At 43.0% G+C, this 230,686-nt stretch carries 190 protein-coding genes, 1 tRNA gene and 1 pseudogene (2 of these 192 only partly in view); 111 read left to right on the top strand and 81 right to left on the bottom strand.

The features are described 5' to 3' along the window. Nucleotides 1-743, bottom strand: the 5' portion of a protein-coding gene (locus L1286_RS07140) for a phosphatidylserine decarboxylase (protein WP_235406217.1). The gene continues 478 nt to the left of window position 1, outside the view; 743 of the gene's 1,221 nt are visible here — the first part of the coding sequence; its start codon is at nucleotides 741-743; the stop codon falls past the left edge of the window. A 208-nt stretch (nucleotides 744-951) separates the two neighbouring features. Beyond that, a complete protein-coding gene (locus L1286_RS07135; RefSeq protein ID WP_235406216.1) occupies nucleotides 952-1,848 on the bottom strand; it encodes a TIGR01777 family oxidoreductase in 897 nt (298 codons plus the stop codon). Between the two features lie 147 nt (nucleotides 1,849-1,995). On the opposite strand from L1286_RS07135, the gene L1286_RS07130 reads away from it, so the two are divergent. Then, complete coding sequence (locus L1286_RS07130; RefSeq protein WP_235406215.1) at nucleotides 1,996-3,027, top strand: AI-2E family transporter; 1,032 nt, start codon at nucleotides 1,996-1,998, stop codon at nucleotides 3,025-3,027. On the opposite strand, the gene L1286_RS07125 is transcribed toward L1286_RS07130, so the two are convergent. From L1286_RS07125 to L1286_RS07105, 5 genes are all read right to left on the bottom strand, one after another. Next, the gene (locus L1286_RS07125) at nucleotides 3,017-3,430 is read right to left on the bottom strand and encodes a hypothetical protein (RefSeq protein WP_235406214.1); all 414 of its coding nucleotides are present in this window, start codon (nucleotides 3,428-3,430) and stop codon (nucleotides 3,017-3,019) included. The genes L1286_RS07130 and L1286_RS07125 overlap by 11 nt on opposite strands. Next, nucleotides 3,414-4,757 (bottom strand): ATP-binding protein, encoded by a 1,344-nt coding sequence (locus L1286_RS07120; protein WP_235406213.1) that lies wholly within the window; start codon nucleotides 4,755-4,757, stop codon nucleotides 3,414-3,416. Before L1286_RS07120 ends, L1286_RS07125 begins: the two co-directional genes overlap by 17 nt. Then, complete coding sequence (locus tag L1286_RS07115) at nucleotides 4,751-5,425, bottom strand: response regulator transcription factor (RefSeq protein ID WP_063374933.1); 675 nt, start codon at nucleotides 5,423-5,425, stop codon at nucleotides 4,751-4,753. Before L1286_RS07115 ends, L1286_RS07120 begins: the two co-directional genes overlap by 7 nt. A gap of 2 nt (nucleotides 5,426-5,427) precedes the next feature. Beyond that, nucleotides 5,428-5,679, bottom strand: a complete 252-nt coding sequence (locus tag L1286_RS07110) for a PepSY domain-containing protein (RefSeq protein ID WP_235406212.1) — start codon at nucleotides 5,677-5,679, stop codon at nucleotides 5,428-5,430. An 80-nt stretch (nucleotides 5,680-5,759) separates the two neighbouring features. Then, on the bottom strand, nucleotides 5,760-6,059 hold the full coding sequence (locus L1286_RS07105; protein WP_235406211.1) for a YciI family protein: 300 nt from the start codon (nucleotides 6,057-6,059) through the stop codon (nucleotides 5,760-5,762). A 175-nt stretch (nucleotides 6,060-6,234) separates the two neighbouring features. Here L1286_RS07105 and L1286_RS07100 point away from each other — a divergent pair, with 175 nt between their 5' ends. Then, complete coding sequence (locus L1286_RS07100) at nucleotides 6,235-7,662, top strand: sodium-dependent transporter (protein ID WP_235406210.1); 1,428 nt, start codon at nucleotides 6,235-6,237, stop codon at nucleotides 7,660-7,662. Nucleotides 7,663-7,699: 37 nt separating this feature from the next. Here the strand turns inward: L1286_RS07100 and L1286_RS07095 are convergent, their stop codons facing one another. Both L1286_RS07095 and L1286_RS07090 read right to left on the bottom strand, forming a co-directional pair. Further along, entirely contained in the window at nucleotides 7,700-8,344 is a 645-nt protein-coding gene (locus L1286_RS07095) for a CPBP family intramembrane glutamic endopeptidase (protein ID WP_235406209.1), read from the bottom strand. A gap of 123 nt (nucleotides 8,345-8,467) precedes the next feature. Then, nucleotides 8,468-9,076 (bottom strand): inner membrane-spanning protein YciB, encoded by a 609-nt coding sequence (locus tag L1286_RS07090; RefSeq protein ID WP_235406208.1) that lies wholly within the window; start codon nucleotides 9,074-9,076, stop codon nucleotides 8,468-8,470. Between the two features lie 120 nt (nucleotides 9,077-9,196). Between L1286_RS07090 and L1286_RS07085 the strand changes: the two genes are divergently transcribed. Next, nucleotides 9,197-9,472: an HU family DNA-binding protein gene (locus L1286_RS07085; RefSeq protein ID WP_063374939.1), complete on the top strand. Its 276-nt coding sequence runs from the start codon at nucleotides 9,197-9,199 to the stop codon at nucleotides 9,470-9,472. Nucleotides 9,473-9,479: 7 nt separating this feature from the next. Here the strand turns inward: L1286_RS07085 and trpA are convergent, their stop codons facing one another. From trpA to L1286_RS07055, 6 genes are read right to left on the bottom strand one after another with little or no spacing between them, the layout of a single operon-like run. Continuing rightward, nucleotides 9,480-10,286 carry a tryptophan synthase subunit alpha gene (gene trpA, locus L1286_RS07080; protein ID WP_235406207.1) on the bottom strand — a complete coding sequence of 269 codons (807 nt, stop codon included), beginning with the start codon at nucleotides 10,284-10,286 and terminating at the stop codon, nucleotides 9,480-9,482. Next, nucleotides 10,283-11,467, bottom strand: a complete 1,185-nt coding sequence (trpB, locus tag L1286_RS07075; protein ID WP_235406206.1) for a tryptophan synthase subunit beta — start codon at nucleotides 11,465-11,467, stop codon at nucleotides 10,283-10,285. Before trpB ends, trpA begins: the two co-directional genes overlap by 4 nt. Nucleotides 11,468-11,474: 7 nt before the next feature. Then, entirely contained in the window at nucleotides 11,475-12,839 is a 1,365-nt protein-coding gene (trpCF, locus tag L1286_RS07070) for a bifunctional indole-3-glycerol-phosphate synthase TrpC/phosphoribosylanthranilate isomerase TrpF (RefSeq protein ID WP_235406205.1), read from the bottom strand. Next, complete coding sequence (gene trpD / locus L1286_RS07065) at nucleotides 12,832-13,836, bottom strand: anthranilate phosphoribosyltransferase (RefSeq protein WP_235406204.1); 1,005 nt, start codon at nucleotides 13,834-13,836, stop codon at nucleotides 12,832-12,834. The genes trpCF and trpD overlap by 8 nt, the downstream gene beginning before the upstream one ends. 8 nt (nucleotides 13,837-13,844) lie before the next feature. Further along, a complete protein-coding gene (locus L1286_RS07060; RefSeq protein ID WP_063374943.1) occupies nucleotides 13,845-14,429 on the bottom strand; it encodes an aminodeoxychorismate/anthranilate synthase component II in 585 nt (194 codons plus the stop codon). Beyond that, nucleotides 14,419-15,999 carry an anthranilate synthase component 1 gene (locus L1286_RS07055; protein ID WP_235406203.1) on the bottom strand — a complete coding sequence of 527 codons (1,581 nt, stop codon included), beginning with the start codon at nucleotides 15,997-15,999 and terminating at the stop codon, nucleotides 14,419-14,421. The genes L1286_RS07060 and L1286_RS07055 overlap by 11 nt, the downstream gene beginning before the upstream one ends. A gap of 509 nt (nucleotides 16,000-16,508) precedes the next feature. Here L1286_RS07055 and rnm point away from each other — a divergent pair. Genes rnm through rluB form a run of 5 tightly spaced genes read left to right on the top strand, consistent with a single transcriptional unit; the run spans nucleotide 16,509 to nucleotide 20,282 of the window. After that, the gene (gene rnm / locus L1286_RS07050; RefSeq protein ID WP_235406202.1) at nucleotides 16,509-17,357 is read left to right on the top strand and encodes an RNase RNM; all 849 of its coding nucleotides are present in this window, start codon (nucleotides 16,509-16,511) and stop codon (nucleotides 17,355-17,357) included. A gap of 1 nt (nucleotide 17,358) precedes the next feature. Beyond that, a complete protein-coding gene (locus L1286_RS07045; protein WP_235406201.1) occupies nucleotides 17,359-17,979 on the top strand; it encodes an L-threonylcarbamoyladenylate synthase in 621 nt (206 codons plus the stop codon). A gap of 2 nt (nucleotides 17,980-17,981) precedes the next feature. Further along, the gene (locus tag L1286_RS07040) at nucleotides 17,982-18,782 is read left to right on the top strand and encodes a segregation and condensation protein A (protein WP_235406200.1); all 801 of its coding nucleotides are present in this window, start codon (nucleotides 17,982-17,984) and stop codon (nucleotides 18,780-18,782) included. Between the two features lie 55 nt (nucleotides 18,783-18,837). Further along, nucleotides 18,838-19,425: an SMC-Scp complex subunit ScpB gene (scpB, locus tag L1286_RS07035; protein ID WP_235406199.1), complete on the top strand. Its 588-nt coding sequence runs from the start codon at nucleotides 18,838-18,840 to the stop codon at nucleotides 19,423-19,425. Further along, nucleotides 19,422-20,282 (top strand): 23S rRNA pseudouridine(2605) synthase RluB, encoded by an 861-nt coding sequence (gene rluB, locus L1286_RS07030; protein ID WP_235406198.1) that lies wholly within the window; start codon nucleotides 19,422-19,424, stop codon nucleotides 20,280-20,282. The genes scpB and rluB overlap by 4 nt, the downstream gene beginning before the upstream one ends. A 54-nt stretch (nucleotides 20,283-20,336) precedes the next feature. Here the strand turns inward: rluB and L1286_RS07025 are convergent, their stop codons facing one another. Beyond that, nucleotides 20,337-21,080 carry a YciK family oxidoreductase gene (locus L1286_RS07025; RefSeq protein ID WP_235406197.1) on the bottom strand — a complete coding sequence of 248 codons (744 nt, stop codon included), beginning with the start codon at nucleotides 21,078-21,080 and terminating at the stop codon, nucleotides 20,337-20,339. 250 nt (nucleotides 21,081-21,330) lie between these two features. On the opposite strand from L1286_RS07025, the gene L1286_RS07020 reads away from it, so the two are divergent. From L1286_RS07020 to L1286_RS07000, 5 genes are all read left to right on the top strand, one after another. Continuing rightward, entirely contained in the window at nucleotides 21,331-23,784 is a 2,454-nt protein-coding gene (locus L1286_RS07020) for a VolA/Pla-1 family phospholipase (RefSeq protein ID WP_235406196.1), read from the top strand. Nucleotides 23,785-23,860: 76 nt separating this feature from the next. Continuing rightward, nucleotides 23,861-24,865, top strand: a complete 1,005-nt coding sequence (gene sohB, locus L1286_RS07015) for a protease SohB (protein WP_235406195.1) — start codon at nucleotides 23,861-23,863, stop codon at nucleotides 24,863-24,865. A 230-nt stretch (nucleotides 24,866-25,095) separates the two neighbouring features. Continuing rightward, the gene (locus L1286_RS07010) at nucleotides 25,096-25,617 is read left to right on the top strand and encodes a glycine-rich domain-containing protein (protein WP_235406194.1); all 522 of its coding nucleotides are present in this window, start codon (nucleotides 25,096-25,098) and stop codon (nucleotides 25,615-25,617) included. Nucleotides 25,618-25,841: 224 nt separating this feature from the next. Further along, nucleotides 25,842-26,591 carry an SAM-dependent methyltransferase gene (locus L1286_RS07005; RefSeq protein WP_235406193.1) on the top strand — a complete coding sequence of 250 codons (750 nt, stop codon included), beginning with the start codon at nucleotides 25,842-25,844 and terminating at the stop codon, nucleotides 26,589-26,591. A 25-nt stretch (nucleotides 26,592-26,616) separates the two neighbouring features. Continuing rightward, nucleotides 26,617-27,912, top strand: a complete 1,296-nt coding sequence (locus tag L1286_RS07000) for a cytochrome P450 (RefSeq protein ID WP_235406192.1) — start codon at nucleotides 26,617-26,619, stop codon at nucleotides 27,910-27,912. A gap of 38 nt (nucleotides 27,913-27,950) precedes the next feature. Here the strand turns inward: L1286_RS07000 and L1286_RS06995 are convergent, their stop codons facing one another. Then, nucleotides 27,951-29,324, bottom strand: a complete 1,374-nt coding sequence (locus L1286_RS06995) for an alkaline phosphatase PhoX (protein WP_235406191.1) — start codon at nucleotides 29,322-29,324, stop codon at nucleotides 27,951-27,953. A 171-nt stretch (nucleotides 29,325-29,495) separates the two neighbouring features. Here L1286_RS06995 and L1286_RS06990 point away from each other — a divergent pair, with 171 nt between their 5' ends. Both L1286_RS06990 and L1286_RS06985 read left to right on the top strand, forming a co-directional pair. Then, nucleotides 29,496-29,981 carry a Fur family transcriptional regulator gene (locus tag L1286_RS06990; RefSeq protein WP_235406190.1) on the top strand — a complete coding sequence of 162 codons (486 nt, stop codon included), beginning with the start codon at nucleotides 29,496-29,498 and terminating at the stop codon, nucleotides 29,979-29,981. A 66-nt stretch (nucleotides 29,982-30,047) separates the two neighbouring features. Beyond that, entirely contained in the window at nucleotides 30,048-31,379 is a 1,332-nt protein-coding gene (locus tag L1286_RS06985; protein WP_235406189.1) for a dihydroorotase, read from the top strand. Nucleotides 31,380-31,697: 318 nt separating this feature from the next. Here L1286_RS06985 and L1286_RS06980 read toward each other — a convergent pair whose 3' ends face one another. The 3 genes from L1286_RS06980 to codB form a co-directional block, all read right to left on the bottom strand. Further along, entirely contained in the window at nucleotides 31,698-32,579 is an 882-nt protein-coding gene (locus tag L1286_RS06980; RefSeq protein ID WP_235406188.1) for a bile acid:sodium symporter family protein, read from the bottom strand. Nucleotides 32,580-32,790: 211 nt separating this feature from the next. Next, nucleotides 32,791-35,115 carry a TonB-dependent receptor domain-containing protein gene (locus L1286_RS06975; protein ID WP_235406187.1) on the bottom strand — a complete coding sequence of 775 codons (2,325 nt, stop codon included), beginning with the start codon at nucleotides 35,113-35,115 and terminating at the stop codon, nucleotides 32,791-32,793. A 426-nt stretch (nucleotides 35,116-35,541) separates the two neighbouring features. Then, nucleotides 35,542-36,759: a cytosine permease gene (codB, locus tag L1286_RS06970; protein WP_235406186.1), complete on the bottom strand. Its 1,218-nt coding sequence runs from the start codon at nucleotides 36,757-36,759 to the stop codon at nucleotides 35,542-35,544. 147 nt (nucleotides 36,760-36,906) lie between these two features. Here codB and L1286_RS06965 point away from each other — a divergent pair, with 147 nt between their 5' ends. Then, entirely contained in the window at nucleotides 36,907-38,136 is a 1,230-nt protein-coding gene (locus L1286_RS06965) for a DEAD/DEAH box helicase (RefSeq protein ID WP_235406185.1), read from the top strand. A 110-nt stretch (nucleotides 38,137-38,246) separates the two neighbouring features. On the opposite strand, the gene L1286_RS06960 is transcribed toward L1286_RS06965, so the two are convergent. Then, entirely contained in the window at nucleotides 38,247-38,720 is a 474-nt protein-coding gene (locus L1286_RS06960) for a hypothetical protein (protein ID WP_235406184.1), read from the bottom strand. 233 nt (nucleotides 38,721-38,953) lie between these two features. Here L1286_RS06960 and L1286_RS06955 point away from each other — a divergent pair, with 233 nt between their 5' ends. The 3 genes from L1286_RS06955 to L1286_RS06945 all read left to right on the top strand — a co-directional run bounded on the left by L1286_RS06955 (nucleotide 38,954) and on the right by L1286_RS06945 (nucleotide 41,891). Further along, nucleotides 38,954-39,517: a DUF6817 domain-containing protein gene (locus L1286_RS06955; RefSeq protein ID WP_235406183.1), complete on the top strand. Its 564-nt coding sequence runs from the start codon at nucleotides 38,954-38,956 to the stop codon at nucleotides 39,515-39,517. Between the two features lie 278 nt (nucleotides 39,518-39,795). Next, complete coding sequence (locus L1286_RS06950) at nucleotides 39,796-40,572, top strand: leucine-rich repeat domain-containing protein (protein WP_235406182.1); 777 nt, start codon at nucleotides 39,796-39,798, stop codon at nucleotides 40,570-40,572. A 320-nt stretch (nucleotides 40,573-40,892) separates the two neighbouring features. Further along, nucleotides 40,893-41,891, top strand: coding sequence for a hypothetical protein (locus L1286_RS06945; protein ID WP_235406181.1), 999 nt, complete (start codon nucleotides 40,893-40,895; stop codon nucleotides 41,889-41,891). 49 nt (nucleotides 41,892-41,940) lie between these two features. On the opposite strand, the gene L1286_RS06940 is transcribed toward L1286_RS06945, so the two are convergent. From L1286_RS06940 to L1286_RS06930, 3 genes are all read right to left on the bottom strand, one after another. After that, nucleotides 41,941-43,596, bottom strand: coding sequence for an alpha-keto acid decarboxylase family protein (locus L1286_RS06940; RefSeq protein WP_235406180.1), 1,656 nt, complete (start codon nucleotides 43,594-43,596; stop codon nucleotides 41,941-41,943). Nucleotides 43,597-43,627: 31 nt separating this feature from the next. Beyond that, entirely contained in the window at nucleotides 43,628-44,458 is an 831-nt protein-coding gene (locus L1286_RS06935) for an MBL fold metallo-hydrolase (protein WP_235406179.1), read from the bottom strand. A 340-nt stretch (nucleotides 44,459-44,798) separates the two neighbouring features. Further along, nucleotides 44,799-46,235: a glycoside hydrolase family 15 protein gene (locus L1286_RS06930; protein ID WP_235406178.1), complete on the bottom strand. Its 1,437-nt coding sequence runs from the start codon at nucleotides 46,233-46,235 to the stop codon at nucleotides 44,799-44,801. A 446-nt stretch (nucleotides 46,236-46,681) separates the two neighbouring features. On the opposite strand from L1286_RS06930, the gene L1286_RS06925 reads away from it, so the two are divergent. From L1286_RS06925 to L1286_RS06905, 5 genes are read left to right on the top strand one after another with little or no spacing between them, the layout of a single operon-like run. Continuing rightward, nucleotides 46,682-48,607, top strand: a complete 1,926-nt coding sequence (locus tag L1286_RS06925; protein WP_235406177.1) for a GMC oxidoreductase — start codon at nucleotides 46,682-46,684, stop codon at nucleotides 48,605-48,607. Then, nucleotides 48,600-49,733 (top strand): ferritin-like domain-containing protein, encoded by a 1,134-nt coding sequence (locus L1286_RS06920; RefSeq protein WP_235406176.1) that lies wholly within the window; start codon nucleotides 48,600-48,602, stop codon nucleotides 49,731-49,733. The genes L1286_RS06925 and L1286_RS06920 overlap by 8 nt, the downstream gene beginning before the upstream one ends. Continuing rightward, nucleotides 49,730-50,242 carry a sorbitol dehydrogenase family protein gene (locus L1286_RS06915; RefSeq protein WP_235406175.1) on the top strand — a complete coding sequence of 171 codons (513 nt, stop codon included), beginning with the start codon at nucleotides 49,730-49,732 and terminating at the stop codon, nucleotides 50,240-50,242. The genes L1286_RS06920 and L1286_RS06915 overlap by 4 nt, the downstream gene beginning before the upstream one ends. A gap of 56 nt (nucleotides 50,243-50,298) precedes the next feature. Beyond that, complete coding sequence (gene iolE, locus L1286_RS06910; RefSeq protein ID WP_235406174.1) at nucleotides 50,299-51,216, top strand: myo-inosose-2 dehydratase; 918 nt, start codon at nucleotides 50,299-50,301, stop codon at nucleotides 51,214-51,216. A 21-nt stretch (nucleotides 51,217-51,237) separates the two neighbouring features. Next, nucleotides 51,238-52,263, top strand: a complete 1,026-nt coding sequence (locus L1286_RS06905) for a sugar phosphate isomerase/epimerase family protein (protein WP_235406173.1) — start codon at nucleotides 51,238-51,240, stop codon at nucleotides 52,261-52,263. 70 nt (nucleotides 52,264-52,333) lie between these two features. On the opposite strand, the gene L1286_RS06900 is transcribed toward L1286_RS06905, so the two are convergent. The 5 genes from L1286_RS06900 to L1286_RS06880 form a co-directional block, all read right to left on the bottom strand. Next, a complete protein-coding gene (locus L1286_RS06900; protein ID WP_235406172.1) occupies nucleotides 52,334-52,504 on the bottom strand; it encodes a hypothetical protein in 171 nt (56 codons plus the stop codon). Nucleotides 52,505-52,899: 395 nt separating this feature from the next. After that, entirely contained in the window at nucleotides 52,900-53,922 is a 1,023-nt protein-coding gene (locus L1286_RS06895) for a fibrinogen-like YCDxxxxGGGW domain-containing protein (RefSeq protein WP_235406171.1), read from the bottom strand. A 306-nt stretch (nucleotides 53,923-54,228) separates the two neighbouring features. Next, nucleotides 54,229-54,762, bottom strand: a complete 534-nt coding sequence (locus L1286_RS06890; RefSeq protein ID WP_235406170.1) for a hypothetical protein — start codon at nucleotides 54,760-54,762, stop codon at nucleotides 54,229-54,231. Nucleotides 54,763-54,771: 9 nt separating this feature from the next. Continuing rightward, nucleotides 54,772-56,838, bottom strand: a complete 2,067-nt coding sequence (locus tag L1286_RS06885; RefSeq protein WP_235406169.1) for an LruC domain-containing protein — start codon at nucleotides 56,836-56,838, stop codon at nucleotides 54,772-54,774. Nucleotides 56,839-57,192: 354 nt separating this feature from the next. Further along, nucleotides 57,193-57,825, bottom strand: a complete 633-nt coding sequence (locus L1286_RS06880; protein ID WP_235406168.1) for a LysR substrate-binding domain-containing protein — start codon at nucleotides 57,823-57,825, stop codon at nucleotides 57,193-57,195. Here L1286_RS06880 and L1286_RS06875 point away from each other — a divergent pair. Beyond that, complete coding sequence (locus tag L1286_RS06875; RefSeq protein WP_235406167.1) at nucleotides 57,815-58,132, top strand: mechanosensitive ion channel domain-containing protein; 318 nt, start codon at nucleotides 57,815-57,817, stop codon at nucleotides 58,130-58,132. The genes L1286_RS06880 and L1286_RS06875 overlap by 11 nt on opposite strands. A 75-nt stretch (nucleotides 58,133-58,207) precedes the next feature. Here the strand turns inward: L1286_RS06875 and L1286_RS06870 are convergent, their stop codons facing one another. Then, nucleotides 58,208-60,415 carry a serine protease gene (locus L1286_RS06870; protein ID WP_235406166.1) on the bottom strand — a complete coding sequence of 736 codons (2,208 nt, stop codon included), beginning with the start codon at nucleotides 60,413-60,415 and terminating at the stop codon, nucleotides 58,208-58,210. Nucleotides 60,416-60,731: 316 nt separating this feature from the next. On the opposite strand from L1286_RS06870, the gene L1286_RS06865 reads away from it, so the two are divergent. From L1286_RS06865 to L1286_RS06855, 3 genes are all read left to right on the top strand, one after another. After that, entirely contained in the window at nucleotides 60,732-61,124 is a 393-nt protein-coding gene (locus tag L1286_RS06865; protein WP_235406165.1) for a hypothetical protein, read from the top strand. 212 nt (nucleotides 61,125-61,336) lie between these two features. Beyond that, on the top strand, nucleotides 61,337-62,791 hold the full coding sequence (locus L1286_RS06860; RefSeq protein WP_235406164.1) for a YHYH protein: 1,455 nt from the start codon (nucleotides 61,337-61,339) through the stop codon (nucleotides 62,789-62,791). Then, nucleotides 62,788-63,309, top strand: coding sequence for a hypothetical protein (locus L1286_RS06855; protein WP_235406163.1), 522 nt, complete (start codon nucleotides 62,788-62,790; stop codon nucleotides 63,307-63,309). The genes L1286_RS06860 and L1286_RS06855 overlap by 4 nt, the downstream gene beginning before the upstream one ends. On the opposite strand, the gene L1286_RS06850 is transcribed toward L1286_RS06855, so the two are convergent. Next, a complete protein-coding gene (locus L1286_RS06850; RefSeq protein WP_235406162.1) occupies nucleotides 63,306-64,430 on the bottom strand; it encodes an FAD-dependent oxidoreductase in 1,125 nt (374 codons plus the stop codon). The two genes, L1286_RS06855 and L1286_RS06850, sit on opposite strands and share 4 nt — an antisense overlap. Before the next feature lie 487 nt (nucleotides 64,431-64,917). On the opposite strand from L1286_RS06850, the gene L1286_RS06845 reads away from it, so the two are divergent. Both L1286_RS06845 and L1286_RS06840 read left to right on the top strand, forming a co-directional pair. Then, the gene (locus L1286_RS06845) at nucleotides 64,918-65,802 is read left to right on the top strand and encodes a hypothetical protein (protein ID WP_235406161.1); all 885 of its coding nucleotides are present in this window, start codon (nucleotides 64,918-64,920) and stop codon (nucleotides 65,800-65,802) included. 337 nt (nucleotides 65,803-66,139) lie between these two features. Continuing rightward, nucleotides 66,140-66,583 carry a hypothetical protein gene (locus tag L1286_RS06840; protein ID WP_235406160.1) on the top strand — a complete coding sequence of 148 codons (444 nt, stop codon included), beginning with the start codon at nucleotides 66,140-66,142 and terminating at the stop codon, nucleotides 66,581-66,583. A gap of 837 nt (nucleotides 66,584-67,420) precedes the next feature. On the opposite strand, the gene L1286_RS06835 is transcribed toward L1286_RS06840, so the two are convergent. Next, on the bottom strand, nucleotides 67,421-68,008 hold the full coding sequence (locus tag L1286_RS06835; RefSeq protein ID WP_235406159.1) for a hypothetical protein: 588 nt from the start codon (nucleotides 68,006-68,008) through the stop codon (nucleotides 67,421-67,423). 111 nt (nucleotides 68,009-68,119) lie between these two features. Here L1286_RS06835 and L1286_RS24100 point away from each other — a divergent pair, with 111 nt between their 5' ends. Further along, on the top strand, nucleotides 68,120-68,245 hold the full coding sequence (locus L1286_RS24100; RefSeq protein ID WP_268832092.1) for a hypothetical protein: 126 nt from the start codon (nucleotides 68,120-68,122) through the stop codon (nucleotides 68,243-68,245). Nucleotides 68,246-68,351: 106 nt separating this feature from the next. Here the strand turns inward: L1286_RS24100 and L1286_RS06830 are convergent, their stop codons facing one another. Then, entirely contained in the window at nucleotides 68,352-70,700 is a 2,349-nt protein-coding gene (locus L1286_RS06830) for a hypothetical protein (protein ID WP_235406158.1), read from the bottom strand. A 15-nt stretch (nucleotides 70,701-70,715) separates the two neighbouring features. Between L1286_RS06830 and L1286_RS06825 the strand changes: the two genes are divergently transcribed. The 3 genes from L1286_RS06825 (at nucleotide 70,716) to L1286_RS06815 (ending at nucleotide 74,152) form a co-directional block, all read left to right on the top strand. Next, nucleotides 70,716-70,931: a hypothetical protein gene (locus tag L1286_RS06825; RefSeq protein ID WP_235406157.1), complete on the top strand. Its 216-nt coding sequence runs from the start codon at nucleotides 70,716-70,718 to the stop codon at nucleotides 70,929-70,931. A gap of 442 nt (nucleotides 70,932-71,373) precedes the next feature. Continuing rightward, entirely contained in the window at nucleotides 71,374-72,879 is a 1,506-nt protein-coding gene (locus L1286_RS06820) for a pentapeptide repeat-containing protein (protein WP_235406156.1), read from the top strand. Nucleotides 72,880-73,687: 808 nt separating this feature from the next. Continuing rightward, nucleotides 73,688-74,152, top strand: coding sequence for a lactoylglutathione lyase (locus L1286_RS06815; protein WP_328284202.1), 465 nt, complete (start codon nucleotides 73,688-73,690; stop codon nucleotides 74,150-74,152). Here L1286_RS06815 and L1286_RS06810 read toward each other — a convergent pair. From L1286_RS06810 to L1286_RS06800, 3 genes and pseudogenes are all read right to left on the bottom strand, one after another. Further along, the gene (locus tag L1286_RS06810; protein ID WP_235406155.1) at nucleotides 74,149-75,405 is read right to left on the bottom strand and encodes a Y-family DNA polymerase; all 1,257 of its coding nucleotides are present in this window, start codon (nucleotides 75,403-75,405) and stop codon (nucleotides 74,149-74,151) included. The two genes, L1286_RS06815 and L1286_RS06810, sit on opposite strands and share 4 nt — an antisense overlap. Continuing rightward, nucleotides 75,393-75,806 carry a LexA family protein gene (locus L1286_RS06805; RefSeq protein WP_235406154.1) on the bottom strand — a complete coding sequence of 138 codons (414 nt, stop codon included), beginning with the start codon at nucleotides 75,804-75,806 and terminating at the stop codon, nucleotides 75,393-75,395. The genes L1286_RS06810 and L1286_RS06805 overlap by 13 nt, the downstream gene beginning before the upstream one ends. 259 nt (nucleotides 75,807-76,065) lie before the next feature. Next, nucleotides 76,066-77,139: pseudogene (locus L1286_RS06800) on the bottom strand (IS3 family transposase). Nucleotides 77,140-77,335: 196 nt separating this feature from the next. Between L1286_RS06800 and L1286_RS06795 the strand changes: the two are divergent. The 5 genes from L1286_RS06795 to L1286_RS06770 all read left to right on the top strand — a co-directional run bounded on the left by L1286_RS06795 (nucleotide 77,336) and on the right by L1286_RS06770 (nucleotide 81,550). Further along, nucleotides 77,336-77,803 (top strand): ASCH domain-containing protein, encoded by a 468-nt coding sequence (locus L1286_RS06795; RefSeq protein WP_235406153.1) that lies wholly within the window; start codon nucleotides 77,336-77,338, stop codon nucleotides 77,801-77,803. Between the two features lie 484 nt (nucleotides 77,804-78,287). Further along, nucleotides 78,288-78,623, top strand: a complete 336-nt coding sequence (locus L1286_RS06790) for a hypothetical protein (RefSeq protein ID WP_235406152.1) — start codon at nucleotides 78,288-78,290, stop codon at nucleotides 78,621-78,623. A gap of 128 nt (nucleotides 78,624-78,751) precedes the next feature. Next, nucleotides 78,752-79,174 carry a DUF4259 domain-containing protein gene (locus L1286_RS06785; protein WP_235406151.1) on the top strand — a complete coding sequence of 141 codons (423 nt, stop codon included), beginning with the start codon at nucleotides 78,752-78,754 and terminating at the stop codon, nucleotides 79,172-79,174. Nucleotides 79,175-79,413: 239 nt separating this feature from the next. Next, on the top strand, nucleotides 79,414-80,223 hold the full coding sequence (locus tag L1286_RS06780) for a hypothetical protein (RefSeq protein ID WP_235406150.1): 810 nt from the start codon (nucleotides 79,414-79,416) through the stop codon (nucleotides 80,221-80,223). A 616-nt stretch (nucleotides 80,224-80,839) separates the two neighbouring features. Then, nucleotides 80,840-81,550: a hypothetical protein gene (locus tag L1286_RS06770; protein ID WP_235406148.1), complete on the top strand. Its 711-nt coding sequence runs from the start codon at nucleotides 80,840-80,842 to the stop codon at nucleotides 81,548-81,550. A 316-nt stretch (nucleotides 81,551-81,866) separates the two neighbouring features. Here the strand turns inward: L1286_RS06770 and L1286_RS06765 are convergent. After that, nucleotides 81,867-81,943 (bottom strand) — tRNA-Pro (locus L1286_RS06765). A gap of 349 nt (nucleotides 81,944-82,292) precedes the next feature. Between L1286_RS06765 and L1286_RS06760 the strand changes: the two genes are divergently transcribed. Then, entirely contained in the window at nucleotides 82,293-83,678 is a 1,386-nt protein-coding gene (locus L1286_RS06760) for a fibrinogen-like YCDxxxxGGGW domain-containing protein (protein WP_235406147.1), read from the top strand. 49 nt (nucleotides 83,679-83,727) lie between these two features. On the opposite strand, the gene L1286_RS06755 is transcribed toward L1286_RS06760, so the two are convergent. The 5 genes from L1286_RS06755 to L1286_RS06735 all read right to left on the bottom strand — a co-directional run bounded on the left by L1286_RS06755 (nucleotide 83,728) and on the right by L1286_RS06735 (nucleotide 90,320). Further along, nucleotides 83,728-84,225 carry a DUF6702 family protein gene (locus tag L1286_RS06755; protein WP_235406146.1) on the bottom strand — a complete coding sequence of 166 codons (498 nt, stop codon included), beginning with the start codon at nucleotides 84,223-84,225 and terminating at the stop codon, nucleotides 83,728-83,730. Then, nucleotides 84,225-86,681 (bottom strand): M1 family metallopeptidase, encoded by a 2,457-nt coding sequence (locus tag L1286_RS06750; protein ID WP_235406145.1) that lies wholly within the window; start codon nucleotides 86,679-86,681, stop codon nucleotides 84,225-84,227. The genes L1286_RS06755 and L1286_RS06750 overlap by 1 nt, the downstream gene beginning before the upstream one ends. A gap of 121 nt (nucleotides 86,682-86,802) precedes the next feature. Then, nucleotides 86,803-87,801, bottom strand: coding sequence for a CobW family GTP-binding protein (locus tag L1286_RS06745; protein ID WP_235406144.1), 999 nt, complete (start codon nucleotides 87,799-87,801; stop codon nucleotides 86,803-86,805). Between the two features lie 206 nt (nucleotides 87,802-88,007). Next, nucleotides 88,008-89,429, bottom strand: coding sequence for an alanine/glycine:cation symporter family protein (locus L1286_RS06740; protein WP_235406143.1), 1,422 nt, complete (start codon nucleotides 89,427-89,429; stop codon nucleotides 88,008-88,010). A 168-nt stretch (nucleotides 89,430-89,597) separates the two neighbouring features. Next, the gene (locus L1286_RS06735) at nucleotides 89,598-90,320 is read right to left on the bottom strand and encodes a metal-dependent hydrolase (protein WP_235406142.1); all 723 of its coding nucleotides are present in this window, start codon (nucleotides 90,318-90,320) and stop codon (nucleotides 89,598-89,600) included. Between the two features lie 305 nt (nucleotides 90,321-90,625). Here L1286_RS06735 and L1286_RS06730 point away from each other — a divergent pair, with 305 nt between their 5' ends. The 4 genes from L1286_RS06730 to L1286_RS06715 all read left to right on the top strand — a co-directional run bounded on the left by L1286_RS06730 (nucleotide 90,626) and on the right by L1286_RS06715 (nucleotide 96,522). Beyond that, complete coding sequence (locus L1286_RS06730; RefSeq protein ID WP_235406141.1) at nucleotides 90,626-92,104, top strand: hypothetical protein; 1,479 nt, start codon at nucleotides 90,626-90,628, stop codon at nucleotides 92,102-92,104. 163 nt (nucleotides 92,105-92,267) lie between these two features. After that, on the top strand, nucleotides 92,268-92,573 hold the full coding sequence (locus L1286_RS06725; protein WP_235406140.1) for a hypothetical protein: 306 nt from the start codon (nucleotides 92,268-92,270) through the stop codon (nucleotides 92,571-92,573). 327 nt (nucleotides 92,574-92,900) lie between these two features. Continuing rightward, entirely contained in the window at nucleotides 92,901-95,687 is a 2,787-nt protein-coding gene (locus L1286_RS06720) for a collagenase (RefSeq protein WP_235406139.1), read from the top strand. Between the two features lie 79 nt (nucleotides 95,688-95,766). Next, on the top strand, nucleotides 95,767-96,522 hold the full coding sequence (locus tag L1286_RS06715; RefSeq protein WP_235406138.1) for a transporter substrate-binding domain-containing protein: 756 nt from the start codon (nucleotides 95,767-95,769) through the stop codon (nucleotides 96,520-96,522). A 32-nt stretch (nucleotides 96,523-96,554) separates the two neighbouring features. Here the strand turns inward: L1286_RS06715 and gloA are convergent, their stop codons facing one another. The 4 genes from gloA to L1286_RS06695 form a co-directional block, all read right to left on the bottom strand. Beyond that, the gene (gene gloA, locus L1286_RS06710) at nucleotides 96,555-96,995 is read right to left on the bottom strand and encodes a lactoylglutathione lyase (RefSeq protein ID WP_235406137.1); all 441 of its coding nucleotides are present in this window, start codon (nucleotides 96,993-96,995) and stop codon (nucleotides 96,555-96,557) included. A gap of 70 nt (nucleotides 96,996-97,065) precedes the next feature. After that, nucleotides 97,066-99,015, bottom strand: a complete 1,950-nt coding sequence (locus L1286_RS06705) for a pre-peptidase C-terminal domain-containing protein (RefSeq protein WP_235406136.1) — start codon at nucleotides 99,013-99,015, stop codon at nucleotides 97,066-97,068. Nucleotides 99,016-99,026: 11 nt separating this feature from the next. Then, entirely contained in the window at nucleotides 99,027-99,698 is a 672-nt protein-coding gene (locus L1286_RS06700; protein WP_235406135.1) for an Lcl C-terminal domain-containing protein, read from the bottom strand. Continuing rightward, nucleotides 99,695-101,206, bottom strand: a complete 1,512-nt coding sequence (locus L1286_RS06695) for an ethylbenzene dehydrogenase-related protein (protein ID WP_235406134.1) — start codon at nucleotides 101,204-101,206, stop codon at nucleotides 99,695-99,697. The genes L1286_RS06700 and L1286_RS06695 overlap by 4 nt, the downstream gene beginning before the upstream one ends. Before the next feature lie 154 nt (nucleotides 101,207-101,360). On the opposite strand from L1286_RS06695, the gene L1286_RS06690 reads away from it, so the two are divergent. From L1286_RS06690 to L1286_RS06660, 7 genes are all read left to right on the top strand, one after another. Then, on the top strand, nucleotides 101,361-102,548 hold the full coding sequence (locus L1286_RS06690; RefSeq protein ID WP_235406133.1) for a sensor domain-containing diguanylate cyclase: 1,188 nt from the start codon (nucleotides 101,361-101,363) through the stop codon (nucleotides 102,546-102,548). 74 nt (nucleotides 102,549-102,622) lie between these two features. Next, nucleotides 102,623-103,681 carry a DUF2066 domain-containing protein gene (locus tag L1286_RS06685; RefSeq protein WP_235406132.1) on the top strand — a complete coding sequence of 353 codons (1,059 nt, stop codon included), beginning with the start codon at nucleotides 102,623-102,625 and terminating at the stop codon, nucleotides 103,679-103,681. Further along, nucleotides 103,681-104,385 carry a DnaA regulatory inactivator Hda gene (gene hda / locus L1286_RS06680; protein ID WP_235406131.1) on the top strand — a complete coding sequence of 235 codons (705 nt, stop codon included), beginning with the start codon at nucleotides 103,681-103,683 and terminating at the stop codon, nucleotides 104,383-104,385. Before L1286_RS06685 ends, hda begins: the two co-directional genes overlap by 1 nt. 84 nt (nucleotides 104,386-104,469) lie before the next feature. Beyond that, nucleotides 104,470-105,450, top strand: a complete 981-nt coding sequence (gene pheS, locus L1286_RS06675) for a phenylalanine--tRNA ligase subunit alpha (RefSeq protein ID WP_235406130.1) — start codon at nucleotides 104,470-104,472, stop codon at nucleotides 105,448-105,450. A 13-nt stretch (nucleotides 105,451-105,463) separates the two neighbouring features. Next, nucleotides 105,464-107,851 carry a phenylalanine--tRNA ligase subunit beta gene (gene pheT / locus L1286_RS06670; protein ID WP_235406129.1) on the top strand — a complete coding sequence of 796 codons (2,388 nt, stop codon included), beginning with the start codon at nucleotides 105,464-105,466 and terminating at the stop codon, nucleotides 107,849-107,851. A gap of 2 nt (nucleotides 107,852-107,853) precedes the next feature. Next, nucleotides 107,854-108,153, top strand: a complete 300-nt coding sequence (gene ihfA, locus L1286_RS06665) for an integration host factor subunit alpha (protein WP_010377997.1) — start codon at nucleotides 107,854-107,856, stop codon at nucleotides 108,151-108,153. A 281-nt stretch (nucleotides 108,154-108,434) separates the two neighbouring features. Then, nucleotides 108,435-109,877 (top strand): EAL domain-containing protein, encoded by a 1,443-nt coding sequence (locus L1286_RS06660; RefSeq protein ID WP_235406128.1) that lies wholly within the window; start codon nucleotides 108,435-108,437, stop codon nucleotides 109,875-109,877. Nucleotides 109,878-109,934: 57 nt separating this feature from the next. Here L1286_RS06660 and L1286_RS06655 read toward each other — a convergent pair whose 3' ends face one another. Continuing rightward, entirely contained in the window at nucleotides 109,935-111,557 is a 1,623-nt protein-coding gene (locus L1286_RS06655) for an alpha-glucosidase family protein (RefSeq protein WP_235406127.1), read from the bottom strand. A gap of 660 nt (nucleotides 111,558-112,217) precedes the next feature. Here L1286_RS06655 and L1286_RS06650 point away from each other — a divergent pair. The 6 genes from L1286_RS06650 (at nucleotide 112,218) to L1286_RS06625 (ending at nucleotide 123,389) form a co-directional block, all read left to right on the top strand. After that, nucleotides 112,218-115,019 carry a TonB-dependent receptor gene (locus L1286_RS06650; protein ID WP_235406126.1) on the top strand — a complete coding sequence of 934 codons (2,802 nt, stop codon included), beginning with the start codon at nucleotides 112,218-112,220 and terminating at the stop codon, nucleotides 115,017-115,019. A 71-nt stretch (nucleotides 115,020-115,090) separates the two neighbouring features. Then, the gene (locus L1286_RS06645) at nucleotides 115,091-116,587 is read left to right on the top strand and encodes a tryptophan halogenase family protein (protein ID WP_235406125.1); all 1,497 of its coding nucleotides are present in this window, start codon (nucleotides 115,091-115,093) and stop codon (nucleotides 116,585-116,587) included. Between the two features lie 259 nt (nucleotides 116,588-116,846). Continuing rightward, nucleotides 116,847-118,634 carry an alpha-amylase family glycosyl hydrolase gene (locus L1286_RS06640; RefSeq protein WP_442961688.1) on the top strand — a complete coding sequence of 596 codons (1,788 nt, stop codon included), beginning with the start codon at nucleotides 116,847-116,849 and terminating at the stop codon, nucleotides 118,632-118,634. Nucleotides 118,635-118,636: 2 nt separating this feature from the next. Further along, nucleotides 118,637-120,127 (top strand): MFS transporter, encoded by a 1,491-nt coding sequence (locus L1286_RS06635; protein ID WP_235406123.1) that lies wholly within the window; start codon nucleotides 118,637-118,639, stop codon nucleotides 120,125-120,127. 21 nt (nucleotides 120,128-120,148) lie between these two features. Next, nucleotides 120,149-122,539, top strand: a complete 2,391-nt coding sequence (locus L1286_RS06630; protein ID WP_235406122.1) for a glycoside hydrolase family 15 protein — start codon at nucleotides 120,149-120,151, stop codon at nucleotides 122,537-122,539. A 241-nt stretch (nucleotides 122,540-122,780) separates the two neighbouring features. After that, nucleotides 122,781-123,389: a hypothetical protein gene (locus L1286_RS06625; protein WP_235406121.1), complete on the top strand. Its 609-nt coding sequence runs from the start codon at nucleotides 122,781-122,783 to the stop codon at nucleotides 123,387-123,389. A gap of 26 nt (nucleotides 123,390-123,415) precedes the next feature. On the opposite strand, the gene L1286_RS06620 is transcribed toward L1286_RS06625, so the two are convergent. Then, nucleotides 123,416-124,711 carry an anti-phage deoxyguanosine triphosphatase gene (locus L1286_RS06620; protein ID WP_235406120.1) on the bottom strand — a complete coding sequence of 432 codons (1,296 nt, stop codon included), beginning with the start codon at nucleotides 124,709-124,711 and terminating at the stop codon, nucleotides 123,416-123,418. Nucleotides 124,712-124,971: 260 nt separating this feature from the next. Here L1286_RS06620 and L1286_RS06615 point away from each other — a divergent pair, with 260 nt between their 5' ends. Both L1286_RS06615 and L1286_RS06610 read left to right on the top strand, forming a co-directional pair. After that, on the top strand, nucleotides 124,972-125,796 hold the full coding sequence (locus L1286_RS06615; RefSeq protein ID WP_235406119.1) for a glucosaminidase domain-containing protein: 825 nt from the start codon (nucleotides 124,972-124,974) through the stop codon (nucleotides 125,794-125,796). After that, a complete protein-coding gene (locus L1286_RS06610; RefSeq protein ID WP_235406118.1) occupies nucleotides 125,786-126,430 on the top strand; it encodes a DUF2987 domain-containing protein in 645 nt (214 codons plus the stop codon). Before L1286_RS06615 ends, L1286_RS06610 begins: the two co-directional genes overlap by 11 nt. A 79-nt stretch (nucleotides 126,431-126,509) precedes the next feature. Here L1286_RS06610 and L1286_RS06605 read toward each other — a convergent pair whose 3' ends face one another. Both L1286_RS06605 and L1286_RS06600 read right to left on the bottom strand, forming a co-directional pair. Next, complete coding sequence (locus L1286_RS06605) at nucleotides 126,510-127,676, bottom strand: putative manganese transporter (protein WP_235406117.1); 1,167 nt, start codon at nucleotides 127,674-127,676, stop codon at nucleotides 126,510-126,512. 72 nt (nucleotides 127,677-127,748) lie between these two features. Then, nucleotides 127,749-129,377: a M28 family metallopeptidase gene (locus L1286_RS06600; protein WP_235406116.1), complete on the bottom strand. Its 1,629-nt coding sequence runs from the start codon at nucleotides 129,375-129,377 to the stop codon at nucleotides 127,749-127,751. 186 nt (nucleotides 129,378-129,563) lie between these two features. Between L1286_RS06600 and L1286_RS06595 the strand changes: the two genes are divergently transcribed. The 3 genes from L1286_RS06595 to L1286_RS06585 are packed head-to-tail and all read left to right on the top strand — an operon-like array spanning nucleotide 129,564 to nucleotide 132,361. Further along, nucleotides 129,564-130,406: a DUF3025 domain-containing protein gene (locus L1286_RS06595; protein WP_235406115.1), complete on the top strand. Its 843-nt coding sequence runs from the start codon at nucleotides 129,564-129,566 to the stop codon at nucleotides 130,404-130,406. Continuing rightward, nucleotides 130,372-131,160, top strand: a complete 789-nt coding sequence (locus tag L1286_RS06590; RefSeq protein WP_235406114.1) for an ABC transporter ATP-binding protein — start codon at nucleotides 130,372-130,374, stop codon at nucleotides 131,158-131,160. Before L1286_RS06595 ends, L1286_RS06590 begins: the two co-directional genes overlap by 35 nt. Continuing rightward, on the top strand, nucleotides 131,153-132,361 hold the full coding sequence (locus L1286_RS06585; RefSeq protein ID WP_235406113.1) for an ABC transporter permease: 1,209 nt from the start codon (nucleotides 131,153-131,155) through the stop codon (nucleotides 132,359-132,361). The genes L1286_RS06590 and L1286_RS06585 overlap by 8 nt, the downstream gene beginning before the upstream one ends. Before the next feature lie 8 nt (nucleotides 132,362-132,369). Here the strand turns inward: L1286_RS06585 and L1286_RS06580 are convergent, their stop codons facing one another. From L1286_RS06580 to tsaA, 3 genes are all read right to left on the bottom strand, one after another. After that, nucleotides 132,370-133,170 (bottom strand): UDP-2,3-diacylglucosamine diphosphatase, encoded by an 801-nt coding sequence (locus L1286_RS06580; protein ID WP_235406112.1) that lies wholly within the window; start codon nucleotides 133,168-133,170, stop codon nucleotides 132,370-132,372. Nucleotides 133,171-133,322: 152 nt separating this feature from the next. After that, the gene (locus tag L1286_RS06575) at nucleotides 133,323-135,044 is read right to left on the bottom strand and encodes a proline--tRNA ligase (RefSeq protein ID WP_235406111.1); all 1,722 of its coding nucleotides are present in this window, start codon (nucleotides 135,042-135,044) and stop codon (nucleotides 133,323-133,325) included. 94 nt (nucleotides 135,045-135,138) lie between these two features. Further along, nucleotides 135,139-135,870: a tRNA (N6-threonylcarbamoyladenosine(37)-N6)-methyltransferase TrmO gene (tsaA, locus tag L1286_RS06570; protein ID WP_442961684.1), complete on the bottom strand. Its 732-nt coding sequence runs from the start codon at nucleotides 135,868-135,870 to the stop codon at nucleotides 135,139-135,141. A gap of 178 nt (nucleotides 135,871-136,048) precedes the next feature. Here tsaA and L1286_RS06565 point away from each other — a divergent pair, with 178 nt between their 5' ends. Continuing rightward, nucleotides 136,049-136,468 carry a hypothetical protein gene (locus L1286_RS06565; protein ID WP_235406110.1) on the top strand — a complete coding sequence of 140 codons (420 nt, stop codon included), beginning with the start codon at nucleotides 136,049-136,051 and terminating at the stop codon, nucleotides 136,466-136,468. A gap of 304 nt (nucleotides 136,469-136,772) precedes the next feature. After that, the gene (locus L1286_RS06560; RefSeq protein ID WP_235406109.1) at nucleotides 136,773-137,279 is read left to right on the top strand and encodes a hypothetical protein; all 507 of its coding nucleotides are present in this window, start codon (nucleotides 136,773-136,775) and stop codon (nucleotides 137,277-137,279) included. A 32-nt stretch (nucleotides 137,280-137,311) separates the two neighbouring features. On the opposite strand, the gene L1286_RS06555 is transcribed toward L1286_RS06560, so the two are convergent. Continuing rightward, nucleotides 137,312-138,034 carry a spermidine synthase gene (locus L1286_RS06555; protein WP_235406108.1) on the bottom strand — a complete coding sequence of 241 codons (723 nt, stop codon included), beginning with the start codon at nucleotides 138,032-138,034 and terminating at the stop codon, nucleotides 137,312-137,314. Nucleotides 138,035-138,230: 196 nt separating this feature from the next. Here L1286_RS06555 and L1286_RS06550 point away from each other — a divergent pair, with 196 nt between their 5' ends. The 8 genes from L1286_RS06550 to L1286_RS06515 all read left to right on the top strand — a co-directional run bounded on the left by L1286_RS06550 (nucleotide 138,231) and on the right by L1286_RS06515 (nucleotide 147,274). Continuing rightward, the gene (locus tag L1286_RS06550) at nucleotides 138,231-138,986 is read left to right on the top strand and encodes a substrate-binding periplasmic protein (protein ID WP_235406107.1); all 756 of its coding nucleotides are present in this window, start codon (nucleotides 138,231-138,233) and stop codon (nucleotides 138,984-138,986) included. 107 nt (nucleotides 138,987-139,093) lie between these two features. Beyond that, the gene (locus L1286_RS06545; protein ID WP_235406106.1) at nucleotides 139,094-140,593 is read left to right on the top strand and encodes a PAS domain-containing sensor histidine kinase; all 1,500 of its coding nucleotides are present in this window, start codon (nucleotides 139,094-139,096) and stop codon (nucleotides 140,591-140,593) included. Nucleotides 140,594-140,596: 3 nt separating this feature from the next. Further along, nucleotides 140,597-141,058, top strand: a complete 462-nt coding sequence (locus tag L1286_RS06540; RefSeq protein ID WP_235406105.1) for a response regulator — start codon at nucleotides 140,597-140,599, stop codon at nucleotides 141,056-141,058. Next, nucleotides 141,052-142,479 (top strand): ATP-binding protein, encoded by a 1,428-nt coding sequence (locus L1286_RS06535; protein ID WP_235406104.1) that lies wholly within the window; start codon nucleotides 141,052-141,054, stop codon nucleotides 142,477-142,479. The genes L1286_RS06540 and L1286_RS06535 overlap by 7 nt, the downstream gene beginning before the upstream one ends. A 187-nt stretch (nucleotides 142,480-142,666) precedes the next feature. Beyond that, entirely contained in the window at nucleotides 142,667-143,323 is a 657-nt protein-coding gene (locus tag L1286_RS06530) for an ABC transporter ATP-binding protein (protein WP_235406103.1), read from the top strand. After that, the gene (locus L1286_RS06525; RefSeq protein ID WP_235406102.1) at nucleotides 143,316-145,739 is read left to right on the top strand and encodes an ABC transporter permease; all 2,424 of its coding nucleotides are present in this window, start codon (nucleotides 143,316-143,318) and stop codon (nucleotides 145,737-145,739) included. The genes L1286_RS06530 and L1286_RS06525 overlap by 8 nt, the downstream gene beginning before the upstream one ends. A 7-nt stretch (nucleotides 145,740-145,746) precedes the next feature. Further along, the gene (locus tag L1286_RS06520) at nucleotides 145,747-146,811 is read left to right on the top strand and encodes a lipocalin-like domain-containing protein (RefSeq protein ID WP_235406101.1); all 1,065 of its coding nucleotides are present in this window, start codon (nucleotides 145,747-145,749) and stop codon (nucleotides 146,809-146,811) included. A 127-nt stretch (nucleotides 146,812-146,938) separates the two neighbouring features. Further along, nucleotides 146,939-147,274, top strand: coding sequence for a zinc ribbon domain-containing protein YjdM (locus tag L1286_RS06515; protein WP_063375044.1), 336 nt, complete (start codon nucleotides 146,939-146,941; stop codon nucleotides 147,272-147,274). A 44-nt stretch (nucleotides 147,275-147,318) separates the two neighbouring features. Here L1286_RS06515 and L1286_RS06510 read toward each other — a convergent pair whose 3' ends face one another. Beyond that, nucleotides 147,319-149,016 (bottom strand): two-component system response regulator, encoded by a 1,698-nt coding sequence (locus tag L1286_RS06510; protein WP_235406100.1) that lies wholly within the window; start codon nucleotides 149,014-149,016, stop codon nucleotides 147,319-147,321. Between the two features lie 168 nt (nucleotides 149,017-149,184). Between L1286_RS06510 and L1286_RS06505 the strand changes: the two genes are divergently transcribed. From L1286_RS06505 to L1286_RS06480, 6 genes are read left to right on the top strand one after another with little or no spacing between them, the layout of a single operon-like run. Next, the gene (locus L1286_RS06505; RefSeq protein WP_235406099.1) at nucleotides 149,185-151,167 is read left to right on the top strand and encodes a sensor histidine kinase; all 1,983 of its coding nucleotides are present in this window, start codon (nucleotides 149,185-149,187) and stop codon (nucleotides 151,165-151,167) included. After that, nucleotides 151,154-151,588, top strand: a complete 435-nt coding sequence (locus L1286_RS06500; protein WP_235406098.1) for a response regulator — start codon at nucleotides 151,154-151,156, stop codon at nucleotides 151,586-151,588. Before L1286_RS06505 ends, L1286_RS06500 begins: the two co-directional genes overlap by 14 nt. Nucleotides 151,589-151,590: 2 nt before the next feature. Further along, complete coding sequence (locus L1286_RS06495) at nucleotides 151,591-152,664, top strand: response regulator (protein ID WP_235406097.1); 1,074 nt, start codon at nucleotides 151,591-151,593, stop codon at nucleotides 152,662-152,664. Between the two features lie 51 nt (nucleotides 152,665-152,715). Further along, on the top strand, nucleotides 152,716-153,705 hold the full coding sequence (locus tag L1286_RS06490; RefSeq protein WP_235406096.1) for an ABC transporter substrate-binding protein: 990 nt from the start codon (nucleotides 152,716-152,718) through the stop codon (nucleotides 153,703-153,705). 11 nt (nucleotides 153,706-153,716) lie between these two features. Further along, complete coding sequence (locus L1286_RS06485) at nucleotides 153,717-155,153, top strand: sensor histidine kinase (RefSeq protein WP_235406095.1); 1,437 nt, start codon at nucleotides 153,717-153,719, stop codon at nucleotides 155,151-155,153. Between the two features lie 5 nt (nucleotides 155,154-155,158). Continuing rightward, a complete protein-coding gene (locus L1286_RS06480; RefSeq protein ID WP_235406094.1) occupies nucleotides 155,159-155,587 on the top strand; it encodes a response regulator in 429 nt (142 codons plus the stop codon). 38 nt (nucleotides 155,588-155,625) lie between these two features. Here the strand turns inward: L1286_RS06480 and L1286_RS06475 are convergent, their stop codons facing one another. Continuing rightward, a complete protein-coding gene (locus L1286_RS06475; RefSeq protein WP_235406093.1) occupies nucleotides 155,626-157,398 on the bottom strand; it encodes a two-component system response regulator in 1,773 nt (590 codons plus the stop codon). A 287-nt stretch (nucleotides 157,399-157,685) separates the two neighbouring features. On the opposite strand from L1286_RS06475, the gene L1286_RS06470 reads away from it, so the two are divergent. The 7 genes from L1286_RS06470 (at nucleotide 157,686) to L1286_RS06440 (ending at nucleotide 163,738) form a co-directional block, all read left to right on the top strand. After that, entirely contained in the window at nucleotides 157,686-158,306 is a 621-nt protein-coding gene (locus L1286_RS06470; protein ID WP_235406092.1) for a LysE family translocator, read from the top strand. After that, nucleotides 158,303-158,776, top strand: coding sequence for a macro domain-containing protein (locus L1286_RS06465; RefSeq protein WP_235406091.1), 474 nt, complete (start codon nucleotides 158,303-158,305; stop codon nucleotides 158,774-158,776). Before L1286_RS06470 ends, L1286_RS06465 begins: the two co-directional genes overlap by 4 nt. A 157-nt stretch (nucleotides 158,777-158,933) precedes the next feature. After that, nucleotides 158,934-159,602: a response regulator gene (locus tag L1286_RS06460; protein WP_235406090.1), complete on the top strand. Its 669-nt coding sequence runs from the start codon at nucleotides 158,934-158,936 to the stop codon at nucleotides 159,600-159,602. A 3-nt stretch (nucleotides 159,603-159,605) separates the two neighbouring features. After that, complete coding sequence (gene creC, locus L1286_RS06455; RefSeq protein WP_235406089.1) at nucleotides 159,606-161,048, top strand: two-component system sensor histidine kinase CreC; 1,443 nt, start codon at nucleotides 159,606-159,608, stop codon at nucleotides 161,046-161,048. Nucleotides 161,049-161,116: 68 nt separating this feature from the next. Further along, nucleotides 161,117-162,442: a cell envelope integrity protein CreD gene (creD, locus tag L1286_RS06450; RefSeq protein WP_235406088.1), complete on the top strand. Its 1,326-nt coding sequence runs from the start codon at nucleotides 161,117-161,119 to the stop codon at nucleotides 162,440-162,442. Nucleotides 162,443-162,570: 128 nt separating this feature from the next. Continuing rightward, complete coding sequence (locus L1286_RS06445; protein ID WP_235406087.1) at nucleotides 162,571-163,206, top strand: LysE family translocator; 636 nt, start codon at nucleotides 162,571-162,573, stop codon at nucleotides 163,204-163,206. Nucleotides 163,207-163,225: 19 nt separating this feature from the next. Continuing rightward, nucleotides 163,226-163,738 carry a GNAT family N-acetyltransferase gene (locus L1286_RS06440; protein WP_235406086.1) on the top strand — a complete coding sequence of 171 codons (513 nt, stop codon included), beginning with the start codon at nucleotides 163,226-163,228 and terminating at the stop codon, nucleotides 163,736-163,738. A gap of 14 nt (nucleotides 163,739-163,752) precedes the next feature. Here the strand turns inward: L1286_RS06440 and L1286_RS06435 are convergent, their stop codons facing one another. Next, on the bottom strand, nucleotides 163,753-164,436 hold the full coding sequence (locus L1286_RS06435; protein ID WP_235406085.1) for a tRNA (adenine(22)-N(1))-methyltransferase: 684 nt from the start codon (nucleotides 164,434-164,436) through the stop codon (nucleotides 163,753-163,755). A gap of 12 nt (nucleotides 164,437-164,448) precedes the next feature. After that, entirely contained in the window at nucleotides 164,449-165,045 is a 597-nt protein-coding gene (locus tag L1286_RS06430) for a TetR/AcrR family transcriptional regulator (protein WP_235406084.1), read from the bottom strand. Nucleotides 165,046-165,235: 190 nt separating this feature from the next. On the opposite strand from L1286_RS06430, the gene L1286_RS06425 reads away from it, so the two are divergent. From L1286_RS06425 to L1286_RS06415, 3 genes are all read left to right on the top strand, one after another. After that, nucleotides 165,236-166,288, top strand: a complete 1,053-nt coding sequence (locus L1286_RS06425) for an MBL fold metallo-hydrolase (protein ID WP_235406275.1) — start codon at nucleotides 165,236-165,238, stop codon at nucleotides 166,286-166,288. A gap of 73 nt (nucleotides 166,289-166,361) precedes the next feature. Beyond that, complete coding sequence (locus L1286_RS06420; RefSeq protein WP_235406083.1) at nucleotides 166,362-166,724, top strand: nuclear transport factor 2 family protein; 363 nt, start codon at nucleotides 166,362-166,364, stop codon at nucleotides 166,722-166,724. 85 nt (nucleotides 166,725-166,809) lie between these two features. Beyond that, a complete protein-coding gene (locus L1286_RS06415; RefSeq protein WP_235406082.1) occupies nucleotides 166,810-167,172 on the top strand; it encodes a hypothetical protein in 363 nt (120 codons plus the stop codon). Nucleotides 167,173-167,201: 29 nt separating this feature from the next. On the opposite strand, the gene L1286_RS06410 is transcribed toward L1286_RS06415, so the two are convergent. Beyond that, nucleotides 167,202-168,047 carry an ADP-ribosylglycohydrolase family protein gene (locus L1286_RS06410; RefSeq protein ID WP_235406081.1) on the bottom strand — a complete coding sequence of 282 codons (846 nt, stop codon included), beginning with the start codon at nucleotides 168,045-168,047 and terminating at the stop codon, nucleotides 167,202-167,204. Between the two features lie 463 nt (nucleotides 168,048-168,510). Between L1286_RS06410 and L1286_RS06405 the strand changes: the two genes are divergently transcribed. Continuing rightward, nucleotides 168,511-169,443 carry a glycerophosphodiester phosphodiesterase family protein gene (locus L1286_RS06405; protein ID WP_235406080.1) on the top strand — a complete coding sequence of 311 codons (933 nt, stop codon included), beginning with the start codon at nucleotides 168,511-168,513 and terminating at the stop codon, nucleotides 169,441-169,443. 52 nt (nucleotides 169,444-169,495) lie between these two features. Here L1286_RS06405 and L1286_RS06400 read toward each other — a convergent pair whose 3' ends face one another. Together L1286_RS06400 and L1286_RS06395 are read right to left on the bottom strand one after the other, a co-directional pair. Then, a complete protein-coding gene (locus tag L1286_RS06400) occupies nucleotides 169,496-171,286 on the bottom strand; it encodes a sulfite reductase subunit alpha (RefSeq protein WP_235406079.1) in 1,791 nt (596 codons plus the stop codon). 13 nt (nucleotides 171,287-171,299) lie between these two features. Next, nucleotides 171,300-176,729 (bottom strand): glutamate synthase-related protein, encoded by a 5,430-nt coding sequence (locus tag L1286_RS06395; protein WP_235406078.1) that lies wholly within the window; start codon nucleotides 176,727-176,729, stop codon nucleotides 171,300-171,302. Nucleotides 176,730-177,287: 558 nt separating this feature from the next. Between L1286_RS06395 and trpS the strand changes: the two genes are divergently transcribed. Continuing rightward, nucleotides 177,288-178,286 carry a tryptophan--tRNA ligase gene (gene trpS, locus L1286_RS06390; RefSeq protein ID WP_235406077.1) on the top strand — a complete coding sequence of 333 codons (999 nt, stop codon included), beginning with the start codon at nucleotides 177,288-177,290 and terminating at the stop codon, nucleotides 178,284-178,286. A gap of 87 nt (nucleotides 178,287-178,373) precedes the next feature. On the opposite strand, the gene vioE is transcribed toward trpS, so the two are convergent. The 6 genes from vioE to L1286_RS06360 form a co-directional block, all read right to left on the bottom strand. After that, complete coding sequence (vioE, locus tag L1286_RS06385) at nucleotides 178,374-178,973, bottom strand: violacein biosynthesis enzyme VioE (RefSeq protein WP_235406076.1); 600 nt, start codon at nucleotides 178,971-178,973, stop codon at nucleotides 178,374-178,376. 1 nt (nucleotide 178,974) lies between these two features. Beyond that, on the bottom strand, nucleotides 178,975-180,111 hold the full coding sequence (locus L1286_RS06380) for a tryptophan hydroxylase (RefSeq protein ID WP_235406075.1): 1,137 nt from the start codon (nucleotides 180,109-180,111) through the stop codon (nucleotides 178,975-178,977). Next, the gene (locus L1286_RS06375) at nucleotides 180,111-181,400 is read right to left on the bottom strand and encodes an FAD-dependent oxidoreductase (protein ID WP_235406074.1); all 1,290 of its coding nucleotides are present in this window, start codon (nucleotides 181,398-181,400) and stop codon (nucleotides 180,111-180,113) included. Before L1286_RS06375 ends, L1286_RS06380 begins: the two co-directional genes overlap by 1 nt. 2 nt (nucleotides 181,401-181,402) lie before the next feature. Then, entirely contained in the window at nucleotides 181,403-184,438 is a 3,036-nt protein-coding gene (gene vioB / locus L1286_RS06370) for an iminophenyl-pyruvate dimer synthase VioB (RefSeq protein WP_235406073.1), read from the bottom strand. Between the two features lie 53 nt (nucleotides 184,439-184,491). Further along, complete coding sequence (locus L1286_RS06365; protein WP_235406072.1) at nucleotides 184,492-185,790, bottom strand: FAD-dependent oxidoreductase; 1,299 nt, start codon at nucleotides 185,788-185,790, stop codon at nucleotides 184,492-184,494. A gap of 735 nt (nucleotides 185,791-186,525) precedes the next feature. Then, a complete protein-coding gene (locus L1286_RS06360; RefSeq protein WP_235406071.1) occupies nucleotides 186,526-187,911 on the bottom strand; it encodes an MATE family efflux transporter in 1,386 nt (461 codons plus the stop codon). A 362-nt stretch (nucleotides 187,912-188,273) separates the two neighbouring features. Between L1286_RS06360 and L1286_RS06355 the strand changes: the two genes are divergently transcribed. Together L1286_RS06355 and L1286_RS06350 are read left to right on the top strand one after the other, a co-directional pair. After that, the gene (locus L1286_RS06355) at nucleotides 188,274-188,678 is read left to right on the top strand and encodes a MerC domain-containing protein (RefSeq protein WP_235406070.1); all 405 of its coding nucleotides are present in this window, start codon (nucleotides 188,274-188,276) and stop codon (nucleotides 188,676-188,678) included. A gap of 295 nt (nucleotides 188,679-188,973) precedes the next feature. Continuing rightward, the gene (locus L1286_RS06350; RefSeq protein ID WP_235406069.1) at nucleotides 188,974-192,396 is read left to right on the top strand and encodes a PAS domain S-box protein; all 3,423 of its coding nucleotides are present in this window, start codon (nucleotides 188,974-188,976) and stop codon (nucleotides 192,394-192,396) included. Here L1286_RS06350 and L1286_RS06345 read toward each other — a convergent pair. Continuing rightward, entirely contained in the window at nucleotides 192,388-193,566 is a 1,179-nt protein-coding gene (locus L1286_RS06345; protein ID WP_235406068.1) for a response regulator, read from the bottom strand. The two genes, L1286_RS06350 and L1286_RS06345, sit on opposite strands and share 9 nt — an antisense overlap. A gap of 224 nt (nucleotides 193,567-193,790) precedes the next feature. Next, nucleotides 193,791-195,335, bottom strand: coding sequence for a basic secretory protein-like protein (locus L1286_RS06340; RefSeq protein WP_235406067.1), 1,545 nt, complete (start codon nucleotides 195,333-195,335; stop codon nucleotides 193,791-193,793). A gap of 414 nt (nucleotides 195,336-195,749) precedes the next feature. Here L1286_RS06340 and L1286_RS06335 point away from each other — a divergent pair, with 414 nt between their 5' ends. After that, entirely contained in the window at nucleotides 195,750-196,187 is a 438-nt protein-coding gene (locus L1286_RS06335) for a GNAT family N-acetyltransferase (RefSeq protein ID WP_235406066.1), read from the top strand. A gap of 36 nt (nucleotides 196,188-196,223) precedes the next feature. On the opposite strand, the gene L1286_RS06330 is transcribed toward L1286_RS06335, so the two are convergent. Then, nucleotides 196,224-197,087 carry a DMT family transporter gene (locus tag L1286_RS06330; RefSeq protein ID WP_235406065.1) on the bottom strand — a complete coding sequence of 288 codons (864 nt, stop codon included), beginning with the start codon at nucleotides 197,085-197,087 and terminating at the stop codon, nucleotides 196,224-196,226. A 490-nt stretch (nucleotides 197,088-197,577) separates the two neighbouring features. Between L1286_RS06330 and L1286_RS06325 the strand changes: the two genes are divergently transcribed. Both L1286_RS06325 and L1286_RS06320 read left to right on the top strand, forming a co-directional pair. Further along, complete coding sequence (locus L1286_RS06325; protein ID WP_235406274.1) at nucleotides 197,578-198,141, top strand: YSC84-related protein; 564 nt, start codon at nucleotides 197,578-197,580, stop codon at nucleotides 198,139-198,141. Between the two features lie 146 nt (nucleotides 198,142-198,287). Continuing rightward, nucleotides 198,288-199,205: a diguanylate cyclase domain-containing protein gene (locus L1286_RS06320; RefSeq protein ID WP_235406064.1), complete on the top strand. Its 918-nt coding sequence runs from the start codon at nucleotides 198,288-198,290 to the stop codon at nucleotides 199,203-199,205. A 35-nt stretch (nucleotides 199,206-199,240) separates the two neighbouring features. Here L1286_RS06320 and L1286_RS06315 read toward each other — a convergent pair whose 3' ends face one another. Then, nucleotides 199,241-200,494, bottom strand: coding sequence for an aromatic amino acid transport family protein (locus L1286_RS06315; RefSeq protein WP_235406063.1), 1,254 nt, complete (start codon nucleotides 200,492-200,494; stop codon nucleotides 199,241-199,243). Between the two features lie 201 nt (nucleotides 200,495-200,695). Next, a complete protein-coding gene (locus L1286_RS06310) occupies nucleotides 200,696-202,333 on the bottom strand; it encodes an alkaline phosphatase D family protein (RefSeq protein WP_235406062.1) in 1,638 nt (545 codons plus the stop codon). A 573-nt stretch (nucleotides 202,334-202,906) separates the two neighbouring features. On the opposite strand from L1286_RS06310, the gene L1286_RS06305 reads away from it, so the two are divergent. The 3 genes from L1286_RS06305 (at nucleotide 202,907) to L1286_RS06295 (ending at nucleotide 205,800) form a co-directional block, all read left to right on the top strand. Continuing rightward, entirely contained in the window at nucleotides 202,907-203,995 is a 1,089-nt protein-coding gene (locus L1286_RS06305) for a M24 family metallopeptidase (protein WP_235406061.1), read from the top strand. Between the two features lie 10 nt (nucleotides 203,996-204,005). Further along, on the top strand, nucleotides 204,006-204,950 hold the full coding sequence (locus L1286_RS06300; protein ID WP_235406060.1) for an ornithine cyclodeaminase family protein: 945 nt from the start codon (nucleotides 204,006-204,008) through the stop codon (nucleotides 204,948-204,950). A 436-nt stretch (nucleotides 204,951-205,386) separates the two neighbouring features. Then, entirely contained in the window at nucleotides 205,387-205,800 is a 414-nt protein-coding gene (locus tag L1286_RS06295) for a hypothetical protein (protein WP_235406059.1), read from the top strand. A gap of 54 nt (nucleotides 205,801-205,854) precedes the next feature. On the opposite strand, the gene L1286_RS06290 is transcribed toward L1286_RS06295, so the two are convergent. Continuing rightward, nucleotides 205,855-208,242 carry a hypothetical protein gene (locus L1286_RS06290; RefSeq protein ID WP_235406058.1) on the bottom strand — a complete coding sequence of 796 codons (2,388 nt, stop codon included), beginning with the start codon at nucleotides 208,240-208,242 and terminating at the stop codon, nucleotides 205,855-205,857. A gap of 190 nt (nucleotides 208,243-208,432) precedes the next feature. On the opposite strand from L1286_RS06290, the gene L1286_RS06285 reads away from it, so the two are divergent. Next, nucleotides 208,433-209,158, top strand: a complete 726-nt coding sequence (locus L1286_RS06285; protein ID WP_235406057.1) for a hypothetical protein — start codon at nucleotides 208,433-208,435, stop codon at nucleotides 209,156-209,158. Between the two features lie 43 nt (nucleotides 209,159-209,201). Here the strand turns inward: L1286_RS06285 and L1286_RS06280 are convergent, their stop codons facing one another. Next, the gene (locus tag L1286_RS06280) at nucleotides 209,202-210,416 is read right to left on the bottom strand and encodes a M24 family metallopeptidase (protein ID WP_235406056.1); all 1,215 of its coding nucleotides are present in this window, start codon (nucleotides 210,414-210,416) and stop codon (nucleotides 209,202-209,204) included. 27 nt (nucleotides 210,417-210,443) lie between these two features. Continuing rightward, nucleotides 210,444-211,682 carry an NAD(P)/FAD-dependent oxidoreductase gene (locus L1286_RS06275; protein WP_235406055.1) on the bottom strand — a complete coding sequence of 413 codons (1,239 nt, stop codon included), beginning with the start codon at nucleotides 211,680-211,682 and terminating at the stop codon, nucleotides 210,444-210,446. Between the two features lie 206 nt (nucleotides 211,683-211,888). On the opposite strand from L1286_RS06275, the gene L1286_RS06270 reads away from it, so the two are divergent. The 4 genes from L1286_RS06270 (at nucleotide 211,889) to L1286_RS06255 (ending at nucleotide 216,228) form a co-directional block, all read left to right on the top strand. Beyond that, nucleotides 211,889-212,803 carry a dihydrodipicolinate synthase family protein gene (locus L1286_RS06270; protein WP_235406054.1) on the top strand — a complete coding sequence of 305 codons (915 nt, stop codon included), beginning with the start codon at nucleotides 211,889-211,891 and terminating at the stop codon, nucleotides 212,801-212,803. A gap of 10 nt (nucleotides 212,804-212,813) precedes the next feature. Further along, on the top strand, nucleotides 212,814-213,815 hold the full coding sequence (locus L1286_RS06265) for a 4-hydroxyproline epimerase (RefSeq protein ID WP_235406053.1): 1,002 nt from the start codon (nucleotides 212,814-212,816) through the stop codon (nucleotides 213,813-213,815). A gap of 42 nt (nucleotides 213,816-213,857) precedes the next feature. Then, nucleotides 213,858-215,351 carry an aldehyde dehydrogenase (NADP(+)) gene (locus tag L1286_RS06260; protein ID WP_235406052.1) on the top strand — a complete coding sequence of 498 codons (1,494 nt, stop codon included), beginning with the start codon at nucleotides 213,858-213,860 and terminating at the stop codon, nucleotides 215,349-215,351. A gap of 211 nt (nucleotides 215,352-215,562) precedes the next feature. Beyond that, on the top strand, nucleotides 215,563-216,228 hold the full coding sequence (locus tag L1286_RS06255) for a GntR family transcriptional regulator (RefSeq protein WP_235406051.1): 666 nt from the start codon (nucleotides 215,563-215,565) through the stop codon (nucleotides 216,226-216,228). A gap of 78 nt (nucleotides 216,229-216,306) precedes the next feature. Here the strand turns inward: L1286_RS06255 and L1286_RS06250 are convergent, their stop codons facing one another. Further along, the gene (locus tag L1286_RS06250; RefSeq protein WP_235406050.1) at nucleotides 216,307-217,350 is read right to left on the bottom strand and encodes a type III polyketide synthase; all 1,044 of its coding nucleotides are present in this window, start codon (nucleotides 217,348-217,350) and stop codon (nucleotides 216,307-216,309) included. A gap of 497 nt (nucleotides 217,351-217,847) precedes the next feature. On the opposite strand from L1286_RS06250, the gene L1286_RS06245 reads away from it, so the two are divergent. From L1286_RS06245 to L1286_RS06230, 4 genes are all read left to right on the top strand, one after another. Further along, entirely contained in the window at nucleotides 217,848-220,424 is a 2,577-nt protein-coding gene (locus L1286_RS06245; protein ID WP_235406049.1) for a TonB-dependent receptor, read from the top strand. 210 nt (nucleotides 220,425-220,634) lie between these two features. Continuing rightward, complete coding sequence (locus L1286_RS06240) at nucleotides 220,635-222,230, top strand: hybrid sensor histidine kinase/response regulator (RefSeq protein WP_235406048.1); 1,596 nt, start codon at nucleotides 220,635-220,637, stop codon at nucleotides 222,228-222,230. 71 nt (nucleotides 222,231-222,301) lie between these two features. Beyond that, nucleotides 222,302-223,414: a response regulator gene (locus tag L1286_RS06235; RefSeq protein WP_235406047.1), complete on the top strand. Its 1,113-nt coding sequence runs from the start codon at nucleotides 222,302-222,304 to the stop codon at nucleotides 223,412-223,414. A gap of 285 nt (nucleotides 223,415-223,699) precedes the next feature. After that, on the top strand, nucleotides 223,700-224,149 hold the full coding sequence (locus L1286_RS06230) for an Hsp20 family protein (RefSeq protein ID WP_235406046.1): 450 nt from the start codon (nucleotides 223,700-223,702) through the stop codon (nucleotides 224,147-224,149). 62 nt (nucleotides 224,150-224,211) lie between these two features. Here L1286_RS06230 and L1286_RS06225 read toward each other — a convergent pair whose 3' ends face one another. The 3 genes from L1286_RS06225 to L1286_RS06215 form a co-directional block, all read right to left on the bottom strand. Beyond that, nucleotides 224,212-224,505 carry a hypothetical protein gene (locus L1286_RS06225; RefSeq protein WP_235406045.1) on the bottom strand — a complete coding sequence of 98 codons (294 nt, stop codon included), beginning with the start codon at nucleotides 224,503-224,505 and terminating at the stop codon, nucleotides 224,212-224,214. 117 nt (nucleotides 224,506-224,622) lie between these two features. After that, nucleotides 224,623-225,207 (bottom strand): FMN-binding negative transcriptional regulator, encoded by a 585-nt coding sequence (locus L1286_RS06220; protein WP_235406044.1) that lies wholly within the window; start codon nucleotides 225,205-225,207, stop codon nucleotides 224,623-224,625. Further along, on the bottom strand, nucleotides 225,204-225,779 hold the full coding sequence (locus L1286_RS06215) for a GNAT family N-acetyltransferase (RefSeq protein ID WP_235406043.1): 576 nt from the start codon (nucleotides 225,777-225,779) through the stop codon (nucleotides 225,204-225,206). Before L1286_RS06215 ends, L1286_RS06220 begins: the two co-directional genes overlap by 4 nt. A 185-nt stretch (nucleotides 225,780-225,964) precedes the next feature. On the opposite strand from L1286_RS06215, the gene pdxR reads away from it, so the two are divergent. Then, a complete protein-coding gene (pdxR, locus tag L1286_RS06210) occupies nucleotides 225,965-227,407 on the top strand; it encodes a MocR-like pyridoxine biosynthesis transcription factor PdxR (protein ID WP_235406042.1) in 1,443 nt (480 codons plus the stop codon). Between the two features lie 72 nt (nucleotides 227,408-227,479). Here the strand turns inward: pdxR and L1286_RS06205 are convergent, their stop codons facing one another. Both L1286_RS06205 and L1286_RS06200 read right to left on the bottom strand, forming a co-directional pair. Then, complete coding sequence (locus tag L1286_RS06205; RefSeq protein WP_235406041.1) at nucleotides 227,480-227,674, bottom strand: CVNH domain-containing protein; 195 nt, start codon at nucleotides 227,672-227,674, stop codon at nucleotides 227,480-227,482. A 147-nt stretch (nucleotides 227,675-227,821) separates the two neighbouring features. Beyond that, entirely contained in the window at nucleotides 227,822-228,292 is a 471-nt protein-coding gene (locus tag L1286_RS06200) for a histidine phosphatase family protein (RefSeq protein WP_235406040.1), read from the bottom strand. 233 nt (nucleotides 228,293-228,525) lie between these two features. Here L1286_RS06200 and L1286_RS06195 point away from each other — a divergent pair, with 233 nt between their 5' ends. The 3 genes in view from L1286_RS06195 to L1286_RS06185 are tightly spaced (at most 18 nt apart) and all read left to right on the top strand, a layout consistent with a single transcriptional unit that may run on beyond the window. Further along, the gene (locus L1286_RS06195) at nucleotides 228,526-229,785 is read left to right on the top strand and encodes an efflux RND transporter periplasmic adaptor subunit (protein ID WP_235406039.1); all 1,260 of its coding nucleotides are present in this window, start codon (nucleotides 228,526-228,528) and stop codon (nucleotides 229,783-229,785) included. A gap of 18 nt (nucleotides 229,786-229,803) precedes the next feature. Next, nucleotides 229,804-230,526 carry an ABC transporter ATP-binding protein gene (locus L1286_RS06190; RefSeq protein WP_235406038.1) on the top strand — a complete coding sequence of 241 codons (723 nt, stop codon included), beginning with the start codon at nucleotides 229,804-229,806 and terminating at the stop codon, nucleotides 230,524-230,526. Nucleotides 230,527-230,528: 2 nt separating this feature from the next. Then, nucleotides 230,529-230,686 carry the 5' end (the start) of an ABC transporter permease gene (locus L1286_RS06185; protein WP_235406037.1) on the top strand. It continues 1,156 nt past the right edge of the window, so 158 of the gene's 1,314 nt are visible here — the first part of the coding sequence; it begins with the start codon at nucleotides 230,529-230,531; the stop codon falls past the right edge of the window.

Below are 230,686 nucleotides of genomic sequence, written 5' to 3'. Positions count from 1 at the left end.
CCGCCAATGAATAAACGGCCATAGCCGGGGATGGCCTCAATTAAGTTAAACTCATCGCCCGATTTATTGGGTAGCAAATAGCGAGTATGTTGATTCGACTTTGTGTCTTCACGCGCCAAGTAAAAAATCCCGCCGTCACAAGGTGCGACAACAACGCTGTCTGATTCTGGACGCTCATTGGGTTTTAGGTTTCGTAAAAAGAATTGATTGAATGATTCAAAGCCACCTGAGGGGCTATTAGGATCGGGCCTTTCGTACTCTTTGATATCAAAGGGGTGAGCATGTGTACCCGTGTATTTTATCCACGCGGGTAATGTGGCAGTGGAGTCGGTGCTGTTGATCCAAATGCCATGGCAATCTAAAAAGGTTTTAAACCAATGTCTAAAGCACGATTCGTTCGTCAGCTGAAGGCCTGCTTCTGTATTAACGAAGTAATCCCAATACTCAATGTACTCGCCTGGGTTACTCGGTGATGGCGTATATGTTAGCCATTGCGCGAAAAAATGACTAAGTGTAAAGCCAGGCTGCTGGTAAAGGTAAGGCAACCAGTAGTTGGCAACGTCTTGTCTGCGTGCAATGGTCGTCTCAATGCATAGTTCAGAGAGCGCACCTAAATATAAGTATCTATAATGTGGCTTTTGCTCAAAAATGACTGCTAGCTGGTTTATATGTGCCTCGCAAGCACTTGCATGATCAGACCAAATGTAAGGAGCTGGAAGGGGAATAGGTGTTATGTGTGACATGTTAATACATCCTTATTAAGTCAACTTTTATAGGCCCACAGTCACGTCAAAAACATGTTGAATGGCGATGACATGGTTTTAAGCATGGAGGTTAACGGTTAGTGTAGTTGAAAAACAAAGCGGTGCAGTGTTGTTAATTATCAAATATAAATGGATTCAAAAAGTGTGTTAGGCTGACACTCTTTGAATCGCGAGGCATTGTTATTGCTTAGTGCATGATTTGCTTGAGCGCTTCTTCTAAAGAGGTATACCTAAACCGATAATTGGCATCCAATGCTTTTTGAGGTACGACTTTTTGACCGTAAATTAGAATGTCTGACATTTCACCAAAAGCCCACTTTAAAAAGCCTTCTGGCAGCCAAAATAACGCAGGTCGATTAAGCACATTCGCTAAGCAGTAAGAGAATTCTTTGTTGGAAACTGGGTTGGGGGCTGTGGCGTTAAAGGCGCCTTTTAATTCCGTGTGCTTAATTAAGAAAAGGATCAGCTGGATCATGTCATCAATGTGTATCCAGGACATCATTTGTTCTCCTGAGCCCATCGGGCCGCCCATCCCCCAAGAGAAAGCGGGTAACATTTTTTTGAGTGCGCCACCATGGCGAGATAAAACAACACCCGTTCGCAACAGACACACTCGCGTTTTATCACTTTTAGCGGCTAATGCGGCGGTCTCCCAGTCTTTACAAAGCTGGTGGCTGAATTCATTGAATGGTTTGTTGAAGCTTTCATCAACGGTTGTCTCAGCTGATTGTCTACCATAATACCCTATGGCGCTACCTGATATGAATGTGTGGGGTGGGTTTTGAGCAGCATTGATGTGGGTTGAGATTTGTTCCGTCAAGCCTACACGGCTAGAGGTGATCGCCGCTTTTTGCTTATCACTCCAACGCTTGTCAGCAATCGGCTCACCAGCGAGATTAATGACGATGTCTATTTCATTAAAATCGACCTCGCTAAGCTGCGAAATAAAATGTCCATTTTGTGGCAAAACTTGTCGTGCTTTGACTTCGCTTCTGGTCAAGATGGTTAGATTGTGTTTGTTGACTAAAAACTTGCAAAGTTCTTGTCCGATAAGTCCTGTAGCTCCAGTGATCAGTATATTCATTCCACGCCCAAATAGTGATTGGTTTACATATGTTTTTAGTTTTACCCTAGTGTTTTGAAAACAAATTCAATTACAATAGTAGCAGATACATATAAAAATTATGTGTGATCATTCCTTCAACGTTGCGACCTCGCATAAGGATCAATAGTGTCATCATTAACAGGAATAAATAAAAGCTTAGTTGTTTTAGCTTCCTTATTCATTGTATTAGCAGGGATAAAACTTGCAAACGATATATTAGTGCCATTTATACTGGCTGCATTTATTGCCATTATATGTAATCCACTCCTGAAGTTTTTTGCTAGTTACCGTATCCCAAAAGGGGCTGCGATCATTATTATTATTGCCATTGTCGCTCTGCTTGGTACAAGCTTAGCGGGGTTAGTTGGTCAGTCTCTCAATGATTTCTCGCAACAGCTACCTAGTTATCGAGTAGCGTTACAAGATAAGTTTTTATGGTTAGTTAACACTGCTGCAAATTACAACATCCTGATCGATAAACAGCAGCTAATTTCGCTTTTTGATCCAGGAAAAATGATCGATGTTGCGACTAATATGCTGGCAGGGTTTGGTGGCGTCATGGCGAATATATTTCTCATCTTACTCACCGTTGTTTTCATGCTTTTCGAAGCGCCAATGCTCAGTAAAAAAGTGCATATTGCTCTGGACGATCCGCAAATGAAGATGCAACAGATTGACCGCTTCTTAAACTCGATAAACAGCTATTTGGCCATAAAAACATTGGTGTCTCTTGCGACGGGTATTCTGGCTGGCTCTTTACTATGGGTATTAGAGGTGGATTACTTCGTGCTGTGGGGCGTGCTCGCATTTTTGCTCAATTATATTCCAAATATTGGCTCTATCATTGCCGCTGTTCCCCCTGTTTTACTGGCCTTAGTAACTCATGGCCCGGTAGTGAGTGGTCTTGTTGCTGTGGGGTATTTGTCTATCAATACCGTCATGGGGAATATTGTTGAACCAAAATATATGGGCAAAGGGCTCGGGTTATCCACCCTTGTGGTATTTGTCTCTTTGATATTTTGGGGCTGGTTATTGGGTACAGTGGGTATGTTGTTGTCCGTACCGCTCACAATGGTCGTAAAGATAGGGTTAGAGAACAGTGAAGATGGTCGCTGGTTGGCGACCATGCTCGGTAGCTACGATGAGTCTAAAAGTTAGCTTTAAGCTCTTCGGTATGGTGCTGTAAAAATGAAATTTTACAGCGCTTGTACACTTTAGCTGCTTTGGTAGAATTGGGGAGTTCTTTTAAGTATCGCCATTTACAAGAATCTTCCATATAACGGCTTTGACTTAATAAACTACGTTTTATGATTGGCATGAGCTGGGTGTTACCCGTGTCTTTTTCGATTTTCTCTGTGTCTAATAACAGCTTATTGATCCATGCTTGTCTATCTCGCTCTAAAAGCTCAATATTGCCATCCAAACACATCAGATAGCGTTTCGCCTTTTGCGGGTGGTCAGAATCAAGGTGTGTGCAATCAGCCAGTGAAGCCGTGCCTGCACTGACGTCGATGCTGATTGCGGCAACAGTTAAAATAAAAAAGTTAGTTGTTTTGCTCATAGCCAAATTCTATTGTAAATTGAGCGCCGCCAAGTTCACTGTAATCGATAATGATGTTGCCATGATATGAAGCAACCAGATCAGAAACGATGGCCATACCGACACCATGACCTGCTTCATAGGTGTCCAGTCGAGTACCTCGCTTGAGAAGTTCTTGACGTTTATTCTCCGGGATCCCCGGTCCATCATCACTAATGACAAATACAGTGCCTCTATTGGAGGTCGTTTTTACTTGGATATCAATCTTATGCGCGCATGCTTTACATGCATTATCGATGATATTACCCAATATTTCCATTAAATCAGTTTTATCTCCAAGGAATGCGGCATCGTCAGCGCAATAGGCTGAGAATTGAATTGCCTTGTCATGATAGACCTTACCCATCGCATTCAAAATTGAATCTAGCACGGGTTTAATTGTCGTTTGTTTTTTCCAAGTATCAGAGGCGCCTGTGGCAGCACGTTTTAGTTGGTGTTCAATCATGGCATTGATACGGTCAAGCTGCTCTTGTGCTTCGGCATCGTTTGCCAGTGAACTTGACTTTAACACTGCCAGCGGCGTTTTAAGTGCATGGGCTAAATCGCTCAAAGACGCCCTATAACGTTCTTTTTGGCGACGCTGTGAGTCGAGCAATAAATTCAAGTCTGCTTTTATGGTGTTTAATTCTACAGGGTACAATCCGGAAATTTTATCACGTTCGCCCGATTCTACTTCTTTGATTTCTTTGTCTAGTCGCTGAAGCGGACGTGCGTTCCACACAAAACCAAAAGCCATTAATGCCGCAATGACAACACCCATAATCAACATCCAATTGACCAGTGTGTCCCTAAATTCCGACATGAGTGCAACTAAAGCCGAATTCTTTTTGAGTAAGATGAATTTAGCCTGTTGTGATTGCTCTGCGTTACCTAAAATAACCGTCAAACTGAGTTGCCAAAATTCCTCTCCACTGTACTCAACTTTTTTAAATTCTGACGCACCGGCCTGAGTTTGAGATACATCGGGCGTGACCGTTAGGCTAACCGCTGATTCTGAATACCAAACTAACGTATTTTGTTGATATACCAAAGCATAGGTATCTGAATTCAGTCTATTTAACTCGGGAGCGAGAATGGTTCTTGGCATTGATATGCCATCTGAAATAAATTCAACTTCAGAGATCAGTGAGTATAAGTGGGCTTCGAGCGTTTTTTCCGTGGCGTCAATCAGTGTCGCGTGATAGGCGCGACCAATTGAGAAAAACAACGCAGGTAGGGCAACGATTAAAACAAAGACAAGGATGAAACCTTGCCTTATTTTGAGTGAAATTTGTGCGCTACTTACCACTGGGTTTTAAACCTGTAACCTCTACCTCGCAGAGTTTCTACTGGGTTTAATGTGCCATCTGGGTCAAGTTTCTTTCTCAAACGCAGAACAAATACTTCAATGACATTGGAGTCTAGATCAAAGTCTTGATCGTAAATATGCTCCGTGAGTTCTGACTTTGAAATAACTTTGTGTGGATTAACCATTAAGTATTCAAGTACTTTGTATTCATATGCTGTAAGTGACAATTCTCTATCACCGACGAATACCTGTTGAGATCGCGTGTGCAGTGTAATTGGACCAATGGTTATCTCTGGGTTAGCCTGTCCAGCGCTACGTCTAATTAATGCATTGCAGCGCGCGATCAACTCTTCTACATGAAAAGGTTTCGTTAAATAGTCGTCCGCACCTGCATCTAGCCCTTCGACTTTTTCTTGCCAACGATCACGAGCTGTAAGGATTAAGATAGGGATCTTTATATCCTGTGCTCTGGCGCGTCTGATCAATTCTATACCGTCTATTTTTGGCAAACCTAAGTCGACTACAGCCAAATCAAGTGGATACTCCGTTAAGTGAAAAAGGCCGTTTTCGCCATCGTGACAAAGATCTACGCTGTACTTCTCTTTTTCTAAGACGTTCCGTAAGTTTTCAGCTAACTGAACGTCATCTTCTATTACTAAAATTCGCATTGTCAATCCTTCTTCACTTCACCCGTTACTTTGTGAACTTTAACATCAATGATTCTGCCGTCGCTCTGAAGAATTCGTACCACATAGTAGTCGCCTTCAAGAGAAATCTTTAAGGTTTTTCCTGGTTGTTTAGTCGTTGCTAATTGTACGGCTTCTTTTTTGCTAATGGTGTCTTGTGTATTTTTTGCTTGTGCGGGGCTAAGTACCAACACACAGGCAAAAACGGCAACAGCAAGACAGTTTGGCAACTGCATTCTAAGCTCCACAGTAGGGTTGCTTAACATCTTGAACAGGAGGTTAAGTTTTTAAGACTTAACCACCGCTGAACTTTTGGTTAAGGTAAAACTTTCTTATATGGTTTGACTACGCTTTGCGCGTAAACACCCGCTTCAATATAAGGGTCTTGACTGGCCCATGTTTGCGCTTCTTCTAAAGAGGCAAACTCAGCAATCACTAAAGAGCCGGTAAAACCTGCTTCACCTGGGTTTTCATCATCAACTGCAGGGAGAGGCCCCGCAACAAACAATCTACCTTCATCCTTTAGCGCGTTTAAACGTGCTAAATGAGCTGGGCGTGCATTTAAACGCTTCTCTAGTGAATTTTCCACATCCGTTGAGTAAATCATGTAAAGCATAATAGTAAGAAATAAGGCGTAATTAAATTTGTGTTTCGTATCATAGACTGGATTGTCCCCAAATGTAAATGAATAGGCGTTATCTGAAGAGAATCTTGTTTGGGACTTGAAATCCGCAGGCCTTGGCTGTTACAGTCCTTCGACTATCGTGAAAAATAATAATAAGGTTGTTTTAATGAGTGCAAACCGCGAGCAATTTAGCTCCCGACTGGGTTTCATTTTAGCAGCGGCTGGCTCCGCTGTGGGGATCGGAAACTTGGTCGGTTTCCCTGTATCTGCTGCCAAAAATGGCGGTGGGGCGTTTCTGATTATTTATGCACTGTTTGTTGCGTTTATCTGTTTGCCTGTCATGATCGCTGAAATGGCACTGGGTCGTAAGGCCCAGAAAGACCCGTATGGTGCTTATCACTCGCTGACTGGCGGTGATAAGAAATGGTCCTTTGCCGGTGCTCTCGCTGTGTTAACTCCCTTCATGATCGCTGTTTTTTATATGGTTATTACCGTATGGATTTTCGGTTATTTAGTTCAGACCTTTATCGGAAATCTTGATCAGCTTGCGAATCCTGACAATTTCGGCGTATTTATTAATGAATACACCGTGTTTGGATATATGGCCGGTGTTGTTGTATTGGTTAATTTGATCTTGGTCGGCGGTGTGAAAGAAGGCATTGAAAAAGCGGCAAAGTTAATGATGCCTGCGCTTTTCGTACTTCTCATTGGTCTCGTTGCGTATGTGTTGACATTAGATAATGCAATGGCCGGTGTGCGTTATTATTTGGTACCTGACTTTTCTAAAATGGACGCCAGTGTCTTAAATGGTGCATTGTCGCAAGCATTTTTCTCATTGTCATTGGGCATGGGTATCTTAATTACATATGCGTCTTATATTTCTAAAAAAGAAGACATTGTAGGTAGTTCTAAAATGGTTGCAGTGACGGACTCATTAGTGGCGTTTATCGCGGGTCTAATGGTACTGCCAGCAATCTTTAGTTTTAACCCGAATGTAAACCCTGAAGAATTATCGGATTCTTCAGTATCAATGATCTTTGTATATCTGCCGCAGTTATTACTGACATTGCAAGCTGATATCGGATATGTCGGCGCATCGGTTGTAGCGGGCATTTTCTTTTTGCTTGTTTTCTTTGCCGCGATAACGTCTTTGGTGTCGATTATTGAAGTCCCTACAGCCAGCTTAATGGAAGCGAAAGGGTATACGCGTAAAAAGTCATTGACTGTATTAGCTGTGACGACCGGTATCTTGACGGTACTGTGTACTATGTCATTTGGTATGGTTGAAGGATTAACTAAGTTTACGCAGTACGGGGGCGGGGTCGATAAGAGTTTCTTTGACATTATTTCTGATGTATTTTATGACACCATCTTACCTTTCAATGGGTTGTTATTATGCTTATTTGTAACTTATCGCTGGCGTAAGGCCAACTTGTCTGAAGAGCTAACGCAAGGCAATGAAGGCTACAAAGGAAGCTTTATGGAAAAATACGTGAACTTCTCGCTGTCGACGTTTATTCCAGTGATCTTGTTGCTGATTTTTGTCAACACAGTCGCAACCAAATACTTTGCTATCAGCCTATTTGGCTTTTAAGTAAAGCACATGATATGTGGGGCAATAACCCCACATATCATGTAAATGTCACGCCTGCATCCAAGTATTTCCCTGCTCCTATCGTAAATAACCACAATCCCCACAAACTATGTTCAAGCACACAAACTGCTAGAGAGCGACTGTGCGCATAGGTGTAAGAGAATAACAGTCCACCAAAAAAAGACATGATAATGGCCATCCAGTTGTCATACACACAGTGGGCCAGCGCAAATACACTGGCACTGAGTAATATCCTCACTGTTTTACTCGGTAAGATACGTTTGTAGCGGTGGAAAAAGTAACTTCTAAATATAAGCTCTTGGGGTAGTACGGATAAAATGGGATAAGCAATGAGTAAAACCAACCAATCAGTGGTCGAGTTAATGGGCAAATCGAACCATGTTTCTTGGCTGATTAATCCGTACAGCATACCTGAAAATAGTGCACCAATAAAAAAGATAGAAAACAACCGTTTTTTGATGGCAGAGAATTGTCCCAGACTCGTTAATCTAAAACGCTTGAAGTGTGGATCCGAGAGCAATAAGTAGGTGCACACCGACATGATAATGATAAGAGCAGGGAAGAGCCAATTGGCTAAATCATGGCGGAAATAATAGGCGATAAACGGGAGCAAAAAAAAGATTGAGAATAGCTCAAACCAACGAAACTGTCGTGCGTTCAAAGAATTTACCTCAAGCGATGCTGTATCAATAAAATATAGCAAGTGTCTCAAGAATTATGCGTAATCTGGAAAAAGATTACGCATTTTCTAGGCGGGGCGGAAGGACTGTGTGTTGAGCTTGGTTCAGTCGTCTTCAGGAAGGTATTTGGAGACCTTCATAATAGTAATTAGGATGGCGACAAAAGTAATGGCCATCAGCCCAAATACCTTAAAATTAACCCAGAAATTAAGGGAGAAATTATAAGCGACGTACAAATTGAGTATTGCAATAAAGAAAAATAGGGCAGACCAAGCAAGATTTAGCCTTTCAAATAGTATCTCTGGAATATCTAACTTCGCTGCAGGGTTATCGGATTGCATTTTGTCGTCTTTATTCGTTTTCTGATCTTGCAACATCGCACTATTCAAAACGCTTAACAGCGCTTTTTTGGCAAGGTTCTTTTTAAATACATAGTGGGATACAAGCAGACTGGCACCGAGTATCGCGTAGATAATAGTTGCTTTCCACATGATAAATTGTTCATCTTGGAATAGAATAGTCATGCCACCGAGTAACAGGGCGATGGCAAAAAAGACCCAGTGTCTTTGGGATACTTTTCCATCGGTGAAGTACTGATAGATCATTTGAATGACGGAGGCGACAATTAACACCCCAGTGGCCCAAAATATATCCATAAATTTGTAAACTGCAAAAAACAGGATTAGGGGAAAATACTCTAGTATAAAAGTCATTCACTTCCTCGATGATTAAGCCTTTATTGCGTTGTATCAAGATATTGTCACAAGTTCAAGATTGACTTTTGAAGGCTAAGCTTCTAGCCTCCGCACAATTAAAAATAAATTGAGAACTCTATGAATAAAAGCGAACTAGTATCAGCAATGTCCGCAAACAGTGAACTGACCAAAAAGGACTCAAAAGCAGCGCTAGATAGTATTCTGAACGCAGTTTCAAAGCGTTTATCCGAAGGTGATCCTGTTTCTTTGGCTGGGTTCGGCACATTATCTTTGAGCTATCATCCCGCTAAGCCTGGTCGCAACCCAAGAACGGGAGAAGAGATCATGATTGAAGGGCAAAATAAAGTGTTGTTTAAAGCGGCTAAAGCGCTCAAAGACGCTTTAGCCAAGTAGTATAAAATTATTTCTGTGTTGCAGCCTTCATGGTTGCAACAAACTCACGCAATCGCTCGCACATAAGCGCAGGCTCAGTTAAGTTTTCTTCAATAATTTTCACGATCGCAGAACCAGAGATTGCACCGGCTGCGCCCGAATCGATGGCAGCTTTCACATGCTCTGGCGCTGAAATACCAAAGCCCAACAATGCTGGGGCGGCATTATACTCTACCAACTTATTGATCATGGTATCCGCGGGCATTTCAGCTTTTGTCTCGGTGCCTGTTACACCTGAGCGAGAAAGTAGGTAGGTATACCCTCGACCATAGCTTGCACACTGACGCAACGTGTCGTCGCTTGCATTAGGCGTTGCGATGAAGATTGGCGCAATGTCAGCCTGTTGTGCAGCTTGCCTGAACATCTTAGATTCGTGTAGTGGGACATCTGCAACGAGGATAGAATCAACCCCCGCCTCTTTGGCTTGCTGGTAGAAGGCTTCGATTCCTTGCGCAAAAATAAGGTTTGAGTATAGCAATAAGCCAATTGGAATATCTGCATTGTATTCGCGGATTTGGCGAATAATCTCAAAGCAGTCTTGGGTATTGATTTTACTCTCAAGGGCACGAATATTAGCCGCTTGAATAACGGGGCCATCCGCAATTGGGTCTGAAAATGGAATACCCAGCTCAAGTGCGTCTGCACCGCCATCAATCAGGCTCTTTACGATATCTAGGCTGATTTCTTTGGTTGGATCACCTAAGGTGACAAACGGTACAAAAGCGCCTTGTCTGGCATCGTTTAGACGTGTAAATAGGTTGCTATATCGGCTCATAGTTCACCTCGCTCATTCAATACGTTGTGTACATGGGCAAGATCTTTGTCACCACGGCCACTTAAGTTAACGACAATTATGGTTTCTTCAGTTTGTTGCTCTGCATACTTAAGTGCATAAGCTAAGGCATGGCTTGATTCAAGCGCAGGGATAATCCCTTCATTTTTTGCCAGAGCTTGAAATGCATCTAGCGCTTCAGTGTCTGTAATACCGACGTATTGAGCACGACCAGTTTGATGCAGGTAGGCATGTTGTGGGCCTACCGCAGGGTAATCAAGACCAGCAGAGACCGAGTACGACTCTTCGATTTGACCATCATTGTCTTGCATGATGTAGGTATATGCCCCATGAAGAATACCTTGGCTACCTTTACACAGCGCCGCGCCGTGCTCTTCGGTATCAAGACCTTTACCTGCCGGCTCAATACCGATAAGTTTGACATCTTTTTCATCGATGAAATCAGCGAACATGCCAATTGCATTGGAACCACCGCCTACACACGCCATAACAACGTCTGGTAAGCGGCCTTCAGCGTCAAGGACTTGCTGTTTTGCTTCTTCACCAATCATGCGTTGGAAATCTCTAACCAAAGTTGGGAATGGATGAGGACCAGCCGCTGTGCCAAGTAGGTAGTGCGCGGTTTTGTAGTTTGCAGACCAATCACGCATTGCTTCGTTCACGGCATCTTTTAGTGTGCCTGAACCTGCTGTTACTGGGATCACTTCCGCACCCATTAAGCGCATTCTAAAAACGTTAGGTTGTTGACGTTCAACATCTTTTGCGCCCATGTATACGCGACACTTTAAGCCCAATAGAGCACACGCTAGTGCGGTCGCAACACCATGTTGCCCTGCACCAGTCTCTGCAATAACTTCTTTTTTACCCATGCGTTTAGTCAGCAGTGCTTGACCCAGTACTTGATTCGTTTTGTGCGCGCCGCCGTGAAGCAAATCTTCACGTTTGAGGTATAGTTTTACCTTCGGGTTTTTAATTAGGTTGCGAGACAATGTTAAAGGAGTTGGGCGACCTGCATATTCATTTAGCAGCGAATAAAACTCTTCTTTAAAGCTGTCATCTTGCTGTGCATTGTTGAACTCTTGCTCAAGTTGTTTGAGCGCTGGTACAAGCAACTCAGGGACGTACATGCCGCCAAAGTCACCAAAATATCCTGTATTAGTCATATCCACCTCAGTATTTTCGAATATTGTTGAAAGCATCACGTAGTTTCTCTGGACACTTTTTGCCGGGGCTCGTTTCTACCCCTGAGTTAAGGTCAAATCCAGCCGCACCCAAGTATGATGCATCGCTGACATTGTCTGCATTTAGCCCACCTGCGAGCATAAACGGCTTTTTCGCACTTCTAAGTAGTTGCCAATTAAATACTTTACCCGTACCACCAAATGCGTTTGCTGTCTTGGTGTCGTAAAGATGTTTATCTACTTCATCAAAAGGCGCAGGGAACTCATCAACAATGCCCTGTGCTTTCCATATCTGACAATTTACGGGCAATTGCTTGCGAAGGTTGGAGATAAACTCTTGGGTTTCGTGGCCATGCAATTGCACGACACTCAGGCGCAGGCTTTGTGCATATTCAACGATTTGCTCAGCTGGTGCGTCGACAAAGACTCCGACATATTTAAGTGGTGCGCTATCGACAACGGCACGAGCGCAATCAAAGTCAACGTATCTCGGTGATTTCGGGTAGAAAATTAATCCACCATAAACGGCACCCGCGTCATAGGCTGATAAAGCATCATCTACACGCGTTAATCCACAGACTTTATTTTCACCTAAGATAAGTTTGCGGCATGCACCTTCTAAATCTTGTTCAGCCATTAAAGAACTGCCGACCAAAAAGCCATTACAGTGTGGCGTGAGGCGTTTAACATCATTATGCGTATAAATGCCAGACTCAGAGATAACCGTTTTTTCGTCTGGGATTAAGGTGCGTAGACGCTCTGTTGTCGCAAGGTCTGTACTCAAATCTCTTAGGTTGCGGTTATTAATACCAATCAGCTTTGCGTTTAATTGGAGTGCACGATGGACTTCTTCTTCGTTGCTAACCTCAGTGAGTACGGCCATATTCAATGCGTGTGCTAGATCAGCAAGCTCTCGATAAGCCACATCATCTAATACTGACAGCATGAGCAAGATGGCATCTCCTCCCTTTAAGCGCGCTAAATACACTTGGTATTCATCAATGAAGAAGTCTTTACAAATGAGTGGCTGATTGACCTTTGTACGGACGTAACTTAGGTACTCATAACTGCCTTGAAAGTACTTCTCGTCAGTCAATACGCTAATGCAGGTGGCATATTGTGCATAGACGCCTGTGATCTCATCGAGGTCGAAGGTTTCTCTGATCAACCCTTTCGAAGGAGAGGCTTTCTTACACTCCAAAATAAACTGTGTGCCAGACTTTGACATCTCGCCATAAAAATCGCGTTTAGTTGGAACGACCTGATCTTTAAATTCGCTCAGTGGCAGCATCTTTTTGCGCGCTTCAAGCTCAATACGCTTATCTGCGACAATTTTTTCTAACACGTTAGCCATGACTTACCTCCGCAATGGCTGCTAATGTTTCTTCACAGCGACCTGACGCCAGTACATCAAGCACGTGTTGAGTGGCTGATTTTAGGTCGGCAGCTTTGCCTGACATAACAAGTAAAGCACTGACATTTGCTGCGATGGCAGCGTTGTGAGCAGCTTTACCTTTGCCGCTTAAAATGTCCCGTGTTGCTTGAGCGTTGTACTCTGGCGTATCTCCTGCGATGTCCTCCAACGAGTAGTTGTCTAAACCGAAATCTGCTGGTGTTAACGTGTACTCTGTGATTTTACCATCCTTTAATTCGGTAACTTGTGTTGTTCCGTGAAGCGCTATCTCATCGCAGCCAGCGCCATGAACGACCATCGCACGCTTGGTACCTAGCATTTGCAGCGTTTCAGCCATAGGGCGGCAAAGCGCTGGGTCATAAACACCAAGTAACTGAATATCAGGCTTGGCTGGGTTTGCCAGAGGGCCCAAAATATTGAATAGGGTACGTGTTTTAAGCTTGGTGCGTACTGGCATCGCGTGCTTCACGCCACTGTGATAGAGCGGGGCAAACAAAAAGGCAAAATTGTTTTTTTCAAGGCAGTGTGCACCTTGCTCAGGTGTCATCTCTAAATTGATACCTAATGTACGAAGCAAATCAGCTGAACCAGACTTACTGGAAACACTGCGATTGCCGTGTTTAACCATCGGAATACCGCAAGCCGCTGCTACGATAGCAGCCGTAGTACTGACGTTGATGGTATTGGTACCATCGCCACCTGTGCCACAGCTATCAGCACAATCTAAGCCTTTATTGTCAAAAGCAACTGCGTGGTCGCGCATCGCCTTTGCGGCACCTGCAATCTCAGCGGCTGTTTCACCTTTAATTTTCAAGGCAATCAGCGCTGCTGTGAGTTCCACTTCAGAAAGCTGTCCTTGCATTACTTGGCTGAATAACTCGGTTGTTTGTTCAAAGCTTAGCGACTGTTGGTCAATCAATTGATTTAAACTTTCCATGTTGCCTCCTAGCAGGTCAAATAGTCGATGCTTTGCTTAAGTAGCTTGGCACCATCTGGTGTTAAAATAGACTCAGGGTGGAATTGATACCCGATAACCTTGTCTGTTGTATGGTATACAGCCATTGGAATATCTTGGTATTTCGCAATCACTTTGAGTGTGTCAGGTACGCTGGTTGCCATCAGTGAGTGATATCTTGCCACTGGGAAACGCTTACCTAGGCCAGCAAAAACTGGGTGTTCTTCAACATCAATATATGAAGATTTACCATGCACCGTTTCGCCAGCATGGCCAATGGTGCCGCCATAGCTTTGCGTAAGCGCTTGCTGACCTAAACATATGCCGAGCATTGGAAATTTGCCTTTACAAAGATCTATCAGCTCAAGCAAGCAACCAGCTTCGCTTGGCTTGCCCGGACCTGGCGATAATACCAATACAATAGGCGCAGTTTCATTACACATTTTGTCGTAGATGGTGCGAGCATCGATGTGATTCCGGTAAACGACGAGTTCACTGCCCAGCTGAGACAATTCATCAACAAGGTTGTAGCTGAATGAGTCAAAGTTATCTAAAAAATATACTTTAGGCGTCATGGCCCACTCCTTGATAGCTTGACTGAATGGCTTTGATCACTGCGCGTGCTTTTGCTTTTGTTTCGTCTGCTTCAGCTTGAGGATCTGAGTCGAATACAACGCCTGCACCCGCCTGTACATAAGCCGTATCGTTTTTCACGAAGGCTGAACGGATCACAATACAGGTATCCATCGCACCGTCTCCAGTTAGGTAGCCAACGGCACCCCCGTAGCTGCCACGACGTTGTTTTTCTGTATCGCGAACTAACTGTGCTGCCTTTACCTTAGGTGCGCCAACCAACGTACCCATATTCATGCAAGCTTGGTATGCATGTAATGCATCAAGATCTGGCTTCAGTTGACCAACTACACGGGACACTAAGTGCATGACTTGTGAGTAACGGTCTACTTTTAAGAGCTCTTTAGCATGGCGTGTACCTGGCACGCTTATTCGTGCTACATCATTGCGTGCTAAATCTACAAGCATCAAGTGCTCAGCGCGCTCTTTTTTGTCATCACGTAATTCAAGCTCAATACGGCTGTCTAAGTCAGGGTTAATTGTGCCGTCGGCAAATTTACCGCGAGGGCGAGTCCCTGCGATTGGGTAGACTTCCACTTGGTTACTTTCTTCACAGTACTTCAATGCTGACTCTGGCGATGCACCAAATAGAACAAACTTTTCATCACGCATATAAAACATATATGGACTTGGGTTTTGTTTCTTTAGGTGTTTGTATGCCGCAAGGGGTCTAGGGCAAGGCAGTGAGAAAGTGCGAGAGGGGACAACTTGAAAAATATCGCCATCGACAATGTTTTTCTTTAGTTGCGTCACTTGCGCTTTAAACACATCATCCGAGATATCCACATTTACTTCATGTTCGGAATCTTCGGGTCCTTCTTTGTAAGAGACATATTCGTCGCACTGACGATTTAGCTCTTCAAGTTGTCTGCCTACCTCAAAACAATTGGCATGAACATCAGGGCCGTTAAAAACATTACCAATAAGCTCGGTGGTTTTTGCTTGATGATCTATTAATACCATTGTTTCAGCGAGATAAAAGACATAATCAGGGCAGTCATTTTTGCCATCAGGCACTTCCGGTAAAGATTCGAAATTTGCCACCATATCGTAGGCAAATACGCCACCTAAAAATACCGAAAACGGCGTGTCTGAGTTACGTTTTATAGAATCAATACAAGTGCGCAGTGCGCTAAATGCGTTGTCTGCTTTTAATTTGCTGTACTCATCTAAACTAAGATCCTGTGTATTATAAGTGAGCGTTAGAACAGCATACTCTTTGACAACGGTGCAGTTTTCTACTTTATCTGCGAGATAATTTAGTAACTGTTCACCGTTGTTTGAGAGTGCGCGCACTTTTACTTCAAGCCCGTTGCACTCAATTCTCAAAGCAGCATCCGCTAAAATAATACTTTTTACATTGTCCTTGGAATCAATTTCAGCTGACTCCAGTAACAGCGAATTGGGCGTATTGAGGGACGCATATAAAGAGAGTGGACTTGCGATATAATCGCGCCGCTGCCTTATACTTGTCACCTCGCCCGGTGTTGTAGTTATATGACTAAAAATCAAACCTCATTCCTCTTTAGTACAAAAAACCCCCCGAAGTATTTTTACTTGCGGGGGGTGCGTATTTAGTTACAACAATGCCTTCCCGCTAATTCAGGCACCACCACCAAGATTTTGTAGATGAATTGTTGCAAAAATTGTTAAACATTATAAAAATTCCATAAAAAAACCCGCGAGCTCAGCGCGGGTTTATAAGTCGTCAGACATAACGAATCACACCCGCTGTTACGAGTGCCACCACCAAACGATTTTTGTTTTTTGTGTTAGATTCATTTGTAAAGTTTTCGTTATTCCGATTTAAGTAGGTACAGTAAACCTTACTCGAGTACACACTGTCAAGTACAAAAATCAAAAAATAACCAATAGCATTAATTAATGTTGAGCTATACGAATATAGACTGAGTGATTGGGCTGTTTTTCCCTGTCTGTTTGCGACTTTTTAAGTAAATAAAAACGCACGCTGATTGCTGTGCATGATATAATACGAGCGTTTGTTTTTAGAGGATTAAATTTTGATTAAATATGACTTGCACAGTCATAGTACTTTTTCTGATGGGCGTTTAGATGTGGCAGAACTTTTAGAGCGCGCAACAGAAAAAGGCGTTGATGTACTTGCTTTGACTGACCACGATACCGTGGCTGGTATACCCGTTGCTCAGCAATATATTGCTGAGCATAATCTTACGCTTGAGTTGATAAATGGCGTTGAGATATCAACTAAATGGGAAAGCTTTGAAATACACATTGTGGGGTTAAACATTGATATTGAGTCAACACCTCTACTGACATTATTGAAAGCTCAGCAAAGTAAACGCAGAGCGCGCGCCAAAGAGATTGGTGCACGACTTGAAAAGCGTGGCTATGAAGGCATTTATGCGCAAGCGCTAGAATTAGCGAAAGGCGCAGAAATCACTCGAGCGCATTTTGCTAAAGCGTTAGTTGAACGCGGCGTTGCCAAGAATATCCAAGGGGTGTTTAAAAAGTTTCTGGCGCGTAACAAAACGGGTTATGTGCCCAGTTGTTGGTGCACTATGTCAGAAGCTATTGAGGCCATCCACAGTGCCGGCGGTATTGCGGTACTTGCACATCCTGGGCGTTATCAAATGTCCAACAAGTGGTTGAGAAAACTATTAGACGAATTTAGTGCATCTGGGGGCAAAGCGATGGAAGTCGCACAGCCGCAACAAGCACCTACCGAAAGACAGTTTTTGGGGCAGTTGTCTCGTGAGTATCATCTTCTTGCAAGCCAAGGCTCTGATTTTCATTACCCAACCAGTTGGTTGGATCTAGGAAGAAACCTATACTTACCAAAAGATTGCCAAGGTGTATGGCAGTTTTGGGGAGCCACAGAGGAATGTTAGCATGAGCCAATTTTTTCATATTCACCCAGATAATCCGCAGATACGTCTGATCCGTCAAGCTGTCGAAATAATTCAAAAAGGTGGCGTGGTGGTATACCCAACTGACTCTGGTTACGCCATTGGCTGCAGCCTTGGCAACAAACAAGCCAAAGAACGAATTGAGCGCATCAGAGGGATAGAAAAGCATCACAACTTTACCTTGATGTGTCGGGACTTATCCGAGTTGTCTACCTACGCAAGAGTAGACAATCAGATGTTTAGAATGATCAAAAATAACACGCCGGGCCCATATACTTTTATTTTAAAGGGAACTAAAGAGGTGCCACGTCGATTGCTGAATGATAAGAAAAAAACCATCGGGATCCGCGTGACCGAGCACCCAATAACGTGCGCTATTTTAGCAGAGCTAAATGAACCATTAATGTCGTGCTCGTTGATTTTACCTGGTGAGCAATTTACCGAGTCAGATCCTGATGATATCAGGATGCAACTTGAAAAGCAGGTAGACTTGATTGTACATGGTGGATACCTCGTCGAGCAGGCTACCACTGTGATTGATATGTCTGAAGACAATATTGAAATCTTACGCCATGGTTGTGGCGATGTGTCACCATTTGAATAAACATGACTGAACAGCAACAACCGCAAACGCCTTTGGCTTTCCTGAAAGGGGAAGCCGTTTTAGAAAAACCAGAAGACCTATATATCCCGCCTGATGCATTGCAAGTCATTCTAGAGAGCTTTGAGGGCCCATTAGACTTACTTTTATATCTCATAAAACGCCATAAACTCGATATTCTCGAGTTGCCTATTTTGAGCATTACTCAGCAATACGTTCGTTATGTTGAAATGATGCAGGATTTTCAATTGGAATTGGCGGGAGAATATTTGGTAATGGCTGCATTACTTGCGCAAATTAAGTCACGGTTGTTGCTGCCTACGCATGAAGAAATTGAAGAAGAAGAAGACCCTCGAGCGGAATTGGTTAGGCGCTTACAAGAATATGAGCAGTTTAAACAGGCCGCCGAGAACCTTGATAAAGTCCCTCGTGTGAACCGCGATATATTTATCGCCAACGCGTTGATTGAGGAGCTAGACGACAACACTGATTCGTTGCCGGATGTTGAGCTCAAGGAACTTCTCTTGGCAATGAGTGAAGTTATGGCACGCGCTAAGCAGTTTGAACATCACCAAGTCAGTGCAGAAGCTTTGTCGACGCGAGAAAGAATGTCATTGATTCTTCAATATCTCAGTGAACACCCAAACCCAGTCGAATTTAGTGGGCTATTCAGTATTGAAGAGGGACGCAGTGGTGTGGTGGTCACTTTTATTGCAATGCTGGAACTATTAAAAGAACAACTGATCTCCATCGTGCAAATAAATCTCAGTAGTGCAATTTATTTGTCATTAAAACTACAAGAGTAATGCGCTCTCTGTCATAATACCGCGCTTTCTACTAGCCTTATGAAATTACTGTGACATGACACGCCGAGTAAGTGACGAACAATTGGTCGAATTGGTTGAGGCTGCTATCTTTGTGGCGGATAAACCCTTGTCGAAAAAGCACATGAAAGACACTGTGTTACAAGATATCAGTGTGTCGGATCGTCGTTTACAACAGGCCATAGAGACAATTTCACAACATTATGAAACACGCGGTGTGAAACTGGTTGAAGTTGGCACAGGGTATCGTTTTCAGGCATGTCCAAGTTTGAGCCCTTGGCTGAATATGTTGTGGCAAGAAAAGGCCCCCAAATATTCTCGCGCGACACTAGAAACATTGGCGTTAATTGCGTACCGACAGCCCATCACGCGTGGTGAAATAGAGCAGGTTAGGGGCGTGACTGTCAGTTCGAACATTATGAAAAGTTTGTTAGAGCGGCAGTGGATAAAAGTTGTGGGACATAAAGAAGTACCTGGAAAACCAGCGCTGTATGCAACCACTAAGTTATTTTTAGACTACTTTTCGCTGGCTGGTTTGGATGGCCTACCTAGGTTACCTGAATTGCAGAGTGAAAAGTTAAATCAGATGTTAAATGATCCTTCTGTGAGAGAACAATCAGAATGAGTGAGAAGTTACAAAAAGTATTGGCACGAGCGGGCGTTGGTTCGCGTCGTGAAATGGAAAAGTACATTGAATCTAATCGAGTTAGTGTCAATGGCAAGGTGGCAAAATTAGGCGACCGTGTTGAAGAAAATGCGGTTATTCGGGTTGATGGCCATGTGGTTAAGATTGAGCAAAAAGAAGAGCGTATATGTCGTGTACTTATGTACCATAAACCGGAAGGTGAGTTATGCACGCGCAAAGATCCAGAAGGCAGACGGACCGTATTTGATAGATTGCCACGCTTAGAAGGTGATCGCTGGATTGCAATTGGTCGTTTGGATATTAATACTTCAGGCCTATTATTGTTTACTAATGATGGTGAATTAGCGAACCGTTTAATGCATCCTAAGTATGAAGTAGAGCGTGAGTACTCAGTTCGAGTATTTGGAGAAGTAACGAACCAAACGCTTAAAACGTTAACTGACGGTGTAGAGTTAGAAGATGGTCATGCCAAATTCTTGTCTATCAAGCCACGTGGTGGTGAAGGCATCAATAAGTGGTTTAATGTGACGCTGACTGAAGGTCGTAACCGTGAAGTACGTCGTTTGTGGCAATCACAAGAGGTTGACGTATCAAGACTGATCCGTGTTCGCTATGGCCAACTTGAATTGAACAAACGTTTACCTCAGGGCGGTTGGGAAGAGCTGAAATTGGAAGATGTGAATTATCTTCGCAAGTCGGTAAGTCTGCGCCCAGAGACTCAAACAAAGCTCTCTGTGATGCCAGAAAAGCGCAAAGACAAGCGTGCTAAAGTGAATCGCATTCGCAAAGCCGTTCATAAGCACAATCAAAGGCTGAAACAAAATAAGCGTCGCTAATATTAGCGAGGCACTAAAAAAGGGCGCGATGGCGCCCTTTTTGATCTCAGTATTTTATTTTGGCTGTGCGTCTATTGACTGGCCATTCACATCTGCTGAGTCATCAGACATCAAGTATAAATAAGTTGGCATCAAATCCTCTGCCGTCTTTAACTTATCAGCATCTTCGCCTGGAAATGCGGTAGCGCGCATACTCGTTCGTGTTGCGCCTGGATTAATACAGTTAACCCGAATATTCGTTTTGCCCACTTCAGCTGCCCATGTTTGCATCATACCTTCTGTAGCAAACTTTGAGATAGCATAAGCCCCCCAAAACTCACGACCCTGTCGGCCAACGCCAGAAGAAGTGAAAACGATAGATGCTTTGGGCGCCTTACGTAAAACAGGAAACAAAAAGCGTGTAATCATTGCTTGGCCAGTAACGTTCACCTTTATTACATTTTCAAATGTAGACACGCAGAAGTGCTCGAGCGGTCCCATTGTGCCCAAAATAGAGGCATTGTTTAGTAGTCCATCTAATTTTCCAAATTGTTGTTCGATGGTTGCAGCTAAATCTCGATAATGTTGTTTTGTTGCACCTTTGAGGTCCAATGGGACGATAGCAGGTTGAGGATAACCAGCTGCCACGATGTCGTCGTAAACCGCTTCTAATTTGCTGGTCGTTTTCCCAAGAAGAATAACTGTTGCACCGTGTTTCGCATAATTTATTGCTGCGACACGGCCAATACCGTCTCCTGCTCCAGTGACTAAAATCACCTTATTTTCTAGCGTGTTGCTAGCTGCATCATATGTGTGCATATTGGACCTCTAACAAATACATTTGCTATATTTTATCATAGTCATGACGCAAGTTATCGAATTTATTGCAAATAGGAGTGGCGAAAGGCTACACTTTGCGTTAAGTTAAACTGGTCTAATGTCTTATTAAAAGCAAAATTACATAGTTTTAACGAATTATTCTCGGCGGCTTATGGGTGCTTACATCTTAAGGCAGGGGTGAGACTCGACCGAGAAACAATAATAATAAAATTATGTCGGAGCCAATATAATGAAGAAACTGATACTACCACTTGCTGTTTCAGCCGCTTTAGCGGGCTGTGGTGGCGGTGAAACGCTAGCAGATGTAAAACAAGATACCAAACCTGTAACACCCGTTGCATCGGTAAAGTTTGATCCTTCCAATGGCGTTATTTCCATACCTAATGACATCTTATTTAGCGGTACACAAGATGGCACACTTAACATTCCAGGTGAACTCGACTCTGAATCCATGCCTTTGGTTTCAAAAGCAGGCTACGCTGATCCCTCTTTAGCGATTGGTGGTCTTGACGGTTGGTCAACTCAGATGCCATACCAAATCGCGTTAGACACACCGGCGAATGTTGAAATAGATGCAACCTCAGTTGCAACCCCAGGCTCTGTGCGAATTTTTGAAGTCGTAATGGGTGCTGATCCAGAAACTGAAGCTTGTACAGGGTTCTCTGCGGCACTGGCTTGTAAGGTAGTTAACGAGCTTACTTTTGGCCCTACAGGCGACTTCGTATCTCAGCTTAGTGAGGATGGCAAAAACATCAATGTGATCCCGGTTAAGCCATTTAAAACAAACACGACGTATATCACTGTTTTGACTACAGGCATTAAAGATAATGTAGAGGGGGGGCGCAGTTTATCACCGTCGTCAACGTATACCCTATTGCGCCAAGAGGCGCCATTGGTCACAGACGCTCAAAAATCCCTTCAAGCTGTGATTCGCAGTTATGAACAGGCACTTGTTTCAAGTGAATCAATCAGTGCATCCGATATTGTCTACACGGCGGCTATGACGACTCAGTCAACCGGGGCTGTGGTTGGCTCAATCAAGAAACTGTTGGCTTCAACCATTGGAACTGAAAGACAGCCAATGGTGACGGTACCAGCGCAGGGCGTTGTATCGGTTGCTGATGTATTTACTATGTTACAGATTCCAGTTTCGGATGAAGTACTTGCGTTAGCTCAGGGTGTCAGATACATCAAAGGTAATGTACAGTTGCCAATGTACTCTCCACTTCCTAAAAATACTGACAGCACAGCACTAGCCGAAACTTACTGGGAAGCACAATGTGATAATGGCGTTGCACTTGCGGCGGTTAAAGCTGCGGCAGGTGAGCTACCGCCGGTGACTGATCCTGAATCAAATGATGCGTTGTGTAGTGCATTATCCAACGGTCAGTTGAGGGATCTTGGGCTAGACAAGCAAAAGTTCTTGACTAAATATAACCCAATCCCTAAGCAGCAATGGGTTGCTAATGCGCCGGTACAAATAACAATGCCAATGGTTGAAACAAATCGCCCTGAAACAGGATGGCCAGTTGTTATCATGCAGCATGGTATTACCAGTAAAAAAGAAGACATGCTTGGTTTAACGCTGGCGTTAACGCAAGCGGGTTTTGCGACCGTTGCAATTGACCACCCACTACATGGTGAGCGTGGCATTGACCTTAACGATGATGGAATCGATGAATTCAACGCATCTACAAACAGTGTTTTACACTACATGAATTTGCAGTCGCTATTGGTTGCGCGTGATAATTTGCGCCAATCTACCGCTGATTTATTGGCACTTCGCTTGGGCTTACATGCAATCAATGCGGCATCTCAAGTCCCAATGCTGTTAAATACGAACGACGTAAGCTTTGTTGGTCAGTCGCTTGGATCTGTTGTTGCACCAAGCTTTATCGCCCATGCTAACCTTCCGTTTGAAGAAGAAGTATTAAAGCCTGCTGAGCCGCTGTTTAAAGTTGGGGCTGCAGCATTATCAAGTGGTGGCGCGGGGATTGCGAACTTCCTAGTTGAGTCAGCTTCTTTTGGCCCAGTTGTAAAGTCAGCCGTCCTAGTTGGTGCGTCTGATCTTGCTATTTCTAAAAAGTTTACCGCATACTTAGGTGAAGGTGCGATTACTGATTGCGGTGCATTTGCACAAGACCCAAGTCGCTTTACAAACTGTGCATACAGTACATTTACTGCGACACTGGAAGCTGAAGGCGACACCGCGGCATTGGCAACAATCGATGCAACAGTTAATCAGTTTGCTTATGCATCACAGACAGTGCTAGACAGCGCAGATCCGCTTAACTACGCACCTTTAGTAAGGGCTGTTAATTCACCAATTTACATGAGCGTCGTTGTGGGTGGTGAAGGTGATAACAAAGCCGATCAAGTTATTCCACCAAACACGGCTGCACGTAACCCGCTGGGTGGCAGCACACCGCTGGCTGCATTTATGGGCTTAGAGACTGCAACTGAATCTAAGTTGTCTACGGATGGCACAGCGGGACGCTATGTAGTGAACTTCTCACAGGGGCACCACAGTTCACTACTGACAACGTCTTTTGACGAGTTGACTGGTGGTACTGCGCAAGGTCATGCACAAGCAAGCCTAGAGATGCAAAAGCAAGTAGCGACTTATTTAGCGTCAAAAGGCCTATCTTTGCCAATTACTGATACAACAGTCATTGCAAAGTAATCGCATTTAAGACAAGATTGAAAAGCCGCTCGTTAGCGGCTTTTTTTTTGGTTAACGAAATATTCAGGAGATAACTTTGGCATTTTTGTTCGAATATGGTTTGTTTCTAGCTAAGGCGGTGACAGTGGTCATTGCGATTGGCGCCATCGTCATTTTGATTGTGGGAGCAAGCCAAAAGCCGAAATCCAAATCGGGTGAGATTGAAATTAAGGATCTCTCTGATGAACTAGCGCAGGCAAAAGAATCATTTTTACACCAAACTCTGGATAAAAAGGAATTAAAAGCCTACCTCAAGGAAAGCAAAAAAGAGGCAAAGGACAAACCTCAAGGCCAGGCGTTTGTGATCGATTTTTCGGGGAGTCTTGATGCCCACGAAGTGACCAATTTACGTGAAGAGATCACCGCAGTACTCACTGTTGCCGATAAAGAAAAAGATCAAGTGTTGGTTAATTTAGAAAGTGGTGGTGGGGTTGTGCATGGTTATGGGCTAGCAGCTTCACAGTTGATAAGGCTTAAACAGTCAGGTTTACCACTCACTGTGTGTATCGATAAAGTCGCGGCAAGTGGTGGCTATATGATGGCATGTGTCGCGGATAAAATAGTTGCGGCGCCTTTCGCCATTGTTGGCTCTATTGGTGTGATTGCTCAGATTCCTAATTTTAATAAGATTTTGAAGAAAAATGATGTTGAATTTGAACAAATAACGGCTGGAGAATATAAGCGAACTTTGACAATGTTTGGTGAAAATACAGAGCAGGGTCGTGAGAAGTTTAAAAGCGAAATAGAGCATACTCATACGTTATTTAAACAATTTGTATCAGAGCATAGACCGAACTTAGACATGGATAAAGTAGCTACGGGTGAACACTGGTTTGCAACTCACGCAAAAGAGTTTGCTCTCGTTGACGAAATTAAAACCAGTGATGATATTTTGCTTGAGTTAAATACCACCCATCAGCTTTATAAAGTGACGTACAAAGCGAAAAAAGCCATTGCAGAGCGGTTGGGTATTGGCCTCAGTGTGGTCGCCGAAAAGTTGGGTGTAAAAGTATTGTCTCGTTTGCAAAGTAATAAATTCTAATACTAGGTTAAACCTTTTCAACGTGATAGCTTAAAAAATAATTGGCCCGATTGCCTATGCGATTGGGCCTTTGTGTTTGTAGCGCTGTTTTTGTGCATGAGTGCTCAAATACCTATTAAGCCAGCCTTTGCCTAAGTACTTCTCATAACTGTCATTTTTTCCAGTTGTGACCGCGCCCCTTGAATGATAGAGTAAACCCGTCAAGACAAAAGGATATACAACAGAACAACATGGATAATCTATACACCATCCCTCAATCGATCGAAAAGCAACAACGATATTCAAACGTGATGTCATATCAAAATGACAATGTTATTGACAAATTTACGGAATCGTTCGATGTGTCCAGAGATGAGTCCGCAGCCATTTTCGAAGAGATGAAAAAGTTACTGTGGTTAATGCACCAAGCTTCAAATGAGTCAGGTCCAGAAATCTATGTGCATAAGGAAATTTTAATCATCGATGAAATGTGGCACACCTTTATTCTGTTTACTCGAGATTATGAGGCTTTTTGTCTTCAATTTTTTGGTGAGTTTTTACATCATAGTCCGACAACATTGCGCGAAAAAGAGCAAATGAAAAGCGACTATGAAAACGCCCAAAGTGTATTTATAAGCGAGCGTAAGGCTGAGTTAGAGGCTCAATACTCGTACGTTTATGATGCTTTGGGCGAAAACACTTTGCTCAAGTGGTATCAAGAATATCCAGAAATCTACTCTGAGCAAAACATTAAAAACCTTAGAAAATACTAATCAACCATTTTTTGGAGAGATCATGAATAAATCAAAAATCATCAATTCACTTGTAAACAAAAACCTAGAGCGTAACAAGGGCGCAAGATTCTGTGGATGTGTTATTTGTCTTGTGGATAGAAAGCCAGGCGTCGGTCCAAAAAACAAATAAGCAGAATAAGGCTGTACCACGACGTGTACAGCCTATTACTGGTTGCAATGACAAATGTAAGAGGTAGTAGAACTTGTCTGAATTTCTCTTTGATTACGAGCGAGCTTTTAATCCCTTAATTACAGGTCATTTAGAGAGTGCCTCTTTTGACCTAATGCTAAACCAGCAACAAGCGAAGCAAATTCAGAGCTTTCTTGCATTAGAAAAGGGCATGAAGATACTTGATATTCCTTGTGGTACTGGGCGTCATGCAAAGTTATTGGCTGAGCAAGGGTTTGAAATTGATGCATTAGACTACAATGCTTTGTTTATTGAACGAGCCCAACAGTTTGCAAAAGAAGCCGGTCTTTCTGTCAATTTTATGCAAGGAGATATGCGTGATCTCAGGTTTAAAGAAAAGTACGACAGAATATTTAACGTTTTTAGTTCGTTTGGCTACTTTGACGATAAAACTAACTTGCAGGTGATGCAAGAAATGTCATCCGCACTTAAGCCCGGTGGACGTCTGTTGTTAAATGTTCTCAACGGTGAGTCTGCGGCAGTAAAGGGCAGTGAAAATGGTATTGCACGTCAATTTAAAGGCTTGGATACGCAATACGATCCACACAGTAAAATATTAACAACCAATCGTGCGCTTAATATAGAAGGCGAAGAATATAGCTATGAGTTTAAGGTGCGTCTCTATAATGCCGCTGAACTAACCCACATGTTAGAAATGTGTGGCTTAGTACCTTTAGAATGGCACGGCGATTGGGCAGGTTCAGCCCTCACCAATACTTCAACACAAATTTTTGTTGTTGCGCAAAAAAGCTTTGTTGCTTAGTGCTCCAACAAACGGGATATAAGTCATGGAAGGTGTGAACCGACTTGAACAAAATCAAAATAGTCTTGAGCAACCTGTGCATGTTGCATTGACCGACGTAAGCCAAATGAATGGTCTAAACTTGGTTGATTATATTAAATCGTGTGTGGCTCAGTTTGGAAACATATTCACATTGTCTATTTTTAATGGGCCAAAAATCACATTAGTCCAGGAGTCAGACCTATTCAGTGATGTCGTGACAAAAAATAAGATGGATATAAATCCTGAACTTGTGGAAATTAGGACTCAATTTGAGATCGACAATGTATTTTGCGATGAGCCACAAATTGCCCAAATGAATCGAGACTTTGTACTCGCACTAAAAGGTAAAAAGCTAGAAAAAACAAAAGTATGTTACAATGAAAGACTCGATTTTGAATGTCATAAATTTGCTGAGCGCTCTTTAAGTACACATAAATATTGCGAAATTGAGTTAGCCGAATTGCAACTCAATACCATGGTAAAGGCAAGCCTGTATTCACTTTTTGGTGAAGCTTTAGCGAACGACCAAGCCATAGTTGAATATTTTAACTTTAGTGAAAGCTTGTCACCTACTGTTGCTAAATGTAGGGAAGCTTTTAATGTCGCAAGCCGCGCCAAAGAAAAGCTACTTTTACGACTTGAACAAGTGCTCGTTGAGGCGCAAACCCCGCTCATACAATCGTTAAACGTAGGGTTATTTAGCAGCTCAACGATAAGTCAAGAAGATAAAGCAAAAGTATTGCTATATTTTTTATGGGGTTCACTGTCGAATATCTTACCTTCGATGCAATCGTTTTATCGAACGCTTGTCCAGCATCGCTTTTATGCCAATGAAATTAGAGCGAACCCCAATTTTGATATGTTGCCGCTTATTAAAGAGGTGCTTAGATTGCGTGGAAATAAGCCCATTTACAGGTTGGTAGAATCTAATATCATGATTCAAGGAACTGATGGGAAGAAATTTGTCGTGCCTAAGGGGCACTGGTTAGGCTTTATTTCGCAAATACACCACCAAGATGAGCAGATTTTCAGTGAGCCAAACAAGTTTGATCCATCACGTTTTTGCAAGGCCTTCGGTTTTACCAATAGTCCCAAGCCCCCGTCGTTATTTGTGTATGGAGTAGGAAACTCAAAGTGCCCTGGCAGTGCCTTTGCAAATCACATAATGGCGAGCACGGCAGTATATTGGCTAAAGCATTTTGATGCTAAATTATGGGGTTCACATCAAGCCGAAGCCATGCGTATGTTCGATTCAGTATTAGGAGACAAACAGTCACTTTTATTGAAAAAAAGAGCTTAGCCAATGATATTTCATCATTGGCTAAAGTTGAAGTTTGGCTATGCTTTGTAACTAGCCCAATCACCGCGAATCGCGAGTGTTTTTGTCGGGGAGTATAGGTTTACAAATAACGTTTCTCCGTCAGGTGAGAAACAAGCACCGGCAAGTTCTGTTTGAGCGTTGAGCTTAGCAAATGGGTAAACAGCCCCCTCTGGTGATACTCCACGCAAATGGTTTTTAGTGATCGCAGTATACTGGTCTTCACACACCAGTAAATGCCCCTGTGGGGTCACCGTTAAGTTGTCACCAAAGTTATATAGTGATTTATCACTGCTTTCCAAAAACAATTGCAATTGCCCAGGGTGTTGTTCCTCTTCCGGCTTACCTTCGTATGCTGATGGTTGGTAACGCATAATTTGACCAAGTTCTTTTTCACCGCCATTGGTGCAGCAGAAATATAGCTCGTTATTGCCAAAATGGATGCCTTCACCTCTGGCAAACAGCGCGCCTCCCAGTGCATGTCCTCTTACTCGTAGGTCGTCATCAGGGCTTTGTGGGTTATCCAGTGTTATCCAACTCGCTTCATACCAGGTTGACACAGGCATATCTTGTGCGTGCCAATTTCTGCTGTCAAATTTGTTGGCATGCTTCAAGACGAGTGCTTGCAGCGTTCCACCTGCCGCTAAAACGCCCTTACGATTGGGTATAAAGCGATAGAATAAACTGTCGTTTCTGTCCTCAGTCAGGTAGACGATCCCTGTTCTAGGGTCTACTGCAGCGGCTTCGTGGTTAAAACGGCCCATATCCAATAATGGGATAGGCTCACACAAGCCGGGTTTGTCGACGGGGACTTCGAAAATAAACCCATGACTTTTGGCAATTTCGTTATCAGGTACTCTCACTGTTTCTTCGCAGCTCAGCCAAGTTCCCCAAGGCGTGGTGCCGCCCGCACAATTTCGTATCGTGCCAACTAGGCTATAATACTGTTGCTCTATTCTCTGTTTTTGTAGATCATAAATGATGGTGGTGGTGCCGCCAGGTAAAGCGACACCTTGCTTAATTGTATCGTAAGCTTTTTCGCTTTGATGTTGAGCGATAGCAGGTGCGGCAGTCTTGAGATGTTTCGGGCTCAATTCATGGTTTCTTACCAGCGCAACTCGATGATCACCAAGGTCAATACACCCCATGCCATCCGCGTTGTCTGGAACAACTAGCCCGTCGTCCATCGGGTCATTTAGCGAGGAAATTACTTCGTAACTAAAACCTGCCGGTAAATCCAACAAACCTCTTTCATCCGCAATGAGTGGGCCGTAGCCTGTACTGGTTGGTGTTTGCAACTGTGATTGTTTTCGTGAGCAGCCGAGTAAACTGCTATTGAGACCTAAAAAAGCCAGAGCAACTGACCCCTTGGTGAATTGTCTTCTCGAGACCATGCTAATTACCCCTAAAAATTTGCAGGTTTGAACACTTACTTTTATCTGTACACAACTTACTATGAATTTTATTTTACGCGCAAAATTTGACAGGAAAGCTATTGCGATAGATAGATATTGTGTGAGATGTTATAATATAACAAATTAAAATGCGACAGTATTCGGGGCTATATGTGTCAAAAAAACAGTAATAAGGATTACTTAAGAGAAGTTTTTAACCATGCTGGGATCAAAGCGACTGAAAAAAGAGTGGCTATTTTTCAAGGTTTGATGATGGCTGACCAAGCGTTGTCGCCTTATGAGCTTGCGCAATATTGCAAAGAGCATTTAGCGCTTACCCTACCTGCCGTCTCTATTTACCGTATTTTAGACTTATTAGTTGCGGCAGATCTGGTACATAAGTTAGACACCGTCAATAAGTACATTTGCTGTGCTCATATCGACTGCCATAAACCCCATCCACACAATCAGTTTTTAATATGCTCCGTTTGCCAAAAGGTCGATGAAGTACATATGTCTAGCCAGCTCATGCGTCAATTGTCGCAGCAGATCCAAGCATGTGGTTATCAACTCAACTCGCCCCAATTCGAATTTCAAGGTGTTTGCAAAAGCTGTCAAGCACAGGCGGAAGAGGCATCGATTGAGTTGAGTCGTTAGTGACTTCGTATACATATACCCGATCACAGATTAGATTTATTAACACTTTTTATAGGTGAAGTATCCATGGCGAATATTCTTTTTAAAAATGCACAATTGATCAATGAAGGAAAAGTTGAATCATGTGATGTGCGTATCGTAGGGCAAAGGATTGATAAAATAGCTCCAGAAATTTCCGCCACAGGGATCGAGCAGGTGATTGATCTCGGTGGAGACTTTTTAATCCCAGGCATGATCGATGATCAAGTACATTTTAGAGAGCCTGGTCTCGACTGGAAGGGGACAATTGGTAGCGAATCACGCGCAGCTGTCGCTGGAGGGATCACCAGCTACATGGAAATGCCGAATGTGAGTCCTGCCACCACAGATCAATTGGCGGTCATGCATAAGCATCAAATTGCGGCCCGCACTTCTGCGGCAAACTATTCATTTTATTTGGGCGCTACACCAGATAACCTAGATGAAATCAAAGCCTGTGACCCAAGTATCGTATGTGGCGTGAAAGTATTTATGGGGGCATCTACAGGAGACTTATTGGTAGAGCACCCGAGTGCTTTGGAAGCGATTTTTAAGGAGTGCCCAGTACTGATTGCGACACACTGTGAAAAAGGAGATGTGATCGCTAGTAATTTAGCCAAGCTAGGCAACAAGGAGCTGGCGATACAAGATCATCCTGTGATCAGAGATGCGAATGCATGTTACCAATCTTCATCATATGCGGTAGATCTAGCTAAGAAGTATGGGACACAGCTGCATGTATTGCACATCACGACGGCGAAAGAAATGGATCTGTTTGAGCCAGGTCCAATTGATGGAAAGCAAATTACTGCTGAAGCATGCGTACACCATTTGTGGTTCAATCAGGCGGACTACGACCGTTTAGGCAATTTAATCAAGTGTAACCCAGCAATTAAAGCGGAATCAGATAGACTTGCGTTAATCGAAGCATTGACCAGTGGCAGACTAGATATTATTGCCACTGATCATGCGCCACATACTTGGGAAGAGAAACAGCAGACTTTTGCTAAAGCACCAGCCGGTTTACCATTGGTACAGCATGCGCTGCTTACTTTGTTTGACCAAGTTCAACAGGGTAATATGACGTTGACACAGGTTGTTGAGAAAACAGCACATAACCCAGCCAAACGATATAAAGTAAAAGAACGAGGATTTGTTAGAGAAGGGTATTTTGCTGATTTAGCAGTCGTCAGCGCTAAGCCAGGCGACACCATAAGGCACGATAACACCCTCTATCACTGCCATTGGTCTCCGTTTGTGGGTCATCAATTTTCACATCAAATACGCTATACATTCGTAAATGGACAGTGCGTTTATCGCGATGGCAATGTCATTGACGTGGCTGATAATGCCATGCCATTGGTTTTTGATAGGACATAGCAAACAGCTTGGGTGGTGGCTCTGCTGCTACCCTTCCTCATCGCCGTTATACATTGACCTTTTCCACTCCAGTTTTAGGTTGTTGTAAGCAAGTTTCATGACATTTTATTCATCCAAATAATAGGCACGTTATATTGCGAAGCGCGCCTAAACGTCATGGAAGTTAGGTGTGTTTTTAACACCTAACTTTTCTAGCGTTCAGAGCGGCTAATGAGACGTTCTATATTGTAACGAGCAGCTTGGTTTAACTCCCAAGTAGTTGGTTACATACCATTATTTATTGTTCGCTAAATCTGGGATTGCTTGTGGCGTCTTTTGTTATACCGGCTCATGAGACTCAACGGGCGGTGCTGAACGCCTCACCCATGCGACAAAAATCCCCGCACTGATAAACATAAACAAGCCATAAATGCTAGGTGCGATAGACATGATCTCATCTTTCAGAATGCCCGTTGTCACGAGTAGTGCCAAGGTACCATTTTGTAAGCCGACCTCTAGCGTAATTGTACGTGTTTGGGCTTTATTTTGTAGGTACAGTGTTGCTACGGCATAGCCAAGCAGCATTGTTATGAGGTTGAGGAGAATAACTGCAGGGCCAGCCATGACAATGTAGTCAACGAGTTTATCACCTAGTTGAAGACATATGCTGACTATGACCAACAGCAGAACACACACAGAAAACCAGTTGATGTATGGTCCCGATTTTTTAGCAAACTCAGGCCATTTGGCTCTGAGGCCCATCCCTATAATGACAGGAATGACGCCAACAACGATAAGTTGAATCCATGCTTTTAAGACTGGAAACTCGATAGGTGTGGTACCTTGACCATAAAAGCCAATTGCCCAGGCTGCCATAAATGGCAAAATAAATGGGGTGATAAAACCAACAATAGCGGTTAAAGACACCGATAATCCCACGTCTCCTTTGGCCAAATACGTATACAAGTTTGAAGTCGTACCGCCAGGGCACAGTGCAAGTATAAATAGCCCAATCGCCAGCTCCGTGCTAAGGCCTGTTATCGCAATGACAGCAATAGCCATCAGAGGGAGCAAGAACAGCTGGCAAGCCGCACCGATAAAAAAGCTTTTGGGTTGTTTGAGGACACGTGCAAAGTCGTGTGTCGTTAAGCTTAAGCCAACTCCCATCATGATTAGAATGAGCGCGATTGGTAAGCCTATTTCAATTAAGCTAGGTGGCATTTTTTATTATCCTTTCAGTTGCATTGCCCCTAATCTTAACAAGAGCTAGGTTGATTATATATTACTCTTTTTGAAATAATCTTTGATAAAATGTAATTGATGCGCGTATTTATCGTTGAGGCCGTGTAAATGGCGACCTTTAAAATCGGATGTTTATGTGAAATGCCACTCGCATATATGCAAGCGGCACTCGGTCACTTATCTCGCGTTTTTAATATGTGTAGTTCAATTTTAAGTAGCCGCGTCTGCCCACTGTATCGTATGTAAACACATCCGTATTAGCATCATTCCAAGAGGTTAAAAATGGCGGGCGTTTGTCAAACAAGTTGTCGATACCAATCGATAATGTGAGTGAATTGTCAAAGCTGTAACTGGCTTGCACATCATGATAAAACACGTTCGACACATTGCTGCCAATTGGGCCTCCTCCATTTTCGTCCTCTGCTTTGCCAATGTATTGCATACTGTAAGCGGCCTGCCAGTTTGAAACGAGCACAGTCGCGGTTAAATTGGACTTCCATTTTGTAAAACTACCTCTATCAGATGTAATTTTCCCCAACAGCTGTGTTTTCTCTGCGCCGACAAAAGCCGTGTTCTCGTGTTTGAGTAAGCGAGTTGTATCCCAATTTATTCGGTACGTATATTGTTCGATGTTACCGCCCACACGCACATTCACATCCAAGCCGGATACGTGCTCGCTGGCTGCGTTCATTGGTCGTTTTTCAAGGAATGTAATTTGCCGAGTCCTAGGGTCTCGCATAAAGCTGTTGCAGTAGGCTGCATAAGCAACGGGATCACGGTAACATAAGCGCAGCATATGAGAACCCGCGATAGATTTAATCGCATTATCGACCTCGATATCGAAGTAATCTAGCGTCGCTGAGAGCGCCTCACCTTGGTAGACAAATCCAAAGGTAAAAGTATGTGCTGTTTCTGGCCCTATAAAAGGGTTACCGCCTCCACCTGTTCTAATGGTTGAACCATCTTGTATAAAATCACTCGGCATACCCGCAGCCAAACAATTATTTAAAATATGACCCGTTGCGTTTTCACATGGGTCTATCGTGATTAGGTTTTCAACATTGGTACCACCAAACTGTTCAGTGATGGTTGGAGTTCTAAATGCACTAGAGCGAACACTTCTCAACATCATTTGTTCGTTGATGTGCCATGTAACTCCTAACTTGTAAGTGGTTTTTGCGTCAAAATGCGCATAATCTGAGTAGCGTAGGGCTAGGTCAACACTCATGGAGTCTGCCATTGACACCTCTTTTAAAATGGGGACCGATAACTCGATGAAAGCTTCTTTTACATCCGTGCTGCCAGAAATGGCATCCTCTTCGCCATTTTGCATCGCGATTATATCTGGGTTTCGCCAGCCTTTCTCTTTTCTGTATACCGCTCCGGTTGCAAATGCTAAGGGTCCAGCGGGGAGTTCAATCAGGTCGCCACTTAAATCAATGCTGAGAGCGTGTATCTGATTTCCACCTGTTCCCTCTCGGCGATAAGTCACATAGTCTATTACTTGGTCCGAAAGCTCACCAACACCAAAATAATCGCCACACGGTAGCGTTGCATTGACCGAGGTGCTGCAAAGCGCTGCATTAAGCGTTTGGGCAACGCGCTCATCATCAAAGTCATAACGCCATCCGTCAGTACCCGTATTTCTGCCCCAACTATAGGTACCTTGCCAAATCCAATGGTTCTTTATGGTCCCGTTTACACTGACAGTCCCTTGGATTGTATCAGTCTGTTGATAAAACGCTGGATTCGGAATTTCTATATTACGGCGGCGTTTAAGCGTGAGAGCTTGGCCTGTTGGGTTATAAATAAAATCAGCCGCGACATCGACAGGCTTGAATCTCCTTGGCGTGACAATTTGGTCTGAGCGACGATTTGCGTACAGCAGTGAACTTACGATCTGAATATCACTGGAAAATTCGTAGTCAAAGAAAGTGGCTAAGTTAATCCGTTTCATCGGGTTGTAGGCATTGAGCGATTCAAACCAATTGTAGCCATGTTTATGGCTGTCATATACTTCGAAATGGTCGCCATGGTGAGTGGGTATTTGATTAAATTGAACTTCCAAGCCGTCTGCTAATGTGGCGCGACCTCCGATGGTTGTGCCTGAGTAGATGCAGTTTAACTCACCGTCAGATTCACTCAGCGGGCAAGGGTTACGGGTGGATTGAAGCGCATTGCCGTTATCTACGTAATTTAAATTAACGGAGATGTGGCCATGCGCCAGAGTGCTGCCAAGAGAGAAGTTCACTTCTGTATTTTCAGCATCTTGTTTACTGCTTCGACCTAACTTCGCACTGAGTTGTGCACCTTCAAAGTCAGATTTTGTGATGATATTAACCACACCTGCGACGGCATCTGCACCATAAATCGCTGAGGCACCGTCTTTAAGAATATCAATGTGTTTAATTAATGCCATAGGGATCATATTAAGATCTGGGCTATCATTGGCACCCGTACCGCCCGCGACGAGGCGTTTGCCATTCAACAACACCAATGTACGCTTAATGCCCATTCCACGCAGGTTGACCTGCGCAGTGGCATAACCATTGCTCGTCCAGTAGGCATTGCTTGCATTACCTGCTTGGCCCGCAGATACGCTGAGGCTTTGTAAAACCTCTTCAAGTTGGACACACCGGTTATTGCGAGATCGTCAGCTGTGAGTGTTGTAATAGGACTTGCCGATTCGAGGTCGATATTTTTAATCTTCGATCCGGTAACTTCTAAACGTTCTATTTGTGCGGGGGATTCGGCTGCAACAAATTGTGTAAAGCCAAGTAGGAAAAGTCCGAGGGAGATTTTTGAATACGCAAACACAAAAACAACTCAGTGAAAAAAACTGCGGCGAGTATAAAGAACCTAACACTGTTTTAAATGTGACAAATTGTCGCACTTTTAAAGTTATTTATTTTAATCACTTAGCCGCTTTTCAGTGTGGTATTTACGCCCTCAACCGAGTCATCTTCTGAAATAGTAAAAAGCAACCTAAACTCGTTATAACCGCATTGAGCGGCACAATACCGGGCAGAATATGTCCTGCAGCAATCCCGGTTGCAACACTGAACAATGCGAACCAGTTGATCGACGTGAACTCACTGTGCTCAATGTTTCGATAGTGTGCTCTATTAGTAAAGTAGTGTGCAATTAGGACACCACCGATGGGAGGGATCGCGGCAGACAAAAAGACCAACCAATCTACAAAGTGAGTGTATAGCCACAGGGCACACACCGTGCCGATTGCACCATTGACGATGCTAAGGCATTGACTGGGCCACCCTGTGATGTTGGCAAACCCAAGGCTGGATGCATAAAGCGCATTGTCATTGGTTGTCCATATATTCAAACCAAGTACGATAATCGCGGGAATGATCAGACCTTGTAACATCATTACTTGGGAAATATCAGCTTGACCTGTCGTACCAGCGCCAGCGCCCCCGAATAAAAACATTAAGCTGTTACCGATAAAAAATGCCACAACTGTAATAAACATAGCGACTTTGGCATTTTTACTAAAGCGCATAAAATCTGCGGTCAAGGTACCTGCAGAGATAAAGGAACCCACGACTAAGGTAATGGCATGGGCTAAACTCATTGACGATTCAATGGGTTGTGCTGTCAATTGACCGAATCCGCCAGCCTCCTTTAATGCGAGCCATACCGAAAAACCACCCAACAATGTGATTGCTGGTACAGCGATTGCGGACAAGACCATCAGCGCCGAGATCCCAATATACGCCGTGGCAGTCATTAACGTACCGGTAATTAAGATAAGCGTATTGAGGTCCACTCCAGTTATTTTTTGAACGGGTAGGGCAAACATCGCAACGCCGACGCCAAACCAGCCAACTTGCGTGCCAGCAAGCAATAAAGAGGGTAACCATGACCCTTTCAAACCAAACGAAAAGCGGGCAAGCAAATGAGTAGACAAACCGGTAGAAGCTCCTATGTAGGCCAATGCTGCGGTATACACTGCCAAAATACAGTTACCGATTACGACCGTGATGAAGAATTGGGAGGGCGCTAATCCAATCCCAAGCTTGCCACCTGTCCACATACTGGCAGAAAAAAATGTTAACCCCAGCATCAACATGAGCATTGAGAGCGAGGCGCGCCTAGCGGTGTGAGGCACTGCAACTAAGTCATATTCGCGGTCTGCCATAAGTTCTCCAATGAGTGATTCGGTATGAAGTGTAGCGGGATAATACAGATCAAATATGGAGAAGCGAGATTGCGATGCGTATTAGTACACATGCGCAAGGCGTATTTGCTATACTCCGCGCATCTTTGGCTGTATCAATAGGCACCTATGTCTTTTCAATCCTTAAATCTTGTTGACGAATTAAATCAAGCGCTCACTCATCTCGAGTTTGTCGAGCCAACGGAAATACAAAATTTGAGCATTCCAATTGTTTTGCAAGGCGATGACTTACTCGCCACAGCTCAAACAGGAACTGGAAAAACAGCAGCCTTTATGCTGCCGATCCTCAATCAGCTAATTACCGCTGCACACACCAAGAGTGCTGTACGTGCTTTGGTACTTGCACCCACACGAGAGCTTGCACAGCAGGTTGCAAAAGACGCTCGACGCTTGGCAAAGTTCAGTGAAGTCAAAGTAGCGTGTATCTATGGTGGCGCAAATATTGGCCCGCAAGAAAAGATATTAAAAGCAGGCGCTGACATTGTTGTGGCGACACCGGGTCGATTGCTTGATCATATGATTAAAGGAACGTTGTCTTTAAATACTGTTGAACAGTTGGTCTTTGACGAAGCAGATCGTATGTTGGATATGGGGTTCATTGGCGAAATAAAGCGCATCATGCGCAAAATGCCAGAAAAACGTCAAACATTGCTGTTTTCTGCAACAATGGATGAGGGTGTCCTTTCGCAGGTAAATACTTGGCTCAATAACCCGCAGCGGGTGGGCGTAGAGCAGCAAAATAGCACTGCAGACAAAGTCGATCAAATATTTTATGCGGTTGATGAGGAGCGTAAGCGCGAGTTAATTTCACATTTAATAGGCAAAAATAATTGGCAGCAAGTGCTGGTTTTTACACGCACTAAAAAAAGTGCGGATGAGTACGCGAAAGAGCTTAACAAAGATGGTTTGGCTACGTTAGCTATTCATGGTGACAAATCTCAAGGGGCCAGAGATCGTGCTCTTGAGCAATTTAAAAGTGGCAAAACACGGGTCTTGGTTGCAACTGACGTAGCTGCACGAGGTATTGATATAAAAGCACTAAACTACGTTATTAATGCTGAACTACCCTATGTGGCTGAAGATTACATACACCGTATTGGTCGAACTGGTAGAGCTGGCAATGCCGGACATTCAATATCATTAGTTAGTATTGATGAGCAGTGGTTGCTGGAGGAAATCGAAGTACTCTTAGATACACGTCTAACACCACAGTGGTTAGAGGGGTATGCGCCAGATTTAACTCGAGAGCCTAAAGACAATCGTAAAAACTCATCAAAATCTCGCAAACAACGCGATAAAAAGCGTATTCTTGGCCAGCGCACAAGAAGAAAGAAGTAAGTGCAGCACTAAAAAGCGGGCGAGGATTGATCAGCTCACAAGCACCGGTTGAAGCGAATTAGAGTAGAGAATGGGGCGGTATCGTGTTGTATACCCCCATCCTGTTTATTTTAACCTTCAGGTTTGAACAATGGGACTGGCTTTGCGTTTGGTTGATTTGCCGCTTGGGCAATTTCTGTATAGTTTTGCTTGATGTCAACAATTAATGCATAGGCGCCCTTGGTTGTGACTCTGGTGCCTATCACAAAAGTACCTATGATATTTACATGAGTATTGGAAATAGTGAAACAGATTGGGTTGACAATCGGTGCCCGTTGAGATTGGGAAATAAATACCGACGAATAACAATAGTTTCCGGCTTCAAGGTAAACCCCTTTGACTTTTTTATTAATATAAATCGTTTTAACTGACTTATCTGCCATATTCTCAATTTGAAAGCGTCCACCTTTTTCAAATAGCGTTCTTTCTTTTGGCTTATTCTGTTGGTTTAGTTCTACCGAATGAACGGCGAATAGTGTATTCGCTTCTTTAGCCATACACGTCGCGCTGAATAACGCTGCGCATACTATCAGCCACCTTTTCATTATAAATCCCCTTTTGAGTGCTCGCGCATCACGCGTAAATGTATTGCTGTTATTTGATGCAGAATTATAACTTAAGAGCAAACAGATAAAAGGAGTAATTGATTACCAAATTATAGACTTGTCAAGGAAAGTAGGATCCGCAGAAGTGACATCTAGAAAAAGTGAGCGGACCCTGTTATCAATTTAAATCTTTAAGGTACAATCGAGAGAAAATAATAATTGGGTGGTGAGCTATGGATAAATTTAAGGTGTTACAGGCGCTGGGAGCAGGGGATTTTCAACACCTTGACGGTTCTTTGCAATCTCATTTACAGGGTACGGAACGCATTTTGAAAGAGTGGGGAAGCGGTGAGTTGTTGCAAGTTGCTGGCTTGTTTCACGCGGCGTATGGCACCGATGGCTTTGATGAAAGCATGGTCTCTTTGGCCCAGCGCAACCGAATTGCTGAATTGATCGGCAAAGAAGAAGAAGCACTGGTTTATCTATATTGCGCATGTGACAGAGACTTTGTATTTCCGCAATTTGGAAGTGACCAGCCAATTCAATTTAGAAACCGCTTTACACAGCAAGAATTTCCTTTAAGTGAAGCGGATACTATACTTTTATGTGAGTTAACGGCGGCCAATGAGTTGGAATTAGCGGGTCGATACCCAAAGTTTAAAGCTCGCCATGGTGCCGGCCTTTTAGACTTATTCAAACGAATGGAGCCTTACTTGAGTGACAATGCTCATAATGCATACACTTCAATATTAGCTGATCTAAATGTTCCAGAAAGCGTCCCCTGCCTTGAGGTATAAATACCTCTTTTTATGGGGGGGGTTGTACATGGATGTATTATTACCATAAAAATGTACAGCGCTAAGACATATTCCGTTTAATTGAGCTGCCTGAATATCCATATGCTTAATCACAAAGAATATTTTTAGCGTTGAATGTTGAAAGTATATTCATTTGTTATTAAGCATTTAAAAAATTCACATAATTATTTAAATACTTACATGGTGTTCATTTTTAATTCACTGTCCATAGAATAAATTTATTTCATGAACTACTCATACAATAAAATGGACTTAAAATGATTAAACTAAAAAATAAATTTATACTAGGCACGCTACTCACGTTATGTTCAGTATCCGGTTACGCAATTGAACGAATAGCTGACATACCATTTTCAGATGGTAACTTTAAACATTGCGTACAAATGCAGGCTACCAAGAATAACTGGGTATATACTGATCAAGTGACGGAGTTAAACTGTGCACAGGCAATGATTGAGCGTGTTAGTGAACTGAAGTATTTTCCATCGCTGGAAAACCTCAATTTATCTTTGAATGATATTGAAGACATTGATGTCAGCCAAAATTTGCAGTTAACGAGACTGGAGTTGTCTGCGAATAAAATTACGGATATTGACCTTCGAAATAATGTTAATCTAGAGACACTTTACCTGTCGATGAACGACATAGATTCAGTCAATCTAAGTAAAAATAAACAGTTGAAAGTGTTAAGTATGATAGGAAACGAGCTGTATTCAGCCGACCTTTCCAACAATGAGAATTTGACGTATGTCGATCTGGGTCGAAACAAAATTAGCTGGGTATTTTTGCCGACAAATAATGCAATCACAGAGCTGTCGTTGAGTAACAATATGCTTTCGAGTATTAATATCGACGATTTGACTGACTTAAGAGTTTTGCGGCTGGGCAACAATAATCTGAAATCGCTCTCGATCTCAAACAACCGAAATTTAATGTTACTCAATGTCAAATCTAATCCGTTGAGTGAGTCGACAAAACAAGCATTGAAAAGCAAACACGCAATCTACCACTTTATTTTCTTAAAAGATTTCTAACCAGGATAAAAACATTTTGCTGACTTTACCTAGGTGAGTCAGCAAATGAGTCCCCCAAAACGTCTTTCTAAAATCACTCAAATGCTGTTATGCCCGTCCTCTGGCGTGTAACTTGGGGTTGTGTAAGATATGAAATCGCGCTCTTCTGTTACGTCGTTTATCTTTTCTGATTGTGGTATCGACTGGCATTTCTCTTTGACGTGCAAGCAAGCCCCGCTCTTAGCTATGTAATCATTCATTAATTGTTGTTACACAATTGTGTACCTAAAATAGTTCTGGTATTTTATGGGTATCAAAAACTTATTTTTGGATGGTTGGTTGTGTCGCCCGTAATTGTTTCAAAGTTTCCATTCGTGTTCTTTCTTGCAATTTCAATTTGGTGGGGATTTTACTACCAAAGCAATAGCCGCTTGAACGACTTTGGACAAGCAAACTTCGAATTCTTGTATTTACTCGACGCCTTGATCGTTTTACCCATTATTTGTTTTTTAGCAGTGAAAAATAAAAAAGAAGCGTTGCTAAAGGCCCTCACTCTTTGTTGTCTTGCAGTTTGGGTGGGCAGTTACATTATTCCAGAAAATAGTAAGTTGATATGGCCCTATCTTGAAAATGGGCGCTATGTCATGTCTGCGCTCATTTTATTGTTTGAGGCGGCGGCGATCGTGACGGTCATCCTTGCGATTAAAACGGCGCTCAATCAGGAGGTTGATCCTGACGTGGCGATATCACAACCCATAGAACGGTTTTTAGGTAAAAGTGCTGTTGCAACGATACTTAATTTTGAAACAAGAATGTGGACTTTCGCTTTATTTGCCAAGCGTGTAAAGCCAGAAAATTATCGAGGAACACAGCATTTTACCTATCATCAAAAAGATGGCGCTCAAAGTAACCTGCTGGGTTTTGTATTTTTAATTGCCCTAGAGTTGCCTTTAACGCATCTGCTTTTGCATTTTGTGTGGTCTCCAATGGCCGCAAATGTTGTGACAATTTTAAGCGTGCTGAGTTTAGTGTTTTTTTTAGCGGAATATAGAGCAATGGTGAGAAGACCCATCTCTATCGACGGAGGTGATTTACGCATTCGGTATGGTCTATTCCAGCCATTAACGGTATCGCTGTCGAATGTAGCCAGCATCAATGGCAATGATACGTTTGTTGCCCGTGATAAAAGTATAAAGCGTTATAATTACTCAGGTGTACCAAACGTCGAAATTGTATTGGTAGAGCCAATTGGGCAGATTAAGAAGATCTGCATAGGTGTGGATAACCCATACACATTCATGGAGTCGATAAAGAATAACCGTGAGTTTGAAATGCACTAAAAAGCCAGTAAAGTGTGCTGGCTTACCGGGATATCGGAAGTAAACGGGTTTATTTTTTCTTCCACTTGGCGTTATCTGGAATCGATTTAGGCGGCACTTTTACTTGGATAAGTGAAGGTGAATCGGCGTTTTCTAATGCGCCTAAGATGGCCTCATTGAGGTCTTCATAGGTATTGACCTGCCAAGCTTTACAGCCAAATACATCAGCAAGTTTGCAATAATCCCATTGATGTAAAATACACGAGTCAAAAAATGGTTGGTCACTTGAGAATATCTCGGCATCATATAGCCATTGCTCGACGCCATATACGCCGTTGTCCATGACAAAAATGATTGGGTTGAGGCCAAACCGTGTTTGCGTAGAGAGGCATTGAGGTGTCATTTGAAATCCCCCATCTCCTGTGAATATAAACACACGTTGATGGTCTTGCTTTGCAAGGCTCATACCTGTCGCAGCAGGGCCAATATACCCAATGGACGAATAAGTGGGTTGCGCAACAAAGCCTCTTGGCGTACCTACTTTGAGTAGCAAACTGCCAAAGAAATTTAGGCTGGCATCACTGCCAATCAAAACATTGTCTCCAATATACTCTTTGTTCTGAATAAAATCATAAAAACCTTGATAAGAGATTTTGCCTGTGAAGTCTTGTGGCTGCGCCTGTGTCGAGTGAGGAATTGCACAAGGCGGTGCGCAAGTAATGCTTTGCATGGCTAATTCATCTATGAAATTTCCCAATGGCACTTGTGGTACAAAGTACGTGCCCAGCTTTACCGTATCCCATGCTATTAATGCCGTTTTGTCATAGTCGACACTCTGACCAAGTGTATTGATGTCTGAAAGCCAAACGCCTAAACCAAGAATAAAGTCAGATTCTTTGACCAAGGCTTGGGTAACATCTGAGGAAGCCTGACCGTCGAATACACCCGCAAAGAGCGGGTCATTTTCAGAGAACACTGCTTTACTTATGAGCTCTGTGACATACGGTAAGTTGAGCTTCCTAATTAATGCATTGGCTTGCTCATGCAATCCCATACGGTCTACTTCGGCGCCGAGCCAAATGATCGGGCGCTTAGCTTTCTCAAGTGCGTGTTTAATTGTTTCAATAGACTGGGTGACTCCCTCATCTGAGGGAATGGTCTTCAACGGTGCCAATTTGCCCACAGGTGGTGAACAGGGTTGTTGTACCATGTCTTCTAAAAGCTCAATGTACGCAGGGCGTTTTTGCGAAATACACTGGGTGAGCGCATAGTCAATTAGTTGTGGGGCGAGTTCGGGCGCATCCAACTTAATGGCTGCGACAGTGATGTTTTTATAGATATTTAAGTCAGTTTCTCCATCTATCATATGATGGTATATGAAGCCAGTTTGCTGAGCTGTAAGGCGTTTCTTTATACTGGGAGCCCCATTTATTACGACGACTGGTACTCTTTCCGCGTACGAGGCTGCCACTGCATTTACCGCGCTCAGCGTGCCGGCCGAGTATGTAAAACACATCGCGCCAATACCATTGAGTCTGGCATACCCATCAGTGGCATAGCCAGCATTTAGTTCATTCACTTCTTCAACTAACTCGATGCTACTTGGCTCAATATGCTCATTAATCCACTCTATGGTGTAATCTCCGGCAATTGAGAAGAGATGTTTTAGGCCTAGTTGCTCTAGTCTTTCGGTGAGGTATTGTCCTACAGTATATTGTGTATCCATGCTAATCCACCTGTGTGATTCATCTAAATTATTAATATTCGCTTGCGCCATCGAACAGTCTTGGTAGGTAAATATCGAAAATCGCCGGGCACTGGCGTGTTGGGAACTTTTGTAGCATAAATTGCTTGAACTCTTGATTTTTTAAGCCATCATCAATTGCTTGCTTTGCTGCAATTAAATACTTTAAGTTTTCTGTTACTTCCTTTTTGTCTGCGGGGGCGCCGTGACCTGGTAAGAAAATCTCGTAGTCAGAGGTCAACATATCCTCAAACTGTTCCATCCAATGATCAAGGTATTTGGTTAGATATAGATGCGTGCCACTATAAATGAGATCTTGCACAATAAATACGCCTAACTCAGGCAGTTTGAGTGTGATACCATAGTCTATTTCGGTGTCGATAACACGCTCAATGACGTATTGAACACCATCAATAAATTCAACGCCTGGGCTGACCGCGTGTTGTGGGATTACGACTTTATCTGGCGCGAGATCGCCGAGTTTACCCATGTGATCTTCTCGCGATGCTTCGCCATGCTCTTTAAGAAATTCGATCGTCTCAGGTAGCGTATAGATCTCAATGTCTGAAAACGCATCGCCTAATCCAAACCAATGATCAGGGTGTCTATGCGAAAGATACAAGCGGGCAATCGGCTTTTTTAGGCTGTCCGCGTACGCTCTAAATTGCTTGGCATAGGGCTTTAAAAATTGACCATCTATAAGTACAAGCTCGTTTTTACTTTCAATGATGTGGGTTGCATTGGCGATATTATCTCCCTCGTAAGAAGAAATAAAAGTATGTATGTAAACATCGCCTACGTGTTTTACAACTATTTTGATGGGGTTGGTGATCGGTATATTCATATCGTCTACTCATCCATTGCTTGTGGTGGGAACTGAGATGTCATTACGCCAACAGTACAATGATGTTTTGACCAATATAAGCAGGTTTATCCAGTCGACAGCGAGGGGGCGAAAAAACATGCTAAGGGAGCGCGTTGCACATCGATTAGCCATATTTAGCTCGGTTTTAAATGGCAGGCTTCTGTCAAATTGACCATATAATGTTATGTCCATATAACGCTCCACCCCGCTTTGTCTTTCGAAAGGCAGTCAACCCGCTAGTAAGGTCCTACTACGATTCACTCTGGTTGTTGGGCAACAACAGTATTGAGGCCCCACTTATTTTGGTGGGGCCAATGATTTAGATCTTTAGGGCATTACGAAGATCAATCGCAATAGCAACTGATACATAGCTCCAAGTTAAGTCATTTGCGCTGGTCATAAAGCCGTCGTAACGACTAAACTGCTCTGCCAATGAGACATTTTCACCCGCATGAATTTGAATTCGGCGCAGGTAGGCGTCGCCAAGTGCTTTGAGGCCCTGGACAATGGCTTTAAAAGTCTTGGTCCGATGGCCAAAGCATTCGCCAATCTCTACAGTGATACTCGGATCCTCAAATGACAGCGCCAACATGAGTTGATTAATGTTGTATTGATTTATTTCTATGCTTTTCTGCGCTAAGAATAGAGCTGCGGCTTTGTAACACACACTACTCAGTGAAGCCGTGCACAAAAACCATGGATTACCTTGACTAAGTGGCGCACTGCCTGCGTATTTGTCTTCTGGGTATCGTCCAATCCCTGGCGCGACAGCGTCACCAGAGGTGGTCTCTTCTATGGCGTTTATTGGGTAAAGCGGATCAAAAGCTTGGTGCAAGGCATAGGCAGTTGCTAATACTTTGTCTTCATGGGGATTTAAAAATGGATGGTCGTCAGACAAAGCCTGACAAATGCCCAGTGTTGTGGCCACATCTAAATTGGATGCTTTATAGTCTAGTCCACCTACGCGGTTGAGCGTTGAGACAAAGTAGCCTTTTTCATCATCCCAGAAATCGCCCATGGCTTGTTCGATGTTATCTGCTTGCGTGTTGTAGTAATCTGCTGCGCCTTTGTCGTTCAGTATTGTTGCAAGATCGGCACCTTCACGTAGCGCCGTACGTTGTAGCATTCGCGTGTAAAAGTGAGTGCCATCAACTTCTTCCCACAGATCAAAGCAGGGCTCCTGCCAGTGATTGGCAACAAAATCTAAATCCGCTTTAATCATGCTAAAGGAGGGCTCTTTTCCATCATAAAGCGTGCCTGTGACGTAGTCTTTTTCGCCATTGGCAAGCAAGATATTTGCCCAACGTGTGATTGTGAGCGCACGTTGTGCCGGACCGTCGTTTTGAGGGCGGCCCCAAGGTCCATTGAAAGCTTGTCCGGTTACATAAAACTTAGGTTCGCCAAGGCTGTTACTGACTGTTGGTGTCGTCTGGTTAATTTTTGAGAACTCAACATAGTCAATCATCATGTCGTAATATTGATCTTTAAAATTTCTGCGATCTAGTCCATTGAGCTTTGCTATCTCACTCATAGTTCGAGCGGCGTCTCTGACCCAGTGATAATAATAATTTGGATTGGAACGGGATGGTGAAGCCAGTACCGCACCGCGCTCCCCATCTTCTGGAGAAATATTGGCGACCATTTTATCCAGCACATGTTTTCTGGCCGTTTTTATCCATTTGTCTAGCGGATCTGCGGCAATTGATGTTGCATAGGTGTCATCTGTATTCAATACCGCGTTAGTTTGAGTTGTCATAAGTTTTCCAAGAGTTAATCAGGTTGAAATTCTCGGAATGTCTGTGTGAGAAGCCAAACATACAACCATTTTTTAAACGCACTCAATGTCTCACATTGGCAATCCGTTATATCGCGCAGCAGCGCAACAGGAAGTATATACGCAAAACATAGCTCCACACGGCAATATTTAAGTTTTTTTAACAAGTGGTTAATTTGTGAAGAAAAGTATTTTAATCTTCCATTTTGAAACAGGAAGAAATAATGATTTTTTATTAAAATTGAATTTTTACACTATTTTAAGCATTTTTTGAACAAATTTACTGAATTTAGAGACGGTTTTTGGACTTGTTTAAAATCATACACTGCGGGTTTTAGTTTTTTATTTGCGTTTTAAATTATCTGCTACACTGAAATTTAGCTTGAATGTTAATGCTATTGTTAATGGATTACAGCGGGAAGACTTGTATGAGTGAAGCAAATTCAACAATGAAACAAGTAACGCCTGACACAGCAGTTCAAAATTCGGCCGATGGGAAGTACGACGCCGTAATCGTAGGGTCAGGGATCAGTGGGGCAATCACCGCCAAAGAACTTACAGCTAAAGGTTTCAACGTATTGATGCTCGAAGCCGCACCAGCCAAAGATATGACATACAAAGGGTTTAGATCTTACCTGAGCACTTATTACGCAAATGCATCTAAAGACAACAACTCTCCGTACCCCGATAACCCCAATGCCAGAATGCCACGGTCGACTGATGTGAGCAAATTGAAACCTGGGGTTGTCGATGCTAAAGGGTACTTGGTCCAAAATGGCCCTTTGGCCTTAGATAGTACCTATACACGAGTCACTGGCGGTACAACTATGCATTGGGAGGCCAAAATTTTACGCATGTTACCGGATGATTTCGCTATCAAAAGCACTTATGGCGTGGGGCTTGATTGGCCAATCAATTACGAAGATCTAATGCCTTACTATCAGTTGGCAGAACGCGAGATTGGAGTATCAGCAAACGTGGAAGAGCAGGGTTTTTACGGCATCAAATATGAACCTGATTATGTCTATCCGATGCATGGTTTACCCCCTTCATATTTAGACAAGCTTGTTGCACAGGGGGTAGATGGGACTGAATTTGAATTGGCAGGTGAAACCCATACCGTCAAAGTTAGACCTTTTCCGCAAGGCCGAAATGGCGTGCCGAACGCACGTTACAATGATGGCCAAGGCTTTAAACCAGTGGGGGCGTTAAGTACTTACCAAGTTGAGCAAGGTGGTCGTTGTCAAGGAAACAACAATTGCGTCCCGATTTGCCCCGTACAAGCAAAGTATGATGCGCGAAAAACACTCACCGCGGCGGCCAAAACGGGGAGATTGGATTTTTTACCTCAAGCTGTGGCGAGCAAAGTGGTGGTCAATGAGCATGATAACAGCATAAAACACATAGAATTTAAACATTACTCTTCGACTAATTCAACAGAGCACACGGTGCATCAAGTGCAAGGTAAACGGTTTATTTTAGCGACCAATGCAATTGAAAATGCACGCTTAATGTTGGCCTCACAATTGCCAAGTTCCAGTGGTCTTATGGGGAAAAATTTGATGGATCATACGTACTTGCTTGCTTGGGGATTGTTACCTCAGGCAGCGGGTACCATGCGTGGGACCAAGTGTACGTCAGGTATTGCTGACTTTAGATATGGCGCCAGTCGCAAAACGCAAGCTCCATTTGGGGTAGATATTCACAATGATGGTTGGGGTTGGGCCACCGGGTCGCCTTTTTCAGATGTCGAAACGCTGGTGGATGAAGAGAATAAATTTGGCCGTGAATTACGTCAAAGTGTGGTAGATAGAATTTCAAATCAGCTGCTGTTTGCGTTTATGGTGGAGCAGCCAGCGCAGGAAAGTAATTGCGTGACGGTAGATAACAAGTATTTAGATGCTTTGGGGAATCAGCGACCCATTATTAATTATCAGTTGTCCGACTACTCTAAAGCAGGTATTGCCTATTCGAGGCATACATCCAAGGTGTTTTTTCAGAGACTGGGCGCGCAAGATTATTCAAAATATTCGCCTTTGGACTACGGATACTTTAGTCATGAAGGGGAAGACTACTACTTCAGAGGTGGAAACCACTTTTCTGGGACACATGTCATGGGCACAAGCGCTTTGAACTCTGTCGTTGATGAAAACCAAAAGGCCTGGGATCACAACAATTTATATTTAATTGGTTCAGGCAGTATGCCCAGTATCGGCACGTCAAATACAACGCTTACTTTGGCGGCGCTGTGCTATAAAACGAGCGAGCATATCATCGAAGAATTAAGCCGTTACTCTGTTGGTGTTGTCATGGACTCCGACTATAAAATGGCAAAGGGAGCTGAAAATGAATGATCGCATTATCAATAATATAGACGATTTACACGATATGTTAGACGCGGCAATTCAACTGGAGCATGCGACCATACCGCCCTATCTTACGGCGCTGTATAGCATACACCCTGAAACCAACCTAGAAGCGGCGGCGGCCATTCGTGCTGTGCTAGTCGAAGAGATGCTGCATATGACGTTATCTGCTAACGTATTAAATGCACTAGGAAAAAATCCGGATCTTACTGCTGTTGGGTTTGTTCCCGACTTTCCAACACGACTACCTGATGGGGAAACTGATTTTTCTGTGTCCATTGATAAGTTTTCACCCGATACGCTAGAGACTTTCTTAAGAATAGAGCGGCCTTCGAAAACGTCAAAGGACACTACGTATAGCGGCCCCAAAGGCTGCTTGGCGCGCTCAAATCATCACGCATTTCAGCTAAGAGCAGTGAAGCCCAAAAGTGCACCTGAGTACAGTTTTTACAGCATTGGTGATTTTTATACGGCCATTAAAGAGGGGATTGAATATTTAGAAGAACAGGCCAATCAACGCGGAGAAACCATCTTTACTGGGGATCCAAGTTTGCAGGTTTCAAATGAGTACTATTACTCTGGTGGCGGGCAGATTGTTAAGGTTACAGACAAAGACAGTGCTTTTCGAGCGTTGTCACTGATCATTGAACAAGGAGAAGGGCATGGTCATGAGATTTTTGACTCAGAAGGTGAAATTTCTCATTACTATCGGTTCGAGCAATTAAAGCATGGTCAATTTTATCGAGTAGGTGACCAACCAGGCAAGCCATCTGGTAATAAGTTTGAAGTAGATTTTGACAAAGTTTATCCGATTAAACGAAACCCGAAACTGAAAGATTATCCAAAAGGTTCTCAAATTTATGCGGCTGCATGTGCGTTTAATCATAACTATCAGCAATTTCTGTCGACGGTCAATAAAGCATTCAAAGGGGAACAGGATCTTTTATTGGGAGCGGTATGTGGCATGTTTAGATTAAAGGAACATGCAAGCCAATTGATCCGTAACCCAATTCCCAGTGACTCTGAATACCACGGTGGGCCGACTTTTGAGATGGCCTATGAACAGCCCTCGAAAGACAAGCAAGCGCAATGTCCCTCGGAGAAGATGTCATGACAAATCAAGCTTATCAAATTCAACAGTTTATAGAACTATCAGGCGCTTTGACAGATTTTAATGCCTATTCGCTCAATGGCACTGGTCAGGTACAAAGCTATTACGATACGTTAACTCGCATTGTCGGTTGTGTGATGGTAGACGAGTTACTTTCAATTTTTGCCGCTATTTACGAGGCTGCCACAGATCATGAGGCATTTAATGAAGCGCTGCGAAAGCACATTATCGGCAATGAAAAGTTCGGGCCAGTGGCGCGTAATATCATCAAGCTTTGGTATACGGGGACATGGTATCAAATGGCCCAGTTTTGGCGCGAGACGTACGGCATGAGTGATGAAGATGTGACCTTCTTTGTCAGCTCAGCTTCCTATGCGGAAGGACTACTTTGGCAAGCGATTGATGCCAATCCGTCAGGTGCTAAGGGGCCAGGATATGGTTCTTGGAGCTTGCCACCGAGCATCAATTTTGACAATTGTTGGCAGTTTAAGCCTTTTAATCACACTAGCTAATAGGCGTTAGGGAGTTTTGGCTAGCTAAATACACGATCACCAACAGGGAGTTTAAGATGAGCAGAACAACCATGTTTCCAACAAACACAGTGAAGTTTGGTATTACACCGACAGGTTGGGTAAATGATGACTTTTTGGATATAGACACAGGCATTCCATTTGAGCAAATTGTAAGCGAAATGGCGTTGGCAGGCTTTGAAGGGTGCAGCCGAGGTCATAAATATCCGTCTGATCCTGAGGCGCTAAAGCAGGCATTAGACCTTAGAGGACTTAAAATTTCAGAGCCGTGGGTAAGCACTTACTTTACAATTAATGATATGCATCAGCAAACATTCGAGAGCTTTGAAAAGGAAATTAAGTTCTTAAAACAGATGCAAAGCGGTGATTTGGTACTGGCTGAATTAGGGGGATCTTCACACCAGCAGCCGATCGCACTGGTGCCAAATGCGCCTAAATTTAACGAAGATCAATGGCGCAGGCTCGCTGATGGGTTAAACGAACTTGGTCATAAAGCAAATTGTCAGGGCATTACGATGTGCTACCACCACCACATGGGCACTGGGGTGATGACGATGGATGCGATTGCCAAACTTGCTGAATTGACGGATCCAAACTGTGTACACTTTTGCTTAGACACCGGGCATTTATTGTTTGCTGGCGGGGACAACTTGGAGTTTATCAATCTGTACGGGTCGCGTATTAAACATGTACATTTAAAAAATATCCGCAAGGATGTCATGGATTACAGCCTTGCGAATGACTTATCGTTCAAAGAAGCAATTTTACGCGGCGTATTTACCGTACCAGGTGACCCTGCAGGCTGCCTTGATTTTAAAGAAATTCTGCAAGCACTTGCAGACAAAAACTTTGCTGGTTGGCTAATCGTCGAAGCAGAGCAAAACCCAGCCAATGCGAATCCTTTGCTTTATGCTCAGATGGCACGTAAGTATTTGCAAGAAGTAACAGGCCTGTAAATCTCAAAGGGAATTGTTCTTATGCAACAAAATACAGATATGTACTTCAGCTTTTTTATGTTTGGGTCAAATTTTTCTATCGAAGATCCGATATTTTTAGACCAAGCCATGGTGCATATCCGCCGCTTGGTTGAAATGGGTTATACCGGCTTTGAGTTTCATCCCGGTAGAGAAGCTACAACCGCATTCGCTTTTCCGTCTTACCAACAAGAGCTTGAAGCTTACATTGCTTTTCGTAAGCGCATGAATGATGAAGGGTTTTCACGTATCAAGGTCGCTACGAATGTTGGGGCTACGCCTGATTGTGACCCGAGTTCATCATGTGCAAAGATCCGTGCAGATGGGATTGAATACTTAAAGTCTCGTATCGACATTACTGCTGCACTGGGTGGCGAAATTATGATGGGGCCACTGGTGATCCCCTATGGGGGCTTTGTTTTTCGCGCACCAAATGGTGAATCGGTGTGGAGTGATAAGTTACAGGACGAACTTGAAGCCAGATATAAAATAGCGCAACAAAGCTTTGTGACATTGGGGCAGTACGCTGCTGTAAAAGGGGTTAAGTTAGCTATTGAGCCTATTAGTCATTGGGAAACGCCGGGGCCAAATAAATTGGCGCAGTTGATCACCTTTTTGGATGGGATTGATGATCCTACGGTAGGTGTCGTTCTGGACAGTGCGCAAGAGACACTGGATGGTGATGGTCCTGAGGTGTTTAAAGCGCAGATTGACTATATTGCGGATCAAGGGCGATTACATTATGCACAAGCTTCTCCACCGGATAGGGGAGATCTCGTAAATTGTTGGTTACCTTGGGAGGGAATTTTTACCCCCATTTTGTCACGATTCGACGGTCCGATTGCCGTTGAAATTTTTAACGCTGTAGGGGCGTTTGATCATGGACTCAGATTGAGCAGACGTAAGTTTTGGGTACCAGAGGTCGATGAACCTAATAGCTATCCAAATGCTTACCAAATTGCTCAACAAGCCTATGACTTTACGCAACATAAGCTGGCTAAAATACGCTGTAAATTGGCGCCCAAATAAGTTCTATTTTTAACCCGAAGAAGTGGCACAGAGCATGCCACTTCGACTTGTCATAAACTGTGACAGCCGCTTATTGAGGCTTGTTTTCAGGAATAGTACAACAACTGTCAAAAGAATATGTTAAACACAGCGCTGCGGACAAACCACCTGCGACCGCAGGAGTATTTTCCGTTGCGATTGCTTTGTCCTCGAGTGATAATTTTTTCAGTTTTTTCTTGGTTAGCTGAATGCTTTTCATCATATATCTCCTTTATGAATGTCAGCTCGATTGCTGAGTTTTTAACTTATCATGCAAAAGTATTAATTAAAATAATAATATTTAAATTAAATTTATTTTTTAGAATTTTTATTTCTAATTTTTTATTTTTTTAGGTTAAAAACCTTTGATGTTACGATTTAAGAAAGTGGTTATGTTGTATTGCGCGTGCTTCCATCAAAACTGAAGTAGGGGCGTTTTTTACCCGTAATGCAGTATGGATCATACAAGGTGATGATGAGGGGACACATTGCAGTGACCAGCGTGTGTGTTGCTTTGAACGCAAGAGGGGATTAATAAACTCGAGTAACGTTTCGAGGTATATGAAGTTGGAAACAAAAAAGGGACCGATTGGGTCCCCATTTTAAATTAACGCCAGATTAGCGCATCCAAAGCAGTGCCCATTGGGTACCATTTGGTTCTACTCGGTTTATACATTGACCAGAGCCCTTACTGCCTGGTTTGTACGTCCCCCGAGCAACCCAGCAATAATGGCCGTTTACATCGCCTTGCCAACCCACAATCGAATGTGTACTTGTCATCGACACATAACTTGGTGATACACACCCTTGAAATACTTCAGAGCCTGGTTCGAGGCTCTTCGTACAGCTTGGTTTGTCTGTGCGTTGTGGCATAAAGTCAACACGCTCATTGTAACCCCAAGTATATCGAACGAGTTCTAACTCTGCGGTAGTGAAATTCACACCGTAAACATTGAATCCGCCACCACAATTGGCGCTGGCACAACTAACTTGCTCTCTCACATCAGAGAATACACTTAAATCGCCTTTAAATAACCAAAGTTTAGTGACGTTATTTGGATCTGTTTCTGGGATATCGCCATACTGATTAATAGAGCTTTTACCACCAACTTCGTTTTTGGGGTAGCTACCTACCAGCGTCCAGCCGCCACCGTCTGTGGTCATATCACAATACATGCTGACCACTTCACCCGACGCATTGTACAAGTCGTACACCCCATCGCCGCGACTTAAACCTGCTGCGAGGATGTCATTACAGCTTGTAGCTGCATTGGGTTGAACAGGGCTGAGTGACCAATCGCCTTTTTCGCCATTTGCTGCAAACCAGCTGCCGCTGTAGTTTCCTTGGATATCAACTTGGCCAAGAAAATATTGGGTTTTTGATGGGGTTTTGTCCGACAGTTTAAAATCTATCACATTACCATTTTGTTCTGTTGAGCCGGAGACAAACTGATTAAGTGTTTCGGCGTAAAAATGCGCTTTGTCACCTGTAATTGTGATTTCTTGTACTGAACCGGATTCCACAATACCATTTAAGTGTGAATCTATAGTGAGTATATGCTCACCTGAAATTGGTTGCTGCTGTGCTACTGCGAAGTTAGCTACTAAAAGAGAACTTATCGTAAGTGCTAGTTTATTCATATTTTTCCTTTGAGTGTTTATTATCATTCCGCGAATTGTTAATGCAATTAACCGTAGAGCTATTTTGATTATATTTGGAAAGGATTTTAATATCTTAATAATGATAATCGAGCAGGATTTTAATTAAATTATTTATATTATCAAGGTGGATCTATTTAATTTTTTACGGCAGTAAATGTCGAGTTAATTTTAAAAATTTATTTTAAATTATTGTTTTAATTTATTTAAAAAAGCATACCTCAAGATGAGATATGCTTTACGTTGGACTATCGTGAGTCAACACGAAACTTGTTAATTAGGTGCTTATTAATTGATTACCCATGCTTGCTGCTGCGCCGTACCATCAAATTCCCAGTTATAAACAAGTGGCTCGGTGTTCGTGCTGTAATACCAAATCTCAGCTTTCAGTTTTTGTTCAGAGTGGGGTAATAAAAGTTGTACTGTTAGCCCATTGCTATCAAGCGGGGCTCTCAAAAAGCACATATCATCGTTTGTGAGCGTGGCATCTTGCTGACAAATATTGATGAACGCACGGCTGCTTACTACATTTGGGCCTATTGATACTGACACTGGCACATCTGTTTGGAAATCAAAACTCTCGTCAACGACAACGGCTTCCATTCCTTCGTCACTGTTTGTCTCTTGAGTGACTTGTTCTTCCGCTGCTTGCTCTTCAGTCGCTGTTTGAGCTTGCGTATCCGTATTTGTCGAGACTTGAGCAGTGGTGTTAGTCGTATTTGTCGTACTGCTTGGTGTTTGACTTTGCCCATCAGACCCACCAGATCCGCCGCCACATGCTGTTAATAATAGGGTGATTAGAATTGCGATAACCTTGTTCATGATAGTCTCCTAGTTCTGTGCTGAGTTGTTGATGGTGTACTGATAGTTTGCGACTGGGTTTTCAAACCAAGTTGAGTATTGCACGCCGGCAGACTGGGCAAACTCAGCAAACTGTGGGTATGCGACTGACATATCAACTCTTTCAATTGGATGATCCCAATCGGAGTTAATGATCAGTGCCCAAGGCAGCCCAGTGGAAGTTTGGTAATATCCATTGGTTGATGACGTATCATCAGCTTGATCTAGGTAACCGCTATCGAATGCTTCTGTTGGTTCATGGTTTTTCAGGTGTACTTCCCATCCACGACCATTGTTTTGATCTACAACTGTGCCATGATAATGACCATCTACAGCAAAGATAAAGGGATCCACTTTACCGTTAGTCGCGACACTTGCGTTATAGCTGGTTGAAAGCGGTATCGTAATGTCGAACGGGTAGGGCGCTCTTTGGATGTCGGTACAGCCTGTTTCTGTTCTGAAGAACTTACAGCCTGGCTGAACGGGCACCATACTTCTTGTATCGGCAAATATCACCACGATGGCTTCGTTGCGGTTTGCTTCTAACGGGCTGTCAGTTTGTGTGACACCGTCAATGTTAAGTTCAATCTGCGCCTCATTTACATGCTGACGAGCGATATCTTTTAGGCGAATAGCAAAGGCATTGTGATAGCCAGCACCCACAGCAACCAACGCGCCCTCGACTTTGTAGCGAACCACTTGGTTACCGATTTGGCTCGTGATTACGCGGTATCTAACAACGACATCATTAAAGTCATAATCGCCTTTTTGAGGCCACAAGTCTTCAAATGCTGCCGTTTTCCATGAGGTTGAATTCTGGATCATGCTACTGGCAACAACTGTTACACTTAAATCTTCAACCTCGCCATTATCAATACCCCCTTGAGGCGCGATATCGCTGTTGTTTGATACGCGGAATCTTGCCCAAGTGTTGCCCTCAACGGCGTCAACAGGCACCGGTATAAGTACTCTGTTTTCGCCAGCGTTACCTTGATATTGACTGATCACACGTTCAGCGTCTTGAAATTGTCCGTCGCCATTCCAATCAACCCACGCATTGACGAAGCCAGATTTAGAGAGTGTGAAAGAAACTAGGCTGTCATATCCCGTCTCTAAGTTAGTTAGGAAGCTGACACCATTATCATCGTCGTTGTCTTTTGGTAAATACTCAGCGCTGACACTTTGTCCAAAAAAGAGGTCTCCCACATTATGACGTGCACCATTGGCATCCAATGATGTGCCGTAACTGTCTGGCGCGTCGCCATAATCTATGGTGGGATCTTCGGTGTCGTCAATGATGGGGGCGGTTGCACATCGTGCACCATCGTTGGTGTTTGACAAGGGGCCATAGGCGAAAAGTTGCGTGTTGGCTGGGTTGTCTATGTCTATTTTATAAACATGTCCGTCCTGGTTCCTGCTGATGTAGAAATTATTTTCGACGTCAAAATAAACGGCCCCGAAGGTACCAGACTGACCGACATTTCCGAGATTTGTACTGGTCCCATTTGAGACATCAATTCGGTGTAAATTACCGTTGCTGTCAACGCTGTAAGCTAGACTTGCATTGTCGTCTGGTGCAAACGCCATGTCGAAGATGTTTAAATTTAACGAACTACCATCCACAATGCGCGTAGCTTGCAGGTAATCACTGCTGTTTTCATCTAATGACACTCTGTATAACCCGAGGCTGCCCCCTTTTTTGTACACGTAAAATGCGTTTTCGTGTATCGCGACATCACCGACATAGAAATTTGTGTCTGGGAATCCAGAGGTCATAATGGGTTCGAGTACGTAATCTTTACCAACACGACCAATATCTTGATTACTGTAATCCCAGCCGTAGATGTAACGGTCATGTACGCTGAATCCGATACCATTGAGCTTGTTGTTTGTACCAACATTGTCGGCAAACGTACTGTATGCACCAGAGACTAAATTAACACCGTACATGGTTGCTGTGCTGCCCTGTACAAGAAATGCTTTAGAAGGACATGTATCGAATGGGGCGGCTGATAACCCCGCGGAAAATATGCAGGCACCTGCTAATAGTTTTTTCATGTGACTCTCCAACGTTTTTGATTTTGCTGTCTAGGAGTTTGCAAATGAAAGACCAATTTTAAAACTCTGATATTTAATGATTTTTAATTTTAGTTATATCAACTATTGCAATATGCAATGCAGTTTTAAAAAGAAAGATGCAATTTACAAAGAGCGATTGAGGCTGAGCAGGGCAAATCATTGCGCTCATGGTAACCAATATCTTGGTTTTGACTCATAGGCAACGGTCGATTGGGAGCGAGTTAGCAAAAAACTTTGGACGGTTGACAAATAAATTCCCAGTACTTGATAAAATTTTTAATAAGTCTGCTGATTGATAACTTTTATTTATCAGTTTAACAAACAAAAGTTGCGCTAGTTTCGAGTATATGGAAAGAGTATCAGCGAATCTTGGATAAGTTGAGATTTGTGGCTTTTTGCTAGATACATAGCGAAGATCTCCCGACTATAAATAGGTGCACTTTCAACCAAGAATAACTTGTTTTTGCGGATATGTTCGAAGCACATTTGTTTGGGTAAGTAGGCAGTACCACTCGCTTCTAAAATAAAGTTGAGTGCGATCCTCGGTTGACTCATACGGTGACGCACAGTGCTCGATTCACTAAAGTCTCTATCGAATTGACTATTCACTGCTTCACCATAGTCCACTTGTATCATGTTGTTTAAGCTGCTAACTGCAGCATGCGGATCTGTAGATACGAGCTGTAGTGGGACATTACCGACCTTTTCAGTGACTATATCATCAACATACGGGGGTTCAAAAATGAATGCGATATCAATCAGGCGGTTTAATAGCTGTTTGCGTAATTCGATGGGGGAGTGATTGTGAATATGCAATTGCACATCGTCTAAGTTACGGTCTATTTTTTGCAACCAATCTTGCAAGACAATGTCCCAAATAGACATCATCGATCCGACGAAAAGCTGGCTATTGTGTGCGTCTGACACGCCGACATCTTGCTTAAGTTTTTGCCACATGATCATCATTTCATTGGCACTTTTTGCTAACTGGTCTGTATTGAGCAATATCACGGCTTACTTTGTCCTTTTGTTTCACAGTGCCTACCGCAGAGGGAATTTTGTCAGAGTATTGGATGGTGATAACTATATTGAAGGGTATATTTCAAACATCGGTGTGTTTAATACGCAGTTTATTACCGAAGACAGAGAAATAATTATTTATCCAAATAACTTATTGCTTGGACGGCCAACTCAGATAAACCCAAGAAGTCGCTTTAACTCAATTGGAAAAATACCCAAACCAGATGATAAAAATGTCAATGATGGAAAGTGAAAAATAAAGTTTTTATGAAAAGCATGGCCTTAGTTCCTAAGGCCATGCTTTATTGGGTGAATTAGTTAATATCGCCTAATTTTTAATGCGTCTTACACTTGTTAATAGAGCAAGCATAAACAAGCTAAATATGCCAAGCGAACCGCCGCTATCTTTGTTTTTGACTTCAACACTTATGGTCTCAGAGTGAGACAGACCAAAGTCGTCGGTTGCCGTAACAGAAAATACTAAGGTACTGGTCTCGTTGACATTTGGTGCCGTAAAGCTAAATTGACTACTGTCACTCGGTACAGTCACTGATGGTCCTGATGTCTGTTCCCACGTAATCTTAATATTGTCGCCATCAGGGTCTTCTGCTCCCACAACGTTGATCGTCAGTGCATCCCCTTCGTGAACACTTGCATTGCTGCTCGTTAAAGAAAGCGTTGGTGCATTGTTTTTAATCACATTTACCTTAACAAGTGCTGTTGCAGATGCCTCATATTCATCCGTTGCGGTAAGTTGATAGGTGACCGTTACATCTTCTGTGGTCTTTTCTGCTTTGAGTGTCACGACACTTTCGTCACTTACCTGTTGTACTTCATCTTCAAGCTTGACCCAAGAATACGTAATCACATCATTTTCTCTGTCCGTCGTAGCACTTGCATCTAGCGTAAATTCAAGCTCACTTCGTACATCCAACTCGGTTTGTGCAAGCTCGATAGTTGGCTCCGTGTTGACAAACGTTGTTCTGATATTTTTGAGTGCGACATTATCATCACCCACGGTGACAACATAATCTTTCAAGTATTCGATGCGAATTTGGTTAGCGCCTTCTTCTAACTCGAGATCGAAAGATTTGTATTCTCTGTCGTCCCCACTATCGATGTGAACTTGTTTCCCGTTATGGAATATTCCAACAAAGTCGTATCCACGTTCGCTTGAAACAAGGTAATCAAAACCAATATCTTTGATATGAAGATCATTGATATCAATCATCAGAGTTGACTCTTGGTAAAGCTCCGTTAGCTCAGGGGTTTCGTCACGGTCTGTCACATCGCCACTTATAAGCGCTGGTTCTTGCTCTGGTGTTGCATCTACATACCAGTTTTCATTACCACCTGTTGACCATTGGATGCTAGTCGGTATTGACATCAATTCATTGATATTTTCATTAAATTGGGCCAGTTTTGTGTAGCCAAAAACGGCTGAGTAAACGCTGATGGAGGGGGACGTGATGCTGGCATCAACCGTATAGTTAGCATGTTTTGAGTTATCAGGAGTTAACACCGTAAATTGGCATTGCGACCCCGGTTCAAGTACTGTATTGGCACAGTTCTGCTCCGAGAATTGAACACCTTCGTCATGCTGTGAAAGACTAAAGTCTGCAATTGTCAGTGGCTGATCTAATGTATTTTTGAATGTATTGAGAATCTTGACTGATGCCTGATCTTCCATGTAAACATGTTGTTCGTTTGAACCAAAGCCGAACCCTGACATTTTTGATTGTACCCAAAAAAACAGTGACTCTACGTCTGCATAGACGCCAGGCCTATTTGGTAATGCGCATCCTTCTCCCCAACTAACAACGCCGACCTGAAACCACTCGTCATTTTTTTGTACGATAAGAGGGCCGCCGCTATCACCTTGACATGAATCTTTACCACCTTCAGTAAAACCAGCACATATCATCTTGTCAGAAATACTACCATCGTAGTACTCTGCACTATTACACACTTCATTGGTGACGTATGGCACATCGACTTCTTGTAGTTTGTCTGGCGCTTCGCCACCAGAGCTGAGTCGACCCCATCCCATAACTTTTAAATTGTCGCCGGCGACTAGGCTATTTCTAATTTCTTGGTTAGCGAGTTTGATTGGCGTAATGTTTTCTACTGGACGGTCCAGCTCCAACACGGCGATATCATTGTTGTACTGCAACACCTGATTGTATTGGTCATGCATGGACATAGCCACGACATTATAAGTCTGCCATTGCGATTCGTCTGTCAGATCATGGCCTTCGAACTTTACGGTAAAGCGATCCGCTTGAAATCCCTCAATACAATGGCTTGCCGTCAGTACTTTGTTTTCCCCAATAAACGATAAGCCACAAAAATGGCCATTGTCTAATTGAAGGCTTCCCATAAATGGGTACGCAAATTCTGCAGTTTCTTGTCCACCAACGATACGTGGCGAGTCCATATCGCGACTTTGTAAAGGCTCTACTTTACTTTTTGCGTAAACGCTAAGTGGGGTCGTTATAGTTGCTAGAAGAAGCAGTCCTTGTAGTTTATTATACATATTTGTTCCTATTTTATGTAATTCCATTTTTATTCTATAAAAATAAAATGATTTGTCCACCGTAGTCTAACGATTAACTTAATGTATGTATTTATTATTTAAAAATGCGTTATAGCTGGGCGGGTTGCTGCATGCTGACAATGATTACTGTGTAAGTAGCCAGTATCGACCGATTTAATTCATCCCCAAAAAATGTTAACTGTCTTAAATGTGCTTTTTCGCTATGACAAACGTAAAAATGTAGATTATGTTAAGCAAAGTAAAAGTCATGACTGACTGTCACCACGGGTGTACCGCTGAGTCGTAAGGAGAAAAAATGAAATTTGAGCAATTATTAAGTCACTTTGACACTGGAATTTGTGTCGATCAACTGCAAAAAGAATCTTTACTCGATATTGCGCTACTTTTTATTGGTGTAGATGGTGAGATCGATGAAAGTGAAAAGCAGGTTGTTTATGATTGGGCAAAAGGGTTGCAATGGAATTCCAGTATTGCCATTGAAGATTACCTTGAAGATAGTCTAGGGAAGTCAGTGCTCGCTGTTCAGCAAAATGATATTGAATCGTTCATAAGACATCGTATACATCATATTGTTGATGAACCCATGCGTAAGTTTGCGAAAGAACTTGTCGTGAAAGTAATTGAAGCGGATGGCAATGTCGATGAAGCCGAAGAAAGGGCCCTTGCTATTTTGGAAGCAGAATTGTAACACATCTAATTTATAGCCCTAGTTTAAGCAATTTGACTATGGTCCTCGCACATTGAATGTCGGTCGGCTTTAATACACACAATCCGACCGGCGCAAGGTATGTCCTAACTTCCTTAATTTTTGCACATTTCAAAATAGTATTTTCCTGGTCAGTTGTGTAGCCTAAATAAAATAGTTGCATTGATTTGGTCCAAAAATTAGAAGAGCTGGTTATGTCAAACACGATGATGAAATTAGGTGCCGTGTTTTATTTGTCTGCTTTGTTGGCGGGATGTGGAGGGGGGGGATCAGACACGAGTGCTGCTGTATCCAACGAGCAAAACACCTTGCCCGTATGTACAGCAACTCAGCTTATAGCACCAAGGGGGAGTGGTGCAGTATCCATCATCAGTGCGATGCAGTGCATCGATGCAAACGGGGATACTTTAACGTTTTCGCCCAATGTCATCGCCAGTGATGGCGTGGTAACAGGTGAATATTCACTCGCAGTCTCTGTATCTGATGGCCACGGACAAGTGACTGTGCAATTACCCTATCAGATCACTAATCAGGTGCCTCAATGTGGTCAGGCAACGACGCCGTCGGTAACTGCTGGCAGCACAAGCATCCAATTAGACAGTTATTTGACGTGTTCGGATGTCAATGGTGACGATATTGCGTTGAGCCCTCAGAGTATTGATATTGCAAACTTGGGGATTGGTACTTATCAACAAGAGGTTACGTTTAGCGATGGTGAGTTAAGCGCGTCTCTGACGTTCGAATTTATCATCAGTAATACGGCAACGCTTGAGCCTACGCGTTGTGAACGTATTAAACAGTCGGTTGCATTATCCCCTGAAAGCGATGTGAGTGTGACCTGCGATGAGAATTATGCCTACATCACGTCTGATACTTACCCAGATCATGACTTAATGAATGGGATCACGGCAACCAATGAGCAGATCCCAGTGCCTGCCGTGGGCTATGCCGCTCCGATTAAATTAGAACCGCATACAGCAACCAGTCCAACAACAATTGACGCCGCACTGGGTATCGCGGTGAATGGCGTACCTATTTATGATTATTCGGCGGCTGGAGAGTTAGATTTGTTTAACTACGACCCGAGCATTGATACCGTAGCATTAGGGCAGCTGGATAATTGTGGTGGTCACGCAGGGCGAGGAGATGATTACCATTACCATGCTGCGCCCACATGTATGATGGATGCAATGGAAAACTTGAATGATGAGACAATAATTGGCTGGGGTTACGATGGCTACCCACTGTATGGGTTTAATTACCCCGATGGCAGTGCTATTGCCGAAGGGGATTTAGAGCTATGCAATGGTATTTCTGATGAGACTTTTGGATATAGATATCATCTATCGAAAGCCCCCCCATATGTATTTCAATGTTTGGTCGGTGAAATAGACACTAACATATTACCGCGCGTTGCGCCTTTGACAGGTGGCGGAGATCGAGGTGATCTGCGTCCGCCTCCCGGCGATGTTCAGAACTTAACACACACAGTAGACAGCGATGGGAAAAGAACCATGCGCTATGACTATCAGGGTGAAAACTATTACGTCACTTACACCCCAAGTAAAGATAAGGAAAATTGCTATGATTTTGAAATGAAAGCAATTTCAAATAATGGTGCAATTCAAACGGGGACATATTGTCGATGAAGAATATAAGGTATGTCATGTTGAGTTGTGTGGTTTTGTGGCTTTTCTGTGTGTGTACGGATGCGCGCAGTCATGCATTAAAAGAAACCACGGCGACGATTACTGTTAGAAGTGGTCAGCTAGATATCTTAGTGAATACCAATTTTGCACATTGGCTATCGGTGCTGCACAGTCATGAAGCTTGGTTACTGGGAGATACAGAGCTGGTACTGCTGGCCAATCAAGGAAATGATCAAAAAGTCACGCAATTAAAAGAAATGGTTTTGCAACGTACTACCGTCACTGCTGATGGAGAAGTGCTTAAATGTACTGTGAACCAATTCCCAAGTAAACTGAATGAATTGCAAAAAGCACATCATTCGCGTAGCTATTTTAGACTTGGGTGTGCCATAGCGAAGCAAAAGGTGAACGCGGTTACCTTGTTATTACCCAAGTCTTTGGGACGAGTGTATGTCAGTTTGGTGGTGCCAAAACAGCAAGTGGTTGGCGCTGGCCAAAAAGCCCAATTTAAGCTTTAGCGCATTAGATTTTTGGCTAACTCGGCATGACCTTGCACCATGCGCGCTGTCAGTTTTTGGTCGGGCTCTGTACTAAAAGCCCGTTTTACGGCTGTGCCACCAATTACAATCGATCCTTTTCGTGGAAACATATACAAATAGCCCTCTGGTGTTGGTACGACATAGGCGTAATTAATCTCAGGTTGTGGCAGCAGGTGGGTTAGTTGGCCTTGGATAGGATACATACTTGTATCGGCAAAGAGCTTACTTGCGCCGAGTCCGGTACAGTTGACAACAACACGCTCTTTTAAAGCGAGTACTTGATCTAGGTTTTCAAATTTGGCTTGCTTGAGCTTTGCCCCTGCAATTTGTGCATCTTGCAATAGAGCGGGTAAATACAACATGGGATCAATGATCAGCGCTTTCATGTAACTTTGGTAAGGATAGCCGAACAAATTGTCTTCTGTACTCGTCGCTAATTCTGGATATAAATCATTGCCCCCAGGTAGTTGCCTGATAGAGTCTCTTGCTTGAGGTAGGAGTAGGTGGTAATTGTGCCAAGAAACACCGTAGCGCGGCACGTTGACATAACCAAGAAAACGCGAAAATGAGCCACGAATAATATGCCTATCTTTCTCTAAAAACGCTGGAGTGACAATATTTCTATCGAAATAGCTACTGGGTAGCCAGAGTGCAGCTGCGATATTTGAGGTTGTGTTTGGCGGAAAGTCGTCGGCATAAATTGTGACATCAAACCCTTCTTGCGCCAATATTAGAGCAGTGGTAATCCCCATAACACCTGAACCTAAAATCGCAATGTCTTTTACCCGCGGTTGGCTTGCCAATTGAGCGGCGACAGTTGAAGTCCCCCAAGAAAGAGATATGCCACCACCACCATGACCATAATTATGCACGAGCGTTTTATGCGCCAATGGTTCACGTTCTAATCGATACCCCTCTGGTCTAAACGGACGCAGTCCCACCTCTGAATGGGTGACTCTCTGCATTGTAGATTTCAATGGAGCATAGTGACGATATCTGGTGTGTATATTTGAGCGTGTTTTAGAGATGGAGGAACAGGAGGCCAATCCAAGCATACCAAGTCCATAGCCAGCGCCGATTAAAAGTTCTCGTCGATTCATCGTAAATTGCCTTATTCACTATTGTTATATTATCACGTTGTACCTAAAAGGAATAAATGTAAAGCAATGAGACGTAACAAAGTGTGCATAAATAAACAGGCCCACTGTGGGAACCCCATTATGGGACCCATAATGGATTGGATGCTATTTGTATGAATTTTAATTGTTAAGGTATAGCTATTTTTTATAGTATCAATAATTTTTTGACGTTTTAGGATTAACAAATTGGATTATGTATTAACTATATTCATGTTTATTTTTGTCTGATTTTACAATTTAGGTTGTGAGAAATATCCTAAAAACATATTAAAGACGATTGTAAAAATTGTTTTTTTATTGTTTTTGTTGATTATTATCAAATTTCGTTAAAATTAAATTAACAATTGGTTGTTTTTTGTGTTTGGTTGTTGATAATTAATTTTCTTCATGATTATCAGGGAACTGGTAATTTGCTTTTGAAGTATTAGTAAATTTGAAGGAATTAAAAATGAAATTGAAGTTAACTTGCACCAGTCTAATCGCTGCTTCACTTGCCGTTGCGGTTTCTCAAGCACACGCTGCTGAAATTAAAGTCGATGAATTAATACAGCAAAAAGTACACAACGACATTCGAGACAATGAAAACCACCCATATAACGTTGCTGCCTCACGTACATGTAGCGGCGGGCTCTCGGGCATGGTGTGTAGACTGATGGCAAAAGTGGGCATACCACCACTTGTATCAAATATTAAGTTGTATGATGTAGGTACTGACTACTCTGCAATCAAGCAGCCTGCAATTCCAGAAACGGTAGAGTTTGAATATTATTCGGTAAAAAATTGTACATCTACACCGAGAAAACTAGATCAAGAAGTGACGGTAACCTTTAATGAAAGCAACACGATCCGTGTGACTGACAAGGTGACCACGACGTCGAATGCCAAGGTTGAAGCAAAGCTACAATTAGAGATTTTTTCGTTTGGTGGAAGTGGAGGAGTGACTAAAGTCGTTGATGTTACTAAAGAAAGCTCGTCAACAACGAATACCTCTAAGGTGATTAGAGAAGTACTAAAAGAAGACATTAAGCCATATACTGCACTGATTTATACGGTCGATAAACGTTACAGCAATGCGTACATCGATTTTACGGGTAACTTTTCCTTTAATGCCGATTTAACTTTCGAGCCAAGTAAAAAACTCGTTGGACCGTATTCTCGTTTCTTCAACGACGATCAATTGAGTGTATCGGGTCAAGTGTGGAATGTTTCTTACAAGTCTGTTAGCAAAAGTTACTTAGAAGTCCCATTGCCAACTAATTATTCAGAATGTAACGCCTTTAGCGTTGATCAATATATGCCTAATTCGGTTCGACATCGTGCGTTGAGCTTGTAACAGGGTGAGGGAGCCAAGCAGAGTTGCTTGGCTTTTTTGAAGCTACCTAGGTATATAGTTTGTGGCCCGTTAAAAGGAATATGTGATCATTGTCAGTATTGCAACTCAAATCAATTCAAATATGTCTGTAGTTAAACAGACGTTTTCACTCCCTCACTGGTTACATAATCGTATTTTAGTGTCATTTGAACAGCTTTAGACAGATAAGCGCTTCAAGCAATACGCTGTCAATTATATAAAAATTGTATTTTTTAAAATGAGGAGGTAAAGTTTGACCCTATTTTAAATACATGTTTTTGTCGATTTATTGTTTTTTGCATTGACAAGGAGCTCATAAGTGCACAAATCTATCTTCCCTTTCATTGTTCTGCTTGCGTCGTTTTCATCTCAATCAGCGGATTTTGAATTTTCAACAGGCGGTGGAACACAATATGGAGGTTTCATTGGCATACAAGGTGGACTTAAATTTGAAAAAAGCCGGTATTTTGCTGCTTTAGGACTATATGGCCTGTCTTTAGGCGCTCAGTATCCTGTATCCAGTGACGGGCATGTTTCAATAGGGCTCAATGGTGGCCGAATGTTCGGTATCTTTGGGGGAGACAGGGACTACGTTGCCATGACATACAATTATCACTTTAATGGGTTTCATCATTCCGGTTGGGAAATTGGCACTGGTATTGGCTATTTCAAGACTGAAGAACATGCCATCCTGTTTAGTAGAGAAGTACACGAAGAAGAGAAAGAGGCACGCTTGATATTTAATCTTGGCTATAAGTTTTAGCGCTATATTTTTAGGTGCGTAATCCCGCACCAAACGAGCAAGGGGGTGTGTCGGTGCTCATTTTATCACGATTTAACTAATAGATTGGCGAGGAGGGCAAAGAGTGCCATTGGCTCGCCTGAAATCTAGTCAATTGCAATGTGAAATGGGTTTTCAATATCACAACTTGTTGCTCACAGAGAAAGGTTTTCTCTCCCTATACATAGTGGCACGTGTACTCAGTAGGGCTTTTTTATCACCTTATATGTGATTCGTAGGCTAATATGCTTTAGCCAACAGTCTATTTCATAAAATGACAATGTTTCCCAAAATAGTAGGGCAGCAACTTTGGCTATCTGTGTTTTCGACACCAGACCAGAGTTTAAAATCAGTTTTCAGTGCGTTGAGTAAGTACGTGTGAGCCAATTGAGGTTCGGTCTTAATACAGGGTAATGCACATTTTGATATTTGCGTCCATTTTGGCAATCATTTCATCAACTTCAAAGTCTAACGCTTGTTGTGCTGTCTTTGGCAGGTCATTTGAAATCGCGTGTTTTCCTGCCTCGGGAGTATGCGCTTGTTAAACGAGCATAACCTTATTGAGCGTCATTTAATTTTAACGCACAAGGTGAAATCGCATGTCCGTTCACGAAGGTTTGCTATAAAGTGTCTGATAACGGAGACGTGTATTTTGGGCTACAACACCCACCGCGCATCAAGTATCTATTTATTTTTTAAGGTCTGCGCGCAAAATGGTGAATAAACGGTCTAGATCGAAGCCGTGAGTTCGTTGCGCTTCTTTCATGTTCCTCGGGTTTAAAAAATAAAAACTCAAGGAACACTTTGCGGATTGCTAGGCTAGTTATTCAGTGGGACTTTTGTGCCGATCCTATTGTTATACTCTGTGATGCAGGCATTTGGAGTACTTGAAATATGGCGGTTGCCTTTAGATTTTAGCACGCGACTGTATTCACCATTTTGCTTGGTAATTTCATAGACCGAAGTCAGGCAATTATTTGTATTAAAATCAATCTCATAATTCCTTTTTGATTCAAACTTCATATCGACAAAGGTGCCACAAGAGATACTTGTACCTACTCCTGAATGTTTTTTATAAATTAGAAAGTGGTGTGGCTTATTTGCTTCGAAATAATATTCTTTAGCATTCGCCGCATAGTCGCCATATTGCCACAACGGCACACCAACTTGCTTTGACTTGATGAAACTGCCATGCATCTTGGCATAGAGTGATACCCGATTTTTGGCGTTTCCACACTCTGCGTTATCAAATCCGACCACCATCGTTTCACCTCCGTGATGGCCTGAAGCAACAAACCGTACTTTAGCTCTCTCCCCAATGGTTGGTTCCACATAATCCACCGTCGTTGTTGCACAACCCGAAACCAAAAAAGATACAACTAAGAGCTTGGCACTGACTTTAAACATTTATACTCCAGAAATTTTAATGCCCGATATGGGTCAATTTTTCGGGGGGATCATAGCAAGAAAGGGAATTTGAACCAATGATTAGCTGCCTTGTTAGGTGAAGCGCTCAGTATGAAATGGAACCTGTTTAAGTCTCATCAATTAAGCGGGCTACATGGCAACACGTCTGACTATATGCAAGCGACCTCATTGGACTGTGCTGTCTCGCCTGTACAGGGCTGGTTTGAATGTGGCTAAAGAGACTGAGTGATGCCTATGTATTTGGGAGTAAAGGGGTTATTGGGTTGTTTGGCATTCGCGCTTTATTGGAGCGCGAACACCGTAGCCTCTTCTCTCAGGCTTTTTATTGGTGCAACAATAGTGTTGCTGGTACGCTTGAGGTTGGGTAAGTTGTTTTACTGTTCAGGGCATCTGAGTCTTTGCCGAACCAATGAGTGGTCAGGTCAACGATGCCACTTGCTCCAGCGCGTGCAACGGCGTTGAGTTCGACACCGACATTAAATATGCCTATGGGAATTCCTAGCTTGAAGGTGGTACTGTCGTCTAATACGTCTGCTATTCTGTAGCGGATCCGGATCGATTGTAAGCACTTTTTCTCGGTCGCTGCACGTGTTTTATCGGCCAGTATCTCAGCGCTCGAACGCTCGACAAGTTGGCTGCGTGCGTCCTTACATAGTTTTGGCTCGATATCTTCATCCCAAGTAATTAGTGTGTTTGAACCTTCACCTACGGCAAACGTACTTTCCAGCAAGAGGACCGGAGCCGGTAGTTCGCTCTGCGTAATCCATGCCCCAGCGTTTATGACCGTGAGTAGGTCGGTTGCAGAGACATGCAACAGATCTGCGAGCGTGTTTAGCAACTGCTCGCTACCGGGATCATTGGCAATGATTTTCTTTAGGTTTGCGACTGTAACGGAATAGCCATAGGTTAGCCCTGTGCCTTTTTCCAGCTGTACTTCCGTTGCTTTTAATAGAGGCTGCCAGGTAAACTGAGCTGATTGATAGCCTAAGGTATTGACTAACACTTTGTTTTCGGATGCTTTCGCTTTTTTTCCAGAGAGTTTTTTGACGGGATCTACACCTGCTAAGGAAATGTTTAGCGCGGCTTCGCCGGTTATGGCTGCTTGAGAATAAGTGATACTGCTATCTTGGGTAAAAATACGCTCGCAGATCTGCGTTTCGTCATCAGTGGGAGCAACTTCAAATTGTTGTAAACGATAGCTAGTCCACTTTTTCTCGCCATTGATACTGACTCCGGCTTGAGTAGCCAAAGCAATGGCAGGGGTTGCCTTTCCTGAGAGGGCGATCTTTGCTCCGGCCCCGGCAGCTGCGGCATGGCCCCATAGGTTAACAAAACTCAAGCGATTGCGCCTGCTTGCATAGTCTGGTGCTGGTGGCGAGGACTTGTCGGATTTATTCTGAAAATACGCCACGACTTTTTGGTGGTGGTTTACCTCGCCGAGCAGCTCATTTAGTTTTGAAGGGTCCAAAGACAGGGCCTCTTTAACCCAAGTAATGGCGTTCTGCCAGTCTTTTAAACTGGCATAACCACTTAACCCTTTGTTGGGCAGCAATAAGTTAAAACCTTGCTGTTCAAAATACTGTAGCGCAGTTAATTTTACCTCACGTTTTTCCGTTTTATTGAATCGTCGCACAATCCAATGCTTTTCTTGTTGGGTTTCGATTTGTTTGGCTAACGCGTCTAACGTGGCGATAATGTCTTGTTTGTCACCACGATCGTTGATCGCTTGAATATGTAATAGCCAAGCGCTAGCGTCGGATAAACTCTGTAGCAATTGCTCAAATGGAATATTGCCAGCGGTTATGGCCTTGAGAATGGTTTGCCAAAAGCTTAAATCTTTAAATAATGGGCCGATTGTTTTATTCTCTCGCTCAAAGAACAGCTTAATTCTCGATTTACTGCCCGCTTTACTACCGTAGTCGACCAAATCAAAAAAGACATCTTCGAGCGACGGATCTCTAACGCTGTTATACCAAGAGGGGTAAGGGTCCCTTAGCATCATTAATTCGCCATGATATTTGGCACTGGCCTCGGCGCCTATGCTGGCTGAGGCTTCAAGGCTTAGTTGCTCTAGCGCCATGGTGCCATAGGTACCAAACTGCTGTTGCGCTGCTAGCTGTTGTTGCTTTTTATCTTCCTTGCTGGTCATCATAGTGCTTGATTGTCCAGTTGCATCAATTGAGCTTGACGCTTTTAGGCCAACAGACGCGTTAATACCTAACTCCATTTCCCACAGCTCACCTTTTGCGGTCATTAAGCAAATTGGGTGGATATCACGTACACAGGGCTGACGTGTCAGCGCTACCAGTACTTCACTGGCACCAGATGCTTTTGCATTTGCATTGGCACCCGCGGTGGCAAAACCAGGTAGTACTGCTTTACCAATGTCGACTCCGAAATTAATTCCGACACCGACGCCTTTAGCACCGTATCCATGAGAAGCCTGACCGACAAAGTCCAGTCCGCTCACGACAAAAGTATCGAGCATTTGTTGCTGTGTTATCTTGGTTGGCGTTTCGATATGGTTGGCTTTACCGTATCGGATCAACAGTTGTTCGCCCAACAGTTGCCCCGAAGAAGCGCCAGTGGCGATTTGTTTGATTGCCGAAACGGGATTTGCAGACGACTTATCATTCGGGTCTGCCCGGCCTTGAAGAGGGTGATCCGACATAAGAGTGCTCCTTTGATGATTCGCTTATTGGTCAGAGCCAATGAGTTTACGTTGTTGTCTGTGGCTCAGCTCGGAGATTGTTACGGGGATTCAAGGAGAAATAGGGAAGATAAAGCGATCAATGGGGTCAGAGTCATTGATATAAATGCCTGTGACGTTTTTTCTGTTTTGCTGCCCTTTGGATATGAAGTGCAATTTAGGAGAGCAATGGGGTCAGAGTCATTGATATGAATGCCTGTAGGAGAACAATGGGGTCAGAGTCATTGATATGAATGCCTGTGACGTTTTTATGTTTTGCTGCCCTTTGGATATGAAGTGCAATTTAATGACGAATATACAGCACAAATACAGGTGGGCTACTTTACTGTGAAGCGACTTTTTCAGACGTTGCCTGGCCGCGTAGTGACAGCGTCTTGAACCATCCATTGTTACGTTAGCCCGCTTAAGACGAGATAAAAGTATTCAGACTAACGGGGTATTCAATGTAACTGGGGGGTCATGCCATTCTCTCACTAGATTAGATATTAAGAATGTGCATTAATACTGACATTGATGATTGTTAACGCGTTGAGCTTTAAATTATACCATTTGAAAAAAGCAAAAAATTACTGGTTAACGCACCTTTGTCCAAACTAGTAATATATTAACCTCAATGCCACAAAGAGAATTATGCATGGAACAGGACTTGGAATTAGATGATCTGCTCGTAATAGACGAAGAATCCATTCAAGTAATATCACTTGGAGGTGATGAACTTCTTCTTTTGTGGCTAAAAGGCCGTGAAGCATGGAATGAGTGGATGAGTGAAAATCCCAATGCGAACGTGCATTTTGAGAATGTCGTATTTAGCTATGAAGCATTAAAAACGCGTTTTCCAGACAATGAGGATTTACAAAACCTGATAAAAGGTAGCGTAGAGGGGAATGAGAACTTTTGTTTTAGTAGTTATAAGTTTAACAAATACGCCAACTTTAAGGGGGCGCAATTTATTGGGAGTGCGTCCTTTTTAGGTACGGAGTTTGAAGGCGAAGCGAACTTTACAGGGGCTACTTTTACTGAAGAAGTCGATTTTTCGTTTGCAATTTTTAATGGCGAAGCCTCCTTTGATGACGTCCTTTTCGAGAGTAAAGTGAACTTTTGCAGGGTGTTATTTAATGAATACACAAGCTTTTACGAATCAACTTTCGGTCAAGTGGCTTATTTTGGCGATGCATCATTCAATAAGCGAGCGCTTTTTGAGGCCACTTTTGTCGGAAAAGCGTACTTCGATTTTGTGAATTTTAATTCTGAAGCATACTTTAGTGGTTCTATTTTCAATGATGAGGCCGATTTTAGCCATACATGTCTAAGTAGCTCCGCAAAATTTGATTTTGCGACTTTCAAGAATAAAGCGAGCTTTGATAGCGCCACGTTTACTGGTATCGCTTACTTTACAGACACTATCTTTGAAAGTGTAACTCTTTTTACAAACACGACATTTGTGTCTAATTTGATATTTAGGCCAATCAACTCTGAAGAGATCACTTCGCTTGATTTTAAAGGGGCAGCATTTGAAAAGTCCTTCTCAATATCAGGAAATTACGAATGCATACCTGATTTAATGCAAACAAAAACAGCTCACCATGTAGACCTAAGTAAATTAACCGTTAAGTTAAAAAGAAGCTTTGTGAGAAATTACGGGGTTGAGAAAGCTGTAAATTCAAGTGATTTGGAGCGCTTGTGTAGGTTAAAAGAAATTGCAGAGTCGAATAAAAACTATAAAAGAGCACTGGCATTTCATGCTGATGAGCAAAGGGCCAGTCGATGGATAGAACTCAATATTTGGCAATCATTACTGGACTGCATGTACTCTGTCACGAGTAATTACGGCCAAAGTATCTTGCAGCCTTTCCTGTGGTTCGCCTTTTGTGTCGCGGTCTTTGCTGGGTATGCTTCAGTTGAGTCAAACAATGAGATGCTGAACAATACTGACAAATACATGCTGGCAGTTGAGCTGTCAGTGTCTATAGTAACGCCATTCATATCTGTGTCGAAACGCACCAGAGAAGACTGTATGAAGCTGCTATATCAAGGCGAGCGAATTAGATGGTTAACCCTAATGAGCTACCTACATGCTTTCTTTTCGTTTATTTTTATATTTCTAATTGGTCTAGGCCTAAGGAATCGCTTTAGAATCTAATCAAACAACTCCAAACAGGAGCACGTTATGGTTAAACTTAAATTGTATAAAGGAAGGTAATGCTTAGCTAAACAGCCTGCTGAAGTTGCGTTGGCGTACTGTCGTGATTGTCGATATGAGCATGGCGGTGGGAAAATGGCGTTTGCGTATATACTGGCAATTTAGGAAATTTAGCGTGGCTTTGGGTAAGGAGCGACCCAACCCTCTACTATGAAACTTTTCAATGACAGGTCACATTTTGATTGTAAAAATAATATTGCTGCTTGCCTTATTAAGAGTTCTAGCCATTACGGAAAAGCCGATACTATGTGCTGGGATTTATGCCACTGTACCAATGATTTTTGGTTTTATGAGTGGCGCAAGCCTAATTTATATAGCACTAGCTACATTGATTTCTTTTGTTTTGTCATTTTTATATTTTTGGTTACTGACGAAGTTTAATCATGGTCCTTTGTATTTCATAATTATGATATTGGGATTAGGAATAGGGCTGGTATAACTTAACATGTGCTTTCCCTAAGCCGGAATAACAGCAGGCTGTGCGTTTAGGTTGCTAATTTGGGGCTATTATTTTGTGCCGTTAAATGATTACGTATCGATGGGAATTGGATGAGCCGTATCTTCTTTTTGGTGATGTGACAAACGATGCACTTTAGGGGTGATCATTTTACTGCTTCATTGGCCTATTAAAAGACTCAGATGAAAGTGCTGTGTCTAATTCTGGCTGGGCTGCTCATTATATAAACATAATAATTCGGCGTTGTTTTGGGCTGGATACAACGTTAATAGTCAAGGCCATGCTGACCCCTTGAAGTTTGAATTCAAAAATGGTCATATTGCTGCACTAGGCGTGACTATGTTTTACCCCTTTGACGAGTGTAAAACAACCCATAATGCAATGAGAATCGTTAAGGAGAAAGCCGTGCAAGCAGACAATATCAGGGTGTTTATTCCGAGCAAAGATTACGAAACAAGCCAATCATTTTATCAAGCGCTGGGCTTTAAAATGGACTATGTATCTGAAGACCTTTCATTATTCGAGAATGGCGATTGTTTTTTCTTTTTACAAAGATTTTATAACCACGACTTAGCAAACAATTTAGTGCTCCAATTATCTGTGCGAGACATAAATGAAGCATATGAACGCATAGTAAACATAGAAGGTTTTGATTTTAAATATAACTCAATTCAAGAAGAGCGCTGGGGAAAAGTCATTTTTCTATGGGGTCCTTCAGGTGAGCTTTGGCAAATAACCGAGTTTATAGGTAACTAACACTTTATCACCGGAATGTCCGGCCATCTTGTCGTATAGCGTGGAGACAAAAACTCTCTGCGCATCTCCCAGTTATTGGTCTGCAACTGAGAACCAATACGTGCAGCAGTGGAACCATATCGATGATTTATCTCGTCTAAGCACTTCATGAGGGCTGGCTTATCCTGAGACTGATTAAACATATCGGCCTGTTGAAATACATCATCTTCTAGCTCTATTGCGCCTACACCGGCTTTATAGTATCGCACGCCCGGTTTATATAGTTGGCTAAATACGCTTTCCACAGCATTCGCAAATACGGTTGCATCATTTGAGGCAACAGGAAGTTCTTTTATGAATGACTTTTTGTAGTAATCATTTTCATGCGGTGAGCTGTGCGCAAATATCACAATACGTTTTGCCAGAGAGTTTTGTTTGCGTAGCTTTTTGGTCACGATAGAACAGTGTGTAGCTAATGAGGCTTTAAGTGAGAACGGTTCGGTCACTCGTTCACCAAAGCTGCGAGTGCTATACACTTCTTTCTTTCGTTGTTTTACCTCATCCCACGATAAACATGCTTCACCATTGAGTTCTGCAACAATGCGCTCGAGCACAACGCTAAATTGCTGCCTCATTAAGCGCGGTTTTTGCTTAGCCAAGTCTAGCGCTGTTTCGACGCCGAATAGGTGCAGCTGTTTAGTGAGCCTTTTACCGATGCCCCACACGTCACCGACACTCATTTGGGATAGTATGTGCTTGCGACTTTGCTCACTATCGATCACAGCAACACCGGTTGCACTTGGGAGCTTCTTTGCTGCATGATTTGCCACTTTCGCGAGGGTAGGGGTAGGGCCAAAGCCTACCCCGACGGGTAATTTTGTTGTACGCCACACTGAGCGCCGTATTAAATGGCCATAGTCATACCAGGATGAAACCACATCGCTATAGCCGTCGAATTTCAAAAATGACTCATCGATGGAATAAATATAGTGGCTATCACTGAATTGATTGATGGTGTTCATCATCTTGTCAGAGAGATCTGCATATAGCTCATAGTTAGATGATTTAATCACTACACCATTCTTTTGCAGCATGTCTCTCAATTTAAAGTAAGGCTCAAATTTGGGGATACCCAGTCTTTTCGCTTCGGGGGAAGCTGCGACAATACAGCCATCGTTGTTCGATAGGACCACCACTGGCTTTTTACGTATGCTTGGATCAAATACCTTTTCAGCAGACGCATAGAACGAGGTGGCATCAACTAGTGCATACATTTCGTTAATTCCGAGTTGGCGCGGTGCATGCGCACTGAGCCTATGACAACGCCTTCAAGCTGAAAGTTATCGCACTCGCTGATCTTTACGGGTGAATACACGGAAGATGCAGAGCGTAATAGCCTGTTTTCCATATCGATAAGTTTGCAAACAAACTCGTTATTAAAATTCGCAACTATCACGTCATTCTGTTGTGGTTGCACGGCTCTGTCTACGACAAGTAGATCTCCGTCGAAGATTCCCACCCCTTGCATTGAATCGCCAGAGGCCAGCCCAATGAATGTTGCATTGGGGTGTTGTACTAATAATTGATCTAAAGACAGTCCTAGTTCTCGGTATTCGGCTGCGGGAGACTCAAATCCTGTTATGCCCGCTTGTGCCTTAATGGGTATTACTTTCATACGTTACCTATACTGTTTATATATACAGTATATAGATCAAAATGAGGGTAAGACAAGAAATTTAATAATGTTGCTAGTTCAAGTGTTTGCTTAGTGAGCGCAATGGTGTTGGCGCTGGAGTTGAGTCAAAAAGCGTCGTTGCTGGCTGGAAAAAGATAGTAATATTTAATGCAAAATAGGTACATAAAAGTTGATCTACTATTTTATTACCATTGAATTACTGTAACTACCCCAGCTTTAGTACAGCTCATTAGTAGAATTATGCTGTCTCAAGATAGCTCATTGGAGTTTGATCTCCTAGTGCATCGTGAGGCCGTTCATAATTATAAATATCTAACCATTCATCTGTAATGTCACGAACTTGCTGAAGTGATTCAAACAGATATAAATCCAATACTTCTTCTCGATAGCTGCGATTAAATCGCTCAACAAAACCGTTCTGATATGGACTATCTGGTTTAATAAACTCAAGTTTTATGCACTTTTCAGCAGCCCAATTTTCCAGAGCACTCGATGTAAATTCAGGACCATTATCCACTCGAATTTATTGGTTTTCCGCACTATGCAATGAACCGTTCCAACACTCGAATAACGCGTTCAGCCGTGAGGCTTGTATCGCCCTCAATCGCTAATGTTTGGCGGTTGTAATCATCCAGCACATTCAGTGTTCTAAAGCGATGTCCGTAACTAAGCGCATCGCTCATAAAATCCATCGACCACGAGTCATTATGTTTGCTCGGTACTAATGGCTACGGTGTGCGTGTTGGTACACGGCGTTTTTCTTTTCGTCTAAGGTTAAGTTTAAGCATGTTATACACTCGCTCAACACGCTTTTTATTCTATACTTTGCCTTGATGCCTAAGTCGTTTAATCAGCTTTGGCATGCCCCACCTAGGGTGCCGCTCAACAAGCGCTAACAAAGCATCAATCACATCATCATCCGATGGTCGCTTGCATTTATAGTAATAAACGCTTCGACCTAAACCCGCTACGTAACAAGCTAATGCCACGCTAACCTCAAACCGTGCTCGTAAGTGTTCGACTCTGGCTCTGCGTCTGCTTGTTTTCACAGCTTTTTTGAGATGATTTCCTCAAGCATTGAATGTTTTAAACTGAGAGTCGCAAATATATCTTTTAGCTTGCGATTTTCACCTTCAAGCTCTTTTAAACGTTTCACATCAGAGGCCTCCATCCCACCATATTTGGAACGCCACTTATAAAACATACTTTGACCAACGCCGTGTTTACGATGTATTTCTAGTATGGGTGCGGCAGATTCAGCTTCTTTGGTCATGCCCACGATCTGTGTTTCAGTGAACTTACTTTTTCGCATCGTAAAATTTCCTTCTTATATTGATAGAAATTCTACTTATGAACTATTTCAGTTTATGGGGGAGTTACACCATGGCCATTAAATTGTGTTATGTAGCAACATGTTATTATTTGTGCTAAAACTGGACCAATCAGATAAACGACCCATGGGTCGGATATTAAATTGTTATATTTTAATCAACTTAAAAGCTAGAATCATGGATGAAAGAAGTCAATCATTTTTAGAACAATATCTCAGTTCCTTGCCCGCTGATGTGGCATCAAAATATACCTCATTTAGCGCAGAGTATTTCTGTGCAGACGAATACAACGCAAATCTTTGTGCAGACCTTGTTGTAAAAGGTGAAAAGACCGCAACTTGTAGCCTAGACATCTGGTATAGCGAGCAAGGTGAAGCTATGCCTGAAGCAGGGCATTTGATGGTCGTAACAAATTGGAACGGTGAGCCTGTTTGTATTGTTGAAACAACATCGGTGAGTAAGTGCAAATACAACGAGGTTACCGCAGAGTTTGCTGCATCGGAGGGTGAGGGCGATAAGTCGTTAAGTTGGTGGCGAAAGGTTCATTGGGACTTTTTCTCAAAAGAATGTGAAGAACTAAATATTAAGCCGTCAGAAGATATGCTATTGGTGTTGGAACACTTCAAGTTGGTGAGCCCACAATAAATATAACGAAGCATTTAAGCGTGACTCTCACGCTTGGCATTTTTCATTCCATCGTTGAGTCAGTGTTTATGGTGGTAAGGTTAAGTTTCGTGGTCGCGTTGTTTCAAAGTAAATTCATAAGTTTTGTCCTATGGCGGCGCGCCTTATCCCGACCTACGTCAAAAGGCAGATTAGTTAAGCCGAAGGTGCCACCCAACAGAGTTTCAGATTCACGCATTAAAGGTCCGCTTCTGACTGTGAGCCATCGGCCGACTTTAATCCATTTATGTCCATTTTCATCAAAGTATATTGTTTACATAGTCAGGAAAACGACCCTGTCGCTCGCTTTTTTCCTGAGTAAAAGCTAAAACACTGCATTTTGGTATTGCTAGCAATTAGTTAAGAGGTTTGTTACAAATAAGTCATTCAGAATAACGAGCGACGCTTTAGTTGAAAAATGCGCGAGTCGCTCACTATAAACATGTTATGTGAACTGAGGTTTTAAATGGATTTACTAAATGAAGAAACTATTTCTTTTTTAACTCATGAAGAGAAGTTGGAATATTATAAAGCACAATCAGAGGTTTTGGAGTTCGCACCCAAGTTAAACTTTAATGAAGGTCCGAAGTCAGAAAAAGAGATATTAAGAGAAGCAAAAGTATATGAAAAATTGATCAAAAAGAAGCTGGCTCCCTTTTTAAAAATCGCATTAAAGAGAAAAAATGATTCACTAAATCCGAAAATAACTATTGCGGGTAAATTAAAAACCAAGCTCAAAATATATCTGGCAGCTTTATGTACCATCATTGCTTTTATTTTTATTAAGAATGTATTTATTTAAGCAAAGTTCACATAACGACCTATTAAATTGGGACAAAATACAGTTGGCTGTGTTTCGTTCCCCAACGAGTTTAGCCAACTAAATTTGCCCATTAACGAAGACGTTATGTGTACAAGAGGAGTTTTATTTTGGGTGCATGGAGTGAAGACAATTTTGGCAATGATAGTGCCAATGATTGGATATGGGAGTTGGAGAAGTCAAAAGGGGTAAATACTCTACTGTCACCGATACAGTCGGTGTTAAATGAGAATGAGTACTTGGAAGTAGATATTTGCTGCGAAGCTTTGGCAGCCTCAGAAGTCATTGCAGCGGCGATATCAAACGATTATACATTGTTGCCAGATGAAGCCCGAAATTGGCTTAATCGCAAGCAAGGTTGGCTAACTGGTCGTAAGCCTCAAATAACAGCAGAGCATGCGAAACAAGCGCTAAGAGCCGTTCAAAAAGTACTTTCAAGTTCTGAGCTTCAAGAGCTCTGGGTAGAGGACGGAGTTAATGAGAAATGGAGAGCAATACAAAGTAATCTCATTGCCAAGTTAGAAAATGCATAGCAATAGACTATGATACTGAACGATTGCGTTTGGCACAGAGCCAACTTTCGACACTATATTGGATTAAGTCAATGTCAGAAGCTTGCAACTAGTAGCGAGTTTGCATATAAAGGTCTAAAGGGCTTGATCGTAAAGGGGAGTTCTCTAACTGCCCTGAAGAATGCTAGTCCTAACAAACGCTTTAACCATAAGGACGCGAGGCGTTAGGCAATAGCTGTGACGAAAGTTAAAGAGTAATTATGGAAAATAAAAAAATATATTTGGATCAGAACGTGTTGTCTGAGTATTTAGCAGGAAAAAATTCTGATCTTGTCAATGCGATATTAGAGTTAAAAAAGAAGAATAGTTTTTTATATAGTCCTGCTCATATGGAAGAACTTGCAGTACCTTTTATGGCGGCAAGTAACCGAGAGGTCAAGCAGAGAGTGCTCGAAGAAATAGATAGCATATCTGAGTTAACAGGCAATAGAGAGGTGTTTCCGGGGTCGGATAGACCAATGCATATTACTATTGAACACCCGTCCTTCTGCTTCAAAAGAGTTATTGATTTCTATCATTTAAATCCTCCTCTTGAGCAGCAAGAAAGCGAGCAGCTAGAATTGTATAAGAGTACAGACCCTACAGGTAAAGCGGCACAAAAAATGTCTAATGAAAGTTCTTCTTTTTTATTGAAGGAGGAGCATTCTCTAGCTTTAAATGGCAGGTTTCATTTAGATTTTTTAGCGACTATGTCTGCAAGGCAAGTTGGCTTGAGAGATTTCAACTATCCAGAAATATTAAAGTCACACACCGCATTTGAGCGTTGCATTGAAATCACATTTTGTTATCTGGAAAGCATTCGCTATAGACCCGAAGCTGTCAAAAACAGCCGTTCAAGAATGCATGATGTTAGTCATGCGATTTATGGCTCTATCGCTGACATCTTAGTTACTGATGATGGCAGGTTTTCAAAGAAAGTTCAGGCCGTCTATGAGTATTGGGGTATTCAAACAGAGATTCTGAGTACCGACGGTTTTATCAGTAAAGTAGTACTTGGGGAAACTGCCTAACAATCTGTTTAAGAGTGATTCGCAAAGCGTGGCATTTTTACTATGCGTTGGTTTTTGTGTTTAAGGTGGTATGCGGGAGCTTCGGTATTGCGTTGCTCACACCTTAACAGGGCGTTACGAATTATAGTTGTTGGCATATGGCTGTCATTGGTATCTAACGCATTTTTGTCCAAATACGAGTTTGTCCAACCGTCAGCTCGTTGATCATAGCTTTCTATTTTTGATAGCTATTAAAAATGGGAAGATTACCCTCTCAAATTAGATTTAGAACTAATAATGTTTGTTGTGCCCAATAGCCCCCCAGACTCTGAGAGACCTATATAAGAGCTGGGTAAAAATACATTAGTTCTAGCTGGTAATTCTATGTTGATTGCTGAGACTCTGATGCTTGTTGTAGTATGCAAATAATTATGAGTTTATTGGTGTTTTGAGCGGTTTAGGTGTGTAATCACTTTTCATTGATTTATAAAAATTTATTATTAACATCATATAGCTAAATTCTTGGTTGCTAGTCGTTTTATTGGGTTTCAAATTTAACATTAGCTAATGTGTGTCGAGGATAAAGGTGGTAAACTTCGCTCTCAAAAAACAGCCTGGGATGTAGAAGAGGCAATGAATGATAGAAATAGTGATAATCATAATAATGCTAGGCATAGCATTATTTTTCTCTGCCGATTTTACAAGTTTAGTAAGACCAGAAATCCAGCCAGACGAGATACTGACTGAATACTTAACAATTTATTCTCCTGCGATGACAAGCTCTCTAGATATACATAGTGAGGTTATCAATTTTAAGTTAATCGCCTTCGTATTAATATCTTCATTAGTTTTTATCTTTTATAAACATAAAGAACATCAAAAAACTCTCGAGCTAAGTCACAAGATTTTTTGTGTTGGATTTGTTTTCGCTTTGTTTTTATATCAAATAGCAACTTACGGCAGTCACTATGAGGAAATACATAGTGATTATGTTAATTATGAGAATATAAATAACTTTCATAAAGTAAAAACATTTGAGGCAAAACTTATTTCTACAGAAGTTCTGAGGGAAACTTGGCCGGGTAATAAAACTACAAGAGGTGATGATGGGCTATGGACGATTTTAAAGCTCAATACTAGCAAAGGTGAATTCCATATTAATACTCAAGCTGATTGGTTGCGTTCGCAAGATCACACCATGCCACTGTGCTTTAAAGGGGACTTTATACAACTTATAACGCCCTATGAAGGTCGTGATATTAAAATGAGGTATTATCATTCATTTTCTACTTATCATGAAACAGATAAGTCCAAGACTGTCTGCTTGGTTGATTTTAAAGTTAAGTAATAATCTATAAAGCTTCTCTAGTTAAAGAATTGACATCTAAAACGCATTCAAGATAGTAGTGGTTACTATTGTGTGACAACCACGGCACTTGGAGCTTGGATACTAACTCTGAGAGACCTATATAAGGGCTGTGTAAAATACATTAGTTCTTGCTGGTAATTCTATGTTGATTGCTGAGACTCAAATGCTTGCTGAAGTAAGTAAATAAGCGTGAGTTTTATAGTGTTTTTTGGCCGAGGTTTTGCAGTTATTTTGCAGGTGGAACATTTTACAGTTCAAAATTCTTTTCTAACTATATGAAAAGAAGGGGAAAAGCTGGTCGGCATAGCAGGATTTGAACCTGCGACCCCTGACACCCCATGACAGTGCGCTACCAAGCTGCGCTATATGCCGACTTGGTTGTCACTATAATGATTTTATTTTAAAAGGCAATAACTAATTGGTTTGTTTGGACATTAATTCATCATATAGCCAAAATTGAGTGAGGTGCGCTGTGTTTTTTGGCATAAATTAGGCAAATGTGGCCTGTTAAATTTGTATGAAAATAGATGTGCTTGACTTTGCAAACGTTAACCGCTTGCACATTTTTAGTCCTATTGGGGTAGTAATTTATTCCTAACATCATGAAAAATTTAATTATTTACTAGTTTCAGCCTATCTCCACACCATCGAGTTTGTTAGCCTCTGCATCAGAAGGTAGCAACGATGCTGCCAAATACCCAATGGCAAAAAGGAAACGCTTATGCTTAAACACACTTTACTGACCGTATCAGTATTGGCCGCTTGCTCTGCAAGCGCGGTTGTATTGGTCGAAAATACGACGGGCAACAATGGCGCACTGGTAAACGCCACAGCGAACGAAGTCGTGATCTCAGGTATTGCAAGTAACCAAGACCAAGAGCCAGGCGCGGTGGCGTTACAAAGCAACCTAGATGGAACGTTTACCATCAGCTTTAAAGAGTGGGAATACCTTGATGGGGCACATTCAGACGAAACCATTTCAACCCTTACACTCAGTGCGGGTACGCATACCATGCAAGACGGTTCTATTTGGGAAGTGGGCACAGTGGACTTAAGTACTGCCAGTCAAACGTTTAACTTTACGCAGCAGTATGACCAAGTACCTTATTTGTTCTTAAGCCCACAGTCTGACAATGGGGGTTTTGCCTATGTGGCGCGTGCCAGTAGAGTGAACCAGATTGGGTTTAATGCCAAAATTCAATACCAAGAATTACAGACGACAGCTAATACACGCGTCGCGCAAACAGTTGCTTATTTAGCAGTGTATGCCCCGAGTAAATCAGGTAATCTGGACTCAGGCGAGGCCTATAAACTCAACCAAATTAAAGTCGATGAGCTCCCTGTGCAGTTCGAAAGCCACGAGCTATTTTTACAAGAAGAGCAGTCCCGTGATGCAGAGCTGACGCACGTACACGAAGTAATTAACGTGCTTGATATTAATGGTCACTTATTTGCGCAAGACATCACATCAATCGGCGGGGATACCGCGACTATTCGTGCAAATAAAAACGTCCACCCAGCGATTGGAAATACTAGCTGTAAAGCGATTTTGGACAAAGATCCTGCCGCACAATCAGGCTATTACACGCTCGATCCGGATGGCATTGGCGGCATGTCTGAATTTACCACTTACTGTGATATGGAAATGGAAGGGGGCGGTTGGACCCTGATGGGGATCCGTTATGTGCCAGGTAAAGCGTATAATCACATTCATGATTTTGAGGTGTTATTCACCGCGACACAAAACATCACTTCGTTCGATGATAATTATCACTTAAGCGACCCTCAGTGGGTGCACTATAAAAATAACAGTCAAGAACTCATGGTGACCATGCGTGATGTGGGTGTATTTGCGATTGCGGATATCGCAGTATTGAACAACGCAAGTTGTATTCCTTTGCAAGATACACTGGGCCGAAATCATGGCATGACAGGAGAGCACCAGTTCAGACTTTACTGGCATGAAACATCGGGCTGTAGTAGTACAGGCACTGATTACTCGATGCTGAATTACCATAATATCTATGCGTATGCTGGAGGGGTGTATAAAGCGGGCAATGTAGCGGGTATTGCGGTTGAACAAACCACCTATATCTTTGTGAGATAATGAAAAAGGAGCAACCTGTTAAGGTCGCTCCTTGAAATAGACAGAGGGTTTAAAAACGCGTTTCGAGCCACGTTTTGTTGTGACTAAAATACAAAGTTTGCACTTTACCTTTACCCTCAACATTCACCATATTGACCTGAGTTGGCCAAAGATCTCTCAGTGCTCCATTAAACATTTTAATGCCCTTTACAGTATCAGCGAGGGTGGTTTCTTGATATACCCAAAAAAACTTGCCTTCAACTTCAAAGCCAACATCTGTGAGTGTAATGGGCTTGTCGTCCAATGTTCTCAACTGAAAATGCGTCGCCACATAGTCTGCAAATTGCTGCTGTGTTTTTTTGGCGTTGAGAATATCCGCTTTTTTGTCAAATAATGACTGCACAGCATGCTCAGTATCATGTAGATAAAAGCGATGCATCAACTCCAACTGCCCGGTGTTTTTATTAAACAAAGCCGTTGTTTCAGATGCCTTTTGCTGGTGTGCCAGAGCATGTGTGCTCGCAGTCAAAATGAGACTGACAATCAAAAAATAGACATATCGAGCCATTATTTATCCTCTTTTGCGTCATCAACTTTTAGTTCAGTTTTAATATCTTGCATGATATCGCGCTTCACTTTGTCTTTGCTTTTAGCCTTTTTATAAGCTTCCACACGAGACGGAATGATACGACGAGGATAGTGATTGTTTTCAATATTCACATCGGCTGTCTCCCAACCTGGGTCAACAACAACCTGTGTGAGTACTTTATTTTTGTCAGTGACAATTAATTTACGTACGTGCTTTGGACTTCTGCGCCAAATTTCAGCAGGAATATATTGATCCTCTGTTGTACCATCTTCGAAAGTGAGCTCAAGCAGAATAGGCATCACTAGGCCGCCGATGTTTGAGAACTCAAGCACATAGTAGTTTTTGTCCTCTTCTAAGGCGCGTGTCAGTGTTTCACGTTCCCACGGTTTTAATGCGTCAAGGAACTCTTTGTATTTGTTGCGCTCTTTGTTTGTTACCGTAAAGCGGTCGTTGTCGTCGTAAAAGTCACGAATGTCTGGGTTTAGATCAATCCACAGCTTTTTACCTTCTGCTTTATTCCGTTCAACGAATAAAGAGCCTGGTTTGTCTTGTTCAAACTTGCGCTCGCGTGCAAAGTCAATATCTGGGTTATGCGTATCCAAGCGCATTTGATAGACCTTATCGAGTGAGATATCGACATGATCAGTGGAGTAAAACCAGCCACGCCAGAACCAGTCTAGGTCAACCCCCGACGCTTCTTCCATCGTGCGGAAAAAGTCAGACGGCGTAGGGCGCTTAAATCGCCAACGTTCTGAGAACTCTTTAAATGCAAAGTCAAACAGCTCGCGCCCTAAAATCACTTCGCGTAAAATATTGAGCGCCGCAGCAGGTTTGGTATAGGCATTAGGCCCCAAGCGTAAAACGCTGTCTGACTGCGTCATAATTGGCACTTGGTTCTCTGATTTCATGTAGCCTACAATGTCTCTAGGTTCTACACCCCAAGGAATATTTGGATCCCATTCACGTCCAGCAACACCATCTAAGAAGCTGTTAAGGCCTTCGTCCATCCAAGTCCATTGACGTTCGTCAGAGTTGACGATCATTGGAAAGTAAATATGGCCAATTTCGTGGATCACCACGCCAATTAAGAAGCGTTTTTCAGCTTGTGAATAAGTGCGTGTGCCGTCATCTTGCAATTCAGTACGTGGGCCGTTAAAGGTGATCATCGGATATTCCATGCCGCCCACCGGGCCATTTACTGACTGAGCTGTTGGATAGGGGTAGTCAAATGAGAAGCGTGAGTACACTTCCATGGTATGGATAACTGATTCAGTGGAGTATTTTTTCCAAAGGTCGCCGCCTTCTTTAGGATAGAAAGACATGGCCATAACCTGTGGCATCTCTTCGCCACCTTGCTGATAGCCTCGGGCATCCCACATAAATTTACGAGAAGAAGCCCATGCAAAATCGCGCACATTATCTGCTTTGAATTTCCAGGTCTTTCGTTTATTCGAGCCTGCTTTTTCGTTTTCAAGTGCTTCCGCTTCGGTCACGATAAAAACAGGACGTTTTGCTGTTTTTGCGTCTTCTAGTCGTGCGCGCTGCGTGCGCGTAAGTACATCTTTCGGGTTGGTAAGTACACCGGTTGCACTGACGATGTGGTCGGCTGGTACTTCAATTTCAACTTCATAGTCACCGAACTCGAGTGTGAACTCGCCACGACCTAAAAACTCTTTATTGGTCCATGCTTCGTAATCTGTGTAAGCGTGTAGTCTTGGAAACCACTGCGCCAATAAAAAGATATCATTGCCACCAGGACGTGCATCGTCTGGAAAGTGTTCATATCCAGAGCGAGCAGAAACTGCATCTTCTTCTACAATGTTAAATGCAAAATCAATGGCAAACTTAACCGAATCGCCAGACTTTAACGCTTTAGGCAAATCAATGCGCATTTGGGTCCCGACAACTGTAAAGCTGAGTTTTTTGCCTCGGCTGTCAGTCACTGCACTGATCTCATAGCCCAGTTCATTGTCGGCCATAAACTGTTGGCGTCTGAGTTCTCCTAGGCTAATTTTCGCAGGCTTATTGTCATCACCGGCTTGCGTGAAAGGTCCTCTGCGTCCAACACCACCAAAGTTATTGGCAGTATTTGCGATAGAGTCATTCTTAAAAATGTTTTGATCTAGCTGAACCCAAAGGTATTTGAGCTTGTATGGTGAGTTATTGTGATAGGTGATTTTTTCATGACCGGTTAAGCGGCGCTTTTCTTCATCAAGCGAGACCTTGATTTTGTAATCCACCTTTTGTTGCCAGTACTGCTGGCCAGGTTCGCCTGCTGCATTGCGGTAAACATTGGGGGTTGGCAGTACTTCATCGAGCTGGCGAAACTTGTCTTCGAAGTCGCCTTTCGTTTGTTTGATTGCAGTTGCATGCGCGGATGCGATGAACGCAAGTGGTGCGAGCAGTGCAATGAGTAATGATGTGTTTGTTTTCATTTTATAATCTTTCTTGTTTTCACATGTTAAAACGCTGATTTACAGCAGTTGAGATTGGTATCGCGTTGCTTTTCCTCCTCATTAAATCGGTTGCGAAGCGTCGCAACCATGGATTAAAAATTTAACTCAAACAGCTCAGCAGCTTATCTTGCCATTGTGCGTCTTCCGTCTGAGCAATGATCTCTATACGGCTTTCCATACACTCGTCGAGCTCAATTTCAGTTACGCCATCCAGGGTTTTGTTGTAGCCAAAAATGCCTTGTGCCGTGATAAACACCGCTTTAATACGTTCCGCCTCAATGCTCGTGATCAATTGGCGTAGTTTGTGTCTATCGAAAATTTTCTCTGCTGAGAAGCGCCAACCCACACTGACAAAGCCCTCACCTTGGTTTTGGGCCGATAAAAAGCCCGTTTGCGGAATTGGCTCTGCATTGATATCTCTGGCGGGGTTAGCTTCGTGGTGATGGTGATGACACGGTGGCTTTATGTGTGCTTGTGTGGGACCAATTAACCACTGCGTGTTGAGCTGCCCATGCTGGCAAAAATGTAACTGTTTGTTTTCGAACCCTTGCTCACTTAAAAAGTGCTTGAGGGCATCTTTGTGGTGCGCTTGATACAGGTCTTCTTTATTGCCAATGACGACATCTGAAATGGCAATTTGTTGGACAAAGGTAGCATGTGCGGTGTATCGACTGTCTTCTATATTTCGAGCATCAACGAGGGTAACAACTTGTTCTAAGTTCAATAGCTTTTGATAGTAGTCATTAGAAAGGAGTTGTAAGACTTCTAATGGATGTCCCAAGCCGGTTGGCTCAATAAGCAATCGATGCGGTTTGGCTTCATTGAGTAGCTGGTTTAACGCTATTTGCATTGGCAGTCCGGATGCGCAGCACATGCATCCGCCAGGTACTTCACGAATATACACTGAGTCTTGCGTTTGCCCGCTCAGTAGGTTGCCGTCTATGCCTATTTCACCAAATTCATTCACTAAAATAGCCCAGCGCTCATCAGCAGGCTTTTTAGACAGTAAGTGCTTGATGGCTGAGGTTTTGCCAACACCTAAAAAGCCTGTGACAATATTGGTTGGAATAGCCGAAATCGCGGCGCGTGTACTTTGCATTGCTTGCTCCAGATTAATCAAAGCGATGTGACGATTTAAATGGATTATATTTGAAATGTTATACTATAACAATTGTTGTGTTCTATTGAACGTTGCTGCCTGCGCTTAGCCTTGATTAATAAGTGAATTTGAAAGCGGTTTTAGGGCTTAAAGAAAAGGCTAAAAAGCAAAAAGCGGCAGATCAACTGCCGCTGAATATAAGCGTATTATTGCTTTTTGTGCCAGATCCCTGCGGGTAGAGTTTTGGCGATTTCTGGTCGACTACTTGGATCAAACTTTGGTGTTTTACCTTGCTTTAACTGCGCACGGTAATCTTTTGCTAGCCAAATTACGATCCCTGAAAGCATAAACAGTGCCGCAACGTTGACAATCGCCATGAGGCCCATCGAAATATCCGCAAGCGTCCAAATAAGGCCTAACTCACCAACCGCACCAAACATAACCATACCCAGTACACAGACACGGAAAATCATCATGGCCATTTTGTTTTCTTGTAAGAAAATTAGGTTTGTTTCAGCGTAGCTGTAGTTAGCAACAATAGATGTGAACGCAAAAAAGAAAATCGCAATTGCGATAAATACCGCGCCCCAGTCACCTACATGTTCAACAAGGGCTTTTTGTGTCAGAGCTATCCCTGTGACACCTGAGTCCGGCACTAACTGGTTTGAAAGTAGAACCAGTGCTGCGGTTGCACTACAAATAACAATGGTATCGACAAACACGCCCAACATTTGTACATAACCTTGCGAAGCTGGGTGATTAGGATTTGGTGTGGCACTTGCTGCTGCATTTGCGGCACTACCCATACCGGCTTCATTAGAGAATAGGCCGCGTTTAATACCTTGGATCATGGCCTGCATCACCGCGAAACCAACCGCGCCACCAGCCGCTTGCTCCAAGCCAAACGCGCTATTGATAATTTGCTTAAACACCGCTGGCAGTTGCTCGAAATTGCTAAAGCATACATAAAGCGCTACGAGTAGGTAGGCCAGCGCCATAAATGGAACAACAAGCTCTGCGAAACGGGCGATTGTTTTTAGACCACCGAAAATGATAATGGCCGAACCAATCACTAGAATTATGCCCATAACATATTTAGGTACATCAAATGCCACTTCAAATGCTGCAGCAATGGAATTTGACTGTACAGCGTTAAACACCAGACCAAACGCAAGGATCAAACACAATGAGAAGAGCACACCCATCCAGCGTTTGTTCAGACCATATTGCATGTAATAGGCTGGGCCACCACGGTAGTTACCTTCTTCATCTTTTACTTTGTATAGCTGTGCAAGAGCACTCTCTGCAAAGCTAGTAGCCATACCAATGAGTGCGATAAGCCACATCCAAAAAATGGCACCAGCTCCTCCTAAGTACAAAGCAACAGCAACACCGGCCATGTTACCCGTACCCACACGGGCCGCGAGCGACGTACAAAATGCCTGGAATGACGAGATGCCTTCTCCTGCACCGTTGCGGCTATTCGCCATGACTTTGATCATATGAGGGAACTGGGCAAACTGAATAAACCCCAGTCGGATTGTAAAGAAAACACCGGCTGCTATTAATAGGTATATAAGAATATGTCCCCACAACAGGCCACTGATTTGGTTAAAAAACTCAGCCATCGGATATCCTTTATTTAAGGTAACGAAAAATTTTGAGAGCGTAACTTACCACAAATGGTCGAGTTCACGAAATTACTGCGATGGTTACGATGTCTGACAGACATCGCACTGCGAAGCCGACGTGTACTTATCTATTGGTGAGAGGCGCAGTTATGGGGCTGAAAAAGCTCATGACAGTTGGAATGGCCACGGATAGTTAGAAAAGTCTGGTAAAAAGGTCAATGCATGTAACTTATCTGCCCACGTGTAAAGTAAATCACCAATGGCTGAAAAGTGTGGCTTAGCAAAATAGACACAGGATAATGTGATACAAACCTGTACAAAAGAAGTTGCAGGGTAACGTAAATCAATGGGTTTTAATGCCGTACCAAAGGAGGCTTTTAGCTCTTTATTGTCAATATCTACACTGTAACACTCATCAAGTATGAGGTGTGTCAATGCACCAACCATCACAAAAGCGCAGGCAAGCACGGCCATATGCAACGTCACACCCAGCAGCAGACAACTATGGAAAGTTAAAGCACAAAACATGCATACCGCCGAGATGGAATGGAGCGTCGCACGGTGCACTGTAAAATGCTCAAAAATGGGTTTTATGGCATACATAAACAACACATAGACACATAACCCAAGCATCCATGTTTCCAAGATAGAATCAAACTGAAAGTTAAGCAGTAGAATGCCTGCGACAAGAATTGCGAAAATACTGAATAGGCTATTCAAAGATCGAGATTTGTCTGAATCTAAGTCGGGCAATAACCCCGCAAGCGAACCCACTATAAACAGCCCCAATGCTTGAAAGCCGCTAATCTCAGATAAGTTTAACATCACAGAGCTAAGTGTCGCACTGACAATAGTAGAGGCTTTTAGATGCGTTGAAAAGTTTGCCATATCACTTCCAAGTGTTTGATTCGTATATTGAGACTTTATGTAATTTACGCGCGTAGTGTACAGTAAAACACGGTGACGAGAAGGGGAGATCACAAAACTTAGTGGTCTTCCCCGAAAAATGAGTAAAGGCGTGTCATTGCGTCATATTTGTGTAAAAAAAGGTCTTCACCGAGCGGTTGTTCCGTCTTTTATGAGCTAGTGTAATGGGGTGTAATGTTTTTTGACTGGGCAGTTAACTAGCCTAATAAAGACCATTTTTACATACCACTAGACACGCTAATAATGTTACTCGGGAGTGATAAGGGATGCACTTTCTAAACCCAATGCTGCGAAACCACCCTATGGAAAGTCCATTTATGCAGACATGGCTGAATCGACTAGCCGATAAATACACGCCAGATCTGTTTTCAAATAGTGGCGCTTCGCGCGCTCCAAGGCGCAACGACATGTACGTAGACATATACGACGCGCGACATGGAAGTGTTATATATTCCGAATTTTCAGAATCGGTAAAGACTGCTGAAGCGATCGCGGTACACAATGGCTGTATCGTAGCGTTAGGCCACTTTAATCAGGTGTATCAAGCCGCAAAACACACTGATAGCATGGTAAGAATCCAGCAGTTACAACCCACAGAGAGCATAATCCCGAGTTGCGTACAGGCACACTGTTACCTCATTGAGTCAGCGCTTTGTCGTCATTATGCCGATTTAGGGTTTTATGGACTGAATGGGGCGGCAACCCGGGCAAGTCAAGATTACCGAGATGACTATGTTTTGAATGCACTGGCTTATCTTGATGGCAGTTTAGCAAAAGGGGACTGTTTGTTTTGCTTTGGTTTAGATCCCTATTTATTGAACTGGGGCAGGCCGCTTGAACACTTAACAGTCGCTGCTTTGGATGGGCTAGGGTTGAGCCGACCCGTATGCATTGTGAGTAGTGACTTTTCTTCTGCGTATGTCAATTCAAAATTGATTGAACGAGTCACCAACAGTGCACTGGGGAAATCGCCCTCGATAAAAAGCTTTGTTGATTCACTTTGCACGCATGGTTTTGTGACCGCTGAAGGGATGTCTATTCTACCTTGGGCATTCAGTGATAAAGAACTCATTTGGCAGCTAAGTGAACTTGATACTGCTTTAAATTTAATTATTGAGCAGGGTAAAAAGCAGGGGGTATGTCATTTCGAGGCCGCGATTCAAAGTCAATTTGTAGCGTTGCTTTTTAACAGCTTAGTGGACACCGTGAGTGATCTTTGTACTTTTTCTACTTATCCAACACATCAATGTCATATTGATGAGTTGGCTCGATTGGACCATTGTGAAGTGATCAAATCCGCGCAATTACACCGCTTGAGTGGCAGAACGTCGGTCGGTTTAAGTGTGGGTCGATTGGCTACAAGCGGATTTAAATGGGTGAATGATTACCACTATGATGAGCTACTTGTACCTGCCAAGAGCATACTAAAGCATGGCTGTAATTTGTGCCTTCAAAGTAACTTTCCGAGTGAGCCCCTCGCGCCACTGAGGTTAGCCGAAATTGCCAGTGAGCGCGAGATAGAATTGATGCCCGCACAATATTCTTGCGAGCAACGTGCACTGGATCCATCTGAGAGAATTACGTTGGTTCAAGCTCTTAACGCTGTGACGCATGGTGCAGCTGCACATATAAACATGAAGGAATTCAATCACATTAACAGCATCGCTAATTTTATGATCATCAGTTGCGATCCCTTGTGCAGCGAAGCCCGGTTGATAGACGCAAAGCTCAAGACACTACCATAGTTCGCCCACAGTCTAGGTCCTACTTTTGTGACACATTTAGAAACTATTTGTCTAGTTAAATAGGCTGACAGAAACAACTTATCCTGCTTAACTTACTGGTGTAATGGAGTGTAATAATTTCGCGTGGCAAAATAGTCGCAAATTATTCAAGCAGGGTAAGATCATGATTTCTACAATTTTTAAGTCTTTATTTTTTAAAACTTTAAAAAGTGAGGCGGGTAAGCGTGTCGCAAAAGCGGTCGTTGATAAATGTGTTGATCAAGGCATGGATTACATGAAACAAACGCATCAGCATGGCGCCAAACCTGAACCGGTCGAAACATTGGGACTTGTTGAGGGACTCAATAACCTAACCAAGAGAAATGTCCCTGACGGCGATTATCCACTGCGGTTAGAAAAGCAAACTTTATTAGTGACAATGCGTAATCAAGGTATTGTTCATATTCAATTTTTGAATAAAACAGTGTGAAAACCTGTTAAAACTCTTATAAAAAATTCAAATATGGTTGACACATTATCATCATATATTGCGTTGCCGACAGTGTTTGAACCTCCTTTCTTTTATTTTGTAACCTTCTGTTAATTATCTATTTTTAATAAAAAATCCCCGTTGAAATTTAGGCGATTTCCATCGTCTTAGAATAAATTAGTTAACAAAAAATAATTAAAGCGTTTAATTATCATTCCGTTTATTACGTAAAGTTATATAAAATATATTGTATGCAATATTGCTGTTGTGTTAAAAATATGTTCCCGATTAGCGGGTTTGGATACACATTTTAAAAAGGTTAAAAATATGAAACTTAAAGCGATAGTACTGTCTTTGCCGGTATTAGCATTCGGTTTACACGCCCATGAGCATCAAGCTGAACGCACGTTTAAACCCTTAGAAACATCTTCACCAGTGCATCTTTCACATGGTGACGAACATCACACACAGCACAATGAGAAAGCGCCTGTTGCGCAAAGCAATGTGCCTTTTGTTTTAGCCAATATGATGACAGCAGATGGCATGTTGTCTGCGGCCAATGAAATTGCAGCTGAGTGTGATTTAAACCAGTTGGCACAAGCCAGTGCAAGCAATATTGCCAGCGTGGTAGAGAATCAAGGTACTACTTGTGTGAACCAACTATTTAGTGCGCCAAGTGCAACACAAGTTGCGGTGTTTACAACGGCGAAAATGCGGGCCGCCGCTGAATACGCAAGAACTTTAACGGCCAACTACGATGGCAACGGCAGCACAGCATTGGAGTCATTATTTTTATTCATTCGCGCAGGGTATTACGTAGAATTTTATAATGACTCGGTGACATTTGGTACGGACTTAAAGGCGGTCGTTAAAAATGCCATCGATGGTTTTGTAAATAACAGTCATTTTTATGACAACAGTGACGCACATGGTCGCGTGTTACAAGAAGTGATCACAACGATGGACTCGTCTGAAATGCAGGATGTGTATTTACCTGTCGTTAAATCGTGGTTGCAACGCTGGGATCAAAGTTATGCTGATAAATGGAACATGCGCAGTGCCGTCAACGGCGTGTTTACTATTTTGTATCGAGGCCAATGGAACACGCGTTTTGTGTCATTAGTGCAATCAGATACGACACTGGTGAGCCTGCTCGATAACTTTAGCAAGCAAAGCTGGATGATCGGGTCAGATGCAGAATACATGATCATTAACTCAGCCAGTGAATTAGCGCGTTTAAAAACCTATAAAAATGCAGCAATTCAGCCCTCTGTTGATACCGCATTAAAAGCACTGTTTAGTCGCTATGAAAGCTTTGGTTATGGCGATGGCATTTGGCTAGCTGCGGCAGATGTGGCTACCTACTACGCAGATTGTAATGATTTTGGTATTTGTAACTTTGAGCAAGATCTCACTGCCAAAGCACTGTCTCAAACTTATCAATGTAGCTCGACAATTCGTATTCGTTCGCAAAATATGACCAATGCGCAGCACCTGTCTGCATGTCAAACAATGGCATTGGAAGAAACACGTTTTCATGACATGTTGCAAACTAATAACACGCCGGTTGCTGATGACAACAACACCATGTTGCAGGTGAATATTTTTGATAGTAGTAGTGACTATGCAAAATACGCCAAAGCAATTTTTAAAATTAATACCAATAATGGCGGCATGTACCTCGAAGGCGATCCGAGCAAAGTTGGCAACCAAGCGAACTTTATTGCTTATGAGGCTAGTTATGCAAAGCCAGACCATTTTGTTTGGAACTTAGAGCATGAATACGTGCATTATCTTGATGGTCGATTTGATTTGTACGGTGATTTTAATGCGCCCACAGAAGCCATTGTATGGTGGAGTGAAGGTGTTGCTGAATATGTGGCGAATCTAAATGACAATCAGGCGGCAATTGACACCATTAAAGATGGTAGCACTTATCAATTGGGTGAAATATTCGAAACGACTTACGCAGGCTTTGATCAAGACAGAATTTATCGGTGGGGCTACTTAGCGGTTCGCTTTATGTTTGAGCGTCATTTTGAAGAGCTTAAAGTGATGTTGTCGCAAACAAGGCAAGGTAATTGGAGCGGTTATAAGGCGACAACAAACGACTGGTCGCAGCGTTATGCTCAGGAATTTACCCAGTGGACACAAGCGCTGGCAGGGGGAGGTGAGAATAAAGCCCCCATCGTCGCAATCAATGGGCCATACTCTGGTTCTGTAGGTCAAGACGTGATATTCAGTAGCCAAGGCAGTTCAGATCCTGAAGGTCAGTCATTAACGTATCTATGGCAATTTGGTGATGGCAACCAAAGCACCGAAGCAAATCCAAGACATCGCTACAATACCAAGGGTGAATACAGTGTTTCTCTCACTGTGAGCGACCCTCAAGGATTGAGAGCCACTGCGTCAACAACGGCTACAGTGTCTCAAACGGGTGATGGGGTGGCTGAATTGCAAAAAGGTCAGTCAATTACGGTCGCCGCACAGCAAGATGAGATGACACACTTTAAAATTGAAGTGCCTGCGGGGGCAACCAACTTAAGCGTGACAACATCGGGTGGTAGTGGGGATGTTGATCTCTATGTTCGACACGCTCAACAACCAACGCTTGACACGTATGACTGTAGACCTTATGTCGGAGGTAATGCTGAACGTTGTCACATCGCAACGCCAACCGCAGGGACTTACTTCATTATGCTGCGTGGATATAACGCATATGAAAATGTGTCGCTTGTTGCTGATTTTGACGCACCACCGACCACTCTACCGGACCTATGTAAAACGCAAGGCGGTGTGTCGAATGGTCGATTGGTTGCAGGCACACCAGTCTGCTTAGCAAGCCAAGAGCCAATGTGGTTTAGCCTCGAGAATGTTCAAGGGCAAGGCAACATTAGTATTCAAACAGCACACGGCAGTGGTGACTTGACGCTTGAATACAGCAATCAAGGCTGGCCAACAGAGACTAATGTTGAAGCGCGCTCTGCTCGAAATGGCAACAGTGAATGCATTAATTTATCTGGCCAAAGCCAATATTGGGGATACGTAAAAGTTTCAGGTGCGCCGCAAGGGGCAACTATCCTAGTGAAATATAACGACGGAAGCTGTCAGTAACATAGTGCTATAAAACTTGATGACTGAATGGGTAAGATATAGATTTAGTATATTGCCATTCAGTCATTTTTTAGGAGTTATGTTGCGCCAGCTAATTATCATTGGCATATTCATGTGGATACCTTGGACCACTTGGGGTGAACAAGCAAACCGTATAAACCTGTATACGTATCATGATAAACCGCCTTATATCATGGATTTAAAAGACAAGTCAGGGCTTTACTTTGACATTGTTAGGTTGCTTAATGAATTTCATGATGATGTGCAGTTCCAATTGGTTTTCAGGTCCAAAAACCGCATCCGCGCAGAATTGGAAAAAGACACGCTCATTGGCGCAGTACTTGGTGTTAACCCCATCTGGTTTGGAGATAATGACCAGACAGTATACCTTTGGAGCGATCCGCTTTTCTACGATACCGATGAGTTTGTGTCGAGTGTAAAACGCCCGTTTGATTATGAAAACCCGACATCACTCCATGGTCAACGCTATGGCGGCGTGCAAGGTTACTTTTACCCCAAATTACATGATGCGGAAAAGCTTGAAAAGCTCGAGCGCGTTAATGTAGAAAATGAAAAAGCCCTGTTAGAGTTGGTGTTAAAACAGCAAATTGATTTCGCAGTGGTCAGCCGCCCAACGTTTTTTTACTATGCAAGAAAGCATGGCTGGTGGACGAGCCTGTATCTGTCGCATCAATCTCACCAAAAATACTATCGAGCAATATTAGTACCCAAAAGAAGCAAAAATTCACTCCGTGCTCTGCTAGAAACCACAAGCTCAATCGCCTTTAAAAAACACATGAAACAATTAGTGAGCTCGTATCATATTGCAGATTAATGAGTGAAGCTGCGCTTCACTCATTAAACGTTTTACCAACTACCAGTATTGGGCATCGATAACCATGGTTCTTGTGGGGCTTTAGGTGCATCTTTTTGCAGCAACTCAATAGAGATACCATCCGGTGATTTTACAAATGCCATATGACCGCAGCGTGGCGGTCTATTGATGGTCACGCCCGCTTGCTGTAACTTCTCACATAGTGCATAAATATCGTCTACGGCAAATGCCAAATGACCAAAGTTTCTGCCACCCGTGTAAGTCTCAGGATCCCAGTTATAAGTCAATTCAATGGTAGGAGAGAAGGTTTCTTGCGCTTGTTCAAGTTGGCCTGGCGCGGCTAAAAATACCAAAGTAAATCGGCCTTTTTCACTGTCTTTGCGTTTTATTTCGACTAGACCAAGCAGGTCACAGTAAAATTTAAGTGATGCGTCTAAGTCTTTGACACGCACCATCGTATGTAGAAAATTCATAATTTGCCCCTTGTAATAATGCTCTAATAGATATGGGCTATCTATTACATCACAAGGGGCTGGTCGCGAATTAGTATTCGGCGACGAGTTTAACGCCACTATATGTTTCGTATGCTCTTACACCTAAATGCCATGTGCCTGCATTTGGGTTAGTAATCGTACAGGTTTCAGAGTTGCCGTTTTCATAAGGGCGACATTCATAGCTTGAAGTGGTTGGCTGGCTACCAAAGCGTACATATAGGTCGGCATCACCACTGCCACCGCTAATAGTCACCGTTAATTTGGCAGTCCCTGCTGGCACATCGAATGTGTTGTGAGTCCAATTAGATTTACTCGCGCTTAGGCCCGTCCATTCTTGTCTGTTGCCTGGGTTTGTCGTCGCACTGTACGAGCCAACCAATGAAACGCCACTGTATGCTGCATAGCCGTTTAGCATCACGTAATAGGTGCCGGTTTGGATGGGGGAAATGGTACAAGACTCATTGTTGCCGTCCTTGTAAGGGCGACAATCGTAGTTTGACGTGCTTGGTTCTGCACCAAATTTCACGTACATGTCGACGTCGCCCGTTCCTCCGCTAGTAGAGAAGGTTAAACGCGTGGTATTTGCTGGGACGTCCATCGTATATACCGATTTTGCACCTTTAGCACCACTGATGCCGTTGACTGGGACGTCATTCTCTAGCACATTTGGCTCTGGGCCAATGGGGGTTTCGATAACTGACAGACCAGCCGCGTTTTGCACTAAAGGCAGTACTTCACCAAGGCCGCTGGCATACCACCAACTGACGTTGCCAGGTAAGGCAAGTGGATCTGCAGCACGTTGTTCGCGCGTGAGTGTATTCGCGCCAGAGGTAAATTGTGCAGTGCGTACGTCAAGTTTATTTGGGGTGACAGACAGTACTTTAAACTGTTGAATACTTGCCAGATCGATAGTCCAAGACTTAGGATCATTTGCAGAACGAGCTGGGGCGCCCCAACTTCCCTCACCAACATAAACGGTGCCACCAGACGTGGTTTTTACAAAGTTGCTGCCCGAAGGTTTAAGCGCTTCGGTGATCTTGTTAATGTGTGTATCGGACTCAACGACTAGGTTCATCGCGTTGTTGTAAAAGTCACTTGCCCACCAAGTGTGCAGTATCGTGTTATCTGACTTGCCAGAGTAGTGTGGGTACATTGGCTTATGATATTGAGCAACACGCCACTTGGCACTGTTACCTTGGCTCTGCAAGTCTTGTTTAAGCCAATTATTCATTGCGGTTGCATAACTGGACCAGCCACTATTTTTGTACTGGCTATTTAAAGTGTAGACACGGAGTAGGTTGGCGACATTGAACGCCCCATAAGTGTCTGCGTTTGTGCACTGACCATCACTATTGTAATCAACCCCAAACACTTGGCACAGCGTTTTATAGTTGTCATCCTCATGGTTTCCGTGGGTCGCAATGAAAGGGTAAACACGCTTATAACTCTGACCACCAATCACATCTGATGAGAACGTGAGTTGCCAATCCTTTAAATACTCTTTCATTTCAGATGCCGAGTTTGCATTTGTGTAGTCGCCACCATGCATGATGAACAGAGGTCTAATTTTGGCGACCATTTGGTTCCCTGAACGGCGTGTCGTCCAACCTGTCCGCGTGTCACCGCCTGCAATAGCGACAAATCCTGTCGACGTCGTTGCGGGGGCGGTTTTGAACCACAAATGTTGGCCACATCCGGTGCTGTCACAGACGCGATAGTAAATGGCTGAATCTGCAGGGAGGCCAGTAAGTTTGACAAATTGGCTGTTTAAGCTACCTGCAAAGGTGTGACTTGCGGTAACGGATTTCGTTGTCCAACTTGATTCATTGGTGCTAGTACCATATTTGATTACATGATTTGAACCGCCTGTTGGGGTAAAACCAATTGTTGCTTGGCTACTTGGATTACCATCCCAAATAATACGGTGATAGTCACTTGCGCCATAACATGTATTGGCCAAAAGTAACGAACTAGCGATACCAATGTGGAGCGCTCTCATAGTTGTTATTCCTATTGATGTTGTTTAATTGTTGCGCGACGACTTAGCTGCGGGTGTGTGTTTGCTGTTGGTATATCTGCAACCAACATGACAAATGCGGCATTTCGGTAGGGCAAGATGCCTGGTTTACCAAAATGAAAATTGATTGCTGTTGCGCCCTTCCCATGATGACGGTATTGCGAAGGGAGCGTGATATTGTGCTCAGAACTCCAATAGTCGCCCCGTTTGATATGTAGAAAGTAATCGTTGGCAATAAACGGTTGAGATGGAGAGCTGGGATCTTGCACTAAACTATTGAGCTCTTCAGCACTGGGTAAGCGCCAATTATGTTGACCACACAATCCCTGTTTGTTGGTATGGCGAATGAGATCGTCAGTGTCACAACGATTGGGCTCAAAATAACAGTCTCCAAAGTTGCTTTTACCGTGTTGGCCGTCAAACCAAGAATACGTCCAATATCCATCATGAATGGTTTCATTGTCTGTTTTTACCTCCCAAAGTACCTTGTGTTTATTGTCTAGCACGCATGCCCACGGTCCTTGCCAGGGTAAAAGCGGGTTGCCTGACTGAGCGATCTTCGTAAAACGCTGGTGATGCGATATTTGAGGATGTTCTCTCGGTAGCAAACAAATAGTTATCAACAACGCAAAAATAATGGCTGACCAAATAAGGCGTTTAATCACAGTGAGTACCTCAACTTAATTGCCTGAATATGGCGAGTATGAGCAACTTGTGCGTGATCAAAGGCGGACACCCACATGCAGGTGCCAGTTTTTAGCGCCACATCATATTGTGACTGAGTGTTATGTTTTCGTACTAACTCCAAGGTCCATCGACCATTTTGCCACTCACCTCGTGCTCTGACATCTGCGCGGTCTCCTTCAAAACGATTAGAACGATACAAAACTGAAGACAAAAGCGTGCCTATTGGGTAGCGGTCGTGAGATGCGTCATAAGGTCTTGAGCCAAACCACGGAAGTACCGAATCATGGGAGGGAGACGTCTGGAGGGCGTGTTCAGGTAAGCGCTTAGGCACAATTCCGTTGGGGGTATACCATTGCCAATTCATGACATAGGCGCCGCTTTCTTTTCCGTCTGGTTGATATCCGGCGGTGTAACGACGCTGACCACTGAGGTGCTGTGCGGGTGGTCCAATAAAGTTATCATCAGCAAGGTACATATCATTGGTACGAACAGCTTTCCAATGCCAAAGATCCCGAGTTTTTCCATCTAAGCTGGCATGATAGCCTTTGCCATGCCAATTTTTGGGCTTATTTTTTATTGGGTTGTCACCTAAATGAAGGGTTTTATCACCACCGGCTTCACACCCATCAGATAGCATTACGGCAAACTTATCTTCGTAGAAAGTACGCTCATCATAATTGTAAAAGCCGTTTTCTTGGACTTGCCAACCGCTACGTGTTTTCAATAAAGGTAAGTGGTTGGTGCTTTTGGTCTCGTCCAGCCAAGAAATTAAAAAGTAACTCTCGTATTTATTTGCAAGCGCTCTGATGGTGACTTCTGTCGCACCTTGTTTAAAGTTGGCCCCACCAATTGTCATAACAGAAATTGGGGTCGCTTTTTGCCAAGCGTCTTCATTCGCTTTGCCGTCAATGTCGATAAAGGTTGCGTCATTGATTGTTAATACTGTTAACTGCTGTGTCGAGCTTTTGATTAAAAATAATCCGGCTATTGAGGCCGTGAGTATGCTGCATACGAGCCCTATATGGCGAATAGAAGTGCGTTTTGGAAGTAGGACCCGTAGCACCGTGCGACCATTTTGAATAATGTAGATCCAAGAATGTAAAAACAGATAAAAGCACATCATCCAAATTGCAAACTGATGCATAGTACGTGCAGTGTCAGTGAACAAATTGGCCCAAATCATCCAACCAGAAAGGCTAATTAATAGTAAAGAGGAATATCCTAAGTAATTAATAATTTTGTGGTATTTTGATTGAACGCTACGAAAAGGCCTTGTAAATGAGTACCATAAATAGCAGGCAATAATTAACGTGATGGTAACGCCAAACCCTAAGTGCCAAAGGTGCATTTGACCTTGAGGCAGGAGTACAGAGACAGGCGATAACCAGTCTTGGCTTACTATTGCTATCCTCAAGCCGGTGAGCATGCTGCCGATAACAACAACAATAGCCAAAATATGAAAAATGATGAAGGTTTGCCGATCCATAAAAGTACGCTTATTATTTTTGTAAATTAAGTGTAAAATATTATGTTTACACAATTATGTCATTTTTCAAATACTGCAAAAGGTTAAAGTTATGGCTAAACTTTGAGCTGTTTGGCTGATAAATAAGTAAATTCAGATTAATGAGGGACACGAGATGAAAGAGATAGCTGTAGATGCAGTAGACAGCGGCTATGTGATAGATAGCATGACCGATATTGTGGCATGCTTAAACACGTCAGATTCAATTCAACGATTTCTGTTAGATATTCACTGCATTTTGCAAAAAGTAACCTACGCAGACAATTTTTTCGTTGTGCTCTACAAAGAAAATGGCAACCTTTCTTTTCCGTATTTTCATGATGTAAAAGATGATATGCAGGCGGAAGATCTGGAAAACTTATCTTTGGATGATATTTCTCACTCCCTTACAGCATACGCTTTAAAAGCAAATGATGTTTGTAACTTTAAACAAACCGATATTGAAGCTCTCATGCAAAGTAATGAGGTGAATATTTTAGGATCGATCCCAATGCAGTGGCTTTGCTTTCCACTGGTAAATCGTCGCCAGCATTTGGGGGCGTTTATAATTCAATCCTACCGCAAAGAAGATGAATATTCGGGTATGATTGTTGATGTGCTATATACCATCAGCCATGTGATATCTTCGGCATTAGATGCTTTCAACAATCAGCAAGCCTTATTAGAAGCCAACCGCGTATTACAGAATTATCAATCGGAATTAGAAGCAAAGGTCTCTGAGCGAACCTCAGAATTAGAAAAAAGTTTAAAGAACTTAGAACAAGAAATTGAAAAAAGAGAAGCTTTACAGCAACAGCTAGAGCATGACTCTTTGCACGACAGCTTAACAGGGCTTGCAAATCGTAAATTCTTATTCAGAGAATTAGAAAGACTGTCAGCGCGCTCACAAAGAAGCGATGTCTTGGTCTATATTTTGTACTTGGATCTAGATGACTTTAAGCCCATAAATGATAACCACGGTCACCAAAGCGGCGATCTCGTGCTGCAAACAGTGAGTCATCGTCTAAACCAGGTACTGAGAAGCTACGACTTTATTTGTCGACTTGGTGGCGATGAATTTGTGGTGATGATCACAGAAAAAGTGGACACGGCTTCTCTAGAGTTATTGGCTGAACGTATTCTTCAATCTATCTCTTCACCGATTAAACTCGGTTCAGGTATTGAGGTGAAATGTGGCTGCAGTATCGGTATAGCGTCAGTTATAAATAAGCCGTTTAATGCTGAAGGCGTCATACACGATGCGGACTTAGCACTCTATGAAGCGAAAGGAAAAGGAAAGAACCAAATTTATTTTGCTAAGTAAATGTTTAGGCATTGCTTTACCAGCGTGTATGATTGCATTAGGATCAAACTTTATATTTGTTTAAATGGTTGGTAATGGCACAGAAACTTTTTTTACTCTGTTTTCTTTGGATGTGCAGTTCAGCTTATGCCATAGAGGTGACTGATCTCTATGAAGCGACTTTGGTTGTTGATGATAAAACTCGAGCGACCAGGGCAAAGGCCAGTCAAGATGCGCTAGATCAGGTGATCAAAAAGCTGACTGGTAAGACTGGGAATGGCAACCACCCCCTCATTCAAAAAAGTAAAAGACGTATTTCAGACTATATGCTCAAGTATGAATATATTGAGCATATAGAAGGCGAGTTAAAGATTAAAGTGCGCTTTGAAGCAGAAAAAGTGGAAAAACTGGTCAGAGACAGTGGGTTTGGCCTGTGGGGAAATCGTCGACCCTTGATAGCCATTTGGTTGGTCATAGAAGACAACCTCAGACGCGACTTTGTCACTCAAGAAAGCTATCCGCAGTTGGAGCGCCTTATTTACGATACTGCGGCAGAGTGGGGCGTCCCCGTTGTTGTTCCTTTGATGGATCTGACAGATAGAGCTCAGGTCGGAATAGCAGAAGTCTGGGGCAATTTTTCGGAACCTGTCGAGGCCGCATCTGCGAGATATAATGCAGAGAGAGTAATCACTGGACGTTTGTTTAAACAACCGAATACAAGTAGTTGGCAACTCGATTGGCGTTATACAGACGCTGAGATGTTTGAGTCTGTTCAACTGGTGGGTGACAAGCAGCAGCTCTTGATCGCGATGGTGAATGAGGTGTCATCGGCGCTGGCCAGTGAATATGTTATTGACCCAAATAAGTCATATGCAACTAACAGTACCGTTATAACCGTAGATGGCCTTCGTACATTTGATAAAATAGAGCGCGCCAAAAGACAACTCCTAACTATCAGCACCGTAAATAGTGTGGATGTGGTTTACCGCAGCAAAACACAGGTGCAATTTGAAGTAGAGCATATGTCTTCGGTCTCGGATTTGCAGAAATCCTTAAAATTGGAGCAGTCGTTTGAAGTCTATGTTGATCCGCGCGCGTTTCACCAAGTGGCGAGCTCTTCAAATTTAAGGTATAGCTGGGTGGGGCAGCAGTGATGTTAGATCCAATGCAGTTGGCATTACCCGTTACCTTGCCTGACGATGAAACTTTTACTTCCTATTTCGGGGGAGAGAAGTCTTTAGAGGTGACGCACTTAAAAAAAGCGTTGAACGAAATTCAACAAGATTTTCAATTTACGTATTTATGCGGGCTTGCTGATTCTGGTAAGTCACACTTGCTCTATGCTACGTGCATACATGCACAAGAGCTTGGGCTCTCGACCATTTTGATTTCACTGCGAGAAGTCATTAAATTTGGTCCTGACGTCCTAGAAGGGTTAGATGGCCTTGACGTTGTCTGTATTGATGATGTGCATTTAGTCGCAGGTAATGACGCGATGGAAAAGGCGCTGTTTAACTTCTTTAACCGCTTTAATGAAGCGGGTAAATGCCTTGTTATGACGGCGGATCTGTTACCAAGCATGTTAAACATCGCACTGCCTGATCTTGAGTCTAGGTTAGCATGGGGCACCACGTTTCAGATCCGTTCAATGAGTGACGATGATAAAGCAGAAGCTTTGGTCAAACGCGCGAATATGCGAGGATTAGAATTAAGTGATGAATGTGCGCGATTTTTACTGACTCGACTGAGCCGAGATATGCGTGCTTTACTGGATGTTTTGGACAAGTTAGACCACGCATCTATGGCCGCACAGCGAAAACTGACCATTCCTTTTATAAAAGCCACCCTAAAGCTGTGAATTTGGGCTAGAATCTAGCCCCATCTTTCAGTTATCATAACTGATTCAGAAAAGGCAAATTACCTCAACCAGATCAGGTATAGAATGAACTTAGAGAATATTTTAGCGCAAGCGCTTGAAGCTGTTTCAAGTGCCAGTGAGATTGCGCAACTTGAGGAAGTCAGAGTTAACTACCTTGGTAAAAAAGGTGAAATTACTGGACTACTAAAAACCCTAGGCAAACTAGCGCCTGAAGAGCGTAAAGAAGCGGGTCAAGTAATTAACCAAGCGAAAAACCAAGTACAAACTGCGATTAACGAAAAACGTGAAGCGCTTGCTAACGCCGCACTAGAGCAAAAATTAGCAGCCGAGACGATCGATGTTACTTTACCAGGGCGCACGGCACCAACGGGTGGCCTACACCCAGTAACACGCACAATCGAGCGAATCGAAACATTTTTTGGTGAGCTTGGCTTTGCCGTGAAGTCTGGACCTGAAGTTGAAGATGATTTCCACAACTTTGATGCGTTGAATATTCCTGAGCACCACCCTGCACGTGCTGATCACGATACGTTCTATTTTAATCCGAAACTTGTATTGCGTACGCAAACAAGTGGCGTTCAGATCCGTACTATGGAAGCTGAGCAACCGCCATTACGTATCATCTCTCCTGGCCGTGTTTACCGTAATGACTACGACCAAACACATACGCCAATGTTCCATCAGGTTGAAGGCCTTATGGTTGATGAGAATGTGAGCTTTACTGAGCTTAAGGGCATTTTGCATGACTTCCTTCGCAATTTCTTTGAAGAAGATATGGAAATTCGTTTCCGCCCTTCATATTTCCCGTTTACTGAGCCTTCAGCTGAAGTTGATGTTAAAGGTAAGAACGGTAAGTGGTTAGAAGTACTTGGTTGCGGTATGGTGCATCCAAATGTATTGCGTTCAGTTGGTATTGATCCTGAAAAATACACTGGTTTTGCCTTTGGTATGGGGGTAGAACGTCTAACTATGCTGCGTTATGGCGTAAATGACCTGCGTGCATTCTTCGAAAACGATTTAAAATTCCTAAACCAATTCAGATAAGAGCGAACCAAAAATGAAATTTAGTGAAAAGTGGCTAAGAGAATGGGTTAATCCTGCGATCGATACGGATGCTCTATCTGAACAGCTTTCTATGGCGGGTTTGGAAGTAGACGGCGTGGACCCAGTTGCGGGTGATTTTGACGGCGTTGTGATCGGCGAAGTTGTTGAATGCGGTCAACACCCTGATGCTGACAAATTACGTGTAACGAAAGTAAATGTTGGCGAAGAAGAATTATTAGACATCGTGTGTGGTGCGTCAAACTGTCGCGCAGGTTTAAAAGTCGCGGTAGCAAAAGTGGGTGCGGTACTGCCAAATGGCTTAAAAATCAAAAAAGCCAAGCTACGTGGTCAACCATCACACGGTATGCTATGTGCATTTGAAGAGCTAGGCATGGCTGAAAGCTCTGATGGCATTTTAGAATTGCCAGCAGATGCGGAGATTGGTCAAAATATTCGTGAGTACTTCGCGCTTGATGACGTAACAATCGATGTCGATTTAACTGCAAACCGCAGTGACTGTTTAGGCATCAAAGGCCTTGCGCGTGAAGTCGGTGTATTAAACGGTTTAGATGTTACAGAGATCGAAATCAGTGCGGTTGAGCCAACTATTGATGACAAAGTTGAGATTGAACTTGTTGATAGTGATGCATGCCCTCGCTACTTAGGTCGTGTTATCAAAGGCATCAACTTAGACGCTGAGTCACCACTTTGGATGGTTGAAAAGTTACGTCGCTCAGGCATTCGTTCTATCGACCCGGTTGTCGACGTCACGAATTATGTATTGCTTGAGCTTGGCCACCCAATGCATGCTTTTGATCTTTCAGCGATCTCTGGCGGAATTAAAGTACGTAAAGCACAGCAAGATGAAGAGTTAGTATTATTAGATGGCAATACTGCGAAGCTTAAGACTTCAACATTATTGATTGCGGACCATGATAAAGCGCTGGCAATGGCGGGTATTTTTGGTGGTGAAGCGTCAGGTGTTAAAGAAGGCACCCAAGATATCCTACTTGAAAGTGCTTTCTTCAATCCATTAGCGATTGCAGGCCAAGCACGTAGCTATGGTTTACATACTGATGCGTCTCACCGTTATGAGCGTGGTGTAGATCACCAGCTTCAGCGCGATGCAATGGAGCGCGCAACGGCACTATTGCTTGACATCGTAGGTGGTGAAGCCGGTCCAGTGGTAGAGGCTGTATCAGAAGCTGATTTGCCCACGGCTAAATCAGTGACTTTACGTCGTGCGCGTTTGGACCGTGTGATCGGTTACCACATCGAAGACGAAAAGGTGACCGATATTCTTACGCGCCTAGGTTTAGCAGTGACGTTTGAAAATGCACAGTGGCAAGCTCAGGTACCAAGCTACCGTTTTGACATCAGCATTGAAGAAGACCTGATTGAAGAAGTTGCACGTGTATTTGGTTACAACAACATTCCAAATGTAGCGCCAAGTGCAGCACTTAAGATGACTGATCATCAAGAAGCTGCACTGCCTGTGTCTCGCTTCAGGAATGAGCTGGTATCTCGTGGCTACCAGGAAGCGATTACATACAGCTTTGTGGACCCTAAAAAACAAGCACTCCTGCACCCTGAAAGTGACGCGCTCGTGTTGCCACACCCAATTTCAGTTGAAATGTCAGCGATGCGTGTCAGCCTGATGCCTGGTTTGGTAAATGCGTTAGTGTATAACCAGAACCGTCAGCAATCTCGTATTCGCTTCTTTGAGCATGGCTTAAAGTTCATCAAAGATGAAAGTGCTGAAAACGGCATCCGTCAAAGTGCCGTGCTTGGTGGTATCGTTTACGGAAACACGCACAATGAGCATTGGGGAATTGCAAGTAGAAAGGCAGATTTCTTTGATATTAAAGGCGATGTTGAAGCATTGCTTGCAGTTTGCAATGACCCTGCTAGATTTAGTTTTAAAGCAGAAGCGTGTGATGGGTTACATCCAGGTCAGTCAGCAGCAATTTATGCTGATGGCGTTAAAGTTGGCTTTATTGGTGCGATTCACCCACAATTACAAAAATCGTTAGAATTAAACGATACGGCGTTTGTATTTGAGGTAGAAGTGGCTGCAATGGCGCAAAGAAAGTTGCCTGAAGCCGTAAGTATCTCAAAATTCCCATCAAATCGCAGAGATATTGCTATTTTAGTTGCAGATGATGTAAAAATAGGCGATATTTTAGAAAGCATTGAGAAAGTTGGCGGAAATCAATTAGTTGACCTAAACTTATTCGATGTGTACAAGGGCAAAGGCATTGAACCCGATTATAAGAGTTTAGCCATCGCCCTAACCCTACAAGCAGTTGATAAAACGCTCGAAGAGAAAGATATCAATGAGGTTGTAGACAGAGTCGTGGCCGAATTGGCCAAACAATTTAATGCATCGTTGAGGGACTAGATATGGCGCTTACTAAAGCCGACATAGCTGAACACCTATTTGAAAAATTGGGGATAAATAAAAAGGATGCCAAAGACTTAGTTGAAGCGTTTTTTGAAGAAATCCGCTCAGCGCTTGAAAATGGAGAGCAGGTAAAGCTTTCCGGTTTTGGCAATTTTGACCTACGTGATAAAAAGGAACGCCCAGGTCGAAACCCTAAGACTGGGGAAGATATACCTATTTCTGCAAGGCGTGTAGTTACTTTTAGACCTGGTCAAAAGTTAAAAACACGTGTTGAAGTAGGCACTAGTAAGAACCTTTAATACCAGATTGGTGTAAAGCTACTTAGGTAGCTTTTACAGTTGTCACGAAAGGGTCTATCTGCAAGGATAGACCCTTTGTCATAAATCTGTAATTGTTTGATTTTAGACTTTTTACATAAAATTGATTCTAGGAAGTTAGCTTGCGTCAGAGAAAACATTCTTGGACAAACAGCATCAAAAATTTTTTTGTTTCTTGGTTGATTTGCTCATTCATCTTTGGGCTTTTATTCACATTTATTTTTATCCAACACAAAGAGTCGGAAAAAGCTGCCGTGAGAAGCATGGCTGAGCGCGTACTTTTTGATTTAGAGTCACAACTAGACATTGTAGATGAGTTTCTTCGTCAATCGGGTAGCTTTGATACTCAATGTAGTGACGACACCATACGCCATATACGACAGTTTGTTTTTAAGACTCCGGCGGTGAGCGAAATAGGCATTGTCACACCGCGTGGCGATCTTGTTTGTAATTCATTTGGTGTCCTCGCCAAGCCCATGTATTTATCTGAGCCAATTAAAAAACGCGGCTTACGCTACCATGGCCCAATTATTTCTGAGTTTTTGCAGGTGCCTGCGTTTGTCTTATCTAGAACTCGCCATGATGGCTATGAAGTCAACGCACTGTTACCTACCGATTGGATTAACGACACCCTTCATCTGAGAAAGTACAAAGCGCTAGACTTTGTCGCCGTGGTGGATACTGACACTGGGGTACCTGTGTTTTTGCAAGGGCGCTACAGTTTGCCATTAAACAGGAAAATCTTTCCGCTCAGGCGCAGCATAGAGATGGAAGGGCTGTTTGATGATCAGTCGCATAAGTATTTATATATTAAACCATTTAATAGCGTGCCTCGGTTAGCCGTGGTGGTGAGTAAACCGGCTCGGTATTTAGGCATGCCTAACCCTTTATGGCTGTTGGTATTATGTCTGTTGTACATGGCATCTTGGGCTGGGTTAGTCGTACTACTGAACTACTATGATAAACGTTTATTAAGCAGCCGAACGCTTTTATTAGATGCAATTAACCGTGCAGAGTTATTCAATGTTTATCAGCCTTTAGTGAACGCCCAAAATCAACAAGTCGAGGGCGTCGAAGTATTGATTCGCTGGATGCACCCATTAGAAGGAGAACTTGGACCGGCTTACTTTGTTCCAGAGGCTGAACGAGATGGCACAATACTTGAGCTGTCGTTGTATCAGATAGATTTGGCTCTACGAAACTTAAAGCCAATTCTAGTTGAAAATAGTCATTTTAAAGTGTCTTTTAACGTTAACGGCTTTTTATTGATGTGCCCCAGTTATATCAAAAAACTCTGTGAAGCCAAGGCGGTTTTTAACAACTTGACCATTGAGTTGACTGAACGCGACGTACTTTCAGAGGCCAAGATTAAGTTGATCCTCAAAGAGTTAGTAGATATGGGTATCGAAATTGCCATTGACGACTTTGGAACGGGCTACAGCGGCTTACAGTATCTACAGAGTTTTCCAATCGACTTGCTTAAAATTGACCAAAGCTTTGTCGCGTCGATTGGTCTAGATAATCTGCAATCTCCCGTTTTAAATGCGGTCATTGAAATGGCGGAAAAGCTTGATAAAAAGTTAATTGCAGAGGGCGTAGAAACAGCCCAACAGGCCCACTACTTACTCGAACGTGGCGTATCAGTACATCAAGGTTGGCATTACTATAAAGCTTTGAATATCAATGATCTTAAACGTGTACTTTAATTTTATTTACGCCCATTAATAAGAAAGCCTCCTAAAAGGAGGCTTGGGTCATCTGTGTTAGATAGATGCGAAAAAGCAGCCGTAACCGGGCAGGGTTACCTTTCCTGCTGCTTGCTCACCGGTATGATGAGCAAGTTCCTTAATTGGGGTGTAATTATCTTCTTGGACCTCACACACAGCAGTTTGTTCAGATAAATTAAATAAACAAAGTAATTTTTTGTCATCAAGTGTGCGGTAAAAAGCCAATACAGGTTCTTTGGTATCAATAAATTCGATATCACCAGTCAGCAGCTCTGGCCGTGTTGCGCGCCAAGCTAAAAATGCTTTGTATTGCGAAAGCGTAGAGTGGGGTTCTACCTCTTGGCTGCTCACTGTGTTTTGCGCGTGTTCATCGCACACGGGTAACCAAGGCGACCCAGTCGTAAACCCTGCATGCGGGGCGTCATGATGCCAAGGCATTGGCGTACGACAGCCATCTCGCCCCTTAAAATTTGGCCAAAACGTGATGCCGTATGGATCTTGCAGATCTTCAAAAGCAACATCGGCTTCACTTAGTCCAAGCTCTTCACCTTGATACATACACACGCTACCGCGAAGTGAGCCTAGAAGGGCTGTGAGCATTTTTACTTGCTGTGGATTGACACTTTTTCCGTCTTGTGACCAGCGACTTGCAACACGTTGAACATCGTGATTACTAAAGGCCCAACAGGGCCAGCCTTCAGTCATAACTGCTTCTAGTCTAGATACGGTTTCTCTAATATATTGTGCGCTGTAGTCATTGGTGAGCAGCTCAAAGCTATACCCCATGTGCAGCTTATCACCACCCGATGTATACTCTGCCATAGTTTGCAATGAGTCTTCCGATGAAATTTCACCTAAGCTGACTGTGCCTGGGTATTGATCCAATAATGATCTAATTTCAGCCATGAAATCTAAATTTTCTGGCTGTGTGTTGTTGAAATGGTGGTACTGGAAAGCGTAAGGGTTATCTTCGCTAAATCCACGCCCTTGACGCAATGCCTTCGGTTTTGCAGGATTGTCTCTTAATTGCTTATCGTGGAAACAAAAGTTAATTGCATCCAAGCGGAATCCATCGACTCCCTTATCTAACCAAAACTTAACGTTATCAAGCACTGCTTGACGAACATCTGGGTTATGGAAGTTTAAATCAGGCTGTTCTGTTAAGAAATTATGCAGATAGTATTGGCACCTTCTTGGCTCCCATTGCCAAGCAACACCACCAAAAATGGAGAGCCAATTATTTGGAGGACTGCCATCCGGCTTAGCATCTGCCCATACGTACCAATCCGCTTTGTCATTATGTTTATCAGCGCGGCTTTCTACAAACCAGGGGTGTTCATTAGAGGTATGACTTAATACCTGGTCAATGATGATCTTAATATTTCGCTGGTGTGCTTGCTCTATAAGCTTGTCAAAATCCCCAATATTGCCAAACATTGCGTCGATATCTCTGTAATCACTGATATCGTATCCAAAGTCTTTCATAGGTGATTTAAAAAAAGGTGAGATCCATACAGCATCTACACCCAAAGATTTGATGTAGTCTAAGCGTTTGATGATGCCGTTTAGATCACCAATGCCATCACCTGTGGTATCTTGAAAACTACGTGGGTAAATTTGATAGATTACCGCACCTTTCCACCATTCATTTTGAGCCATGCACTATTCTCCAGCTTGTGCAGTGATTTCACTTTCTCAGGTATGTATTTTACTTTTCTGAGCCTGACGTGAATCGGGTCTTTAATATTGTCGAAAAGCATACGGCATGCTTGCATATGAGTAAAAAAACTGCATACGTATGCATCAAAATTACTTCACTTTTTCTTCAATTCAGTGGTAGGTAGAGGTTTACATCTAAGACTTTACCAATTTATAGTTGTCATATAAGAAGTGTAGAACTAGTAATGGTTAAATGGAGAATTATTGGTAATACCAATTTTCAATCTGTATTTTTAGCATACTCTTGTTGTAATGATCTTGTCATAATTAACTCAAGAACGGCGCCATGGTTACATGAATGTAAAGTAATTATAAATATCTAGAGGCTTTTGTAACAAGCTGAACAATCTTAAATAACTTTAATTAAAACATGGTTTTATAATCTTTTTTCAGACGGATTGTCACTTGAAATTCGCTGTGAGTCATTTTTGAATACGTATGCATAAAGTTGTGAGCAGCTAAGTCACAGCGCTACTATTGCCGGTGACAACAAAATTAACGTCACATGAACTTATTTTTGCAGAAAATGGTATTTATATCCGCTGCTGTAATTAAGTAACAACAAAGCGACGTACAAAAAGCTAATTGGGATAAAACATTATGTCTACGTTCAAACCAAGCATGTTGACCTTGGCACTCGTTACAGCGGGTGTGGGCAATTACGCAATTGCTGCAGAAAACGAAGAATCTGTAAAAAGTGAACAGAAAAAAGTAGAAGTCGTTGAAGTTCGAGGCTTCCGAGCAAGTGTTGTAAAATCAATCAACACAAAACGTTTCTCTTCTGAAGTTGTTGAGTCTATCTCAGCAGAAGATATCGGGAAATTACCTGATTCATCAATCGCAGAGTCTATTGCGCGCCTACCAGGTATAACATCTCAGCGACTAGACGGTCGCTCTAATAAGGTTACCGTTCGTGGATTTAGTGAAAATGAAGGCGCGACGACTTTAAATGGCCGTGAGCAAGTCTCTATCAATGACAACCGCGGTGTTGAGTTTGACCTATACCCTTCTGAAATCATGAGTGGCGTGACAGTCTATAAGACGCCGAGTGCGAGCTTAGAAGCTGAAGGGATTGCAGGTGTTATAGATATGCAGACCGTGCGTCCACTAAGTATGGGTGAGCGCGTTGTGCAAGTTAACGCTTTGTATGAGAAGTCTGACTTAGGCAAGTTAAACCCTGATGCAGATGATGCAGGTTTACGTGGCACCTTTTCGTATATTGACCAGTTTGCCGACGACAAGTTTGGTATCGCGTTTGCACTGACAACAAGTTCTTCACCAAATCAAGAAAAGCGTTGGAATTCATGGGGCTACCCTGAATTTGAGGAAAATGGAAAGCAATACTCAGTACTGGGTGGCGCTAAGCCATTTGTACGCTCTACAACCTTAGAGCGTGACTCTGCGATGTTTGTATTTGAAGCTGCGCCAAACGACAAGCTCTCTCTGGTGTTTGATGCTTTATACATTGACTTTAAAGAAGATAAAATTCTTAGGGGGATAGAAATCCCGTTTGCTTGGGGTCAAGGTACAATCAATCCACAAAGCGTTTCTGTAGATGAAGCAACGGGCTTTATTACAAGTGCGACAACCGAAGGTCAGCGTGTAGTCGTACGTAACGACTATGAGTCGAAAGAAGCTGAGATGCAAGCATTTGGCTTGAACGCGACTTATGAATTGTCCGATACAACGACACTTGAGCTTGATATCAGCCACTCAAATGTTGAAAACAAAATTTGGAGTCTAGAGAGCTACTCTGGAACAGGCCGAGGTGACTCAAGAGGCGCAGCGGATAATATCGGTTACACTTTTAATAGTGGCAATACCGGTGCTCAGTTCACCCATGAATTAGACTACAGTGACTTCAATTTAATTAAGATAGGTGGCCCGCTTTCTTGGGGCGCGAGCAGCGCTCTAAACGACAAGTACGGTACAAACTCGGATGATCATCCATTTAAAAATACGCTACAAGATGGCTTCATTAATGCGCCTGTACTTGAAGATGAAATCAATTCACTGAAACTTGCAGCTAAACATGCACTAGAAAGTGATTTTATCAGCTCAGTTGAAGCGGGTGTTTCATACAAAGAAAGAGAAAAATCGAAAGTTTCTGAAGGGTACTTCATGACCCTGAAAGATTTTTCTTTCCCTGATAATACAGGTTTACTAGAAGTGCCAGAACAGTATCGTTTGGGTACGGCCAATCTTGACTTTATTGGCATGGGTAACATGATTGCCTATGATTCAAGAGCGATGGTTGCAGATGGTTATTTCTCACTGTTGGCTGAGAGTCTAACTGATACGAGCCATGCTGCGAGAACTTGGTCTGTTTCCGAGGAAGTGACGGCTGCATTCGTACAAGCCAATATAGACGCTGAAGTCGCGGATATGCCTTTAAAAGGTAACTTTGGCTTACGTTATGTGAAAACAGATGTGTCGACAAAAGGCGCCAAAGCTGGTGTGAGTGACTCAGGCCAAGTTGTTTTAGAGGACAGCTCTGAAAACCATGATTATAGTCACTTGTTACCAAGTTTGAACTTATCACTATCGATTGATGACGAGCAGATGCTGCGTTTTGGATATGCGAAAACAATTTCACGCCCTAAAATGTCGGATATGAACTCGTCTGTCGTCAGAACATATAAAGACACGCCAGATGACAATGGTAATAACTGGGAAATTACAGGTGGTAACCCTAAGTTAGAACCAAAAGAAGCCGATGGGTTTGATTTAACGTACGAAAATTACTACCACACTGAAGGCTACTTTTCAGCAGGTGTATTCTATAAAGACCTGAAAACATGGATCTTTGATTCTGTGACAGAAGAAGATCTGAGTGGTGTAATCAACCCTAAAACTGGTGAAGTCCCAGCAAACCCGACAGCAACGAGAAAGCTGAAAGTGAATGGTGGTGGCGGTAATTTATGGGGCTATGAAGCTGCCGTGACTTTCCCATTCTCGCTGATCCATGACAGCCTCGAAGGGTTTGGTATTATTGCCAGTCACACGAGAATTCATCAGGATGTTGAAGACCACAACGGTAATGAATATGAGCTGCCAGGACTTTCGGAAAAAGTTCAAAATCTCACGTTCTTCTATGAAAATCATGGCTTCCAGTTTAGAACGAGTATGCGTAAGCGCTCTGACTTTAAAGGTGAAGTATATGGCACGGGATTCAAGACAGAGCAAGTTGATATTCTTGGCGAAACTATCTGGGATGCTCAGCTCGGTTACGACTTCGGCGAAGCCGGTATTAAATCTCTAGAGGGACTGACGTTAAGCCTACAAGTTCAAAACTTAACTGAAGAGCCATTTACATCACTATCAGGTGACAACGCACTACAGATCAGAGATTATCAGGATTACGGACGTGTATTCTTGCTAGGTGCAAGCTATAAGTTTTAATTAGGTTTTCTAATCATCTGAGTGTAAAAGCCCTTGCCGTCGATACGCCAAGGGCTTTTTTAGGACTATTTATGGTTAATCATGTGAAAAACGTTGTTATTGTTGGCGGTGGAACGGCTGGCTGGATTACAGCCTCACTCCTTAAACGTATTTTAAAGAATCATATTCAAATTACGCTAATTGAGTCTGACGAAATAGGGACTGTTGGGGTCGGAGAAGCGAGCATTCCGCCTATGGTTAATTTTAATCATGCCTTGGGAATTGGTGAGCAAGAGTTTATTAAAAAGACCAAAGCCACTTACAAGCTAGGAATTGAATTTGAAGGCTGGGGAGACCCCAGCAACAACTATATGCACGCATTTGGTGAGTTGGGTAAGAGCTTTCCATTTTGTGATTTTTCGCATATTTGGCTCAGGGCACATAAGCTTGGCTTGTCTGAGGCAATCTCAGAGTTTTCATTAAATACCCAAGCGGCGAAGTCTAGTAAGTTTGCTCATTTAAAAACAATTCCAAATACTCAGCTTACGGGGCTGACCTATGCCTACCATTTTGATGCAGGGCTGTATGCACAGCTATTGAGTGAGCACAGTCAAGCTCAGGGTGTTAAACGCGTTGAAGGCAAGGTCGTAAAGGTTAATAGCTGCCATATGTCAGGCAATATCACCAGTGTAGAGTTACACAGTGGCCATCAGCACAATGCAGACTTTTTTATCGACTGTAGTGGGCTAAAGGGGTTATTGATAGAGCAAACCTTGAACGTTGGGTTTGAAGATTGGGCTCATTGGTTGCCTTGTGACAGTGCATGGGCGGTACCTTGCGAGCATTCAGCTCAAGAGATATTACCTTATACTAAATCAATGGCGCAGACAGCAGGGTGGCAGTGGCAAATCCCATTACAGCACAGAGTGGGTAATGGTTATGTATTTTCAAGCAAGTTCATCGATGAGCAAACAGCGAAAAATAACTTACTCGAGCAATTACCCGCAAAGCCGATATCAGAGCCTAAACTTATCAAGTTTAAGACCGGCATGCGCCGTAAACAGTGGCATCAAAACGTCTTTGCAATAGGGCTTTCGAGCGGGTTCTTAGAGCCTTTAGAGTCCACGAGTATTCACCTAATACAAACCGCAGCTTTAAGACTAATAAAACACTTTCCATATGAGGGGATTAGCCAGGCAGCTGTAGATGCAGCAAATGCAGAGTTTGAACAAGAAATGGTGCAAGTCAGAGATTTTATCATTTTGCACTATAAGCTTACTCAGCGCACAGATACTGAATTTTGGCGTTGGTGCAAAAGAATGGAAGTCCCCGAAAGCGTATCTAAAAAAATAGCCCTATTTTCAGAAACTGGCAGCTGTCCTGTGAAGACTGAAGAACTATTTCAAAGTGTGGCGTGGCAACAGGTCATGTTGGGTCAAGGGATAATGCCAAAAGGCTATCATCCATTAGCTGAACAATTAGATGAAGCGCAATTGAAAAGTTTATTGGAAAGCTTAAAGACATTGATTGAGACGACAGTGGATAAGTTGCCGTCCCATAGCGTGTTTGTGAATAAAGTTGTTTCATAACAAATGATTGTTTTTATCCGTTTGTAAGGATATTGCATCGAGAGATACGCATTTTAGATGTTTGGAAAAGCGCGAAATCGCTATCACACTTCGCGTTTTTGTTGATGAATAACACATTAATCATCCCCTTGAATACGTATGCAAGTGGTTCAACAGCAAGCGACAAGTCAGTAGACTCAATTTAAAACACCAAGATGACAACAATATAATGACAATAAAACCTTTAGTGCTTGCACTTAGCCTCATTTCAGGTGGCGTGATGTTGACGGCGTGTCAGATGACCTCATCCCCTGAAGAGGCTGTTCAGGCAGCGCAACAAGTGCAAAAACCAGTCGTGTACCAAGTATTTACACGGTTGTTTGGCAATACAAATACGAATAATGTCCCTTGGGGTACAAAAGAACAAAACGGTGTGGGGAAATTTGCTGACTTTACACCAAAAGCACTGACTGAAATAAAGGAAATGGGTGTAAGCCACATGTGGTATACAGGGGTTTTACACCATGCTTTGGTTACTGATTACAGCCACTACGGTATAGGTGTTGATGACCCGGATGTGGTTAAAGGTCGTGCAGGCTCACCCTATGCCATTAAAGATTATTTCAATGTAAACCCAGATCTTGCCGTTAACCCCGCCAATCGTTTAAATGAGTTTGAAGCATTGATCAAGCGTACCCATGATGCGGGTATGAAAGTCGTTATTGATATAGTGCCGAATCACGTGGCTAGAAATTACCACTCTCTCAGTGCTCCGGCTGGCATCAACGATTTTGGTGCACACGATGACACTAATCAAACTTACAGCCGAGACAATAATTTTTACTACGTTACAGGGCAAAACTTTAAGGTCCCAAGCGCGCCAGACTATCACGTTTTGGGTGGCAAACCACACCATTTAGCGGATGGGAAATTCGCTGAATCCCCAGCTAAGTGGACCGGCAATGGTGCTCGCGCAGCGCAGCCAAACATTCATGATTGGTATGAAACAGTTAAAGTAAACTATGGCGTTCGCCCAGATGGTCTCTATGACTTTCCGACACTACCTGCCGATATGGCTGAGCAAGATTACAAAGCGCATTACGCGTTTTGGCACGGTAAAGATTTACCGAACAGTTGGTATAAGTTCAGAGATATTACCTTGTACTGGCTAGATAAAGGTGTTGATGGATTTCGCTACGACATGGCAGAAATGGTGCCAGTGGAGTTCTGGAGCTTCCTAAACTCATCGATCAAAATGAAAAACCCAGAGGCGTTTATACTCGCTGAAGTTTACAACCCGACTTTGTATCGAGCTTACATTCATCAAGGGAAAATGGACTTCTTATATGACAAAGTGGGGTTTTACGATAGCTTAAAGTTGTTAATGCAGGGGAAAGGCGATGCGCAGAGTGTATTACATGCGCATCACAGTGTTTCTGACATTGCCCCCCATATGCTGCACTTCTTAGAAAATCATGATGAACAACGAATTGCCAGTCCTGAGTTTGCTGGCAGTGCTGAAAAGGGCAAGCCAGCAATGGTCGTCAGCCACTTAATTAGCACTGCCCCGACTATGTTGTACTTCGGTCAATCAGTTGGTGAAGATGGTTCAGAAATGGCTGGCTTTGGTAAACCTAGTCGTACCAGTATTTTTGATTATATCGGCGTACCTGCGCATCAAGCCTGGATGAACAATGGCAAGTTTGATGGCGCCCAGCTGACACCGGCCCAAAAGCAATTACGCGCGTATTATAAAAAGCTCATGAAGTTGAGTTCACAGCCCGCCATTGTTGACGGTGAGCTTATCGATGTCAGTGCGACGAACACACAGGGCATTCAGGCTAACAATGTCATGGCATTTGCCAGAGCGAACAGCACTGAACGCCTCATCATTGCAAGTAATTTTGATGCCAAGCAGACGCAAACAGTGACGTTAACGTTGCCCGCACATTGGCAGGGGAAGGTGACAGACTTACTAGAGTCTCACCCTATAATGCGTATTGAAAATAATAAACTTATCATCACATTGGCGCCACTAGCCAGCGTGGTTTATAAGCTAGAGAGCTGATTATGCAAAAACAAAAACCACAACTGAGTTTCTGGCAAATTTGGAATATGTGTTTTGGCTTTATGGGCGTCCAATTTGGCTTCGCCCTACAAAATGGTAATGTGAGCCGAATATTTCAGACCCTAGGCGCTTCAGTCGACGACATTCCTATTCTTTGGGTCGCTGCGCCTTTAACCGGTTTGATTGTACAACCAATTATTGGTTACTGGAGTGACAGAACGTGGACAGGTCTTGGCCGTCGGCGTCCATTTTTCTTATATGGCGCGATTTTGACGACCTTATCACTGTTTATAATGCCAAACTCCCCAACATTATGGATAGCCGCTGGGATGCTGTGGATAATGGATGCCTCTATCAACGTCACAATGGAACCATTTAGAGCACTTGTAGGTGACAACCTCAATCAAAAACAACGTGCTACTGGGTACGCTATGCAGAGCTTTTTCATCGGTATCGGTGCGATTGTCGCTTCAGCATTACCTTGGATGATGACAAACTGGTTTGGGATCAGCAATACCGCCCCTGCTGGTGAGATCCCAGAGTCAGTTAAATATGCATTCTACTTTGGCGGCGCTATCTTATTTTTGGCTGTTGGTTGGACCATCCTGAAAACACGAGAATATACCCCAGAACAATTGGCCGAATTTGAGTCTGAGCATTTAAAAAGCGCGGCTACGGAGCAAAAGCAACCGATAAACTTTGCGAAATATTCATTGATCAGTGGCGTGTTAGGTGGACTTATCCTCGCAGGGGTCACTTTCTTTAAACTTGAGAAAGAACTGTATCTGCTAAGCGGATTACTGCTTTCGTTTTCGGCCATCATTCTAATTGCGGGCTATTTGCAAAACAACGCGCGCACTGATGGCGGCTTTTATGAAGTTATTTACGATGTATTTACGATGCCGCAGACAATGAGGCAACTCGCGGTCGTTCAATTTTTTAGCTGGTTCTCTTTATTTGCAATGTGGATTTACACGACATCTGCGGTGACCAGCTTTCACTATGGTACAACAGACGTCACTTCCAAGGCGTATAACGATGGTGCTGATTGGGTAGGAATATTGTTTGCTGCTTACAATGGGTTTGCTGCGATTGCTGCTGTTTTTATCCCATTTCTTGTTAAGCGCGTTGGCTTAAAAGGCGCGCACAGCATTAACCTACTACTTGGCGCAGGTGCGCTGTTAAGTTTTAAGTTTATCGCAGATCCGAGTTTACTGTGGATCCCAATGATTGGCATTGGGTTCGCATGGGCTTCTATCCTTTCATTGCCTTACGCCATGTTAAGCGATGCGTTACCGTCAAATAAGATGGGGGTATTTATGGGGATCTTTAATTTCTTTATTGTGATCCCTCAGTTACTCGCCGCCAGTGTGTTGGGCCTTATTTTAAGAAATGTTTTCGAGAATCAACCTATTTATGCATTAGTGATTGGTGGGGCGTCGTTTGTATTGGCAGCACTGTCTGTTACACGTGTTAAGACTAACGCTCAATAGCGTCACCACTAAGGAGAAAAAATGAAGAAATTATCAAGTTTGTCACTTGCCTTAATTGCCGCGGGTTTGATTGGCTGCGAAAGTGCTAATAACACGCAACAACTTGGCACGGCACCGGGCGCTCCTGGAGACAAACCCTATTGGACGTATTCTGATAAAACCGGTATCGGGACTTCTTACGAGGCATATGAGAAGGGCCAATATGCTAAAAATGCACAGACAGGTGACGTATCAAAAGTTTGGTTTTCAATTGCCAAAGGAATGATCACGGAAACGATGTTCGGTTTGATCCATCAAGCCCAGATCCGTGATATGCAGTTTATTGTAACAGGCACAAACTTTACTGTTACGGAGCAAGATGATTTAGATGTTTCGATTGACTACTTGTACAAAGATGGCGCTGGTCGTCCGCTGTCTTTGGCATACAAGATTGTGAGTAAAGACAAGCTAGGGCGATTCATACTGGAAAAGCACGTGTTTACAGATCCTGATGGTCAAACATTGTTTGTTAGGGCCAAAGTCGACACCCAGCTTGAAGGCGTAAAAGTGTTTGTGAACGTTAACCCTTATGTAAACAACAATGGCTTGAACGACTCTGCGAAAGTGTCTGATAAAGGTTTGGTTGCATGGGAAGGTAATAACTATCTAACACTGCAAAGCAAGTCTGGCTTTGCACAAGCATCAGTTGGCTTTACAGGCAGCAGTGATAATCTGACTGAACTTAAAACCTCACACCACTTGGCACAGACGTACCAAAGCACGGGTGAGCAAAAAGGTAATGTTAATTGGTTAGCTGAGCTAGGCGACGTCAAAGGCTCGGCGACATTTGATTTAGCACTGAGCTTTGGCAACAGTCAGACCGCCAGCTTTGCGCAGGGCAGTGCAGCATTGAACAAAGGTTATCAACAAGTTCTCGCCAATTACAATGGACAGGGCGATGCTGTTGGCTGGGAAGATTACATTGCAAGCTTAAAGCCTATGAAGCGCCTTGCTAATTACACCACGGACCAAGGTAAACTTTTAAATGTCAGCGCATTAGTTTTAAAAGCACAGGAAGATAAAACCCATGCTGGTGCCTTGATTGCATCCTTATCCAACCCTTGGGGTGATACAGTTGCAGCCGAAGAAGGCCATACAGGTTACAAAGCGGTGTGGGTGCGTGACTTCTATCAAGTTGCGATGGCGTTTTTGGCAATGGGTGATCCAGATACTGCACTCACGTCATTCGAATATCTTGAAAAAGTGCAGGTGACAGATAAAACACCAGGCAATCAGGGGGACACAGGCTGGTTTTTACAAAAGACCCATGTTGACGGAGAACTTGAATGGGTTGGGGTACAGCTAGATCAAACTGCAATGCCCATTATGCTAGCTTGGAAATTGTGGCAAGCAGGCGTACTAAGTGATGACAAATTGGTTTATTGGTATGAGCGCATGCTAAAGCCAGCAGCCGAGTTTTTGGTGGATGGTGGCAAAGCCAAAATTCTATGGAATGACACGCAAATTACACCGCCAGCAACTCAACAAGAACGTTGGGAAGAGCAGGATGGCTTTTCACCTTCAACGACCGCGGCCATTATTGCCGGCCTTGTAACTGCGAGCGATATCGCGAAACTTGCAGGAGATACCGCAGGTGTTGAGCGATACCTTGATACGGCTAAGCAATATAACACCAAAGTTGAAGCGTTGATGTATACCACTGAGGGTAACTTGCAAGGTAAAGATACGGACGGCGAGTATTTCTTCCGTATCGCCCGTGATGAAAACCCAAATTCTGCCACTCAGTTGGGTGATAACAATGGTCGTGCAGGTTTAGATAAACGTCAAATTATTGATGGTGGATTTTTAGAGTTGGTGCGCTACGGTGTGCGTGATGCAAATGCGCCTAGCATCATCAATACTTTACCAGAATATGAGGATGAGTCTCTGCCCGAAAACCTACGAGTGAAATACAGCTTCACGTTTGCAGGTGATCCAAATACGTACCCTGGCTATCGTCGTTATGGTAATGATGGTTACGGTGAAGATGAGATCAAAGGCACAAATTATGCCGAAGGCGGGCAAAATACGCCTGGTCAGCGTGGCAGAGTTTGGCCATTCTTTACGGGTGAAAAGGGCCATTATGAAATTGCGGCTGCGGCAGCGACGAAAGGGCTAAATACACAAACCGTGAATCGTATCAAGCACACCTATATTCGTGGTATGGAACACTTCGCTAATGAAGGGCTTATGTTACCAGAGCAAGTTTGGGATGGCGTGGGTGTGAATCCATTTGGCTATGAATTAGGAGAAGGCACCAACTCTGCAACGCCTCTAGCATGGACACATGCAGAGTATGTGAAGTTGGTTCGCTCATTAGCCGACAAACATGTGTGGGATCATTATCCTATTGTTGACGAAAAACTAAATTAACCACCCAAGATAAGGTAGTGCAATTTATATGCACTACCTTATTGATGATAAATATTCCCCAGTTTTGCTGCACTTATTATACTTAAACTTCAGTATTTTTTATTCCATTAATGATTCGTTAAGCCAATAAAACTATAATCCCCGTCGTTTATTTTTGCTACCAAGGTTGCGATTAAATGAGTTGTTTAATAAACACTTTTTCTAGAAAAATTGGTTTTATTGGTATACAAGGTCATAGTGAATGAAAACCCAAAGCGTACTGGTACTCGGCAACGGGCCAATAAATATGGATATTAGCTCCGAAGTTAATCATTTTGATCGCGTAGTGCGGTTTAACTTTTGTTCAGGTTTCCCCGAACATTTAGGAGAGAAATGCACGGACTTATGGCTTTCTAGCCGTGGTAAACAAGCGAAAAAGTTAGCTGAAAACTTTCCCAAGTTTAATATGGAAAATTTACAGAGTGTCGTACTCACTGAGCCTGCGCCAAACCCGTTTAAACAATACTTATTCAAGACAATAAAGAGAAAAGGAAAAATCGATTTCTCAAATGACATTATCAACAATATTGAAAATAAACATATTGTGAGTCGACTAGATAAACAGTATAGACGAGATCATTTAATCGATTTACTTAAATTAGGAAAGCCTGATCATAAACCCATTTGTCCCAGCTCTGGACTACTGGCAATCGCTCATTTTATTGAGCGTGGCCATAAAGTTACAATTGCTGGTTTTGGCTTTCAGGGGTGGAAAAGACATCCATGGCGCTTAGAAAAGAAAAAGGTCAGCCAGTGGGTAGAACGAGGTAACGTATGCTGGTTAAACTTAGATTCAACGCCTAATTGCTAAAGTGCGATCAGGCGTTGGGACGCAACTTATGTATCGTTGCCAAAAAGTCTTGCATGGCAACGTCTCGCATATTCATCGGTCATACCTGATAAATAGTCGGCCAATACCCGCATCTTAGCTTGCTCACCCTCGGCCACTTGATAATTTGATTGGGCAGTGTAGGGCAATAAACGCATTGGATCGCTTGAGAATGCTTCAAATAAATCAATCAACATATTTTGACCACTGAACTCAATTTGCTGCATTTTGGGTTCTCGGATCAAACGGTGATAAACGAACTGCTTTAATACTTTTAAAATTTCTTCGAACTCCTGTGCGAGCTTAACTGTGTACTTTAGTAAAGGGTCAGAAAATGCCTCGTCTCGTTCGACGAGTGCGCAGTGTATAATGAAGATGTTTACGAGCTCTCCTATGGCATCTTTTCTCAGCGGTTCATCGTCAGAAAATAAACGGTGAGTAATACTTGATAGGTTTTCATCTAGCCAAGGGGAGTCGATTTTCTTAAATGCAGGCATTGCATAGTTATACCAATCTCGCTCTGACAAAGTGCCTGTCGCGATGGCATCTTCTAAGTCATGGACGGCGTAAGCAATGTCGTCTGCATATTCCATAATTGCACTGTCTAGAGATTTAAAGCGTGTTTTAGATTTGTACTCATCATGACTTTTGAATGATGTAAATAGCGCTTTATCACTGTCGCTGAGAGGTTGAAGGATCCATTCAAAAACATGGCTATCACAGCTATAAACGCCCTTAGCTGGCAGCCATTTTTTAGTGTAAATAAAGCGCTGATTTTGCTGTTCAGGTGGCTTATGGTGCCAAAGTTGCTCTATATAAGCGGGATATTTAATAAACCCTAACAGAGTTCTACGAGTGAGATTCATCCCATAGCCATTCGAGTAAGGCTCTAGCTTAGTAACTATACGGAGTGTTTGTGCATTGCCTTCAAATCCGCCGTGTTCGCGCATTAAGTAGTTCAGCGCTATTTCACCCCCATGCCCGAAAGGGGGGTGGCCAATATCATGGGCCAAACAAATTGTTTCTATCAAGCTCGCAGAGGGGAAGTAGTTAAATTCCGAGTTTTGCAATTTTAGGTGGCGAAGTAGCCCAGTGCCAATTTGAGAAACCTCTAACGAATGCGTTAATCGAGTGCGATAAAAATCGTTAACGCCAATGCTCATGATCTGGGTTTTTGACTGCAAGCGCCTGAAGGCTGCCGCATGTATTATCCTAGAACGATCAATTTGCCAAGGTGAACGGTTATCATTAGGTCGGTTTTTTGTTTGATTTAGCAGGCGATCTTGCCAGGCTGTTTGCGTCATACCTTTCTCTACAGTGCTCGTTAAACAGAAAGCGTCAGTGCTTATTTTCTCTAGTATAGCGAGCTTAAAATAAAATTGTAATTACTTGGCCCCATTGAAAAAATCGCATGTTTTAGCGACAAAGTGGGTGGAATTCGCGTTTAACGACTATTATTGCTATAATCACCGGCCATTTTATGAGATGAACTAAGTACAACGAGTAATTATCTGACAAAGGAAGTTCAGAATCTCGTTTTGTAGGTACTAGTGAGAGGAGAATCATGCGTTCTAACTTGATTAAGTTTTTATTGATTGCCGTTTCCTTATACGCAATTATTTATCCGTTTGTTACCAAACCACCTGAACAACCTGAGCCTGAAGTTATTCCCGAAGTGATTGTTGAACAACCTGAAGTGCTGGAGCCTGAGAAGCCACTACATGATGTTGTTTTACCTGACTTTGCCGAGATAAGAGATATTGCCACTAAGAAAAAGCGCTTTTTTGATTTTATTAAACCGCACGTAGAGGCGGAAAATAAGGTGATATTGCAACAGCGAGCGAGCATAGAAATTGCGCTCATGATGCTGCAATTTGATGAAAGTCTCACGGACGTACAAAGCGAAAGGGTTTTAAAAATCTTTGATCTTTATAAGATAGATCAAAAAGAGATCACCAAAGACAACTTAAAATTAGCCCTCGACAGAGTGGACATTATTCCGAAAGAGCTGGCTTTAATGCAGGCTGCTAACGAATCTGCGTGGGGAACGTCGCGATTTGCACGCATTGGTTTGAATTTTTTTGGTCAATGGTGCTATCGAGCTGGCTGCGGCATGATCCCAAAACGTCGCGCAGATGAGGCTGCTCATGAAGTGGCTGCGTTTAAATCAGTGCGTGCATCGGTTACGTCCTATTTTAGGAATATCAACACCCATGATGCCTACCGCGAGCTACGCGCGGTCAGAGCGCAATTGCGAGCTGAAAAAAAGGAAATTACAGCCACGGAATTGACGCCAGGTTTAATGTCTTACTCTGAACGCGGTGAGGATTACATTGAGGAACTCAATGATATGATAAGACATAACAAGGCTTATTTTGATGAAGAGTAAACTACTGTCTCTACTACTTTTAGCTACTAGCTTCGGCGGTACCGCTGAAGAATTTGTGGCCTCTTATGAGGGGTTTTATGACCGATTAAAGGTAGTTCAAAAAGGCGAGTTTGAATTTGCTCGAGTTAATTTTTATCTGGTGGAAGGTGAGAGCAAACGGCCTTGCAAGATAGAAAGTGGTAAAATTGTCACTGAGCAAACGACGCAGCCACTGCAGTTCACATCGAATGCGCAACTAATGCTACCAGTGAATGAAAAGCTAGATAAAGACAAAGCCGTCGTGGTTGTCACGCCAATTTCAGCCAAGTATTGTGAGATTAAAATTCAAATTGAGTCTGCCCATTTCACTAATGCAGAACTCACGAAAGGTAAGATTTATCAACTTCATCACGAATTTGAATCGCTACTCAGTGACTTATCTGGTGTGTTTGTCGGTAAGTTATTGGCTTTTATGTTACCCGAACAAAAAGGGGTGACGCTAGAGTTTGCTGGGGATGTGACTTTAACAGATGAACATGTGTTTTGCGAAAAAAAACGGTGTCGCTTTGAAGTGCCAAAGAGTTGGGAAAACGACAACAGCACGTTCAATGTACTGACTAAACTGGTGAGTGCAAAGCCATGGATAGCCAAATAACGCTAAGCCCTTAGCCAGATTATAAAAAAAGCGACTCATAAGTCGCTTTTTTTATAGGGGTTGTACTTTATATTTCGTATTAGGGTAAGTTCCAATAGTAGATACCATACCCTACAAACAATGCCGGTATTGCGGAGTACGCTGTCGCAAGTAATGCCGCCTTAGGTGCCAATGCAATTGCTGGAAATAGCGCATCACCGTCGTTTGAGACTGCGTTTGCTGCGAGCGCGCTAAAAGGTAATACGCCTTGAATATATAAACTGGTGACAACAATTTGCGGGCCGCAACCTGGTAGCAAGCCAATCATGATAGCAATAAGAGGCGCATATATCGCATACTCAGTGAACCAAGCTGCCAGATCAAGGCCAAATAATGCCACTGACAGCTCGTAAATCATAAAGCTTGCGACAACCCATGCAGTGACAAAGTGCGTATCTTGCAATATTTTAGCCAGCCGAGAAGGGGGTTTAACTTCCTCTTCCTCTGCGGTGATTTGTTTATAAGTTTGCCCTTTTGATGACAGTGCCCAAATCACCACGGCAAAAATAGCCATTGCAGCACCGAGTAGTTCAACGGGCTTTTCGAATTCGCCCAAGTCTAGGTTAAACGCCATCAACAGAGAAATAGCAAGGCAAGGAAAAAGTAATACTTTCCAAACTGGTTCACTCATTCTTACTGCGAATGTTGGCGGATCGCAGTCCTGAACCTCTTTATTATTTTGCTCAGGTCTACAGTAGTCAGATTTGTGAAATAGATTAACCACCAAACCACTGATAATACCAACACCGACACCGAGTAAAATAATTGCCATACCTTCGAGCGGTTTTTTGGCTAAGAGCAAAAATGCGGCATCTCCCATTGTCGCAGTAAGCACAGCGACAACAGAGGCAAAACTAGCCTGCCCTTTAGTAAATTGGGTGACAACGATGATTGCGCCTCCACAGCCAGGTAGCGCACCCAAAACAGCAGCCATAGCCACTTCTAATGTGGGGGATTTTTTACTGAGGTAACTCAGTTCTAGCTGTGGAAGTTTTTCAACCAGAAAATAATAGATAGCTAACGTGCCAGCGACAAACACACTGACCTGGAAAAACGCATCAGCGAGTGTACCCAATGCTATATCTCGAACGGGTCCATAAAAAAGCGCAGTAATTAATAGTACAGGCAGTAGTAAACGCTTGTTAGCGATTAGCATTGCAAATTGAGAGGCCGCCTTAAGCGGGTATGAACGAGAGTAAGAGAGCATAAAGTGCAACCGGTAACCTAATAACAGTTGCACTTTAGAGTTAAATTAAATGAAAATCAATATCATTTATATTTATTTTCTCTGGAACTCAGAGGTTTTGCTCCAAGTTGGCCAAGCTTCTTCTTGTGAAATTAGATAACCCGCTTTGAAAAATAGTTGAAGATCCTGCACCGCGCCACTCAAATCCCACTCTTTTCGATAGCGGTCACAAGGCTGGTGGTAGCACCCACGCAATACTAAACTCATGCGCTTTCTGTATTTTGCAGTGACATCGTCAAGCGGCTCATGTCCGCCACCTGCATACATCGCTGGTATCCCCATGTTTGCAAATGCAAAGTGATCTGAACGATAGTAAATGCCCGCGGACGGGTTTGACTCGTTAGATATTGTACGGTTTTGCTCATCCGCCACTTCTTTTAGCACGCCATCGAGTGACGATTTGCCAAGGCCAACAACGCTGATGTCTTTTACTTTACCTAACAGATTGAGCGCATCTAAGTTGATATTAGCCACGGTCTGATTTGCAGGAATAACCGGAGTTTCAGCATAGAACTTAGAGCCCAATAGACCTTGCTCTTCAGCTGTTACAGCTAAGAAAGTGATAGAGCGATCTGGACGTTGTGGCAATTTTGCAAATGCTTCGGCCACTTCAATAATGCCACCTGTACCTGTCGCATTATCATGTGCACCGTTGTATATCTTGTCGCCCTTGCGGTTTGGGTCCATACCTAAATGATCCCAGTGTGCAGAGTAGATGATGTGCTCATCTGACTTGGTTGCGCCCGGTAAAGTTGCAATGAAGTTGTAAGACACTGACTTTTTGATCGTACTTTTTACGTCGACAGACGCTGTTAAGTCACCCATATCAATATGGTATGCGCCTTCAGCTGCTTTCTTTTTCGCTTCTTCAAAGTTTAGACCCGCATCTGCAAAAAGCTCTTTTGCAACATCTACGCTAATCCAGCCTTCAACAGCAACACGGTCCATGTTATTGTTTTCTTTTTGGAAACCAAATTGCTCACCGCTCCAAGAGTTTTCAACGACTTCCCATGGATATGAAGCAGGAGCAGTCTCGTGAATAATGATCGCACCAGCGGCGCCTTGGCGGCTCGCTTCTTCGTATTTATACGTCCAACGACCGTAGTAAGTCATTGTATTACCATTGAACACCGCAGGATCTTTTGTTGCGTAACCCGGATCGTTTACCAGCATCACAACTGTTTTACCTTTAACGTCCAAGCCTTCGTAATCATTCCATCCGTATTCAGGCGCGTTTACACCATAACCAACGAATACCAGCTCTGAATCGTTCAAAGATTGCTGAGGGCTAATACGACTGGTGCCCATTACCATGCCTTTTTTATAAGGGTAACTACGCTCACCAATTTGTAGCGTCATATTAGGATCGGCTTCAATAGACACTAACGGTACTTCTTGTAAAAAACTGTTTCCGTTACCAGGTTCATACCCTAACGCTTTAAACTGTTTCGTCAGATAAGCAAGTGTAAGCTCTTCACCTTTGCTTGATGGTGCTCGGCCTTCAAATTCATCTGAGGCAAGTGTTTTGATATGCTCACCGAGTTGTTGCGCATTAATGCTGTTGTAAGCGTTTGAAATATCTTCAGGCGTGTTGCTTTTTGTTGTCGCACAACCGGCTAAAATAGCAAGCGACAAAGCACTTAGAGTTAATTTTAGTTTCATGACCTTTCTTTTATTTTGGATTTACTTCTCACTTAATTAATACCATAAAAGCAAGATTAATTCGACTTAAGCCGATATAGTGTTGTGATTGATGTAAAAAAGTACGGATATTATTTAACTTTTGCGTCGTGTGGTGGATAGAGTAAAATAACGCGCAATATTGTTAGAGTTTTAGTTCGTATCAGCATGAAAAAGTTTACTGCTCCAGAAAATTGGCACAGTCATTTATTTGCACAAGCTCCGTTTTTCCATTTACAAACGCTGTTTAATTTACAACGCATGACTGCGTGGCCGAGTTTTGAGTGGCTTAATGCCCAGTTGTCTCACAATAATAGTGCAGGTAAAAAAGTGGTCTTTACGCCAAATGCGACGTTAGAACATGAAACGCGTTACTATGAAGAGATTATCGCGCAAACAGGGCAAGTCCCCACGCGTGAAGAGAACTGGCATGACTTTTTTGGGGCCATGATATGGTGCTTATTTCCCCAGACCAAGAGTTTGTTAAATCAACTGCATATCGAAGAGATCAAGTTGCATGGTCTCAAACAACGCAGCCGTAAACGTAATGCGTTAACCCTGTTTGATGAATGCGGTTTGGTACTTGCTATTCCTGAGGCTAAATGGCGAGACAAATTGCGCGATCACCAATGGACAGAGGTGTTTTTTGAGCACCGCTCACTTTGGCATACGACTATACAGCCTTTTGTATTTGGTCATGCCAACTACGAAATGTTGACGAATCCATTTATCGGTTTGACGGGGAAGCTACTGTGTGTTGAGGTTGAAGCTCCATTCTATGATTTGTCTTTGGCAGCACAATATGCGTATTTAGATGCTCAGTTAGTCACGCTGATACAAGAAAAGAATGTCCTTGATGACAATAAGCAAATGTCGCCTGTGCCTTTACTCGGGATCCCACATTGGCATTCTGACACGCAAAACGAAGCATTCTATGCGGATCAGGACTATTTTAGACCAAAAAGAAGGAACGCAAATGATAGCAGTCAACGGGTTGAAAAAACGCTTTAAGCTGACAAAGGAAGCCGTGTCAGGCAACGCTCATCAAGACCCACGTCAACGGGATGGCTATTTTAATTCGGTGGAGGCGGTTTCTTTTAAATGTGAAGGTAATGAAGTACTCGGTTTGCTAGGCCCGAATGGGGCTGGCAAAACCACCACACTGAGAATGCTCTCAACGGCGTTAACGCCTGATGATGGCAGTATTCATATCGCGGGACATGATATCGTAAAGCATCCTCTTGCGGGTAGAAAAGCCATCGGCTTTTTGTCTGGAACCACGGGGCTATATGGGCGTTTAACGGCGAAAGAAAATGTCGAGTATTTTGCTAAGTTGCATGGTTTAAAGGGACGAGCGCTGAAATCAAGGTGCGAATATCTGTTTGCGACATTAGACATGGAAAGCTTTCTGGATAAGCGAGCGGAGCACTTATCGACTGGCATGAAACAGAAAACGAACATTGCGCGTGCAGTGGTTCATGAACCGCAGGTGGTGATTTTGGACGAACCCACAACGGGTTTAGATATCATGACCAAACAAACCATTATTCAATTTATTCGAATGCTAAAGGCCAACCAAACACCCGTGGTCTTCTCTACTCATCACCTTGACGAAATAGCGCTGTTATGTGACCGGATCTGTTTGATTGATCAAGGGGTCAGTTGCTTTGATGGCACTATAGAACAATTTAAAGCGGTCGGTGATAGCAATGAACTGAACGATGCTTTTTTAAATATAGTCAACCAAGGACGTGCTCATGTTTGAGGTGTTTTTAAAAGAAGTCAGAGAACTTCTGCGAGATAGAAAAACGCTGTTTTTCGTCATTGCCTTACCGATTGTTATTTTTCCTGTTTTATTTGCTTTATTGGCTTTCCTTGCTTCTAAAACGACGCTAGAAGCCGAACAAAAAGTGCATACTTATTACATTGCAAACGCCCATTTGGCACCTGAGTTTGAAGAACGGGTTTTTTATCACAAAAGCTTTAAGCTTTACGACGGGGATGAGCGGTTTGAATCGGTAACAGCGCTAAGTGATGCTGTACGCGCTGGTAAAATCGATGTTGGCATTGTGATCCCTGATGAGTTTAATCATCAGCCTTCCGCCAACGTACAGTCAGCTTGGCAGGTTGTCTTTAATGATGCCCAGTCAATTAACTTTGTCTATAAGCGGCTTGAAAAGCTGATTAATCAGTTTGCGGCCGATCTACGCACCGCCTCATTAGAGGCGCTTGGTGTCCCCCAAACAGAACACAAAGCCCTGTTAAACCCCATTGCTGTGAGCAAGGTTGATACCGCAGATAAGCGTGAGAACTACGGAGAAAAGTTGGGGGCATTTATTCCCTACATGCTCATACCTTTAGTGTTAATGGGCGCAAGTTATCCTGCGATTGATTTAGGTGCCGGAGAAAAAGAGCGGGGCACATTAGAAACGTTATTGCTGACACCCGTGACTCGCACACAGCTGGTACTTGGCAAGTTTTTGACCGTGCTTGCAAGCTCGATTGCCTGTGCACTCGTGACCGTTTCGAGTCTGGCTGTGTGGATTGGCATAGCCAGTGGGTTTGGGGCACTTGATAGCCTCAAAGCGGCTTTTGCCAGTGTGAGTATGTGGGATTATTTGCTTATTTTTGCACTTTTGCTGCCCGTTGCAGTCATGCTGTCGTCTTTGGTGCTCGCGATTTCAATTTATGCAAGAACATTCAAGGAAGCGCAAAACTATATGGGACCGTTAAGCATGTTGGTCTTTGTGCCTATCGTGGTATCTTTGTTGCCCAATATGTCCCTAACGAGTCTAACTGCTTGGATACCCATTACAAATGTGTCTTTGGCGATAAAAGAAATCATTAAAGGCACCGTGGATTATGGTGCCGTGTTAATGATATTTGTGGCCTCGGCGTTGCTGGCCGGCGCTTTATTAAGTTGCTGTGTTCGTTGGTTTAGTCGTGAATCTGTTTTGTTTAGATAAAATCTAGATTACGCGGCTTTGGCGCCGTGTAATCCCTGCTTTTCGAGTTCCACAACATTGAGTACTTTCTTGACATCTGACCAGTGCAGCAACTCAATACGTCCTTGTTCGTTCTCCACAAGCGCCGTACAGTTTTCAATCCAGTCACCATCGTTACAATAGACAATACCGTCTGTGACATTAATTCTGGGTTGATGAATATGACCGCAGATAATGCCATCCATGCCTTGCTTTTTCGCTTCATGCACCGCTGCACGCTCGAAAGCGGCAATGGCTTCTCGGGCTTTATGAACGCGGTTTTTTAGCCATGATGCCAGTGACCAATAATGACCGCCGTACAATTTGCGTACACGATTTGTCCATCGATTTAAGAACAATAAAAAGTCGTAGGCCTGATCGCCAATAATACTAATGAGCTTGTTGTAACGCGTGGCAGAGTCGAAGTCGTCTCCATGAAGTAATAAAAAGCGTTTTCCTGCTGATGTGGTATGCACAAACGTATGATGCACTTCAACGTTAAACAACGTCATGTCAACGTAGTTTCTAAATGTCTCGTCATGGTTGCCTGGAATATAGATGACACGCGTACCTGACTCAGCCTTTTTCTGAATACACTCAAGAACTTGGTAGTGGCTTGGATGCCAATAAAATTGACGTTTTAAAGACCACAGGTCAACAATATCTCCAACAAGATATAAAGTATCGCAGCGGGTACAGTTTAAGAAGTCGAGTAGGAAATCGGCTTTACAATCTTTATAGCCAAGGTGTACATCTGAAATCCATATGCTGGGGTAGTAGGTTTGCTCCATTGTGTGTACTCTCAAGCGTAATAATGTCTACGTTAAAGGCACTAGATGACAAACTTTTATCAATATTGAGACGCTATGATGACATTTTAATCAATTTAGGCGTGGGGTATAAAAAAACGCGCCATGTGGCGCGTTTTTAAAAGAAGTGGGTGTTAGGCCATGAGTTTAGTGATTTCAGCAACGGCTGAATCAATGTCTAACATGGTTTTTTCACCTGTTCTGCGGTTCTTAAGTTCAACTTGGTTGTTATCAAGGTTACGTTCACCGATAACAAGTGTGAATGGAACACCGACTAATTCCATGTCATTGAACATAACACCTGGACGCTCTTTACGGTCATCGAACAGTACATCTAAACCAGCCGCTTTCAGATTAGCGTAGAACTTGTCCGCAATATCTGGAATGCGATGAGATTTGTGCATGTTCATTGGCACGATCGCAATGTCAAATGGTGCCAGTGCTTGAGGCCACTTGATACCGAATTTGTCGTGGTTTTGCTCAATGGCTGCCGCAACAATGCGAGATACACCAATACCGTAACAACCCATTGTCATTACTTGGTTCTTACCATTTTCACCTAATACGCCAGCATTCATTGCTTCCGAATACTTGCTACCAAGTTGGAAGATATGACCGACTTCAATACCACGTTTTATTTGTAGGGTACCTTGACCACACGGACTTGGATCGCCTTCAACCACGTTACGAATGTCAGCAACCGTATAGCCAGTTGCATCACGGTCCCAGTTTATACCACTGTAGTGAACACCGTCTTTGTTTGCACCAGCAACAAAATCAGACATGACCGCTGCGCTGTGGTCAACAATCACAGGGATATCAAGGCCAACCGGGCCCAATGAACCAGGCTTGGCGCCAATTGCAGCGACAATATCTTCTTCTTTTGCCATTTCAAGCGGTGCGCCAACGAGTGCGAGCTTTTCAGCTTTCAATTCGTTTAATTCGTGATCGCCACGCACGATAAGTGCGACAAGGCCACGTTCACCGTCTTCATTTTCAGGGCCATAAACGATCAGGGTTTTAACACCTTTATGTGCTTTAACACCATGCTGATCAGCAAGCTCAGCGATGGTTTTTGCATTTGGTGTGTCAAACGTATTTAAGTCTTTACTTGGTGCAGCACGCTCCGCCGCCGGCGCGATTGCTTCTGCTTTTTCGATGTTTGCAGCATAGTCACTTTCTGTGCTGAATGCGATAGCATCTTCACCTGACTCTGCAAGTACATGGAATTCATGAGATACGCTACCACCAATAGAGCCTGTGTCAGCGATTACTGGACGGTAATCCAAACCTAGGCGCTCAAAAATATTACAGTATGCTTGATGCATTACTTGGTATGTCTTTTCTAGACACGCGTCATCTAGATGAAAAGAGTAAGCATCCTTCATGGTGAATTCACGCGCACGCATTACCCCAAAGCGAGGACGAACTTCGTCACGTACTTTAGTTTGTACTTGATAAAGTGTCAGAGGCAATTGCTTGTAGCTGCTCACTTCTTTGCGCACAAAGTCGGTGATGACTTCTTCATGTGTCGGACCAAGCGCAAACGGACGGTTATGACGATCTGTAATTCTAAGTAGTTCGGGGCCAAACTGTTCCCAACGGCCTGATTCTTCCCACAGATCTGCTGGCTGAATGACGGGCATCAACATTTCGATTGCGCCAGCTTTTTCCATTTCCTCGCGTACAATAGTTTCTACTTTACGAAGTACTTTTAAACCTGACGGCAACCAAGTGTATAAACCTGAAGCGAGTTTGCGGATCATACCCGCACGTAGCATTAGCTGGTGGCTTACCACCTCGGCATCAGAAGGCGTCTCTTTAAGAGTCGCTAAAATATATTGACTGGTACGCATGCTTGTTCCGTTCAATGTTGTGTGTTTTTAATTAGGCACGTAGTTTAACAGTGCCTAAGGTGCTAAAAAAGAGTTATTTTCGCTGTGCGGATATTTAATCTTTTGCTTTGTTTGGGGTTTGCTGCTTTTCATGGGTTACTTCGATGACATGATTATGCGCATCTTCAACCTGCCAGCGAATATTGAACTCATAGAGGCTCATGCCATAACTTTGCGTTTGTTGTTTTTTCTTTTTATAGGCTGGTCTAGGGTCCTGTTTTAACACGTTGCTAATAAAGTTTTTTAACTCTGGGTACTGCGATTGTGTGTCAATAAAATCGCTCGCCTGTTCGCTAAATGAGACCGTCATTTCGGTTTCAGGACGTGTGTCGGCGAACCCGGCAGAAGCCCCTTCTAAAGCATCGGAGTAGGGAAGGTAGGGTTTGATATCGACAATCGGTGTGCCATCCAACAAATCAATACCAGATAGCAATAGCGCCAGTTGACCATGCTTGTACTCAACGCCTTCTAGTTTGACTGCACTCATACCGATGCCATTGGGTCTAAACGTGGCTCGTGTCGCAAAGACCCCTTTGCGTTCGTTTCCTCCCAACCTTGGTGGGCGTACCAGCGCGGAGTAGCCTTTGTCTGCGGTTTCATGAAACCTAAATAGGAGCCACAAATGTGTAAACTCTTCGATACCGCGCACGAACTCTTCTCGATTAAAGGCTTCGCAAAAAACCAATTTTGCGGTGGCCTCAGGAACCAGCCTTGGCTGCCTAGGAATGGCAAACTTTTGTTTGTATGGAGATTCGATATGACCGATAGCTTGAACTTCAAATTGCACGATAGCGGGCTCTACAGATTAAAAGTCGCATTGTATCTTTTTGTTTTGGGCACAACAAATCTAAATTTCACTGTTGGAAGTGTAATAGCTTGTAATGTACAAGTTTAAAATTACACGCATAATTATCCCAAAAAATAAAACGGATAAAGCGATGTTTTTTGCGCGATTTGGAAACCAAATGTTGACGAGTGACGATATGGAATTAATTGGAGACAGAGCACTTGGCTTCAAAAACAGCATTACCAATACAAAACAGCGAAAAGCTTTAAATGCGAGTTTACATCATTCTAGTCAAAACAATGATGAAATTGCCCTGTTTATGGAAATTGTTATCAGAGTGTGTAAAAAGTACGTCTGCAAAACAAGCCCCATTCGAAGCGCACTGATGTTGCAATTGCAAAGACAGAGAAAATCACTAATGCAGACCTTTAAAGGGGTTCAAGAAGGGACGGTAAGCCCCAGTAAATTAGATACCTTTTTACAAGCACATACAGAATCAATCACCGCCGTATTGCTTCCTGATTCGTTAGCCACGGCAAGTGATTTAAAACAATTAGTCCGTACGGTCTTATTCCAGATTGCCAGAGAGAGTGTGTAAAGACTGTTGATGCCTGACGTAGCAGGCCAACATCGTAATAAGGGGAAACTTTTAACAGCTGTGCATGTTAAAAGCACACGATAGAATCATTAAAAACAGCGGCCTATTTTTAAGACCATTGATGAGTGGTGGCCGTGATGATTTAACGAGAAGCCATGCGCACATGGGGTTAGTAATGTCACTATAACTCGCGTGGATGCCTACAACTTTGTCATGATTAATGAGGCAGACACTTGTCAATCTAATTTAAATAGCTAAGATCTTCCGCCTGACAGAGTAACTTTACCGCGAAGCAGAGCGTGACATGCCAAAATCCAAAACAAGCCAGTTAATTTACACGGTTGTATTAAACCGTTGGTTTCTGCTGTTTCCGTTAATTTTAATTTGTTTGCTCGTGACCAATATCACGGTTGAAGACTTGCGCTTTTTGTTTGGTCATATGGATGAACATGGTTATCAGAATGTCATTGACAACGAATCAACCATCACCATTTTATTGATTGGGTTTGGCGCGGTAATGGATGGTAGAAAGATTTTGTCAAAACGCGCTTGGGACAGTAAGCAAGACACGCGTCTAAAAGAACACACAATACTGAACGAAACCTCTGAATACTATGGCTTTATGCTTATCGTGATTGGTATCTCTATTGAGATTGTCGACCAATTGGCAAACTATTTACGCAACTTTCATCTCGAGCTTTTGGTATTTGAAGCTTGGTTTAGCATCGTTTTGAATATTGTTGCTGTGGGCGTTATGCTAAAAGCCACTTACAAGATTGCCGTGATAGAAAAGCACAATCATCAGCTGTAGTCTTTGAGAGGGCAGTACCAGCTTGATGAAGCTTATACATGTAACTCAAAGAGTGCTTGTGCGCGCCAAATTGGATCCAGTGGTTGATTATCGGTGCTGATAAGCCATACAAAATTGGCAAACTGCTCTGCTTTAAATCCGTAGATTGTGGTTCCTGAAAACACATCTATCAGTACCTTATGTAACGTTTCTAGGTGCACTTGGGTAGAAAGTACGGTATTGAGCACTATCCAACTGCTTTTAGTCACCCGTTTTTTTATGTCCTGATAGAAAGATGGTTCAAACATAAAGGTCACCGGCTCTGCTGAGTCAAAAACATCCACAAATATCAAATCAAAAGGTGCTGAGGTGGTGTCGCGTACAAATTGACGCGCATCCATACAATGGATGGTATGGTTATGTTGTTGCGGGTTAAAATGCGCTTCGTATAGCGCAATGACCGTTTTGTCATACTCCACAACTTCAATATTTAACGTTGGGTAATGTTCAGCAAGGTGTCTTAGGGTTCCGCCACCACCAAGACCAAGCTCTAACGCACGGGTTGGTGTTTTCATGACATGTAAAGGGAGTGTCATAAACAACATATGAGGAAACATCAACGCATCTGAATGCGAGAGGGACATCGCGCTTTGCACACAACCATCAATGCAAAGCCAGCGTAACTCATTGTTTTGATAAACTTCGTATAACTTACCTTGCTCATTCAGTTGTGTAATTTGCGATAATTGTTCATGTTGATCGATTGCTTTTGGCATACTAATTTCGGAACAGTGGTCAGACAGGGTATATTCTAGTAATTAATTTACTGTTTTGTAATCACTGCGTCTAATTAATAGTGATATGATATTAGTTTGATGTATAAAAATAAGAACTAAAGTAGTTATCTTTGGTATTGGTCTCTATAAGCAATCATTGTCACACTCGATGTGGCTGGGTGTGTGAAGTTACGTCATGAAGTATCCTATTTTAATTACATTGCTGGTTGGGGTGACATTGATTTTGAGTAGGTCTGTTGCTGCTCAAACAATTCGTTTTGTCGCTGAAGATTTACCGCCTTATCATTTTATCAACGAGGCAGGAAAACCAGATGGCGGTTTGGTAGAAATAGCGCGCGCGCTCCAAAAAGTGAGCGGTCTCGATGCCAAAATCGAAATTTTACCCATGGCACGAGCACACCATGAATTGCAAACCATGAATAATGTTGTGATGCTCGCGTGGTTAAAAACCCCATCTCGCGAACAGGGGTACAAGTTTTTGGGGACAATGTGTAAAATTTCCGCCTCGTTAATTGGTTTGAAAGAAAACAAGCTCAATTTGACGGATTTAGAGCATGCAAAACAATATCGGATCAGTACTATTCGAGGTTACTACAGCGAAGAATACTTGCGCAGCGCTGGTTTTTCTGAAGATCATGATCTGGTACTCGTGTCTCATTATGCAAGCCTCTGGCATTTGCTTTACAAAGGACGGACGGATCTTATTTTGACGAATACCCAAACCATACAAAGAGAATTAGATGCTCTGGGATTGGATTCAAGTCAATTAGAGTACAAGCTCACATTGGAAGACTTTCCATCGCAGTTGCACTTAGCGGCCAATCAAAACTTTCCAGATGAGGTCGCGAGAAAAATCAGTGCTGCTTTAGATACGCTCAAAGTGTCTGGTAGATACCAAGAAATCATACAAAAATGGCAAATGCCACACTAAATACCCGCTAAAATAGGAACTTATTTTTAGATTAATATCAAGCAACGATCCACTGCATTGACTACACTTGTCATTCAGGCTAACGGTTAGGACGCTCGTATATTAGAATGGAAATCGGTGACTTGCAGCTGCAAACGGTGATGGACAGTGTCAAAGACGGGTTTATCATAACCAACCAATGCGGTGAGATAATTAGCTTCAACCTATCTGCGACCAAGATTTTTGGCTATTCACAACAACAGGTTACTGGTCAAAACATCGCATCATTAATGTCATCAGAATACAGGCCGCTGTATTTTAAATATCTGCAAGGTATTCACATCCAGGACGATAAGCAACAGCCTACTCCGAGCTTGGAAGTGCTCGCAAAACATCAAGCAGGTTGCGTTTTTCCGGTTGAATTATCTGTGAGTGCACTGGAAGTGACCGGAAAAAAAGTTTTTTTAGCAACCGTGCGGGATATTTCTGAACGAAAAGAAGCTGACCAGTCTATCAAGTCTTATATCGAGCATATCGAAACCATTATGGATACGGTGTTAGATGGACTCATCACAATTGATATGAAAGGCTGTATCCACAGTTTTAATGCGGCTGCCGAAGCTATTTTTGGATATCGAGCTTGCGATGTTATTGGCAGAAACGTAAAGATGTTGATGCCAGAGCCGTATCAGTCCGAGCATGATATGTATCTAGACAACTACCACAAAACCGGAGATAAAAAAATTATTGGTATCGGTCGCGAGATCACTGGTAGGCGTCACAGTGGGCATCTATTTCCAATGGAGCTTGGTGTTAATGAAATGGTGGTACAGGGCAAAACCATGTTTGTGGGCACGGTGCGAGATATATCAGAACGAAAAGCTGCGGAAGCCGCGATTGACTCTTATATTCGAAAGCTTCAGATCAGCAATTCAGAACTAGATCAATTTGCGTATATCGCATCTCATGATTTAAAGGAACCGCTTCGAGGACTTGCCAACAATGCGTTATTCCTGGAGGAAGATCATGGTACTGCAATGGGAGATGAAGGGGTACGAAGAATCAAGCGGATACGATTTTTGTGTACTCGAATGGAAAAGCTGGTTGATAGCCTGCTGTATTATTCACGGTTAGGTCGCCAAGATCTGGCGGTAGAAAAAGTGGATTTAAATGCGCTCATTGATAATGTCATTGAATTAACATTGCCAGAAGAAACCGCTCAAAGTGTGCACTTATCTATCCCTAAGGCGTTGCCGAGTATTACGTGTGACAAGCCTAAAGTGTCTGAGTTGTTTCGGAACCTGATTTCTAATGCCGTGAAGTACAACAGGTCTGCCACCAAAGAAATTGAAATCGGCGTAAAGTCCAGTATCGAACCAATAAATAACACCTTAGAAACGCAGGTATTTTATGTGAAGGACAATGGGCAGGGGATAGACAGCAGATTTTTCGAAGATATTTTCCGAATATTTAAAAGATTAAATGAAGAGGATGACTCTGTTCGCGGTACTGGAGTTGGCCTCACTTTTGTGAAAAAAATTGTTGAACGCCATAATGGGCAGATTTGGGTTGAATCGGAACTTGACCGCGGTAGCTGCTTTAATTTTACTTTGAAGCTAGGAGACTGACGGATGGACAAAGACTTAGGTTTGCTTTTGCTAGTAGATGATAACCCTGATGACTTTGAAGCAATATTACGCAGTTTACGCAAAAGCCACTTTATGAATCCAATTCAATGGTGCCAGTCTGGACAAGATGCCAAAGACTTTTTATACAAAGAAGGCAAATATGAATCACAAGAGCACATAAAAAGGCCCGTGTTGGCTTTGGTCGATTTGAACATGCCGGGTTTGGATGGCAGGCAACTATTACGTGAATTAAAATCAGACCCAAAGATGTGCTCTATTCCTATCGTAGTGTTGACGACCTCAAGTGATCCTCAAGATGTTGAGTCATGTTATGCCTTGGGGGCATCGGCTTATATTCAAAAGCCGGTTGAGTTTGACGATTTAGCCATCGCATTTAAAAAGCTCAAAGATTTCTGGTTTGATGTCGCATTACTCCCAACAACGGATGGATATGACGAGTGTTAAAACTAAATTGTTTACTGATCGCCGATAACATCGAGCTAATTGAAGAGATCAGTCACGCTTTACTGGCGACCCGTATAAAACACACACTTTACTTGTCTTCAATGCCATCATCTGGCCTTGAGAAGGCAATGCAAATCAAGCCCGATTGCATCTTGATAAGTGAGCACTTTTTGACAGGAGACATTGCAAAGAAGCTATCCGAATATACCCCATTACTGTGTGTTGCACACTCGGACAATATTGAAACGCCATCCCGGCCTAATGATGACGGGCTGCCTCACGTTGCAATTAATCGCAATTTGACTCAGCGCCTGACTTCATTGCTGTCCGCAGACCATAAAGTAGAAAAAAATACAGCACCTAAATTTGTATTTAACGCCACTTTTTTAGATTTAGTCATTGAAAGTATACCAAACTATGTTTTTGTAAAAGATGCGGAATTTCGAATTGTGCGTGCTAATCAAGCATTTTTATCGCTTTACCCCGAAGCTGATAGAAACAAGGTAATTGGCTCTACAACCATAGAGGACTATGACCCCGTTGAAGCACAAGAATTCTTGGCCAAAGACCGAGAAGCATTCGCGTGTGGTTATAGCGAAACAGTCGAAAAAATTCAGTTTCCTAATGGCGATGTGCGAATTTTATATACACAAAAGAAGCGATTCACAGATGAACATGCAGAAAATTTTGTTTTGGGCATTTGTACTGATGTGACAGAACGAGAAGACCTCATTAAAAAACTGACGAGATCGAATCATGACTTGGAGCGATTTGCATACAGTGCATCGCATGATTTAAAGTCACCACTCAACGCGATTAAAAATCTTGTAGGTTGGATAGAGGAAGATTATTCTGAGGTATTACCTGAGGGGGCTGCGGAGAGTTTTCGATTAATTAAGAGTCGCAGTATTCGGATGTCGAGATTACTTGATGATCTGCTTGCTTACTCCAGAGTGCAGAAGCGACTTGAAGATGAGGAATGGACATTCGTCGATGAGGTTGTGGATTCAGCATTTGCTGTGATTGATAACACTGACAATTTTTCTGTTAAAATCAATGGCCCCAAATTACAGCTGCCTCGGGTTGCATTTCAAATTGTCGCGATGAATTTAATTGGCAATGCGATTAAGCATCATCATAAAAAGTGTGGCTCGATAGTGATTGAAATAAATTCGCTTACCAGTGGCCACCAAATTTCATTTATCGATGATGGACCCGGCATTCCTATCACATACAGCACCAAGATTTTTGAAATGTTTCAAACGCTCAAATCAAGGGATGTCGTTGAAGGAAGCGGAATGGGACTTGCGTTAGTGAAAAAGGTATTAGATTACTATGAAGGGCATATTACGTTGAATGAACGGCATCAAGGTGGCGCCCGGTTTGATGTATTTTGGCCTAAACGCACAAAATCCCAATAATCTCGAAAACCAAGTTTTAAGTGTACCTCACGCGCATTCAATCCCTTTAAAGGGACGTGTATGGGGGCTGTGATTGAAATCACCTCACAATGCGTTACATTTTATTATAATTTTCAGTCTCTATTCTCTGGATAACCTATTGTATTTTAGTGCACACTAGCCGCAATAGGTAACGCGAGAGACGGTGATGATTGAACTAAGGCAGGTGACTTTTTCCAGAACGGATGGGGCAACGCAAAGAAAAATAATTGATGACCTATCTATTGTGATTAATGAAGGCCAGCAGGTCGCGTTGGTCGGTGACAGCGGTTCTGGCAAAACCACATTATTAAATTTGCTCGCTGGATTACTGGTTCCAACTCATGGAGAAATTACAGTCAACGGGCAGCTTATCTCTCACTTCAATGACAATGAACTGGCCGTGTATCGCCGTTCAATCGGTGTGATTTTCCAGCATTACCAACTTTTAGAAGCGTTGAGCGTTGCAGATAACATCCGTTTTCAGGCCCGTTTAAATGACATTAAAGTTGACCATGCGCAATTAGAAACACTCGCTGAGCGTCTGGGAATAAAAGATAAATTGCGCGCTTTTCCTAACCAATTGAGCGGCGGTGAGCAACAGCGAGTTGGAATAGCCAGAGCTGTCATTAATCAGCCGAAAGTCATTTTGGCGGATGAACCAACCGGCAACTTAGACAGTGAAAGAAGTCAAGAAGTGGTCGATTTACTGCAAACCCTGTGTAGGGAGAGGCGTATTAATTTAGTGATGGTGACCCACAGTCAACGGCTTGCTGGGCAGTTTGAAACGCAGCTCAGGCTTAAAAACGGAAAGCTATATGACTGAGTTGCGGTTAATATTTTTTACTTATGGGCAGTTTTACATGCGCCATAAGGGGTTGTTGTTACTATTTATACTTGGCTTCAGCTTGGGCAGTTCCTTGATCAGTGCGATTTATGGACTGAATCTAGAAGCTTCACAGAGATATAGCCAAAGCAGTACTTTGCTTGCAAACCCTGTGACCCATTTTATTAAACCGCAATTGGGTGAAAAGCACATCCCTCACGCACTCTGGCAAGTCTTATCTCGTCAATCCAATTTGAAAATGGAGCCGGTCATTGAAGGGCGAGTACAGTTAGATGATGGCCGCTGGCTGAATATTCGTGGTGTTGACCTATTGAAATGGGTGCAATTTCAAGGAGGAGAGAAAGCCCCCCACGATCAACCTCTCACCTCCCAAAGTCAGCTGTTTGACACCGTGTTTTTAGATCCAAAAGTGATCACGCGTTTGGGTGCAAAAGAGGCTCCCCAGAGTTTGCTCATCAAGGGCACGCAGTATCAAATCCGGCCAATGGCAGGGCTCGGTTATCAGGCGCTCATGGATATTAGCTTGGCGGATACCTTGTTAAACGCCGAAGGGGCACTGAGTTTTATTGAGATTATAGATATGGATGAAAGCCATGCTAAGTTAATGACATCGGCCATTGCGCAAAAAGCGCGCTTGGAGCGTGCCTCCGATCAGACTTTTGATACACTTTCAGGTCCTTTCTTTTTCAACCTTCAAGCATTGGCTTTTTTAGGGTATATCGTGGGGGCTTTTTTAAGCTTCAATGCGATTAAACTGGCATTTGCTGCACGTAAAAGGCTACAGCGACAACTATATGTACTGGGTTGTCAGCAGCGCAAACTGACGCAAGCAGTCATTATCGAATTACTGTGTTTGGGTCTCATCTCTGCTTACTTAGGCGCATTGCTGGGCGTATCTTTGGCGAATCTGCTGGTTACGGATGTCGGGCGTGTACTGCGCAGTTTCTATCAGTTGGATCGAAGCCTCATTGTTGGCCTAGATTATTCTATGGTGCTATTGGGGTTTGCGCTGAACACGCTGGTGTTAATTTGTTTTTTAGGCTCACAAAAAACCATTTCAGAGCGTTATAAAAAGGTGGCTGCATTAGGTGTGTTTGTTTCAAGTGTGGTGGGGGCAGTGGTGTTATGGCAGTACGCAGACAGTAAATTCATGGCTCTGATGTTGTGTGCTTGTGTGTTAATGGCATTTTTTGTCCTGACCCCCCATCTTCTTAAGCGCGCATTTAGTAGTCGGTGGCCTACGAAATCCCCATTACTGTTATGGATAAAAGCGGATAGCCAATCCCAAATCAATGAGCTCCTCAGTGCCGTTTTAGCGACCTTGATGGCAATGGGGGCGGCCATCGGCATGCAGGTCATGGTACATAGTTTTAGCACGGCACTAGACAGCCACTTACAAAAGCGCCTCAGTGCAGATTTATACGTTCGGCCATCGGTGGTTTCTGATCAAATGGGGATCGATCTAGAGGCCTTAGGGTGGTTCGACAAAGTGGGCGTGTATTGGCAGGCGCCGGCACAGATAAATACACAGACCAAACGTGTAGATGTAAAATTAATCAGCTTTGGGGACAATGCGAATTACCATAGTCACATCACCTTACTTGGGCGAGAACCGATAGGATCTCAACATATTGCCGGGGCAACGGAAACACAATTGGCCCGCTGCGTAGTGAATGAACCTGGGTGGCGCATCAATGGCATAAACATAGGAGATACTGTTGAGTTGCGCCAAGGCGAGATGCAAGTAAAGTGCCAAGTCAGTGGGGTATATTACGACTATGGTGAACAAAGTACGGCGTTATTGGTGACAACCTCAACAATACACCATGCAAAGCTCGCCTATGAGGCGTTCGGGTTTTCATTAACCTTGAAATCAGGCCAAGACATTGATGAGGTCACTGAGCAATTGAAGCAAACCTATGGCCTTGAAAGTAGTCAGATTAGTGTGAATAAGACCTTCAAAGCATTTGCCAAGCAGTTGTTTGAGAACACATTCAAAGTCACACATGCGCTCAACCTATTCATTATGTTGATTGCATTGTTTGGTATTTGGGTGAGCTTTTTAACGTTAGGCCGCCAGCAGCTACAACCTATGGCTGTGCTTCAAACATTAGGGGTGACCAGAGCGCAGCTATTTTGGAGCAAGTTATTACAAGCGTGTGTCATTTTACTGGTGACCACGGTGTTAGCAATACCTTTGGGTATTTTATTGGGCTGGGTACTTTTAGCCTATGTCATGCCAATCGCGTTTGGTTGGAGCATGGCATTGGTACTGAATTGGCCTGATATTTTGCGCTTTTGTTTGGTTGTTTTGCTACTGGCTCTGATTGCCAGTGCAGTGCCTTTGGTTAAATTGGTCCGACGCAACGTCGCGGACAGTGTTGCAAGCTTGTAGAGGTCGTATGAAAAGTTTTGCTCTATGTATAATCAGTGCCGTTTTACTCGTCCTAGGGTGCAGTGAACAATCGTCTTCTACGAAGTCTCAGTTCTCTTTCTCTCAACAGATTGGTGATGATGTTGAGCCTGACACGCAACTGACTTTTCCACAGGATCATGGCATACATCCGTCGCAAGGGATTGAGTGGTGGTATATCACAGCAAATCTCGAAAGTGAGTCTAAACAACAGTTTGGAGCGCAGTGGACGCTCTTTCGTGTGAGTACACCAAACCTGGCAAGCAATCACGATAGCATATGGTGGGACGGGCAGTTTTATTTTGCCCATTTTGCATTGCAAACCAATGAAAGCCATGTTGCGTTTGAACGAACTGGACGTGCTGGTTCAGTCAAAGTCAATGCTGCGCCATTTACTGCGCAAATTAAAGATTGGCATTTATCCAGCATTGACGATGCCTATTTACCACTGCGCTTACAAGCCAGTGAATCGGGTTATCGTGTGGATCTAGTACTCGATAATAGCCCAAGGGTATTGCATGGAAAGTCAGGTTATAGCCAAAAAACACAGGATGGTCATGCGTCTATGTATTATAGCTATCCGTTTTTGCAAGCCCGTGGTCGAGTTGAATTCGCAGGGGAAACCCATCAAGTGACAGGGCGCGCTTGGCTTGATAGAGAGTGGTCGTCAGCATTTATTAACCCTAATCAAATGGGGTGGGATTGGTTTAGCCTACAGGCTAAAGATACATCAGAAGGGGGCTTGATGGCGTTTTGTATTCGGGGAGCCGGCCAGAATTATGAATACTGTAGTGCAACATCAATTAGTCCAGATGGGCAAAGTAACGCATACGATAATGAACAAGTATCACTCAAAGTACTTGAACGCATTACGCTAGAAGGAAAAGATTACCCCAGAGCATGGCAACTAAACATAGACGGTTTCACACCTATCGAGATACAAAGTATTAACCCCGATTCGCGCAATAACCTTAGCATTCCATATTGGGAAGGCCGAGTTCAGAGTCGTGGCGGTTTTGATGCGCTAGGGTATGGTGAGCTAGTTGGATACTAAATTGATAAAAAGCGGCATTAAACTGTTTCTAAAATAGAAAAACAAAAGAAAATAAAGATTTCTGCTCGCGCATAGCGGGCTTAAGGATTATTATGCGCGACAAAGAAACTTATATAGGCAGTAAAGTATGTCTTGTCCTCCTTGCCCCAAATGTAGCTCTGAATATGTATATCAAGATCAAAATCAATTGATCTGCCCTGAATGTGCTTACGAATGGGATCCGTCAGCAGTAGAAGAAGACGACACGCCACAAGTAAAAGATGCAAATGGCACTTTGTTAGTCGATGGTGACAAAGTGACGGTTGTTAAAGACTTAAAAATTAAAGGCAGCTCGCAGGTTATTAAAATTGGTACGAAAGCGCTTGTAAGACGTGTTCTCGATAAAAAAGATCACGAACTAGACTGCAAAGTAGATGGTGTTGGCGAAATGATGGTTACTGCTAAGTTTGTGAAAAAAGCTTAAGTGATGTAACGATATAGAGGAGTGGGCGGGTCTGCTCCACTCTTTTATATTTTGCTTAGGGTTGCCTTAAGATCAGAAAATGACAAAGGCTTAGAAAAGTAATACCCCTGTAAACAAGATACCTTGGCTTGCTTACATAGCGTTGCATGGGCTTCAAACTCTACCCCTTCCGCAACCGTTTCAATCGATAAACTGTGTAACATACTCGCCAACCCTATCAGCATTATTTTGGCTTTTTCATCTTGTAATGTTCTTTCTATTAAACTTTTATCAAACTTCACAATGTCGATTGGGTAATTTAAAAGATGAGAAATAGAAGAAAAGCCCGTGCCAAAGTCATCAAGCGCAATTTTACATCCTTTTGACTTTATTGACCTCAGTGTCTCCATGGTTGACTCACTGTTTTCAAGCAAGGCGGTTTCGGTCACTTCAATGATCACTTTAGTCAAATCAACCTTGTAGTGTTTTGCTTGCTGCTGTAAAAAAGTAGGCAAGTTTAAGTCATGAATTTGCAAAGGAGATAAGTTGATAGCAAGTTCAATTGATTGGCTAAAGTCACTGTGACAAAGTTCGGCATATTGGCAGAGTGCTTTTTGGATAATAAGGCGGCCGAAAGCTTCTATGAGTCGAGTTTTTTCAGAAGTGTGTATGTATTCTGCGGGGCTTGCGCCCGATGCCTTAACTGGCAGCCTAACAAGTGCTTCTAGCGATTTTACGGTATTGCTTGTACTGGTTAAAATGGGTTGATAATACACCTCAAATTCATTGGTTTTAATGGCTTCTCTAAGTTCTCTTTCAATCTGGAATAGCTTAAAAAATTCCCGTTCAAGTGATTCATCATAAAAACAAATTTGATTCTTTCCCCCATTTTTAGCTTTATACATGGCGATGTCAGCTTGTTTAAGGAGATCTTCTGTGGTTGTTTTAGACGCGCTGAGCGTAATGCCAATGCTTGCTGTACTGTGGATCTCATGTTGGGAGAACACAAAAGGCGCCTCAAAACTTGATAACACACGCTCAGCGATACAAAGCGCAGCATCTGCATCACGGACACCCGAAAACATAAAAGCAAATTCGTCACCACCTAGGCGCGCGAATAGCGGACTTTCACGAAAAGCATACCGTACTCTGTTCGCAAGCTCTTGTAAAACAGCATCGCCAGCAGAGTGACCGAGGCTGTCATTGATCATCTTGAAGCCGTCGATATCAAGCAGCATGACAACGACATAGCCCTCTAAACTACGCATATTAACTAGCAGAGAGTTGAGTGCGGTTTCAAAATAACTACGATTAAATAACCCTGTAAGCGGATCCCGTTCAGCCAGTTGTTTAACTTGTTGATAGCTCTTTGAGAGCTTGTTTTCGAGTTCAATTCTTTTTTGTGATTGTTTTATACACCTAAGTAGCTGAGTGGCGGTCACTTCATCTTTGAGCAACAGGTCTTGCGCGCCTGCATTTATACAGTTGATCAGCAGCTCTTCATCTTTGTTGTTGGTCAGCATAATAATGGCAGAACATTCACACATTTTTTGTGACTTCAATTCAACCAGCACTTGCAAACCATTACGTCTAGGCATTTGATAGTCTAAGAGAATAACGTCGTATTGGGCTGCTTGAATAGCACTCAAGCCATCTTCTGCACTGTTGACTTCCTTGAGATCAAACTTTTGCAAAGAGCAATTTAGTGCTTCTTTGACAAGTTCACGGTCTATTTTCTGATCGTCGACCAGTAAAATATTCATTGCTGTTGCTCCTTATTCCTAAAATACGCCCAAACGATGCAGACGAATACAGCAATCTGATACGAAAAGACTAGTTCAAACTGGTGCAATGAGCTAGCCAACTGGGCAATTAGTTACTAACTTTGTATGAGCGTTTAGATGCTTACCTAGCTAGCTAAGGATAATTAGTTGATAAATAATATTGGAAACTCTTCACAGCGCTTGAAGTTAGCGGTGGCCGTGGTTTTATCAGGTGTGATCATCAGCGTGTTTGTTTCGGTCCATATTTGGTCGCTTTCAATTGAGCAGCACAACCTATTAATTAAACTTACGTCGGTTGCAAAGTCTGAACTTATTGAGCATCACTTTGTCAGCTCCATGCCGGCAATCATCAATGCGCTGGAACGCATGAGAAACCGTTGGATTGCGCGTCAAGGGCCGCCTTTTTCAGAGTGGCAACTGGATGCACAAGACTATGTCAACGATCATGCGGGTTTAAGGGCTGTAGAATGGGTGAATAAGGACTATGTTGTTAAATGGGTTGTGCCACTTAAAGGCAACGAATCAGCGGTCGACTTAGACTTGACCTTTGAGGCCAATCGTAAACAAGCGCTAGATCAAGCTAGAGATTTAAAAACGTATACTCTGTCTAAACCGGTTCAGCTAGTACAAGGCGGGAAAGGGTTTTTAGCCTATTTCCCAATCTTTGTTGGGCGTGAATTTGAAGGCTTTATTCTTGGTGTTTTTGATGTGTCTCTATTGGTAGACAGCTTATTACCACACAAGTTTATTGAAGATCACAATATTGAAATCTTGTCAGGTAATGAAGTGATGTACAGCAAAAAAGAAGCTGAACTTACTTATGATGACAAAACAGGGCATACCCATTCGTTTTCACTGTATGGTGTACAGTGGGATATTGCAGTGTGGCCAAGGAAAATAACAGGAGTGACTGAAGAGTCTAGCATCCACTATGTTGCGCTTGTTAATGGTGTGCTGATCTCTTTATTGGCGGGTGTTGCATTGTTTTACCTCCTTAAGTCCCTCATTTCAGAATCTATCATTCGCGCTAAGGATGCAGAGCACAAAGCGACACTCGAAAATGCCATTGACGGGATCATCACTTTAGATAGCCGCGGAGTGATTCGAAGTGTGAACGGGACGGCAGAGCATATATTCGCTCGTCAAAGAGGGGACTTGATTGGCCAAAAGCTGAGCATACTACTTGCTGAGCCATTTAGGACGGAGTATGCACAGTGTGTGTGGGATAAGGAGAGGCTGAATGAGGGATGTGTTGAGATTGGCAAAGTACAGAGGGTTGCCGGAGTGCTCAAAAATGGTCATGTGTTTCCATTGGACTTAGGGATCACTACATTTGAAATACACAAAGCGCAGTTATTTTGCTGCGTCGTGAAAGATGTGTCAGCGGCGGTGAAGCTCGCACAAGAAAAAGAAAAATTAATTCAGCAGCTCTCAAAATCAAATGAAGAGCTGGACAACTTTGCCTACATCGCTTCCCATGATTTAAAGGAGCCGCTGCGGGCAATTCAAAATCATGCGTGCTTTTTAAAGGAGGACTATGAATCGATCTTGGGCAGTGATGGCGTGTATAAATTGGATAGGTTGGTCTATTTGGGGGCAAAAATGGAGCGCTTGATATCTGACTTAATGTACTACTCAAGGCTGGGACGTGAGGAGCCGGATATGGCGCGGTTTAATATGGTGTCCGCTGTTAAAAGTACTAAAAGTAGGCTGTCAGAATCGTTAGAAGAGCACAACGCAGAGGTTACTGTTTCAGGTGATTTTCCAGCAGTTTATGGAAATCGAACTAGAATTGAAGAGCTGTTATACAACTTAATCATTAATGGCTATAAATATAACTTATCAGATAAAAAAATTATCAACATACGGTTTGATGAAAACCTCAAAGCGTGTTGTGTTGAAGACAATGGTATTGGGATTGATGCACAGTTTGGAGATGAGGTTTTTAAAATATTCAAACGGCTGAATAGTCCCAAAAAATTTGGGGAAGGCTCAGGTGCTGGATTGACGATCGCACAAAAGATCGTTGAGCGACACGGTGGTCGTATATGGTATGAATCGGAGCTAGGAAATGGAACGCGCTTTTACTTTACGTTAAAGGACGATAATCAGAACAATGAAGGACAGTAAACTTATTCTAATCGTTGAAGACAGTGATGATGATTTTTATGCCACATTGCGTGCTTTTAAAAGAGATGGCAATTTATCTAATCCTCTGCACCGTTGCGAAGATGGCCAAGATGCGTTGGATTATTTAAATACGCCCTGGTCTGATGAACATTTGAAACCCGCGATCATCTTACTGGATCTGAATTTACCCGGTTTGGATGGTAGGCGCGTGTTAAAAAAAATAAAGCAGGATAAGCGCTTGTGCAATATTCCCGTGGTCGTTTTAACGACCTCAAATGATGAAAAAGACATAGAAGAGTGTTATGACTTAGGCGCAAACACCTATATCCAAAAGCCTGTGAAACTTGATTCTTTGTTTGAGGCGATACAAAAGCTTAAAGATTACTGGTTTCAAATTGCGATTTTACCTAAAGGTGACTAGCGATGGATGCCAAAACACTTTTATTGATTGATGACTGTGAAGATGATCGGTACTTAATCAAACGTTTAATTAGAGAACATTGCCCGAAATGGTGTGTTCAAGAGGCTGAATCGGGTGAGTATGGGCTGCGAATTCTGCACGAGATGAAAATAGACGCCATCTTGTTAGATTATTCACTGCCAGGATCAGATGGGTTATATACATTGCCTCAGATCAAGCAATCTCACCCTTTTACTCCCGTTGTCATGTTGACTGGGCAGGGCAACGAAAAGGTGGCCGTTGAATCGATTAAAAAAGGGGCGTCAGATTATATCAGCAAAGGTGGGTTGACCCATTTTGCTTTGATAAGGGCGGTGAATAATGCGATTGACTCGACGCAGTTACAGCAGAAAATCGAAGAGCAAAACAAAGAGCTGACAAAATTTGCCCATGTGTTGGCGCACGACCTAAAACAGCCCGCAAATGCGATTGTTAAAATGGGGCAGGTGATAACAAACCAGTTTGCCAAGGACATACCGCAAGCGGCATTGAACAAGCTCAAATTACTTACTGAGTCGTCGTTGCAAATGTACCAACTTATTGATGCGTTAGTTTCTTACACTCAACTAGACTTGCAGTCGGAGCACTTAATAGAAAGTACTGATGTGGCGAACTGTGTTGAATTGGCCCTCACTCATCTTGCCACTGAAGTAAACCAACATAATGCGGTCGTGAGATTTGATTCTCTACCTACTATTAATGCCATTCCTTGCTTTATTGTGCAGTTATTTCAGATCCTCATTGAAAACTCATTAAAGTACTGTGAAAAACAACCAGATTTAACCATTTACCATCAAAGTGATGAAACTCATTGGCATTTTTCTATTCAAGACAATGGCATTGGTATTGCGGAAGAATTTCGTGAAAAGGCTTTTGATCCTCTGTTTAGGTTGCATAGTTCAGATACCTATCAAGGCAGTGGATTAGGGCTAGCTACTGCGAAGAGAATTATTAGTAAACACAGCGGTACTATTTACTTCGCTGACAGCGAAAACGAGGGAAGTAAGCTCAATTTTACCATTAAGAAATGCCTATAAAGCCGAGAAAGTGGGGTGATAGGCCTCAAATCTATCTATTGGGGGAGTAGCATGAAATCAGTGATTTATTGTTTGTATTTATTTGTATTTTTAACATGCTCGTTGGCAAATGCAAAGAGTAAGAAAGTGCTCATAGTTGAAACATTGCCGGTACCAATCGTTACCATTCATACCCAATACATTTCGGCTGAATTAAATCGCTTAAACATGGACATTGATATAGAGGTATATAATGGGAATGGTCAGAGCGAAAGAATAGCCAACCATATAGCGAAAAAGCTAAATTGTAATTGTGTAGATCTCATAATCACCAACGGTACTTTGGCATCCAAGATTGGCAAGCGTGTCCTTAAAGGAAAGCGTATCCCGATGGTCTTTGTAACCGTTGCTGATCCACATGGCGCTGGTTTGGTTTCTGGCAACAACAGTCCGGACTTAGACTTTATTACTGGGTCAATCTACTCGGTAAAAAGAGGCACTAAATTCGAAATTGCAAATCAGTTATTGAAAGGCAAACAGACAGGCATTGGCATTGTTGCAACAACATACCCGTCGGCACAGACAGATATTGCCAAACTTGAGTCAATCTCTGATAAGTATAAAAATATAAACCTTATAAAAAGGTTGGTTGAATATAAAGACAGCAATGATGTTGAGCTTACGGAAACTTACCTGCAAGCAAATGAAGCCGTAGCAGCTATTCAATCTGAGGTGGATTTTTATTGGTCAGTGAATGGCCCATTTAGTGAAAAACAAAGCTTTGTGCCTGAAATTTCCAAGATGAAGCCCGTATTGTACGGCGCAAATGTCCAATCCGTAATGCAAGGCGCACTTTTCACGGTCATCCCCGATGTACAAAGCACAGGAGAACAAATCGCACATATTGTGAACGACATATTATCAGGCGTGAGCCCGCATAGTATAGCCGTAAAACCAGCACCACGCAGTACGGTCGCATTCAATATAAAAACAGCCAATCAGCTAGGGATCGTGATTCCATACGATTTACTGAGCATTGCTGGCGATAATATTTTTCAATGAGCTTGGTTTCAATGAAACTTAGGGACTTATTGTTCATTACATCATTTCCGCTGGTGGTGATCGGTCCGATATTGGTGGGTGTGATCTCATACCAATTTTTAAAGGAAAGTACCTTTGATAAGCTTCAGGTTGTAAACGCTATTCATACAGAAGACTTTGTCGAATTACATATCACGGCACGGCATGACATCTTAGTGAAAAACAAGATGGATGGCCTGAAAAATTACGTTAAGGCCTACAAAGATGAAGTGGTTGTAGAGATTCAATCAGAGGATGAGTCTTATGAGGGCAGTTTTGTTGTTGTCGACAACCAAGGGGATCACTTTTTTTATAATCGGGAGTATTTTGTTGGTGTGACGGACTCGGAACTGGGCATGAGCTTGGCTGGATTAAAACAGGGAACCAGAATAATAGAGTTGAAAGGTAAAAAATACGTTTTCTCAAAGCTGCAGTTTTTGCCCTGGAAATGGGATATCTACGGTTTGTATCCCATTGAAGAAACCAGTGAACTATTAAAAGAAGTCGCGTTTGCCGTGTTTCTTGTGTGTGGTTTGATTTTGGTGGCGTTATTCACGGTGACGTCCCTGATGTATAGATACTTTGTCATTAAACCTTTGAGTGAAATAAATTCTTTTTCAGAGCGACTATCTAACTTGGCGCTTGATGGAAGGTTGCGAATTAAGTCACCAGAAGAGTTTCGGGCACTGAGCAAACATCTAGATAGAATGCGGGTGAGCTTAACTGAAAATATCGGAAAAATTGAAAAAGCGAATGAAGAATTGAGCCAATTTTCTTATCGCACATCCCATGACTTAAAGTCGCCCTTAACGGCTTCTAAAAAGCTAACTGAGTATATTTTACAAGATATCGATAGCGGTGATATTGAAGAGGCAAAAAGCAGTGTCAAACGCGTTCAATCGCAGGTAACTAAACTAGAAAGTCTCGTCGATGATGTTTTGTCGCTTACTAAAATAGACTTAATTACAGAAAACGAAATTGAGTTCGACCTTAATGCACTCATTGATGATATTGTCGATAAACGCAAGACTTTTTTTGAAGACGATTGCTGTGTATTTTCGGCTAGTGTTGAGCTAGCTGATCCCATCATAAGTGGGCATAAAATTAGATATCAACAAATAATAGAGAACTTGGTATCTAATGGGTTTAAATACCAAGATGAACAGAAAGAAAATCCCTATGTTAAATTACATGTTGCTTGTGTAGGTGACCTATTGTCTATCATTGTTGAAGACAATGGTGTTGGTATTCCAGACAAGTATCATAATGAAATATATCAGATGTTTAAGCGGTTTCACCCGAGCTTGGCGTCTGGTTCTGGGTTAGGTCTTGCGATAGTTAAAAAACATGTTGAGAAAATGCAAGGTAGCATTCATTTCTCATCGTCACCGCAAGGTACCATTTTTCAAGTAGATATTAAAAGGAACTAAAATCCATGAACCCTATTTCGATTTTGATTGTGGATGATAGCGAAGATGATCGGTACATCCTAACGAGGCAACTTAAAGACACTCACATCCCTATTAGCCATATATTCGAATGCAGTGAAGGGGCTTCGGCGTTAAATTTTTTTTCGGACCACGCAAAAAATGTTGTATGTTATTCGACAAGCTACCCACCCACCTTTGTGTTTTTAGATATCAATATGCCGCTTATGGACGGTTTTGAATTTTTGGAGGAGTTTAAAAAAATACAGGCTGAAAAGGGATTAGCCCCGATTGTGATTATGTTCAGTAGCTCTGACAAAAAAGAGGATGTTGACAGAGCGACCAGTTTTTCATGTGTGAAAGCCTACCTAGTGAAAGGAAAATATGACTTAGAACAGCTCAAAAACGTAATGTCGATATCAAGGAACAGTAACTAGGGGTTATGCATGTGCCTTTAGCCCTTTGATGACACATTCTAGGTGTCTTTGTTATTGTTGTTTGAGCCGTCATGTACCAGGGTAAGGCGGCTTGCTTTGGATTCATCTTTTAGGATATTTTTCACTTTATCAACGCTCATGGGTTGATAAAATAGGAAGCCTTGCTGTTGTGTTATACCCATGTCATTGCAAGCTTGGGCCTGCATGGTGGTTTCTACCCCCTCACCAACTACTGTGATGTTGAGTTTTTCGAGCATATAAGAGAGTCCTTGAAGCATGTCATGGTGTTTGGAGTCTCGTTGAGCGATATTTTGCACAATCGAACTGTCTATTTTTACGATGTCAAAGGGGTATTGTAAAAGATGAGAAATTGAAGATAATCCGGTGCCAAAATCATCGAGTGCTAACCCAACCCCCATCTCAGACAAGGCGAGAAGTGTATCATTGATGGATTGATCATTTTGTAATAGCGCGGCTTCTGTGATTTCTAACACCAACACATCTGGAGCAACTGCGGCTGTCTCAAGGGCACGTTGAACCGTATTGGCAAAGTCATTGTCGCAAAGCTGGCATTGAGAAACATTGACCGACAATCTAAATTGATAGTGGTCATTAGATAACATCTCCTTAAATTGATAGAGTGCATGCTCCAGCACCCATTGACCAATTGTTTGGATCAAACCGGCTTCTTCAGCGATGGGAATAAACTCTTCAGGTAGTTGGGTGGTATTAGCCATTGGCCAACGTATTAACGCTTCAATAATGGTGATGGTATCTGATTGGCTCTCAATAACAGGATGATAACTGAGCTCGAAATGCTGGCTTTGTGTCGCCATCTTTAACTCAGATTCTATTTGATATTTGAGTAAAAAAGCCTCTTGCATGTTGTCTTGAAAAATACAAATTTTATCGCTGATGCCATTTTTTGCACGATACATGGCAATGTCAGCGAGCTTCATGAGCTCTTTACGGTTTTCAGAATTGATAGGGGCTATGGCAATGCCAATGCTGCCTGAGCAGTGAACTGCGTGGCCATCAATGTCAAAGGGGACATAAAAGGTATCCAGTACACGTTGTGCGATGGCCTTGATTTGCCTGATCGAGGTGAGTTCTCCACAAGCAAAAGCAAACTCATCCCCCCCTAGGCGTGCCAGCAGTTCATTTTCTCTGAGAACTTCTTTTATTCTGTCAGCGACGGCAATTAAAAGCTGATCGCCCACTTCATGGCCAAAGTTATCGTTGATGTGCTTGAATTTGTCGAGATCTAGCATCATAACGGCGACAATCTCACGTTTTCTTCGTTGTCTTGCGAGCAGTAACCTATTTAGCATTTCATCAAAGTGAAAGCGATTGTGTAGGCCCGTTAGGGGGTCTTTCTCTGCGAGCTGTTTGACCTGTCGATAGCTGTCGTACAGTTGCTGTTCTAATTCGTGCCGCTTTCGAGCTTGTAGAATGGAGCGAGTGAGTTGAGTGCTCGTGACTTCTTGCTTGAGTAAAAAGTCTTGTGCACCTGCGTTAATGCAATCCAGTACGAGTGATTCGTTGTACAAGTTGCTGATCATGACGATTGCGGTATGTTTTAACTGGGGTTGGCTTCGGAGTTTAACAATGGCTTCTACACCGTTGATTTGAGGCATATTGTAATCCATTAAGATCACATCAAAATGCATCTGATCAAGATAAATGTAGGCATCGTCAGCGCTGTCTGCTTCGACAATGTCATAATTATTTTGCTCTTTAGACAGGGTTCTTATGATTGTTTTTCTGTCTATTACATCATCGTCAACGACGAGTAACTTGGTGTAAGTCATGTGATCCTTTTCCCATAGATACGATGGCTGTGATACTGCTAAGGGTTTCCTAAAATGCTACATTTTTCATAGTTTAGTTGGGTATACAGCATAACTTTAGTCTAAAAGCCTTAAATGAAAAGTTACGACAGCTGACAAGCCGCAATATTGTTGAGTTTATTGGCTCGTCTACGGATATTGGAATGCGGTTTGCCAATGGACTAAATATGTGTACCTTAGAAAGGTGAGTATGCGTGCTGACCGAAATTACACGACAATGCAATGAAAGAAAGGAAACGGAGGAGAATATGGAATACATGCTTGCAGTCATTTTATTTGCCATTTCAACATCGATTACCCCAGGGCCAAACAACATTATGGTGATGACCTCTGCACTTAACTTTGGAGTAAAAAAAACCTTACCGCTACTTGTGGGGATCTGTGCTGGTTTTAGTGTGATGTTATTGGTCATTGGCTTTGGTTTTGGTCAAGTATTTACGGTTTATCCAAATTTACATCTCATCATTAAATGTGTGGGGGTTGCTTATTTACTCTATTTAGCCTGGGTGATCGCGAAGTCGGCAAGTGCACCGATTGAGACTGATAAAGTTAAGCCGCTTACGTTTATCAACGGCGCTTTATTTCAGTGGGTTAATGCCAAAGCATGGGTGGTGGCGACGGGGGCGATAGCCGCTTTTACCAGCATAGGTGACGGGTATTATACCCAAAACGTGACTATCGCATTGGTCTTCTTTGTTGCATCATTTCCTTGTGTCGGCACTTGGTTGATGTGTGGTTCAGCGTTAAAACGCGTGTTAACTAAACATAGATACAGAACGTTGTTTAATTATGGGATGGCCATGCTGTTGGTGTTATCTGTTTTGCCAGTGGTGTTAGAAATTGTTGAACAAGTACAGGTAGAAAAATGATGGGCGTAAATGTCGTTGTCGTGCAGGGGGATATTTTGGAGCAACAGGTTGATGCCATTGTAAATAGCTGGAATCGCAACGTCATACCTTGGTGGTTGTTGTTACCTCAGGGGGTCTCCGGGGCGATTAAACGTCGTGCAGGTACCGAGCCATTTAAAGAAGTAGCGAAATATGGGCCAATTCCCTTAGGTGAGGCGCGCCTAACTTCTGCGGGGTCATTGAATTATCAGGGCATCATTCACGTCGCGGGCATTAATTTGTGCTGGTATGCCACTGATTACTCTGTGAGACAGTCGACCATAAATGCGATCAAATTAGCAGAGGCGTGCGGTTTTAAGACCTTGGCAATGCCTTTAATTGGTGCAGGCTCGGGCAACCGCTCTGCAAAGTGGTCTTTAGCATGCATGCTGAATGCGTTAGAGTCCATTGAAAGCCATGTACAAGTCACTATTGTAAAATTTTCACCATGAAGTGCATGACAAAGCTAAAGCAATTTATCATGCTAAGCTGTTATTTATTAGTGGCTTTTTAGCCAATCGATTATACTTGTGCTGCATTAAAGTAAGTATATCTGGCTTAATTAACTCACATCAAAGGGTAAGGCCAGTTTGTAGTTGGGGAAATAACGTGAATATTGTCATCATAGAGGATGAGTCAGCGATTGCTGATACGCTCATTCATGTACTGGAAATGGATGGTTTTCAAGCTCATTGGTTTAATACCGCTGGTGAGGGGTTGGCACATTTAAAAACAACGCCGGCAGATTTACTCATACTCGACGTGGGGTTACCGGATGGGAATGGGTTTGAACTGTGCAAGCAAATAAGAGGCTTTTCGGATATTCCTATCATTTTCCTAACCGCGCGAGCAGATGAAATAGATCGGGTGGTCGGGCTTGAAATAGGTGCTGATGATTATGTTACAAAACCCTTTAGCCCCAGAGAGTTGCTGGCAAGAGTAAAACTGCGATTGAAATCGATGCGTCGACAAGTCGAATCAAGTGTAGGACAAACAGCCAAAGACTTGAGAGCTGAAAACTATGACTACTTTAGCGGCTCCATGGCTTTGGGCTTGACGGCATTAGAGTTTAGATTATTAGATGCGTTGCTGAAATCGTCCCCTAGGGTGCTGAGCCGATTGCAACTTATGGACTTTTCTAATATGCCTAGTGAAGAAGCGTATGAGCGCAATGTTGACTCTCACATAAAGTCTATTCGCAGCAAGCTGCAAAAGGTTGAGTTGGCTGAGAGTCTAAAAACCAAACGGGGTTTTGGTTACTATTTTGAAAAGGAATAGATTGTGAACCGATGGCCCAAAATCCCACTTGGATTACGACTGTTTTTGTTGTACTTCGTCATTGTCATTATGACAACGTACTTTGTTAGTTCGACACTGCTCAAAGAAATTAAACCCACAGTGCGTCAAACGACAGAAGAAACGTTGGTCGATATGGCTAACTTGTTAGCTGTATTGGTGGCTGAAGAGCTGGCAAATGGAACTTTGGAAACAAGCCAAATTTCGACACTGCTACAGCAGTTTGGCAACCGAAGTGTTGATGCTGCAATTTGGGGAGTTGATAAAAAGACGATGTCCCATCGAATTTATGTCACGGATGCCAATGGTATTGTGGTAGCCGATTCATGGCAAAAAGACATTGGTAGTGACTTTTCGCGCTGGAATGATGTTTACCTCACTCTGCAGGGGGAGTATGGTGCGCGTTCTACAGCGACAGACCCAAATGATCCGCTGTCAACCGTCATGCATGTGGCGGCCCCCGTCATTTTCAACAATAAGACCATTGGCAGCTTAACCGTTGCCAAAGCAAATAGGTCAGTTCAACCATTCATTGAGCTTTCGCAGCAGCGCGTAGTTAACTGGCTTGCGATAATGAGTGTGTTGGTTTTGCTAGTTGGCGCGGTCATCGCGTGGCGAATTAATTCTGCACTTAGCAAACTGTCGTTGTATGCCTTTAAAATGGGGCGAGGTGAAAAGGCAAATAAACCAGTATTTAGAGTGTTTTATGAGTATGGTCAATTAAGCGATGCTCTGGCGGACATGCGCTCACAATTAGATGGCAAACAGTATGTTGAGTCTTATGTTGAAACTTTAACACATGAACTAAAGAGTCCGCTTTCAGGTATCAGAGGGGCCAGCGAATTATTACAGTTACCAATTGATAATAAAAAGAGAGCAAAATTTGCAGGCAACATTGAACGTGAATCAGAGCGCATGCAACTACTTATCGACAAGCTCTTAGAGCTGGCGCGATTAGAAAAGCTACCAGAGATTGAAAAACCGAAATCAATGCAAAGTCACGAATTGGTCGATTATGTGGCGACAGCGATGAGCATGAAAATAGAACAAAAATCTATTGATTATGCCCATTTATCTGAGTCTAGTTTTATGATTTGCGGTGATGAGTTTTTACTTCGACAGGCATTATTGAATGTCTTTGAGAATGCGATGGACTTTGTATTTGACGCAGGTAAAATCCGCGTATCAGTGGAGCAGTTGCAAACACATATTTGCTTCACGGTTTACAATGAAGGCCCTTTAATTCCGGATTATGCGCTAGGTCGTCTGACAGAGCGATTTTACTCGTTGCCGCGCGCAGCGGGGAATAAAAGCACGGGGCTTGGGCTAAATTTCGTTGAGCAAGTCGCCAAACTTCACTTTGGTTATTTAAACATTCAAAATTGCGAACATGGCGTTGAAGTTACACTCGCCATCAAGTCTCCATAAACTCTCCATATTAGCGCCATAGATTACCCAAACGGCCTTGCTAAAGTTTGGGCAAACCTAAGGAGTTTATGATGAACAATCAAAATAAAGAAAAAATTGGTGTTAAGTTTGCCACGCTGATCGGGCTAATTGTCGCTTTGATGATCCCGATGGTCATGATAGAAGATCTAATATCTGAACGCAGTGAAATGCAAAAGCAAGTTCAGCAGGAGATTGCCAAAAGTAGCAGCGCACAACAGCGCATTGTGGGTCCGTTTATTTACGTAGAATATGAACGAGAATTAGCGCGGGAGAATAGCGTTTCTCTTATCAAAGAAAATACCTTCCTACTACCAGATAAATTATTGATACATAGCGAACTAGACACATATGAAAAGTATCGTAGCATTTATAAAGCGACGCTGTACCATGCCAAAAATGCAATTTCTGGCGTTTTTAATATCTCAGATCTTCATACTTTAAAAGACCATCGTGTGATATCAGCAAGCCTCGTATTTGGGATCTCGGATATTCGGGGAATAGGGTTAGACTCAATGATTAAGGTTGCAGGTGAACAGGTAAAAATTTTACCTGGAACAGGCGTAAAAAGATTAAAAGAGGGGGTGCATGTACCGCTTGAAGTGACTTCTTTATTTGCATCATCAGTGCTATCTTTTTCAGCCGATTTACACTTACAAGGGATGGAAAAGTTAGCTATCTCGCCAGTGGGTAAAGAGACACGCGTTACAATGAATGCAAACTGGCCTCATCCAAGCTTTGTTGGTGCTTATTTACCACTCACTTCAGAAATCAACGATGCGGCGTTTAGTGCAAATTGGCAAGCGAGCTACTTTTCCACCAATATGCAAAGCACGTTTGAAAGTTGTATCTTACGCAGCGAGTGCAGTGATTTAACTGAACGGACCATTGGCGTTGCGTTAGTCGACCCTGTTGACCATTACTTAAAAAGTCACCGTGCTGTGAATTATGCATTGATGGTTATCCTCCTCGTGGTAGCCAGCTTCTTTTTATTAGAACTTATTAGGGACGAACCAATTCACCCCGTGCAATATGGGTTTGTTGGGCTAGCACTGGCGATATTCTATTTGTTGCTGATTTCTTTGAGTGAACATTTAGGCTTTGGATTGGCATATGTGATTTCGTCATTGGCAGCGACTGGATTACTAGGTTGGTATGTGAGTGGTGTTCTAAAAAACCGTGTGATTGGGGGGTACTTTTTTGTTGGTTTAATTATGCTTTACTCGTTGCTTTATGGCATGCTGGGCGCTGAAGATTATGCATTGCTGATGGGCAGCTTGATGTGCTTCATTGTTTTGTCACTGGTGATGATACTGACACGTCATATCAATTGGTATGGCAGTGCCAAGTCAATGAAAGTGGTAACCGATCAGTAAATCAATGATGGGTAACCCCCCTTTTTATTAAGTACAAAAAGTTAAAATAATGATTTAGATGCATTTAATTTAGCCAATCCATGTGGCAGTATTGACGGTTTTTTAGTAAATAAAAGACCGAGGAGTGCATGATGCCTGAGCTTACAATACTGCCACTATTTCTAATTACGACCTTACTATTAGCCATTTCGCCAGGCCCAGATTTGGTGCTGATTTCAGCTTATTCATCGGGACAGGGGTTTATGTCTGGGGCACGCATTGCATTGGGTATTTTTCTTGCTGGTATCGTACAGACTTTGGCGGTGGCACTGGGGCTTGGTCAGCTGATGCAGCAATTTCCTCCGATCGTGACGGCGATAAAGTTATTAGGTGCTTTGTATTTAGCGTGGCTCGGTGCAATTATGCTTAAATCTTGGTGGGTGAATAAGAATGCCACAACGATTAATACCAATCACCATGAAAATATGAATCGAGGGCTCGTGTTGAAAGGTTTTCTCAATAACTTAATGAACCCGAAAGCGCTGTTGTTCTTCAGTGTGTTTTTAGTACAGTTTACTCAGGTAAATGCGTCTTTGACATCGCAAATTCTCATTCTAGGTGTTCTGCTAAGTACTGTTGTTTTGTCTGTTAATCTCATTTTTGCTATTTCATTTAGTAAGTTAGGTAAGGTGTTAGCGGGCAGGTTTCGATTGGGTCATCATTTTGATGGTGTACTCGGTGCTTTGTTTTTAGCGCTTGCTGCGAGACTTGCTATTTCGAAATAATCACGAGACAGGGGCGTAAATGACTCAATTAGCACACCTTGAAACTGAGCGATTACGCTTAGTTGCACCCACTACCGCGTGTTTAGATGCTTACTTACAGTTTTATACGAATGGTGAGTCATCCAAAATGTACGGTGGGCCGATAGAGCCTACGCAAGTTTTGGCAAGATTAAAGGCAGATCTTGGTTCGTGGTATTTACAAGGCTTTGGTGTATGGGTAATACAAGAAAAAACAACCGGCAAGTATGTTGGTACATGTGGTTTTTGGCAAGGCTATAATTGGCCTAGAGAATTAACCTGGTGGTTATTACCTGAGACACGTGGACTAGGCTATGCCAAAGAGGCGTCCATTGCTGCTATTAATTACGCGTATGACGAACTAGCGTTTGCGCACGTACGCACTTATATGAATGACGACAATGACGCTGCACGTAAATTGGTAGAGCGATTAGGTGGTGTTAAAACCGACAGAATATTGTTTCCTGACGGGTTATATCGAGACATTTATACTCTCAATAAAGTGAGCGCGTAAGCGCTCATCATTATTCATTTAATAGGTCTTAACTGAATATTTTGATAGGCCGCTAGGGTCTTTGTCACGTTTGCACTGCCTTGGCTAATTCGTAGATAGTGGTTAATTGTTTTATTCAAATAGTGTTTAGCTATTTCATACTCTTGTTTATTTCGATAACACCAAATACGCTCACCAACAGCATGGATTGAATACCCCTCTGTTTTATCGGTCGACACATGAATGAGTTCATAGCTGCGTTTGTTTTCATTAACCAACAGCTCATTTTTTAAGGTAAGTGATTGTGAGTGTAATGTTTGGCGCAATGTATATAAGTGATGCACTGGACAAAGAATAAAGTCGATAGGTGTATTTGGATTTTGACGCAGCATATTTTGTACAAAAGTACTACATAAATCCCCACCAACGCCTGCAATGATCACCAAATGCTTACCTGAATATTGTGAAAGCGGCAAAGCCGCGACATCTTGGCAATACGTTTGCCATTGTGCTTGTTTATGGGCATAAAACTGTGTGAGTTTTGCCTCTAATGCATCAATCAAGTGAGGCACGATGTCTACAAAATGGATTTTTGCGTCTAGATCTTTATCTAATAAGTTGGCGCCAAGCAGGCCATGATCACAGCAGCAATCCCAAATGTGCGCGTAGTCATTACTTACTAAATCGCTAATTTGCGCTAGGCGTTTCCCTAATTTCAATTGACCCCCTTATTAATCGACCTGATAGCGTGCCAAAAACGTGTCGACCGTTTGGTTGATCACAAATTCATGTGTCATATGAGGCTCTAACGCAAAACCATAAAGGCGCGGGTAAAAAATGAAAGACTTTAATTGAAATACAAATTGTTTTGCTGCGAAAGTAATATCTTCCACATTGACTGTGCCAGATGAATTGGCAGCGACAAGAAATGCTTCCAAATAACGCATACAGCCCACTTTAGTATTGTTCAAGTGCGCAGCCATATCAGGGTTTTGCAACAATTCTAAAAATGCAACACGGGCGATACGCAAAAAGGAGTCAGACGTCAGTAGTTGTGCCTCTGCCTTAGCAATTTCGATTAGCTGTGATCTAATACATTTATCGGGCGTGTAAACCAAGGTGCTGCCTTGTTCAACATGGGTCAGCATGTTTTCAATGACCGCGTACAAAAGAGCTTCTTTGCTATCAAAATGGTTATACACGGTGCGCTTTGATACCTCTGCGGTTTGTGCAACCAGATCCATACTGGTTTGTTGTGCGCCATTTTCAGAAAACAGCTGTTCAGCAGCTTGAATGATTTGCAGGCGTTTTTTCTCTGATAGCTTCATATGAACTCCTTACCAATGTGCGCGTAGTTTAGCGGAATTTTAAAAAACTTGCACTAGGTAGTTTACTTTTAATGTGGGATGTGAAAAACTGCACCGTGTAGTTTACTTTTTGTGGTGGCGTATGAGAGCTAGATACAAATTATCTTTACTGACAGCAGTGATATTTGGTTTAACAGTCGGAGGGTGTGCAATGGTTTCGAATTTAGACGCGCAAGTGAGCGAAGCAGGTTATAGTTCGACGCAGTATAAAAACGGCAAGTTTTATAATACTAATGAGGTCGAACAGCCAGGCTTGAAAAAGACGTTAGGTATTTTTTGGCGCTTTATTACAGAGCCTAAGCAAGATCCAATACCCAATATTCCGCTCCCTATGGTGCAACAAAGTCCAGATATGTTGGCACAACTTTCTGACGATCAAGTACATATGGTCAAGCTGGGTCACTCATCAGTGTTATTAAAGGTGTTTGGTGAATATTGGTTGCTAGATCCTGTATTTTCAAAGCGCGCGTCACCATTTAGTTTTGCTGGACCTGAGCGGTTTCACGAGGCCCCAATTTCGTTAAACGACTTACCGCCAATTGATAGAATTCTCATTTCTCACAATCACTATGATCACTTAGATAAAGAGAGCATTTTGTCACTTATGAACAAAACGAAAGAGATTTTTGTTCCCTTAGGTGTCGAAGGCGACCTCGAACAGTGGGGAGTTGATAGTAACAAGGTGAAAGTGTTTGATTGGTGGCAAGAGCATGGGGATAAAACCAGCCTAGTTGCATTTGTTCCCACTCAGCATTTTTCTGGCAGAGGTTTGGGTGATGGCAATAAAACGCTGTGGGGGTCGTGGGTCATTAAAGCGGCTGACCAAAGTATTTACTTTAGCGGTGACTCTGGTTATTTTGATGGCTTTAAAGAAATCGGCCGTCGCTATGGGCCTTTTAACTACACATTCATTGAAACTGGCGCCTATGACAAAGACTGGGCAGATATTCATATGACACCAGAGCAAAGCGTTCAAGCACACATTGATCTTAATGCAGAGGTGATGCTGCCAATACATAATGGAACTTTCGATTTGGCGTTTCACGCTTGGTATGAACCGTTAGAGCGTGTCACTACGGCGGCCGCGCAAAAAAATATCATTATTAACACACCCATAGTGGGCGAGGTGATCACCGCAGGCGAACCTCACAATAATGCTTTCTGGTGGAAATCCTTGATGTCGAAAGGGCTGGCGACACGTTAAAGCGGAACTTAACAGCTTCAATACATATGTATATAATTACGGTCCAACCACTCACAGCGTTTTTGGACTTAATATGTATACAGACATAGAACAAGCAACCATCGCCATCGTAGATAAACAACTCGACGCCTACAACAATCAAGATATCGATGCATTTGCGGCTACTTACAGTGATGATGTAGAAATCTATCAAGGGCAAAGCTTGGTATTTAAGGGAAAGGAAGCGCTTGTCGAACGCTATGGTAACAAGTTTGCGAGTTTGAGCTATTTGAACGCAACGTCTTTGACTCGTATGGTGCAAGGTCGCTTTTTAGTCGATCATGAGCTGGCTGAGTCATCAAAACAGCTCAGCAAAGAAATCGATCATAGTGTGACGGTGATAGCTGCGTATGAAGTCGAAAACGACCTAATCAAGCGTGTGACATTTATGGGTTAGCATTTCGAGAGCAGCTTACATTTGGGTTTACAGGTTATTTGATATTAATTATCATTATCAATAAATGTCGACCCAAAATTTCACTATGTTTGATACTGACTTAGAAGCGAAAGATGCGCAATTGCGGGCATTTCAAGATGCTAATGCAGAGTTTGCAGTGCATGCTATGATACTAAAGCACAGCCCAGCCAATATAGAGAACCTTGCTGCATACATCCGATCTGCCAAAAAGCTCATCGATATTTGTTTACGAGACGAAGACCGGCTTTTGGCAATCAATTTGCGGTTATGGGTGAGGCGAAACCTGGTGTTAAATCATGGTCGAGGCTCAGCTAATAAACGATTTCAAACAATGTGCGAAAAAGAACTCACCCTAATAGATAGGCATCTAGTCAAGGTGTTTAAACCATTTGGTAGAAACATTGTCCCTTTGCTTAGAAAAGTCTAATGGGCTCTCTAGGTGAGCCCGTCAAGATATTACTTATAGGTTAACGCTGTTGTGTGTAATTGCTTTGCGCGCGCGACTAAATAGTCTTTGCCGTAGTCATTGTTTTCCAGCTCATCATACAAAAAGCTTGGTAAATCGTTTTGATACGCGTCACTTGTACTCGCAATGCCAAGCGCACAGGCTGCGATAGTATCCACGTCTCCACCAAATTCCACAGACTGTGTGAGCAATGCAGAGTAGCTGTTTTCAGACAATAGAACCGTCAGTAAGGCACTGACTGTCTCGTAGCCGCAGCAAGCGACCTCGCCTTGCCAGTTGGTATTCCACTCAATGTCAGTATGGGACTGAACGAATTCGCCCAGTTGTGCTTTTGAACCTAATTTGTAATAAAAGTAATGGCTCGCGAGTGCGACTGCTTGTGAGGAGGCGATGCCTATTGGTGTGTCATGTGTAATTGAAGCTTGAATTTCAGCTTTTACAAGGACTTTTTCAACTGTTGGAAAAAGCCCGATGGGTACCGAGCGCATCGCTGCCCCATTGGCGGCGCTAGTGGGTTTAATTTTGGCTAAAAACTCATCTGCACCCGATATAGAATCTAAAAAAGCATAAAACCCTTTGGCGTAACCCAGTCGCTGATCTCGTTTAAAGCAATCGATAAATTTACGGGTGATGGTGTGCTTATCCCAAGCTTCGCCACTAATCATGAGTTCGGCCAGTGCAAGTGACATTTGCGTGTCGTCCGTGTAGTGCCCTGGCGCAATTCCAAGACCATGTTCGTGGTAGGCTGTGAGGTTGTTGAATCGATTTATTTTCTCTCTTTCAGCAAATTCAAAACCTGCGCCATACGCATCACCAATGGCAATTTCTAATAACATGTTAATTCCTCAAGATATAGCAGTAATGATCGACAAGGGGGTCAAATTGGTTTTCAACTTCACGCATCATAAGCACACTGGGCTCTCTTTAATTAGAGAGAATGCAAATGGTTTAACCGGATAAGACGGAACTCTATAGGCGACCTGTATGTTTCTTTTGCTCCTTGCTACAAGCACGTCGAATGTCTCCTAACCCAGAGCCACAATTCGTCACGTTCTCTGAGTAGTAAAGGTAAGTCATAAAGCTCAAACTATAAAATAAGTGCAGTTTTTTCCCTTAGCCACCTTTTTTCATGTTTACGAATGCATGTTTAGCATGTAGGTACGTCAAATGAAAGACTAAACTTTACTCGGATAAGTAGATGCTTACATATTTCTCTCTCGAATGTGTAAGCTGGCGATTCCTTAAATTTACGGGCTTTGATAAAATGCCGAGCTTAAAGGCTTATTTTTGAGGAGTTTCATGAAGCACTGGGCTGTACGTATTTCTGTCTTAATACTTATCATACTAATTGCAAGACAACCTGATATAGAACTCGACCATCCAGGAAAAATCATATCATATAAGGGACTAGTACAACCAACTAACTACAGAGGCGCGACAAATACCACGTGTACTGCAGATAGAATTACTGAAGTGAAACACCCCTATATTGAAAACACGCTCCCAGCGATTGAACATGCATTTGATTTGGGGGCAGATACTGTGCACCTAAACATCCACGTGACGGCAGATAAACAATTAGCCGTGTTTCATGATTGGACATTGGATTGTCGCACTAACAGCAAAGGCATTACATCTGAGCAGTCAATGGAGTACCTAAAAACATTGGATGCAGGATATGGGTACCGTATTGGTGAACAAGCGGAGTATCCTTTCAGAGGTCAGGGCATTGGTTTGATCCCATCACTTGATGAAGTTTTGACGCGTTTTCCAGAGCAATCATTTTTGCTCAATATGAAAACGGCTGGCCCAGAGGCCATTGAAGTATTGGGCGCTTATTTAAAAGCGCTAAGTTCGGAGCAAAGAAACCGTTTGAGTTTTATTGGTATACAGAGCATTTCAGAGGCCATCGCGGAAGAGTTTCCAACGCAAATGACGTATTCAAAAGAAGTTGGCAAACGTTGCTTAGTTAAATATATATTCATTGGTTGGTCACGCTATTATCCTGGCTCATGTGCAAATACCACCTTGGTTATTCCAGAACAGTTTGGGCGTATTTTATGGGGCTGGCCAGATCAGTTTGCTGCAAGGGCGCAACAAAACGGCAGTGAAGTCTATCTTTATCAAAAGTCTCAACCTTACTCGAAAGAAACAGACCTTAGAGAGCACGGCATTGGTTTATTTACGGGTGATATGGTGGGGCTGGCAGAACAGAAAAATACCTTGCAATGAGATTAATTTCGCCAGTTGCCAAACAGGTATAACCCTGTTTGGCAACTGCGTGTTAATAAACATCCCTAACGTAGCGCTTTTGCTTTTTCAGGCGCGCGATGTACTCTTGAGCTTGCGCTGAACTCATACTGCCATGTTGTTCAATGATATCATGGAGAGCTTTGTCGACATCTTTTGCCATCCGAAATGCGTCACCACAAACATAGACATATGCGCCTCGCTCTAACCATGTGAATAAAGCTTGACCTTGTGCTCGCATCTTATCTTGTACATATATTTTGTCTTTTTGATCTCTTGAAAATGCGAGGTCTAAACGGGTCAATGTGCCATTTTCTTGCATTTGTTCAAGCTCTTGCTGATACAAGAAATCATTAGCTTTTGTTCTATCCCCAAAAAACAGCCAATTGTCGCCGTCGGCCTTCGTTGCAATACGTTCTTCCAGAAAGCCCCTAAATGGAGCAATCCCTGTACCCGGCCCAATCATAATGATCGGTGACGATGGGTCGTGTGGCACGCTAAAGTGTTTGTTTGGTGCAAAGTAACACTTAATCTTGCTTTTTGAGTCAATTAAGTCAGCTAAAAAGGTCGAGCATACGCCATGGTGTGCACGATCTGCCTGATGATATCTGACACTAGCAACGGTAAGATGCACTTCGTTGGGGTGTTGCTTTATGCTCGAGGAGATAGAATAAGCGCGTGGTGCTAGTGGCTTTGCCAATCTAATAAAATCACTGGCTGTAAAGGCATGTGGTGCATAGCGCTTGAGTATATCTACGCAATCTAACCCCCACAAAAAGTCGGTAAGTGCTGCGGTGCCTTCTTCTACATGCGCAATAAAGCTCTGATCACCGCTGCGTGTAGCGGCCTCGGCAATGAATTCTTTACTTGGAATACGTATTTCTAAATCTTCCGTAAATATCTTTTGGAGTGTTTGAGTGTGTCCATCATATTGCTCATGTTGCTCTTTTCTAGCACCGAGCAAGCTGATCAGCTCCTCAACTAATTCAGGCCGATTAAGCGGCAGCAAATTAATGGCATCGCCAGCTTCATATGTTTCACCTGAGCTTAACAGTGACAGTTCATAGTGACACGTTTCTTTGTCTGAATCGGGATTATTCAAAGTGAATTTACGGATCAGCTGTGCCTCGAAGGGATTATCTCTGTTGTATTTAGGCTTGGCTTTTTTATTGGTCGCCGGCGTGGGTGCTGGCATGACTTCATGACCGCCATGACTGCCTTTTTGTGCGATAGTTGGCAGGGTTTCCGCTATCCACTCTTGGGCGAGTGATTCATATGCGACGTCACAATCAACTCGGTTCGCAACGCGCGTGGCACCGAGCGCTTCCAACCGTTCATCCCATTGAATGCCAGCTAAACAGAAGTCATCATAATTGGTATCGCCTAGTGCGAGTACGGAAAAGTAGGTATTTTCAAATCTAGGTGCTGCGTCCGATGCGATGCTATCCCAAAGTGCTTGGGCATTGTCGGGCATTTCTCCTTCGCCATAGGTGCTGGTAACCACCAACAGTCGTTCACTTTGGCATAATTGATCAAGTTCGACGTCATCCATATCTTGTACTTGTGGCGTTAGACCATGGTTTTTGGCAATTTCTGCAACTTCCTCAGCAACGCCCTCAGCATTCCCTGTTTGCGAACCATAGATAATAGTGAGCGGTTTGATTTGCTGTGTGGTTGAGCTGGTCGTGGTAACGTGTTCCTCTTTTACCAGCAAACGAGTATGTAAACCTGCTAAAAATCCCCCCAGCCATTGTCTTTGGTCGTCATTGAAGGGGATATCTTGCGGTAAAAAAGGGACTTTTTTGTTACTTTTTAGTTGTTCCATGATGTTCTCCTACTTACACTGCTGTTTTAACGGCTTCTGACAGCACGTGACAATAATGCGTGGCGAGCAACTCCTCGAGGTCGCGGTATTGCTCAAGCGTTGATTTAACTTTCTGATCTCTGTCTATGATCCAAACACTGGTCCCTAGTGCGTGAGTGTCCCAAACCTCGCGGAGCGATAGCGCATCTTTGTAGTCTTGAACTCGCTTTTGGGCAACTAAACAGCTGAGTGCTTCGTCACCGTAGCTTGCAAGTGCCTCTTTGGCGTCTTTGGCCAATGTGTCCCCAAGTTTGTAATCTAGCGTATCAAATAAATATTGCGCGGTAACTTCCGTAAACCCCTGATTATGTTGCTTTTGAGTAAGCTGCTGTGCACGGTGGAGCATGCCAGCATTGATAATGTACTGATAGATCAGTGTCGAGTCCCTCTCTCCATATTGAGGTAACTGTCCTTGAAACAAACAAACATTTGACTGTTGATAGGCTGTATAAGCGTTTTTGATAGACTTCATGGACTTTTCTCCCCATGAGACGGCTAACTCTTCAAGCATGGCGCGTCTATCAAGTTGCTTAGCGATGTTTTCAGCACAATGATATTGATAGAGTGCGTTAGGTATTAGGACATAAAAGTGCTGCCTAGCTTGCTGCCAATTATCTAACAATTGGTGTGCTAACGATGATTGAGTGGCATCAATATGGTCTTTTAGGTGCTGCAACAAGACCGATTCTTGGCCTGAGCACAAGGCATTTTGAGTTGAAATGGGTGTAGCAGTAACCGAGTCTTGCGAACATTGCTCGAGTATTTGACCTGTTGGGTCATATTGGTAAGCAGTCCCTCCACTCATGCCGTTGCCAAACCCTTTTCCATAACCGCCCAAATTGATAATGGCGCCATTGGTCATATACTCACAGCAGAAATCTCCAACGCCTTCGATGACGGCGACCGCGCCTGAGTTTCTCACCCCAAATCGGTCACCCCCTTGGCCATGTACATAAAGCTGCCCACCCGTTGCACCAAAAAGCGCAAAATTACCGATCAGAACATCTTCAGTGAGCGGGGGACCGTCACTTGTTATGATGATAGTGCCACCGCTGGCTCCTTTGCCAACGCCATCATTACAAGCTCCTACATGGTGAAGCCGCATCCCAGAATTGTTAAATGCGCCATAGCTTTGACCCGCAGAGCCACGAGTATTGATTTGTAAACTGCACGGTTTGAGAATGACCCGACCATTACTGAGCTTCATAATTGCGGGATGAGACTCAATCTGAGTAGGGCTCATTTGATAGTTGAGTATGCGCTCAATATCAATCGCCAACTGACCCGCGACAGTTTTATTACAATTATTCAGTGTGCGAGGGGGGATTTCTAGCTCGTATCTCTCAGCGTCAAATAAATGCGTTTTGATCTGCTTGAGCCACTCATCATCAGGTGTAAAATTCGCCTCTAAGTAGACCGGGTTAGTGATGGAGATAGACGTAGCCGGTTTCAGCATCGCTGTCATGTCCAATTTGCCAACCATGGCAGGGTGAGAGACGAGGTGCAGTAGATCTGAGCGGCCACGGATGTCAGATAAAGAAGTAAAGCCTATTTCAGCAAGCAACTCACGGACTTCGTGCGCGACATTCATAAAATACTGTGCCAGTGCTCTTGGGTCTCCCCTATAAACTTCAGGGTTTGTTGTGAGGCCAGCCGGGCATTTTAAGTTACAGTTTTTAGCCATAACACATTTGAGCATCATGAGTGCTGTCGTTCCAAATTCAAATGAATCCCCACCCAACATGGCTGATTTTATGACATCCCAACCAGTCTGGTGCGCGTTCGAGCAACGCAATGTAATTTTATCTCGCAAGCCATTTTCGCTTAAAGCCTGATGGACTTCTGCTATCCCAATATCAGCGGCTCGTCCAGTGTGTTTTAGGCTGGTGACCTGTGCAGCACCGGTGCCGCCAGTATTACCCGCCACGTTAATAACGTCAGCACCAGCTTTGGCAACGCCTACTGCGATGGTACCAATTCCCTCAGAGGAAACGAGCTTAACGATAACTCGCACTCGAGCTGCTTTTGCGTCATGAATGAGCTGCCCTAAATCTTCAATGGAATAGGTGTCATGATGTGGAGGAGGGGAAACCAGCTCGACGCCAGGCGTGCCTCCTCGCGCTGCTGCAATCACTACATTGACTTTAGGTGCAGGCAGCTGACCCCCTTCACCAGGTTTTGCCCCTTGGCCGATCTTTATTTCAATTTCTTCAAGTGCAGGGTCAGCAAGGTAGCCTGTCCAAACCCCAAATCTACCTGACGCAAACTGCTTAATTTTACTGGCCTTAACGGTATTATAACGTCGCGAATTTTCACCGCCTTCACCTGAGTTACTCATCGCGCCGGCAATGTTGGTACCTTGTGCAACCGCCTCATGTGCTTTTTCAACAAGTGCACCATGGCTCATGGCGCCTGATGCGAAGGTCGCTGTAATTTCATGCGCAGGTTGTACTTGTGACAGCGCAATAGGATCACGTGCAGTAACAAGCCTTGAGCATAGAATGTCGAGCGTTGAATTGGTGCGTGTTTCAATGAGTATCTTGTCTAAAGTGGGTACTACTTCGTACACTTCTTCGCGATACAGCGCAGTCAGTGCTTGAGCCAATTGTTTATGAACGCTATCGGACTTAGAGTGATGACAAAGCAACCACTTTTGCTCCGAGATTGGCTCAACACTTAACCCCCTAATATGTACGCTTGCTGATCCCGCAGCGTCAATGTAAGAGAGCGCTTGCATAAATGCTTGTGCATTGTGTAGCTCAGTAAAATCAGCCGGTAGTGCTAGTACATCTCGTAATGCCGCGGGTCTGTGATAACGCTCATGTAGTAAATTTTTACTGAATTCTCTATAAGCTTGGGTGATCTTGAATTGATCAATTTGTTCCGGTGCCCTTGCTTCAAAGCCTAAGTCTTTATAGCCCTCATCTAGAGGCAATATCACACCAGTATCTCGAGATTCGAGCTGAGACTCATCAACATACTGTATGCGCTCTTCCGTCATGTTAATGTATTCACGTACTGCGGTCGTACCAAAACTATGCCCTGCGCCTTGAGCGCGTTCTTTGAATAAGCCAAGGACGGGAATTTGATCTTCAGCTTGCACTTCAAAAACCTTTTTGTGCCAGTTAACTGCACTTTGAGCAATATCCTTAAATCTCGCGCCACCTACGGGAGAGTGAATATTAGGGAAAATGGCTTTAAGGAGAGGATCATGAGTGTCGATAAAATTAGCTTCAAAAAACTCTCCGCCGATGTAGCTCTCCACAGTACACAAGCCAAACTTGCCCATGGTTTTCATCAGTGCTTTTTCCGCTGCTTTTTGATATCGATTTAAAGCCTGTATAACGTCGGCTTCTTGTTGATATAGTTCGACAGCGCGATTGTATACGGTAATTGGGCAAACCGCAGATGCGCCGAAGCCGAGTAAACAGGCGATATCATGCGTACTGGCAGCTTGTCCGGTATGGCAGATTACGCTGGTATTAAATCTGAGCCCTTCAGCAATAAGCTTTTGGTTGATGCTTGCAACCGCAAGTAGTGCAGGAATAGCGGCTTGCTGATGGCTGATTTGTTGATCACTGAGTACGATGATGTCACAGCCCGAATTGGCAAGTTGTTGAGCTTGGCTAGCCAACGTTTTCAGTGCATCTAATAACTGAGGCTGATGATCCGATTGGCTCACATCGACATTGAACAGCATTGATAATGTTTCAACTCTGAGCGTGGGTTGGGCGGTGATTTTTGTCAGCTCATTAGGCTTTAAAATCGGAGAGTTGAGTACAATTTGACGATGACTCGATGGACTAATGTTCGGTTTTGGCCCAAGTGCTACCCTGAGCGTCATGCCGTCTGCTTCGCGTATGCTGTCCAATGGGGGGTTGGTGACTTGCGCAAAGCGTTGACTAAAATATCGAGAAACACCGCCTTCTTCGCGAGTAAGTACATTGGGCGCTAAACCATAGCCCATGGCTGAGATTTTTTCCGATCCTTCCTGCAACATTGGGTCCAGCATAAATTTAAAACTTTCCTGATTCATGCTATATGCCACATGCTGTGCGGTGATACTCAGTTGCTCGTTTTTACCAATGCTTTGCAAAGACACTGGCGGTAATTCAGCCAGTGTGACACGTGCTTGTCGAAGCAAGCTAGGGTAGTCATGTTGTGTGGCTAACTCTTCCAAGATTTGGCGTGTATATTTGATTTGTTTCGTGTCATGATCGAACACAATCATTCCACCAGCTTCGATACGACCACGGCGGATAATATCTGAAGTATTAAAGTCGATTTGGCCAGCTTCACTCATTACGGCCAGAAAATCAGTCGTTTCAACACTTCTCAGCGGCCTCAAGCCAAGCCTATCCAACCGCGCGCCCACTTTGACACCATCACCAAATATAAATGCCGCTGGGCCGTCATTTTTCTCTTCATATAAAGAGAAATACTCCAGCATCGATTTGACTGATGGAGGTAGGCTTTCGTCGTTTTCCCAAGCAGGAGGCATCATTGCGAGTGCGGCGACATCAATCGGCATTTGATCTTCAATCACTCGGCGAGCTAAGGTTTGATCGAGTCTCGCGGAATCAGATTGTCCAGCCGGAAATATCAAACGCTTATTTTTGTATTTAGCAATGGCATTTTCGCTCAGTCTGTTTTTACGGTCAGTGTTAAGCTCACCATTGTGCGCCATGCGCCTGAATGGTTGAGCAAACATGGGGTTTGGTGCCGTGTTCGTTGAAAAACGAGTATGGAAAAAGAGGGTATGTATTTGTTGGTCAGGGTCACTGAGGTCATTAAAGTAGGGGATGATCTCCCAGCTGTTCAATCTGCCTTTTAATACTTGTGTTCTGGCGCTCATCGACAGAGGGTATAGCCCTGCAAATTGTGGCTGAGTAAAGGCATGCATCTCGATTTCTTCCAGTGCGTGATGTATCAGTTCCTCAAAGGTGTCTTGATCAGCAACATGATTGGGGCGCAAGAAAATAATCTGTTTGATGGGTAACTGGGCTCGCTGACTAGCCATATTGATAGCTGTAGGCGCAGTTTCTATTGTACGTACCGTGACGACAGAGAGTGCAAATGCGGCCAGTTTTTCCAAGACAAGCGACATAGCCTGTTCATGATTACTGGGGTCGGTTGGCATGAAAAAATTGGCAACCCCAAACTCTCCAAGCAAGAGGTTTGGCAGCGCAGTGACTTTTCTAAAAAATGTGAGAGATAAATCAATATTGACACCAGCACCATCGCCAATTCCTTCAGCATTCATGCCGCCTCTATGCGGTATTCTACACAGTGCCTGATGTGCGTGTTTAATCAGTTGATGAGTTGGTAAGCTTTGCTTGTGGGTGATAAAACCAACTCCACAGCTCGACTTATCTAGGTCTCTATCGAATAAATATCGTTTCATAGTGTACCCAATTCAGTAAAACGGGTGTGCCCACTGTGTGCCTTGTCGACACGGTGAGCTACACATTTTTTAAGCAGGCCTTTCAACTTATCTTTTTGTGAATTTATATGCAAATGATAAATATTTGTATTCAAGTTTTGTGCGTTAATTTGGCGTTCTCAAGCTTGGGTGTAGTATTTTACTCTAGTTTATGTTGTTGTTTTGTAATTGGTATTTTTGTTTTTTCTTGGTGTTAAATTTTGATTGAATAAATTTCATGCGGATGAATTTCTATCATTTTTGTAATGTGAAGTGAATGCACCTTTTGTATTTTTCATTTTAATCGCAATGCGCTGTTATACGATGGTCTTAGTGTGAAAATTAGACTTGATGGATATAAAAGGCTATGTTAATTTCTGTTTGTTATGACTATTTTATCAAATTATTTACACATCACTTTTTCTTGGTGGCGCTCTAATTAGAGCGGCGCTTGAATGCATGTGTTCAACTGCTGCCGGAAGGGTAATAGTTGACACAGCATCTGTCTCTTTCGGTAGCAAACTAAACAAGGAGACAGCAATGAAACATACCATTCTTACCGGTGACAGGCCGACAGGACCTTTACATTTAGGCCACTACGTCGGTTCTTTAAAACATCGAATTTCATTACAATCACAGCACAACCAGACGATTTTAATTGCGGATATGCAAGGGCTTACCGACAATGGCCACAATCCTCAGAAGGTGGCTGACAATATTTTTAATGTCATGGCAGATTACTTAGCTGTTGGTATTGACCCTGATGAGACCACGATTTGTCTACAATCAGCGCTACCTGCTCTGGCTGAGCTCAGTATGTTTTATGCCAACCTAGTAAGCGTGTCTCGATTGGAGCGAAACCCGACCGTTAAAGCGGAAATCGCCAGTAAGAATTTTGGTGCATCCATCCCTGCCGGGTTCTTAAGCTACCCAATCAGTCAAGCCGCTGACATAACTGCATTTGACGCGACGCTAGTACCCGTAGGTGAAGATCAGCTGCCTATGTTAGAACTTACGAATGAAATTGTGCGTAAGCTCAATAGTGTTGCTCAGCAGCAAGTCTTGGTGGAGGCCAAGCCATTGTTGAGTGATGTCTCACGGCTCCCTGGGGTTGATGGTAAAGCTAAAATGTCCAAATCACTCGGTAACGTAATCACTTTTGGGAGCAGTGATGATGAAATTGTTAAAGCGGTACGCGCAATGTATACCGATCCGAACCATATTCGTGTTGAGGATCCGGGACAAGTTGAAGGCAATGTGGTTTTTACCTATCTAGATGCATTTCATGAAGACAAAGCGTATGTCTCGGCATTGAAAGCGCACTATCGTCGTGGCGGTCTCGGAGACAGCAAACTGAAGGGGATCTTAGCAGATTGTTTGATAAATCTTATTATGCCTATTCGTGTGAAGCGAGCAATGTATTTATCTGACTTAGCCCAATTACAGCAAATTTTAAAGGCGGGGACGCAAAAAGCAAATCAACAGTCGCAACAGGTATTGAGTCGCGTAAAAGCAGCGTTTGGATTAACGGTGTTTTGAAAGGCTGACTGTGATGTAATGTGACCAGCCACAACACCTATATATGTTGTGACTGGCACGCCTCATTCCCAATGCTACTTGGTATTTTTACCCTTGCTTTAAGGGGTCATGCTTAAAGAGTTCAGGGTCAATTTCTCTAGTGTTGAAGTTAGGGAAATCTCTCACAGACGCCATGACATTGGGGTCGCCTGTCACCATCCTCAGCAACTCGTTCGTACCTGCTTTTAAATAATATGTTGCAGGGCCTTTACTCTTTGGTCTTTGAAAATGCCAAATATCAGCTGTAAAGCCCAAAACATCACATGTGCCTTGATATTGCGCATTGCATTTTTGTAGTACATCCTGCATTAAAATTAACTCATGACATGGGTCAATTTCATCATTTAACACATTGCCTGAGAACTCACTTTGTTTATCCATGTGCTCACGTGAGTAGGCAACTTTTGATTTAAAAGACTCATTGGTGCCTGGGTACATAATTTCTGACATCCACAGTCTGTGACCCGTTTTTTCTTCACTCCATGGGTTAAATAAGCCGTCTATGCGACATACATTTTTACTGTAATCAAACCAGCAGTAGCCTGATGTGATATGGTCTTCAGGCTGCATCGGTGACCAGTAAGAAATGTAACTGCTGCTCCATTGTAAAGGCAAAATGGGCGGGGTTATTTCTTTGTTTAGATCCATGTTACTTTTCTCCACGATCTAATGCTCTTTCTAGCGCCTGGCCAAGTGCTGCTGGCAATGGAGGCAATTGACCGCGTCGTTCAGCAAAGCCTTGTGCAACTTCGCCAGTTGATAAATGCATGCGATCTTCAACTGATTCAAACCATAAACGGCTGACTGTTGCATGCTGATCAAACAGCTGCATGATAGGCATAACGTGCTGATTAAAGTCCGCAAGTGCTGCCGACACATTATCCGGGTTATCATAAACAGCCTTTACAAGGATCTGTGCACCTACAACCGCCATCGTTGTGCCATGACCAATCGAGAAGTGCCCAGACTGCAGAGCGTCACCTAATAGAGCGACATTGCCATCAAATGCTTTCTCATGGCTTAATGTCATGAAGTTACGCCATTTTAATCCTTCTTGTGCGATAACCGCTTTACCTTCTAATTCATCTTCGAATACTGAAGCAATAAAGCGTTCTGCGTCTTCTGTCGTCATTTCATCTAAGCCAGACTTTTGATAAGTTTCTTCACTACACTCGACCACAAAGGTACTCATCTTACTTGAGTATTTATAAGAGTGTGCAACAAACACCCCTTTAGAATGGGCTTTGAAGATCAAGTTCATGGCATCAAAAGTTTTTGTTGTGCCGTACCACATGTAACGATTCTTGCCGAATTCTACTTTAGGTTTCAGTGCGTCACGATAGTAAGTCGTTGTGTGATTTAAGCCATTCGATACAACCACTAAATCATAGTCATTACAGGTGAGCTCAGCGTCACTGAGCACAGGTTGTTCATACTCAATGTTTATGCCCAAACCGATACACATTTGACGTAGCTCTCTGACCATTGATTTACGTTCAGCGCCACAAAGAGTGACACCCGTACTTTTCATCGCACTTTGGTTGTGGTGAGTCAGTTTAAAGTCTTCTAGATACTGCGCGTCTAAAATCTCATGGTTCTCTAAATAAGAGAGTGGGTTAGCTGGATGGTGTGGTGCGCGTCCTGGTAAGACAACGCCCCAACCGACGACATTATCATCTGGGTGGTTTTTTTCGATAATTTTAATATCCCACTCAGGTTTCAGTTTTTTTGTTTCGCTCGCAAACATTAGGCCAGAAGGGCCTGCACCAATCACTAAAATCTTCATTAATTCATTCTCCCTATTTTGTACCAAACATTTTGCTTTTCTTGCTTGTCTCTTAACTCACTGTAACGCATTGAAGTAAAATATAATTTTTCTGCCATATCTGGTGGATAATGGTCTGGGAACTTTTGGTTCATGTAGCGTGCAAAGCGCGCGCGCATAAAGAAAATAGGATCTGAACAACTGAGTACTTCGTAATTTGCTCGTGCCATATCTTGCATTGCATCGGCTTCTTTTTTACGTTGCTCCGTAAATTCTTGGAGAACCTTCTCAAAATCGTCACCATATTGAGCGAATAGTTGGTCTAGAACAAAAGCGTCTTCCAGTGCCATATTCATCCCTTGACCAAGGAAAGGAGCAGTAGCATGGGCTGAATCACCAATGAGTAGGGCAGTGTGCTTGTAATGGAAAGTTGAAGAACGGACATTGATCAAATCATTGCTCGGTTTAACCATAAACTGCTCAAACATATCTTGGCGAATATCCTCTGGCACCATGGGGTAGTACTGATCGAAAAATGCTTTCATTGCCGTTCTATCATCACTGTGCAAGCTCACTTGGCCGGTATAAGGTAAGCAAACGGCAAAGCTGATACTGCCATCAGGGATCGTGGCTGCGCGTCCTGCAAATTGGCCACCTGAGTCCATGCCAAAGAAATACAGTAAGTCTTTGCGTAAACCAACTCTTGACGCATCTGGCACGACTAGTGTTTTGTAACCATGTTTGAAAAATGACTGGTGGAACTCAAAGCGTCGACAGTGTGACTGCATAGCTTCGCGCAAACATGAGCGCGCGCCATCGGCACCGATAAGCAAGTCACCTTTGTGAGTGATAAAGTTACCTTCGCCATCTTTAGTCATCAAACTGCAGCCATCTAGGTCCACTTCTATACACCGTTGATCGTAGTGATAATGGACACCTGCTTGCTCAGCATATTTGTTGAGAAGTACCTGAAATGCACTGCGGCTGAGCGACAGTGGTTTAAGCTTGTCAAGTGGCGGAAGCTCCCGTGTTTTAGGCTCACCCTTAATGAAAAACGACATGCCCGACACTTCAACGCCACACGCTTGTAACTCAGCCAATGGAATACCCGCAGCAACGACCGCTTCTATCCCTCTAACCGTCATGCTTACACCAATAGCACGTGAGCTGACTTGGTCAATATAATCTGCTTGGCTCAGCAAAGGATTACCGCGTTTTTCTATAATGTGAACTTCATATCCGCGTTTTGCTAAGTAAATGGCTGTTAAGCCACCGGCTAAACCGCCGCCAATGACAATTATCTTCTTCATATTTACGCTTCCCTTGAAAGTTTGCCAGTTGCGATTTCGTGCATCTGATTTTGAAAAAACTCTAATAACTCAATTTGTGTTTGCGGTGGCATGGCAGACACCATATTTTTAGCCATGCTAACCAACTCTTCGCATCGCCGAGATATGGCCATGCATCCTTGTTCTAAATCGTCGAAGACGTCTGCTGAGATAGCCTCTGGTACTGGCGGGCCGGCATTACGTCCAGGTATACCTGACGGGAGACTCATTAATTGTACGGACAGTGGTCTTAAAATCCCCGTCATCAAATCAATGGCACCATTCATTAATCGTGAGCGACGCATACTACCAAGTGGTTTGACAGCAAAATGTTGCATCATTAGCTGAAACATTAGCTCGTGGCAGCCTTTGTAAAAGGCCATAAGCTCCTTAGCTTCAGGATCTGTGACGAGATTGCAGCCATTGCGTGCTTCAAAAACAGGGTTTTTCAACACCGGATACGCGGGCTCAAAGGGGATATCACTGTTGGTCAGGGTCTTTGAAATGGTGCGCAGCCGATTGAAATGACTCACTTCAAATTGTTCTGAATCTGCAGATACTCCTTCGCCTTGTTCGGTGACAAAATTAATTGCAAAAATCGCCGTTTCTCTGTCATACACTTCGAATTGGTAGCCAGGGTATTCGCGGTTGATTATTTCGTTGAGAAATAAGTGGTGTTCGCCGCCTAAATTCACTTTCTCAGCTGAGAATAGATCTGGCAACTCCTTAATGGCCAAAGTAATGTCGTGATAAAAATCGGCGATTGACTTACCCACTGTTGGAAAAAACGCAGGCCATTCAAAGCGCACGAATTTTGCAATGACATGCTCAGAAAATGGTTCGAATGAAAACTCTGTATCAAGGCCAAATTTGTCTTTTGCGGCTTCGCCGAGCACGGGCTGTCCAGGATAAAATGCTTCGCCTAATGCCATCAAAAGATTGTTGACGACCAAATAATGGATCATTTCTTCGTGAGCAATTTCGAGTAAAGCACCACGCCAGCCACTATTACGGCGTCTGTCTTCGGTACCATTGACAAGCTCCAATTGGGCTTGGGTCCACCTTTGCGTGCTAACGAAGTGTTCACCGACACCATAGTTGGGTAAAGAGTAGGCACTGTATAAGTACTGAAGCATAATTGAGAGCTCCAGATCCACAGCATCTCGCAGAGCTTTTATCAGTTGCGACTTGTTTTTAATATTTCCCTTAGCGTGAAATTGTGGCGCCTGAGGCGGCAGGACTTTCGGCATCGCTGATTGTTCAACGTTGCAAAGGTATTTCAGAAATAGCTGAGCATGGGCTTGTGGCATTTCTCGCGTGCTTGGCATGTAGTAACTTTTGTCTCGATTACGCGGATCGCACATTTGCCACATCAGTCGAGCATAGGTCTCACATTTGCACTTGTCAGCCATGCTGAAGACGGCCTCAGTCATGAAGGGGTAGAAGAGCTCGTAGTATGCCATGACGTGCTTATACAAGTAGTCGTAATCAACTTGTTCTGTAGGCGTATCCATTAATTCCCAGTCACTGGGTAACACACGTACTAAAACAGGATTGTGATACTCCCCTAAAAACAACTCGGTGCTACCGGGTTTAAGGCTTTCAATGGTCAGGGTGCCTCTACCATCGAGATCGGTGTTGATATACTGGTCGCAGCTAAGTGTATGACTATCTCGAACATGCGATGCCAATTTTGTTATTGCCATTGGTTTACCATGAAAATAGCTGCGTATAGACACAGCAACAGTGCTTTTCTCACCTTTTAGGTGGTTTGGGCTTTCCATCGAAAAAATATGCTTTTCAGCTTGAATGTGCCAGTCACTTTCGTACCAGGTATGCATTGCGGAACAAAGCCGCAAAGATTGCAAATGATACTGTTCATCAAGTTGCTGTAGAGGAATATCAATCACACCTGAATTTACGTCATTGTTGAGATAGTCTTGTTCAGTGATGGTTGCGATGATTTGTCCATTGTTCGACTTTAAGTACAGATTACCCAGGTTGACCTTAGCGCTCAGCTTAGGTGGCATGCCATTACTGACTGGCAGCGCCTCCTCATAATTATTATGTGGAATACCGATGGCGGCATTCAGGCTTAGCCAGTCTTCGCCAATAGAAATTGCGATAGGGGCATACTGCTCGCTATTGTCCGGCCGTAAGATTCGACCCGTGGGAGAGGTCATCATATCCTCGTTACGCCATAGGCCGATTGTGCCATGTAGGTCACAAAATACGGGCATATTGGGGGCAACTGGAGGTGATAAGTTACTCACACAATATTGTACAGTTAGACCGAGTACATCAGGGTCAGCCAGTGCTTCTTTTAACGTATCGAGGAGCGCGGATTCTAGGCCTAATTGATTAAATAAAAACGCATCGCTGTCTTTTCTGATTGAAAATTGAAAGAGCCTCGCTTCACTCATTTCTTCATACATAAAGTGAGAAACGGGCTGAACGATGTAACTTTTATTCATCCATCGAACGCCATGTGTGCAATCGATATCTGCGGACAATATATGTGTTGTGTTCGCAGAAGCCTTAGGATCTGTAATGGTTAGTTGACCGGCGTAAATGAGCGCAGAGTCTCGTCTCGTAGGGTCACTATCCACCCATCGTGCACGATTAAAAGAAGTCCTAAGGTATTCGTTGTAATGTCCCCATAGGGAGAGTTTACTTCCAACTAATTTATCATTAGTAATGTATTCACCAGGTTTAAGTTGAACGCTGGTAATCAGTGTATTTTCCCAACTAAAATGGTTATTGCCTCGCATGTTGTATCCCGCTGCGAGGTTAAACGGTCCGGATTCATCCGCTATTCCTTGCGCATTAAACTTTGGCTCCATTTCATTGAGGTAGTCATGAAATCGGGATGGTGGCTGTGACACGTCGTAAGGGGCACCATCCATGATCGCCATGTTGTTCGTAATATCCAAGGTATTGTTGATATTACGATTCGCTGTTGGGACATTAACACGGGCAATCCCTTTAAAATGAACTCGGGGAAAATCGAGAATACTCATTTTTTTCAAACTTCCTAGTTACTTTTCTTTAGTCTGTACTGAATTGATGACAATTAAACGTGTGCCAATTCTTCAATTCTTTGTTGTTGTGGTTGCTCTATTTCCAGTCTATCCAACAAGGTTTGAGCCGCGCTTCTCCCGGCCATAATGCCACCTTCCATCCAGCCACAATGTGGTGTGTAGGCATCACTAGCAGAGATAATATGTGACTTTTTATGGATTAACGTCATTGGGTGATTGGGACAACACTCTTGTGAAAATTCAACGCCATGAGTCCAATGCTTGTAAGTATGTGTCAGGGGATCTGGCAATTGACTTTCATGACAACGCAATGCTTCTGCCATGAGTGTTTTAACGGTACTGAGGTAATGTGCTTCTCCGCGTAACGTTGTATCTCGCCAAAAGTCTGCGTAGTCGCTGTCGGTATAAAAAAATACATACCGATTGTCCTTGAAATACAATTTGCGCATAGGGTTATTAGTAATAACAACATGGTCTGCTAAATCTAACTCTTGCCACCAAGGCGTATCAAAAAACAAAAAGCCTTTAAAAAGAGGAATAGAACCGTAGGTATAATCACTCCAATCATGGGGGAAACCGCAGTTCAACTTTTTCATAGCGGTTGGTGGAAAGGTTAAGATCATCTCCCCCTCGGATATCGTCAGCTCAGATTGACCGTCTTTGATAAGCCTTAGAGAGGGTTTGGAGTGATTGGTATCTATACTGGCTAACTCATATCCGAAATGGAATTCAACGCCATGCGCTAGCGCTTCTTCATATAGTCCCTCTGTGAGTGCCGAAAAGCCCTCTTTTAAATTAAACCATTCGTACCCTGCATTTTCAGAAAAGCCCTGAATTTCAGGATGCTTCTCTATGATGTCAAAAGCGATATGGGGAGATATATTAGGCAAAGATAGCGAATCATATCCAAGTGCATTTATCATTTCTCTCGCTTGATGCCTGCCCACATAAATCGTCAAAAACTCTTCAAAAGAGTCATTAGGGTGCTCATCACACAGAGGTTTCAAATTCTTTAAAATGCTCTTTAAACTTTTATGCAATGCTTGAGGACGCTTTAGTTGTGTAAAAGGGAATGTTTCATATTGCAAGTTCAAAGATGTGACTTGCTCCTTGACATTGTGGTGGAGCTGGGAGGAAAAGCGGCCAGCGCCAAGGTCTACAAAGTGATCATTGACTTTAACTGCATGTGCACGACCGCCGACTCGTTTTTTGTGTTCATAAACCTTGATTGAACTGTTTTTGCATGCTTTTGATTTTGCTAAAGTAAGCGCGCAAATAATGCCTGATATTCCAGCACCTATGATCGAGATTGTGTTTTCTCTAATCGCCATGTTCCATATTTCCTTGAGTTTTCCTAAAAACTTATAGCTTTAAATGAAACTTCATTAATAATTAACATTAATTAAATATCAAATGTCACTTTTAAGCCGGTTTATTCACTGGTTCACGATGAAATTAAATTCGTATTCCCTAAAATCAATCGATTACGATAATTCAAACCCGCAGTATGCGTTTTATTAAATGATACCACTGTTGTTCCTTATAATTAACATAGATCAGCTAAATGTTATTAAAATAATGATATTTTCGGTCTGAAATAAATCTTTAATTGTTTTTATTATTGCAATATGTGCATTTACTCTATTGCAGATTTTTATTTAGTTTTATTTTTGCGAATAAATAAGTGTGCACAGAAGGTGATAGAAGGATGAATTTTTGTTTTCAATTTAGGGATAAATATGTATGAAATGTGGAGGGGGAATTTCATCGCATTACACACCTGCTCATAAAGCGCGCATAAAAAAACGGATAGTTCTTTAGGGCTATTGACTAAGACTATGAAATAGCGGCATTAATGGCTTAAAACACGGGTTTTTAAGGGGGGATGAGCTTTTTATTAGAGAAACAGGAAATTGAGAAAAATTCTATGTGAAAGATTGCACTTTTAACGAGAGTTTGATTTGGGTTTGTACCGGTTACCTAGAGTAGAAAAACAATAGGTAGCCCGGTATTTGTTTAATTGCAACGTAAAAAGTAAGATGAATTTTTTATAACTTCACCCTCTTTTAGTTCTTTTTTATTAGCTTTTCCAAAGTTAAAATTGAAAAGGTGAGTGCGAAAAGGCCGCCAATGACGTCTGCAATGGGAAAAGACCACCACAATGCCTCTGAACCGTACAGTTTTGGCAGAACAGCCATTAGCGGTAAAAGTAATACATAAGTGCGGGCAGCATCTAACATAGTTGCTGGGATAGCTTTGCCCATTCCTTGAAACAATCCACTCGACATCATGCAGAATCCTGCAGTGGTAAACCCTGCAAAGGCGATCAATGCGATGTCTTTCCCTAAATTTGTAACTTGAATATCGTTAGTAAATAGCGCTATTAGCCAATGTGCATTGAAAGAAAGTATGAAGGTCACGATAAGGCCCCATACTGTACTGATAAGGCAGGCAACCAGATAGGCTTTTTTCACCCGTTTAAATTCACCCGCACCATAGTTGAAGCCAGCTAGCGTTTGTAACGCGACCATCATGCCGATGATGGGCAAGAATAGAAACATGTAACAACGGACCAAAATACCATGTGCTGTGATTAAAGGCTCGGAGTTTTGGGCAAAAACCGTAGAGATCGAGTAAACCGTGACTGCTAAGATCACCGAAAAACCACCGTGAGACAGTAGCACAGGTAGACCTAAGCTCAACATGTTTAAATGTACATGGATTGGACTAAGTAGCTTGTCGCGTTGAAACTTGACTGCACTTTCACCTTTTAATTGCAGCTGTATGGCTATTACCAGTGCAACACTCAGCGCGCAAATTGTAGCCCAAGCCGCACCAGCAACGCCCCACTCAAATACGAATATAAAGAGTGCATCTAGTAAAATATTTAAAATAGATGCAGTGGAAAGCACTTGCATCATTGCTTTGGGATTACCTGATGCTCTAAACCCCTCGGTTATTTGGTTGCAAATAAATCCCACTACCCAAAACATCACAATAGGCGTGATGTAGCTGGTCGCTTGCGCTTGCAAAGAGCTAGGTACTGCAAGCAGACTAAAAATACTATCGAGGTTGATATAGGTTATTGTGCATAACACGGCAGCACAGGCAATTGCGAGCATAAATGACGCAGAAAATACCTCATTGGCATCATTTTGACGTTTTGCGCCTAAATACCTCGAGACCAGAGAGGCCATGCCACTACCCAGCATGGTACTAATTGCAATAAGTATCATTTGAATTGGAAAAACTGCGGATACTGCGCCCATAGCCTGTGCGCCAATGCCTTGGGATATAAACAGCGCATCGACAAAGGTATATAGTCCATTTATGACCATACCCAAAATTGTGGGTATTGCCAGAAAGCAAAATTGTTTAAAGATAGGTCCAGTGAGCAAAGGGGAGTGTGATTGCTCCTCTGGTGCGCTCAATTCTGCTGTGGTCGTACTCATGATTGTTCCTTGTAATCTGAAATTTTAGCTGGGGGTAGTTTACTGAAAAATTGTTTCTTAAGGTTAAATTTATGTTTTAAATTTTTAATATTATGTTTTTTTGAGATTCGTTATCTCAGCGCTTTTTGTAGAAGGGGACTTAATCTCACTGCTAACTACATAATTTATTTCATAAAAAAATGAGCAGATGATGTATTTTTTATTAATTTTTATTGATAAGTGGACATTGTCTTTGCTGCTCAACTCAGCCGATGAAATTGCTAAACCTGACGTATACCCAGAAAAAGTTAGGACACAATTTTAAACATGAAGCCTTGTTTAGTATGTTATATTATATCTTTTGGTGTTTGGAGAGATTAATTTTGCGTAACCAAATTCAATTTGTCGGCGATAATGTGTCAATCGCATTGGCTACAATGTGTTTAATTCATTGTTTGGCACTTCCAGTGTTGATTGTATTTTTGCCTTTCGTATCGGCAAATTTCTTAGAAGGGGAAGCGTTTCATCAATTGTTGTTGGGGGGCGTGTTATTAACAAGTGTCCTTGCTTTGGCATCGGGTTGCAAAACACACAGTAAATGGCACATTTTTTCTTTTGGGATAACGGGTTTAGTGGTGCTTTCCATTGCCGCTTTTTTTGGACATGATTTATTGGGAGAAAACGGCGAGACACTCTTGACGATTGTTGGTAGTGTGATTGTGGCTTTTTCACATTTTAAAAATATTAAGGCTTGTAAACAAGCGAGGTGCTGCTCTTCAGCATCGTAACGTGTGATTGGTCTACATGGTGTGAGTAACTTTTGGTACCATAAGGCTATCCTTGTAGTGGGGTACGTTGTCATCGCGACTAGCGTACGCCTACGAATTGATAAATAGGATGATTTCGTTTCTTTGTACTATGCTCAGAGCATTATCTTAATGCTTATGGGGGCACAGTGCACCTTTCATTCTACCTCAGTATATTTTTGTTCCCCCATATACGATATGCATTTGAAGTGGCCTGCGCGCGAATTGATAAGCCCTCCTTGAATTTGGATTGCGCTGGTTATTATTGGGGTCTGTTATGTACCCAATGAAAAACTTTGTCAGGTTGCCAATCGCGTTAAAGATTTTTGTCGTTGTTGTGTTCGGTTTATTGGCTCAAGTTGCCACTTTACAAGTATTTACCCTCAAGCAAACCGTCGACAGTCATCTTAATACACGAATAGATGAAGTAATGAGTTTATTTGTGCAAGCGCAAACCGCTTTAGAGTTTATGGCATCAGAAAACCGAATAGATGCAATTCAAAAATATTTAAGCTTGATGAAGTCTCACTCAGATGTTGAGATAGCCGTGGTGTACAACAAGCAAGGAACCGTACTTGTTGCTACTTTGCCCGAGTATATTGGGCAAGACGTCATCACAATTTTAGAACGGGTAAAGTTAAATGCGGCGCATGAAGATGCCTTTTTAAATACGCTCTCCACCGCCCAGACAAAAGAATTATATGATAAACAAGCTAATTTATTTTTAATGTCAGGCCCCATTAATGACGTTGGATCATCAAAGTACATAGATGCTGCGCACCTTCTGATCATGGCCGACTATGCATCAGCAGAGAAATACATAAAGAACTCAACGATGCACGCATTTACGCCACTGTTCGTGATAATGCTGGTGACCGCATTACTGGTGGCCTTTATTTTCCATGTTTCTATCCAAAAACGATTACAAAAAATATTTACGCACTTTGATAACTTTCACGCAGAGAAAGGCATCACATTTATTGATATAGGCGGCAGAGATGAGCTGAGCGAACTGGCGAGAAGAAGCAATATATTGTTTCAAGATTTGGCTAAAAGTCACGTTGCGGTAAGCCAACAAAAAGATTATTTCAAGGCATTGTTTGAGGGGATCACGGATGCCGTGGTGATTGTGGATGAACAAGGCGCAATTTTAGATCTAAATCATACCGCCAAGCAATGTTTGTCTGGAGAGCTTGCTGACTCAAAACAGTTCTGCGAACAATTCAAGCTTTCTCATGATTGCGATTTGAAACAGTTAGTTTCCTTATCTAAAGAAGCAGACAGCCACAGAGGAAAAAGTGTCCGAAGTTTTTGGCTCAACAATAAAAAATGGCACGCGATCAACTTATCGATTACTAAATTGACAATGGCCAAGCAGGGGTTGTCTTGCTACCTCATTGCATTTGTAGACCAGCAAAAAGAGTTCGAATTAACCTTACAGCTGCAACTGAGCGAGCGTAAACTTTTTTCAATTATCGAGAACCTACCTGAAAGCGTATTCTTATTGCAAGAAACGGGTGAGGTTGCGTACCTTAATGGTCAGTTCAAACGCTTTTTGACTTCAGACACTAAAGTGACCAATACCGCGCAATTGTTAAAAGCGTGTCCTAAAAACATTGCGGTGTTTTTAGAGCAGCGGATGCAGTCCGTGATGTCTGGTGATAGCTATATCAGAGAGGAGGTGCATTATAAGTTTCGTGGTGACACCTATTATTGCGCGATTACTTTGTTTCCGATTATTAAGCAAAATAAAAGTAATTATGCGATGGCGGGATTCATTTCAGATATTACGGTGCAAAAGAAAACCGATTATGAGCTTCAGCAAGTTCAAAGGCGGTTGGCTGAGTTGGTACGCCATGCACCAATGGCAATTATAGAATGGGATCAATCTCTTAATATTGTGTTTTGCAACCAAGCCGCTTCCACTTTATTTGGCAGCGACAATAACTCACTGATTGGAAACAACTTATCGGAATTAGTGGCTGCAGACTTTTATTCTGATCTTGAACGTTATTTACTGCAAACTATTTCAAATGAGCACAGCGCAAAACAATTGATCGCGATTGCCGACAAACAAGGCGCGCAGCGTGTGACAGAGTGGCACAGCTTTATATTGTCAGATGCGCATAGTACGCATGCAAGATATGCGTCACTTATTTCTGACATTACGATGTTACATGAAGTAATTGAGTCACTTGAATTGAAAGAAGCAGAAAAAGATGAAGTGTTGCAATCTATGGTGGACCCCGTCATTACGATAAATGATAAAGGTCATATTTTGACTTTCAACAAGGCTGCGGAGGAAGCATTTCAATATAACGCGGAGCGCGTGATCGGTGAGAATGTTAAGATGTTGATGCCTGAGGAATTCGCCAAGCACCACGATTCTTTTTTATTGAACTACATTACCACAGGACATAAGCAAGTAATCGGCATTGGTCGGCAAGTAATTGGTAAGCGGGCAAATGGGGATGAGTTTCCAATGCACTTATCCATCAGTGAGCTACCTATCATGCCAAATGGTGTTAGGCGATTTATAGGTAACTGTGTCGACCTCACTAATATTAAAGAGAAAGAAGAGCAGTTAAGGCGCTCCATGAAGATGGATGCGCTGGGCAAACTGACAGGTGGCATTGCACATGATTTTAATAATTTGATCGGTATTATGCTCGGGTACAGCGACATTATCACGATGCAGCCTTCACTCGATAGCGAAGTAAAAAGTTTTGTGCAGGAAATTATTAAAGCGGGGGAGCGCGCCACAAACTTAACGCAAAAATTGTTAAATTTCTCAAAAAAGGAGAGTGCGTTAAAGGAAGTATTTTCACTGAATGATGCTTTGCTAGATAGTCGTCAATTACTTGAAAAGTCGTTAAAGCCCGACGTTAAACTGATATTTAAGTTGGCACAAGATTTACCTGATGTGCAACTAGATAAACACGACTTTGATGACATGATTCTGAATTTGGTGATTAACAGTGTTCATGCCATTGAAGATGCTGGTAGCGTGACAGTTCGAACAAGTCTAGATTGGTATCAAAACGACAGAATCGACTCGTCTTCTAGCTTACACGTCAAGTGTGAAATTATTGATACTGGTGAAGGGATCCCAGAGCAAAACCTCGATAGTATCTTTGATCCCTTCTTTTCGACGAAAGGAGACAAAGGTACTGGCCTCGGGTTGAGTCAAGTATATGCATTTATTCAACGTAGCCTTGGCTGTGTTGAGGTAAAAAGTAATCACGATGGTACGACCTTTGCGATTTATTTTCCCGCCGTAGAGTCAAAGACAAAGTTGAGAGCGCAAACATTGCCGCAATATGCACATATCCATCAAACACCGAGCCATATTTTAGTTGTGGATGATGAAGCGTCTCTCGCGGATGTGATTGCTAAATTACTTCGTCAAGTGGGTCATACTGTCGATATCAAAACGTGTGGGGTGGATGCATTAGCTGCACTCAAGGATACACACTATGATCTTTTGATATCAGATGTATTGATGCCGGATGTGAACGGGTTTAGTTTAGTTAAAAAGGCGCAGGTATTTCACCCACATATTAAAGTGCAGATGATCAGTGGTTATGTTGATATTGAAAAAGTGAGTGATTTCGACAGTACATTGTACGCTAACATTATCCGAAAGCCATTTCGGCCTCAGGAGCTACTGAATCGAATCGCCGTACTGAGTTCAGAATAGCTCTGGTTTTGTGTTGTTTAGATCCAATTGGGTTTCAAGCTCTGGGGCGATCTTTTGCTCCATTTCAAAATACTTGTCTGTTTTTTGAATAATGTTGGTTAAGTTCGATTTCAACAAATTAATTTTAGGTTCAATAGAGCCGAGGTTTTTGGCTTCTTTTGATATCAGGTTGGCAATAAACTGTTCTTGCTCCTCTGTAAGATCTAAGATGTGAAAACTAGACGTTATTTGTTGATTCAAGTCATTCATTACATCCTGAATTAAGCATTTGTACTCCTCGGATAACGTATGTAACTCACCGATACCCGATGTAATATCTACGACAATTTGCTCCATGGCTTGCTGACGAAATAGATCCAATAGTTTGGCTTCTAAGCCTTCGATTATAGCCACCGAAATATCATTTATGGCGCCACTTTCTTCTGGAGATTCAGGCATATTCTTTATTAGGAAGGAAACATGTTTTTCATTGACAATCAGCCGTCTGCCAAAGCCATGCAGACGACCTTTCGTGCAAAGCAGTTCAAAAATATTTTGTTCTATTGGACTAATGCCACAGCCACTGGGACCATAAAAACTCATTTCGTCTTTGTTGATCATCACACTGGTCAGTAAACCGAGTTGTTTCACCGTCGCGAAAAATTGGTTAATAACCTGATGCTCATTTTTGCACTGATTAAGGGATTTAAAAAACTGCATAACCAGACTGTAATGAGAGGCCTGCTGCATAGATGAGAGGGCTAAAGTTATTGACTCCTGTTCACTGGCTTTCAGTTGTGCTTGGGAGTGAATAAACTCAGCAACCTTTTGCACTTTGGTCACCAACTCTTTCATTTGAAATGGCTTTGCTATGAAATCATCGGCACCGACGTCAAATGCACGTAATCGCATATCTAAGTTGTTATATCCGGACACCAAAAATAGTGCGCAATGTGTCGTTAAAATCTCTTTCTTAATTTTTTCGCACGCGGCAAGCCCATCGATACCTGGCATACTAATGTCCATTAAAATAATTTGCGGCGTGTAATGTTCAAGAATGTCGTAGGCTTCTTGCGCGGAAGCTGCTTGTTCGCATGAAAAGAAGGGTTTTAATGCGGTTGAGATCATATCTCTCACTGGTTTTTCATCGTCAACTATAAGCACCTTGGCATTGCCAGACATGATTTTCATACTCCTGCTTCGAGCTGGTAAAACTGAATAAAACGTACCACTCTCAACAGCATAGTGTAGAACGTTTATATACGCTAAAAAATATGCCTCCAAAGTGGGCTATTTATTTTGGTTTTACAGTGATTCGGTATGCTTTTTTAATTGAAGCGAGCCACAAGGGGATTAAAAAATCAGTGTGGCTCGCAGTGGGTGGGATAAAGACAATCTTTATTATCTTTTACTGGTTAGTACTGGAGTTGCCCCCCATTGTTGATAAACTGAGCGTATTCTTGCCATAGGTCGTCTACTCCCCGACCTAAAACGCTTCTAAATGCAGCGTCAAAAGACCAAGTGTAATTGCCCAAATCTTTTGCTGTTTTATTAAATTTGTACAAAAAGTCTGGATCATGCGTCACTCTGACATAATGTAAGAAAAAGCCCGTCGTCGTGTAACCACCTAGCCATTTCTTAGGGTCATTGACATTGGGCTGCCTTGTTTTATGAAGGCCTTCACCGATCCTTACGGCATCTGCTAGCCCCTCTGTATATGCCCAAAAAGCCTTGCCATCCCCATAGCTATCGTGTGTCAATGGTGAATTATTGTACCCATGAGTTACTTCATGGGAGAGTATACCGTCAATTTCATCTCTGATAGCGGCATCAGAGTTTCCGCTGTCGCGATAAAGATTGGCCAAGTGAGTTGTACTTACGACAATCGTCATTTCTCCAGAACCATCTTGCCCCATTTTGTATGCGACAAACTCATTGCCCCAATGATCTTTGGCTCTAAGTTCGAATCTGAGATTTCTGAATCGGTTGGACTCTACTGGATCCCGATAAAGAATCTTGGCAACGTCAATACACTTGTTAGCCATATGACCGGCAGGGTCTGAAATAATGCGCTTGAATAAAATGGCACCTTGCGTGAGGGGATCGACGTCAATAAAATCAACTTGTGGTTTTGTCCAGTCGCCATCTGGCGGTGTCGTAATTTGTTCATCTATATTAATCGTATAGCTGGTACTATTGTACGCATACACAGAGACATATAGATTGTTGCCCTGTAGATGACAAGATTCATTGGCACTCGGCGAAGTACTACTACAATCAAACACTTGAGTTGATGGTTGCGCACCCAAACGCATGTATAAGTCTGCATCCCCTGTGCCAGAAGTTGTAGCGGTAACTTTATTAATGACAGAAAATGGTCCGAAATGCTGCCATTGACCAGCGTTTAAGGTGTTACTGTGGGAAATTGGTAACTCATTAGGCGGGGGAACAATGCTGGAGCCAAACATCTCTATTTCAGCAACTTGTAATATACTTGCGCCACCATTGGCTGTAACATGTAGACGCACAAATTTAAATGCGGCTGGGTTCGAAACTATAAATTGTTTCGTTTCATGACGAGTGCTAAATGACTGATTATTTCGTACATCCAACGTTTGCCAATTCACACCGTCAGAAGAACCTTGCAGTTGCCAATCTTGCGGATCTCTACTCGGTACATCATTGGCCGAGGTGATTGTGTAATTGGTGATGCGCTCAGGTTGATCAAACTGGTAACTGATCCACCCAGACGGTGAAAATGTGAGCCATTTACTATATTTATCGTTATCAAATGCCTTGGTACGGCCCTCGAATGTACCATTTTCTCCTGATGCCGAAATAGCCGCTGGATTAGCAGAGGTAAGATCTGAATTCGCATGAGCAGAAATAGATAACACCGAAGCGACTATGCACGTGATGCTTTTTAGTTCAAAAGCCCAATTGGTATTTTTTAGAGTCATTTTACGCAACCTTGTATCGTTCCAAATTTATGTGTATTTAATTTGCTTTTCCAATCACTTTTATGTTTTTTAGTACATTAAACTATGCCTTTTTGTCACTATTTGTTGATTGGAACGTTTTAATAATTGGTTGTAAAATATACTTTGTCAAAGGTTTTTTACATGGAGTTAACTGAATTATTGATTTTTAGATTGAGATTTAAGCAGATTGTTGGGGTTTTGTAGACGCTTTTTTAGTTATTCATTTAGTCACTTTTCTTGTATCCTAATACTTAATTAATTGAATCATATCGCTATATTTTTTTGTGCAATCGATGTTCTAAGCAGTACGAAAATAAACTATTTTAGGAACGTATTGTTCAAAAATAAATCTAGTTAATGACTAGACAACGCGCTTTACAGAGTAATAGAAAGATGAATTGGCAGATAGAAACAGGTACTTTAGAAGAGCTGATTGCTGTTGAAGATCAAATTCCAGAATTTACGACGCCTAAATCTAAGGAAGGGGTTATGAATCGGCTAAAGAGGACGCCTTTTCTATTGTTAGTGGCCAAAGTCGATGATGTTCCTGTTGCGTATAAGCTGGGTTATGAAGTGGAAACCTGTCACTTTTATAGTTGGCTAGGAGCGGTTATTCCTGCATACCGGGGGAGTGGTATCGCACAGTCTCTGTTGGATGCCCAAGAAAAGTGGTGCGCTTCAAACGGGTATAGAAGTATTTCGGTTAAGTCGATGAATAAGTTCAAATCGATGTTGATGATGCTGATAAAAAATAACTACCATATTGTTGACTGTCACCGTTTGAGTGATGGCTCAGACAGTAAGATAAGCTTTTTAAAGAGGCTAAATTAACGGTATCGCCCTCGAATTTTTCGAGGGCGTTTTGATTTATTTAAGAGAAGGTTGCTTATGGGTTTCAAACCGGTGATCAACATACAGTGCCAATAAAATAATCACACTGCCAATAAGTAATTTTGTCAGGCTCTCATTTCGATTCCAAATTACTAAGTTCACTAAAATGCCAGCTGGTACTAACAAATTATTCATGGCAGCAAGTGTGCCCACTGACACCAATGTTGCGCCTTTATTCCACAGGTAATAACCGAGCCCTGATGCGATTAAACCCAAGTAGAGAAGAATTCCCCATTGTAGTTGGGTCGTTGGAAGCTTATTAGCATCACCGAACAGCATAAAGCCTAAGGCCGTAACAAGCAGCGCCCCGATAAAGAAAAAACCAAAGCAACAGTGATGTGCCAAAGCGACATCTTGTTGTATACGTTTATATAAAACTTGGCCCAATGCAAAACACACATTTGCACCTTGGACTAACATCAGACCAAGCCAAAATTGGTCATTGATATGCTCAAAACGCATCGTGATTGCACCGAGTGTCGCGATGAGTGCGACCAAGATGTGATGAAATTGAAAACGTTTATCAAGAAGATCATTGATCAAAGCGATATAAACTGGCGTCATGACAGTAAATAGTAAAACTTCAGGCACGCTGAGAAACAAGAACGAATGATAATAGAAGCCGTACATTGCGCCGATCTGAATAGCTCCAATCATCATTAACTGCGCGGCATTTTTTAGTGGAACTTGTCTAAACTTAATAAACGGCAGAAAAATGAGGGTGGCGATAAAGACGCGACTGAGTGCAGAGAACCAAGAGTCAACTTGGCCTGCCAAATACACACCTATCAGGCTAAAAGAAAAGGCCCATAGTGCGGTTACGAACGATAAATGTAGCATAAGAAATCACTGTGTTTTTATGTCATTTTATGCGTTTGGGACAATTAAATCGACAAGCATATTGAGTGTATCATGGGGCTTTTCGACAAAAAAACGCGATAGTAAACTATGATAGTTCGAAAATAACGAAGTAAATAACCATTATAATATGATTTTAATTTACAACAGAGTGGATACAATGAAGTTGTTTTCACATTTATCCCTTTCATGATTACCCATGATGTGTTAAAGGCCACCCTTCCCAGGTGGCCTTTTTATTGTCAACGTGTTTCACCTTTTCAGCTGTATAGCGCTTTTGAATATGAGACCTTTTGTATTACTTACCTGGCGTTCGCCAGCCTAGCCGTACATCAGTGTCACGATTTCATGCGGTCAGTTGTGTATAAGAGGACTTGTTCATCTTACGCTAAACTTAGCACTGGCATAGTCCCAATAATTATTGTGCGAATAAGCACAATATATGTCACAGAATTCGATTGGGAGAAAAATGATGAATAAAGTAATGAAAGTATCTGTGTTTTGGTTTATCGCGATGTTGGCTGGGTGTGCATCTATGGGCGCTGGTGATGTGGCCCAAAAACGTTCTGATATCATAAAAATGAAAAATGCGACATTGGCCCAGCTTTACGCTGAAAAGCCAGATACACGAGCACAATTGAGATCCGCAGTTGGATATGCCGTTTTTTCAAATGCTAATGTTAATTTATTACTGGTTTCCGCAGGTACGGGCTATGGCGTTGTACATAACAACAAATCTGGTCAATTTACCTATATGAATATGGCTGAAGGGGGGGTTGGACTGGGCCTAGGCGTAAAAGATTATCGACTGGTTTTGGTATTCCATACTCAAAAAGCACTCAACACATTTGTGGAAAACGGATGGACCTTTGGTGGGAATGCCGATGCTGCTGCAAAAGCTTCTGAAAAGGGGGCATCTGTTCAAGGTGAATTGTATTATGGTGATATGTCTGTATATACCATGACAAAAAGCGGATTAGCATTGCAAGCAACGGTGAAAGGCACAAAATTTTGGCCAGATAATCAATTAAATTAATCGCGAAATTCAGTGTAAAGAATATACTTTGTATAGAGCGCTAACGGTGATTTACTTGTGTTGAAGATGAGTTATTTTAACTTGTTAGCTGCGCGAGTATTGGTTATAAATTTGGAAGTTATAGTTAATTATTTTTTGGGGGCCGTATGTTTAAGGATATTGATGACCTCAGCGATAGTTCGGTGTTAATTGTAGAGGATTCCTCATTAACGCAAAAAGTGTTGAGTGCTTGTTTGGATGGCTTGTGCCAAGTTGACTGTGTATTTTCTGCAGAGGATGCGATAGAGCACTGTTTGGGTAATCCTCCAGACCTTATTCTAATGGATTGGATCTTGGAAGGAATGACAGGGCTAGAGGCGTGCAAAAAGATCCAAGCCATGGATGAGTTAAATGATATCCCAGTTATTTTTGTCACATCAAATACGAATGAAAATCAGCAAGAGCTATGTTGGGATGCAGGGGCAGTCGACTTTTTAGGAAAACCGATCGTTGCAAGGACTTTGGTGAATAGGGTGCGTACACACCTTAAGTACAAGCGACAAACGGATATTCTTAAGCAGTACTCTTTCTTTGATGGACTCACAGAGGTTTTTAATCGACGTTATTTTGATATGGAAAGCCAGCGGCTATTCAAACAAAACCTTCGTCAGCAACAAAACTTAGCCGTTGTGATGTTGGATATTGATTATTTTAAGTTTTATAACGACTACTATGGACATTTACAAGGAGACGATGCGCTAAAAGCGGTAGCAAAAGTTGCGGTGAAAATGGTGAATCGACCGCTGGATAGCGTTTTCAGATACGGCGGCGAGGAGTTTGCGGTTTTATTGCCTAATACAGATAAAGATGGTGCGCAAAAGATCGCAAATGCCATTGTCAATGCGGTTAAAGGACTTGAAATTCCACACAACAAATCTCGGTTTGATGTCGTGACCGTCAGCGCGGGTGTTGCGATAGGAAAATATGGTCAATATGACAGTGTTGAAGCCTTGATCGATACGGCTGATAAAGCATTGTATCAAGCAAAGGATGGTGGGCGCAGTCGAGCGGTTGTGTTGGATTAAAAGGGTGTGCGAAGGGGATTCGCACACCCTGCAAGTTACATATTAAAAAGTAACGCGGAGACCGCTAATAAGCCTACTGTAAGTACAAAGTATGTGCTCAGTTTGCCCTTGTACTGTTGAAGTGACGGTACTTTATATATGGCAATGGTTGGCATCACAAATAGGATTAGTGCGATAATTGGACCTGAAATAGCCCCCATCATGTCTAAGATGCTTGGGTTAATCACCGCGCACACCCAAATAGAGACAAACATTACTATCACCCCTAGTTTGTCGGCGGTTTTCAAGCTAATGTTTGTTTGTTTAGTTAGTAGACCATTAAAGCTCTCTCTTGCACCTAAAAAATGCCCCAAAAACGATGACGTAATTGCGATAAATGCGACAAGTGGGCCCAGCGTCTCAATGAATGGGTTATTGTAGATGTTTGCCAAGTAAGACAGTACAGAGACATTTGCTTGCTTTGCCTGCGCCATTTGTTCGGGTGTTAAAGAGAATATGCACGAGAATACAAACAGTAATACAAAAGCAATTAGCATCAGTGAAGTATTTCGTAAAATTGCTTCTGATTTAAGCGTCGCGTCAGACTTATAGTGACGACGCTGTGTATTTGCGAAACTAGAAATGGCAGCTGCGTGGCTAAAAGAGAATACGATAATAGGAACCGACAGCCATAAAGTCTCACCCAATGACGCGATGTCTGGGGTTGAAATCGCGGGTATTTGCCAATTTGGCATGAGATAAAGTGATAAAAACAAGAGCACACCAACGAGCGGATACACCAAGATGGCAAACGCGCGCAACAATAATTTTTCTCCACCTAACATGATGGCTATCATACCAGCAACTAGTAGGCCTGAAAGTAGCACGCGAGGTAACGATTCCATGCCCAATTGATTAACCATAAAACTGTCTACGGTGTTGGTTAAACCTACACCATAAATCAATAGGATAGGGAATATCGAAAAGAAATAAAGCAGGGAGATCAGTCTGCCACTGGTGGCACCGAAGTGCTCTTCAACGACATCAGTAAAATCTGAGTGACTATTTTTCGAAGAAAGTACAAATCTTGCTAACCCTCTGTGTGCGAGGTAAGTCATTGGAAAAGCGAGCACAGCCATGATAAGCAGGGGCCAAAAACCGCCAATCCCGATATTAATTGGCAAAAATAAAATGCCTGCACCAACGGCAGTACCAAAAAGGCTTAGTACCCAATTAGTGTCATGCTGAGTCCAGCGAGTGCTGCTTTGAGGCACTGCGTTGCTGGCATCTCCTGCTTGTGAGTTACTCATACTTGTTGTCCTATGTTTTCTTTTTAATCGGGCGGATAATATAGAAATTCACTTAACGATGCATGTTTATTCGGTTTGAATGGTTGAAATTTAGACATGTTAGAGGGTTTAAGGTTAATGAGTGTTTACATTGTAATCTGTTTGCCATCGAATACCGGCCAATTTTAATCCAGTATTCGATGGGAAAAGGGGGGAAGACGATTAGAAAAGCCGAACTTGCTTTATTAAAATTTCGTCTTCTTCATCGGTTGTAGAGATGTGTTCTGCAAAAAGTTGAACTTGTTCGTTTTTCACACTGAGTTTTAAAATGCCAAAATTGTTTTCGGTTTTAAACGCCAGCCGTTCAAATTTAGTGACCACATTGCATCCACTTATGGTGCCATGTGAACGGGAAATTGCTTTACTGACAAAGGGAGCTGGTTTTCTGGTGACACCGCTGGCTGTAAATTGATAGACCGTCCCACTATTGGCATGGCGTTTAAGTTTAAATGACGCAGCACAATGCACATCACCAGATAAAAACACCACAGGGACACCCCAATGCTGTGAGGCGTGAAAAGCTAAATCAAGCAGTTCATTTCGCTCGGCGTGGTTAGCTTCATGGTCCCATTCATCTCGAAAGTCATCTTTATAGGCTCCGACATCAGCCATGTTAACCACGGTACTGCTCCAGTGGACAACAGGGACTGGAGAGACAATGAAAATAGCCTTGGTTGTACTAGGAATATTAGCAAACCACTCTTTGATACGTTCAAATTGCACTGAGCCCAGTAAATCAAACCCATTAGGGTTCTTAAATTGATGATGACCTCGCTGATCTAGTACATAAAAACTTGCCAGTGGATGCGCAATACTATAATCCCACTGACTTTGCGCGATTGAAGTACTCGGAAAAGACGGGGTCGTCGGGTTATGGCTATGTTGGTACTCTTGATAAACTTGGGTTGCCGCTTCAAACATGGCACGGGCAATAAATAGATTGAACTGACGGTCTTCCCACTCAAATAGTGTATCGAGCTTATCGCTCAGTTCGGCATCCGTAAACGACCCCCAACCATCCATGATCTCATGGTCATCCCAAATCATATAAGTGGGGTGAGAGCGCCAGAGTTTTTGCAGGTTTGGAGATGCCCAATAAAGTCGATAAATAAAGCGATAAAAGTAACTGAGCTCTTTAACTAAGCCCGACTTATTATTGGCGTCATAATACGGTTTTAATTGCGCTTTGTTGTCTGTGACCCAACGCCAAATATCAAACTCCTTGGTACTAGAATCAACATATACTTGGTCACCACCTGCAATGATAAAATCGCCGTCTAGCGCCAACAGCCTGTTGTGTATATCTAGAAAAATATCGTCAGAGCCGTGGCCTTTTTTATAAGGATCATGGCAGCTGAAAAAACCAAATACCAACGAATGTGCGTGTGGGTTTTGTGTGCTGAAGGTGGCGGGTATTTCGTAGCCACTTCGCCAATGGCGCCTTGCGCAAACACTGTGGTCGGCAACCAGTGCGACCCAATACTGTTGATCTGCTTGTAAATCACAAAACTCAACACATTGTGTGCGATCGGTTGAATCGTTCAAGGTAATTGGATGTACCTGATCGCCAGAATGGACTGCAAAACAGGCCTGCAGCGCCGCATAGGTATTTTCTTGTGTGATGCTAGTCTGTTGTGGGTTAATTGGTTTATCGCTCAAGACGACATAGTGCTTACCGCAATGTTTGCTTCTGACCCAAATCTTGGCTGAAGAGGTTGTCACATGACCAATGATGATAGCATCGTTCAAGCACGATACTAGCTTTTCTGAGTCAAATGCGTGACGTAGTGTGTTACTCATTGTCTGTCCTTGATACATCGAAGTTTGTTCCTTTAACGTTAGTCAGCGAATGGCTAATTTGCAACTAAAGGGCTGTGTCCATACGCTGTGCTTTCGAGGTTATCACCCTGTTTAATATATAATTTTTTAATGCGGTGAGAGTAAATATGGTGGGTGAATGATTTTCTTCATAAAATGAGGGGCTTAAAGTAGAACAGCTTAATAATGTAGTGGATTGTTGTTAGTATGTATTGAGATTAGAAACACGTTTTCACTTTTGCAGTCATATACCGGCACTTTTAGTCTTGTAGTAGGGGCCTATGCTTAATTATCTTTTTGTAATCGCGTTACTGTGGTTCTGTTTTTTGTTGTTTAAAAAAAGCCGCGCATTTTTCGATTAACTTTTATTGGCATTGGGCGAGTGCGGATGTATTGGCTTAAATGTTCAATCACCTTTTGAAGTAAATCCTATTCATAGAGACAAGCTCACTATTCTCAGTGGTGATTTTTGCTTGCTTAATTCATTTGTATACAATATATTTTCTTCTTTTGGTGACGTCTAGTTTATAAGCGTGCATTGTTAAAGAGTAAAAGGTGAAGTCATTGAACATCAATTATCAGCACAGAATGGCAAATTTGCTGCAGTCTCTTTCGTGGTATCAGGCAGATATGATGATCCTCTCTGGTCGTCAAAATATTCAATATCTAACAGGCTTTAGCGGTAATGCAGCGACTTTGTTAGTGAGCCAGAGCGAGTCGTATTTAATTACCGATTACAGATATTATGAGCGTGCGTGTGAAGAGACCCAAGGTATTAAGGTTGTACAGAGAGACCGAGATTCTGAAACGCTCGGATGTTGCGTCGCGCGTTGCTTTCCCGATTGTAAAACGGTCGTTTTTGAAGCGGCTCATTTCAGTGTTGAGCAGTGGCGCGCTATTCACGCTGATTTACCGTATACCGATGTGCAAGGTGTGTCAGGCTGGGTTGAGTCACTTCGTGAAGTTAAGGACGCGCAAGAAATTGCATGGATACAACAGGCTGCACAAATTGCAGATGAGTCCCTCAAAGAGATGCTAACGTTCGTTAAAGAAGGGGTACAAGAAAGAGATCTGGCGCTAGAGCTCGACTATAAAATGCGTAGTAAAGGATCGCAAGGTGTATCTTTTGACACTATTTTATTATTCGCAGAGCGCAGTGCGTTACCGCATGGAAACCCTGGCACGCGTCGCCTACAAAAGGGCGATTTTATCCTAATTGATTTTGGCGCAGTAATAAATGGCTATCGCTCGGATATGACAAGAACCTATGTGTATGGCACGCCAACGGATAAACAAAGCGCGATGTTCAACACCGTCCAACAGGCTCAACACAGCGCACTAGAAAATGTAAAACAAGGGGTCGATTGTGAAACCTTAAATAAAATAGCGCATCAGGTATTGGCAAGCAGTGCGTTTGCGAAGTATGCCGGTGAGGGCCTTGGTCATAGTCTAGGGCTCGAGCTACATGAGCAGCCTTTTTTAAAGCCCAATAACTCCTACCTGCTAAAACCAGGGAATGTCATCACCATTGAACCGGGCATTTATATTCCTAGTTATGGTGGCGTTCGCTTGGAAGAAGATATCGTTGTCACAGAGCAGGGTTATCAGTGCCTTACAAATGCTCCCCAAACCTTTGAATTATAAGGACCATATCATGCAACACATTAATCGAGCGCAAGTTAAACAAGCACTCAGTTTTGATAAGCTGATTCCCGCGTTACAGCAAGGATTTGCAGGCAATGCAGGGATGCCAATGCGGCAAGTTTTTGAGCTGGATGACAACCCCAGCAATTATGATGCATTCGCTGTATTGCCCGCATGGAACGACGAAGTGATAGGCGTTAAAGCATTTACTTATTTTCCCGAAAACTATCGGCAAGAAAAAGCGAGTTTGTATTCTAAAATTATGCTGTTTTCACGCGCCAGTGGAGAGCCTCTGGCTTTGGTCGATGGCACAGAAGTGACCCTATGGCGAACCGCTGCGGTCTCTGCCTTAGCGGCTTCTTACTTGGCAAAACCAAACGCAAAACATCTGGTTTTCTTCGGCTCTGGAAACTTAGCGCCGTTTATGATTGCTGCGCACTTAAAGGTTCGAGACTATGAAAAGGTCACGCTCGTCGCTCGAAATAGAGACAAAGCTCATACTTTAATCTCTTTAATGACCGCACAGTTTCCAAACGTCATTTTCGAACACCAAAGCGCATGTGAAGCGTTAATACGTCGTGCTGACGTTATCAGTTGTGCCACTGGGAGCCACACCCCATTATTTGATGGTAACTGGTTGTCCCAAGGGGTGCATATTGATTTAATTGGCAATCACCACAAACAGTATCGAGAGTGTGACACTCGTACGGTCACAAAAAGCTCTGTTTACGTTGATAGTCGGGCCAATGTGCTTAATGAGGCCGGTGAGCTATTGATTCCCATAGCGGAAAAAGTATTTAGGGCAGATCTCGTGAAGGCAGAACTCACCGAGTTGGCAAAAAGCAACCGTAGCCAGCGCAATTCAGGGAACGAGATCACTTTGTTTAAATCAGTAGGGACGGCACTGAGTGATTTGGTGACTGCAAAACTTGTATATGACTTGGTTCAAAAATAAGAAGAGATGCCAAACGTGCGAGGTGCTTGAAGTGAATGTGGTGCATGATAAAAGACTCTGTAACACATTGGTGTGTCATCAAGCCCATTTGTTGATAACGTACTGTTATAAAAATGAAGTTTTCAGCAATACAGTGCTCTATGATGAGTCTTTTTACACACGTTTTAAAACGTCTAAGCAATTGTATATTCTCGCTGATGATAAAGTGATTTGGCACCTGTAAAGGGGGACCATTGCCAATGTCATAGCGTCAAATTATTTAGAGTCACTGTGTTCAGTTTAACTAAGTGGCTTTAATCTCACCGCTTACAGCGACTGCACTTGCCACTGACATGTGAGAAACCCGCTAATAAACTTAACACTTTCAAACATTCCCTGACTGAATTGTACAGTGAATTCTCCTATTATTTTTCCAACACATAAATTGGGGAAAAACATGAAACAACTTATCGCAGTGTCACTCTTAGCCGCGCTAGCAACAGGATGCGCACATCACAACAATGTGAGACCTGCCGAAGATGGCAAACATTATGTGAATCTTACGTCTGAGACACGAGAGAAAGCCGCAGAAGAAGCCATTGACCAAGCAAATCACTTTTGTGAAGAAAGCGGCAGCCACCAAGCCTACGTAATAAACGAACAGGTCACTTACATGGGATCTATGTCTGAAGACGAGTATCTACGTAATCGCAATCTCGCGAATGCTGTGGAAGCTGCTGGTGTGGGTATGGCCATCTTTGGTCGAAATGCCGTGGATGATGTCGGTACTGCGATGATGATCGGTGGTGGCATCGCTGAAGATTCAATGGGTGAACCTTACCAAATTAATATGTCTTTTAGTTGTCGTTAATCATGCGGCTAAAAGTAGCCCATAGACTTGTTTAAAAGGCTATGGGCATTAGGGTTACAGTTTTATTTGTTGTTTCAGTTTAATGGCTTCTCCATCGACATCAAGCGTCGCCGTGACTTCCAGTAAGCCATCTTTCAATTGCGATAACGCGGGTATGGCGGGCTGCCAAATTCGCTGCTCGTAAGGCGAAATTTCGATTGCATTTTGCCATAGCAAAGGGGTGCTAACCGGTTGTTTATATGGAAGGAATGTCACATCTAACTGGCCTGTTGTGACACCCGAGTAGGGACCTGTCAACACAATTTCTAACTGCTGCAGATGCAGTGCTGCATTTAAATAAACCCCATCAAAACGCTGTGTTTCAATCTCTAAAACACCTTGTTGTTTGAGATCTTGCCAGTCTAATTGGTATGTATAGTTGGTGGCACCGTGAGGCAGGTCTATGCGCGATTTTCCAACTGGCAAGTGATGACTGTTGGCATGCTCATTATTGGAGAGTGTCAATTGAGCGGCATGGTTGCTTGGGTTTGATACTCGAATAAACGGCGATTTATTGTTAAACCTTGGATATAAAGTAATACCGCTGAGTGTGGTTGCATCAGGTGCTTTTAGCGCATTTTGCCAGTCAGTTAGTAGGCCGTTCAGTTGCTTTGAAAGCATTTGATGTTGCGCGGGGGTTTTCAGTTTCTCGAAAGCTTGCGTGAGTACGTCTCTACACGCTGTCAACTCCGACAAATAAGATTCACAGGTGTTAAAAGCACGTAAGGCCAGATCCGCGTTTTGATATTGCCAAGGGTTGGCCGTAGAAGCAGACAGCTTGTCTACGGTTTTAGTATGGCCGTATATAAATGGCGTCAGTGTATGATTCATCCCGTTACCAAGGATCGCCACCTTTTGTAAATTCAGTTTTGCACTGATCTGACTATTAAGCGAGAACTTAACAGTATGGCTGTGTCCTTTGGTCTTTAATATGGCCGAAAGTGTATTCTCTTCAAGCGAGAGGTTAATCGCTAACTGATGATGCGAATTGATTGCCTTTGATAACTGGCTGGGTAAAGAAATATACTGTTTTGGAACATCATAGCCGACATGCTCTAGCGTCAGCTGATTCCCATTTTCAATGAATATGGCCAACATCTTATCTTGGCTAAAATCAGCTTCCTTCACGAAGCCCAGACGTTTTTGCTGACCTTGTTCAGAGAGTGCCGTCAATAATCCTACCCCCAGTTTACCGCGAGACAATTGCGCTGGTTCAAAGTCAATTAACGCGCCTAGCGTATTAGGCTTGACCGAGCTCACCAGAGGGTGTGAGAGTGGTGCCGGGAAATCAAGGGTCACTTGCTGGCTCTGGTTGTCTGCGAATATGTCTAAGCGGTGAATGTCGTCACTTTTATCGCTACGCAAAAAGTAGCCTGCACCATTTTGCTCCCAAGGGCCATTGACGATATAAAAGCTCGATTGTGCGGTTTGCACAAACTGAGCAAATTGTTTTTCAAGCTGTTGCCAGTTTGGAAAAGTGGTTTTTAAGAGTTGATTTGCGATCGGCAATGTTCGCTCAGAATCAGGGTTTGCAGTCATTAATGAGCGCAGGTATCGTTTGAAGTAATGGTATCGAACCGGATCACTCAATAGAAAGTGCACAATCAAAAAATTCAGACCACGCTTTAAATTCGGATCGTCGTTGATTTGCTCAAAGGAAGGTTGGTTCGCTTGCTGATATTGAGCAAGTCCCTTCGCCAGATAGTTCATGGGCGCTCTATCAAATACCATGACATTTAACTGGTTAAGATCTGGGTTGTAAGTGTGGCTAGCTATTGCATCGGCCATGCCCTCCGTTATCCAGTTTGGAGCCCAGGTTGAGTGTCCATTTAATGCCATGTGAAATGCATGCATGGTCTCGTGGATGACAATGTATCTTTGATGATGTTGACGGTGACTTGGAAAGCTATAACCTGCACGGTTATAAAACATGGTTTCACCGCCAGCATGCGTATGCACACCTCGTAAAAAGCCGTCGTCTAGCATTGCTTCTCGCACACGTGCTCTTGAGCTACCGTACACGACGGCAATACGCTGGTTTTCTATGTTACTGGGTTCCATACCAAATAATTCAACATAGTGCGGGTAGGACATCTCCAGCAGTTCAAGGTACAAATGGACTTTCTCTTCAGGTAAATCACTTTTTAGTGCAAAGTGCTTACTCACCCACCAATGATAGCCACGACTGTTGGTGATTTTTCCATCGCTATAAGTGCGTGGAATTTGTTTGCCAACATATTGAATGTCGATGTGGTTGAGTGTACTCACACGACCAGATACGTCGATATCTACGGTCATGTCAGAATAGGGTTTAATCGCATTTGAACTGGGTTGGGTTGCCGTTGTTGTTGCGCAGCCTGATAAGAGCGCTGAAAAGCATAAGCTTAAGCAGATTTTATGCATGACAATATCTCACTTTTATTTTATGTATATTGTATACAATAATTGTTGGGTAATTCCAAGCAATTTTCTTCGCACTGGCTATGGGGCGCGATTAAGACACGCGAACAATCCAAAATTTTTTAAATGGATTTAAACCTTTGATTGAATGATTGCGTCTCAGTCAAAAACAAGCGTGATAAAGGATGAAAAGATGAAAGCGTATTTAATTGCAGCAATGGTATTGAGCGCGACAAGTGTCTCGGCACACGCGTTTTATTCAAGCGACTATGAATTTGTAAAAAGTGAAACCTTGTCGCTATCAAGTAAAGACATGACGCGATTTAAAATAGAAGCAGGTGCTGGTGGCTTGTCATTGGTTGGCACTGAGTCTGATGAAATCACTGTCAAGGCAGATGTTTATCAATCAGAAATAAGCTCTGATTATTGCTTGAGCTTGGTAGAGCAGGGTAACACCGCAAAGTTACAAGCGAATGTGTGCCATATGAAAAACAACAATACCTTGATCCATTTAACGGTATCACTGCCCAGTTCACTTATGACCGAGATCAAAGATGGTTCAGGGTCTATCAAAGCGCGCGATGTGAGTATTCAGTTTATTGATGATGGTTCTGGTTCGATTGAAATTCGTGACAATTTAACCGCGTTAAAAATCGAAGACGGCTCAGGGACAATTGAGCTGTTAGGTGTTCATGGGGCGCTGACAATTGATGATGGTTCGGGAAAATTGCGAGCAGAAGACATTGAAGGCGATGTAATGGTCGAAGATGGTTCCGGCAATGTCATTATTGAAAATGTCACTGGCACTGTGTCAGTCGATGATGGCAGCGGCAATATTACAGTGAGAAACGCGGAGGCGTTTGAGTTACTCAATGACGGCTCAGGCAAGGTAAAACTGTACGATATAAAAAATCCATAATAAAAAAGGCCAACAGGGTTTGCTGCCAGTTGGCCATGACAGATTATTTGTCGATCCCAAAAGGATCATCGATACGATGACTTGGCTCGGTAAACCACACCGGACCGTGCTCAGTCATATAAAAATGGTCTTCAAGTCGAATACCGAACTCACCTGGGATCACGAGCATAGGCTCATTTGAAAAACACATACCCGGAGCCAATGGTTGCGGGTTGTCTTTTACTAAATAGGGCTGTTCATGAATGTCCAAACCAATACCATGACCTGTGCGGTGCGGACAGCCAGGTAATTGGTAATCTGGACCAAGGTTTTGTGCCGCCAAATAGCTTCTTGCTGCATGATCCACATCACCACAAGTTGCGCCAATTTGCGCGGCTTGAAAGGCCTGTGCTTGGGCTTGTTTTTCGTGCTGCCACATTTCTATTTGACGCTCTGTTGCCTCTCCATAGACATAAGTGCGCGTGATATCACTTAAATAACCATGTAACTTACAACCAGTATCAATCAGGACGACATCGCCTTTTTTTAATGTTTGAGGGTCTTTCACACCGTGTGGAAAAGACGAAGCTTTGCCAAATAATACGATACAAAAATAATTTCCAGGTGCTCCAACCTTTTGATGGGCCTGTTCGATAAATGCCTCAACTTCGGTAGTAGATATGCCCTCATGTAAAATTGAAGCTGCCGCTTTGTGTACTTCGAGCGTCATGTCCATTGCGCGCTGAATTAACGCAATTTCTTTAGCCGACTTATGCATTCGACAATGTGCTGTCACGGCATGACCATTGATGATGTGCAACTGCGGATTGGCTTTGGCAATGCCATCGACTGCAAAAAACGCTGTACTTTCATCTATTGCGAGCGTAGCTGAGGGCGCTATCCCTAATTCTGTTAGGACGTTCCCTAGCAGAGAATAAGGAGACTCTTCTTCTTGCCAAGCGTGGATTTCACCTTGAATAAGTTGATATTCATTGATAGTACCAAGCTCGAAAAATGGCGCGATAAATCGAATGTGGCCTTGTGCAGGCAAAATAGCGCCAACTAAGCGTTCACTTGCCGACCAAGAAAGTCCCGTAAAATACTTTAAGTTGGTGCCGGCATTAAGATACAAAGCATCGATACCATGTGCGCTCATATATGACTGGGCTTTTTCCATTCTCGCTTTAAATTCATCTTCCGCGATGGGGGTAACGTCTGTGGTCATATTCTTGAGGTTGTCTAACGCTGCCTGCTTAGATTGAAAACCTATACCTTTCATAAATAATCCTAAATGTTGTGCTCAGTGTTACTGAAAACGCGTAATACTGTAGGGGCTAATATCAAATGCACTTGGCTGCTTTGCAACCAAATTTGCGACGAGTTCACTGCTGATCGCGGCCTGTGTCAAACCGAGATGCTGGTGGCCAAATGAGAAAATGATGTTGGGGTGCTCTGGTGCATTACAAATAATGGGCAATGAATCGGGCAGTGAAGGTCTTGGTCCCATCCAATGCTCCCCTTGTTCAACACCATCAAAATCTTTGAGCATACTTTTAGCGTGACTTAACAAACATGCCGCTCTTTCATACATTGGGGGCGTATCGAGCCCTGCAAATTCAACTGTGCCAGCAAGCCTGAGCCCATGATTCATGGGAGTCATAATAAATTGTCTGTCCGCAGAGGCAACAGGTCTTGATAAAGCATGAGCGCTCAACATGTTATGATATCCACGCTCTGCTTCAATGGGCACTTTGTAACCAAGTTGCTTGCACAAGTGCTTGCTCCAAGCGCCTGTAGAGATAATGACCTTTTCAAATTGGCCGTGCTCAGTTTGTGGCGTAGATAGGGTCCACATATGATTTGAGCTTGTTATATCAGTCACTTGCTGTTGTACAAATTGGCCACCTGAGGCGACAAATTTTTTATATACGCAGAGACTCAGTTGCAACGGATCTGCGGTATGCCCAACTTCGGTAAATAGCAATGCGTACTTAATCCGAATACTTAACTGTGGTTCAATAGCCTGAACCTCTTCTTGGTTTAGCAGCTGGACTTGAATACCTTCGTGTAAAAATTTGTTCTGTAGCGCGATGATTTCATCCACATTGCCGTGTTCAAAAGTAAGCAGACTGCCGCGCAGTATGACGTGCTCCGCAAAATCATGACCGAGTAGCCTCGCATACGCGTTTATTGCATCCTTATTTAAGGTTTTAAGGGCTTGCGTATGGCGCAGGTATTTACTGTTCAACATGTTGTAGCAAAATCGGATAAACCACGGCATCGCTTTAGTGAAATAACGCCAATCAATACGCAATGGACTTAACCTGTCAAGCAGCATTTTTGGCAGCTTGGGTAGTAGAGATTTATCGGCCAGAGGAAAGACCTGCTCAGTGGCGAAATGCCCTGCATTACCTTTTGAGCATTGCTCTGCGATGCCATGCTTATCAAATAAGGTAACTTGATGCCCTTGTTGTTGCAATTGAAGGGCATTACAAAGGCCTACAATCCCGGCACCGATTACTGCAATTTTTTTGTTTTTTCCCATTGTATCTCTCATTTTTTAGATTGCATTAACCCCAATGACAAGGTTTGTTAAAAAAATAAAATTTAATAATTTTAATAAAAACATATGGATAGACCTTGTTTTGATGGTTTTAATGCGTGTTTTATCAAAACATCAAAAAAAGCATATTGATTATTGTATACAATATACCTATGATGAAAAGCAAGAATTATCACAGAGGAATAATCATGAAGGTAAATTGGCAGGGGGTTTACCCAGCAGTCACAACACAGTTCAACGACGACGAAAGCATCAACTTTGAGACCACGAAAGCGATGATCAACTCGCTGGTTGAAGAGGGCGTTCACGGGATCATTGTGCTGGGTACCGTTGGTGAAAACTGTTCACTGCGTGCCGAAGAAAAAAGGCAAGTATTAGCAGCAGCCAAAGAAGTGGTTGCGGGCAGAGTACCTGTTTTGTCAGGGGTTGCTGAAACAACGACAACTTTGGCGGTAGAGTTTGTAAAGGATGCCGAAGCAATTGGCATTGATGGTTTTATGGTACTACCTGGAATGGTGTACCGTTCAACAGAACGAGAAGCAATCCATCATTATCAACAAGTTGCTCGTGCGACTTCGTTGCCTATTATGATTTACAACAACCCCATCACGTATGGTGTTGATGTATCAATAGAGGGGATGGGTGTACTTGCACAAGAAGAGAACATTGTTTCTGTGAAAGAAGCTACTGAAGACACGCGTCGTATCAGTGAATTATTCTCTGCGTTTGGAGATCGTTTTGTGGTCTTTGGTGGTGTCGATGACATTGCACTTGAGAGTTTAATGCTAGGCGCAACGGGTTGGATTTCAGGTCTAACAAATGTATTTCCACGCGAATCAGTAGCAATTTATAAACTTGCACAGCAAGGTCGTTACGAGGAAGCGCGCGAACTATGGCGTTGGTTCTTGCCATTACTGCGTCTAGATACGATTCCAACATTGGTTCAGTGCATCAAGTATGCAGAACAATTGGCTGGTCGAGGCAGTGAGAAAACCCGCTCGCCACGTTTATCACTCACAGAAGCCGAGAAGCGTTATGTAAGCCGTCTATATGATGAGGCGCTCAACAATCGTATCGATTTAAGTAAATATAACCTCGACTAAGGATAGACGCATGAACAGGGGCACATTCTTTTGTATAGATGGCCACACTTGTGGCAACCCTGTGCGCTTAGTCACCAGTGGTCACCCTCACCTTGAGGGGACCACGATGAGTGAAAAGCGGCAGCATTTTTTAAAAGAGTTTGACTGGATCCGACAAGCGTTGATGTTTGAACCACGCGGACACGACATGATGTCAGGCTCGTTTTTGTACCCACCTTGCACTGAAGATGGCGATATCAGCATCTTGTTTATCGAGACTTCGGGGTGTTTACCTATGTGTGGGCACGGCACGATCGGCACCGTGACTTTCGCTCTAGAGCGAGGCTTGTTGCATCCAAAACAACCCGGACTTGCCAAACTCGACACACCCGCAGGACGAGTAAATGCACATTATGAGATGCAAGATGGCAAAGTGAATTGGGTAAAGCTGTTCAATGTGCCTGCATTTTTGGCTTACGAAAAGCAACATATTAATGTGCCTGATCTAGGCGAGTTTACGATTGATATCGCATATGGTGGCAATTTCTACATTATTGTCGAACCACAAGCACTGTTTAGTGGCACACACAACTCGACTGCTGACCAGTTGGTTGCAATGAGTCGTAAATTGCGTGATGCAGTGAACGCACAACTTGAGTGTGTACACCCTGAAGACCCGACTGTGCGTGGGGCATCACATGTACTATGGACAGGCTCCCCTAAAAATGCAGATTCAAGTGCAGCAAACGCGGTTTTTTATGGTGACAAGGCAATTGATCGTTCCCCGTGTGGAACAGGCACCAGCGCGCGAATGGCGCAGTTATATGCACAAGGTAGGTTGCAGCAAGGGGAAGACTTTGTGCATGAGAGCTACATCGGTAGCCAATTTATAGGCCGTGTTGAAGGCGTGACAGAAGTCGCTGGAAAAGTCGCAATTTTACCGAGTATTCAAGGTTGGGCGAGACGCACTGGGGCAAACTGCATCACAGTTGATGACGATGACCCTTATGCATACGGCTTCCAAGTGATCTAAGTGGATCACTGAGAACTGTAGTATCATTTACAGGAGACAAAGATGGCAATCACAGGATTAAGTTATATTGCAGGGCAATGGCTTGGCAATCAAGAAGGCAAAACATTCCAAAGCTTTTGCCCTGGCACTAATGAGCAGTTACCGACGACATTTTATGATGCGACGGACGCACAACTAGAACAAGCGGCTGCGGCAGCGCAAACGGCATTCAAACCTTATCGAAATTCGAGTTATCAGCAACGTGCTGAATTTTTAAACACCATCGCAGAGGAGATAATGAACCTCGGTGATACCCTTATCGAAACGACGATGCAAGAAACCAACTTGCCACGTCAGCGACTTGAAGGCGAGCGAATGCGCACTGTGGCGCAGCTACGCGCGTTTGCTACCGCACTTGAGCAGAACTTAGCACCGTTAAACCTAAGCTACGTTGATGATGCGGACGCAAATCGTACTCCAATGCCAAAACCTCGCACAGAATTAACGTATTTACCTGTCGGTGTAGTGGCTGTTTTTGGGGCTTCAAACTTCCCGTATGCATTTTCTACGCTGGGCGGTGATACGGCAGCGGCACTTGCTGCAGGCTGCCCTGTGATTGTAAAAACGCACAATGCGCATCCAGCAACCAGTGAGTTGATGACACAGGCAATTGACAGTGCAATTAAAAAGTGCGATATGCCAATGGGTGTCTTCTCTATGCTGCAAGCCAAGGCATATAGCATCTCTCATCAGTTAGTCGCGCACCCGGTGGTAAAAGCGGTGGGCTTTACGGGCTCGTTCAATGTCGCAAATGCATTGATAGAGACCATCAATACACGCGAAGAGCCGATTCCATTTTATGGGGAGCTTGGCAGTATTAATCCTCAACTCATTTTCAAAAACAAAGCGACACAAGATGGCAAAACGCTAGCACAACAATTGGTGGCGTCGATGTTAATGGGGAACGGCCAGTTTTGTACTAGCCCAGGAGTGTGGTTTGTTCCTTCAGAACAAACTGAATTTGAACAGGCTGCAATTGATGCCGTCAAGGCCGCGGGCTCTGACACATTGTTGACTCCAGGTATCTTAAAATCGTTTATTTCTGCGATTGCAGGGTTTGAGGGGAGTGAAGGTGTCACACGCCTTGCAAAAGGTCAGTTAGACAAGCCTTATCATGCCGATGCGCATTTGTATGCATGCGATGTAGATACTTTCTTAGCGAATGATCATCTTCAAGAAGAAGTGTTTGGACCGTGTGCTTTAATAGTCCGATATGACAGCGATGCGTCACTTGCGAAAGTGGTGGATGCACTTGCAGGTCAGTTGTCTGCAAGTGTTCATGGTACCGCTCAAGAGCTCACCGCACAGGCAGGTATTATTTCCGACTTACACTATAAAGTCGGCCGTATCGCATTGGGACAAATGCCGACGGGGGTTGAAGTATGTGCGTCCATGAATCATGGCGGTCCATTCCCATCTTCAACTGATGTCAGGTCTACATCGGTTGGATTGCAAGCCATGACCCGTTTTTTAAGACCTTTGTGCATACAAAGTTAAGTAAAAAAACTCAGGAGAACAGTTCAAATCAGGCCTAAACAGACCGTGATGTTGACTGTTGCGTGTTTTTATTTGTCAGTGGAGTAAAGCCTATTCACTTGCTGTGAAGAGGCTTTTTTATATTAATGGGGGCTGAAAGTTCACCCGCCTGACGTGCAATTTTTATTTTGCTACGTATAATGTAAGCCACTGTAAACTTTTGATTAACCATATGGCGATCGTACATAAAACTAGAACTCAACTTGTTGCCGAAGCGATTCGAGACAAAATCCTAAGTGGAGAAATCAAAGCCGGAGAACCTCTGCGCCAAGCAGCCCTTGCAGATGAACTCAATGTCAGCCGAATCCCAGTTCGAGAAGCTCTGCTCCAACTCGAGGCAGAAGGCCTAGTTAATTTTGAGGCACATAAAGGCGCCACGGTGACCCGCTTGAGTGCTGAGCAAATTGATGAGATCTTCGATCTGCGTGCATTACTTGAAGCTGAGTTGCTGCGCCATTCTATTGAAAAGTTAACCAATAGAGACCTTCTAGAAGCAGAAGCGATATTGGCTGATCTTGAAGAAGCCATGAATGCGGGTGATGCTCAACTTGCCACTGGTAAACTAAATGCAGAATTTCACGATAAGTTATATAGCCGTGCGCAAAGACCGCAAACCAAAGAATTGGTCGCTGTATACAGCAAGAATTCTGAACGCTATGTGAGAATGCACATATTGCTTGCAGGGGGCATTGTGACAGCCCCAGAAGAACACAGGACCTTGCTTCAGTTATGCCGTGAGAAAGATACAGATGGCGCATGTGACTATCTCCAGAAGCACATTAAAGGGGCCAAAGAAGATATCAAAGCATTACTACTTAGGCTCGAAGAAGAAGCTTAAAGTAGGTGAGCCATTTTGCTCGGCAATTAGAGTGAAATGGCTTTTATCCTTTGTTGAGATTGGCTAACACGCTGTCCGTTACTGCCAGACCCCAACACTCATCTCAGATGTAAAACCTGGGCCAAAAGCGGCGAGTAAGCTGGTCTCTCCTGGTTGTGCGTTCGTAAATGTGCGGCGCAATACGTCAATCACAGCAACGCTCGACGTGTTCCCCGTTTCTGCAAGACATGCGCGCGAGTGTTTCACCTTTTCAGGCGCTAATTCAAGACACCTTTCCAGCTCGTCCAAAATACGTCTACCGCCAGTATGAAAAATGGTGCTATCAACATTGTTGGCATTTAATTGAAGTTTATCCTGACAAAACGATTGTAGGTAAGGCGCGACATGGGGGATAGAGTGCATCACATCTTTGTCTAATGAAAACTTAAAGCCTTTATCAGTCAGTTGATATTCAATATATGGCATGGTGTCTTCGATGGTCACGCTTTGATTGTGAGTGAGTCTCAACCCCCAAGTTTGATTGTCTCCTCGCATCACCACCGCCGCTGCACCATCAGCAAATAAGGAGTTACTGATAAAGTCTTGGAGTCTACTAGCCTCTTTATGGAAACATAACGAGGAGGTTTCAACGCACACGATTAAAACATTTCTATCTGGGCGATGTTCGCAAAATTCAAAAGCACGACCAATGGCAGATGCTCCAGCCACGCACCCAAGTTGTGCAATCGGAATCTGTTTTGTGTCAGGTCTAAAAGAGAGGCGATTTATTAAATGCGCCGTAAGTGAGGGCATCATAAACCCAGTACAAGAAGTAGCAATGATCATGTCAATATCATCAACACCTAAACCTGCATTGTGAATGGCTTCACGCGCGACTGTTTCTGCCATTTCGATTGCGGCATCCTGATAAATCTTAGCGCGTTCGCCAAAGTCCCCTTGTTTGACGACATCGGTAAGTGGCATGATCAAATGTCGCTTATTTACTTGTGAGTTTTGGATCATTTCAAAAGCCCGTTTTTTGTAGGGGCTGTCTGGATGACATACCTCGATAACAGTCATAATGTCATCAGCGTTAACTTCATAGTTAGGATAATAAGTGGCTGGTTTGCTTAGTGTTGTCATGATTTATTTCTCCTTAATTAAATGACAATAAGCAAGACCACGTTGTTGTATCTTTTATTTCACATAATTTAAAATATTTTTTAACTAAAGTAATTATCTGTTTTTAACTGATTGAAATAACACTGATTTACGAAAATGATTCTTTTTCGAAGAGACAAAGAATCAGATCGTTCTAAACCGGCTAAATTATCGAGTGTTATTATTGCGTTTATATTTATTTTACTAGGTGTTTATGACCCCAAATTCGCCCAAATAACATCGGTTTACATTCAAGAACGCTTCTTTACCTACCTTTTCCTATCTTTTCAATAAATATAACCATATGTATTAAAAGAGTTTTATTTGTTTTTTGATGTGGGTTTACAGGCTTTTTATGGTGAAACACCAAAAGTGATTTTTTATTGCGCTTTTATTAATTTTTCATTCATTTTTCTGGCCCTAATGTCTGGGGCAAGCGCCATGGCAAGTAATAACAACACCAATTTAGGAAAGTATCTATGAGAAAAACTGCGTTAAGTATCGCAATTGCGCTGTCTACTACCGCCACAGCGGTGCCTGTCTTTGCACAGGACACAGCCACAAAAATTGAAAAAATCGAGGTAACAGGCTCTCGCATAAAGCGTGCTGATATGGAAACAGCTAGCCCAGTGACCTTTATTGGTGCTGATGCCATTCAAGCCAGTGGTGCAGTCACAATCGACGACGTTTTACAGGACATTACCGCTGCTGCGGGTGCCATGACTAATCCTGGGGTTAATAATGGCTCAGGCGGAAATGCCAGCATAAACTTACGAGGATTGGGGGCGCAGCGTACGCTTGTTTTGGTCAATGGCAGAAGAATGATCAACTCTGGGACCGGCGCAGCATCTACCGTGGATTTAAATACGATTCCCGTGGCGATGATTAAGCATATTGAAGTACTGAAAGATGGCGCGTCTGCGGTGTATGGGACCGATGCGGTCGCGGGAGTTGTGAACATCATTTTAAAAGATGATTTTGAAGGGGCGGAGCTAAACGCGCAAACCGGCATGTCTGGAGAAGGGGATGCGGAGCAACACAATATCGACTTAACCGTTGGCAGTAGTTTTGATCGCGGCAACATGGTGTTTGGGATCCAATACATGGAAAGAGGCTCGGCCAGTCAAGCCGACAGAGGTTTTTCTAAATGCCCAATTACAGAAACAGACAATGGCGAGGGGTTAACCTGTGGTGGCTCAACGATTACACCAAATGGTCACCTCTATTTAGAAAATGGGAAAGAACTGCAAGGTGACCCAGATGGCAATTATGCTGAGTACAATCCTGCAACTGACCCTTACAACTATGCTGCTGAAAGTTATCTATATACACCAATGCAACGTTTGAATATTACCGGTAATTTAAATTACGAGTTGAGTGACAATACCACATTGTTTAGTGAAGCGATGTACTCCAAACGTTGGTCAGAGCAGCAGATGGCGGCGCAGCCAGTGTGGTTTGATTTTACCTACACCGAAGCGATGGGGGATGACTTACTAGAACATGGCGCTGAATATGGCGATACCATTCACTATCGTCGTCGTATGACGGACACTGGTACTCGAGACTTTGCACAGGTTGTTGATACGGTCAGAACAGTTGTGGGCGTAGAAGGGATGTTGTCTAACGATTGGAGTTGGGATGTTGCGGTTAACTTTGGCCGTAATGACTCTGTAGATAAGCTATCTAATTTACATAACATCGGCAGTTTAACAGAAGACATCGAACTTGGGCATTTTAACCCATTGGACCAAAATGCATGGTCTGCAGAAAATATGACAGACTATATTTACACCGAGCAAAATACCGGTGGAAGTCAGATGTTGAACTTAAGTGCGTCACTGGCGGGAGAGTTATTTGAGTTGCCGGCTGGTTACCTTGGTTTTGCAACTGGGATCGAAAAGCGTACTGAAAAAGCGTGGTATACGCCTGATTCATTGACTTCTCAAGGCCTCGCAAACGATCCAAAAGTGGAACCTACGAGTGGTTCATATGATGTTAACGAAGCGTTTGTTGAATTTGCAATACCGGTCTTAGCAGACATGCCGTTTGCACAGAATTTAGATTTGAGCGCGGCAGTGCGTGCATTTGATTACTCCAGCTTTGGCAGTGATTCTACTTGGAAGCTGGGCTTTACTTGGAAGCTTAACGACCAGTTAATGTTCAGGGGGGTAAAGTCGACAGCATTTAGAGCACCGACAGTGGATGAGCTTTATGGTGGTAAATCTCCTTCTTTTGAACAAATATCGCATCCGCTGCTAGATAGCCAAGCAGAGGTGATTGTTGGGGGGAACGCAAACTTAACCCCTGAAGAAGCGGATACGCTGACCTTTGGATTAGTATATGAACCGAGTTTTATTGATGGGTTGTCACTGACTGTCGATTACTACGATATTGCGATTACAAACGCTATCAGCGAAGTGAACAATCAGTACATCGTGGACAATTGTGTCGACAGCTCTGGTAATTTAATTAATCAAGGTTCTGCAGTGTGCCAATCAGCAAATATACAAATTGCCAATGGTAAAGCGACGTTTAATAACCAATTGCAAAATATTGGTGATGAAACTACGCAAGGTTATGACATTAATATTGCCTATAACTTTGAAGCGATGGGACTTAATTGGCGAGCTGGGTTAGATACGTCGATTTTGAATGAGCGTACCATCACAATGGCTGATGAAACCATTGACTACACAGGACTTATCACATCAGGTTTAGGTAGCTATGCTGACATTAAATCAAGCTTTAATTTAGCGGTTAAGGCCGACGTTTGGACTGCAAACTACAAAGTCAGGTATTTGTCATCTATGGACAGTTTTGCTTGTATGGATAACCCGAGCAGCTGCTACGCCCCGAGCGTCCCAAGCGTGGTATATCATGACATCTCGGGCAGTTATTTTGTTAATGACAGCATGAAGCTGACAGCGGGTATCAATAACCTATTTGATAAGCAGCCGCCATACTATACGGGTAACAACGACTCCAATACTGACCCTTACACTTACGATACATTAGGTCGTTACGTCTACGCGGGAATGAATATCAAGTTTTAATGTGGAGGCACTGTGCTCCACTGATTGCTGACTTTAATTGTTCACACTCTCTTTAGAGAACGCCCAAAGGGTCACATTATTATGTGGCCCTTTTTTGCATAAGCTTGTTCGAAAGCAAAAATTGTCATAATCATAGCTGATAAGTTAGGCACTTATGAGCGTCGCTGCTAGCTTTATAAAGTTAAGCAAAATAAACGTAGGTGGATAATCGTGGAAGCAGCTAAGTTGCCCAGTGACGAGAGTGAAAGACTGAAGTCACTGCTTGATTATGACATATTAGACACCAGTGCGGAGCACTGTTTTGATGAATTGACCCAGTTAGCGTCCCAAATATGTGGTACACCGATTGCATTGGTGAGCTTATTGGATAGTCATCGACAGTGGTTTAAATCCAAAGTGGGGTTAGATGCGAGTGAAACGCCCAGAGAGTTTGCTTTTTGTGGCCATGCAATCTTACAAGATGAGGTTTTTGAAATATGCGATGCTTCGGCCGATGTACGCTTTTTTGATAACCCGTTAGTTACTGGAGGGCCCAAAATTCGCTTTTATGCTGGCACACCGTTGAGGTCATTTTCTGGTCAGGCGGTTGGCACTTTGTGTGTCATTGATTCAAAGCCGATGAAGCTCACGGCATGCCAAAAAGAGACCTTGACCATATTGGGTCGACAAGTAATCGCGCAGCTCGAATTAAGAAAGAGAATAAAAGAAATCACCTTGGCAAACGCGGCAAAAGATGAGTTTTTGTCAAATATCAGCCATGAGTTACGTACGCCGCTGAACGCCATTGTTGGCTTTACTGAATTATTGATGCAACCAGCCAATCAGATAGGCTTAAACGAACCACAAAAAGGGTATGTGCGAAACATCGATTTTGGTTCAAAGCAATTATTAGCCATTGTAAATTCAGTACTGGATCTCGAAAAGATTGATGCCGGTAAAATGGATCTGCAACTGGCCCCGACGGCGCTGTCACCTTTGATCCATGACGTGCTGGCAATGATGAAAGTCAGCGCAGAACAAGCGCAGTTGAAATTAGTTTTGATTTTATCTGCTGAATTGCAAAGTGTGTCCTTAAATTTAGATAAAACTAAGCTAACGCAGGTGCTGTGCAATTTACTGAGCAATGCGATTAAACATAGTTGTGAAGGTCAAGAAGTGACGCTCAGCGCACAAATGATTGACCAGCAATTGGCTATCGACGTGATTGATCAGGGCGCTGGCATAAGTGAACAAGACCAACGTTTACTATTTGATAAATACCGACAGGTTGGTGCGGTCAAAAAAGAAGGGACGGGTCTGGGGCTATGTATTTGTAAAGGGTTACTGTCGTTAATGGCCGGTCATATTCATTTAGAGAGCACATTAGGTGTGGGAACCAAGATACGCATTACCTTACCTGCAAACCTGGCAAGTGGGACGGAAAAAGGTCAACAGATAGAAGACACCAATGTGGGGGAGCATGTCATTTGTGTTGTCGAAGATAACCCGCTAAACCAAGTACTGATGCAAACTATTTTGAAACAAGTCGAATGTCGATTTGAGATTTTTGATTGTGCTGAAAGTCTGTTTAACAGCCCATTTTTAAGGCAGTTCGATCTCTGCTTTATGGATATCAATTTACCCGGAATGTCAGGTATTGAAGCGTTGCACAAGTTAAAGGCTGAGATCCCTTCACTCACGGTCGTTGCCGTAACCGCGGACATATTTCGAGAGCGTGAACTGAAGAGTTTATTCGATGGAGTGATCGCTAAGCCTTATCGCAAAGTAGAGATAACAGATGTGCTTAAAAAAAGAACTGTGCGTTAGGCAATTGAGGCGCATGCTTTTTAATTTTCGGTCTATATTGTGTTTAGGCTAGTAAATAGAAAGGACCTAAAATGTCGATCCGTGTTTTAGTAATTGATGATGACAAAACCTATAGAACGCTACTACAACAGACGTTTGCTGAATATGAAGTCTCCGTTGCGTGTAGCGGTGAAGAGGGGATTAAAGTTGCGATGCAATTGAAACCTCATGTCATTTTGCTTGATATTGTCATGCAGGGCATCGATGGCTACGCAACGTGCAGCGAACTCAGAAAAGTAGAGCATCTGAGCCACACGCCTATTGTATTTATTTCCAACTTGTCTTCGTCTGACTGCCGACTGAAAGCTTTCGAGATAGGGGCAAACGATTATGTATGCAAAACTACGCACCCAGACAAGCTCAAAGCAAAAGTCGTTGATATTTTGGAAGCGGATCATGATTACTTTGAGGCCCATGCTGACATTGCTGAAAAAGAGTCATTGTTATTAGACCTACAGCGGCAGAATGCGTGTATGAAGTCGATAAGCCTGTTTATGCAGGCAACGCATTTTTGCAGCGACTTTAATGCGCTACAAAGGGTGTTTATTAATACGATGGCAAATTTAGATATGCGTGCCGTGGTGCACTTTAAAGGTCGAGAGCAGTTTGGCAGTACCTCAGGAAATGTTGCAAAACTAGAACGAGAACTCCTATTACACCACGAAGATTTCGAGCGTATTCATCAATTTGAGCATGGCCCCATGGTATTTAATTGGGGTAACAGTATTCTATTGGTTAAAAACGTTGGTGAACTTGCTGACATATGTTCCCATGTTATGGATGCGCTGGAACTTGCTATTAGTAATCTTAGTCGCCGAGCAGACATGGTTGCGCAAATCTTGTCCATTGAGAAAACCAATAGAGAAATACTCGCGAATTTAAAAAATGCAAAATCTCAATCTAGTCGCGAGTTGAAAACACAGCTATTTGATTCTGGTTTGATCTCCCAATTTGATTTACAAGATGAAAATGACTTAGACGAACTTATCGCCAGCTCCAGTGATAGCTTGGTAGGGTTAATCGAGGAGTTCGGTGACAATGCCGAAAAAATCAGTGCGATTTTAGGCAGTTTGAAAAAGCCTCCCCAGGAGTTACGCTTTCTATTTAAAGAGCATACAGCAAATTCAGACACCACTTTGTTCTAGTTTGTTGCCGTTGTTGCATTGACCTGAAAGCAGGTGGCCGATGTCATTTTATAGCGGTCACCAATGTACAAAAAGCATGATTTTAAATCTTTATAAAACAAATACTTAAATTTTATTCTCGCATTTTTTTGAAAAAATTCTTGAAAAGCATAGAGCATGTCCATAGATATAGTTATGAGGTCGCCGAGAGGGGCCTTAAATTGATTTAACTATTTGTTTTAAATGCTTTTTGCTGCTCATTTAAGAGGGTAATTAGCGATGTTATCGCTTAACGAGGATAAAATTATGCGTACAGTCGATCTATCACCACTTTATCGTTCATTCATTGGCCTAGACCACCTTGCATCCCTGATGGACTCAGCACAAAGAAGTTCAGAAAAGCAATCGGGTTTTCCACCTTACAACATTGAAGCTTTGGATGAAGATAAGTATCAAATTACCATGGCGGTGGCTGGCTTTTCAGAGCAAGAGCTGTCGTTACATTCAGAAAATAATACGCTTATAGTAACTGGTGAAAAAAGCAATAAAGAGACACAACAAGAAAGAAAGTTTATTCACCAAGGTATTGCAGAGCGCAATTTCGAGCGCAAGTTCCAGCTCGGCGACCATATTAAAGTGTTGGGGGCAGAGTTAGAAAACGGGCTTCTGGTTATTGATTTAGAAAGAGAAGTGCCAGAAGCGATGAAACCCAGAAAGATTGAAATAGGGTCCGCAAAGCTCATCGAAAATAGCTAAATTCTCCTAGTGACTTGTTGTTAAGTTTCCAACCAGCCGCCCTCGGGCGGCTTTTTTGTATGTTATTTGGCCTGTGCTCTTTTCTTGTGCCATAAAGCAAACGCTTCTGAGACTCTTTCATCTTGGGAAAAGTTTTTTATCATTCTCGCATTAAATGCGCTGGGGGATTGAGTGACTTGTCTCGTAAGATCATCCAAAATTTCTTCGCCGTAGGTTTCATAAAGTTGCACTTCTCTTGCGATCAGGCGAAATTCACACGTTGAGAGTGCACGAGCATTATTTACCGCTGAAAGAATATAATCTTGTTGATCACGTAATAGAGTCCAGCAGTAAGGTTTTTGCGCTAATACTTCCATCTGTGCTCCGTTTTTTTATGATGCGCTAATATCTTATTTGTAATTTATCATAGATGATGCCGTAATGTGACGAATTTAATTGGTCGTAAATAGAAGCGCAGTGGCTGCGCTGCTTTCTTATTGGTAATACGTGCTCATCGTTGAGCCACGGTTCTGCAATAGGTTTGCAATCTCTACGCGGGTATCAGCGGGTTTATTTTGGCTTAATTTGAACTGGCCTGTTATCTGTGTAATGTTCAGTTCAAAGAACAATAAACTGGTACACATCGCGATGAGCTGTTTTTCGGGCACTGTGCTGAGTTGCCACGGCTGAGCATTATCCTCAAAAGCAAGTAGCATATGCTGTAAAATCTGAACCTGCTTTTCAAATGCTGTAACAGCTTGGAGTGTGGCTTCAATATGCACCGTTGCATAATCCCAAGTAGGTAGTTTTATACCCTTAACTTGAGCTGGCGAAAGATAGGCATCTGGACCATGAAAAATGCAGTGGATTTGCTTGCCGATAAATTCCCTTAAGGGGTTGGCTGGGTTGGCATGACCAAACAATGTGAGGCTTTCACGACACAGGCTCAATGGTATATGACAGCTATGTAACTCAGACCCCGAGGCGTTGCAAATTAAAGTGGCCAACGGGTAGTGTTCAATGATTTCAAACAGCTTAATGGTGTTCGACTCTGTATAATCTTTTGGTGGGTAACTCATAGCCATCCCTCCAAACGTGCTTTAATTTCTGGCCACATATCGTCAACAATACTAAATCGTGCTGTGTTACGAAAACGGCCGTCGGGTAACATTCTATTTTTAAGATGTATCCCTTCAAAGTGCGCACCTAATCTGGCAATTGCGCTGCGAGATTTGTGGTTTTGCTCATGGGTCTGAAATTCAATCCGTACTAAGCCTAATTGCTCAAAGGCATGTTTCAATAATAAATATTTAGCGTGTGTATTGATATGGCTTCGTTGCCACTTCAAACCAATGAAAGTATGTCCAATTTCGGCTTGCAAGTTGGTCTCATCTAGACGGAAAATACGGGTATTACCTGCGACCGAATTTGTAGCAGAATCAATGATGGCAAAGACAAGTTGCTCTTTAGCATGAAATTGAGCGGTTTGTTCAAACCAGTGTTTCAATATGGCAGGGCTTTCGCAATATTTACTTGGCACCCACTGCCAGAGAGCTTCGTCTTTCCCCACTTTTTGAAGCGCTTCTAAATGATCATATGACAAGGGTTCTAACCGGACTTTGTCTGTTTCTAAAATAATTTTCTCAAACATAAAAACTCCTTACGTGTAGGCTGTTACGTCGCGTGATATGAGAATAAACTCATCAGGTAGGGTGTTAGCATATCCACTTCTGGTCATAGTAAAACAACCAGAATTTTATTTTTTGCTATACCAGCTTGTGTTGGTGGGATGTGTTTTGTACTCTGAGCAAATGTTTTCTTTTTCGCTCAGTCGCAATGTTTTCAGGCACCCCATTAGTTGATGACCCACGACACGCAAAATATTTGCAACTCGCTAACCAAATCAGAGACGCGATCAAATCCGGGCAGCTAATGCCTGGTGATGCGCTTCCCTCTGCACGTCAATTAGGTCTCCTATTTGACGTTAACCGCCATACTGTTATGGCTGCGCTGCAAAACCTCGTGGCAGAGGGCTGGCTGCTATCCAAGGTCCGGAAGGGCTATACGGTCAATGCGCAATTACCTGTCATTGAAAGCGCGAAAGCAACAAGCAACGCGTTAGTCGCTCAGCCTATCGAACCTCAGTTTGCTTATACGTTTGGCGAGATTGAGTATGCGTCTACGCGACAGTATAAATATAATTTTGCTGGAGGCTTACCCGATATCTCATGGTTTCCCTTTGACGAATTTCGTCGCTGCATGAATCGTGTATGCCGACAAGCCAGTGCTCAGTCGCTGCACTATCAGAACGTCGCTGGAGAAGAGGTTTTAAAGGCGCAGTTACGGAGTTATTTGAGAACAGCAAGGGGGTTAACTTGTCACGATATGTTAGTGTGTAATGGCTCTCAAGAAGCTTTGTTTCTGATTGGTCAAGCGTTTATCCAAACTGGCCAAGGCGTTGCCATGGAAACGCTGGGGTACCCACCGGCAAGAAAGGCCTTCCAAGCGGCGGGTGCTAATATTCTGGATATTGAGCAAGATGAGCACGGGTTATGCGTGCATTCGTTGTCGAACTGCTTGTCAAAACATGAGGTAAAGTTGCTCTATTTGACGCCACTACACCAGTACCCAACAACGGTGACAATGCCAGTCTCTCGGCGCATGGCAATATACCAACTCTGTGTGAAACATGGTGTTTTTATTATTGAAGATGATTATGATCATGAATTTCACTACAGTTGTCCACCGCTTCAGCCTATGGCAGCGCATGACCCTGCTCACATAGTGATTTATTTAGCCACGTTTTCTAAGATTATGTTTGCTGGTGCTCGTATGGGGTATGTAACGGCTTCAAAGCCTGTACTTAATCATCTAACTGCCTTGAAGCAGATAGTCAACCATAAAAATGATGCGCTTATGCAGTTGGCCATTGCGGATTGGATGTCGTCAGGTCACTTTGAGCGTCATTTACGGCGAATGACTAAGTTGTATCGGCAGCGCGCTGAAGCGATGGATAAGGCGCTTAGCAGCTTTCAAGCCGATGGGTATGATATCCACTACATTAAACCGCAAGGCGGGATGGCGTATTGGGTAGACTTAAAACAAGACGTGTCCCAGCTACCAGACAGGCTACTGCAAGCGGGGATCTATGCGCATACTGAGCAGAGCTTCTGCCACTGCCCCAAAAAAACACACTTTACCCATATTCGTCTTGGATTTGCAGGACAAGCTGAGCAACAAATGGTGGAAGGTTTGAATGTACTGTTTGATTTGCTGTAATGGATAATAAGGAGAAAAAAGGCCCATGCCTAGGCCCATTATCGACGTATTGATGCATGTTTTAAAAGGGAATTACTTTGAATCAGGACACCATGTGAGTTTGCCATCGATGTTAGCGATGTCATATTTCAGTTTACTTTCCACCCAGCTGCCATCTTCTCTTTGACATAACGCGATAATATGGCACTCCGTTTCTCCGGGTCTGCCCTCAAAGATTATGTTACGACAACTTGATTTGTACGACCCTGGCGGGGAAATAAAAGACATATAACCTGTACTCCATCTATATTTAGCCTAAACTGGTTGGCCGACTATGTTTGTTTTGAATGAGTACACTATAAGGAGAAAGCTGGTGGATAAATATTACAGTCTATTACATCGACCAGCTGTGAGATAACCATGTCTTGAGTTTTATTAATCTGAACTTTTGACTTGCAAGATAGGTGTCTCTTCAAGATTGGTAATAATAAATACTTTGTCAAACTCGTCTTCATTAATACTGACCTCGCGGCCAGTTAATAATTTGACCAAAACGGGCGTTGTATTGCTGTGACCGGCGACGATCACGGTGCCCGATTTTTGTTTCAATTCCCTCGCAAACCCATCTAAATTGCCAGCATTGTAGATTGAAATATGTGTATCTATCATATCTGCGAGTGGGGCAAGTGTTGCCTTTGTGCGGTGGTAGTTTGTTGAGTAAAGCATTGAGGGTTCGAGCGGTAACATCATGTCTGCAAAGCGCTTCGCGCGCTCAATTCCCTGTATTGTTAAAGAGGGGTTAACCCCTTTTTGCTTCTCTGCATGTCGTATTAGCACGATGTTCTCTGGTGCCGCTGCTAGCGTCGCACTGAGCAAGCTCAATAAAATAACTAAGACCAGTCTCATGGCCAAGACCCCATTTTCAATTTTTAGTCACTATAGCGTTTTACGCGCCTGTGCGCACTTAAAAATGTGTCCGCTACGTGATTGGTTACAAACCTGTCCGCAGCGGACACATTTTCTGTCCGCGGACAGGTTTATTGCAGTTATAAAATTAAAAACCCAATAAAAACAATAGTTTAATTTTGGCACGAAGTTGGTATTCATCTACAGCATGTGAATGATAAATAGGAAACACCATGATTAAGGACACACGTGGACAAGATGTTGTATTGCAGGACCCGCGCCCCATTTGGCAACGAAAAAAAGTACTGGGACTTAGTCTATTTTTGCTCCTTACCGCAGTTGGCTATGGGGTTATGTCACAGGCAAAGGCGCAGTTGTCTGTTGCAAAGCAAGATTTGGACATTGCTCATGTTGAACTGGGGACCCTAGTCAGAGAGGTGAGTGCAAATGGCAAAATCGTTGCAGCACACGCCCCAACAGTTTACAGCCCTGAAGTTGGCGTTGCCACTTTACACGTTAAAGCTGGTGATAAGGTGCACGTTGGCCAATTAATTGTAGAACTCAGCAGCCCTGAACTCAGTAATGCACTCAAGCAGCAACGTTCTGAGTTAACCAGGCTGGAGGGAGAGTGGCAGCGACAAAAATTAGAATCACGCCGTCAAGCCTTAGCACTCACCAAATCGTTAGACCTTGCCAGGGTGTCCCTTGATGCGGCAGAGCGAGAAAACCGTCGTGCGCAACTCTCTATTAAATCGAGTTTAATTAGTCGTATTGATCTGGAGCAGGCTGAGGATGACTTTGCAAGGGCCAAATTGAACTATGCCCACGCCCAGCAAGAGGCTGAGCTTGGACAGGACACGCTAAAGTTTGAGCTTGCCTCAGCTAAAAGCCGTTACGAAAGACAAAAGCTGGTAGTTGATGAAGCGGCGCGTCGAGTGCATAACCTGCAGGTGCGTGCCACCGTTGAAGGTATTGTGGGTAACCTTTTAGTCCCCAACAAAGCCGCGGTTGCCCAAAATGAGGCACTAATGCGCCTAGTCGACCTATCTGCATATGAAGTTGAACTACAAGTGCCCGAGAGCTATGCCAACGAATTAGGGCTGGCCATGCCAGTGATAATGCGAGTAGGCGCGCAAGAGCTTACCGGAGTGCTCAGTGCCATTTCCCCCGAGGTGAATAATAGAGAAGTCACCACGCGAGTTAAATTTCTACAGCAAGACATTCAGGGCATACGCCAAAATCAGCGAGTATTGGCACGCATACAGCTCGAGAATAAAGAAAATGTGCTCAAAATTAAACGCGGACCCTTTTTAAATATGGGCGGACACATTGCATATCGAGTGCGCAACAACATGGCACATAAAGTCCCCATTGAGCTGGGATCAAGCAGTTTGAAAGATATTGAAATAAAAGCTGGGTTACAAGAGGGTGACGAAATCATTGTCTCTGGATATGATGCGTTTACTCAGGCTGATTCAGTGCTCATTAGATAAAAATAAAGGACAACAACAATGTTACACATGCAAGATATTAGCAAACTGTACCAAACCGAGATGGTACAAACGCAAGCACTGAGAGAGTTCAACCTAACCGTCAACGAAGGGGAGTTCATAGCAGTCACTGGGCCGTCTGGTTCAGGGAAAACCACTTTTTTGAACATTGCAGGGTTACTTGAGCCATATTCGGCAGGTCAATACATGTTAGATGGGGTCGATGTAGGGAAGCTCAACGATAATCAACGCTCTGATCTTCGTAATCAAAAGATTGGATTTATATTTCAAGGTTTTAATCTAATTCCTGATTTAAATTTATTCGAGAACATTGAAGTGCCACTGAGATATCGTGGTATTAAATCTAAAGAACGTAAACGACGAGTGGAGCAGTGTCTAGAGCAGGTGGGGCTTGCTGGGCGAGCGAAACATTTACCGCAGCAGTTATCAGGTGGTCAACAGCAGCGGGTTGCCATAGCACGAGCATTGGCAGGCGAGCCTAGGTTTCTACTTGCCGATGAACCGACGGGTAATCTAGATAGCCTAATGGCAAGGCAGGTCATGACTTTACTTGAGGAGTTGAATCGCACAGGGACGACCATTGTCATGGTGACCCATGATGCAGAGCTGGCGAGAAGAACACCACGTAATATCCAAATCGTAGACGGTCAGGTGGCTGATTTTACTTTATACCAAGGCACACAAATGCCCCGTGTCGATGCACAAAAACCGGTGAGGGTGTAATTATGTTGGTTCATTATTTGGATTTGGCTTGGCGCAATATCAAGCTTACGCCACTAATAAGCTGCCTCATGGTCGTCGCTATCGGGATTGGTATTGGTGTGACAATGACGTCACTTTCGGTATATCACATGATGAGTTCAGACCCCATACCGCAGAAAAG

It is taken from the genome of Pseudoalteromonas sp. SMS1 (assembly GCF_021530565.1).
GTDB lineage: Bacteria > Pseudomonadota > Gammaproteobacteria > Enterobacterales > Alteromonadaceae > Pseudoalteromonas.
This window is presented reverse-complemented; position numbering and strand designations above follow the sequence as displayed.

What these genes read in the sequence shown, in the direction of transcription:
- L1286_RS07135 (WP_235406216.1), bottom strand. Translation starts at nt 1,848, where the DNA reads ATGAATATACTGATCACTGGAGCTACAGGACTTATCGGACAAGAACTT.
- L1286_RS07125 (WP_235406214.1), bottom strand. Translation starts at nt 3,430, where the DNA reads ATGAGCAAAACAACTAACTTTTTTATTTTAACTGTTGCCGCAATCAGC.
- L1286_RS07115 (WP_063374933.1), bottom strand. Translation starts at nt 5,425, where the DNA reads ATGCGAATTTTAGTAATAGAAGATGACGTTCAGTTAGCTGAAAACTTA.
- L1286_RS07110 (WP_235406212.1), bottom strand. Translation starts at nt 5,679, where the DNA reads ATGCAGTTGCCAAACTGTCTTGCTGTTGCCGTTTTTGCCTGTGTGTTG.
- L1286_RS07105 (WP_235406211.1), bottom strand. Translation starts at nt 6,059, where the DNA reads ATGCTTTACATGATTTACTCAACGGATGTGGAAAATTCACTAGAGAAG.
- L1286_RS07100 (WP_235406210.1), top strand. Translation starts at nt 6,235, where the DNA reads ATGAGTGCAAACCGCGAGCAATTTAGCTCCCGACTGGGTTTCATTTTA.
- L1286_RS07090 (WP_235406208.1), bottom strand. Translation starts at nt 9,076, where the DNA reads ATGACTTTTATACTAGAGTATTTTCCCCTAATCCTGTTTTTTGCAGTT.
- L1286_RS07085 (WP_063374939.1), top strand. Translation starts at nt 9,197, where the DNA reads ATGAATAAAAGCGAACTAGTATCAGCAATGTCCGCAAACAGTGAACTG.
- trpA (WP_235406207.1), bottom strand. Translation starts at nt 10,286, where the DNA reads ATGAGCCGATATAGCAACCTATTTACACGTCTAAACGATGCCAGACAA.
- trpB (WP_235406206.1), bottom strand. Translation starts at nt 11,467, where the DNA reads ATGACTAATACAGGATATTTTGGTGACTTTGGCGGCATGTACGTCCCT.
- trpCF (WP_235406205.1), bottom strand. Translation starts at nt 12,839, where the DNA reads ATGGCTAACGTGTTAGAAAAAATTGTCGCAGATAAGCGTATTGAGCTT.
- trpD (WP_235406204.1), bottom strand. Translation starts at nt 13,836, where the DNA reads ATGGAAAGTTTAAATCAATTGATTGACCAACAGTCGCTAAGCTTTGAA.
- L1286_RS07060 (WP_063374943.1), bottom strand. Translation starts at nt 14,429, where the DNA reads ATGACGCCTAAAGTATATTTTTTAGATAACTTTGACTCATTCAGCTAC.
- L1286_RS07045 (WP_235406201.1), top strand. Translation starts at nt 17,359, where the DNA reads ATGAGCCAATTTTTTCATATTCACCCAGATAATCCGCAGATACGTCTG.
- L1286_RS07040 (WP_235406200.1), top strand. Translation starts at nt 17,982, where the DNA reads ATGACTGAACAGCAACAACCGCAAACGCCTTTGGCTTTCCTGAAAGGG.
- scpB (WP_235406199.1), top strand. Translation starts at nt 18,838, where the DNA reads ATGACACGCCGAGTAAGTGACGAACAATTGGTCGAATTGGTTGAGGCT.
- rluB (WP_235406198.1), top strand. Translation starts at nt 19,422, where the DNA reads ATGAGTGAGAAGTTACAAAAAGTATTGGCACGAGCGGGCGTTGGTTCG.
- L1286_RS07025 (WP_235406197.1), bottom strand. Translation starts at nt 21,080, where the DNA reads ATGCACACATATGATGCAGCTAGCAACACGCTAGAAAATAAGGTGATT.
- L1286_RS07020 (WP_235406196.1), top strand. Translation starts at nt 21,331, where the DNA reads ATGAAGAAACTGATACTACCACTTGCTGTTTCAGCCGCTTTAGCGGGC.
- L1286_RS07010 (WP_235406194.1), top strand. Translation starts at nt 25,096, where the DNA reads ATGGATAATCTATACACCATCCCTCAATCGATCGAAAAGCAACAACGA.
- L1286_RS07000 (WP_235406192.1), top strand. Translation starts at nt 26,617, where the DNA reads ATGGAAGGTGTGAACCGACTTGAACAAAATCAAAATAGTCTTGAGCAA.
- L1286_RS06995 (WP_235406191.1), bottom strand. Translation starts at nt 29,324, where the DNA reads ATGGTCTCGAGAAGACAATTCACCAAGGGGTCAGTTGCTCTGGCTTTT.
- L1286_RS06990 (WP_235406190.1), top strand. Translation starts at nt 29,496, where the DNA reads ATGTGTCAAAAAAACAGTAATAAGGATTACTTAAGAGAAGTTTTTAAC.
- L1286_RS06985 (WP_235406189.1), top strand. Translation starts at nt 30,048, where the DNA reads ATGGCGAATATTCTTTTTAAAAATGCACAATTGATCAATGAAGGAAAA.
- L1286_RS06980 (WP_235406188.1), bottom strand. Translation starts at nt 32,579, where the DNA reads ATGCCACCTAGCTTAATTGAAATAGGCTTACCAATCGCGCTCATTCTA.
- L1286_RS06975 (WP_235406187.1), bottom strand. Translation starts at nt 35,115, where the DNA reads ATGGGCATTAAGCGTACATTGGTGTTGTTGAATGGCAAACGCCTCGTC.
- codB (WP_235406186.1), bottom strand. Translation starts at nt 36,759, where the DNA reads ATGGCAGACCGCGAATATGACTTAGTTGCAGTGCCTCACACCGCTAGG.
- L1286_RS06965 (WP_235406185.1), top strand. Translation starts at nt 36,907, where the DNA reads ATGTCTTTTCAATCCTTAAATCTTGTTGACGAATTAAATCAAGCGCTC.
- L1286_RS06960 (WP_235406184.1), bottom strand. Translation starts at nt 38,720, where the DNA reads ATGAAAAGGTGGCTGATAGTATGCGCAGCGTTATTCAGCGCGACGTGT.
- L1286_RS06955 (WP_235406183.1), top strand. Translation starts at nt 38,954, where the DNA reads ATGGATAAATTTAAGGTGTTACAGGCGCTGGGAGCAGGGGATTTTCAA.
- L1286_RS06950 (WP_235406182.1), top strand. Translation starts at nt 39,796, where the DNA reads ATGATTAAACTAAAAAATAAATTTATACTAGGCACGCTACTCACGTTA.
- L1286_RS06940 (WP_235406180.1), bottom strand. Translation starts at nt 43,596, where the DNA reads ATGGATACACAATATACTGTAGGACAATACCTCACCGAAAGACTAGAG.
- L1286_RS06935 (WP_235406179.1), bottom strand. Translation starts at nt 44,458, where the DNA reads ATGAATATACCGATCACCAACCCCATCAAAATAGTTGTAAAACACGTA.
- L1286_RS06930 (WP_235406178.1), bottom strand. Translation starts at nt 46,235, where the DNA reads ATGACAACTCAAACTAACGCGGTATTGAATACAGATGACACCTATGCA.
- L1286_RS06925 (WP_235406177.1), top strand. Translation starts at nt 46,682, where the DNA reads ATGAGTGAAGCAAATTCAACAATGAAACAAGTAACGCCTGACACAGCA.
- L1286_RS06920 (WP_235406176.1), top strand. Translation starts at nt 48,600, where the DNA reads ATGAATGATCGCATTATCAATAATATAGACGATTTACACGATATGTTA.
- L1286_RS06915 (WP_235406175.1), top strand. Translation starts at nt 49,730, where the DNA reads ATGACAAATCAAGCTTATCAAATTCAACAGTTTATAGAACTATCAGGC.
- iolE (WP_235406174.1), top strand. Translation starts at nt 50,299, where the DNA reads ATGAGCAGAACAACCATGTTTCCAACAAACACAGTGAAGTTTGGTATT.
- L1286_RS06905 (WP_235406173.1), top strand. Translation starts at nt 51,238, where the DNA reads ATGCAACAAAATACAGATATGTACTTCAGCTTTTTTATGTTTGGGTCA.
- L1286_RS06900 (WP_235406172.1), bottom strand. Translation starts at nt 52,504, where the DNA reads ATGATGAAAAGCATTCAGCTAACCAAGAAAAAACTGAAAAAATTATCA.
- L1286_RS06895 (WP_235406171.1), bottom strand. Translation starts at nt 53,922, where the DNA reads ATGAATAAACTAGCACTTACGATAAGTTCTCTTTTAGTAGCTAACTTC.
- L1286_RS06890 (WP_235406170.1), bottom strand. Translation starts at nt 54,762, where the DNA reads ATGAACAAGGTTATCGCAATTCTAATCACCCTATTATTAACAGCATGT.
- L1286_RS06885 (WP_235406169.1), bottom strand. Translation starts at nt 56,838, where the DNA reads ATGAAAAAACTATTAGCAGGTGCCTGCATATTTTCCGCGGGGTTATCA.
- L1286_RS06875 (WP_235406167.1), top strand. Translation starts at nt 57,815, where the DNA reads ATGATCATCATTTCATTGGCACTTTTTGCTAACTGGTCTGTATTGAGC.
- L1286_RS06880 (WP_235406168.1), bottom strand. Translation starts at nt 57,825, where the DNA reads ATGATGATCATGTGGCAAAAACTTAAGCAAGATGTCGGCGTGTCAGAC.
- L1286_RS06870 (WP_235406166.1), bottom strand. Translation starts at nt 60,415, where the DNA reads ATGTATAATAAACTACAAGGACTGCTTCTTCTAGCAACTATAACGACC.
- L1286_RS06865 (WP_235406165.1), top strand. Translation starts at nt 60,732, where the DNA reads ATGAAATTTGAGCAATTATTAAGTCACTTTGACACTGGAATTTGTGTC.
- L1286_RS06860 (WP_235406164.1), top strand. Translation starts at nt 61,337, where the DNA reads ATGTCAAACACGATGATGAAATTAGGTGCCGTGTTTTATTTGTCTGCT.
- L1286_RS06855 (WP_235406163.1), top strand. Translation starts at nt 62,788, where the DNA reads ATGAAGAATATAAGGTATGTCATGTTGAGTTGTGTGGTTTTGTGGCTT.
- L1286_RS06850 (WP_235406162.1), bottom strand. Translation starts at nt 64,430, where the DNA reads ATGAATCGACGAGAACTTTTAATCGGCGCTGGCTATGGACTTGGTATG.
- L1286_RS06845 (WP_235406161.1), top strand. Translation starts at nt 64,918, where the DNA reads ATGAAATTGAAGTTAACTTGCACCAGTCTAATCGCTGCTTCACTTGCC.
- L1286_RS06835 (WP_235406159.1), bottom strand. Translation starts at nt 68,008, where the DNA reads ATGTTTAAAGTCAGTGCCAAGCTCTTAGTTGTATCTTTTTTGGTTTCG.
- L1286_RS24100 (WP_268832092.1), top strand. Translation starts at nt 68,120, where the DNA reads ATGAAATGGAACCTGTTTAAGTCTCATCAATTAAGCGGGCTACATGGC.
- L1286_RS06830 (WP_235406158.1), bottom strand. Translation starts at nt 70,700, where the DNA reads ATGTCGGATCACCCTCTTCAAGGCCGGGCAGACCCGAATGATAAGTCG.
- L1286_RS06825 (WP_235406157.1), top strand. Translation starts at nt 70,716, where the DNA reads ATGATTCGCTTATTGGTCAGAGCCAATGAGTTTACGTTGTTGTCTGTG.
- L1286_RS06820 (WP_235406156.1), top strand. Translation starts at nt 71,374, where the DNA reads ATGGAACAGGACTTGGAATTAGATGATCTGCTCGTAATAGACGAAGAA.
- L1286_RS06810 (WP_235406155.1), bottom strand. Translation starts at nt 75,405, where the DNA reads ATGTATGCACTAGTTGATGCCACCTCGTTCTATGCGTCTGCTGAAAAG.
- L1286_RS06805 (WP_235406154.1), bottom strand. Translation starts at nt 75,806, where the DNA reads ATGAAAGTAATACCCATTAAGGCACAAGCGGGCATAACAGGATTTGAG.
- L1286_RS06795 (WP_235406153.1), top strand. Translation starts at nt 77,336, where the DNA reads ATGGATGAAAGAAGTCAATCATTTTTAGAACAATATCTCAGTTCCTTG.
- L1286_RS06790 (WP_235406152.1), top strand. Translation starts at nt 78,288, where the DNA reads ATGGATTTACTAAATGAAGAAACTATTTCTTTTTTAACTCATGAAGAG.
- L1286_RS06780 (WP_235406150.1), top strand. Translation starts at nt 79,414, where the DNA reads ATGGAAAATAAAAAAATATATTTGGATCAGAACGTGTTGTCTGAGTAT.
- L1286_RS06770 (WP_235406148.1), top strand. Translation starts at nt 80,840, where the DNA reads ATGATAGAAATAGTGATAATCATAATAATGCTAGGCATAGCATTATTT.
- L1286_RS06760 (WP_235406147.1), top strand. Translation starts at nt 82,293, where the DNA reads ATGCTTAAACACACTTTACTGACCGTATCAGTATTGGCCGCTTGCTCT.
- L1286_RS06755 (WP_235406146.1), bottom strand. Translation starts at nt 84,225, where the DNA reads ATGGCTCGATATGTCTATTTTTTGATTGTCAGTCTCATTTTGACTGCG.
- L1286_RS06750 (WP_235406145.1), bottom strand. Translation starts at nt 86,681, where the DNA reads ATGAAAACAAACACATCATTACTCATTGCACTGCTCGCACCACTTGCG.
- L1286_RS06745 (WP_235406144.1), bottom strand. Translation starts at nt 87,801, where the DNA reads ATGCAAAGTACACGCGCCGCGATTTCGGCTATTCCAACCAATATTGTC.
- L1286_RS06740 (WP_235406143.1), bottom strand. Translation starts at nt 89,429, where the DNA reads ATGGCTGAGTTTTTTAACCAAATCAGTGGCCTGTTGTGGGGACATATT.
- L1286_RS06735 (WP_235406142.1), bottom strand. Translation starts at nt 90,320, where the DNA reads ATGGCAAACTTTTCAACGCATCTAAAAGCCTCTACTATTGTCAGTGCG.
- L1286_RS06730 (WP_235406141.1), top strand. Translation starts at nt 90,626, where the DNA reads ATGCACTTTCTAAACCCAATGCTGCGAAACCACCCTATGGAAAGTCCA.
- L1286_RS06725 (WP_235406140.1), top strand. Translation starts at nt 92,268, where the DNA reads ATGATTTCTACAATTTTTAAGTCTTTATTTTTTAAAACTTTAAAAAGT.
- L1286_RS06720 (WP_235406139.1), top strand. Translation starts at nt 92,901, where the DNA reads ATGAAACTTAAAGCGATAGTACTGTCTTTGCCGGTATTAGCATTCGGT.
- L1286_RS06715 (WP_235406138.1), top strand. Translation starts at nt 95,767, where the DNA reads ATGTTGCGCCAGCTAATTATCATTGGCATATTCATGTGGATACCTTGG.
- gloA (WP_235406137.1), bottom strand. Translation starts at nt 96,995, where the DNA reads ATGAATTTTCTACATACGATGGTGCGTGTCAAAGACTTAGACGCATCA.
- L1286_RS06705 (WP_235406136.1), bottom strand. Translation starts at nt 99,015, where the DNA reads ATGAGAGCGCTCCACATTGGTATCGCTAGTTCGTTACTTTTGGCCAAT.
- L1286_RS06695 (WP_235406134.1), bottom strand. Translation starts at nt 101,206, where the DNA reads ATGGATCGGCAAACCTTCATCATTTTTCATATTTTGGCTATTGTTGTT.
- L1286_RS06690 (WP_235406133.1), top strand. Translation starts at nt 101,361, where the DNA reads ATGAAAGAGATAGCTGTAGATGCAGTAGACAGCGGCTATGTGATAGAT.
- L1286_RS06685 (WP_235406132.1), top strand. Translation starts at nt 102,623, where the DNA reads ATGGCACAGAAACTTTTTTTACTCTGTTTTCTTTGGATGTGCAGTTCA.
- hda (WP_235406131.1), top strand. Translation starts at nt 103,681, where the DNA reads ATGTTAGATCCAATGCAGTTGGCATTACCCGTTACCTTGCCTGACGAT.
- pheS (WP_235406130.1), top strand. Translation starts at nt 104,470, where the DNA reads ATGAACTTAGAGAATATTTTAGCGCAAGCGCTTGAAGCTGTTTCAAGT.
- pheT (WP_235406129.1), top strand. Translation starts at nt 105,464, where the DNA reads ATGAAATTTAGTGAAAAGTGGCTAAGAGAATGGGTTAATCCTGCGATC.
- ihfA (WP_010377997.1), top strand. Translation starts at nt 107,854, where the DNA reads ATGGCGCTTACTAAAGCCGACATAGCTGAACACCTATTTGAAAAATTG.
- L1286_RS06660 (WP_235406128.1), top strand. Translation starts at nt 108,435, where the DNA reads ATGGCTGAGCGCGTACTTTTTGATTTAGAGTCACAACTAGACATTGTA.
- L1286_RS06655 (WP_235406127.1), bottom strand. Translation starts at nt 111,557, where the DNA reads ATGGCTCAAAATGAATGGTGGAAAGGTGCGGTAATCTATCAAATTTAC.
- L1286_RS06650 (WP_235406126.1), top strand. Translation starts at nt 112,218, where the DNA reads ATGTCTACGTTCAAACCAAGCATGTTGACCTTGGCACTCGTTACAGCG.
- L1286_RS06645 (WP_235406125.1), top strand. Translation starts at nt 115,091, where the DNA reads ATGGTTAATCATGTGAAAAACGTTGTTATTGTTGGCGGTGGAACGGCT.
- L1286_RS06640 (WP_442961688.1), top strand. Translation starts at nt 116,847, where the DNA reads ATGTTGACGGCGTGTCAGATGACCTCATCCCCTGAAGAGGCTGTTCAG.
- L1286_RS06635 (WP_235406123.1), top strand. Translation starts at nt 118,637, where the DNA reads ATGCAAAAACAAAAACCACAACTGAGTTTCTGGCAAATTTGGAATATG.
- L1286_RS06630 (WP_235406122.1), top strand. Translation starts at nt 120,149, where the DNA reads ATGAAGAAATTATCAAGTTTGTCACTTGCCTTAATTGCCGCGGGTTTG.
- L1286_RS06625 (WP_235406121.1), top strand. Translation starts at nt 122,781, where the DNA reads ATGAAAACCCAAAGCGTACTGGTACTCGGCAACGGGCCAATAAATATG.
- L1286_RS06620 (WP_235406120.1), bottom strand. Translation starts at nt 124,711, where the DNA reads ATGACGCAAACAGCCTGGCAAGATCGCCTGCTAAATCAAACAAAAAAC.
- L1286_RS06615 (WP_235406119.1), top strand. Translation starts at nt 124,972, where the DNA reads ATGCGTTCTAACTTGATTAAGTTTTTATTGATTGCCGTTTCCTTATAC.
- L1286_RS06610 (WP_235406118.1), top strand. Translation starts at nt 125,786, where the DNA reads ATGAAGAGTAAACTACTGTCTCTACTACTTTTAGCTACTAGCTTCGGC.
- L1286_RS06605 (WP_235406117.1), bottom strand. Translation starts at nt 127,676, where the DNA reads ATGCTCTCTTACTCTCGTTCATACCCGCTTAAGGCGGCCTCTCAATTT.
- L1286_RS06600 (WP_235406116.1), bottom strand. Translation starts at nt 129,377, where the DNA reads ATGAAACTAAAATTAACTCTAAGTGCTTTGTCGCTTGCTATTTTAGCC.
- L1286_RS06595 (WP_235406115.1), top strand. Translation starts at nt 129,564, where the DNA reads ATGAAAAAGTTTACTGCTCCAGAAAATTGGCACAGTCATTTATTTGCA.
- L1286_RS06590 (WP_235406114.1), top strand. Translation starts at nt 130,372, where the DNA reads ATGATAGCAGTCAACGGGTTGAAAAAACGCTTTAAGCTGACAAAGGAA.
- L1286_RS06585 (WP_235406113.1), top strand. Translation starts at nt 131,153, where the DNA reads ATGTTTGAGGTGTTTTTAAAAGAAGTCAGAGAACTTCTGCGAGATAGA.
- L1286_RS06580 (WP_235406112.1), bottom strand. Translation starts at nt 133,170, where the DNA reads ATGGAGCAAACCTACTACCCCAGCATATGGATTTCAGATGTACACCTT.
- L1286_RS06575 (WP_235406111.1), bottom strand. Translation starts at nt 135,044, where the DNA reads ATGCGTACCAGTCAATATATTTTAGCGACTCTTAAAGAGACGCCTTCT.
- L1286_RS06565 (WP_235406110.1), top strand. Translation starts at nt 136,049, where the DNA reads ATGTTGACGAGTGACGATATGGAATTAATTGGAGACAGAGCACTTGGC.
- L1286_RS06560 (WP_235406109.1), top strand. Translation starts at nt 136,773, where the DNA reads ATGCCAAAATCCAAAACAAGCCAGTTAATTTACACGGTTGTATTAAAC.
- L1286_RS06555 (WP_235406108.1), bottom strand. Translation starts at nt 138,034, where the DNA reads ATGCCAAAAGCAATCGATCAACATGAACAATTATCGCAAATTACACAA.
- L1286_RS06550 (WP_235406107.1), top strand. Translation starts at nt 138,231, where the DNA reads ATGAAGTATCCTATTTTAATTACATTGCTGGTTGGGGTGACATTGATT.
- L1286_RS06545 (WP_235406106.1), top strand. Translation starts at nt 139,094, where the DNA reads ATGGAAATCGGTGACTTGCAGCTGCAAACGGTGATGGACAGTGTCAAA.
- L1286_RS06540 (WP_235406105.1), top strand. Translation starts at nt 140,597, where the DNA reads ATGGACAAAGACTTAGGTTTGCTTTTGCTAGTAGATGATAACCCTGAT.
- L1286_RS06530 (WP_235406103.1), top strand. Translation starts at nt 142,667, where the DNA reads ATGATTGAACTAAGGCAGGTGACTTTTTCCAGAACGGATGGGGCAACG.
- L1286_RS06525 (WP_235406102.1), top strand. Translation starts at nt 143,316, where the DNA reads ATGACTGAGTTGCGGTTAATATTTTTTACTTATGGGCAGTTTTACATG.
- L1286_RS06520 (WP_235406101.1), top strand. Translation starts at nt 145,747, where the DNA reads ATGAAAAGTTTTGCTCTATGTATAATCAGTGCCGTTTTACTCGTCCTA.
- L1286_RS06515 (WP_063375044.1), top strand. Translation starts at nt 146,939, where the DNA reads ATGTCTTGTCCTCCTTGCCCCAAATGTAGCTCTGAATATGTATATCAA.
- L1286_RS06510 (WP_235406100.1), bottom strand. Translation starts at nt 149,016, where the DNA reads ATGAATATTTTACTGGTCGACGATCAGAAAATAGACCGTGAACTTGTC.
- L1286_RS06500 (WP_235406098.1), top strand. Translation starts at nt 151,154, where the DNA reads ATGAAGGACAGTAAACTTATTCTAATCGTTGAAGACAGTGATGATGAT.
- L1286_RS06495 (WP_235406097.1), top strand. Translation starts at nt 151,591, where the DNA reads ATGGATGCCAAAACACTTTTATTGATTGATGACTGTGAAGATGATCGG.
- L1286_RS06490 (WP_235406096.1), top strand. Translation starts at nt 152,716, where the DNA reads ATGAAATCAGTGATTTATTGTTTGTATTTATTTGTATTTTTAACATGC.
- L1286_RS06485 (WP_235406095.1), top strand. Translation starts at nt 153,717, where the DNA reads ATGAAACTTAGGGACTTATTGTTCATTACATCATTTCCGCTGGTGGTG.
- L1286_RS06480 (WP_235406094.1), top strand. Translation starts at nt 155,159, where the DNA reads ATGAACCCTATTTCGATTTTGATTGTGGATGATAGCGAAGATGATCGG.
- L1286_RS06475 (WP_235406093.1), bottom strand. Translation starts at nt 157,398, where the DNA reads ATGACTTACACCAAGTTACTCGTCGTTGACGATGATGTAATAGACAGA.
- L1286_RS06470 (WP_235406092.1), top strand. Translation starts at nt 157,686, where the DNA reads ATGGAATACATGCTTGCAGTCATTTTATTTGCCATTTCAACATCGATT.
- L1286_RS06465 (WP_235406091.1), top strand. Translation starts at nt 158,303, where the DNA reads ATGATGGGCGTAAATGTCGTTGTCGTGCAGGGGGATATTTTGGAGCAA.
- creD (WP_235406088.1), top strand. Translation starts at nt 161,117, where the DNA reads ATGATGAACAATCAAAATAAAGAAAAAATTGGTGTTAAGTTTGCCACG.
- L1286_RS06445 (WP_235406087.1), top strand. Translation starts at nt 162,571, where the DNA reads ATGATGCCTGAGCTTACAATACTGCCACTATTTCTAATTACGACCTTA.
- L1286_RS06440 (WP_235406086.1), top strand. Translation starts at nt 163,226, where the DNA reads ATGACTCAATTAGCACACCTTGAAACTGAGCGATTACGCTTAGTTGCA.
- L1286_RS06430 (WP_235406084.1), bottom strand. Translation starts at nt 165,045, where the DNA reads ATGAAGCTATCAGAGAAAAAACGCCTGCAAATCATTCAAGCTGCTGAA.
- L1286_RS06425 (WP_235406275.1), top strand. Translation starts at nt 165,236, where the DNA reads ATGGTTTCGAATTTAGACGCGCAAGTGAGCGAAGCAGGTTATAGTTCG.
- L1286_RS06420 (WP_235406083.1), top strand. Translation starts at nt 166,362, where the DNA reads ATGTATACAGACATAGAACAAGCAACCATCGCCATCGTAGATAAACAA.
- L1286_RS06415 (WP_235406082.1), top strand. Translation starts at nt 166,810, where the DNA reads ATGTTTGATACTGACTTAGAAGCGAAAGATGCGCAATTGCGGGCATTT.
- L1286_RS06410 (WP_235406081.1), bottom strand. Translation starts at nt 168,047, where the DNA reads ATGTTATTAGAAATTGCCATTGGTGATGCGTATGGCGCAGGTTTTGAA.
- L1286_RS06405 (WP_235406080.1), top strand. Translation starts at nt 168,511, where the DNA reads ATGAAGCACTGGGCTGTACGTATTTCTGTCTTAATACTTATCATACTA.
- L1286_RS06400 (WP_235406079.1), bottom strand. Translation starts at nt 171,286, where the DNA reads ATGGAACAACTAAAAAGTAACAAAAAAGTCCCTTTTTTACCGCAAGAT.
- L1286_RS06395 (WP_235406078.1), bottom strand. Translation starts at nt 176,729, where the DNA reads ATGAAACGATATTTATTCGATAGAGACCTAGATAAGTCGAGCTGTGGA.
- trpS (WP_235406077.1), top strand. Translation starts at nt 177,288, where the DNA reads ATGAAACATACCATTCTTACCGGTGACAGGCCGACAGGACCTTTACAT.
- vioE (WP_235406076.1), bottom strand. Translation starts at nt 178,973, where the DNA reads ATGGATCTAAACAAAGAAATAACCCCGCCCATTTTGCCTTTACAATGG.
- L1286_RS06380 (WP_235406075.1), bottom strand. Translation starts at nt 180,111, where the DNA reads ATGAAGATTTTAGTGATTGGTGCAGGCCCTTCTGGCCTAATGTTTGCG.
- L1286_RS06375 (WP_235406074.1), bottom strand. Translation starts at nt 181,400, where the DNA reads ATGAAGAAGATAATTGTCATTGGCGGCGGTTTAGCCGGTGGCTTAACA.
- vioB (WP_235406073.1), bottom strand. Translation starts at nt 184,438, where the DNA reads ATGAGTATTCTCGATTTTCCCCGAGTTCATTTTAAAGGGATTGCCCGT.
- L1286_RS06365 (WP_235406072.1), bottom strand. Translation starts at nt 185,790, where the DNA reads ATGGCGATTAGAGAAAACACAATCTCGATCATAGGTGCTGGAATATCA.
- L1286_RS06360 (WP_235406071.1), bottom strand. Translation starts at nt 187,911, where the DNA reads ATGAGTACGACCACAGCAGAATTGAGCGCACCAGAGGAGCAATCACAC.
- L1286_RS06350 (WP_235406069.1), top strand. Translation starts at nt 188,974, where the DNA reads ATGTACCCAATGAAAAACTTTGTCAGGTTGCCAATCGCGTTAAAGATT.
- L1286_RS06345 (WP_235406068.1), bottom strand. Translation starts at nt 193,566, where the DNA reads ATGAAAATCATGTCTGGCAATGCCAAGGTGCTTATAGTTGACGATGAA.
- L1286_RS06340 (WP_235406067.1), bottom strand. Translation starts at nt 195,335, where the DNA reads ATGACTCTAAAAAATACCAATTGGGCTTTTGAACTAAAAAGCATCACG.
- L1286_RS06335 (WP_235406066.1), top strand. Translation starts at nt 195,750, where the DNA reads ATGAATTGGCAGATAGAAACAGGTACTTTAGAAGAGCTGATTGCTGTT.
- L1286_RS06330 (WP_235406065.1), bottom strand. Translation starts at nt 197,087, where the DNA reads ATGCTACATTTATCGTTCGTAACCGCACTATGGGCCTTTTCTTTTAGC.
- L1286_RS06325 (WP_235406274.1), top strand. Translation starts at nt 197,578, where the DNA reads ATGAATAAAGTAATGAAAGTATCTGTGTTTTGGTTTATCGCGATGTTG.
- L1286_RS06320 (WP_235406064.1), top strand. Translation starts at nt 198,288, where the DNA reads ATGTTTAAGGATATTGATGACCTCAGCGATAGTTCGGTGTTAATTGTA.
- L1286_RS06315 (WP_235406063.1), bottom strand. Translation starts at nt 200,494, where the DNA reads ATGAGTAACTCACAAGCAGGAGATGCCAGCAACGCAGTGCCTCAAAGC.
- L1286_RS06310 (WP_235406062.1), bottom strand. Translation starts at nt 202,333, where the DNA reads ATGAGTAACACACTACGTCACGCATTTGACTCAGAAAAGCTAGTATCG.
- L1286_RS06300 (WP_235406060.1), top strand. Translation starts at nt 204,006, where the DNA reads ATGCAACACATTAATCGAGCGCAAGTTAAACAAGCACTCAGTTTTGAT.
- L1286_RS06295 (WP_235406059.1), top strand. Translation starts at nt 205,387, where the DNA reads ATGAAACAACTTATCGCAGTGTCACTCTTAGCCGCGCTAGCAACAGGA.
- L1286_RS06290 (WP_235406058.1), bottom strand. Translation starts at nt 208,242, where the DNA reads ATGCATAAAATCTGCTTAAGCTTATGCTTTTCAGCGCTCTTATCAGGC.
- L1286_RS06285 (WP_235406057.1), top strand. Translation starts at nt 208,433, where the DNA reads ATGAAAGCGTATTTAATTGCAGCAATGGTATTGAGCGCGACAAGTGTC.
- L1286_RS06280 (WP_235406056.1), bottom strand. Translation starts at nt 210,416, where the DNA reads ATGAAAGGTATAGGTTTTCAATCTAAGCAGGCAGCGTTAGACAACCTC.
- L1286_RS06275 (WP_235406055.1), bottom strand. Translation starts at nt 211,682, where the DNA reads ATGGGAAAAAACAAAAAAATTGCAGTAATCGGTGCCGGGATTGTAGGC.
- L1286_RS06270 (WP_235406054.1), top strand. Translation starts at nt 211,889, where the DNA reads ATGAAGGTAAATTGGCAGGGGGTTTACCCAGCAGTCACAACACAGTTC.
- L1286_RS06265 (WP_235406053.1), top strand. Translation starts at nt 212,814, where the DNA reads ATGAACAGGGGCACATTCTTTTGTATAGATGGCCACACTTGTGGCAAC.
- L1286_RS06260 (WP_235406052.1), top strand. Translation starts at nt 213,858, where the DNA reads ATGGCAATCACAGGATTAAGTTATATTGCAGGGCAATGGCTTGGCAAT.
- L1286_RS06255 (WP_235406051.1), top strand. Translation starts at nt 215,563, where the DNA reads ATGGCGATCGTACATAAAACTAGAACTCAACTTGTTGCCGAAGCGATT.
- L1286_RS06250 (WP_235406050.1), bottom strand. Translation starts at nt 217,350, where the DNA reads ATGACAACACTAAGCAAACCAGCCACTTATTATCCTAACTATGAAGTT.
- L1286_RS06245 (WP_235406049.1), top strand. Translation starts at nt 217,848, where the DNA reads ATGAGAAAAACTGCGTTAAGTATCGCAATTGCGCTGTCTACTACCGCC.
- L1286_RS06235 (WP_235406047.1), top strand. Translation starts at nt 222,302, where the DNA reads ATGTCGATCCGTGTTTTAGTAATTGATGATGACAAAACCTATAGAACG.
- L1286_RS06230 (WP_235406046.1), top strand. Translation starts at nt 223,700, where the DNA reads ATGCGTACAGTCGATCTATCACCACTTTATCGTTCATTCATTGGCCTA.
- L1286_RS06225 (WP_235406045.1), bottom strand. Translation starts at nt 224,505, where the DNA reads ATGGAAGTATTAGCGCAAAAACCTTACTGCTGGACTCTATTACGTGAT.
- L1286_RS06220 (WP_235406044.1), bottom strand. Translation starts at nt 225,207, where the DNA reads ATGAGTTACCCACCAAAAGATTATACAGAGTCGAACACCATTAAGCTG.
- L1286_RS06215 (WP_235406043.1), bottom strand. Translation starts at nt 225,779, where the DNA reads ATGTTTGAGAAAATTATTTTAGAAACAGACAAAGTCCGGTTAGAACCC.
- pdxR (WP_235406042.1), top strand. Translation starts at nt 225,965, where the DNA reads ATGTTTTCAGGCACCCCATTAGTTGATGACCCACGACACGCAAAATAT.
- L1286_RS06205 (WP_235406041.1), bottom strand. Translation starts at nt 227,674, where the DNA reads ATGTCTTTTATTTCCCCGCCAGGGTCGTACAAATCAAGTTGTCGTAAC.
- L1286_RS06200 (WP_235406040.1), bottom strand. Translation starts at nt 228,292, where the DNA reads ATGAGACTGGTCTTAGTTATTTTATTGAGCTTGCTCAGTGCGACGCTA.
- L1286_RS06195 (WP_235406039.1), top strand. Translation starts at nt 228,526, where the DNA reads ATGATTAAGGACACACGTGGACAAGATGTTGTATTGCAGGACCCGCGC.
- L1286_RS06190 (WP_235406038.1), top strand. Translation starts at nt 229,804, where the DNA reads ATGTTACACATGCAAGATATTAGCAAACTGTACCAAACCGAGATGGTA.